This is a genomic window from Escherichia sp. E10V10 (assembly GCF_004211985.1).
In the GTDB taxonomy this organism is placed as follows: domain Bacteria; phylum Pseudomonadota; class Gammaproteobacteria; order Enterobacterales; family Enterobacteriaceae; genus Escherichia.
This window is the reverse complement of sequence record NZ_RHJO01000001.1, coordinates 684,869-911,418: the sequence shown is the minus strand read 5'-3', so window position 1 is coordinate 911,418 and position 226,550 is coordinate 684,869. Positions and strand designations below refer to the sequence as shown.

At 50.2% G+C, this 226,550-nt stretch carries 249 protein-coding genes, 2 tRNA genes, 1 other RNA gene, 4 pseudogenes and 1 other annotated feature (2 of these 257 running past the window's edge); of the genes and pseudogenes, 109 read left to right on the top strand and 147 right to left on the bottom strand.

Features of this window, described 5'->3' with window-relative positions:
* A protein-coding gene (slyB, locus tag D9736_RS04445) for an outer membrane lipoprotein SlyB (RefSeq protein WP_064530029.1) crosses the window boundary here: on the top strand, positions 1-57 show its 3' end. It extends 411 nt beyond the left edge of the window; only the last 57 of its 468 coding nucleotides appear in the window; its start codon lies beyond the left edge, outside the window; its stop codon occupies positions 55-57.
* A 46-nt stretch (positions 58-103) separates the two neighbouring features.
* Here the strand turns inward: slyB and slyA are convergent, their stop codons facing one another.
* Positions 104-538: a transcriptional regulator SlyA gene (slyA, locus tag D9736_RS04440; RefSeq protein WP_130257799.1), complete on the bottom strand. Its 435-nt coding sequence runs from the start codon at positions 536-538 to the stop codon at positions 104-106.
* A 200-nt stretch (positions 539-738) separates the two neighbouring features.
* Between slyA and D9736_RS04435 the strand changes: the two genes are divergently transcribed.
* Genes D9736_RS04435 through D9736_RS04425 form a run of 3 tightly spaced genes read left to right on the top strand, consistent with a single transcriptional unit; the run spans position 739 to position 3,847 of the window.
* Positions 739-975 (top strand): DUF1656 domain-containing protein, encoded by a 237-nt coding sequence (locus D9736_RS04435; protein WP_130208178.1) that lies wholly within the window; start codon positions 739-741, stop codon positions 973-975.
* Between the two features lie 2 nt (positions 976-977).
* Positions 978-1,835 (top strand): HlyD family secretion protein, encoded by an 858-nt coding sequence (locus D9736_RS04430; protein ID WP_130257798.1) that lies wholly within the window; start codon positions 978-980, stop codon positions 1,833-1,835.
* On the top strand, positions 1,835-3,847 hold the full coding sequence (locus D9736_RS04425; RefSeq protein WP_130257797.1) for an FUSC family protein: 2,013 nt from the start codon (positions 1,835-1,837) through the stop codon (positions 3,845-3,847). The genes D9736_RS04430 and D9736_RS04425 overlap by 1 nt, the downstream gene beginning before the upstream one ends.
* Here D9736_RS04425 and sodC read toward each other — a convergent pair whose 3' ends face one another.
* From sodC to D9736_RS04410, 3 genes are all read right to left on the bottom strand, one after another.
* Complete coding sequence (gene sodC / locus D9736_RS04420) at positions 3,848-4,369, bottom strand: superoxide dismutase [Cu-Zn] SodC (RefSeq protein WP_130224726.1); 522 nt, start codon at positions 4,367-4,369, stop codon at positions 3,848-3,850.
* Between the two features lie 79 nt (positions 4,370-4,448).
* Complete coding sequence (locus tag D9736_RS04415) at positions 4,449-5,345, bottom strand: aldo/keto reductase family oxidoreductase (protein ID WP_130218984.1); 897 nt, start codon at positions 5,343-5,345, stop codon at positions 4,449-4,451.
* Positions 5,346-5,393: 48 nt separating this feature from the next.
* Complete coding sequence (locus D9736_RS04410; protein ID WP_024258169.1) at positions 5,394-5,633, bottom strand: DUF1289 domain-containing protein; 240 nt, start codon at positions 5,631-5,633, stop codon at positions 5,394-5,396.
* Between the two features lie 102 nt (positions 5,634-5,735).
* Between D9736_RS04410 and nemR the strand changes: the two genes are divergently transcribed.
* From nemR to D9736_RS04385, 5 genes and pseudogenes are all read left to right on the top strand, one after another.
* Positions 5,736-6,335, top strand: coding sequence for a DNA-binding transcriptional regulator NemR (nemR, locus tag D9736_RS04405; protein WP_130257796.1), 600 nt, complete (start codon positions 5,736-5,738; stop codon positions 6,333-6,335).
* 35 nt (positions 6,336-6,370) lie between these two features.
* Positions 6,371-7,468 carry an N-ethylmaleimide reductase gene (gene nemA / locus D9736_RS04400; protein ID WP_130257795.1) on the top strand — a complete coding sequence of 366 codons (1,098 nt, stop codon included), beginning with the start codon at positions 6,371-6,373 and terminating at the stop codon, positions 7,466-7,468.
* Positions 7,469-7,548: 80 nt separating this feature from the next.
* Positions 7,549-7,956, top strand: coding sequence for a lactoylglutathione lyase (gene gloA, locus D9736_RS04395; protein WP_130257794.1), 408 nt, complete (start codon positions 7,549-7,551; stop codon positions 7,954-7,956).
* A gap of 102 nt (positions 7,957-8,058) precedes the next feature.
* On the top strand, positions 8,059-8,706 hold the full coding sequence (gene rnt, locus D9736_RS04390) for a ribonuclease T (RefSeq protein ID WP_130224722.1): 648 nt from the start codon (positions 8,059-8,061) through the stop codon (positions 8,704-8,706).
* Between the two features lie 92 nt (positions 8,707-8,798).
* Positions 8,799-13,402, top strand: a pseudogene (locus tag D9736_RS04385) (ATP-dependent helicase).
* Positions 13,403-13,450: 48 nt separating this feature from the next.
* Here the strand turns inward: D9736_RS04385 and grxD are convergent.
* A complete protein-coding gene (gene grxD, locus D9736_RS04380; protein ID WP_000108172.1) occupies positions 13,451-13,798 on the bottom strand; it encodes a monothiol glutaredoxin 4 in 348 nt (115 codons plus the stop codon).
* 334 nt (positions 13,799-14,132) lie between these two features.
* Here grxD and mepH point away from each other — a divergent pair, with 334 nt between their 5' ends.
* Together mepH and sodB are read left to right on the top strand one after the other, a co-directional pair.
* Complete coding sequence (gene mepH, locus D9736_RS04375; RefSeq protein WP_130208194.1) at positions 14,133-14,963, top strand: peptidoglycan DD-endopeptidase MepH; 831 nt, start codon at positions 14,133-14,135, stop codon at positions 14,961-14,963.
* Positions 14,964-15,090: 127 nt separating this feature from the next.
* Positions 15,091-15,672: a superoxide dismutase [Fe] gene (sodB, locus tag D9736_RS04370; protein WP_130257793.1), complete on the top strand. Its 582-nt coding sequence runs from the start codon at positions 15,091-15,093 to the stop codon at positions 15,670-15,672.
* 155 nt (positions 15,673-15,827) lie between these two features.
* Here sodB and D9736_RS04365 read toward each other — a convergent pair whose 3' ends face one another.
* On the bottom strand, positions 15,828-16,997 hold the full coding sequence (locus tag D9736_RS04365; protein WP_130257792.1) for an MFS transporter: 1,170 nt from the start codon (positions 16,995-16,997) through the stop codon (positions 15,828-15,830).
* 165 nt (positions 16,998-17,162) lie between these two features.
* Positions 17,163-17,252, bottom strand: a complete 90-nt coding sequence (gene cydH / locus D9736_RS04360) for a cytochrome bd-I accessory subunit CydH (RefSeq protein WP_000102278.1) — start codon at positions 17,250-17,252, stop codon at positions 17,163-17,165.
* Positions 17,253-17,550: 298 nt separating this feature from the next.
* Here cydH and purR point away from each other — a divergent pair, with 298 nt between their 5' ends.
* Complete coding sequence (purR, locus tag D9736_RS04355) at positions 17,551-18,576, top strand: HTH-type transcriptional repressor PurR (protein WP_000190978.1); 1,026 nt, start codon at positions 17,551-17,553, stop codon at positions 18,574-18,576.
* On the opposite strand, the gene punR is transcribed toward purR, so the two are convergent.
* Positions 18,573-19,505: a DNA-binding transcriptional activator PunR gene (punR, locus tag D9736_RS04350; RefSeq protein ID WP_130218967.1), complete on the bottom strand. Its 933-nt coding sequence runs from the start codon at positions 19,503-19,505 to the stop codon at positions 18,573-18,575. The genes purR and punR overlap by 4 nt on opposite strands.
* 112 nt (positions 19,506-19,617) lie before the next feature.
* On the opposite strand from punR, the gene punC reads away from it, so the two are divergent.
* Positions 19,618-20,829, top strand: a complete 1,212-nt coding sequence (gene punC, locus D9736_RS04345) for a purine nucleoside transporter PunC (protein ID WP_130257791.1) — start codon at positions 19,618-19,620, stop codon at positions 20,827-20,829.
* 288 nt (positions 20,830-21,117) lie between these two features.
* The gene (gene cfa / locus D9736_RS04340; protein WP_130257790.1) at positions 21,118-22,266 is read left to right on the top strand and encodes a cyclopropane fatty acyl phospholipid synthase; all 1,149 of its coding nucleotides are present in this window, start codon (positions 21,118-21,120) and stop codon (positions 22,264-22,266) included.
* Positions 22,267-22,317: 51 nt separating this feature from the next.
* On the opposite strand, the gene D9736_RS04335 is transcribed toward cfa, so the two are convergent.
* Positions 22,318-22,935, bottom strand: a complete 618-nt coding sequence (locus tag D9736_RS04335; RefSeq protein WP_064530047.1) for a riboflavin synthase — start codon at positions 22,933-22,935, stop codon at positions 22,318-22,320.
* A gap of 215 nt (positions 22,936-23,150) precedes the next feature.
* On the opposite strand from D9736_RS04335, the gene mdtK reads away from it, so the two are divergent.
* Positions 23,151-24,524 carry a multidrug efflux MATE transporter MdtK gene (gene mdtK, locus D9736_RS04330; RefSeq protein ID WP_130218963.1) on the top strand — a complete coding sequence of 458 codons (1,374 nt, stop codon included), beginning with the start codon at positions 23,151-23,153 and terminating at the stop codon, positions 24,522-24,524.
* 38 nt (positions 24,525-24,562) lie between these two features.
* On the opposite strand, the gene D9736_RS04325 is transcribed toward mdtK, so the two are convergent.
* On the bottom strand, positions 24,563-25,819 hold the full coding sequence (locus D9736_RS04325; protein ID WP_130257789.1) for an AIDA repeat-containing protein: 1,257 nt from the start codon (positions 25,817-25,819) through the stop codon (positions 24,563-24,565).
* Positions 25,820-26,127: 308 nt separating this feature from the next.
* Between D9736_RS04325 and D9736_RS04320 the strand changes: the two genes are divergently transcribed.
* The 4 genes from D9736_RS04320 to D9736_RS04305 all read left to right on the top strand — a co-directional run bounded on the left by D9736_RS04320 (position 26,128) and on the right by D9736_RS04305 (position 28,434).
* Positions 26,128-26,204: transfer RNA gene (locus tag D9736_RS04320), tRNA-Val, on the top strand.
* Between the two features lie 4 nt (positions 26,205-26,208).
* Positions 26,209-26,285, top strand: a tRNA-Val gene (locus D9736_RS04315).
* 113 nt (positions 26,286-26,398) lie between these two features.
* On the top strand, positions 26,399-26,704 hold the full coding sequence (locus tag D9736_RS04310) for a monooxygenase (protein WP_130218959.1): 306 nt from the start codon (positions 26,399-26,401) through the stop codon (positions 26,702-26,704).
* Between the two features lie 125 nt (positions 26,705-26,829).
* On the top strand, positions 26,830-28,434 hold the full coding sequence (locus D9736_RS04305; protein ID WP_130257788.1) for an FAD-NAD(P)-binding protein: 1,605 nt from the start codon (positions 26,830-26,832) through the stop codon (positions 28,432-28,434).
* 10 nt (positions 28,435-28,444) lie between these two features.
* On the opposite strand, the gene ydhT is transcribed toward D9736_RS04305, so the two are convergent.
* From ydhT to fumD, 7 genes are all read right to left on the bottom strand, one after another.
* Positions 28,445-29,257, bottom strand: coding sequence for a protein YdhT (gene ydhT, locus D9736_RS04300; protein ID WP_130257787.1), 813 nt, complete (start codon positions 29,255-29,257; stop codon positions 28,445-28,447).
* Positions 29,258-29,260: 3 nt separating this feature from the next.
* Positions 29,261-30,046, bottom strand: a complete 786-nt coding sequence (gene phsC, locus D9736_RS04295) for a thiosulfate reductase cytochrome B subunit (protein ID WP_130257786.1) — start codon at positions 30,044-30,046, stop codon at positions 29,261-29,263.
* Positions 30,043-30,711, bottom strand: coding sequence for a 4Fe-4S dicluster domain-containing protein (locus D9736_RS04290; protein WP_130257785.1), 669 nt, complete (start codon positions 30,709-30,711; stop codon positions 30,043-30,045). The genes phsC and D9736_RS04290 overlap by 4 nt, the downstream gene beginning before the upstream one ends.
* A 63-nt stretch (positions 30,712-30,774) precedes the next feature.
* Positions 30,775-31,425, bottom strand: coding sequence for a YdhW family putative oxidoreductase system protein (locus D9736_RS04285; protein WP_130257784.1), 651 nt, complete (start codon positions 31,423-31,425; stop codon positions 30,775-30,777).
* Between the two features lie 12 nt (positions 31,426-31,437).
* Positions 31,438-33,540, bottom strand: a complete 2,103-nt coding sequence (locus D9736_RS04280; RefSeq protein ID WP_130224705.1) for an aldehyde ferredoxin oxidoreductase — start codon at positions 33,538-33,540, stop codon at positions 31,438-31,440.
* Between the two features lie 20 nt (positions 33,541-33,560).
* The gene (locus D9736_RS04275; protein WP_130257783.1) at positions 33,561-34,187 is read right to left on the bottom strand and encodes a ferredoxin-like protein; all 627 of its coding nucleotides are present in this window, start codon (positions 34,185-34,187) and stop codon (positions 33,561-33,563) included.
* Between the two features lie 459 nt (positions 34,188-34,646).
* Positions 34,647-34,856 carry a fumarate hydratase FumD gene (fumD, locus tag D9736_RS04270; RefSeq protein ID WP_000528337.1) on the bottom strand — a complete coding sequence of 70 codons (210 nt, stop codon included), beginning with the start codon at positions 34,854-34,856 and terminating at the stop codon, positions 34,647-34,649.
* Between the two features lie 350 nt (positions 34,857-35,206).
* Between fumD and D9736_RS23735 the strand changes: the two genes are divergently transcribed.
* The 3 genes from D9736_RS23735 (at position 35,207) to lpp (ending at position 37,368) form a co-directional block, all read left to right on the top strand.
* Complete coding sequence (locus D9736_RS23735; RefSeq protein ID WP_242664678.1) at positions 35,207-35,401, top strand: hypothetical protein; 195 nt, start codon at positions 35,207-35,209, stop codon at positions 35,399-35,401.
* A gap of 7 nt (positions 35,402-35,408) precedes the next feature.
* Complete coding sequence (gene pykF / locus D9736_RS04265; RefSeq protein ID WP_064530058.1) at positions 35,409-36,821, top strand: pyruvate kinase PykF; 1,413 nt, start codon at positions 35,409-35,411, stop codon at positions 36,819-36,821.
* A 310-nt stretch (positions 36,822-37,131) separates the two neighbouring features.
* The gene (gene lpp, locus D9736_RS04260; protein ID WP_000648420.1) at positions 37,132-37,368 is read left to right on the top strand and encodes a murein lipoprotein Lpp; all 237 of its coding nucleotides are present in this window, start codon (positions 37,132-37,134) and stop codon (positions 37,366-37,368) included.
* Positions 37,369-37,431: 63 nt separating this feature from the next.
* On the opposite strand, the gene ldtE is transcribed toward lpp, so the two are convergent.
* The 10 genes from ldtE to D9736_RS04210 all read right to left on the bottom strand — a co-directional run bounded on the left by ldtE (position 37,432) and on the right by D9736_RS04210 (position 48,401).
* A complete protein-coding gene (ldtE, locus tag D9736_RS04255; protein WP_130257782.1) occupies positions 37,432-38,436 on the bottom strand; it encodes a L,D-transpeptidase LdtE in 1,005 nt (334 codons plus the stop codon).
* A 148-nt stretch (positions 38,437-38,584) separates the two neighbouring features.
* A complete protein-coding gene (gene sufE / locus D9736_RS04250) occupies positions 38,585-39,001 on the bottom strand; it encodes a cysteine desulfuration protein SufE (RefSeq protein WP_130257781.1) in 417 nt (138 codons plus the stop codon).
* 12 nt (positions 39,002-39,013) lie between these two features.
* Positions 39,014-40,234: a cysteine desulfurase SufS gene (gene sufS, locus D9736_RS04245; protein WP_130224697.1), complete on the bottom strand. Its 1,221-nt coding sequence runs from the start codon at positions 40,232-40,234 to the stop codon at positions 39,014-39,016.
* The gene (sufD, locus tag D9736_RS04240) at positions 40,231-41,502 is read right to left on the bottom strand and encodes a Fe-S cluster assembly protein SufD (protein ID WP_130257780.1); all 1,272 of its coding nucleotides are present in this window, start codon (positions 41,500-41,502) and stop codon (positions 40,231-40,233) included. The genes sufS and sufD overlap by 4 nt, the downstream gene beginning before the upstream one ends.
* Positions 41,477-42,223, bottom strand: a complete 747-nt coding sequence (gene sufC / locus D9736_RS04235) for a Fe-S cluster assembly ATPase SufC (protein WP_130257779.1) — start codon at positions 42,221-42,223, stop codon at positions 41,477-41,479. The genes sufD and sufC overlap by 26 nt, the downstream gene beginning before the upstream one ends.
* A 9-nt stretch (positions 42,224-42,232) precedes the next feature.
* The gene (sufB, locus tag D9736_RS04230) at positions 42,233-43,720 is read right to left on the bottom strand and encodes a Fe-S cluster assembly protein SufB (RefSeq protein WP_097438869.1); all 1,488 of its coding nucleotides are present in this window, start codon (positions 43,718-43,720) and stop codon (positions 42,233-42,235) included.
* An 8-nt stretch (positions 43,721-43,728) separates the two neighbouring features.
* The gene (sufA, locus tag D9736_RS04225; RefSeq protein ID WP_130208234.1) at positions 43,729-44,097 is read right to left on the bottom strand and encodes a Fe-S cluster assembly scaffold SufA; all 369 of its coding nucleotides are present in this window, start codon (positions 44,095-44,097) and stop codon (positions 43,729-43,731) included.
* Between the two features lie 553 nt (positions 44,098-44,650).
* On the bottom strand, positions 44,651-44,839 hold the full coding sequence (locus D9736_RS04220; RefSeq protein ID WP_088376204.1) for a YdiH family protein: 189 nt from the start codon (positions 44,837-44,839) through the stop codon (positions 44,651-44,653).
* A gap of 98 nt (positions 44,840-44,937) precedes the next feature.
* Complete coding sequence (menI, locus tag D9736_RS04215; protein ID WP_130257778.1) at positions 44,938-45,348, bottom strand: 1,4-dihydroxy-2-naphthoyl-CoA hydrolase; 411 nt, start codon at positions 45,346-45,348, stop codon at positions 44,938-44,940.
* The gene (locus D9736_RS04210) at positions 45,345-48,401 is read right to left on the bottom strand and encodes an FAD-binding and (Fe-S)-binding domain-containing protein (RefSeq protein ID WP_130257777.1); all 3,057 of its coding nucleotides are present in this window, start codon (positions 48,399-48,401) and stop codon (positions 45,345-45,347) included. The genes menI and D9736_RS04210 overlap by 4 nt, the downstream gene beginning before the upstream one ends.
* Before the next feature lie 388 nt (positions 48,402-48,789).
* Here D9736_RS04210 and ydiK point away from each other — a divergent pair, with 388 nt between their 5' ends.
* From ydiK to D9736_RS04165, 9 genes and pseudogenes are all read left to right on the top strand, one after another.
* Complete coding sequence (gene ydiK / locus D9736_RS04205) at positions 48,790-49,902, top strand: AI-2E family transporter YdiK (RefSeq protein WP_000248636.1); 1,113 nt, start codon at positions 48,790-48,792, stop codon at positions 49,900-49,902.
* Positions 49,903-50,087: 185 nt separating this feature from the next.
* Positions 50,088-50,195, top strand: an RNA gene (gene rprA / locus D9736_RS04200) — antisense sRNA RprA.
* Positions 50,196-50,329: 134 nt separating this feature from the next.
* Entirely contained in the window at positions 50,330-50,686 is a 357-nt protein-coding gene (locus D9736_RS04195; protein WP_130218933.1) for a YdiL family protein, read from the top strand.
* A gap of 97 nt (positions 50,687-50,783) precedes the next feature.
* Complete coding sequence (locus tag D9736_RS04190; protein WP_130224685.1) at positions 50,784-51,998, top strand: MFS transporter; 1,215 nt, start codon at positions 50,784-50,786, stop codon at positions 51,996-51,998.
* Between the two features lie 226 nt (positions 51,999-52,224).
* Positions 52,225-53,491: pseudogene (locus D9736_RS04185) on the top strand (MFS transporter).
* 11 nt (positions 53,492-53,502) lie between these two features.
* Entirely contained in the window at positions 53,503-54,369 is an 867-nt protein-coding gene (gene ydiB, locus D9736_RS04180) for a quinate/shikimate dehydrogenase (RefSeq protein WP_130218929.1), read from the top strand.
* 30 nt (positions 54,370-54,399) lie between these two features.
* The gene (gene aroD / locus D9736_RS04175) at positions 54,400-55,158 is read left to right on the top strand and encodes a type I 3-dehydroquinate dehydratase (RefSeq protein WP_130218927.1); all 759 of its coding nucleotides are present in this window, start codon (positions 54,400-54,402) and stop codon (positions 55,156-55,158) included.
* A gap of 146 nt (positions 55,159-55,304) precedes the next feature.
* Complete coding sequence (locus D9736_RS04170) at positions 55,305-56,900, top strand: acyl CoA:acetate/3-ketoacid CoA transferase (RefSeq protein WP_130257775.1); 1,596 nt, start codon at positions 55,305-55,307, stop codon at positions 56,898-56,900.
* A gap of 13 nt (positions 56,901-56,913) precedes the next feature.
* A complete protein-coding gene (locus D9736_RS04165; protein WP_000347861.1) occupies positions 56,914-58,065 on the top strand; it encodes an acyl-CoA dehydrogenase in 1,152 nt (383 codons plus the stop codon).
* A gap of 43 nt (positions 58,066-58,108) precedes the next feature.
* Here D9736_RS04165 and D9736_RS04160 read toward each other — a convergent pair whose 3' ends face one another.
* Entirely contained in the window at positions 58,109-59,020 is a 912-nt protein-coding gene (locus tag D9736_RS04160) for an AraC family transcriptional regulator (protein WP_130208252.1), read from the bottom strand.
* Between the two features lie 315 nt (positions 59,021-59,335).
* Between D9736_RS04160 and D9736_RS04155 the strand changes: the two genes are divergently transcribed.
* The 5 genes from D9736_RS04155 to fadK are packed head-to-tail and all read left to right on the top strand — an operon-like array spanning position 59,336 to position 64,389.
* Entirely contained in the window at positions 59,336-60,100 is a 765-nt protein-coding gene (locus tag D9736_RS04155) for an electron transfer flavoprotein (RefSeq protein WP_130257774.1), read from the top strand.
* A 19-nt stretch (positions 60,101-60,119) separates the two neighbouring features.
* Positions 60,120-61,058 carry an electron transfer flavoprotein subunit alpha gene (locus tag D9736_RS04150; protein ID WP_130257773.1) on the top strand — a complete coding sequence of 313 codons (939 nt, stop codon included), beginning with the start codon at positions 60,120-60,122 and terminating at the stop codon, positions 61,056-61,058.
* A gap of 54 nt (positions 61,059-61,112) precedes the next feature.
* Positions 61,113-62,402 carry an FAD-dependent oxidoreductase gene (locus D9736_RS04145; protein ID WP_130257772.1) on the top strand — a complete coding sequence of 430 codons (1,290 nt, stop codon included), beginning with the start codon at positions 61,113-61,115 and terminating at the stop codon, positions 62,400-62,402.
* Complete coding sequence (locus D9736_RS04140; RefSeq protein ID WP_130257771.1) at positions 62,399-62,692, top strand: ferredoxin family protein; 294 nt, start codon at positions 62,399-62,401, stop codon at positions 62,690-62,692. Before D9736_RS04145 ends, D9736_RS04140 begins: the two co-directional genes overlap by 4 nt.
* Positions 62,693-62,748: 56 nt before the next feature.
* Positions 62,749-64,389: a medium-chain fatty-acid--CoA ligase gene (gene fadK / locus D9736_RS04135; RefSeq protein WP_130257770.1), complete on the top strand. Its 1,641-nt coding sequence runs from the start codon at positions 62,749-62,751 to the stop codon at positions 64,387-64,389.
* A gap of 50 nt (positions 64,390-64,439) precedes the next feature.
* On the opposite strand, the gene D9736_RS04130 is transcribed toward fadK, so the two are convergent.
* The 5 genes from D9736_RS04130 to ppsA form a co-directional block, all read right to left on the bottom strand.
* A complete protein-coding gene (locus D9736_RS04130) occupies positions 64,440-65,183 on the bottom strand; it encodes an SDR family oxidoreductase (protein ID WP_130257769.1) in 744 nt (247 codons plus the stop codon).
* 12 nt (positions 65,184-65,195) lie between these two features.
* Positions 65,196-65,675: a YhcH/YjgK/YiaL family protein gene (locus tag D9736_RS04125; RefSeq protein ID WP_130218911.1), complete on the bottom strand. Its 480-nt coding sequence runs from the start codon at positions 65,673-65,675 to the stop codon at positions 65,196-65,198.
* A 10-nt stretch (positions 65,676-65,685) separates the two neighbouring features.
* Positions 65,686-66,645, bottom strand: a complete 960-nt coding sequence (locus D9736_RS04120; RefSeq protein WP_130218909.1) for a 2-hydroxyacid dehydrogenase — start codon at positions 66,643-66,645, stop codon at positions 65,686-65,688.
* A gap of 35 nt (positions 66,646-66,680) precedes the next feature.
* The gene (locus D9736_RS04115) at positions 66,681-68,081 is read right to left on the bottom strand and encodes an anion permease (RefSeq protein ID WP_001278076.1); all 1,401 of its coding nucleotides are present in this window, start codon (positions 68,079-68,081) and stop codon (positions 66,681-66,683) included.
* Between the two features lie 489 nt (positions 68,082-68,570).
* A complete protein-coding gene (ppsA, locus tag D9736_RS04110; RefSeq protein WP_000069375.1) occupies positions 68,571-70,949 on the bottom strand; it encodes a phosphoenolpyruvate synthase in 2,379 nt (792 codons plus the stop codon).
* A 332-nt stretch (positions 70,950-71,281) separates the two neighbouring features.
* On the opposite strand from ppsA, the gene ppsR reads away from it, so the two are divergent.
* From ppsR to hemP, 3 genes are all read left to right on the top strand, one after another.
* Entirely contained in the window at positions 71,282-72,115 is an 834-nt protein-coding gene (gene ppsR / locus D9736_RS04105; RefSeq protein WP_000368046.1) for a posphoenolpyruvate synthetase regulatory kinase/phosphorylase PpsR, read from the top strand.
* Between the two features lie 156 nt (positions 72,116-72,271).
* Positions 72,272-73,318, top strand: a complete 1,047-nt coding sequence (aroH, locus tag D9736_RS04100; protein WP_130257768.1) for a 3-deoxy-7-phosphoheptulonate synthase AroH — start codon at positions 72,272-72,274, stop codon at positions 73,316-73,318.
* Positions 73,319-73,449: 131 nt separating this feature from the next.
* Positions 73,450-73,641 carry a hemin uptake protein HemP gene (hemP, locus tag D9736_RS04095; RefSeq protein ID WP_001270810.1) on the top strand — a complete coding sequence of 64 codons (192 nt, stop codon included), beginning with the start codon at positions 73,450-73,452 and terminating at the stop codon, positions 73,639-73,641.
* Positions 73,642-73,644: 3 nt separating this feature from the next.
* Here the strand turns inward: hemP and selO are convergent, their stop codons facing one another.
* The 41 genes from selO to D9736_RS03885 form a co-directional block, all read right to left on the bottom strand.
* A complete protein-coding gene (selO, locus tag D9736_RS04090) occupies positions 73,645-75,081 on the bottom strand; it encodes a protein adenylyltransferase SelO (protein WP_130257767.1) in 1,437 nt (478 codons plus the stop codon).
* A 62-nt stretch (positions 75,082-75,143) separates the two neighbouring features.
* Complete coding sequence (locus D9736_RS04085; protein ID WP_130224663.1) at positions 75,144-75,857, bottom strand: EAL domain-containing protein; 714 nt, start codon at positions 75,855-75,857, stop codon at positions 75,144-75,146.
* Positions 75,858-76,103: 246 nt separating this feature from the next.
* Positions 76,104-76,568, bottom strand: a complete 465-nt coding sequence (locus tag D9736_RS04080) for an NlpC/P60 family protein (protein WP_130208276.1) — start codon at positions 76,566-76,568, stop codon at positions 76,104-76,106.
* 77 nt (positions 76,569-76,645) lie between these two features.
* Positions 76,646-77,395, bottom strand: a complete 750-nt coding sequence (gene btuD / locus D9736_RS04075; protein ID WP_130257766.1) for a vitamin B12 ABC transporter ATP-binding protein BtuD — start codon at positions 77,393-77,395, stop codon at positions 76,646-76,648.
* The gene (btuE, locus tag D9736_RS04070) at positions 77,395-77,946 is read right to left on the bottom strand and encodes a bifunctional thioredoxin/glutathione peroxidase (protein ID WP_130208280.1); all 552 of its coding nucleotides are present in this window, start codon (positions 77,944-77,946) and stop codon (positions 77,395-77,397) included. The genes btuD and btuE overlap by 1 nt, the downstream gene beginning before the upstream one ends.
* 62 nt (positions 77,947-78,008) lie before the next feature.
* Positions 78,009-78,989 (bottom strand): vitamin B12 ABC transporter permease BtuC, encoded by a 981-nt coding sequence (gene btuC / locus D9736_RS04065; RefSeq protein WP_130224659.1) that lies wholly within the window; start codon positions 78,987-78,989, stop codon positions 78,009-78,011.
* Between the two features lie 100 nt (positions 78,990-79,089).
* Entirely contained in the window at positions 79,090-79,389 is a 300-nt protein-coding gene (gene ihfA / locus D9736_RS04060; RefSeq protein ID WP_002440155.1) for an integration host factor subunit alpha, read from the bottom strand.
* 4 nt (positions 79,390-79,393) lie between these two features.
* On the bottom strand, positions 79,394-81,781 hold the full coding sequence (pheT, locus tag D9736_RS04055) for a phenylalanine--tRNA ligase subunit beta (protein WP_130257765.1): 2,388 nt from the start codon (positions 81,779-81,781) through the stop codon (positions 79,394-79,396).
* A 14-nt stretch (positions 81,782-81,795) separates the two neighbouring features.
* Entirely contained in the window at positions 81,796-82,779 is a 984-nt protein-coding gene (gene pheS, locus D9736_RS04050; RefSeq protein ID WP_130257764.1) for a phenylalanine--tRNA ligase subunit alpha, read from the bottom strand.
* Positions 82,780-82,988: 209 nt separating this feature from the next.
* Positions 82,989-83,113, bottom strand: a sequence feature (Phe leader region).
* Positions 83,063-83,107, bottom strand: coding sequence for a pheST operon leader peptide PheM (gene pheM / locus D9736_RS23340; RefSeq protein WP_001386830.1), 45 nt, complete (start codon positions 83,105-83,107; stop codon positions 83,063-83,065). (Overlaps the previous feature by 45 nt.)
* A 116-nt stretch (positions 83,114-83,229) precedes the next feature.
* Positions 83,230-83,586 (bottom strand): 50S ribosomal protein L20, encoded by a 357-nt coding sequence (rplT, locus tag D9736_RS04040; RefSeq protein WP_000124850.1) that lies wholly within the window; start codon positions 83,584-83,586, stop codon positions 83,230-83,232.
* Positions 83,587-83,639: 53 nt separating this feature from the next.
* Positions 83,640-83,837 (bottom strand): 50S ribosomal protein L35, encoded by a 198-nt coding sequence (rpmI, locus tag D9736_RS04035; RefSeq protein WP_001124225.1) that lies wholly within the window; start codon positions 83,835-83,837, stop codon positions 83,640-83,642.
* A gap of 92 nt (positions 83,838-83,929) precedes the next feature.
* Entirely contained in the window at positions 83,930-84,472 is a 543-nt protein-coding gene (gene infC, locus D9736_RS04030) for a translation initiation factor IF-3 (RefSeq protein WP_001700733.1), read from the bottom strand.
* Between the two features lie 3 nt (positions 84,473-84,475).
* Complete coding sequence (gene thrS, locus D9736_RS04025; protein ID WP_130208286.1) at positions 84,476-86,404, bottom strand: threonine--tRNA ligase; 1,929 nt, start codon at positions 86,402-86,404, stop codon at positions 84,476-84,478.
* Between the two features lie 1,924 nt (positions 86,405-88,328).
* Positions 88,329-88,751, bottom strand: coding sequence for a tail fiber assembly protein (locus D9736_RS04015; RefSeq protein ID WP_130257762.1), 423 nt, complete (start codon positions 88,749-88,751; stop codon positions 88,329-88,331).
* A 2-nt stretch (positions 88,752-88,753) separates the two neighbouring features.
* The gene (locus D9736_RS04010) at positions 88,754-89,620 is read right to left on the bottom strand and encodes a hypothetical protein (RefSeq protein WP_130257761.1); all 867 of its coding nucleotides are present in this window, start codon (positions 89,618-89,620) and stop codon (positions 88,754-88,756) included.
* 1 nt (position 89,621) lies between these two features.
* A complete protein-coding gene (locus D9736_RS04005; protein ID WP_107164438.1) occupies positions 89,622-90,275 on the bottom strand; it encodes a DUF2612 domain-containing protein in 654 nt (217 codons plus the stop codon).
* Complete coding sequence (locus D9736_RS04000; RefSeq protein ID WP_130257760.1) at positions 90,272-91,480, bottom strand: hypothetical protein; 1,209 nt, start codon at positions 91,478-91,480, stop codon at positions 90,272-90,274. The genes D9736_RS04005 and D9736_RS04000 overlap by 4 nt, the downstream gene beginning before the upstream one ends.
* Positions 91,467-91,817, bottom strand: a complete 351-nt coding sequence (locus tag D9736_RS03995; protein ID WP_130257759.1) for a hypothetical protein — start codon at positions 91,815-91,817, stop codon at positions 91,467-91,469. The genes D9736_RS04000 and D9736_RS03995 overlap by 14 nt, the downstream gene beginning before the upstream one ends.
* Positions 91,814-92,368 carry a Gp138 family membrane-puncturing spike protein gene (locus D9736_RS03990; RefSeq protein WP_276320471.1) on the bottom strand — a complete coding sequence of 185 codons (555 nt, stop codon included), beginning with the start codon at positions 92,366-92,368 and terminating at the stop codon, positions 91,814-91,816. Before D9736_RS03990 ends, D9736_RS03995 begins: the two co-directional genes overlap by 4 nt.
* Positions 92,369-92,426: 58 nt before the next feature.
* The gene (locus D9736_RS03985; protein WP_130257757.1) at positions 92,427-93,326 is read right to left on the bottom strand and encodes a hypothetical protein; all 900 of its coding nucleotides are present in this window, start codon (positions 93,324-93,326) and stop codon (positions 92,427-92,429) included.
* A complete protein-coding gene (locus D9736_RS03980; protein ID WP_130257756.1) occupies positions 93,319-93,621 on the bottom strand; it encodes a hypothetical protein in 303 nt (100 codons plus the stop codon). Before D9736_RS03980 ends, D9736_RS03985 begins: the two co-directional genes overlap by 8 nt.
* Positions 93,621-94,250: a phage baseplate protein gene (locus D9736_RS03975; protein ID WP_130257755.1), complete on the bottom strand. Its 630-nt coding sequence runs from the start codon at positions 94,248-94,250 to the stop codon at positions 93,621-93,623. Before D9736_RS03975 ends, D9736_RS03980 begins: the two co-directional genes overlap by 1 nt.
* A complete protein-coding gene (locus D9736_RS03970) occupies positions 94,250-95,974 on the bottom strand; it encodes a hypothetical protein (RefSeq protein WP_130257754.1) in 1,725 nt (574 codons plus the stop codon). The genes D9736_RS03975 and D9736_RS03970 overlap by 1 nt, the downstream gene beginning before the upstream one ends.
* Before the next feature lie 55 nt (positions 95,975-96,029).
* Positions 96,030-96,542 carry a hypothetical protein gene (locus D9736_RS03965; RefSeq protein WP_130257753.1) on the bottom strand — a complete coding sequence of 171 codons (513 nt, stop codon included), beginning with the start codon at positions 96,540-96,542 and terminating at the stop codon, positions 96,030-96,032.
* The gene (locus D9736_RS03960; protein ID WP_130257752.1) at positions 96,539-97,021 is read right to left on the bottom strand and encodes a hypothetical protein; all 483 of its coding nucleotides are present in this window, start codon (positions 97,019-97,021) and stop codon (positions 96,539-96,541) included. The genes D9736_RS03965 and D9736_RS03960 overlap by 4 nt, the downstream gene beginning before the upstream one ends.
* 169 nt (positions 97,022-97,190) lie before the next feature.
* A complete protein-coding gene (locus D9736_RS03955) occupies positions 97,191-97,643 on the bottom strand; it encodes a hypothetical protein (RefSeq protein WP_130257751.1) in 453 nt (150 codons plus the stop codon).
* A 1-nt stretch (position 97,644) separates the two neighbouring features.
* On the bottom strand, positions 97,645-98,094 hold the full coding sequence (locus D9736_RS03950) for a hypothetical protein (protein WP_130257750.1): 450 nt from the start codon (positions 98,092-98,094) through the stop codon (positions 97,645-97,647).
* Between the two features lie 48 nt (positions 98,095-98,142).
* Positions 98,143-99,669, bottom strand: a complete 1,527-nt coding sequence (locus tag D9736_RS03945) for a DUF3383 family protein (RefSeq protein ID WP_130257749.1) — start codon at positions 99,667-99,669, stop codon at positions 98,143-98,145.
* 12 nt (positions 99,670-99,681) lie between these two features.
* Positions 99,682-100,215 carry a hypothetical protein gene (locus D9736_RS03940; protein WP_130257748.1) on the bottom strand — a complete coding sequence of 178 codons (534 nt, stop codon included), beginning with the start codon at positions 100,213-100,215 and terminating at the stop codon, positions 99,682-99,684.
* On the bottom strand, positions 100,212-100,580 hold the full coding sequence (locus tag D9736_RS03935; RefSeq protein WP_130257747.1) for a hypothetical protein: 369 nt from the start codon (positions 100,578-100,580) through the stop codon (positions 100,212-100,214). The genes D9736_RS03940 and D9736_RS03935 overlap by 4 nt, the downstream gene beginning before the upstream one ends.
* Entirely contained in the window at positions 100,580-101,032 is a 453-nt protein-coding gene (locus tag D9736_RS03930) for a hypothetical protein (RefSeq protein WP_130257746.1), read from the bottom strand. The genes D9736_RS03935 and D9736_RS03930 overlap by 1 nt, the downstream gene beginning before the upstream one ends.
* Positions 101,032-101,463 carry a DUF4054 domain-containing protein gene (locus D9736_RS03925; RefSeq protein WP_130257745.1) on the bottom strand — a complete coding sequence of 144 codons (432 nt, stop codon included), beginning with the start codon at positions 101,461-101,463 and terminating at the stop codon, positions 101,032-101,034. Before D9736_RS03925 ends, D9736_RS03930 begins: the two co-directional genes overlap by 1 nt.
* A gap of 3 nt (positions 101,464-101,466) precedes the next feature.
* Entirely contained in the window at positions 101,467-101,832 is a 366-nt protein-coding gene (locus D9736_RS03920; protein WP_130257744.1) for a hypothetical protein, read from the bottom strand.
* A gap of 39 nt (positions 101,833-101,871) precedes the next feature.
* Complete coding sequence (locus D9736_RS03915) at positions 101,872-103,011, bottom strand: major capsid family protein (protein ID WP_130257743.1); 1,140 nt, start codon at positions 103,009-103,011, stop codon at positions 101,872-101,874.
* A 16-nt stretch (positions 103,012-103,027) separates the two neighbouring features.
* Entirely contained in the window at positions 103,028-103,549 is a 522-nt protein-coding gene (locus D9736_RS03910) for a hypothetical protein (protein ID WP_130257742.1), read from the bottom strand.
* Between the two features lie 10 nt (positions 103,550-103,559).
* A complete protein-coding gene (locus D9736_RS03905; RefSeq protein ID WP_130257741.1) occupies positions 103,560-104,726 on the bottom strand; it encodes a DUF2213 domain-containing protein in 1,167 nt (388 codons plus the stop codon).
* A complete protein-coding gene (locus D9736_RS03900; RefSeq protein ID WP_165383139.1) occupies positions 104,726-105,364 on the bottom strand; it encodes a phage minor head protein in 639 nt (212 codons plus the stop codon). Before D9736_RS03900 ends, D9736_RS03905 begins: the two co-directional genes overlap by 1 nt.
* Complete coding sequence (locus D9736_RS03895; protein WP_130257739.1) at positions 105,345-106,910, bottom strand: DUF1073 domain-containing protein; 1,566 nt, start codon at positions 106,908-106,910, stop codon at positions 105,345-105,347. Before D9736_RS03895 ends, D9736_RS03900 begins: the two co-directional genes overlap by 20 nt.
* On the bottom strand, positions 106,907-108,199 hold the full coding sequence (locus D9736_RS03890) for a phage terminase large subunit (protein ID WP_130257738.1): 1,293 nt from the start codon (positions 108,197-108,199) through the stop codon (positions 106,907-106,909). The genes D9736_RS03895 and D9736_RS03890 overlap by 4 nt, the downstream gene beginning before the upstream one ends.
* Positions 108,183-108,791 carry a terminase small subunit gene (locus D9736_RS03885; protein WP_130257737.1) on the bottom strand — a complete coding sequence of 203 codons (609 nt, stop codon included), beginning with the start codon at positions 108,789-108,791 and terminating at the stop codon, positions 108,183-108,185. Before D9736_RS03885 ends, D9736_RS03890 begins: the two co-directional genes overlap by 17 nt.
* A gap of 81 nt (positions 108,792-108,872) precedes the next feature.
* Here D9736_RS03885 and D9736_RS03880 point away from each other — a divergent pair, with 81 nt between their 5' ends.
* Positions 108,873-109,385: a hypothetical protein gene (locus tag D9736_RS03880; protein ID WP_130257736.1), complete on the top strand. Its 513-nt coding sequence runs from the start codon at positions 108,873-108,875 to the stop codon at positions 109,383-109,385.
* On the opposite strand, the gene D9736_RS23530 is transcribed toward D9736_RS03880, so the two are convergent.
* From D9736_RS23530 to D9736_RS03790, 20 genes and pseudogenes are all read right to left on the bottom strand, one after another.
* The gene (locus tag D9736_RS23530) at positions 109,345-109,551 is read right to left on the bottom strand and encodes a hypothetical protein (RefSeq protein WP_130257735.1); all 207 of its coding nucleotides are present in this window, start codon (positions 109,549-109,551) and stop codon (positions 109,345-109,347) included. The two genes, D9736_RS03880 and D9736_RS23530, sit on opposite strands and share 41 nt — an antisense overlap.
* Positions 109,502-109,774, bottom strand: coding sequence for a hypothetical protein (locus D9736_RS03870; protein WP_130257734.1), 273 nt, complete (start codon positions 109,772-109,774; stop codon positions 109,502-109,504). Before D9736_RS03870 ends, D9736_RS23530 begins: the two co-directional genes overlap by 50 nt.
* The gene (locus D9736_RS03865) at positions 109,771-110,316 is read right to left on the bottom strand and encodes a glycoside hydrolase family 108 protein (RefSeq protein ID WP_205712919.1); all 546 of its coding nucleotides are present in this window, start codon (positions 110,314-110,316) and stop codon (positions 109,771-109,773) included. Before D9736_RS03865 ends, D9736_RS03870 begins: the two co-directional genes overlap by 4 nt.
* On the bottom strand, positions 110,313-110,588 hold the full coding sequence (locus D9736_RS03860) for a phage holin family protein (protein ID WP_128611492.1): 276 nt from the start codon (positions 110,586-110,588) through the stop codon (positions 110,313-110,315). Before D9736_RS03860 ends, D9736_RS03865 begins: the two co-directional genes overlap by 4 nt.
* Positions 110,585-110,983 (bottom strand): putative holin, encoded by a 399-nt coding sequence (locus D9736_RS03855; protein WP_049041756.1) that lies wholly within the window; start codon positions 110,981-110,983, stop codon positions 110,585-110,587. The genes D9736_RS03860 and D9736_RS03855 overlap by 4 nt, the downstream gene beginning before the upstream one ends.
* Positions 110,984-111,238: 255 nt before the next feature.
* Positions 111,239-111,928: a bacteriophage antitermination protein Q gene (locus D9736_RS03850; protein ID WP_130257733.1), complete on the bottom strand. Its 690-nt coding sequence runs from the start codon at positions 111,926-111,928 to the stop codon at positions 111,239-111,241.
* Positions 111,928-112,038, bottom strand: a complete 111-nt coding sequence (locus tag D9736_RS23335) for a hypothetical protein (RefSeq protein WP_165382773.1) — start codon at positions 112,036-112,038, stop codon at positions 111,928-111,930. The genes D9736_RS03850 and D9736_RS23335 overlap by 1 nt, the downstream gene beginning before the upstream one ends.
* Positions 112,035-112,394 (bottom strand): RusA family crossover junction endodeoxyribonuclease, encoded by a 360-nt coding sequence (locus D9736_RS03845; RefSeq protein WP_130257732.1) that lies wholly within the window; start codon positions 112,392-112,394, stop codon positions 112,035-112,037. Before D9736_RS03845 ends, D9736_RS23335 begins: the two co-directional genes overlap by 4 nt.
* Positions 112,391-112,681: a DUF1364 domain-containing protein gene (locus D9736_RS03840; RefSeq protein ID WP_130257731.1), complete on the bottom strand. Its 291-nt coding sequence runs from the start codon at positions 112,679-112,681 to the stop codon at positions 112,391-112,393. The genes D9736_RS03845 and D9736_RS03840 overlap by 4 nt, the downstream gene beginning before the upstream one ends.
* Positions 112,674-112,844 carry a NinE family protein gene (locus D9736_RS03835; RefSeq protein WP_107164404.1) on the bottom strand — a complete coding sequence of 57 codons (171 nt, stop codon included), beginning with the start codon at positions 112,842-112,844 and terminating at the stop codon, positions 112,674-112,676. Before D9736_RS03835 ends, D9736_RS03840 begins: the two co-directional genes overlap by 8 nt.
* On the bottom strand, positions 112,837-113,286 hold the full coding sequence (locus D9736_RS03830; protein WP_130236561.1) for a recombination protein NinB: 450 nt from the start codon (positions 113,284-113,286) through the stop codon (positions 112,837-112,839). Before D9736_RS03830 ends, D9736_RS03835 begins: the two co-directional genes overlap by 8 nt.
* A gap of 177 nt (positions 113,287-113,463) precedes the next feature.
* Positions 113,464-113,736, bottom strand: coding sequence for a hypothetical protein (locus tag D9736_RS03825; RefSeq protein WP_130236562.1), 273 nt, complete (start codon positions 113,734-113,736; stop codon positions 113,464-113,466).
* A gap of 49 nt (positions 113,737-113,785) precedes the next feature.
* On the bottom strand, positions 113,786-114,067 hold the full coding sequence (locus D9736_RS03820) for an ASCH domain-containing protein (RefSeq protein WP_130257730.1): 282 nt from the start codon (positions 114,065-114,067) through the stop codon (positions 113,786-113,788).
* Positions 114,060-114,146 (bottom strand): annotated as a pseudogene (locus D9736_RS03815) (DUF551 domain-containing protein); the annotation flags it as partial. The gene D9736_RS03820 and the pseudogene D9736_RS03815, both read right to left, overlap by 8 nt.
* 60 nt (positions 114,147-114,206) lie before the next feature.
* Positions 114,207-114,422: a hypothetical protein gene (locus D9736_RS23330; RefSeq protein WP_165383133.1), complete on the bottom strand. Its 216-nt coding sequence runs from the start codon at positions 114,420-114,422 to the stop codon at positions 114,207-114,209.
* On the bottom strand, positions 114,362-114,655 hold the full coding sequence (locus tag D9736_RS23525) for a protein ren (protein ID WP_130236564.1): 294 nt from the start codon (positions 114,653-114,655) through the stop codon (positions 114,362-114,364). The genes D9736_RS23330 and D9736_RS23525 overlap by 61 nt, the downstream gene beginning before the upstream one ends.
* A 1-nt stretch (position 114,656) precedes the next feature.
* Complete coding sequence (locus tag D9736_RS03805; RefSeq protein WP_130236565.1) at positions 114,657-115,346, bottom strand: replication protein P; 690 nt, start codon at positions 115,344-115,346, stop codon at positions 114,657-114,659.
* The gene (locus D9736_RS03800) at positions 115,343-116,278 is read right to left on the bottom strand and encodes a replication protein (RefSeq protein ID WP_130257728.1); all 936 of its coding nucleotides are present in this window, start codon (positions 116,276-116,278) and stop codon (positions 115,343-115,345) included. The genes D9736_RS03805 and D9736_RS03800 overlap by 4 nt, the downstream gene beginning before the upstream one ends.
* A 151-nt stretch (positions 116,279-116,429) precedes the next feature.
* Complete coding sequence (locus tag D9736_RS03795) at positions 116,430-116,972, bottom strand: toxin YdaT domain-containing protein (protein ID WP_130257727.1); 543 nt, start codon at positions 116,970-116,972, stop codon at positions 116,430-116,432.
* A gap of 98 nt (positions 116,973-117,070) precedes the next feature.
* Positions 117,071-117,301: a YdaS family helix-turn-helix protein gene (locus D9736_RS03790; protein ID WP_130236567.1), complete on the bottom strand. Its 231-nt coding sequence runs from the start codon at positions 117,299-117,301 to the stop codon at positions 117,071-117,073.
* A gap of 128 nt (positions 117,302-117,429) precedes the next feature.
* Here D9736_RS03790 and D9736_RS03785 point away from each other — a divergent pair, with 128 nt between their 5' ends.
* Positions 117,430-118,122 carry a helix-turn-helix transcriptional regulator gene (locus D9736_RS03785; RefSeq protein ID WP_130236568.1) on the top strand — a complete coding sequence of 231 codons (693 nt, stop codon included), beginning with the start codon at positions 117,430-117,432 and terminating at the stop codon, positions 118,120-118,122.
* Between the two features lie 14 nt (positions 118,123-118,136).
* Here D9736_RS03785 and D9736_RS03780 read toward each other — a convergent pair whose 3' ends face one another.
* Positions 118,137-118,511, bottom strand: coding sequence for a hypothetical protein (locus D9736_RS03780; RefSeq protein WP_130257726.1), 375 nt, complete (start codon positions 118,509-118,511; stop codon positions 118,137-118,139).
* Positions 118,512-119,035: 524 nt separating this feature from the next.
* On the opposite strand from D9736_RS03780, the gene D9736_RS03775 reads away from it, so the two are divergent.
* The 16 genes from D9736_RS03775 to D9736_RS03715 all read left to right on the top strand — a co-directional run bounded on the left by D9736_RS03775 (position 119,036) and on the right by D9736_RS03715 (position 125,453).
* Positions 119,036-119,347, top strand: a complete 312-nt coding sequence (locus D9736_RS03775) for a hypothetical protein (RefSeq protein WP_130257725.1) — start codon at positions 119,036-119,038, stop codon at positions 119,345-119,347.
* Positions 119,348-119,682: 335 nt separating this feature from the next.
* Positions 119,683-119,811, top strand: coding sequence for a hypothetical protein (locus D9736_RS23730; RefSeq protein ID WP_276320470.1), 129 nt, complete (start codon positions 119,683-119,685; stop codon positions 119,809-119,811).
* Positions 119,808-119,972 (top strand): hypothetical protein, encoded by a 165-nt coding sequence (locus D9736_RS23325; protein WP_165383138.1) that lies wholly within the window; start codon positions 119,808-119,810, stop codon positions 119,970-119,972. Before D9736_RS23730 ends, D9736_RS23325 begins: the two co-directional genes overlap by 4 nt.
* Positions 119,969-120,178: a cell division protein FtsZ gene (locus D9736_RS03770; RefSeq protein ID WP_107164391.1), complete on the top strand. Its 210-nt coding sequence runs from the start codon at positions 119,969-119,971 to the stop codon at positions 120,176-120,178. The genes D9736_RS23325 and D9736_RS03770 overlap by 4 nt, the downstream gene beginning before the upstream one ends.
* Positions 120,179-120,248: 70 nt before the next feature.
* Positions 120,249-121,220 carry a hypothetical protein gene (locus D9736_RS03765; protein WP_130257724.1) on the top strand — a complete coding sequence of 324 codons (972 nt, stop codon included), beginning with the start codon at positions 120,249-120,251 and terminating at the stop codon, positions 121,218-121,220.
* 7 nt (positions 121,221-121,227) lie between these two features.
* Positions 121,228-121,512 (top strand): host nuclease inhibitor GamL, encoded by a 285-nt coding sequence (gamL, locus tag D9736_RS03760; RefSeq protein ID WP_107164390.1) that lies wholly within the window; start codon positions 121,228-121,230, stop codon positions 121,510-121,512.
* A gap of 18 nt (positions 121,513-121,530) precedes the next feature.
* A complete protein-coding gene (gene bet / locus D9736_RS03755) occupies positions 121,531-122,277 on the top strand; it encodes a phage recombination protein Bet (RefSeq protein ID WP_107164389.1) in 747 nt (248 codons plus the stop codon).
* Positions 122,277-122,891: a lambda exonuclease family protein gene (locus D9736_RS03750; protein ID WP_181245245.1), complete on the top strand. Its 615-nt coding sequence runs from the start codon at positions 122,277-122,279 to the stop codon at positions 122,889-122,891. The genes bet and D9736_RS03750 overlap by 1 nt, the downstream gene beginning before the upstream one ends.
* Positions 122,888-123,316 (top strand): regulator, encoded by a 429-nt coding sequence (locus D9736_RS03745; RefSeq protein ID WP_107164387.1) that lies wholly within the window; start codon positions 122,888-122,890, stop codon positions 123,314-123,316. The genes D9736_RS03750 and D9736_RS03745 overlap by 4 nt, the downstream gene beginning before the upstream one ends.
* The gene (locus D9736_RS23320) at positions 123,313-123,477 is read left to right on the top strand and encodes a hypothetical protein (RefSeq protein WP_165383137.1); all 165 of its coding nucleotides are present in this window, start codon (positions 123,313-123,315) and stop codon (positions 123,475-123,477) included. The genes D9736_RS03745 and D9736_RS23320 overlap by 4 nt, the downstream gene beginning before the upstream one ends.
* Positions 123,474-124,031, top strand: a complete 558-nt coding sequence (locus tag D9736_RS03740; RefSeq protein WP_107164386.1) for a phage N-6-adenine-methyltransferase — start codon at positions 123,474-123,476, stop codon at positions 124,029-124,031. The genes D9736_RS23320 and D9736_RS03740 overlap by 4 nt, the downstream gene beginning before the upstream one ends.
* Before the next feature lie 76 nt (positions 124,032-124,107).
* A complete protein-coding gene (locus D9736_RS03735; protein ID WP_240779315.1) occupies positions 124,108-124,329 on the top strand; it encodes a cell division protein ZapA in 222 nt (73 codons plus the stop codon).
* A 91-nt stretch (positions 124,330-124,420) separates the two neighbouring features.
* A complete protein-coding gene (locus D9736_RS03730; RefSeq protein ID WP_107164384.1) occupies positions 124,421-124,636 on the top strand; it encodes a TraR/DksA family transcriptional regulator in 216 nt (71 codons plus the stop codon).
* Complete coding sequence (locus D9736_RS03725) at positions 124,636-124,875, top strand: DUF4222 domain-containing protein (protein ID WP_107164383.1); 240 nt, start codon at positions 124,636-124,638, stop codon at positions 124,873-124,875. The genes D9736_RS03730 and D9736_RS03725 overlap by 1 nt, the downstream gene beginning before the upstream one ends.
* A 106-nt stretch (positions 124,876-124,981) precedes the next feature.
* A complete protein-coding gene (locus D9736_RS03720) occupies positions 124,982-125,155 on the top strand; it encodes an Eag protein (protein ID WP_107164454.1) in 174 nt (57 codons plus the stop codon).
* A gap of 61 nt (positions 125,156-125,216) precedes the next feature.
* Complete coding sequence (locus D9736_RS03715; RefSeq protein ID WP_032936075.1) at positions 125,217-125,453, top strand: hypothetical protein; 237 nt, start codon at positions 125,217-125,219, stop codon at positions 125,451-125,453.
* Here D9736_RS03715 and D9736_RS03710 read toward each other — a convergent pair.
* Entirely contained in the window at positions 125,411-126,619 is a 1,209-nt protein-coding gene (locus tag D9736_RS03710) for a site-specific integrase (RefSeq protein WP_107164382.1), read from the bottom strand. The genes D9736_RS03715 and D9736_RS03710 overlap by 43 nt on opposite strands.
* A 453-nt stretch (positions 126,620-127,072) precedes the next feature.
* Between D9736_RS03710 and yniD the strand changes: the two genes are divergently transcribed.
* Positions 127,073-127,180, top strand: a complete 108-nt coding sequence (gene yniD, locus D9736_RS03705; protein ID WP_064529152.1) for a small membrane protein YniD — start codon at positions 127,073-127,075, stop codon at positions 127,178-127,180.
* Between the two features lie 60 nt (positions 127,181-127,240).
* On the opposite strand, the gene D9736_RS03700 is transcribed toward yniD, so the two are convergent.
* Entirely contained in the window at positions 127,241-127,999 is a 759-nt protein-coding gene (locus D9736_RS03700) for a YdiY family protein (RefSeq protein WP_130218891.1), read from the bottom strand.
* Between the two features lie 286 nt (positions 128,000-128,285).
* On the opposite strand from D9736_RS03700, the pseudogene pfkB reads away from it, so the two are divergent.
* The 3 genes and pseudogenes from pfkB to D9736_RS03685 all read left to right on the top strand — a co-directional run bounded on the left by pfkB (position 128,286) and on the right by D9736_RS03685 (position 130,575).
* Positions 128,286-129,221: pseudogene (gene pfkB / locus D9736_RS03695) on the top strand (6-phosphofructokinase II).
* Positions 129,222-129,322: 101 nt separating this feature from the next.
* The gene (gene ghoS / locus D9736_RS03690) at positions 129,323-129,610 is read left to right on the top strand and encodes a type V toxin-antitoxin system endoribonuclease antitoxin GhoS (protein ID WP_130218889.1); all 288 of its coding nucleotides are present in this window, start codon (positions 129,323-129,325) and stop codon (positions 129,608-129,610) included.
* Positions 129,611-129,714: 104 nt separating this feature from the next.
* On the top strand, positions 129,715-130,575 hold the full coding sequence (locus D9736_RS03685; RefSeq protein WP_130257723.1) for a fructosamine kinase family protein: 861 nt from the start codon (positions 129,715-129,717) through the stop codon (positions 130,573-130,575).
* A gap of 40 nt (positions 130,576-130,615) precedes the next feature.
* On the opposite strand, the gene D9736_RS03680 is transcribed toward D9736_RS03685, so the two are convergent.
* A complete protein-coding gene (locus tag D9736_RS03680) occupies positions 130,616-131,152 on the bottom strand; it encodes a YniB family protein (protein ID WP_130218885.1) in 537 nt (178 codons plus the stop codon).
* A gap of 146 nt (positions 131,153-131,298) precedes the next feature.
* Here D9736_RS03680 and hxpB point away from each other — a divergent pair, with 146 nt between their 5' ends.
* The 3 genes from hxpB to tcyP all read left to right on the top strand — a co-directional run bounded on the left by hxpB (position 131,299) and on the right by tcyP (position 134,243).
* The gene (gene hxpB / locus D9736_RS03675; protein ID WP_130218883.1) at positions 131,299-131,967 is read left to right on the top strand and encodes a hexitol phosphatase HxpB; all 669 of its coding nucleotides are present in this window, start codon (positions 131,299-131,301) and stop codon (positions 131,965-131,967) included.
* A 161-nt stretch (positions 131,968-132,128) separates the two neighbouring features.
* Positions 132,129-132,719 (top strand): metal-dependent hydrolase, encoded by a 591-nt coding sequence (locus tag D9736_RS03670; RefSeq protein ID WP_064529159.1) that lies wholly within the window; start codon positions 132,129-132,131, stop codon positions 132,717-132,719.
* A gap of 132 nt (positions 132,720-132,851) precedes the next feature.
* On the top strand, positions 132,852-134,243 hold the full coding sequence (gene tcyP, locus D9736_RS03665; RefSeq protein ID WP_130257722.1) for a cystine/sulfocysteine:cation symporter: 1,392 nt from the start codon (positions 132,852-132,854) through the stop codon (positions 134,241-134,243).
* 46 nt (positions 134,244-134,289) lie between these two features.
* Here the strand turns inward: tcyP and cedA are convergent, their stop codons facing one another.
* Positions 134,290-134,553 (bottom strand): cell division activator CedA, encoded by a 264-nt coding sequence (gene cedA / locus D9736_RS03660; protein ID WP_130236587.1) that lies wholly within the window; start codon positions 134,551-134,553, stop codon positions 134,290-134,292.
* Between the two features lie 182 nt (positions 134,554-134,735).
* On the opposite strand from cedA, the gene katE reads away from it, so the two are divergent.
* On the top strand, positions 134,736-136,997 hold the full coding sequence (gene katE / locus D9736_RS03655) for a catalase HPII (RefSeq protein ID WP_130257721.1): 2,262 nt from the start codon (positions 134,736-134,738) through the stop codon (positions 136,995-136,997).
* 139 nt (positions 136,998-137,136) lie between these two features.
* On the opposite strand, the gene chbG is transcribed toward katE, so the two are convergent.
* The 7 genes from chbG to osmE all read right to left on the bottom strand — a co-directional run bounded on the left by chbG (position 137,137) and on the right by osmE (position 143,032).
* On the bottom strand, positions 137,137-137,895 hold the full coding sequence (gene chbG / locus D9736_RS03650) for a chitin disaccharide deacetylase (protein ID WP_130257720.1): 759 nt from the start codon (positions 137,893-137,895) through the stop codon (positions 137,137-137,139).
* A gap of 12 nt (positions 137,896-137,907) precedes the next feature.
* Entirely contained in the window at positions 137,908-139,260 is a 1,353-nt protein-coding gene (gene celF, locus D9736_RS03645) for a 6-phospho-beta-glucosidase (RefSeq protein ID WP_130257719.1), read from the bottom strand.
* Between the two features lie 119 nt (positions 139,261-139,379).
* Complete coding sequence (gene chbR / locus D9736_RS03640; protein ID WP_171020845.1) at positions 139,380-140,222, bottom strand: transcriptional regulator ChbR; 843 nt, start codon at positions 140,220-140,222, stop codon at positions 139,380-139,382.
* Positions 140,223-140,229: 7 nt separating this feature from the next.
* Positions 140,230-140,580 (bottom strand): PTS N,N'-diacetylchitobiose transporter subunit IIA, encoded by a 351-nt coding sequence (chbA, locus tag D9736_RS03635; protein ID WP_064529165.1) that lies wholly within the window; start codon positions 140,578-140,580, stop codon positions 140,230-140,232.
* A 53-nt stretch (positions 140,581-140,633) separates the two neighbouring features.
* Entirely contained in the window at positions 140,634-141,992 is a 1,359-nt protein-coding gene (gene chbC / locus D9736_RS03630; protein ID WP_130257718.1) for a PTS N,N'-diacetylchitobiose transporter subunit IIC, read from the bottom strand.
* 81 nt (positions 141,993-142,073) lie between these two features.
* A complete protein-coding gene (chbB, locus tag D9736_RS03625; RefSeq protein WP_000412160.1) occupies positions 142,074-142,394 on the bottom strand; it encodes a PTS N,N'-diacetylchitobiose transporter subunit IIB in 321 nt (106 codons plus the stop codon).
* Between the two features lie 299 nt (positions 142,395-142,693).
* Positions 142,694-143,032, bottom strand: a complete 339-nt coding sequence (gene osmE, locus D9736_RS03615) for an osmotically-inducible lipoprotein OsmE (protein WP_064529167.1) — start codon at positions 143,030-143,032, stop codon at positions 142,694-142,696.
* Between the two features lie 199 nt (positions 143,033-143,231).
* On the opposite strand from osmE, the gene nadE reads away from it, so the two are divergent.
* Positions 143,232-144,059: an ammonia-dependent NAD(+) synthetase gene (nadE, locus tag D9736_RS03610; RefSeq protein ID WP_064529168.1), complete on the top strand. Its 828-nt coding sequence runs from the start codon at positions 143,232-143,234 to the stop codon at positions 144,057-144,059.
* Positions 144,060-144,293: 234 nt separating this feature from the next.
* Entirely contained in the window at positions 144,294-145,190 is an 897-nt protein-coding gene (cho, locus tag D9736_RS03605) for an excinuclease Cho (RefSeq protein WP_130257717.1), read from the top strand.
* Here cho and ves read toward each other — a convergent pair.
* From ves to astC, 7 genes are all read right to left on the bottom strand, one after another.
* A complete protein-coding gene (gene ves / locus D9736_RS03600; RefSeq protein WP_130257716.1) occupies positions 145,150-145,725 on the bottom strand; it encodes an environmental stress-induced protein Ves in 576 nt (191 codons plus the stop codon). The genes cho and ves overlap by 41 nt on opposite strands.
* Positions 145,726-145,922: 197 nt before the next feature.
* Positions 145,923-146,408 carry an ATP-independent periplasmic protein-refolding chaperone Spy gene (spy, locus tag D9736_RS03595; RefSeq protein WP_130208314.1) on the bottom strand — a complete coding sequence of 162 codons (486 nt, stop codon included), beginning with the start codon at positions 146,406-146,408 and terminating at the stop codon, positions 145,923-145,925.
* Between the two features lie 328 nt (positions 146,409-146,736).
* Positions 146,737-147,705: a succinylglutamate desuccinylase gene (astE, locus tag D9736_RS03590; protein ID WP_130257715.1), complete on the bottom strand. Its 969-nt coding sequence runs from the start codon at positions 147,703-147,705 to the stop codon at positions 146,737-146,739.
* On the bottom strand, positions 147,698-149,041 hold the full coding sequence (astB, locus tag D9736_RS03585) for an N-succinylarginine dihydrolase (RefSeq protein ID WP_130257714.1): 1,344 nt from the start codon (positions 149,039-149,041) through the stop codon (positions 147,698-147,700). The genes astE and astB overlap by 8 nt, the downstream gene beginning before the upstream one ends.
* Entirely contained in the window at positions 149,038-150,516 is a 1,479-nt protein-coding gene (gene astD / locus D9736_RS03580) for a succinylglutamate-semialdehyde dehydrogenase (protein ID WP_130224643.1), read from the bottom strand. Before astD ends, astB begins: the two co-directional genes overlap by 4 nt.
* Complete coding sequence (gene astA / locus D9736_RS03575; protein WP_130257713.1) at positions 150,513-151,547, bottom strand: arginine N-succinyltransferase; 1,035 nt, start codon at positions 151,545-151,547, stop codon at positions 150,513-150,515. Before astA ends, astD begins: the two co-directional genes overlap by 4 nt.
* A complete protein-coding gene (gene astC, locus D9736_RS03570; protein WP_130257712.1) occupies positions 151,544-152,764 on the bottom strand; it encodes a succinylornithine/acetylornithine transaminase in 1,221 nt (406 codons plus the stop codon). The genes astA and astC overlap by 4 nt, the downstream gene beginning before the upstream one ends.
* Positions 152,765-153,209: 445 nt before the next feature.
* Between astC and xthA the strand changes: the two genes are divergently transcribed.
* The 9 genes from xthA (at position 153,210) to ynjE (ending at position 161,557) form a co-directional block, all read left to right on the top strand.
* Positions 153,210-154,016, top strand: a complete 807-nt coding sequence (xthA, locus tag D9736_RS03560; protein ID WP_130257710.1) for an exodeoxyribonuclease III — start codon at positions 153,210-153,212, stop codon at positions 154,014-154,016.
* A gap of 167 nt (positions 154,017-154,183) precedes the next feature.
* Positions 154,184-154,894, top strand: a complete 711-nt coding sequence (locus D9736_RS03555) for a TVP38/TMEM64 family protein (RefSeq protein WP_130257709.1) — start codon at positions 154,184-154,186, stop codon at positions 154,892-154,894.
* Positions 154,895-154,898: 4 nt separating this feature from the next.
* Positions 154,899-155,576, top strand: coding sequence for a lipoprotein YdjY (ydjY, locus tag D9736_RS03550; RefSeq protein ID WP_130257708.1), 678 nt, complete (start codon positions 154,899-154,901; stop codon positions 155,574-155,576).
* 14 nt (positions 155,577-155,590) lie between these two features.
* The gene (locus D9736_RS03545; protein WP_130257707.1) at positions 155,591-156,298 is read left to right on the top strand and encodes a TVP38/TMEM64 family protein; all 708 of its coding nucleotides are present in this window, start codon (positions 155,591-155,593) and stop codon (positions 156,296-156,298) included.
* A complete protein-coding gene (locus D9736_RS03540) occupies positions 156,298-156,846 on the top strand; it encodes a carboxymuconolactone decarboxylase family protein (RefSeq protein ID WP_130257706.1) in 549 nt (182 codons plus the stop codon). Before D9736_RS03545 ends, D9736_RS03540 begins: the two co-directional genes overlap by 1 nt.
* A 9-nt stretch (positions 156,847-156,855) precedes the next feature.
* Positions 156,856-158,022 (top strand): ABC transporter substrate-binding protein, encoded by a 1,167-nt coding sequence (locus D9736_RS03535; protein ID WP_130257814.1) that lies wholly within the window; start codon positions 156,856-156,858, stop codon positions 158,020-158,022.
* Complete coding sequence (locus D9736_RS03530; protein ID WP_130257705.1) at positions 157,995-159,530, top strand: ABC transporter permease subunit; 1,536 nt, start codon at positions 157,995-157,997, stop codon at positions 159,528-159,530. The genes D9736_RS03535 and D9736_RS03530 overlap by 28 nt, the downstream gene beginning before the upstream one ends.
* The gene (locus D9736_RS03525; protein ID WP_130257704.1) at positions 159,530-160,183 is read left to right on the top strand and encodes an ATP-binding cassette domain-containing protein; all 654 of its coding nucleotides are present in this window, start codon (positions 159,530-159,532) and stop codon (positions 160,181-160,183) included. Before D9736_RS03530 ends, D9736_RS03525 begins: the two co-directional genes overlap by 1 nt.
* A 66-nt stretch (positions 160,184-160,249) precedes the next feature.
* Positions 160,250-161,557 carry a thiosulfate sulfurtransferase YnjE gene (ynjE, locus tag D9736_RS03520; protein WP_130257703.1) on the top strand — a complete coding sequence of 436 codons (1,308 nt, stop codon included), beginning with the start codon at positions 160,250-160,252 and terminating at the stop codon, positions 161,555-161,557.
* Between the two features lie 8 nt (positions 161,558-161,565).
* Here the strand turns inward: ynjE and D9736_RS03515 are convergent, their stop codons facing one another.
* Positions 161,566-162,186, bottom strand: coding sequence for a CDP-alcohol phosphatidyltransferase family protein (locus tag D9736_RS03515; RefSeq protein ID WP_130208343.1), 621 nt, complete (start codon positions 162,184-162,186; stop codon positions 161,566-161,568).
* 87 nt (positions 162,187-162,273) lie between these two features.
* Here D9736_RS03515 and D9736_RS03510 point away from each other — a divergent pair, with 87 nt between their 5' ends.
* Entirely contained in the window at positions 162,274-162,687 is a 414-nt protein-coding gene (locus D9736_RS03510) for a pyrimidine (deoxy)nucleoside triphosphate diphosphatase (RefSeq protein ID WP_130257702.1), read from the top strand.
* Here the strand turns inward: D9736_RS03510 and D9736_RS03505 are convergent.
* The gene (locus D9736_RS03505) at positions 162,647-162,919 is read right to left on the bottom strand and encodes a YnjH family protein (RefSeq protein WP_130218835.1); all 273 of its coding nucleotides are present in this window, start codon (positions 162,917-162,919) and stop codon (positions 162,647-162,649) included. The genes D9736_RS03510 and D9736_RS03505 overlap by 41 nt on opposite strands.
* 295 nt (positions 162,920-163,214) lie before the next feature.
* On the opposite strand from D9736_RS03505, the gene gdhA reads away from it, so the two are divergent.
* Positions 163,215-164,558 carry an NADP-specific glutamate dehydrogenase gene (gene gdhA / locus D9736_RS03500; RefSeq protein ID WP_000373043.1) on the top strand — a complete coding sequence of 448 codons (1,344 nt, stop codon included), beginning with the start codon at positions 163,215-163,217 and terminating at the stop codon, positions 164,556-164,558.
* A 116-nt stretch (positions 164,559-164,674) separates the two neighbouring features.
* Here the strand turns inward: gdhA and D9736_RS03495 are convergent, their stop codons facing one another.
* From D9736_RS03495 to D9736_RS03480, 4 genes are all read right to left on the bottom strand, one after another.
* Positions 164,675-165,715 carry a DUF1266 domain-containing protein gene (locus D9736_RS03495; RefSeq protein WP_130257701.1) on the bottom strand — a complete coding sequence of 347 codons (1,041 nt, stop codon included), beginning with the start codon at positions 165,713-165,715 and terminating at the stop codon, positions 164,675-164,677.
* Positions 165,716-165,842: 127 nt separating this feature from the next.
* Positions 165,843-167,804, bottom strand: coding sequence for a DNA topoisomerase III (gene topB, locus D9736_RS03490; RefSeq protein WP_130257700.1), 1,962 nt, complete (start codon positions 167,802-167,804; stop codon positions 165,843-165,845).
* Between the two features lie 4 nt (positions 167,805-167,808).
* Positions 167,809-168,852: a selenide, water dikinase SelD gene (gene selD, locus D9736_RS03485; protein WP_001295485.1), complete on the bottom strand. Its 1,044-nt coding sequence runs from the start codon at positions 168,850-168,852 to the stop codon at positions 167,809-167,811.
* A gap of 116 nt (positions 168,853-168,968) precedes the next feature.
* Positions 168,969-169,520: an NAD(P)H nitroreductase gene (locus D9736_RS03480; protein WP_130218825.1), complete on the bottom strand. Its 552-nt coding sequence runs from the start codon at positions 169,518-169,520 to the stop codon at positions 168,969-168,971.
* A 161-nt stretch (positions 169,521-169,681) separates the two neighbouring features.
* On the opposite strand from D9736_RS03480, the gene sppA reads away from it, so the two are divergent.
* The 4 genes from sppA (at position 169,682) to pncA (ending at position 174,164) form a co-directional block, all read left to right on the top strand.
* Positions 169,682-171,538: a signal peptide peptidase SppA gene (gene sppA / locus D9736_RS03475; RefSeq protein ID WP_130257699.1), complete on the top strand. Its 1,857-nt coding sequence runs from the start codon at positions 169,682-169,684 to the stop codon at positions 171,536-171,538.
* 115 nt (positions 171,539-171,653) lie between these two features.
* Positions 171,654-172,364, top strand: coding sequence for an SIMPL domain-containing protein (locus tag D9736_RS03470; protein ID WP_130208358.1), 711 nt, complete (start codon positions 171,654-171,656; stop codon positions 172,362-172,364).
* A 131-nt stretch (positions 172,365-172,495) separates the two neighbouring features.
* The gene (ansA, locus tag D9736_RS03465) at positions 172,496-173,512 is read left to right on the top strand and encodes an asparaginase (protein WP_130218819.1); all 1,017 of its coding nucleotides are present in this window, start codon (positions 172,496-172,498) and stop codon (positions 173,510-173,512) included.
* A 10-nt stretch (positions 173,513-173,522) separates the two neighbouring features.
* Positions 173,523-174,164: a bifunctional nicotinamidase/pyrazinamidase gene (pncA, locus tag D9736_RS03460; RefSeq protein WP_130218817.1), complete on the top strand. Its 642-nt coding sequence runs from the start codon at positions 173,523-173,525 to the stop codon at positions 174,162-174,164.
* 101 nt (positions 174,165-174,265) lie between these two features.
* On the opposite strand, the gene D9736_RS03455 is transcribed toward pncA, so the two are convergent.
* The 10 genes from D9736_RS03455 to msrB all read right to left on the bottom strand — a co-directional run bounded on the left by D9736_RS03455 (position 174,266) and on the right by msrB (position 184,065).
* Positions 174,266-175,624: an MFS transporter gene (locus D9736_RS03455; protein ID WP_130257698.1), complete on the bottom strand. Its 1,359-nt coding sequence runs from the start codon at positions 175,622-175,624 to the stop codon at positions 174,266-174,268.
* Between the two features lie 119 nt (positions 175,625-175,743).
* Complete coding sequence (locus D9736_RS03450) at positions 175,744-176,502, bottom strand: DeoR/GlpR family DNA-binding transcription regulator (protein WP_130257697.1); 759 nt, start codon at positions 176,500-176,502, stop codon at positions 175,744-175,746.
* 135 nt (positions 176,503-176,637) lie between these two features.
* Positions 176,638-177,618 carry an NADH-dependent methylglyoxal reductase gene (ydjG, locus tag D9736_RS03445; protein ID WP_130257696.1) on the bottom strand — a complete coding sequence of 327 codons (981 nt, stop codon included), beginning with the start codon at positions 177,616-177,618 and terminating at the stop codon, positions 176,638-176,640.
* A gap of 9 nt (positions 177,619-177,627) precedes the next feature.
* On the bottom strand, positions 177,628-178,575 hold the full coding sequence (locus tag D9736_RS03440) for a sugar kinase (protein WP_130257695.1): 948 nt from the start codon (positions 178,573-178,575) through the stop codon (positions 177,628-177,630).
* A 4-nt stretch (positions 178,576-178,579) separates the two neighbouring features.
* Complete coding sequence (locus D9736_RS03435; RefSeq protein ID WP_130218807.1) at positions 178,580-179,416, bottom strand: ketose-bisphosphate aldolase; 837 nt, start codon at positions 179,414-179,416, stop codon at positions 178,580-178,582.
* A gap of 20 nt (positions 179,417-179,436) precedes the next feature.
* Positions 179,437-180,480 (bottom strand): NAD(P)-dependent alcohol dehydrogenase, encoded by a 1,044-nt coding sequence (locus D9736_RS03430; RefSeq protein WP_130257694.1) that lies wholly within the window; start codon positions 180,478-180,480, stop codon positions 179,437-179,439.
* A 15-nt stretch (positions 180,481-180,495) separates the two neighbouring features.
* Complete coding sequence (locus D9736_RS03425) at positions 180,496-181,875, bottom strand: MFS transporter (RefSeq protein WP_130257693.1); 1,380 nt, start codon at positions 181,873-181,875, stop codon at positions 180,496-180,498.
* Between the two features lie 26 nt (positions 181,876-181,901).
* Positions 181,902-182,978, bottom strand: coding sequence for a zinc-binding dehydrogenase (locus D9736_RS03420; protein WP_130257692.1), 1,077 nt, complete (start codon positions 182,976-182,978; stop codon positions 181,902-181,904).
* Between the two features lie 359 nt (positions 182,979-183,337).
* Positions 183,338-183,610 carry a YeaC family protein gene (locus tag D9736_RS03415; RefSeq protein ID WP_130223463.1) on the bottom strand — a complete coding sequence of 91 codons (273 nt, stop codon included), beginning with the start codon at positions 183,608-183,610 and terminating at the stop codon, positions 183,338-183,340.
* Between the two features lie 41 nt (positions 183,611-183,651).
* Positions 183,652-184,065 (bottom strand): peptide-methionine (R)-S-oxide reductase MsrB, encoded by a 414-nt coding sequence (msrB, locus tag D9736_RS03410; protein WP_130218799.1) that lies wholly within the window; start codon positions 184,063-184,065, stop codon positions 183,652-183,654.
* A 341-nt stretch (positions 184,066-184,406) separates the two neighbouring features.
* On the opposite strand from msrB, the gene gapA reads away from it, so the two are divergent.
* Positions 184,407-185,402, top strand: a complete 996-nt coding sequence (gapA, locus tag D9736_RS03405; protein WP_000153502.1) for a glyceraldehyde-3-phosphate dehydrogenase — start codon at positions 184,407-184,409, stop codon at positions 185,400-185,402.
* A gap of 83 nt (positions 185,403-185,485) precedes the next feature.
* A complete protein-coding gene (locus D9736_RS03400; RefSeq protein ID WP_130257691.1) occupies positions 185,486-186,370 on the top strand; it encodes a D-hexose-6-phosphate mutarotase in 885 nt (294 codons plus the stop codon).
* Between the two features lie 48 nt (positions 186,371-186,418).
* Here the strand turns inward: D9736_RS03400 and D9736_RS03395 are convergent, their stop codons facing one another.
* Together D9736_RS03395 and mipA are read right to left on the bottom strand one after the other, a co-directional pair.
* Positions 186,419-187,273, bottom strand: a complete 855-nt coding sequence (locus D9736_RS03395; protein WP_130257690.1) for an aldo/keto reductase — start codon at positions 187,271-187,273, stop codon at positions 186,419-186,421.
* 89 nt (positions 187,274-187,362) lie between these two features.
* Positions 187,363-188,109 carry a scaffolding protein MipA gene (mipA, locus tag D9736_RS03390; RefSeq protein WP_130257689.1) on the bottom strand — a complete coding sequence of 249 codons (747 nt, stop codon included), beginning with the start codon at positions 188,107-188,109 and terminating at the stop codon, positions 187,363-187,365.
* A gap of 435 nt (positions 188,110-188,544) precedes the next feature.
* Between mipA and yeaG the strand changes: the two genes are divergently transcribed.
* From yeaG to yeaK, 5 genes are all read left to right on the top strand, one after another.
* Positions 188,545-190,479, top strand: coding sequence for a protein kinase YeaG (gene yeaG / locus D9736_RS03385; protein WP_064529211.1), 1,935 nt, complete (start codon positions 188,545-188,547; stop codon positions 190,477-190,479).
* A 111-nt stretch (positions 190,480-190,590) separates the two neighbouring features.
* A complete protein-coding gene (locus D9736_RS03380) occupies positions 190,591-191,874 on the top strand; it encodes a YeaH/YhbH family protein (protein ID WP_064529212.1) in 1,284 nt (427 codons plus the stop codon).
* Between the two features lie 277 nt (positions 191,875-192,151).
* Positions 192,152-193,495 carry a GGDEF domain-containing protein gene (locus tag D9736_RS03375; protein ID WP_130257688.1) on the top strand — a complete coding sequence of 448 codons (1,344 nt, stop codon included), beginning with the start codon at positions 192,152-192,154 and terminating at the stop codon, positions 193,493-193,495.
* A 180-nt stretch (positions 193,496-193,675) separates the two neighbouring features.
* Positions 193,676-195,166 (top strand): diguanylate cyclase DgcJ, encoded by a 1,491-nt coding sequence (gene dgcJ / locus D9736_RS03370; RefSeq protein WP_130257813.1) that lies wholly within the window; start codon positions 193,676-193,678, stop codon positions 195,164-195,166.
* A 42-nt stretch (positions 195,167-195,208) separates the two neighbouring features.
* Positions 195,209-195,712 carry a mischarged aminoacyl-tRNA deacylase gene (gene yeaK / locus D9736_RS03365; RefSeq protein ID WP_130257687.1) on the top strand — a complete coding sequence of 168 codons (504 nt, stop codon included), beginning with the start codon at positions 195,209-195,211 and terminating at the stop codon, positions 195,710-195,712.
* Here the strand turns inward: yeaK and yoaI are convergent, their stop codons facing one another.
* Positions 195,713-195,817: a small membrane protein YoaI gene (yoaI, locus tag D9736_RS03360; RefSeq protein ID WP_130218789.1), complete on the bottom strand. Its 105-nt coding sequence runs from the start codon at positions 195,815-195,817 to the stop codon at positions 195,713-195,715.
* Positions 195,818-195,986: 169 nt separating this feature from the next.
* Here yoaI and D9736_RS03355 point away from each other — a divergent pair, with 169 nt between their 5' ends.
* Together D9736_RS03355 and D9736_RS03350 are read left to right on the top strand one after the other, a co-directional pair.
* On the top strand, positions 195,987-196,433 hold the full coding sequence (locus D9736_RS03355; protein ID WP_130257686.1) for a DUF441 domain-containing protein: 447 nt from the start codon (positions 195,987-195,989) through the stop codon (positions 196,431-196,433).
* An 81-nt stretch (positions 196,434-196,514) separates the two neighbouring features.
* Positions 196,515-196,862, top strand: coding sequence for a DUF488 domain-containing protein (locus D9736_RS03350; RefSeq protein WP_130257685.1), 348 nt, complete (start codon positions 196,515-196,517; stop codon positions 196,860-196,862).
* Positions 196,863-196,883: 21 nt separating this feature from the next.
* Here the strand turns inward: D9736_RS03350 and D9736_RS03345 are convergent, their stop codons facing one another.
* A complete protein-coding gene (locus D9736_RS03345; protein ID WP_130257684.1) occupies positions 196,884-197,138 on the bottom strand; it encodes a DUF333 domain-containing protein in 255 nt (84 codons plus the stop codon).
* A gap of 183 nt (positions 197,139-197,321) precedes the next feature.
* Between D9736_RS03345 and D9736_RS03340 the strand changes: the two genes are divergently transcribed.
* From D9736_RS03340 to yoaJ, 3 genes are read left to right on the top strand one after another with little or no spacing between them, the layout of a single operon-like run.
* Positions 197,322-198,347, top strand: a complete 1,026-nt coding sequence (locus D9736_RS03340) for a sensor domain-containing diguanylate cyclase (RefSeq protein ID WP_130257683.1) — start codon at positions 197,322-197,324, stop codon at positions 198,345-198,347.
* 32 nt (positions 198,348-198,379) lie between these two features.
* On the top strand, positions 198,380-198,478 hold the full coding sequence (locus D9736_RS03335) for a YoaK family small membrane protein (RefSeq protein ID WP_001219350.1): 99 nt from the start codon (positions 198,380-198,382) through the stop codon (positions 198,476-198,478).
* 2 nt (positions 198,479-198,480) lie between these two features.
* The gene (gene yoaJ / locus D9736_RS03330; protein ID WP_001386836.1) at positions 198,481-198,555 is read left to right on the top strand and encodes a protein YoaJ; all 75 of its coding nucleotides are present in this window, start codon (positions 198,481-198,483) and stop codon (positions 198,553-198,555) included.
* 59 nt (positions 198,556-198,614) lie between these two features.
* On the opposite strand, the gene D9736_RS03325 is transcribed toward yoaJ, so the two are convergent.
* From D9736_RS03325 to dmlR, 5 genes are all read right to left on the bottom strand, one after another.
* Positions 198,615-198,863: a GlsB/YeaQ/YmgE family stress response membrane protein gene (locus D9736_RS03325; RefSeq protein WP_064529219.1), complete on the bottom strand. Its 249-nt coding sequence runs from the start codon at positions 198,861-198,863 to the stop codon at positions 198,615-198,617.
* 148 nt (positions 198,864-199,011) lie between these two features.
* Positions 199,012-199,194: a DUF1869 domain-containing protein gene (locus tag D9736_RS03320; RefSeq protein ID WP_064529220.1), complete on the bottom strand. Its 183-nt coding sequence runs from the start codon at positions 199,192-199,194 to the stop codon at positions 199,012-199,014.
* A gap of 3 nt (positions 199,195-199,197) precedes the next feature.
* On the bottom strand, positions 199,198-199,548 hold the full coding sequence (gene yeaR, locus D9736_RS03315) for a DUF1971 domain-containing protein YeaR (RefSeq protein WP_240725503.1): 351 nt from the start codon (positions 199,546-199,548) through the stop codon (positions 199,198-199,200).
* Positions 199,549-199,729: 181 nt separating this feature from the next.
* Entirely contained in the window at positions 199,730-200,368 is a 639-nt protein-coding gene (gene leuE, locus D9736_RS03310) for a leucine efflux protein LeuE (RefSeq protein WP_130208404.1), read from the bottom strand.
* A 126-nt stretch (positions 200,369-200,494) separates the two neighbouring features.
* A complete protein-coding gene (gene dmlR, locus D9736_RS03305) occupies positions 200,495-201,418 on the bottom strand; it encodes a DNA-binding transcriptional regulator DmlR (protein WP_130257682.1) in 924 nt (307 codons plus the stop codon).
* Positions 201,419-201,520: 102 nt separating this feature from the next.
* Here dmlR and dmlA point away from each other — a divergent pair, with 102 nt between their 5' ends.
* The 4 genes from dmlA (at position 201,521) to yeaX (ending at position 206,644) form a co-directional block, all read left to right on the top strand.
* Positions 201,521-202,606 (top strand): multifunctional D-malate/3-isopropylmalate/tartarate dehydrogenase, encoded by a 1,086-nt coding sequence (gene dmlA / locus D9736_RS03300; RefSeq protein ID WP_130257681.1) that lies wholly within the window; start codon positions 201,521-201,523, stop codon positions 202,604-202,606.
* A gap of 250 nt (positions 202,607-202,856) precedes the next feature.
* The gene (gene yeaV, locus D9736_RS03295) at positions 202,857-204,467 is read left to right on the top strand and encodes a BCCT family transporter YeaV (RefSeq protein ID WP_130257680.1); all 1,611 of its coding nucleotides are present in this window, start codon (positions 202,857-202,859) and stop codon (positions 204,465-204,467) included.
* Positions 204,468-204,498: 31 nt separating this feature from the next.
* Positions 204,499-205,623, top strand: coding sequence for a carnitine monooxygenase, oxygenase subunit YeaW (yeaW, locus tag D9736_RS03290; RefSeq protein ID WP_000067822.1), 1,125 nt, complete (start codon positions 204,499-204,501; stop codon positions 205,621-205,623).
* Positions 205,624-205,678: 55 nt separating this feature from the next.
* A complete protein-coding gene (yeaX, locus tag D9736_RS03285; protein ID WP_130257679.1) occupies positions 205,679-206,644 on the top strand; it encodes a carnitine monooxygenase reductase subunit YeaX in 966 nt (321 codons plus the stop codon).
* A 42-nt stretch (positions 206,645-206,686) separates the two neighbouring features.
* Here yeaX and rnd read toward each other — a convergent pair whose 3' ends face one another.
* The 5 genes from rnd to D9736_RS03260 all read right to left on the bottom strand — a co-directional run bounded on the left by rnd (position 206,687) and on the right by D9736_RS03260 (position 213,057).
* Complete coding sequence (gene rnd, locus D9736_RS03280; protein ID WP_130257678.1) at positions 206,687-207,802, bottom strand: ribonuclease D; 1,116 nt, start codon at positions 207,800-207,802, stop codon at positions 206,687-206,689.
* 81 nt (positions 207,803-207,883) lie between these two features.
* Complete coding sequence (fadD, locus tag D9736_RS03275) at positions 207,884-209,569, bottom strand: long-chain-fatty-acid--CoA ligase FadD (protein WP_130218771.1); 1,686 nt, start codon at positions 209,567-209,569, stop codon at positions 207,884-207,886.
* Between the two features lie 204 nt (positions 209,570-209,773).
* A complete protein-coding gene (gene yeaY / locus D9736_RS03270) occupies positions 209,774-210,355 on the bottom strand; it encodes a Slp family lipoprotein YeaY (protein ID WP_130218769.1) in 582 nt (193 codons plus the stop codon).
* A 38-nt stretch (positions 210,356-210,393) separates the two neighbouring features.
* Positions 210,394-211,089 (bottom strand): tRNA (adenosine(37)-N6)-threonylcarbamoyltransferase complex dimerization subunit type 1 TsaB, encoded by a 696-nt coding sequence (gene tsaB, locus D9736_RS03265; protein WP_130218767.1) that lies wholly within the window; start codon positions 211,087-211,089, stop codon positions 210,394-210,396.
* 57 nt (positions 211,090-211,146) lie between these two features.
* On the bottom strand, positions 211,147-213,057 hold the full coding sequence (locus tag D9736_RS03260; protein WP_130257677.1) for an ATP-dependent DNA helicase: 1,911 nt from the start codon (positions 213,055-213,057) through the stop codon (positions 211,147-211,149).
* Positions 213,058-213,188: 131 nt separating this feature from the next.
* Here D9736_RS03260 and D9736_RS03255 point away from each other — a divergent pair, with 131 nt between their 5' ends.
* Positions 213,189-213,533 (top strand): RidA family protein, encoded by a 345-nt coding sequence (locus D9736_RS03255; protein WP_130219012.1) that lies wholly within the window; start codon positions 213,189-213,191, stop codon positions 213,531-213,533.
* A gap of 433 nt (positions 213,534-213,966) precedes the next feature.
* Positions 213,967-214,266 (top strand): DUF1889 family protein, encoded by a 300-nt coding sequence (locus tag D9736_RS03250; RefSeq protein WP_130208426.1) that lies wholly within the window; start codon positions 213,967-213,969, stop codon positions 214,264-214,266.
* Between the two features lie 282 nt (positions 214,267-214,548).
* On the opposite strand, the gene D9736_RS03240 is transcribed toward D9736_RS03250, so the two are convergent.
* A complete protein-coding gene (locus D9736_RS03240) occupies positions 214,549-214,728 on the bottom strand; it encodes a YoaH family protein (RefSeq protein ID WP_130218763.1) in 180 nt (59 codons plus the stop codon).
* Between the two features lie 73 nt (positions 214,729-214,801).
* Here D9736_RS03240 and pabB point away from each other — a divergent pair, with 73 nt between their 5' ends.
* The 4 genes from pabB to D9736_RS03220 all read left to right on the top strand — a co-directional run bounded on the left by pabB (position 214,802) and on the right by D9736_RS03220 (position 220,022).
* Complete coding sequence (pabB, locus tag D9736_RS03235) at positions 214,802-216,163, top strand: aminodeoxychorismate synthase component 1 (RefSeq protein ID WP_130257676.1); 1,362 nt, start codon at positions 214,802-214,804, stop codon at positions 216,161-216,163.
* 3 nt (positions 216,164-216,166) lie between these two features.
* Positions 216,167-216,745, top strand: coding sequence for a CoA pyrophosphatase (locus D9736_RS03230; protein WP_000456725.1), 579 nt, complete (start codon positions 216,167-216,169; stop codon positions 216,743-216,745).
* A 183-nt stretch (positions 216,746-216,928) separates the two neighbouring features.
* Positions 216,929-218,293: an L-serine ammonia-lyase gene (gene sdaA, locus D9736_RS03225; RefSeq protein WP_130257675.1), complete on the top strand. Its 1,365-nt coding sequence runs from the start codon at positions 216,929-216,931 to the stop codon at positions 218,291-218,293.
* 130 nt (positions 218,294-218,423) lie between these two features.
* Positions 218,424-220,022, top strand: a complete 1,599-nt coding sequence (locus tag D9736_RS03220) for a cyclic diguanylate phosphodiesterase (protein ID WP_130257674.1) — start codon at positions 218,424-218,426, stop codon at positions 220,020-220,022.
* A 2-nt stretch (positions 220,023-220,024) separates the two neighbouring features.
* Here D9736_RS03220 and yoaE read toward each other — a convergent pair whose 3' ends face one another.
* Positions 220,025-221,581, bottom strand: coding sequence for a CNNM family cation transport protein YoaE (yoaE, locus tag D9736_RS03215; RefSeq protein WP_130257673.1), 1,557 nt, complete (start codon positions 221,579-221,581; stop codon positions 220,025-220,027).
* Positions 221,569-221,727 carry a hypothetical protein gene (locus D9736_RS23725; protein ID WP_276319693.1) on the bottom strand — a complete coding sequence of 53 codons (159 nt, stop codon included), beginning with the start codon at positions 221,725-221,727 and terminating at the stop codon, positions 221,569-221,571. The genes yoaE and D9736_RS23725 overlap by 13 nt, the downstream gene beginning before the upstream one ends.
* Positions 221,728-222,042: 315 nt before the next feature.
* Here D9736_RS23725 and manX point away from each other — a divergent pair, with 315 nt between their 5' ends.
* The 5 genes from manX to mntP all read left to right on the top strand — a co-directional run bounded on the left by manX (position 222,043) and on the right by mntP (position 226,237).
* Entirely contained in the window at positions 222,043-223,014 is a 972-nt protein-coding gene (manX, locus tag D9736_RS03210) for a PTS mannose transporter subunit IIAB (protein ID WP_130223509.1), read from the top strand.
* Positions 223,015-223,076: 62 nt separating this feature from the next.
* Positions 223,077-223,877 (top strand): PTS mannose transporter subunit IIC, encoded by an 801-nt coding sequence (manY, locus tag D9736_RS03205; protein WP_130257672.1) that lies wholly within the window; start codon positions 223,077-223,079, stop codon positions 223,875-223,877.
* Between the two features lie 12 nt (positions 223,878-223,889).
* Positions 223,890-224,741, top strand: a complete 852-nt coding sequence (manZ, locus tag D9736_RS03200; RefSeq protein WP_130218749.1) for a PTS mannose transporter subunit IID — start codon at positions 223,890-223,892, stop codon at positions 224,739-224,741.
* A gap of 54 nt (positions 224,742-224,795) precedes the next feature.
* The gene (locus D9736_RS03195; RefSeq protein ID WP_040073441.1) at positions 224,796-225,254 is read left to right on the top strand and encodes a DUF986 family protein; all 459 of its coding nucleotides are present in this window, start codon (positions 224,796-224,798) and stop codon (positions 225,252-225,254) included.
* 416 nt (positions 225,255-225,670) lie between these two features.
* On the top strand, positions 225,671-226,237 hold the full coding sequence (gene mntP / locus D9736_RS03190) for a manganese efflux pump MntP (RefSeq protein WP_130257671.1): 567 nt from the start codon (positions 225,671-225,673) through the stop codon (positions 226,235-226,237).
* On the opposite strand, the gene rlmA is transcribed toward mntP, so the two are convergent.
* Positions 226,234-226,550 carry the 3' portion of a 23S rRNA (guanine(745)-N(1))-methyltransferase gene (gene rlmA / locus D9736_RS03185; RefSeq protein ID WP_130257670.1) on the bottom strand. The gene runs 493 nt beyond the window's last position, so 317 of the gene's 810 nt are visible here — the last part of the coding sequence; its start codon lies beyond the right edge, outside the window — the gene reads right to left on this strand; the stop codon is at positions 226,234-226,236. The genes mntP and rlmA overlap by 4 nt on opposite strands.

The following is a 226,550-nucleotide window of genomic DNA, read 5'->3' as shown; positions in this document are numbered from 1 at the left end:
GGACAACGTGTCGTTCTGGCCAGCAACGGCAGCCAGGTGACGGTTTCCCCGCGCTAAACAAGTTGACGTGTGGTCAGCGACCTGGCCACACGCCCCCTTTATTTCACCCTTTGGCCTGTAACTCAGTAATATTATGCTCAAGTTTTGCAATGAGCCTAATCAGTTGTTCCAGTTCCTCTGCTGAAATCCCATCCAAAATTTCCGCCCGGGTCTTGTTAATAACAGCTTCCATTTCGCTAATCAGCGGCTCCGCCTTTTCCGTCAGTTTAATACGTTTGGCCCGCCGATCGCTGGGACTAGTTTGACGCGAAATTAACCCTTTTTCTTCCAGTTGGTCCAACGTACGAACCAGTGATGGCTGCTCAATGCCGATCGCTTTTGCCAGTTGAATTTGCGACTGGTCTGGAGGTAACTGATGTATATTGTGCAACGTCACCCAATGGGTTTGCGTTAACTCCAGGGGTTTCAGGCGATGGTCTATCAGAGCACGCCATATGCGCACCAACCGTGCCAGATCAGAACCTAGTGGCGATTCCAATTTCATCTCCTTATAATTAGCTTGCTAAGATATTATACGGCTTTTAGAATAGTGTGCAGCAATTGTATTGCTAAAACAAATGGATTGCTGCATTTGCTTACCGTCAGACATGCTTTTCAGAAATAGCGAGTAATTTTCTCTCACATAAACAATATTTATTAATCTAAAGCAATAAACTCAGCCTCAAAGGAATCTATTTTGTGAAGTTTATGCATAGTGCAACAGGATTGCCCCTACAAGATCTGGTGTTCGGTGCATCCGTCTACTTTCCTCCGTTTTTCAAAGCCTTCGCGCTTGGATTCGTCGTATGGCTTGTCCTGCACCGCCTGCTTCGCGACTGGATCTACGCGGGCGACATCTGGCATCCCTTGTTAATGGATTTGTCGCTGTTTGCGATCTGCGTATGCTCCGCCCTGGCAATATTGATTGCGTGGTAACTATGTCAATTAAAACCATTAAGTATTTCTCAACAATAATTGTAGCAGTAGTTGCCGTTCTCGCCGGGTGGTGGCTCTGGAACTATTACATGCAGTCACCGTGGACGCGGGATGGCAAAATACGCGCGGAACAGGTCGCTATCACCCCACAAGTGTCCGGACGTATTGTTGAGATGAATATAAAAGACAACCAGTTGGTTAACGCTGGCGATATTCTGTTCACTATCGATAAAACACCCTTCCAGATTGCCGAACTGAATGCCCAGGCCCAACTGGCGAAAGCGCAATCTGATCTTGCCAGAGCCAATAATGAGGCCAATCGCCGCCGTCATCTCTCGCAAAATTTTATCTCTGCCGAAGAACTGGATACGGCAAACCTCAATGTTAAAGCGATGCAGGCCAGTGTCGATGGCGCACAAGCAACGCTGAAACAGGCACAATGGCAACTGGCACAAACGGAAATTCGCGCCCCGGTCAGCGGATGGGTCACCAACCTTACTACCCGCATCGGCGACTACGCCGACACAGGAAAACCGCTGTTTGCCCTGGTGGACAGTCACTCGTTTTACGTCATTGGTTATTTTGAAGAAACCAAATTGCGGCATATCCGCGACGGTGCGCCAGCACACATTACGCTCTATAGCGACAACAAAACGTTACAGGGTCACGTCTCCAGTATCGGTCGGGCAATTTATGATCAGAGTGTGGAAAACGATTCCAGCCTGATTCCAGACGTTAAACCTAACGTTCCCTGGGTTCGTCTCGCCCAGCGCGTCCCGGTTCGCTTTGCCCTTGATAATGTTCCCGGCGATGTCACGCTGGTATCCGGCACAACCTGTAGTATCGCAGTAGGTCAGTAATGAACGCCTGGTCATGGTCTCTGCGCAATCTGCCCTGGTTTAAGGCCACGCTGGCACAATGGCGCTACGCGTTGCGCAATACCCTTGCCATGTGTCTGGCGCTGACTGTTGCTTATTATTTAAATCTGGACGAGCCCTATTGGGCGATGACGTCAGCTGCGGTAGTGAGCTTTCCGACAGTTGGCGGTGTCATCAGCAAAAGCCTGGGGCGCATCGCTGGCAGTTTGATGGGGGCTATCGCGGCGCTAATCCTTGCCGGGCATACTCTCAACGAGCCGTGGTTCTTCCTGTTGAGCATGTCGGCATGGCTTGGTTTTTGTACCTGGGCCTGCGCGCATTTCACGAATAACGTGGCCTATGCGTTTCAACTGGCGGGTTACACAGCAGCGATTATCGCCTTCCCGATGGTCAATATCACTGAAGCAAGCCAGTTGTGGGACATCGCCCAGGCGCGCGTTTGCGAAGTGATCGTCGGTATTCTCTGCGGTGGGATGATGATGATGATTCTGCCGAGCACTTCCGATGCCACTGCCCTTTTAACCGCATTGAAAAACATGCACGCCCGTTTACTGGAACATGCCAGTTTACTCTGGCAGCCTGAAACAACCGATGCCATTCGTACCGCACATGAAGGGGTGATTGGGCAAATACTGACCATGAATTTACTGCGAATTCAGGCGTTCTGGAGCCACTATCGCTTCCGCCAGCAAAACGCGCGCCTCAATGCGTTACTCCACCAGCAATTACGCATGACCAGCGTCATTTCGAGCTTGCGGCGTATGTTGCTCAACTGGCCATCACCCCCTGGTGCTATACGGGAAATTCTTGAACAGTTGCTAACGGCACTCGCCAGCGGGCAAACGGATTTTTACACCGTCGCACGCATTATTGCCCCGCTACGCCCGACGAACTCAGCTGACTACCGGCACGTCGCTTTCTGGCAGCGACTACGTTATTTTTGCCGCCTTTATCTGCAAAGTAGTCAGGAATTACATCGCCTGCAAAGCGGCGTAGATGATCAAACCAGACTCCCTCGCGCGTCCGGGCTGGCACGTCATACCGATAATGCAGAAGCCATGTGGAGCGGGCTGCGGACATTTTGTACGTTGATGATGATTGGTGCGTGGAGTATTGCCTCGCAATGGGATGCCGGAGCCAATGCATTAACCCTGGCTGCAATTAGCTGCGTCCTTTACTCCGCCGTCGCAGCACCGTTTAAGTCATTGTCGCTGCTGATGCGCACGCTGGTATTGCTTTCGTTCTTTAGCTTTGTGGTTAAATTTGGCCTGATGGTCCAAATTAGCGAGCTGTGGCAATTTTTGCTGTTTCTTTTCCCCCTGCTGGCAACGATGCAGCTACTCAAAATACAATTGCCAAAACAAGCTGCATTATGGGGGCAACTGATTATTTTTATGGGATCATTTATCGCTGTCACTAATCCCCCGGTGTATGATTTTGCTGATTTTCTTAACGATAATCTGGCAAAAATCGTTGGCGTGGCGTTGGCGTGGTTAGCGTTCGCCATTCTGCGTCCAGGATCAGATGCTCGTAAAAGCCGTCGTCATATTCGCGCGCTGCGCCGGGATTTTGTCGATCAACTAAGCCGCCATCCAACACTGAGTGAAAGCGAATTTGAATCGCTCACTTATCATCACGTCAGTCAGTTGAGCAACAGCCAGGATGCGCTGGCGCGCCGCTGGTTATTACGTTGGGGGGTGGTGCTACTGAACTGTTCGCATGTTGTCTGGCAATTACGCGAGTGGGAGTCACGTTCTGATCCGTTATCACAAGTGCGGGATAACTGTATTTCGCTGTTGCGGGGAGTGATGAGTGAGCGTGGCGTTCAGCAAAAATCGCTGGCTGCCACACTTGAAGAATTACAGCGGATTTGCGACAGCCTTGCCCGGCATCATCAGCCTGCTGCCCGTGAGCTGGCAGCGATTGTCTGGCGACTATACTGCTCGCTTTCGCAACTTGAGCAAGCACCGCCGCAAGGTACGCTGGCCTCTTAACTACTTAATAACACCACAGGCATAGCGTTCACCGCCACCGCCCAGCGGTTTAGGCTGATCGGACATATTATCGCCGCCAACGTGGATCATCAGCGCCTTGTCTTTGATTTCATCGAGTGATTTCAGACGAGGCGCAATAACGGCATCGGTCGCCTTGCCGTCATTATTGACCACCAGCGCAGGCAGATCGCCTAAATGTCCCGCACCTTCCGGCCCTTCATGCTTGTTGGTTTTTTGTGGATCAAGATGCCCGCCTGCAGATTCCGCGGCGCTGGCTTTGCCATCTTTGGTGGCTGGCTGGCAGCGTCCTTTAGCATGAATATGGAAGCCATGTTCACCGGGGGGTAATGCTTTCAGATCGGGTGAAAACTCCAGACCTTTATCGGTTTCAGTAATAGTTACGCTACCTATTGACTGCCCAACCCCTTGCGACGTAACGAGGTTCATCTCGACTTTTTCACTGGCCGCTTGTGCGCCGGTCGCAACAACCAGCGCCAGAATAGCCAGACTAAAACGCTTCATAGGACCTCCGTTCATTGTGCATACCCGTTAAGTGTAAACCAGTGACACATATTTGAACGGCGGCTATTCCTAAAAGTGTTTATGGTACGTCGTAACCCAGTGCCGCTTTACGGATACGGAACCATTGTTGGCGGGTCATTTTCAATGCTTCCGCTTCGACAGCTGCCCGCACGCGCTCAATTTTACCGGAGCCGATAATCGGCAGCGGCTGCGATGGCAGACGTAATATCCAGGCATAAACAACCTGCTCAATAGTGGCCGCGTTTAATTCCTGGGCTATCACAGCGAGTTCATCACGCAGCGGCTGGAAAAAATCATCATTGAACAGACGTCCACCACCAAGGCACGACCACGCCATCGGACGAACACGCAGTTGTTGCAGTTGGTCGAGCGTGCCATCCAGCAGCAACGGCTGATGCACCGGGGATATTTCCACCTGATTAGTGGCAAGGGTAAATGGCAGGCGTGATTGCAACAGGGCAAATTGCGCAGGCGTGAAGTTGGAGACGCCAAAATGGCGCACTTTGCCGCTCTGATGCAGATGTTTAAACGCATCCGCCACTTCATCGGCATCCATTAACGGGTCGGGACGGTGGATTAACAGCAGATCCAGATGATCGGTCGCAAGATTAATCAGCGACTGTTCGGCGCTTTTAATAATATGGTCGCGGTCAGTGATGTAATGACCAATAACGTTTTCTTCACGTGCAGTTGTTGCGATGCCACATTTGCTGACGATTTCCATCCGTTCACGCAGATGAGGTGCCAGCTTCAGCGCCTCGCCAAACGCCGCTTCGCACTGATAGCCGCCATATATATCAGCATGGTCCACGGTGGTAATGCCGAGATCCAGATGCTCCTCAATAAAGCTAACCAACTGACGGGCAGACATATTCCAGTCCATTAGTCGCCAGTAGCCCATCACAAAACGGGAAAACTCCGGGCCTTGCGGCGCAATAGTAATACGCTGAACCATAATCGCTTCCTCTTATCAGATATGAGAGGAGTATACGCAAGATTATGCTCAAAAGAGTGATGGTTGCTCCGGTTCATCTGATGACGTTGGCTTATTCGCGCGTAATTTACGCATCAGCCGCTGGCGACAAAGGCGCAGCACCTCTTGTTTTTCGCCATCGCTCATATTATTCCAGTTAAAACGCTCGTCCCGGCTTCGAAAACAGCCGCGACAAAACCCGCGTTCGTCAGACTGGCAAATTCCCCGGCACGGGCTCTGGACGGGAAAGAACTCTAGTTGCTCCGCCACTTCGCCCTCCTGAAATGAGATTATTACCACTATTGAAGCTGTTAATGCCCAAAGTAGCAACTTTGCTTGCACTAGACCGACTGGTCTACTACACTCCAACGCATGAACAAACACACTGAACATGATACTCGTGAACATCTCCTGGCGACGGGCGAGCAACTTTGCCTGCAACGTGGATTCACCGGGATGGGGCTAAGCGAATTACTAAAAACCGCTGAAGTGCCGAAAGGGTCCTTCTATCACTACTTTCGCTCTAAAGAAGCGTTTGGCGTTGCCATGCTTGAACGTCATTACGCAGCATACCACCAGCGACTAACAGAGTTACTGCAATCCGGCGAAGGTAATTACCGCGACCGCATACTGGCTTATTACCAGCAGACGCTGAACCAGTTTTGCCAACACGGAACCATCAGTGGTTGCCTGACAGTAAAACTCTCTGCCGAAGTATGCGATCTGTCAGAAGATATGCGCAGCGCGATGGATAAAGGCGCTAGCGGCGTGATCGCCCTGCTCTCGCAGGCGCTGGAAAATGGCCGTGATAGCCATTGTTTAACCTTTTGTGGCGAACCGCTGCAACAGGCGCAAGTGCTTTACGCACTATGGCTGGGTGCGAATCTGCAGGCCAAAATTTCGCGCAATTCCGAGCCACTGGAAAACGCGCTAGCACATGTAAAAACCATTATTGCGACGCCTGCCGTTTAGTAGGCTTTTTTATCACCAGACGACCGGGAGCCTTTATGTCATCTGAAAAACTGTATTCCCCACTGAAAGTGGGCGCGATCACGGCGGCAAACCGTATTTTTATGGCACCACTAACGCGTCTGCGCAGTATTGAACCGGGTGACATCCCGACTCCGTTGATGGCGGAATACTATCGCCAACGTGCCAGTGCTGGTTTGATTATTAGCGAAGCCACGCAAATTTCTGCTCAGGCAAAAGGATATGCAGGCGCGCCTGGCATCCATAGCCCGGAGCAAATTGCCGCATGGAAAAAAATCACCGCTGGCGTTCATGCTGAAAATGGTCATATGGCCGTACAGCTGTGGCACACCGGACGCATTTCTCACGCCAGCCTGCAACCTGGCGGCCAGGCACCGGTAGCACCTTCAGCACTTAGCGCGGGAACACGTACTTCTCTGCGCGATGAAAATGGTCAGGCGATCCGTGTTGAAACATCCATGCCGCGTGCGCTTGAACTGGAAGAGATTCCGGGTATCGTCAACGATTTCCGTCAGGCCATCGCTAACGCGCGTGAAGCCGGGTTTGATCTGGTGGAGCTCCACTCTGCTCACGGTTATTTGCTGCATCAGTTCCTTTCCCCTTCTTCAAACCATCGTACCGATCAGTACGGCGGCAGCGTGGAAAATCGCGCACGCCTGGTACTGGAAGTCGTTGATGCCGGGATTAAAGAATGGGGAGCCGATCGCATTGGCATTCGCATTTCGCCAATCGGTACGTTCCAGAATACGGATAACGGCCCGAATGAAGAAGCCGATGCGCTGTATCTGATTGAACAACTGGGCAAACGCGGCATTGCTTACCTGCATATGTCAGAACCAGACTGGGCAGGCGGCAAACCATATACCGAGGCGTTTCGCGAAAAAGTACGCGCCCGTTTCCACGGTCCGATTATCGGCGCAGGTGCATACACGGTAGAAAAAGCAGAAATGCTGATCGGTAAAGGGTTAATTGATGCGGTGGCATTTGGGCGTGACTGGATTGCGAACCCGGATCTGGTCGCCCGCTTGCAGCGCAAAGCCGGGCTTAACCCACAGCGTGCTGAAAGTTTCTATGGCGGCGGTGCGGAAGGCTATACCGATTACCCGACGCTGTAATCCAACATTGCGAGCGGCGCAAAGCCGCCGCTATACTAAAACAACATTTTGAATCTGTTAGCCATTTTGAGGATATAAAGATGCGTCTTCTTCATACCATGCTGCGCGTTGGCGATCTGCAACGCTCCATCGATTTTTATACCAAAGTACTGGGCATGAAACTGCTGCGTACCAGCGATAACCCGGAATACAAATACTCCCTGGCGTTTGTTGGCTACGGCCCGGAAACCGAAGAAGCGGTGATTGAACTGACCTACAACTGGGGCGTGGATAAATACGAACTCGGCACTGCTTATGGTCACATCGCGCTTAGCGTAGATAACGCCGCTGAAGCGTGCGAAAAAATCCGTCAGAACGGGGGTAACGTCACCCGTGAAGCGGGTCCGGTAAAAGGCGGTACTACGGTTATCGCGTTTGTGGAAGATCCGGATGGTTACAAAATTGAATTAATCGAAGAGAAAGACGCCGGTCGCGGTCTGGGCAACTAATCTCCTGCCGGGCGCGAACTCATCGCGCCCGCATCTTTACTGCATCGACAAGTAATATTTGTCATAATGCGCGCTGCAATTTATCCGTATTAAGAGAATCAGATGTCCGATAACGCTCAACTTACCGGTCTGTGCGACCGTTTTCGTGGTTTTTATCCTGTTGTGATCGATGTTGAAACAGCCGGATTTAACGCCAAAACCGATGCGCTGCTTGAGATTGCCGCCATCACCCTGAAAATGGATGAACAAGGCTGGCTGATGCCGGACACCACATTACATTTCCACGTCGAACCATTTGTCGGCGCAAATTTGCAGCCAGAGGCCCTCGCCTTCAACGGCATTGACCCGAACGATCCCGAGCGCGGCGCGGTCAGCGAATACGAGGCGCTGCACGAAATTTTTAAAGTTGTACGTAAAGGCATTAAAGCGAGCGGCTGTAACCGGGCCATTATGGTGGCGCACAACGCCAATTTTGATCACAGCTTTATGATGGCCGCCGCAGAACGCGCCTCACTGAAACGTAACCCATTCCACCCTTTCGCCACTTTTGACACCGCGGCACTGGCCGGGCTGGCACTCGGACAAACCGTATTATCAAAAGCCTGCCAGACCGCGGGGATGGACTTCGACAGCACCCAGGCGCACTCCGCGCTGTACGACACCGAACGCACTGCTGTGCTGTTTTGTGAAATCGTCAATCGCTGGAAACGTCTGGGAGGCTGGCCGCTGCCTGCCGCCGAAGAGGTGTAATCGAGTCGATGCCTGATGACATGCAATGATTCAGGCATCTATAGTGAGGCTATTCCACGCATCATGCATGATATTCACGGGGAATAGCGTTAATGGCAGATAATCCAACCCCTTCATCGCCCCTGCCGGACGTGTTTTCACCGGCGACCCGCGACTGGTTTCGTCGTGCCTTTAAACAGCCGACCTCTGTCCAGTCGCAAACCTGGCATGTAGCGGCGCGAGGCGAACATGCACTGGTGATTGCACCGACAGGCTCCGGGAAAACGCTGGCAGCATTTCTCTACGCACTGGATCAGCTCATCCGCGAAGGTGGCGAGCATGCCAGCGAGGCGCATAAACGCAAAACCTCACGCATCCTCTACATTTCACCAATTAAAGCCTTAGGCACCGACGTTCAGCGCAATTTGCAGATCCCGTTACAAGGCATTGCAGAGGAACGGCGGCGGCGCGGCGAAACGGAAGTCAATCTTCGCGTGGGGATCCGTACTGGCGATACGCCCGCACAGGAACGCAGCAAACTCACCCGTAATCCGCCGGATATTCTGATCACCACACCCGAATCACTCTATCTGATGCTGACCTCCCGCGCACGCGAGACGCTGCGCGGCGTCGAAACGGTAATTATTGATGAAGTCCACGCGGTAGCGGGCAGTAAACGTGGTGCGCATCTGGCGTTAAGTCTGGAGCGGCTCGATGCGCTGCTCCACACCTCAGCACAGCGAATTGGCCTTTCCGCGACTGTACGCTCAGCCAGCGATGTGGCAGCATTTCTTGGTGGCGATCGCCCGGTTACGGTAGTCAACCCGCCCGCAATGCGCCATCCGCAGATACGGATTGTCGTCCCAGTCGCCAATATGGATGATGTCTCATCGGTCGCCAGCGGCACTGGCGAAGACAGCCATGCGGGCAGAGAAGGCTCAATCTGGCCGTATATTGAAACCGGCATTCTTGATGAAGTGTTGCGCCATCGCTCGACCATCGTCTTTACAAATTCACGCGGCCTGGCGGAAAAACTGACGGCACGGCTGAATGAGCTTTACGCCGCACGATTGCAGCGCTCCCCGGCCATCGCCATAGACGCCACTCATTTCGAGTCGACCTCCGGCGCAACCTCAAACCGCGTACAAAGTAGCGACGTTTTCATTGCCCGCTCGCACCACGGTTCCGTCTCTAAAGAACAACGGGCGATAACCGAACAAGCCCTGAAATCAGGCGAATTGCGCTGTGTGGTCGCGACTTCCAGTCTCGAACTGGGGATTGATATGGGCTGATTCAGGTGGCGACGCCGCTTTCTGTCGCCAGCGGGCTACAGCGCATTGGTCGCGCCGGACATCAGGTTGGCGGTGTATCTAAAGGGCTATTTTTCCCCCGTACCCGGCGTGATTTAGTCGATTCCGCCGTCATTGTCGAGTGTATGTTTGCAGGCAGGCTGGAAAACCTGACGCCACCGCATAATCCACTCGACGTTCTTGCGCAGCAAACCGTTGCCGCCGCGGCGATGGATGAATTACAGGTAGACGAATGGTACTCCCGCGTACGCCGTGCTGCACCGTGGAAAGATCTGCCAAGACGCGTTTTTGACGCCACGCTGGATATGCTTTCCGGGCGCTATCCCTCAGGCGATTTTTCTGCTTTTCGACCAAAACTGGTCTGGAACAGGGAGACGGGGATATTGACCGCCCGACCGGGCGCTCAGCTATTGGCTGTTACCAGCGGTGGCACCATTCCGGATCGTGGCATGTACAGTGTGTTATTACCCGAAGGTGAAGAGCAGACAGGCTCGCGGCGGGTGGGCGAACTGGATGAAGAGATGGTGTATGAATCGCGAGTGAATGACATCATCACTCTCGGCGCTACCTCATGGCGGATCCAACAAATCACCCGCGATCAGGTCATTGTGACACCTGCACCAGGTCGCTCTGCCCGACTTCCCTTCTGGCGTGGCGAAGGTAATGGACGCCCCGCTGAATTGGGGGAAATGATCGGCGATTTTCTCCATCTGCTGGCGGATGGCGCGTTCTTTTCCGGAAATATCCCGCCGTGGCTGGCAGAAGAAAATACACTCGCCAATATTCAGGGACTGATTGACGAACAACGTAGCGCTACGGGCGTTGTTCCTGGAAGCCGCCACCTGGTTCTCGAACGCTGCCGTGATGAGATTGGCGACTGGCGCATTATTTTACACTCTCCCTATGGAAGACGAGTGCATGAACCGTGGGCGCTGGCGATTGCCGGGCGACTGCATGCGCTATGGGGCGCTGATGCCTCGGTAGTCGCCAGCGATGACGGTATTGTCGCCCGTATTCCTGACGCCGATGGTAAATTGCCTGACGCCGCGGTTTTTTTGTTTGAACCAGAAAAGTTGCTGCAAATTGTCCGCGAGGCGGTGGGCAACTCGGCACTTTTCGCCGCCCGTTTTCGCGAATGCGCCGCGCGGGCATTATTAATGCCTGGCCGAACACCGGGGCATCGCACCCCGCTCTGGCAACAACGGCTGCGTGCCAGCCAGTTACTGGAAATCGCCCAGGGATATCCGGATTTTCCTGTCATTCTCGAAACCCTACGCGAATGTCTGCAAGATGTTTATGATCTTCCCGCGCTGGAACGTTTGATGCGTCGCCTTAACAGTGGCGAAATTCAAATTTCCGATGTCACCACCGCGACGCCCTCACCTTTTGCCGCCAGTTTATTGTTCGGTTATGTGGCGGAATTTATGTATCAGAGCGACGCCCCGCTGGCAGAACGCCGGGCATCCGTACTGTCGCTGGACAGCGAGTTACTGCGCAATCTACTCGGTCAGGTTGATCCGGGGGAATTACTCGACCCGCAGATCATTCGTCAGGTGGAAGAAGAGTTACAGCGGCTGGCCCCCGGCAGAAGAGCGAAAGGTGAAGAAGGTCTTTTCGACCTACTGCGCGAACTGGGGCCAATGACCGTTGAAGACCTGGCGCAACGGCATACAGGCAGCAGTGAAGAGGTTGCGTCGTATCTGGAAAATCTTCTTGCAGTAAAACGAATCTTCCCGGCGATGATTAGCGGACAGGAGCGTCTGGCCTGTATGGACGACGCTGCTAAATTACGCGATGCTCTCGGAGTGCAACTGCCGGACTCGCTGCCTGATATTTACTTGCACCGTGTCAATTACCCGCTTCGCGATCTCTTTCTGCGCTATCTCCGGGCTCATGCTCTGGTCACGGCTGAACAACTGGCTCATGAGTTTAGCCTCGGTATTGCCATTGTCGAAGAGCAACTTCATCATTTGCGCGAACAGGGGCTGGTGATGAATTTGCAACAAGACATCTGGGTGAGCGATGAAGTTTTTCGTCGCTTGCGTTTACGTTCCCTGCAGGCTGCCAGAGAAGCTACGCGTCCGGTACCAGCCATTGCCTATGCACGATTGCTGCTGGAACGTCAGGGCGTGCTCCCCGCCACCGATGGTAGCCCGGCGCTCTTTGCCTCAACATCGCCAGGCGTTTATGAAGGCGTGGATGGCGTCATGCGGGTTATTGAACAGCTTGCTGGTGTCGGTTTACCCGCCTCGCTGTGGGAAAGCCAGATCCTGCCCGCCCGCGTACGCGATTACTCGCCAGAAATGCTCGATGAACTGCTGGCAACAGGTACGGTTATCTGGTCGGGGCAAAAAAAGCTCGGCGAGGATGACGGTCTGGTGGCACTGCATTTACAGGAATATGCCGCCGAATCGTATATTCCTGCAGAAAATGATCACGCGAAACGTTCAGCGCTTCAGCAAGCAATTATCGCGGTTCTGACTGACGGGGGCGCCTGGTTTGCGCAACAAATCAGCCAACGAACAGGCGAGAAAATCGGCGAGCCAGTAGATCCTTCAGCCCTGCAAGAGGCGCTTTGGGAACTGGTCTGGCAAGGCGTCATCACCTGTGACATTTGGGCACCGTTGCGCGCCCTTACCCGCAGTAGTACCAGCGCACGCCCTTCAACTCGCCGTAGTAGCCGGACTCGTCGTGGACGTCCGGTTTATGCACCGCCAGCTATGCCGTTGGTATCTTACAACACACCAAAGCTGGCTGGACGCTGGTCGTTATTGCAGGTGGAGCCACTAAACGATACCGAAAGGATGCTGGCGCTGGCGGAAAATATGCTCGACCGCTACGGAATCATCAGTCGTCAGGCGGTGATAGCCGAAAATATCCCTGGCGGATTTCCGTCGATGCAAACGCTTTGTCGAAGTATGGAAGACTCCGGGCGAATTATGCGGGGTCGATTTGTTGAAGGTTTGGGTGGTGCACAATTTGCTGATCGCCAGACCATTGACCGTCTGCGCGACCTGGCGCCCCATGCCACGCAGACGCGACAATATATGCCCGTGGCCCTTAGTGCCAACGATCCGGCCAATTTGTGGGGGAATCTGCTACCCTGGCCTGCACATCCGGCGACGCTGGTTCCGACTCGTCGGGCAGGTGCGCTGGTGGTCATTTCTGGCGGCAAATTATTGATTTATCTGGCGCAAGGTGGCAAAAAAATGCTGGTCTGGCAGGAAAAAGATGAATTATTACCACCGGAGGTTTTCCTGGCGCTAACCACCGCGTTGCGGCGAGAACCACGGCTACGGTTTACGTTGACAGAAGTTAATGACCAACCGGTACGGCAAACGCCGATGTTTACGCTACTGCGTGAAGCGGGATTTTCAAGTTCGCCACAAGGGCTGGATTGGGGATAAAACGCACTGACGGATGCCTGTTAGCATCCGTCAGTATTGCGAAACGGATTATTCAGCATCCGGCTCTTCAGACTTGTATTTAGCAGCAGTTTCTTTGATCAGCTGCTGCAGTTCGCCACGCTGATACATTTCAATCACGATATCACAACCGCCTACCAGCTCGCCGTCAACCCACAGTTGCGGGAAAGTCGGCCAGTTCGCATATTTCGGCAGTTCCGCACGAATGTCCGGATTTTGCAGGATATCAACGTAGGCAAAACGTTCGCCACAAGCGGCAAGCGCCTGGACTGCCTGAGCAGAAAAACCGCAGCTCGGCAGTTTCGGTGAACCTTTCATGTACAGCAGGATCGGGTTTTCAGCAATCTGGCGTTGGATTTTTTCGATAGTGGTGCTCATTGTCTTGCTTCCTCAAACTTCTTTACGGCAGTAATCTGACATTGTAGCGGGTCAGTGCGGCATCGGAAAATAACATTTTCATCACGCTTTTGCTATTTTATCCCTTTGCTCTATTTGTTGCATTTCAAATATTCGTTTCTTCTCTGCCACGCTGCAAGCTGGCGTATTTGTGACCATTTTTAGCTTTTACTGCTGCTTTTTTTTGCGCTCGCCAACGAAACGTATTTTTTAACAATAAAAGCTATTAACTTTCCCTTCTTCTATGCATTAGAATCATCAAGTTTTGTAAATCAGACGCAGGCATGATAGACCTGCCTTAACAGAGGGACGCTCAGTGGCGCGGATAAACCGTATTTCGATCACGCTCTGTGCTTTACTTTTTACCACCCTGCCTTTAATGCCTATGGCCTATGCTTCCAAGCAAGCCAGGGAGAGTTCTGCTACCACTCATATCACCAAAAAAGCAGATAAAAAGAAAAGCACGGCAACCACCAAAAAGACCAATAATAAAGCCAGTCAGAAAACCGCCAAAAAAGTCGCCAGTAAAAGTACGACCAAAAGCAAAACCGCTTCTTCCGTTAAAAAATCCTCTATTACCGCTTCTAAAAACGCGAAAACTCGCAGTAAAAATGTTGTCACTAAAACGGCGTCTGCCAGCTTTACGGAAAAGTGCACCAAACGTAAGGGCAATAAGTCACATTGCGTGAAAGTCAAAAATGCCGCCCCTGGCACTATTGCCGACGCGCACAAAGCCAAAGTTCAGAAAGCCACTAAAGTGGCGATGAATAAACTGATGCAGCAAATTGGCAAGCCATATCGTTGGGGCGGGAGTTCACCGCGTACCGGTTTTGATTGCAGTGGACTGGTTTATTACGCTTATAAAGACCTGGTTAAGATTCGTATTCCGCGCACGGCAAACGAAATGTATCACCTGCGCGATGCGGCACCTATCGATCGCAGTGAACTGAAAAACGGCGACCTGGTCTTTTTCCGCACGCAAGGGCGTGGGACTGCCGATCACGTAGGCGTGTACGTTGGCAATGGTAAATTTATTCAGTCACCGCGCAGTGGCCAGGAAATTCAAATCACGTCGTTAAGTGAAGATTACTGGCAACGTCACTATGTTGGCGCTCGTCGGGTAATGACCCCAAAAACACTTCGCTAAAACTTTACCCTGTTGTTACAACAACAGGGTAAGTTCATCTTTTGTATCACCTTTTAATTTGCTACCCTATCCGCACTCACAATAAGGCTATTGTGCGTATACCAATGAATAATAAAGGAGAGTAGCAATGTCATTTGAATTACCTGCACTACCATATGCTAAAGACGCTCTGGTCCCGCACATTTCTGCGGAAACTATCGAGTATCACTACGGCAAACATCATCAGACTTATGTCACTAACCTGAACAACCTGATTAAAGGCACCGAGTTTGAAGGTAAATCACTGGAAGAGATTATTCGCAGCTCTGAAGGTGGCGTATTCAACAACGCAGCTCAGGTCTGGAACCACACTTTCTACTGGAACTGCCTGGCACCGAACGCTGGTGGCGAACCGACTGGCAAAGTCGCTGAAGCTATCGCCGCATCTTTCGGTAGCTTTGCCGATTTCAAAGCACAGTTTACTGACGCTGCGATCAAAAACTTTGGTTCTGGCTGGACCTGGCTGGTGAAAAACAGCGATGGCAAACTGGCTATCGTTTCTACCTCTAATGCTGGTACTCCGCTGACCACCGATGCGATCCCGCTGCTGACCGTTGATGTCTGGGAACACGCTTACTACATCGACTATCGCAATGCGCGCCCTGGTTACCTGGAGCATTTCTGGGCGCTGGTTAACTGGGAATTCGTAGCGAAAAATCTCGCTGCATAATAACTGATGGCAAATGCAACATTGCCTGATGCGCTACGCTTATCTGGCCTACGCGGATCATCAATGTAGGTCGGTTAAGGCGCTTGCGGCAAGATAAAACGTAATTTGCCTGCAAACTGTAACGCAGAAGGTATCCCCTTCTGCGTTTTGTTTTATTAGCTGTTGGCAACGCAAACTGCTTCAGGTTGTTTTCTGGCTGACATAAACACCAGCAACAATGCCAGTCCTGCGACAATCGCCCCCATCACCGGCACAAAACTGTACCCCAGACCACCCGAAATCACTGCGCCACCTGCCGCGGCACCCAGAGCATTACCCAGGTTAAACGCACCGATATTCACTGAGGAAGACAGCCCCGGCGCTTCGCTGGCAACTCGCATCACACGCATCTGTAATGGTGGTACCACTGCAAAGGTTGCTGCGCCCCACACCACCATGCTGATAGCCGCACCAAACTCATTACGCGCCAGGAACGGGATCGCCAGCATAATCACCATCAGCAGCAGCAAAAAGCCTTTCAACGTGCCGTTGACCGAACGATCTGCCAGTTTACCGCCTAAATAGTTACCGATAGAAAACCCGACGCCAATCAGCACCAGCATGGCTGTTACGAACACCGGCGTTGCATGAGTGATACTTTGCAGTACTGGTGAAATATAGGTGTAGAGGGTAAACATTGCGCCAGCCCCCAGTACCGTCGTCAGCAAGGCTGATAACACCTGCGGACGCATCAATACCGCCAGCTCTTTTTTCACATCCGGTCGCGCTCCTGCGCCGCCTTTCGGTAACGAGAAGAACAGGCTAACCATTGAAATCACGCCCAGCCCCGCCGTTGCCAGAAACGACATCCGCCAGCCAATAGTTTCGCCAAGCCAGGTCGCCGCAGGAACACCGCCAATATTTGCCAGAGTTAAGCCCATAAACATAGTGGCGACGGCGCTGGCCTGTTTGTGTTTAGGCACAACGCTTGCGGCCACGACTGAACCCAAACCAAAGAATGCCCCGTGATTCAGACTGGTCAGAATGCGTGAAAGCATCAACGTCATATAATCCGGCGCGATGGCGGAAAGCACGTTGCCAAGAGTGAAAATGGCCATCAGGAAAATAAGCGCACTGCGCCTGGCGCGATGAGACAGCAGTAATGTCATCAGCGGCGCGCCAGCCATCACGCCAACCGCATAGGCGCTGATTAACATGCCCGCAGCAGGAATCGAGACATCCACACCGCGCGCAATGACGGGTAACAGGCCCATTGGCGAGAACTCCGTTGTCCCGATACCAAACGCGCCAACGGCCAGCGCCAACAACGGATAGTTAATTTTCATGCCTAATCTCCACCTCTTCGCGTCATTACACGATATTCATCAAAGTGGCCAAAGCATGACAGCAATCACAAAAAATTGAAAATAACAAAAAGAGAAAACACTTTTGCCATTTTGCTAACAAAAGGGAAGAGAGTGCGAGGGAGGATGCGCTCCCTCGAAGGGAAATCAGTGCAGCGCGGCAGTCAAACCTACGGCCACGATCAAACCGAGGACAATAATGGTTGTTACCAGTGAAAATTTAAGGTCGGTACTCATCAAGTTTTCTCCTTTTTTATTACCCTACAAAAAGTGATATTACGCATTTTTACACACTGTGAAGAAAAAATCTCCCGCCATTTATAATGATAAGTGTTTTTACCACTTCCCCTTTTCATCAAGATCGGCCAAAATTCCACGCTTACACTATTTGCGTACTGGCCATTGACCCCTTCCTGACGCTCTGTGTCGTTTTTCCGGCGTACCGCAACACTTTTGTTGCGCGTAAGGTGTGTAAAGGCAAACGTTTACCTTGCGATTTTGCAGGAGCTGAAGTTAGGGTCTGGAGTGAAATGGAATGGCAACAATAAAAGATGTAGCGAAGCGAGCAAACGTTTCCACTACAACTGTGTCACACGTTATAAACAAAACGCGTTTCGTCGCTGAAGAAACGCGCAACGCCGTGTGGGCAGCGATAAAAGAATTACACTACTCCCCTAGCGCGGTAGCGCGTAGCCTGAAGGTTAACCATACCAAGTCTATCGGCTTGCTGGCGACCAGCAGCGAAGCAGCCTATTTCGCGGAGATCATCGAAGCGGTTGAAAAAAATTGCTTCCAGAAAGGTTACACGCTGATCCTCGGCAACGCGTGGAACAATCTGGAGAAACAGAGAGCCTATCTGTCGATGATGGCGCAAAAACGCGTCGATGGCCTGCTGGTCATGTGTTCTGAGTATCCAGAACCGTTGCTGGCGATGCTGGAAGAGTATCGCCATATCCCGATGGTGGTAATGGACTGGGGCGAAGCAAAAGCCGACTTTACCGATGCGGTCATCGATAACGCGTTTGAAGGCGGCTACATGGCCGGACGCTATCTGATTGAACGCGGTCATCGCGAAATCGGCGTTATCCCTGGTCCTCTGGAACGTAATACCGGCGCGGGTCGTCTGGCAGGGTTTATGAAGGCGATGGAAGAAGCGATGATCAAGGTGCCGGAAAACTGGATTGTGCAGGGTGACTTTGAACCTGAATCGGGTTATCGCGCCATGCAACAAATCCTGTCGCAGCCACACCGCCCTACTGCGGTCTTCTGTGGCGGCGATATCATGGCAATGGGTGCACTTTGCGCTGCTGATGAAATGGGTCTGCGCGTACCGCAGGATGTTTCGCTGATCGGTTATGATAATGTGCGCAACGCCCGCTACTTTACCCCGGCGCTGACCACCATCCATCAGCCAAAAGATTCGCTGGGCGAAACGGCGTTCAACATGCTGTTGGACCGTATCGTCAACAAACGCGAAGAACCGCAGTCTATCGAAGTTCATCCGCGGCTTATTGAACGCCGCTCCGTGGCTGACGGTCCGTTCCGCGACTATCGTCGTTAATCATCCGTTGCGGGAGTCTCTTCCGGCTCCCGCAGCCACTCCTTATTCAGCGTCTCACTATCGCCAAGATACTCCAGCAACCAGGTTAACGCTGGCGACATATCATTCTGCTGCCAGGTCAGACAACATGCCGAATCAGGGAATGGATTTTCCAGTTCTAACGCCACCCATTTTCCCTCATTAAGCCACGGTTTGGCGAAATGCGTCGGCACCATGCCAATGCATAAACCGGCCGAGATACAGGTTGCCGATGATTCCCAGTCAGGTACGACAAGCCTTTTTTGGTTATCCAGCAGCCAGGTAATTCGTTTGGGTAACGTCCGCGACGTGTCTTCGCGCACCAGCGACGGCCAGTTGCGCAACGTGTCATCGCTGAGCGGCCCATTCATCGACGCAAGCGGATGGTGGCGGGCAACAACACAACTCCAGCTCAACATCCCCATATCACGGAAGGCGTAACGGCCACCGACCGGAATCGCTCGTGTCGCGCCAATCGCCAGTTCCACGCGCCCATCGGAAAGCGCATCCCAGACGCCGTTGAACACTTCCTGAAAAACCAGAAGTTCGACGTCATCAAAATGGCGATAGAAATCAACAATCATCTGCCGCGTGCGTTCTGGCCTGACAATATTATCTACCGCGATAGCTAATTGACCGCGCCAGCCGTTCGCTATCTGCTGACATTGTTGGCGAGTGATCTGCATTTTTTTGACAACAGAGCGCCCTTCTTTGAGAAACCACGCCCCGGCAGCGGTCAGTTCCACATCACGATGACGCCGTTCAAAAAGCGGCACCGCCAGCCACTCTTCCAGCTGACGCACGGTATAGCTGACCGCAGAAGGAACGCGATGCAACTCCTGGGCTGCAGCGCTGAAGCTGCCATTTCGCGCCACTGCATCAACCACTTCGAGAGAATACTCAGACCACATAGTTTGCCTGCAAAATTTTTGAAACCAGTCATCAAATATTACCGTTTCACAACAGGAATTTCACTCCCTACACTTTGCGACGGTGTTTAATTGAGGAATTTAGAGAATATACATGCAACCTGGGAAAAGATTTTTAGTCTGGCTGGCGGGTTTGAGCGTACTCGGTTTTCTGGCAACCGATATGTATCTGCCCGCTTTCGCCGCCATTCAGGCCGACCTGCAAACGCCTGCGTCTGCTGTCAGTGCCAGCCTTAGTCTGTTCCTTGCCGGTTTTGCCGCTGCCCAGCTCCTGTGGGGGCCGCTCTCCGATCGTTATGGTCGTAAACCTGTGTTATTGATCGGCCTGACAATTTTTGCGCTGGGTAGTCTGGGGATGTTATGGGTGGAAAACGCTGCCACACTGCTGGTATTGCGTTTTGTGCAAGCTGTTGGTGTCTGTGCCGCGGCCGTTATCTGGCAGGCATTGGTGACGGATTACTATCCTTCACAAAAAGTTAACCGTATTTTTGCGACCATTATGCCTTTAGTGGGGCTTTCTCCGGCGCTTGCTCCGCTGTTAGGTAGCTGGCTGCTGGTCCATTTTTCCTGGCAGGCGATTTTCGCCACTCTGTTTGCCATTGCCGTAGTGCTGATTCTGCCCATTTTCTGGCTTAAACCCACCACGAAAGCACGCAATGATAGTCAGGATGAACTGACCTTTACCGATCTGCTGCGTTCAAAAACCTATCGCGGGAATGTGCTGATTTATGCGGCCTGTTCAGCCAGTTTCTTTGCCTGGCTAACCGGTTCACCGTTTATCCTCAGCGAAATGGGCTACAGTCCGGCAGTAATCGGATTAAGTTATGTTCCGCAAACCATCGCGTTTCTTATTGGTGGTTACGGCTGTCGCGCCGCATTGCAGAAATGGCAGGGTAAGCAGTTGTTACCGTGGCTGCTGGCGCTGTTTGCCGTCAGCGTGGTAGCAACCTGGGCTGCGGGCTTCATTAGCCATGTGTCGCTGGCCGAAATTCTGATCCCATTCTGTGTGATGGCCATTGCCAACGGGGCAATCTACCCGATTGTGGTCGCCCAGGCGCTACGCCCCTTCCCGCATGCGACTGGCCGCGCTGCTGCATTGCAGAATACCCTGCAATTGGGTCTGTGCTTCCTCGCAAGCCTGGGGGTATCCTGGCTCATCAGCGTCAGCACGCCGCTGTTCACCACCACCAGCGTGATGTTATCGACCGTGGTGCTGGTTGCCATCGGCTATAAGATGCAACATCAACCTGAATCTCACTGCCAGAATCATGGCGAGACGGAAGCCGCACATAGTGAATCACATTGATCTATAGCGATATCGTTATACTTAGGCTGCTAACAAAATTTTGTTGTATGATTGAGATTAGCAGCCTATACTGAGTTCCAGTTGTTAATATTACGATAAATATTATGTTTTTACGGGGACAGGAGCGTTCCCGGGTCACTATGGATGGTCATTTCGGCAAGGGTTCCTCCTTTCCTCTGTTCTACGTCGGATTATAGACTCGCGGTTTTCCTGCGAGATTTCTCACAAAGCCCAAAAAGCGTCTACGCTGTTTTAAGGTTCTGATCACCGACCAGTGATGGAGAAACTATGAGTTCATCGTGTATAGAAGAAGTCAGCGTACCGGATGACAACTGGTACCGTATCGCCAACGAATTACTTAGCCGTGCAGGCATCGCCATTAATGGCTCTGCCCCGGCAGATATTCGAGTTAAAAACCCCGATTTTTTTAAACGCGTTCTACAGGAAGGATCATTGGGGTTAGGCGAAAGTTATATGGATGGCTGGTGGGAATGTGACCGACTGGATATGTTTTTTAGCAAAGTCTTACGCGCTGGGCTTGAAAACCAACTCCCCCATCATTTCAAAGACACACTACGCATTGCTGGAGCACGGCTCTTCAATCTGCAAAGTAAAAAGCGTGCCTGGATAGTAGGTAAAGAGCATTACGACCTTGGTAATGACCTGTTCAGCCGTATGCTGGATCCCTTCATGCAGTATTCCTGCGCTTACTGGAAAGATGCCTATAATCTGGAATCTGCCCAACAAGCGAAGCTCAAAATGATTTGTGAAAAATTGCAGTTAAAACCGGGCATGCGGGTTCTGGATATCGGCTGCGGTTGGGGCGGGCTGGCGCATTACATGGCGTCTAATTATGACGTAAGTGTGGTTGGTGTCACGATTTCTGCCGAACAACAGAAAATGGCCCAGGAACGCTGCGCTGGTCTGGATGTCACCATTTTGCTACAGGATTACCGTGACCTGAACGACCAGTTTGACCGTATTGTTTCGGTTGGTATGTTCGAGCACGTCGGACCGAAAAATTACGATACCTATTTTGAGGTGGTGGATCGTAATCTGAAGCCAGAAGGGATTTTCCTGCTACATACTATCGGCTCGAAAAAAACCGATCTGAATGTTGACCCGTGGATTAACAAATATATTTTCCCGAATGGTTGCCTGCCTTCTGTACGCCAGATTGCGCAATCCAGCGAACGACACTTTGTGATGGAAGACTGGCATAACTTTGGCGCTGACTATGACACGACGTTGATGGCCTGGTATGAGCGATTCCTCGCCGCCTGGCCGGAAATTGCCGATAACTACAGTGAACGCTTTAAACGGATGTTTACGTATTATCTGAATGCTTGCGCTGGTGCCTTCCGCGCCCGCGATATCCAGCTCTGGCAAGTGGTGTTCTCACGTGGGGTCGAAAGCGGCCTTCGCGTGGCGCGTTAAGTGTTATTTCATCGCCCCCATTTTGGGGGCGATGTCATTTCAAACGCAGCTTTATTTCTTTTCCCGTGCCGCCAACACACGTTCAACTGTATCTACCACGGCCTGAGTTTGCGGATCGATTTCGATATTGACGCGTGCACCGAGTTTTTTCTTACCGAGAGTGGTACGTTCCAGCGTTTCCGGAATTAAATGCACACAAAAGCGGGTCGCTGTCACTTCACCAACCGTCAGGCTGATACCATCAATACCAATAAACCCTTTATACAGGATATATTTCATTAACTGCTCATCCTGTACTTTGAACCAGATCTGGTGGTTATTTTCTGATGTTATTATTTTCGATACTTCTGCGGTGGTCATAATATGACCTGACATTAAATGTCCGCCGATTTCATCGCTGAATTTCGCCGCGCGTTCTACGTTTACCCAATCCCCAACGTTTAAATCGCCAAGGTTTGTTATTCGTAACGTTTCTTTCATCAGATCAAAACTGATACGGTTGCCGTTAATTTCCGTTACGGTCAGGCAGCAACCGTTATGCGCGACTGAAGCACCTGTCTCCAGACCATCTAACATGTAATCAGGTAATTCCACTACATGGGTTCGAAAATTTGCTTTCTCGTCAATCGACACCAACTTCGCGGTGCCCTGCACTATCCCCGTAAACATACTTACAACTCCTGAAATCAGTTAGGACATTCTGTTCAGCACAATAGCAGGTGGGAAACGTCCTTACCAGTAAAGGGGGTTGAGTGGTTATTTTTTCACTGGAGAATTAATAAATCCTCGCTACAATAGACTGAATTTCCCCTGCTTCTTCTTTTTGCTGCCCATTCAGGCGGTTTTTTAGTCTCTCATATAACAACAATATAAAAGGTGTTCACGTGCAGAAATACATTAGTGAAGCGCGTCTGTTATTAGCATTAGCAATCCCGGTGATTCTCGCGCAAATCGCCCAAACAGCGATGGGTTTTGTCGATACCGTCATGGCGGGCGGCTATAGCGCCACCGACATGGCGGCAGTCGCCATTGGTACTTCTATCTGGCTCCCGGCGATTCTTTTCGGTCACGGACTGCTGCTGGCAATGACGCCAGTCATCGCGCAATTGAATGGTTCCGGTCGCCGTGAACGTATTGCGCATCAGGTGCGACAAGGTTTCTGGCTGGCCGGTTTCGTCTCCGTGCTTATTATGCTGGTGCTGTGGAATGCGGGTTATATCATCCGCTCCATGCAAAATATCGATCCGGCCCTCGCCGATAAAGCAGTGGGTTATCTGCGTGCACTATTGTGGGGGGCTCCGGGCTATCTGTTCTTCCAGGTCGCTCGTAACCAGTGTGAAGGTTTGGCAAAAACCAAGCCGGGCATGGTAATGGGCTTTATTGGCCTGCTGGTGAACATTCCGGTTAACTATATCTTTATTTATGGTCACTTCGGCATGCCTGAACTCGGAGGCGTCGGCTGTGGTGTGGCGACTGCGGCGGTGTACTGGGTAATGTTCTTTGCTATGGTTTCTTATATTAAACATGCCCGTTCTATGCGCGATATCCGCAACGAAAAAGGCACCGCTAAACCAGACCCGGCAGTAATGAAAAGACTTGTGCAACTGGGGTTACCTATCGCGCTGGCACTGTTCTTTGAAGTTACACTGTTTGCGGTGGTTGCGCTGTTGGTTTCTCCGCTCGGTATTGTCGATGTGGCAGGCCACCAGATTGCCCTGAACTTTAGTTCGCTGATGTTCGTTCTTCCGATGTCGCTGGCAGCGGCTGTGACTATCCGTGTGGGTTATCGTCTGGGTCAGGGTTCCACGCTGGATGCGCAAACTGCCGCACGAACCGGGCTTATGGTTGGCGTCTGTATGGCCACGATGACGGCAATTTTTACAATCTCACTGCGGGAGCAGATCGCTCTTCTGTATAACGATAATCCAGAAGTTGTGACACTGGCTGCACACCTGATGTTGCTGGCGGCGGTGTATCAGATTTCTGACTCGATACAGGTAATCGGTAGCGGGATTTTGCGTGGTTATAAAGATACGCGATCTATTTTTTATATTACCTTTATCGCGTATTGGGTGTTGGGTTTACCAAGTGGTTATATCCTGGCATTGACCAATCTGGTGGTTGAGCCGATGGGGCCGGCAGGTTTCTGGATAGGCTTTATTATCGGTCTGACTTCTGCTGCCATTATGATGATGCTACGTATGCGTTTCTTGCAACGTCTACCATCGGCTATCATTTTGCAACGTGCATCTCGATAAAAAAAAGAGGCGCAATCCGCAAAGATTGCGCCTTAATTTTAGGCTGACTGGAGCGTTGCGCCAATGCCATCTTCGTCCGGCTGCAATTTAAGTGTGCTGCAAATAGGCTGCCGACTGGCATCCGTTATCTCAACGTGAATATCACCGCTGACTTCCCCTTTCACACTGATGAATTCTGGAGAAATTTCTTTCGCACTGGTTTGCAGGGAAATCGTTCCTTCTCCTCGCAGACGTTTCACCTTCAACTGCACAGACGTTGCTGTTGAGGTTATCAGCCACACCTTTCCACCATCGAGATTCAGGTTGCCAACATAGAAAGTGACATTGTCACCTTTAACCGTACTGCCATCGAGGATCAAAACGCCTTCCTGCTGGACTGTAATCGTTGATTGTTTCAGATCAGCGCCATAGCCAACAATCATAGAAGCGCCGGCCTGTAAGGCAACGCTCCCCGTAAGTTCAACCGGTGCGCAGTCTTCTTCTACGACAAATTTTTCGTCCGCACTGGTGGGAGACATCACAATCACTGTCCCACTTTGTACCACTGCGTTTTCCAGCGTACCGGCATGCACTTCAGCCCGCCCACCGGTTTTAACTGTCAGGTTTTTAGTCTTACCAGAACTGTAGAGTTGCAGACCGTCTGTCCCCAGGCGATAAACGGCGCCATTCTCAACGATGGTATGAATGTCTTCACCGCCGAGATTATTCATGGTGCCACCCGCAATCAGCGTATCACTGGCTTTACCTGCCAGCATAAAAACGCCGCCGTGGTTTATCTCACCATTGATGGCTTCTCCACCAGGGTAAACCAACAGTTCACCACCTTCATCTACAATAACTGCTGATGCTGTTCCGTTGACCAACAAACCACCATCCTGATCCAGAATGATTTTTTCCGCGCGATGGCCCTCCAGTACCCGCAGGTTACCGCCATTCTCCAGCAATAAACCGCAGGCATAGCCCTGATCAACGCTAAATTCACCTTCGGGATGGCGGCCATTAACAGTCGCGAGCGTTGAGAGGCTAATCGCTCCACCGTCTGACTGAACAATGTCAGTGGCTATTGCGCCGTCACCGACTGATAACGTGCCATTGTTGCTGTACTGTGTACATTTGGCGATTCCACCAGTTTCAACTTTCAGCCAGCCAGCGTCTGTGACCACGGTATTTTCTGCTCTTCCGCCTGCCTCAACAATCAACTCGCCATCAGTAAGTTGAGTCGCGCCGATAACGTCTCCAGCATGAACAATTTGCACTTTCCCGTCGCTAATCAAGTTTTTTGCATCAGATCCCATGACTTATTCCTTTGCTGCATCTGTGTGCCTTTATCGCTACCTAAGTGTAAAGGCTACGAAGGATTTATCCACGATAGAATTGATATGGTGGCAAAGTCTCTGTTTTACATTGTGAGTCGAAGGATAATCGGCTGTATCAGATCTGAATATGATCTCTGGCCAAAAATCGCCCTTGCAAATCAACAAAATATCGCCAATTTGCTTAAAAGCTCTGCAAACGATAGAAATACCGCAGAAAATTACGATTTGCCTCTTGCCACCTTCACGCTCTGCCGCTAATATTCGTCCCCGTTGTCACCTACAACGTTGCGTTCATAGCTCAGTTGGTTAGAGCACCACCTTGACATGGTGGGGGTCGTTGGTTCGAGTCCAATTGAACGCACCATCCTGCGTCCGTAGCTCAGTTGGTTAGAGCACCACCTTGACATGGTGGGGGTCGGTGGTTCGAGTCCACTCGGACGCACCAGATTTTCTTAATCTGGTCTTCTCTTCCCTTTTGTTTCTCCTGTTTCTTCTCTGTATCCAATACGTTAAAAGATTTACACTATCCTCTTATGCGTTATCAGAAGGAGAATAGCTATGGCAACTTTATTACAACTTCATTTTGCTTTTAATGGCCCGTTTGGCGACGAAATGGCTGAGCAACTTAAACCGCTTGCCGAGTCGATTAATCAGGAACCCGGTTTTCTGTGGAAGGTGTGGACAGAAAGTGAAAAGAACCATGAAGCCGGTGGGATCTACCTTTTTACCGATGAAAAAAGCGCCCTGGCTTATCTGGACAAACATACTGCCCGCCTGAAAAATCTTGGTGTCGCAGAAGTTATTGCCAAAGTTTTCGATGTCAATGAGCCACTGAGTCAAATCAATCAGGCAAAACTCGCCTGACAGAGATTAATGAAGGGCGATACGCGCCCTTTTCGTCCCCGTCTGAAATTTCTCCTTTTCCTAATATTTCCACCACACTTATCTGATAACACCAAATTCAAAAAAATGCATACAGGTAAGTAACAATGAAAAAAATTGCCATTGTGGGTGCCGGACCAACAGGGATCTACACTTTCCTCTCTCTTTTGCAGCAACATACGCCACTCTCCATTTCTCTCTTCGAGCAAGCCGACGAGGCTGGTGTCGGTATGCCGTACAATGATGAAGAAAACTCTAAAATGATGCTGGCAAATATTGCCAGCATTGAAATACCGCCGATTTATTGTACTTATCTGGAATGGTTGCAAGAGCAAGAGGCCAGCCATCTGCAACGTTATGGCGTTAAAAAGGAAAGCTTGCACGAACGCCAGTTTTTGCCGAGGATTTTGTTAGGAGAATATTTCCGTGATCGCTTTTTACGGTTGGTAGAGCAAGCACGGCTGCAACAATTTGAAATCAACGTTTATGAATCTTGTCAGGTGACTGATCTGCAAGTCACAGGCTCTGGCGTGCTTATCTTCACAGATCGGGATTTGCCAGTTGAGACGTTTGATTTAGCCGTAATAGCCACCGGTCACGTCTGGCCTGACGAAGAACAGGCAAGCCGAACATATTTCCCCAGCCCGTGGTCAGGGTTAATGGAAGCGAAAATTGAAGCCTGTCGCGTGGGCATTATGGGAACATCCTTAAGCGGACTGGATGCCGCAATGGCGGTTGCTATCCAGCATGGTTCCTTTATTGAAAAAGATAATCAACGCATTCTGTTTCAGCGCGATAGCGACAGTGAAAAACTCAGTATTACATTGATGTCACGCACAGGTATTTTGCCAGAAGCCGATTTCTATTGCCCAATTCCCTACGAACCTCTATGCATTGTCACTGAACAGGCCCTGAACGCGGAAATTGAAAAAGGTGCACAGGGCCTTCTGGAACGGGTATTTAAACTTATAGTGCGAGAGATTACTTCGGCTGATCCTGACTGGAGCCGACATATTGCGATAGAGAGCCTGAATGTCGATACCTTCGCGCAAGCCTGGTTTGCCGACCGTAAACAGCATGATCCATTTGCCTGGGCAGAAAAAAACCTGGCAGAAGTCGAGCGAAATAAACGTGAAAAACATGCCGTTCCCTGGCGTTATGTCATTCTTCGCCTGCATGAAGCCGTACAGGAAATTGTTCCGCATCTGAATGAGCACGACCATAAACGGTTCAGTAAAGGCCTTGCCAGAGTATTTATCGACAATTATGCGGCTATTCCTTCTGAATCTATAAAGCGCTTACTGGCTTTGCGCGAGGCGGGAATTATCCATATTCTCGCTCTCGGTGAGGACTACGATATGGAAATCGACAAAACGCACACAATGCTGAAAACAGCGGACAACAGCTACTCGTTTGACGTTTTTATTGATGCTCGTGGGCAACGCCCGCTCAAAGTGCAAGACATTCCTTTCCCTGGACTACGTGCACAGCTACAGAAGACAGGCGATGAAATCCCTGATGTCGGTGAAGATTATACGCTACAGCAACCGGAAGAAGTTCGTGGTCGCGTGGCGTTCGGCGCGTTGCCCTGGCTAATGCACGATCGGCCTTTCGTTCAGGGGCTTACGGCTTGTGCTGAAATTGGTGAGGCTATGGCGCGGGCCGTCGTGAAGCCAGCATCCCGCGCACGCCGACGTCTGTCGTTTGATTAAGGTAAAAGAGTCAGCATTCCACAAATTGATGTTGCTCATTCAGACGATAGCGAACTCCGGCGCGAATATTATTTTCACCTTCAACGGCTACGGCAAAGCGCACTCTTTCGCCGTCATGATACGCCAGCGCGGCGCTGCCTCCTGGCCCGAGAATAATTGAATCCACCACGCCCGTACTCACTACCGTTGAATTTTCACCGCTGGCGATGATATGAACGTTATCGCCGCTGTTGGCGATCCTGGCGTTTGCGCCAAAGCTGGCGATTTGCACCAGATCGCCATTACTGGCGACATGACACCGTTCACCCAATGTACAAACGCGTACTCGCATTCCGGTATTCGCAATACGACTGCTGTCTCCGGCGCTGCTTATCCGCGAAGAATTACCGGTTACAGCAACACGAGCACGTTCACCAGAGCTACCGATATGGCTGTTAAAACCGACACTGCCAATCCGCACGCTATAACCCATGCTGGCAATTTGCGCAGCATACCCCACGGTGGCGATTCTGGCGTTATCCTTACAACAGCCGACGCGTGCGTGATCGTCGGCCCGGGCGAACTGACTGCAAAAGGGTATCTCTACGGGGTCCCTGGCCAGTTTTTGCATTGAGGAAACTTCCTGACGGGCGAAATTTTCGTCTGCCAGCCATTTTTTCCAGGCGTACTCAACCAGACTTTCCGCCCAGTCAGTAAATCCTTCGCCAATCCGGGCGTGGTGAATATCGGCATAAATTCCACCTTGCGGAAAACGGCGCAGAAACCAGCGGTACATAACCGCTCCTACACGCCACTCTCGCAGGTCAGTTCGTGTAATGATCATTCGTTAATGCCGGTGATAGCCATCGACCATACATTTAAAGGTTTCGTGCGGAGTACGCCCCGTGGTGCAAAGATAGAGATGGCCGAAGATAAAAAAGAGGCTTATAGCTGCCAGAGCAAAATGCGCCTGCAATAACCAGTATCTTACACCAGGGAACACGTCCCCCACGGTTTGCGGGTAAAGGCATAGCAGCCCCGTCAACAATAACAGCGGCAGCAATCCATACATCACACCAACATAAGCTGCCTGCTGCAATGGATTGAATTTAGACTGTGTTGTTGCAGGAAATGGATGATCTTCCCCTTGCATAATTCCAAGCAGATAAAACCGCGTTTGTTTAGCCGCTCGCCCCAGCCAGCCCTGACGACGGATAATGTAGTGATGACCATTACCCCCAACGGCATTAATGAGAATAAAGCCAAGCCAGCATGCCAGTAGCAGGAATCCACAAACTTCATGTACGGCAACCAGACTTTTGACTGCAGCAACGCCCACCAGCGCAAAGTGATTGATTAGCCCACTAGCCAGCAACAAAACAAAGAGTAACGCATTCGACCAGTGCCATAATCTCACCGCCTTGCTGTAGAGATAAACCTTCTCGCCATGACCAGTGGTGGATTTCTTTATACCACGAGCGCGAAGCAAGGCGTGAAGCCCCAACACTAACCACATCCCGACCAGCAACAGCCCGGCAATGACCAGCCACACAGGCCAAAATTCGGGAGAAAACTGCGGTACATAGTTCGCCAACTGGTTATGAAATTGTTCAGCATTTTGCGACGGGTTCATACATTTTCCTTTTTAATCAAATGTTGACCGAACCGGCGATACAGATGCGGTTTCCCGGCACCAGGCAGCTGATATTGATAGTATTTATTTTCCTGTAACCATGCCTGAATTTCTGGGCTATCTTCGCGACCAAAGATCAACGCATGTTCCGGACAGGCGCTAACGCAGATGGGCGGAAAACCTTTTGCCAGCCGTGACTCAGCACAGAAATCACATTTATCCGCCACTTTGGTCAGTGGATTAAGGTAACGAACCTGATACGGGCATGCGCCGATGCAGTAGCTACAGCCAATGCATTGTGATTTTTCTACCCGCACGATCCCCTGTTCATCACGCCACGATGCCCCTGTGGGGCAAACGTCGATGCAAGGAGCATCTTCACAGTGCTGGCATGACTGGCGAAAAAAGTGATACAGCGTTTCGTTATTGTTATCGGTGACCGGGATATGCGCGATAGACAAACGACTTCCCTCTGCCGGTACATGGTTAGTTTTACGGCATGCTCTGGCGCAAATATTACAGCCATTGCACCGTGATTCATCGTGAATCATGGCATATCGAACTTCCTTTCCTTGTCTGGTGTTCGCTAACAAAGAAGGTGCTGAACCGGTAAAAAAGATTACCGTTCCCATCCCCAGAACAAATTTGCGTCGAGTGAAGGACATCTTATTATCCTCTAATGCTGTGGCTGCGACTGTCCACCCTATCCATGATATCTCCCTGAAACTTCAGGGATTCTGAAACTGCTCAACCTCGAACCATTCACATAAGCCATAAGCTTTGCCATAGCTCATAAAACGCTCGCTAAACAGGTACAACACAGCCGTCGATGACGTCACCTGGCTTATATCGGCATACTCAGGAGCGATATCCATCGCGGCGAGCGCGGCTTCAATCTGCGTTTCCTGGTAGTAATATGGCGCTTGCGTCAGCATGGCGACCTTATAAGGCCGGGGATACGTCTGGCATTCGAAGCGAACGGCGTGTGCAATGGCCCGACAGATGTCCTGCTCAACAACCTGCAAAGACATAGCGGCATAGTTTTCGCTCATGGTTTGCGTTGAGTAGTAATAATCATCTTTACTGCCCGTCATACAGGCGATATCTGCGAAGTCTGAACCCTGCCGTATGCTTTCCAGCAATGCAGAAAGATCCTCTTCAGCAACCGTATATGGCGGCGACAGGAACACGGCGCGTGCAACCAGTTGACCCGCCGTCGAATGCTGGCGGATAAACTCCGCCAGAATTTCAGCCGGTTCAGGCCCTGTAACCGCATCGTTCGCAGTGTCATCGGGCTGACGCATACTGTGCAACCAGTGACGCTTAGTCACGTCAATATCAGGCGCTTCCAGTTGTGTCATTTCCTCCTGCTGGCTCATTACGTCGGTTCCTTATGCTGGTAGCAGGTTATGTGTCGCCAGATCGGCGGCAATATCTTCCAGCCCGAGTCGATGAAGCGTTTCTCGCGTTGGACAACCAAGCTGAGGGTCCCAGCCCATTTCCTTGTAGAAAAGCGTGAGTGACTGGTGCATATCATCGCGGTCCATTTTGTCAGTACCTTCACTGAAGACCGGGATCTGCGGATCTTTATCAAATACCCAGGAGCAGATCAGGTCATGCTCATTACGCATGTCTTTGGTTTGCATCAGTTTTACCGTGTAGGCACGATGTAACGTAAAGATACGCTCAGCAGCTAAATCTAATTTTTCCTGCGTCATATCTTCGCCAGTGATTGCTTTAAAGAATTTGGCTTCTAGCGCAAGGTCGCCACGATAATTGCGGCTTTTCAGTGGCGAAACGGTCATTGGCCAGACCCAGTTGCACAGGGTGACGGCGTTATGCAAACAAACCCGCAACAGCGACCATTTGGCATATTTAATTTTTGCGTCATTGATCGGCGTGTAGTTTTTGGTTTCATCGTAAGCATCTTCAGAGCCAAAAAGTTCTTTTGCCACTTCACGCTGCAGTTTCAACGGCAAACCGGAGCCGATAAAGTTGATATGCGTATGCGTCATACAGTCACGGTTGAACATGCAGTTAACGATAGAGCCGACCTGTGCCGACGCTTCATTGGCATGGTGAACCGGATAACCAAACGGCGACCAGAGTTTATTTTTTGCGTAGCCCCAGTACTCTTCACCCAAATTCCAGCGTTCAGCAATGGCATACGAGCCATCAGCCAGATGACTCAACTCACCCACGCGATGCGCCAGACGGTAGTAAAAATCTTTAATGAAATTAACGTCGCCAGCTTCCAGTTGATCCCAACGAATTTCCGCATACTCTTCAGCAGGCAGAACGCGCTTAAACACACCTTTGCTGTAACAATAGGTAAAGTCGCGATGCAACTGCCCGTAGTTACACCACAGCCCGTAGTCATCGAACAGATTCAGACCGACCAGATTACCAATTACCCGGCCATCATCTTTATCTTCAAAATCTTTCGGCCCGTTCGGGAAGATGGTGGTATGGACAAAGTTAGCGACACAGGTGTTACCACCTGTACTGGGTACACCAAACTCTTTAACCCGAGGAATGTTCATCTGGGTCATACAACGAATTGGGCATGAGTGGCAGCCACTCATTTTGACGGTGTATTTTTCTGCTGCCGGACCTAAGTCAAAGACGGATTTATAGGTGCGGAAACCGACCGTGTTCTGATTGCCTGGCGGGATTTCTCCTGTTTCAATCGGGCCGCCTTCCGCTGCCCCCCAAAACAGCCCTTTACGTGCCGTCCAGCGTGATTTGGGATCAGAGTACTCTGCCCACGATTGCGGCGTACTTGGCACGACATGATTGTTATTAGCGCCAATAAGTTCGGTCATCATATAGTCATTGAGCCGTTTCATCTCCTGGCGATCGGCAATGTTGACTCCTTTTGTCCCTTCAACCGCAATCGCTTTCAGGTTTTTGGAGCCCATTATTGCGCCAGTTCCCGCGCCGCCACTGTGGTTACGACTATTCAGCATGCCAGAGAGAGGCACAAGATTTTCACCTGCCTGACCAATAGCCGCTACACAGGTTTCAGGGCTGGTTAAACGGCAAATTTCTTCCGTGGTTGCACGCGTCCCTTTCCCCCACAAGAAATCGGCTTTCTCCAGGCTAACTTTGTCATCTTTTATATTTAGCCAGACCGGTGATTTCGCTTTACCCTCGATAATAATGACGTCGTATCCGGCGAATTTCATTTGTGCAGCAAAAAAGCCGCCCATATGGGCGTCGACGACTAAATTTCCTTTGGTAAATGTGGAAAGTGATGTGATATTTACGCGAGAACTACAGGGTGCACCAGACCCTGTCAACGGCCCCGTAGCAAAAACTAATTTATTTGCTTCATCGAAAGGTTTGGTGCCTGGAGGTACTTCGTCATACATAATTTTGTAGCCAAAACCCATACCACCGACAAAATCTTTAAACTTACTGGAATCTTCGAGGGTAATATTTCCTGTCGTAAGATTGACTCTTAATATATTACCAGTCCAACCGTTAGCCATGATTTTTTCCTTTGCAAGATTCACACAGTAATATCTTTCCACTCGATAATTTTTAACGCCCCTGTCGGGCAGGCGTTTGCGCATTCACCGCACAACACACATTTCGAGGATTTTTTAGTTTCAGTATTTACGGTGGCCATCATCCACGGGCATGCCGTAGTACAGGCGCTACAAGCAATGCAACGTTTATGATCGACGGTTATACATCCCTCTTCCTGCTGCCAGGTAATCGCGCCAATCGGGCAGACGTTCATGCATTGAGGATCTTTACACTGGCGGCAGGTGTCGGCGGTATAATTCAGATCGCCGTATAAGCCGCCACCGGAACCTACGCCCTTGTCGCCAAAGAAATAATTACGATGGATTTTGATGCGGGAAAAAAAAGTACCAACGGCGCCATCGTTATAGTTGGTACAGGAGATTTCACAGCGGTGGCAGCCGGTGCAACGCGCACGCTGGGTAACTAACACGCCTTTGGGCGTGTTTATCAGCCCCACCGTGCCGCTATCGACATCTTCCTGTTTACAGCCCAAAAGTGACAATAACGCAGGGGCTATTGTTAAACCAGCAAGACCTTTTCCTGATATACGCAAGAACTCTAATCGCGTTAAGCCAATATCTAATAGTGGACGTTCAACCGGGTTCATTTATTTCGCATCCTCTTCGCAAACACAGTGCTGACAATTCAGTAGCCTTCTATTAAGCATTCAACTAATACGCTGCTGACTATGCCTCCAACACCAGATATTTTTGTCCTAACCCGATAGCGTATGAGACATGATTTAACGCAAGCAAACTAATCCTTTATGGTTAGGAGAAAAAATAATGTGATTATTCTTAGCCCTTAACATTGATCGTTATCAATTAAAAATGGAAAGCAGAAGATTAAAAGTGGAGTGATATTTGTTATCATTTGAAATGAATTTCATTTACTCCACAATAATTTGTGATATACATTCCAGAATATAGAAATAGTTAATTCGCTATAAAGCTAAATACATATCGCAATTAATATAGTTGCCTTACATCCATTTATAAAAATAAACTTACATGTGACGATATAATAAAACAGAGGGGATAAGGCATTACGCGCTATCCCCGAACAATTATTTCACCAGTGCATTAATGACTGTTTCCATCGCCTGCTTTTCTAATTCACTGCGTTGGATACGTTTATTTGCTAATGCTGTACGCAGCACACCAGCGATGACGATGTGTTTTGGCTCCTGGCCCAGGTCACGCATCTCCAACACCACTTTCCCTACCACTCTGCACATTTCGCGGTACAGCTCATCATCTTTTGTCCGGTTGCCCATTATTCACACCCATTTATCATGCCAGTTATCAGCATATATCAATCTCATTACTTAAACAAAAAACAAACAAAATCAAACAAATAACTCGATAAATTATTATAATTGCATCTGTTGTGTCACGAGGGTATGCACTCTGTCTATACTCCAGTCATCCTCTATCTTCCAACCATCGCCTTCCCTTTGCGCAAACAGCGATGATTTTGCGTAATCTGCTATCGAGGACGTTAAATCTTTGATAACAGTTTATTGTGTATATGCATGAATGTTTTTGAAACGCTGTTTTTGTTTTCCTTTTTGATTAAATTCAGCGTATAATCCGCGCCAATTGACTCTTGAATGGTTTCAGCACTTTGGACTGTAGAACTCAACGACTCAAAAACAGGCACTCACGTTGGGCTGAGACACAAGCACACATTCCTCTGCACGCTTTTTCGATGTCACCTATCCTTAGAGCGAGGCACCATCACTTTCGTAATACCGGATTCGCTTTCCGGCAGTGCGCCCAGAAAGCAAGTTTCTCCTATCCTTCTCAACTTAAAGACTAAGACTGTCATGAAAAAGACCAAAATTGTTTGCACCATCGGCCCAAAAACCGAATCTGAAGAGATGTTAGCTAAAATGCTGGACGCGGGCATGAACGTCATGCGTCTGAACTTCTCTCATGGTGACTATGCAGAACACGGTCAGCGCATTCAGAACCTGCGCAACGTGATGAGCAAAACCGGTAAAACTGCCGCTATCCTGCTCGATACCAAAGGTCCGGAAATCCGCACCATGAAACTGGAAGGCGGTAACGACGTTTCTCTGAAAGCAGGCCAGACCTTTACTTTCACCACTGACAAATCTGTTATCGGCAACAGCGAAATGGTTGCGGTAACTTATGAAGGTTTCACCACCGACCTGTCCGTCGGCAACACCGTACTGGTTGACGATGGTCTGATCGGTATGGAAGTTACCGCTATCGAAGGTAACAAAGTTATCTGTAAAGTACTGAACAACGGTGACCTGGGCGAGAACAAAGGTGTGAACCTGCCTGGCGTTTCCATCGCCCTGCCGGCACTGGCAGAAAAAGACAAACAGGACCTGATCTTCGGTTGCGAACAAGGCGTAGACTTTGTTGCTGCTTCCTTTATCCGTAAACGTTCTGACGTTGTCGAAATCCGTGAGCACCTGAAAGCGCACGGCGGCGAAAACATCCAAATCATCTCCAAAATCGAAAACCAGGAAGGCCTCAATAACTTCGACGAAATCCTCGAAGCATCTGACGGCATCATGGTTGCACGTGGCGACCTGGGTGTAGAAATTCCGGTTGAAGAAGTTATCTTCGCCCAGAAGATGATGATCGAAAAATGTATCCGTGCACGTAAAGTCGTTATCACTGCGACCCAGATGCTGGATTCCATGATCAAAAACCCACGTCCGACTCGCGCAGAAGCCGGTGACGTAGCCAACGCCATCCTCGACGGCACCGACGCAGTAATGCTGTCTGGTGAATCCGCAAAAGGTAAATATCCGCTGGAAGCTGTTTCTATCATGGCGACCATCTGTGAACGTACCGACCGCGTGATGAACAGCCGTCTCGAGTTCAACAACGACAACCGTAAACTGCGTATCACCGAAGCGGTTTGCCGTGGCGCAGTTGAAACTGCTGAAAAACTGGATGCTCCGCTGATCGTCGTAGCGACCCAGGGCGGTAAATCTGCTCGTGCAGTACGTAAATACTTCCCGGATGCAACCATTCTGGCGCTGACCACCAACGAAAAAACGGCTCATCAGCTGGTACTGAGCAAAGGCGTTGTACCGCAGCTGGTTAAAGAAATTACCTCTACTGATGATTTCTACCGTCTGGGTAAAGAACTGGCGCTGCAGAGCGGTCTGGCGCACAAAGGCGACGTTGTAGTTATGGTTTCTGGCGCGCTGGTACCGAGCGGTACTACCAACACCGCATCTGTTCACGTCCTGTAATATTGCTTTTGTGAATTAATTTGTATATCGAAGCGCCCTGATGGGCGCTTTTTTTATTTAATCGATAACCAGAAGCAATAAAAAATCAAATCGGATTTCACTATATAATCTCACTTTATCTAAGATGAATCCGATGGAACCATCCTGTTTTCTCTCATTTTTTTTATCTAAAACCAAGCGTTCGATGTTTCTTTGAGCGAACGATCAAAAATAAGTGCCTTCCCATCAAAAAAATATTCTCAACATAAAAAACTTTGTGTAATACTTGTAACGCTACATGGAGATTAACTCAATCTAGAGGGTATTAATAATGAAAGCTACTAAACTGGTACTGGGCGCGGTAATCCTGGGTTCTACTCTGCTGGCAGGTTGCTCCAGCAACGCTAAAATCGATCAGCTGTCTTCTGACGTTCAGACTCTGAACGCTAAAGTTGACCAGCTGAGCAACGACGTGAACGCAATGCGTTCCGACGTTCAGGCTGCTAAAGATGACGCAGCTCGTGCTAACCAGCGTCTGGACAACATGGCTACTAAATACCGCAAGTAATAGTACCTGTGAAGTGAAAAATGGCGCACATTGTGCGCCATTTTTTTTGCCTGCTCATTACGCCTATTGCGTCGCGCGTAACATATTTCCTTGCTCTGGTTCACCATTCTGCGCTGACTCTACTGCAGACGCATTGCTGGCTACTGGAGTTGCTCCACTGCTTACCGCAACCGGATACCCTGCCCGACGATACAATGCTTTATCGACTAACTTCTGATCTACAGCCTTAGTGTCTTTAAATTGCGTGAAGCCTGCAGGCAGTGCGTACGGCATTGTCTGAACGTTCTGCTGTTCTTCTGCCGATAGCGGTCGATGCACTTCAACATAACGCATCCCGTTCGGTTCTACAGAGTATTTTACCGGTTCGTTGATCACTCTTACCGGCGTTCCCGTTCTCACACTGGAGAACAGTGCTTTAATGTCCGGCGCGTTCATACGCATACAGCCTGAACTGACGCGCAAACCGACGCTGTCCGGCGCACTGGTGCCATGAATGAGGTATTCGCCGTTGCCGTGCGCCAGGCGCAGTGCGTAGCGTCCCAGAGGGTTATTCGGCCCGGCTGGAACAACTGGCGGTAATTTGATGCCTCGCTCCAGTGAACGCTGACGAATACCCGCCGTGGGCGTCCAGGTAGGATTGGGGATTTTCTGCCCTACCCGTGTTTCCATCACTGGCGTTTCCAGCCCCTGCAAGCCAATACCTATCGGGTAGACCTGCACGATATTTTCTCCCGGCGGATAATAATAAAGACGCAGTTCCGCAAGGTTCACAATTATCCCCTGGCGCGGTGCATCAGGTAATAACAGTTGCGAAGGAATGGTTATTGTCGTGCCTGGTTTTGGCACCGGAGCAATTGTGTTATTGGCTTCAAGAATCAACATTGCCGCAGTATCAAAACGACGGGCAATAGCCTGAAGGTTTTTATCCCCCTCTTGCACCGTATAGGTTTGATTTTGCCCAACCAGTCGGCTTCCGGTTGGTGGGAGCGGGTAATCTACCGCCCAGGCTGCCTGAATGGCGCTGAAAGCGCCGATAAGAGTCAGTGTTAGTAAAGACGCGCGTTTCATTGTAAACCTCCTGTATTTGCCGGTGGCTCACGCTGAAACGACGGATGGCGCTTATGTTTACCTGAAACCGAAACACTCCTGTGCAGGCCAGTGTAAACATCGACCACCCGGCAAAGTGAGTCTACCGGATGAAAGCTGTTCCTTTAGTTTAGCTAAGTGCAGCGGCTTTGGCGCGAATTGCGCGAATCATCGCTTCCAGACCTTGTGAGCGTGATGGAGTGAGATGTTGGGTGAGCGCCATTTTTTCAAACCACGGACGCACATCGAAATTGACAATATCCTGCGGCGTCATTTGATCGTAGAGAATAAAAACGACCGCAATAAGCCCTTTCACAATGGCCGCATCGCTGTCGCCCTGCAATTCAATAATTCCCTGCGCATTCTGGCGCATTACAATCCATACCTGACTCTGGCATCCCTGAATACTATTTTGCGGGCTTCTGTCTTCGTCGCCTAATTCCGGCAGACGCTGTCCCAGTTCAATAATGTAGAGATATTTCTCTTCCCAGTTGGTGCAGCGTAAAAAGTTACGCAGCAATTTTTCTTTATCCGGCAATACAGCCATAGAGCCTCCCTTTTACCCCAGTAGACGATGAATACGTTGCAATCCAGTTACCAGACGATCCACTTCTTCATGGGTGTTGTACATTGCCAGCGACGCCCGACACATCGCGGGGACGTTGTAATAGGCCATTAATGGCATTGCGCAGTGATGTCCGGTGCGCACAGCAATACCGTAGTTATCAAGAAAACTGCCGACGTCATAGGCGTGGTGTTTACCGAGATTAAAGGCAATAACGCCAAGTCTGTCCGGCGGACCATAGAGCGTAAGATCCGGCACCGCTGCCAACTGCGACAATGCGTAATGCATCAGATTTTGTTCATACTCGGCAATGTTGTTAAGCCCCAGCGCCGAAACATACTCCAGCGCCGCGCCAAGGCCAATAATACCTCCGGTATTGGGCGTACCGGCTTCAAACCGCCACGGCGCTTTGGTCCAGGTAGTGCCTTCACTCAGGCTGACGGTGGCAATCATAGAACCGCCACCTTCCCACGGCGGCATCTCCTGCAACAAGGCTTCTTTGACATACAGCACGCCAATGCCGGTGGGACCATACAGTTTATGCCCGGAGAAAACGTAGAAATCGCAATCCAGTGCCTGAACATCCACCGGATGATGCATCACCGCCTGAGCGCCATCCACCAGCACTTTTGCGCCATGTTGGTGCGCAAGCGTGATCATCTCCGCCAGCGGATTTTCCGTCCCCAGCACATTAGACACGTGAGTAATTGCCAGCAGTCGGGTTTTCTCATCAAACAGCGTAGGCAGCGTCTCCAGTTGCAGCGTACCGTCTGGGTTGAGAGGGATTACACGCAGCTCTGCGCCAACACGGGCGCAAAGCATTTGCCAGGGAACAATGTTAGCGTGGTGCTCCATCTGACTAATGATGATGTTATCGCCCGTCCGCACATTGCTGTTGCCCCAGCTATTGGCGACCAGGTTAATCCCTTCCGTCGTGCCGCGGACAAACACCAGCTCTTCCGCCGAACGGGCATTAATAAACAGCGATGCCCGCTTGCGCACGTTTTCCATTTTCTCGGTCGCCTGGGCGCTTAACGTATGAATACCGCGATGCACCGCCGCGTAGCCGTGACGATAAAACTCGGCCTCGGCGTCAATCACCTGGCTAGGTTTCTGCGCACTGGCGGCGCTGTCGAGATAAGCCAGTGGCAGACCGTTCACCTCACGCGAAAGCACCGGAAAGTCGGCCCGCACTTTGTCGACGGAAAAAGTCATCTTGCACCTCCCGGCAGTCGTTGACCGATTCGGGCCAGCACCTGCTGTTTAAGCCCTTCATCACGCAGTGCTTCCGTCAGTTCGGCGGCAAAGGCGTAAATGATCATCTGCTGGGCATCCTGTTGATTGATCCCGCGCGAACGCAGATAGAACATCTGTTCGTTATCAATACGCCCCACCGTCGCACCGTGGCTGCATTTCACATCATCAGCATAGATTTCCAGCTGTGGTTTGGTATCCACTTCCGCCAGTTTACCCATCAGCAGATTATTGTTGGTCATCTGGCCGTCAGTCTTGATGGCATGCTGCGCGACGTTGATCAAACCGTTAAACACCGCGCGACCTTTGTCGCTGACGATAGTTTTGTGCAGCTGGCGGCTATTACAAAAACCTTTATTGTGTTCCAGCCAGGTACGGGTATCACACACCTCGTTTTTCACCGGCATCGCCAGGCTATTGATCCGTAGCGTACTGTTTTCGCCATTGAGTTGCGTACTGGTGTTGTGGCGTAACACGGCGCCGCCAAGCAGGAAACTGTGGCTAAATGCGGTGGCATCGTCTGCCAGCAACAAATCGTTATGGGCAAAGTGGTGACTGACCGGGTTTTCAAACGCCAGCTTGATATGCTGCAAGTGGGCGTTCGCTGCGACGTTGATAGTGAACCGTGCGCCGGTAAAATGGCGAGCATCATTAAGGCTGACAAAATGTTCAATCACCGTTGCTTCGGCACCTTCAGCCAGATCCAGATGATGCCGGTAATGGGCGGTGTTTACCTCTTCACCTGCCACGCCCTGGGTAATATGCATTAACAGCAATGGCTTTGCAGGCCGTTGACCGCGCTTCACGGCAATATGCGTTACGCTTTGCGCCAGGCTTTCCGTCAGATGCAGAAACACTTCCGCCTGAATAGCGTCGGGCAATCCCTGACGGTCGTCGTTAACGCTTACATCATACCCGCTGCCTTCAGTTGCATCGCTCAGCGCTGGCATGTAACGCCCATCGACAAACACCAACCGCACGGCGTCTAACGTTAACGCTAAGGCATCGCGTTGTTGCGGGGATATCTCACCCGCAATACTGACAAACTGGCTATTGGTCAGCCCTTCCAGCGGCGTATATTTCCAGTGCTCATGTTTACGTGTCGGCAGGCCGGTACGCAGCAATTGTTGTAAATGCTGCAGTGCTTCTGGAGAACGTTTCGCCCCTTCAGCTTCAAACAAATGATGCCACTGTTGCAGTGCGTTACTGCTGTTCGGTAAGCCAGCCATAACCCTGCTCCTCCAGTTGTTTGACCAACGTGAAATCGCCGGATTTCACAATTCGCCCCTGATACAGAACATGGACGTAATCAGGCTTGATGTAGTCGAGAATGCGTTGGTAGTGCGTAACAATGATGAATGAACGCTTGCCGTCACGCAGCGAGTTCACGCCATCGGCAACCACTTTTAATGCGTCAATATCCAACCCGGAGTCCGACTCATCAAGAATACATAACTCCGGTTCCAGCACCGCCATTTGCAAAATATCGTTGCGCTTTTTCTCACCACCAGAAAAACCAACGTTGACCGAACGCGTGAGTAAATCTTCCGGCATCTTCAGGAGAGCAATTTTATCTTCCATCAAATCCTGAAAATCAAAGCGGTCGAGCGTTTCCTGGCCACGATAGCTGCGCACCGCATTAAGTGCCGTTTGCAGGAAAAACTGGTTACTGACCCCGGGAATTTCCACCGGATACTGGAAGGCCATAAAAATGCCTTCACCAGCACGATCTTCCGGCGACAGCGCAAGCAAATCTTTGCCTTTAAACTCAACCGTGCCGCTCGTCACTTCATAATCTTCGCGCCCGGCAAGCGTTGCCGATAAGGTACTTTTACCCGAACCGTTTGGCCCCATAATGGCGTGAACTTCACCGGGACGAACGTCGAGGCTTAATCCGCGCAGGATAGCTTTATCTTCCACACTGACGTGTAAATCTTTAATACTTAACATGTTTATTCCTTATCCGACGCTGTGTTCAAGACTGATGGCGAGGAGTTTTTGTGCTTCAACGGCAAATTCCAGCGGCAGTTCTGAGAACACGTCTTTGCAGAAACCGTTAACAATCATCGAGATGGCGTCTTCTTCGCTGATCCCGCGTTGCAGGCAGTAAAACAGTTGATCTTCACCAATACGTGATGTCGTTGCCTCGTGCTCCAGTTGTGCGCTGTTATTGCGACATTCGACATACGGGAAGGTATGCGCCCCACAATTAGCGCCAATCAGCATTGAGTCGCACTGAGTGAAATTGCGCGCATTGGTTGCCGTCGGCATGATTTTCACTAAGCCGCGATAACTGTTCTGACTATGTCCGGCAGAGATCCCTTTCGAGATAATAGTTGATTTGGTGTTTTTACCGATGTGGATCATCTTGGTGCCGGTATCCGCTTGCTGATGACCGCTGGTCAGTGCCACTGAGTAAAACTCACCAATGGAGTTATCGCCGCGCAGAATGCAGCTGGGATATTTCCACGTAATGGCAGAACCGGTTTCTGATTGCGTCCATGACATTTTGCTGTTTTCGCCTTCGCACAAAGCACGCTTGGTGACGAAGTTGAGAATACCGCCGGTGTTGTTATCGCCAGGGAACCAGTTTTGTACCGTGGAATATTTCACCTCGGCGTTTTTATGGATGATGACTTCCACCACCGCCGCGTGTAACTGATAGCTGTCACGCACCGGAGCGGAACAGCCTTCAATGTAGCTGACGTAGCTGTCTTCATCGGCCACCAGAATGGTGCGCTCAAACTGCCCGGTTTTTTCCGCGTTAATGCGGAAATAGGTGGAGAGCTCCATCGGGCAGCGCACGCCTTTAGGCACATAAATAAACGTACCGTCAGAGGCCACTGCCGCATTAAGCGCGGCAAAGAAGTTGTCATTCCCGGGTACCACAGTGCCGAGATATTTCTTCACCAGTTCCGGGTGATCGTGAATCGCCTCGCCAAAGGAACAGAAGATAATTCCCTGCTCCGCCAGTTTTTCGCGATAAGTGGTGGCAACCGAAACAGAGTCGAAAATGGCATCTACCGCCACCTCTTTGCCTTCCCGCACGGGAACGCCTAGCTGCTCAAACGCCGCCTCCACCTCTTTACTTAAAAAGGCGTTCGCGCCAGTTTGCTGCACCGCGCCGGGTTCAGACGCGCAGTTGTCGTCACAATTACCGCACGATGGTGCCGAGTAGTAGCTGTAATCCTGATAATTCAGCTTGTCGTAGTGCGCTTTCAGCCAGTGCGGCTCTTCCATCTCCAGCCATGCGCGGTAGGCGTTGAGACGAAACTCCAGCATCCACTCCGGCTCATTACGCTTCGCCGAAATTGCGCGCACCACCTCTTCGTTTATCCCCTTTGCCAGCTCATCGGTGGCTAACTGGGTGAAGAATCCTTCTTTATAATTCAGCGGGCCGCCGGTCCATGTTTTGACATCGTCAGTTGCTTCAGTATTACGAGACATAGTACCGCCTATACCCCAAAGCTTTCGCCACAGCCACATTCATTCTGGGCTTTCGGGTTGTGAAATTTGAATATCTGATTGAGTCCTTCGCGAACGAAATCGACTTCCGTGCCATCAATAAACGGCATCGCTTGCAGCGGGACGAACAGCTTCGCGCCGTCGAGTTCAAACTGCAGATCATCTTTCTCTGGCTCGCTGACGCTGTCGAGCACATAGCCAAAGCCCGCGCAGCCTGTTTGTTTGACGCCTAAACGCACGCCAACCATGCCCGACTGCTTCGCGACTAACTCACGTATATGCGCCGCGGCTGCGGGTGTTAACGTTAAGCCTTGCCAGGCGAAATCCTGTGGATTAAACGTTCCTGAATGCATGTCCATCGATTTACCTCACTTCATCGCTTTCAGCGGATAACAGCATGTTAGTGATAATGATTATCAGTTCAACCCAGCAAACACAGGGGCTTTAGCGTAAAACATGCTTTTTGCCTGTATTTAATAAGCATAGACCCTGATGAGAGGGTTAACAGACATGCTAAGAATTAGGTATCTCATTGTTAGATAATGATTATTATCGAACTGGCGTTAAGGCTGTGATGGAAAAGAAAAAGTTGTATCGAAAATGACTATTTAAGAGATAGGTAAAAAAGTGGCGAGTTCAGAAATAAGAAAACCCTTAAGTCTGTGCATCACAGGCTTAAGGGTTTCTACCCCATCCGGCGCTTATCTCCGGCACTCAAAGTGGCTTAGCTCTTGAAGGGGCGATAAGAATAATCTCATAAGACTACGTCGCCGTTTTAACACAAACTGCGATTTGTATTCTTTTTGAGCAACATCAGGCAGGTAACAACGGGAGGGCGGTCAGAAAATAATCGTCAGACCTGGACAGATGTTAATCCAGGTCGATGGGCGTTCAGACTATGTTCAGTAGGGATTAATGCACGCCCAGACGCCAGGCGAAGTAGATTTCTTCTTTCAGTTCCGTAGACGAAAGAGTAAGCAGATCAGCAAATTCAAGTTCGAGTTGTTTCAGACGCTTGAGATATTGAGCGGGTGAAAGATTGCTTTGGTCACGGCGTAAAAATTCGATAGCCAGCTGGGTGGGATTAAGTTGAGTAGACATAGCATCCTCGCTTTAGACAAGACCTGCACAGTATACCACCGTTTACTGCGCAGATAATAACCAAAAGCAATATGCATCACACTTTTCTGGTGACAACGTCACAAAATGGCGGTCGTCAATCGTGATGAACAACACAAACGCCCGTTTTCATCGAATATTTCGATCTGCCAGACCTGATGCCGTGAACCGAGATGCAGCGGTTTACAAACGCCGCGTACCCGCCCTTCTCGTGCTGAGCGAACATGGTTAGCATTGATTTCCAGGCCAACCACTTTTTGCTCGCCTTCGGTACATAAATACCCGGCAACGGAACCGATACTTTCGGCCAGCACCACGGATGCCCCGCCATGTAGCAGCCCAAAAGGCTGCTTTGTCCGCGAGTCTACTGGCATTGTCGCTTCAAGGGTGTCATCACCAATATGTTCAAAGCGAATATCCAGCAACCCCACCATGTTTCCTTCACCCATAGCATTCAGTGCTTCCAGGGTGATTTTACGTTTCCATATCATTTAATAATCTCCAGTAATGCCTGCACGGGATGGCGTACCCCCGTCCCTTCAACCCGTTTAACCTGGCTGCGGCAAGAATACCCGGTCGCCAGACAGCGATTACGCGGTAGACGCTGCATTGCCTGATGCCAGGATAACTCATAGATCCCGAGCGAGTTTTTATGGTTTTTCGCCTCATGTCCGTAAGTCCCTGCCATGCCGCAGCAACCCACGCTGACATTTTCCAGTTTCGCGCCAAAACGGGCAAATATCGCGGCCCATTGTGCTGGCGCCCCCGGCAAGGCGGTAACTTCAGTACAGTGACCAAAGAAATACCATGATTCACCGCTGACTGCTGTCACTGGCTGTGACTGAAGCGCGCTTGCCAGCCATTCATTCGCCAGTAAGACGTTAAACTCGCCACGCGCCTCGCCCAGAGCCAGTTTATATTCATCGCGATAACAGAGCACCAGCGCCGGATCGACCCCCACCATTGGCATCCCCAGTTTCGCCATACGGTTGAGAAAATCCGCCGTCTTTTTCGCCGTCTTCGCAAAACGATTAAGAAAGCCTTTGATATGCTGCGCTTTACCATTCGGTGAGAATGGCAACAGCACTGGCTGGAAACCTAATTTTTCGACCAGACGAACAAAATCCGCCACCACCTGCGCATCGTAATAACTGGTGAAAGGATCCTGCACTACCAGCACCGTGCGTGCTTTCTGCTCTGAACTGAGCGCTTCAAGCTGTTCCAGCGTCATGTTTGCCGAGCGATGCCCCACCATTTGTTGTTGCAGCGACGGCACTGAAAGCAGCGGCAAATCGACCATACCGATGTGTTTTTCCGAGAGTTTTCGCACCAGCGGCTGGTTAATGAAGAAGTTAAAAGTCTTTGGCGCACGCGCCATCAGCGGTGCGTAACTTTCGACCGTTGCCACCAGATGATCGCGCAATGGGCGTAGATAACGCGTGTGATAGAGTTGCAAGAAACGAGAGCGAAACTCCGGTACGTCAATTTTGATCGGACACTGAGTCGAACACGCTTTACAGGCCAGGCAGCCCGACATCGCCTCTTTCACTTCGTGCGAGAAGTCATATTCGCCCTTATTTGCATGCCAGCTATTGCGCATACGGGCAATTAACGTGCGCAAGCTGACGCCAGACTCTGGTAGCTCTTGCTCCAGTTTTAGAGGGTCAACGCCGCGATCCGCCAGCAAACGTAACCATTCACGCACCAGTGTTGCACGCCCTTTCGGTGAATGAATGCGGTTCTGAGTTATCTTCATTGACGGACACATCGGGCTGCGGGCATCAAAGTTGAAGCACAAACCGTTGCCATTGCATTCCATAGCGCCGCGCCACTGCTGGCGTACCGCGATGGGGATTTGTCGGTCATACGTGCCACGCTTTACCGCGTCCACTTTCATCATTGGCGCGTCAATACCTTCTGGTGGGCAGATTTTCCCTGGATTTAGTCGGTTATGCGGATCAAACGCCGCTTTAACCTTACGCAGTTCTGCGAAAAGCTCTTCACCGAAAAACGCCGGACTGTATTCGGCACGAAAACCTTTACCGTGCTCGCCCCACAACAAGCCACCGTATTTTGCAGTCAGCGCCACCACGTCATCAGAGATTTGCTTCATCAACATCTCTTGTTGCGGATCGCACATATCCAGCGCCGGACGGACGTGCAAAACACCAGCGTCGACGTGGCCAAACATGCCATAACTTAAACCGTGGCTGTCGAGCAGCGCGCGAAATTCAGCAATATAATCTGCCAGATGTTCCGGCGGCACGCAGGTATCTTCGGAAAATGGAATCGGTTTGGCTGCACCTTTGGCATTGCCGAGCAGGCCGACGGCTTTTTTGCGCATTGCATAAATACGTTCAACACCTGCCAGCTCACTGCACACCTGCCAGCCGATCACCCCTGCCTGCTGGCTGGCAATCAGTTCATCCAGCCGCGCACAGAGTGAATTTACCCGCTCGTCAATCAGCGCCTCATCATCTCCGGCAAATTCAACAATGTTCAGCCCGAGCATCTCTTTGTCTGGCACATTGGTAATCAGTTCGCTGACGGAATGCCAGACAATATCTTCCCGCGCCAGATTCAGCACTTTTGAGTCTACCGTCTCTACCGAAAGCGCACGCGCCTCAACCATAAACGGCGCATTACGTAGCGCGGAGTCAAAAGAGTCATATTTGACGTTCACCAGACGGCGCACTTTAGGCAAGCGCGTAATATCCAGCCGCGCTTCGGTAATAAAGGCCAGCGTCCCTTCTGATCCGGTCAGAATGCGCGTCAGGTCGAACTCGGTCATCTCATCGTTAAAGACATGACGCAGATCGTAACCGGTAAGAAAACGGTTAAGTTTGGGGAATTTGTCGATGATTAACTGGCGTTGCTGACGGCAACGTTGATAGACAGTGTTGTAGATCCACCCAATCGTGGTATTGGTTTTACCCAGCGTTTCAGCAAGTTCGACGGGTAAAGGTTGCGTATCGAGAATATCGCCCCCCAACAACACCGCCCGCACGCCCAACACGTGATCTGACGTTTTCCCATAGACCAGCGATCCCTGGCCGGAAGCATCGGTATTGATCATCCCGCCGAGCGTTGCCCGGTTGCTGGTCGAAAGTTCTGGTGCAAAAAAGTAGCCGAACGGTTTCAGGTACTGATTGAGTTGGTCTTTTATCACCCCGGCCTCAACGCGCACCCAGCCCTCTTCAGGGTTAATTTCGATGATGCGGTTCATATGGCGGGACATATCAACAATAATCCCCTGGTTGAGCGCCTGACCGTTAGTGCCGGTGCCGCCGCCGCGGGGGGTAAAGATCAGCGATGTATAGCGTTCCTGGGCGGCAAGACGGGCGATCAGCGCCACATCTGCGGTTGAACGCGGAAATACCACCGCATCGGGGAGAAGTTGGTAAATACTGTTGTCGGTCGACATTGTCAGACGATCGGCATAACTTGTCGCCGTATCGCCGGTAAAACCTTGTTGCTCCAGCTCTTGCAAAAAATTAAGCACCAGTTGAACGACGCCGGGTGCCTGGGAAATCTGTGGAATCATTATATTGACCCTTTCCTGCGGTCTGTGATGTAGGTCGATACACTGTTCTTTCAGGCTGCTGCAATAGCGCACTGAAAGGTGATGTTTGTTTACTCTATGGATTTCGAGTTGCAGGAAGGCGGCAAGCGAGTGAACTCCAGGAGCTTACAAAAGTAAGTGACTGGGGTGAACGAACGTAGCCGCAGCACATGCCACTTGAAATACGACGAGTAAATCGTTTGCGTGTTACCTGAGTTGTTGTACCACATTTTTTTCTAACACGCCCATCAGAATTAAGGGCAGAATCGGCCTGTTAAAAACTGCTGAAATTGCTCATCATTATGCAGGTGAGTTTCGCGTGTTCACGTCGCGTCGACGATTTGACGCACAAAAAAGGTGAAAAGTAGTTATGGTAAATGTTCGTCAGCCCAGGGATGTCGCACAAATTCTGCTTTCGGTGCTGTTTTTAGCCATCATGATTGTGGCATGTCTGTGGATCGTTCAACCCTTTATTCTCGGCTTCGCATGGGCCGGTACGGTGGTTATCGCCACCTGGCCGGTATTGTTACGTTTGCAAAAGATCATGTTTGGCCGCCGCTCTCTCGCCGTTCTGGTAATGACGTTGCTCCTGGTGATGGTGTTTATCATCCCTATCGCCTTACTGGTTAACAGTATCGTCGACGGCAGTGGCCCGTTAATTAAGGCCATCTCCAGTGGCGATATGACATTACCGGATTTAGCGTGGCTTAATACCATTCCGGTGATTGGCGCGAAGCTGTACGCAGGCTGGCACAATTTGCTGGATATGGGCGGCACGGCAATTATGGCGAAAGTCCGTCCTTATATTGGCACCACTACCACCTGGTTCGTCGGGCAAGCCGCGCATATCGGGCGCTTTATGGTGCATTGTGCCTTAATGCTGCTCTTCAGCGCCCTGTTGTACTGGCGCGGTGAACAGGTGGCGCAAGGCATCCGACATTTTGCGACCCGTCTGGCGGGCGTTCGTGGTGATGCGGCAGTTCTGCTGGCGGCACAAGCTATCCGCGCAGTGGCGCTGGGCGTTGTGGTCACTGCTTTAGTACAGGCTGTACTTGGCGGTATCGGTCTGGCCGTTTCTGGTGTGCCTTACGCCACGCTGCTAACGGTATTAATGATCCTCTCCTGCCTTGTTCAGCTAGGCCCGCTGCCAGTGTTGATTCCGGCGATTATCTGGCTCTACTGGACCGGCGATACCACCTGGGGAACGGTATTGTTAGTGTGGAGCGGTGTGGTTGGCACTCTGGATAACGTCATCCGCCCAATGCTAATTCGCATGGGCGCAGATTTACCGCTGATTCTGATCCTCTCCGGGGTTATTGGTGGTTTGATTGCTTTCGGTATGATCGGTCTGTTTATTGGTCCGGTACTACTGGCTGTTTCCTGGCGTCTGTTTGCTGCGTGGGTTGAAGAAGTCCCGCCGCCGACTGACCAACCAGAGGAAATTCTCGAAGAGCTGGGCGAAATCGAGAAACCGAATAAGTAATTTCTCATCAGGCGGCTCTGCCGCCTGATTGTTAATCACTGCTAATTGATATTTCATTCCTCCAGTCCGTATTTTCCTGCTTACCGCCATTCAGCTGGCAGTATCTGTCGCAAATCCTTTACAGTTTTTAAACTAATGAGACGAATCTGATCGACGCAAAAAGTCCGTATGCCTACTATTAGCTCACGGTTATAAATCAACATATTGATTTATAAGCATGGAAATCCCCTGAGTGAAACAACGAATTGCTGTGTGTAGTCTTTGCCCATCTCCCACGATGGGCTTTTTTTTAACATTTTTTGCTTCATTACCCCGCCTCTCGTTCTTTCCAATAATGTTGCACAAGATACTGTGACTCTCTTCAAGCCGTAAGCAGGCTGATAATGTTATTTATATTTTATTCTTTTTTTCATGCAGCCATTACACGATGAACGCTTATGAACTCCAGGCACTACGCCATATTTTTGCCATGACCATTGATGAATGCGCGACCTGGATTGCCCTGACGGGCGACAGTGAAAGCTGGCAACAATGGGAGAAAGGAAAAACGGATATTCCTGACGAGATAGTTGAAAAACTGCTGGCAATGCGCCAGCAAAGAAAAAGGCATCTTCACGCCATCATAGAAAAAATAAACAACCGCATCGGCAACAATACCATGCGTTTTTTCCCCAATTTAACCGCATTTCAACGTATCTACCCAGAAGGTAATTTTATTGACTGGAAGATTTACCAGTCGGTCGCAGCTGAATTATATGCGCACGATCTTGAACGCCTGTGTTGATATTTTAACGGGATACAACGGACGTCATGACAAAAATAATAAACGGATGCTGACATAACAACAGCAACTTTTTAAGCAATATTGCTAAGTAGATCTTATGAAAAATCCCTACCTCCCTACCGCGCTTGGGTTGTATCTCAATTACCTGGTGCATGGTATGGGTGTCATTTTGATGACTTTAAATATGGCCTCGCTGGAGACGCTCTGGCAGACCAATGCCGCAGGCGTTTCGATTGTTATTTCATCATTAGGTATAGGACGATTGAGTGTCTTGCTTTTTGCAGGATTATTATCCGATCGTTTTGGTCGCCGCCCTTTTATTATTCTGGGTATGTGCTGCTATATGGCCTTCTTTTTTGGCATCCTGCACACCAATAACATCATTATTGCTTATGCTTTTGGTTTCCTGGCGGGCATGGCGAACAGTTTTCTCGATGCTGGTACCTATCCCAGTTTGATGGAAGCCTTTCCTCATTCACCGGGTACAGCCAATATTTTAATTAAAGCCTTTGTCTCCAGCGGGCAATTTTTATTGCCGCTAATTATCAGCCTGTTAGTGTGGGCTGAACTGTGGTTCGGTTGGTCTTTTATGATTGCCGCGGCGATTATGATCGTTAACGGTCTGTTTTTATATCGCTGTACCTTTCCACCACATCCGGGCCGTCGCTTGCCTGTGGTAAAGAAAGCGACCACTTCCGCGGGGCATCGCTGCTCAATTATTGATTTAGCCAGTTACACCCTCTATGGCTATATTTCAATGGCAACCTTTTATCTGGTTAGCCAGTGGCTGGCACAATACGGGCAATTTGTCGCTGGCATGTCATACACCATGTCGATCAAATTACTCAGTATCTATACCGTGGGTTCGCTGCTGTGTGTATTTATTACTGCTCCACTCATTCGTAAAACCGTTCACTCAACAACATTGTTGATGCTGTACACTTTTATCTCATTTATCGCCCTGCTCACCGTCTGCCTGCATCCCACATTTTATGTGGTGATAATATTTGCTTTCGTCATCGGTTTTACCTCCGCAGGTGGTGTTGTACAAATTGGCCTGACGTTAATGGCGGAACGTTTTCCCCATGCCAAAGGAAAAGCAACGGGGATCTATTACAGTGCGGGCAGCATTGCAACATTTACCATTCCGTTGATTACGGCTCATCTTTCGCAAAGAAGTATTGCCGATATTATGTGGTTCGATACCGCCATCGCTGCTATCGGCTTTTTACTGGCGCTGTTTATTGGCGTACGCAGTCGAAAAGAAGCACAACATCCATCATTAAAGGAGAATGTTGCTACGGGCGGGTAATGCAATATTCTTTTCAGGTCATGCAAGATCTTACGGATAAATTACTCTTTCTGCGCTAATTAAGGAAAATCGCGATCAAAAACAAACTATCACATGCAATATTCCTGGAAACATAAACTTTATGCCATGTACCCAGAGAAAATCATCTTCAGTATAGTGATTATGAAAACCGTCGAAATACAACACGGACGGTAACAAAATTATCTTTCAGCAAGGAGCTGTGAAAATGTCTCAAAATAAGGCTTTCAGCACGCCATTTATCCTGGCTGTCCTTTGTGTATACTTCAGCTATTTCCTACATGGCATTAGTGTTATTACGCTTGCACAAAACATGTCATCTCTGGCAGAAAAGTTTTCTACCGATAACGCCGGTATCGCCTATTTAATTTCTGGTATCGGTCTGGGCCGTCTGATAAGTATTTTATTCTTCGGTGTAATCTCCGATAAATTTGGTCGACGAGCAGTAATATTCATGGCCGTTGCCATGTATATGCTGTTTTTCTTTGGTATTCCGGCCTGCCCAAGTTTAGCTCTCGCTTACGGTCTGGCTGTGTGCGTTGGTATCGCCAACTCAGCCCTGGATACCGGTGGATATCCGGCGTTGATGGAATGCTTCCCGAAAGCCTCGGGTTCAGCCGTAATATTGGTTAAGGCGATGATATCGTTCGGGCAAATGCTCTATCCGATGCTGGTGAGTTATATGCTGTTGAATAACATCTGGTACGGTTATGGGCTGATTATCCCAGGCATCCTGTTTGTGCTGATCACGCTGATGCTATTGAAAAGCAAATTCCCAGGTCAGTTGGTGGATGCCAGCGTAGCTGGTGAACTACCGCAAATGAACAGTAAACCGTTAGTCTGGCTGGAAGGTGTTTCATCAGTACTGTTCGGTGTTGCCGCGTTCTCGACCTTTTATGTAATTGTCGTGTGGATGCCCAAATATGCGATGGCGTTTGCCGGTATGTCGGAAGCTGCGGCATTAAAAACCATCTCTTATTACAGTATGGGTTCGCTGGTCTGTGTCTTTATTTTTGCCGCACTATTGAAAAAAATGGTGCGTCCCATCTGGGCTAACGTGTTTAACTCAGCACTGGCAACGGTAACCGCCGCTATCATTTACCTGTACCCTTCGCCACTGGTCTGTAATGCCGGGGCTTTTGTTATCGGTTTTTCTGCTGCTGGCGGTATTTTACAGCTTGGCGTTTCAGTCATGTCCGAGTTTTTTCCAAAAAGTAAAGCCAAAGTCACCAGTATTTATATGATGATGGGTGGTCTGGCCAATTTTGTTATTCCGTTGATTACCGGTTATCTGTCAAATATCGGCCTGCAATACATCATCGTTCTCGATTTTACTTTCGCGCTGCTGGCCATGATTACCGCAATTATTGTTTTCATCCGCTATTACCGCGTGTTCATTATTCCTGAAAATGATGTCCGGTTTGGCGAACGCAGTCTTAGCACCCCGGTTAAACACAATTAAGCAAAGAAATTAGAGGAGTTAATTATGGATGTTACCGCTAAATACGAATTGATTGGCCTGATGGCCTATCCTATCCGCCACAGTTTATCGCCTGAAATGCAAAACAAAGCCTTAGAAAAAGCGGGATTGCCATTTACCTATATGGCCTTTGAAGTGGATAACGATAGCTTTGCCGGTGCAATTGAAGGCTTAAAAGCCTTAAAAATGCGCGGAACCGGTGTGTCGATGCCTAACAAACAACTGGCGTGTGAATATGTTGATGAATTAACACCTGCGGCAAAACTGGTTGGCGCTATCAATACCATCGTCAATGATGACGGCTACCTGCGCGGCTATAACACCGACGGCACGGGCCATATTCGCGCCATTAAAGAGAGCGGTTTTGATATCAAAGGCAAAACGATGGTGCTGCTAGGTGCCGGTGGTGCCTCAACGGCGATTGGCGCACAGGGGGCAATTGAAGGTTTAAAAGAGATTAAAATCTTCAACCGTCGGGATGAATTCTTCGATAAAGCCCTCGCCTTCGCGCAGCGGGTCAACGAAAACACCGATTGTGTCGTCACCGTTACCGATCTCGCCGATCAGCAAGCCTTTGCTGAAGCCCTGGCTTCCGCCGACATTTTAACCAACGGCACAAAAGTGGGTATGAAGCCTCTTGAAAATGAATCATTAGTTAACGATGTCAGTATGTTACACCCAGGGCTGCTGGTCACTGAATGCGTGTATAACCCGCATATGACGAAGTTATTGCAGCAGGCGCAACAAGCAGGTTGCAAAACGATTGATGGATACGGCATGTTGTTGTGGCAAGGGGCTGAACAGTTCACGTTATGGACTGGCAAAGATTTCCCTCTGGAATACGTTAAACAGGTCATGGGGTTCGGCGCCTGACAGGCTGACCGCGTGCAGAAAGGGTAAAAAATGAAAACCGTAACAGTAAAAGATCTCGTCATTGGCACGGGCGCACCAAAAATCATCGTCTCGCTGATGGCAAAGGATATCGCCAGCGTGAAATCTGAAGCTCTCGCCTATCGTGAAGCGGACTTTGATATTCTGGAATGGCGTGTGGACCACTTTGCCGACCTCTCCAGCGTGGAGTCAGTCATGGCCGCGGCAAAAATCCTCCGTGAGGTAATGCCAGAAAAACCGCTGCTGTTTACCTTCCGTAGCGCTAAAGAAGGCGGCGAGCAGGCGATTTCCACTGAGGCTTATATTGCACTCAATCGCGCAGCCATCGACAGCGGTCTGGTCGATATGATCGATCTGGAGTTATTTACCGGCGATGATCAGGTTAAAGAAACCGTCGCCTATGCACATGCGCATGATGTGAAGGTTGTCATGTCCAACCATGACTTCCATAAAACGCCGGAAGCCGAAGAGATTATTGCCCGTTTGCGTAAAATGCAGTCCTTCGACGCCGATATTCCTAAAATTGCGTTGATGCCGCAAAGCACCAGCGATGTCCTGACGTTGCTTGCCGCTACCCTGGAGATGCAGGAGCAGTATGCCGATCGTCCAATCATCACGATGTCGATGGCAAAAACTGGCGTAATTTCCCGTCTGGCTGGTGAAGTATTTGGTTCGGCCGCAACCTTTGGCGCAGTAAAAAAAGCCTCTGCGCCTGGGCAAATATCGGTGAATGATTTGCGCACAGTATTAACTATTTTGCACCAGGCGTAATAAATAACGTACCGGCGGGAGTAACCTTCCCCGCCGTATTAAAAAAATATTTTTAAAGAGTATTTTAATAAAAATATTCTGTGGGTATCTGTGCGCTATTTTTAATGCTTGCGCAGAGAAACCCACACCTGAATCAGGAAAAAATAATGAAACCTGTAAAACCACCTCGTATTAATGGACGCGTGCCGGTCCTGTCGGCACAGGAAGCGGTAAGTTATATTCCCGACGAAGCAACGCTTTGTGTATTAGGTGCAGGTGGCGGTATTCTGGAAGCCACCACATTAATTACCGCTCTTGCTGACAAATATAAACAAACCCAGACACCGCGTAATTTATCGATTATTAGCCCTACAGGGCTTGGCGATCGCGCCGATCGGGGTATTAGTCCGCTGGCGCAAGAAGGTCTGGTGAAATGGGCATTATGCGGCCATTGGGGACAATCACCGCGTATTTCTGAACTCGCAGAACAAAATAAAATTGTTGCCTATAACTATCCACAAGGTGTGCTCACTCAAACATTGCGCGCTGCTGCTGCCCACCAGCCAGGAATTATTAGCGATATTGGTATCGGAACGTTTGTCGACCCTCGCCAGCAAGGCGGCAAACTGAATGAAGTGACTAAAGAAGATCTGATTAAACTGGTCGAGTTTGATAATAAAGAATATCTCTATTACAAAGCGATCGCGCCAGATATTGCCTTTATTCGTGCCACCACCTGCGACAGCGAAGGCTACGCCACCTTTGAAGATGAAGTGATGTATCTCGACGCATTGGTTATTGCCCAGGCGGTGCACAATAACGGTGGTATCGTGATGATGCAGGTGCAGAAGATGGTTAAGAAAGCCACGCTGCATCCTAAAGCTGTCCATATTCCAGGTTATCTTATCGATATTGTGGTGGTCGATCCGGACCAAACCCAACTGTATGGCGGTGCGCCAGTTAATCGTTTTATTTCTGGTGACTTCACCCTGGATGACAGCACCCAACTTAGCTTGCCTCTTAATCAGCGTAAATTAGTCGCGCGGCGCGCATTGTTTGAAATGCGCAAAGGTGCTGTGGGGAATGTTGGTGTCGGTATTGCCGACGGTATTGGCCTGGTCGCCCGGGAAGAAGGTTGTGCTGATGACTTTATTCTGACGGTGGAAACAGGCCCAATTGGCGGTATTACTTCGCAAGGTATCGCCTTTGGCGCGAACGTGAATACCCGCGCCATTCTGGATATGACTTCCCAGTTCGATTTTTACCACGGCGGTGGTCTGGATGTCTGTTATTTGAGTTTTGCCGAAGTCGACCAGCACGGTAACGTCGGTGTGCATAAATTCAATGGCAAAATCATGGGTACAGGTGGATTTATTGATATCAGTGCCACCTCGAAGAAAATCATTTTCTGCGGCACGTTAACTGCGGGCAGTTTAAAAACAGAAATTGCCGATGGTAAATTAAATATCGTCCAGGAAGGACGGGTAAATAAATTTATCCGTGAACTACCGGAAATTACTTTTAGCGGAAAAATCGCGCTCGAACGGGGACTGGATGTTCGTTACATCACCGAACGTGCTGTATTCACCCTGAAGGAAGACGGCCTGCATTTAATCGAAATCGCGCCTGGCGTCGATTTACAAAAAGATATTCTCGACAAAATGGATTTCACCCCAGTTATTTCGCCAGAACTGAAAATGATGGACGAAAGATTATTTATCGATGCGGCGATGGGTTTTATCCTGCCTGAAGCGGCTCATTAACAGGAGTATCACGATGGATTTTTCTTTAACTGAAGAACAAGAACTGCTGCTGGCCAGTATTCGCGAACTGATTACAACTAACTTTCCGGAAGAGTATTTCCGCACCTGCGATCAAAACGGTACATATCCGCGTGAGTTTATGCGGGCGCTGGCGGATAACGGCATTTCTATGCTTGGCGTGCCGGAAGAGTTCGGCGGCATCCCTGCGGATTACGTCACCCAGATGCTGGCGCTGATGGAAGTGTCAAAATGCGGTGCTCCGGCGTTTTTGATTACCAACGGTCAGTGTATTCACAGCATGCGCCGTTTCGGTTCTGAGGAGCAGCTACGTAAAACGGCAGAAAGCACCCTGGAAACCGGCGACCCCGCCTATGCCCTGGCGTTGACGGAACCCGGTGCTGGCTCAGATAACAACAGCGCCACCACCACTTACACGCGTAAAAATGGCAAGGTTTACATCAACGGACAGAAAACCTTCATCACTGGCGCGAAAGAGTACCCGTATATGCTGGTGTTGGCGCGCGATCCGGAACCGAAAGATCCGAAAAAAGCCTTCACCCTGTGGTGGGTTGAGTCCAGTAAGCCCGGCATTAAGATCAATCCGCTGCATAAAATCGGCTGGCATATGCTTAGCACCTGCGAAGTTTATCTCGACAACGTGGAAGTTGAAGAGAGCGACATGGTAGGCGAAGAAGGAATGGGTTTCCTCAATGTGATGTACAACTTTGAGATGGAGCGCCTGATCAACGCCGCGCGCAGCACTGGCTTTGCCGAATGCGCATTCGAAGATGCCGCCCGCTATGCCAACCAGCGTATCGCTTTTGGTAAGCCAATTGGTCATAACCAGATGATCCAGGAAAAACTGGCGCTGATGGCGATTAAGATCGACAACATGCGCAACATGGTGTTGAAAGTGGCATGGCAAGCCGATCAGCATCAGTCACTGCGCACCAGCGCGGCGCTGGCAAAACTGTACTGCGCACGCACTGCAATGGAAGTCATTGATGATGCAATTCAAATCATGGGCGGGTTGGGCTACACCGATGAGGCACGCGTCTCCCGCTTCTGGCGTGATGTCCGCTGTGAACGGATTGGCGGTGGTACTGACGAGATTATGATTTACGTTGCAGGTCGGCAGATCCTGAAAGATTACCAGAATAAATAATCTTCAGGCGGCGCAGCTTCTGACAAAAACTGCGCCGTCAGATTTATCCGGCAAGACTTACAGGTTCAGAAAATTCAGATAAGATTTCTTGTTCAGCAAAACAATTTTTAAATTGTTTGCGGTAATCACTGGGAGAACAGCCAACATGGCGCAAAAACAGTTTGGCAAAATGATCGACATTTTCATAACCCACGCGCCAGGAGATTTCTGCCTGCGACAAATCGGTATTGGTCAGCAACCATTTCGCTTCCGTCATACGCCGTTGAATGACGTAGTTAATGGGAGAAATTCGATACTCTTTAGTAAATTCATGGCAAATATAACTGACGCTGGCACGAAATTTTTTCGATAACTGTTCTAAAGTGATTTTTTCGCGGTAATTATTATTAAGATAAAAGAGAATATCTTTTATCAGGACATCTTTTTTAATATACCCCTGCTCCGAACGATAGGCATTTTTAAAGTTTTCGTAATAGAGAATCGCTAACGTATAGGAAAATGCATCCCACACTGAAGATGTGTTGCCATTTTTACTTTGCGGTAAAATCACACTTAATTCATTAAAAAGCGTTTTGATGACCTCTTTTCCCTGCCCTGCGGCAATTACCGGGCAAGAATGCGGTTGCAGTAACTGATTTTCTTCTGCGCCCTGAAACTGAAAACCGTATAGCGCACAGGTACAGGTCGTTGCCGGGTCGTTAGCATCTGAGGCCACCGCGTGCAGTCTGCCACGCTCTATCACCACAATGTCATCGGCATGTGCCACATAGAGCGAAGAATCAATGGTAAACCTTGCCACCCCTTTCTTAACATAAATCAGCTCGGTTTCATTATCATGAACGTGATGTCCCGACTCCCATTTAGGATCGTCACTAAACGCAAAGCGCGAAAGTCGTGGCGTTTTACCGGCGACAAACAGCGTTTCGCTGGCATTATCAAAACAGCGTTGATACATGACAACCTCCCTATTCCATGAGCAAGTAAAAACAATATATGCCGGATAAAATACGGCGTGTATTGCGGTTATACAACCGCATTTAGCGAGAGCTAAACAAGATTATTTACATTGAATGCAAGATAGTACGCCCAGCACAGAAGAATATTTCTGTACATTTCGCTTTTGTTTTAGCGATCTCATTTTTTTTGCAAGATTGTTGGCAAGGAAAACAGATTGCTCCGTCGAAAACCCCGCCCTGCTATCGCACACTATTTTCAGGCCATTTTTACCTTCCATCGGAGATGGTTCCGTATGCGACCCACAGGAGAAATCATGAAAATAATAACCTGCTTTAAGCTGGTGCCTGAAGAACAGGACATTGTTGTCACTCCCGAGTACACCCTCAATTTCGACAATGCCGACGCCAAAATCAGCCAGTTCGATCTCAATGCCATTGAAGCTGCAAGCCAGCTTGCAACGGATGATGATGAGATAGCCGCGCTGACCGTCGGCGGTTCATTGTTGCAGAACTCAAAAGTGCGTAAAGACGTGTTATCCCGCGGACCGCACTGTCTGTATATGGTGCAGGATGCCCAGCTTGAGCATGCACTCCCCCTTGATACGGCTAAGGCCCTGGCCGCGGCGGCAGAAAAGATCGGCTTCGATTTACTGATCTTCGGTGAAGGTTCTGGCGATCTCTATGCCCAACAGGTTGGCCTGCTGGTGGGAGAAATGTTGCAACTTCCGGTGATCAACGCGGTGAGTGCCATTCAGCGTCAGGGGAATACGCTGATAGTTGAACGCACTCTTGAAGATGAAGTTGAAGTTATCGAACTCGCTGTTCCAGCTGTGCTGTGCGTCACGTCCGATATTAACGTGCCACGCATTCCATCGATGAAAGCCATTCTCGGCGCGGGCAAAAAAACGGCACATCAATGGCAGGCGAGTGATATCGGCTGGAGCCAGGCCACGCCGCTTGCTGAACTGATCGGCGTTCGCGTACCGCCGCAAACAGAACGCAAACACATCATTCTCGATAACGATTCGCCGGAAGCCATTGCCGAGCTGGCGGAACATCTGAAGAAAGCCCTGAACTAAAGCCAACGGAGAAGAAACGATGAGTCAATTAAACAACGTCTGGGTCTTTAGCGATAATCCTGAACGTTATGCCGAACTGTTTGGCGGCGCGCAGCAATGGGGCCAACAGGTGTATGCCATTGTACAAAATACCGACCAGGCGCAGGCAGTTATGCCTTATGGTCCAAAATGTATTTATGTTCTTGAGCAAAACGACGCACTGCAACGCACTGAAAATTACGCTGAAAGCATTGCTGCCCTGCTGAAAGATAAACACCCCTCTATGTTGCTGCTGGCCGCGACGAAACGCGGTAAAGCGCTGGCTGCACGGTTAAGTGTGCAACTGAATGCGGCGCTGGTGAACGATGCCACTGCGGTTGATGTGGTCGATAGTCACGTTTACGCCGAGCACCGTATGTATGGCGGGCTGGCGTTCGCCCAGGAAAAGATCAACAGCCCGCTGGCGATCATTACCCTTGCGCCCGGTGTTCAGGAACCTTGCACCAGTGACGCCTCGCATCAGTGTCCGATTGAAACTGTGCCTTACGTTGCTCCGCGTCATGAAATTCTTAGTCGCGAACGCCGTGCGAAAGCGGCAAGCAGCGTGGACCTGAGCAAAGCAAAACGCGTGGTTGGCGTCGGTCGTGGTCTGGCAGCGCAGGATGACCTGAAAATGATTCACGAACTGGCAGCGGCACTCAATGCTGAAGTCGGCTGTTCACGCCCGATTGCCGAAGGCGAGAACTGGATGGAGCGTGAACGTTATATCGGTGTCTCCGGCGTGTTGCTGAAATCCGATCTCTACCTGACGCTGGGGATCTCCGGGCAGATCCAACATATGGTTGGCGGCAATGGCGCAAAAGTGATTGTCGCCATCAATAAAGATAAAAACGCGCCAATCTTCAACTATGCCGACTACGGTCTGGTGGGCGATATCTACAAAGTCGTCCCTGCCCTGATTAGCCAGTTGAGTCGCTAATTCCCTTTCAACCACATCTCCCGCTGTAAACGCAGCGGGAAGGGAGCATAACGCATGTCGGATGACAAATTTGATGCCATTGTGGTCGGTGCGGGCGTTGCCGGTAGCGTTGCCGCATTGGTCATGGCGCGAGCCGGACTGGATGTCCTGGTGATCGAACGCGGCGACAGTGCCGGATGTAAAAATATGACCGGCGGGCGTCTTTATGCCCACACGCTTGAAGCGATCATTCCAGGCTTTGCTGCATCGGCGCCGGTAGAACGCAAAGTCACACGCGAGAAAATCTCCTTCTTAACCGAAGAAAGCGCCGTTACCCTCGATTTTCACCGCGAGCAGCCAGATGTTCCGCAACACGCGTCTTATACCGTATTGCGCAATCGTCTCGACCCGTGGTTGATGGAACAAGCCGAACAGGCGGGTGCGCAGTTTATCCCGGGCGTTCGCGTCGATGCGCTGGTTCGTGAAGGAAACAAGGTCACAGGCGTCCAGGCCGGGGATGATATTCTCGAAGCCAATGTGGTGATTCTGGCTGATGGCGTTAACTCGATGCTTGGCCGTTCGCTGGGAATGGTTCCCGCCTCCGATCCGCATCATTACGCTGTTGGCGTTAAAGAAGTCATTGGCCTCACGCCGGAGCAAATCAACGATCGCTTTAACGTCACTGACGACGAAGGTGCCGCCTGGCTGTTTGCCGGTTCCCCTTCTGACGGCCTGATGGGCGGCGGATTCATCTACACCAATCACGATTCCGTATCGTTGGGTCTGGTTTGTGGATTGGGTGATATCGCCCATGCGCAAAAAAGCGTGCCGCAAATGCTGGAGGATTTTAAACAGCACCCCGCCATTCGCCCACTGATTAGCGGTGGCAAACTGCTTGAATATTCCGCGCATATGGTGCCGGAAGGCGGTCTGGCAATGGTGCCGCAACTGGTTAACGATGGTGTGATGATCGTCGGAGACGCCGCAGGCTTCTGCCTCAATCTGGGCTTTACGGTTCGCGGAATGGATTTAGCCATCGCATCGGCCCTGGCGGCTGCCACAACGGCGATTGCCGCCAAAGAACGCGCGGATTTCTCCACCAGCAGTCTGGCGCAATACAAACGTGAGCTGGAACAAAGTTGTGTTATGCGCGATATGCAGCATTTCCGCAAGATCCCGGCGCTGATGGAAAACCCGCGCCTGTTTAGCCAATACCCACGAATGGTCGCCGACATCATGAACGATATGTTCACCATTGACGGCAAACCAAACCAGCCGGTACGCAAAATGATTCTCGGACATGCGAAAAAAATCGGACTGATTAATCTGCTGAAAGATGGCATTAAGGGGGCAACCGCGCTATGAGCCAGAACGCTACGGTCAACGTTGACGTCAAATTAGGCGTCAACAAATTCCATGTTGATGAGGGCCACCCGCATATCATTCTGGCGGAAAATCCCGACATCAATGAATTTCAAAAATTAATGAAAGCCTGCCCTGCCGGACTTTATAAGCAGGATGACGCGGGAAACATTCATTTTGATTCCGCCGGTTGTCTGGAGTGCGGCACCTGTCGGGTGCTGTGCGGCAACACTATTCTCGAACAATGGCAATATCCCGCAGGCACCTTCGGTATTGATTTCCGTTACGGCTAATTACGCTTCCCACAGGCCCGCACCTCGGGCCTGATGTTCTGTTTCGAGAGTCCAAAATGAAAGTGACATTAACGTTTAACGCGCAGCGTCGTGCAGCCTATCGACAACAAGGGTTATGGGGCGATGCTTCGCTGGCCGACTACTGGCGGCAGACTGCATGCGCGATGCCAGACAAAATTGCCGTGGTCGATAATCATGGTGCAACGTACACCTATAGCGCGCTCGATCACGCCGCAAGCTGTCTGGCAAACTGGATGTTGGCGAAGGGTATTGAATCAGGCGATCGAATCGCATTTCAACTGCCTGGCTGGTGTGAATTTACCGTTATCTATCTTGCCTGCCTGAAAACCGGTGCGGTTTCCGTGCCGTTGTTGCCTTCCTGGAGAGAAGCTGAACTGGTGTGGGTGCTCAATAAGTGTCAGGCAAAAATGTTTTTTGCACCGACATTGTTTAAACAAACGCGTCCGGTAGATTTAATCCTGCCACTGCAAAATCAGCTTCCACAACTACAACAGATCGTCGGCGTGGATAAGCTGGCCCCCGCCACCTCGTCTCTCTCGTTAAGTCAGATTATTGCCGACAATCCCCCACTGGTCGCCGCAACATCGGTCCACGGCGATGAATTAGCGGCGGTGCTATTTACCTCCGGAACTGAGGGCATGCCAAAGGGCGTGATGCTAACGCATAATAATATTCTCGCCAGCGAACGGGCTTATTGTGCGCGGCTTAACCTGACCTGGCAGGATGTCTTTATGATGCCTGCACCACTCGGTCACGCGACGGGGTTTCTGCATGGCGTAACAGCGCCGTTTTTGATTGGCGCCCGCAGCGTGTTGTTAGATATTTTTACCCCGGAAGCCTGTCTCTCGCTGCTTGAGCAACAACGTTGCACCTGTATGCTCGGAGCAACGCCGTTTGTTTATGACCTTTTGAATCTACTAGAGAAACAGCCTGCCGACCTTTCTGCGCTGCGTTTCTTTCTTTGCGGCGGCACCACGATCCCCAAAAAAGTGGCGCGTGAATGCCAGCAGCGCGGCATTAAATTATTAAGCGTTTATGGTTCCACAGAAAGCTCGCCACATGCAGTGGTGAATCTCGACGATCCTTTGTCGCGCTTTATGCACACCGATGGTTACGCTGCCGCAGGCGTGGAAATTAAAGTGGTCGATGACGCACGCAAGACCTTACCGCCAGGTTGCGAAGGTGAAGAAGCCTCGCGTGGCCCCAATGTGTTTATGGGGTATTTTGATGAACCTGAATTAACCGCTCGCGCGCTGGATGAAGAGGGCTGGTATTACAGTGGCGATCTCTGCCGCATGGATGAAGCTGGCTATATAAAAATAACCGGACGCAAGAAAGATATTATTGTCCGCGGCGGCGAAAATATTAGCAGCCGTGAAGTGGAAGATATTCTATTGCAGCATCCTAAAATTCACGATGCTTGTGTGGTTGCAATGCCCGATGAACGCTTAGGTGAACGTTCATGCGCCTATGTCGTGCTGAAAGCACCGCATCATTCATTATCGCTGGAAGATGTAGTGGCATTTTTTAGCCGTAAACGGGTCGCGAAATATAAATACCCTGAACATATCGTGGTGATCGAAAAACTGCCGCGCACGGCCTCCGGTAAAATACAAAAATTTTTGTTACGCAAAGATATTCTTCAACGGCTGGAACAAACATGCGTTGAGGCATAATTCATAAATAATAAAGCACCTTATACGCAAGGTGCTTTATTCAATCCCGATTAACCACGTCCGACATATGGCATATTATTTGCCATAATCGTTATTTCCAGCACATTCGTGGTTACTGGCAACTGGGCCATCATCTGAATGGCTGCTGCAACATCAGCAACATTCATCATATCTTCCGCTTTAATAGCGCCATCTGCCTGATAAACGCCCTTACGCATCCGATTCGATAATGTCGTTTCCGCATTGCCGATATTAATTTGCCCGCAAGCGATATTAAATTTGCGACAATCAAGGGAAATGGCCTTGGTCAACCCGGTAACAGCATGTTTCGACGCCGTGTATGCCGCAGTATAAAGGCGCGGTGTCAGTGCGGAAATCGACGCATTGTTAATAATGCGTCCTCCCATTGGCTGCTGCGCTTTCATGATTTTAATCGCTTCTTTCGAACACAAAAATGTCGAGTGAATATTGGCGTTAAACACGCGTGTCCACTCAGTAAACTCAACCTCTTCAATACTTTTTGCCGGACTATTATTGCCCGCATTATTGAACAAGAGATCCAGTCGACCAAAACGAACCTTAATCTCGGCAAATAGTGCAACGACAGCGGACTCATCCGTGACATCAGCAACCAGAGGAATAAAGCGTTCCTTGGCTAAACCTTGTGCACATTGCTGTAAGGTTTCTTCGTTACGCGCGGCAATAATAACAGTATATCCAATGTCATAGAGTGCCTTTGCTGCCGCGTAGCCGATACCTTTACTTCCCCCTGTCACCAGGGCAATTTTTGTCATAGCCAGCTCCGCCTATAATAAACTCATGTCGATTTTCACGACTGTTTTTTTGATTTTCTCCACGTTATCGACTTTATAACATGCCCGATGTACCTCTTCCGGGAAGACCACCACAAACTGTCCTGGTGTCAACGTGATTATCCGATCATTAATACGTTCATCAGCATAAAAAATAACGTCACGGTCGCCTAGGTGGCTTTCTACAACCGAGTTTTCTCCATCATCAAAATCCACACAAATCCGCTCTTCTCCGGCAATTAAGAAATGGACATCAAGATATTTACGATGAACTTCTGGTCGGCATTCATGTAGTGGTTTAGTCATCGGTTCAACCACGGTATAAAATATTGAGTCATCCTGAATAAAAACCTTTTCCCCCACAGGAACACTATTCAGCTCATGCTGTGAAAGATACTCAATGACACGAGCAATGACAGGATGAAATGTCCGCTTTTGTTGTTCACTAAGATACGCGATATCACCATAAATCATATTTCCCGCCTTATTGAGTAACAGGGGTAATAACTGGCTGTCCGCTAAAGAAAGCCTGTAAGTTATCAAAAACCAAATCTGCCATTGCATTAAACGTTTCGCTCGTACCACTGGCGATATGTGGCGTCAGGACAACGTTATCCAGCGACATTAATTGTTCTGGCACATGTGGTTCGTTGGCATAAACGTCCAGTGCCGCACCAGCAATGATGTTATTTTGCAGAGCATCAATCAGATCGGTTTCGTTCACCACTGATCCCCGGGAAATACTGATCAAATGTCCGGTTTTCCCCAGAGCCTGCAGCACAGTTTTGTCGATAACGCCGCGTGTACTTACCCCGCCTGGCAGCGTCAGAACGAGGAAGTCCACCGCTTGCGCCAGAGAAACCAGCGAATCATGCGCCGTCCATTCAGGTTTGTTATGCGGTTTTGGGTCGAAATAGTGAATTTCCATTTCAAATGCTGCTGCACGGCGGGCTACAGCATTACCAATGTTCCCCAGACCAACAATTCCGCAACGTTTACCACTCACTTTCGTCGCCATCGGGAAACGCCCTTCGTTTGGCCAACGACCGCCACGAACATAACGATCGGCAATGTTAATACGTCGGGCAACATTGAGTAACAACGCCATGCCAATGTCTGCAACACAGTCATTAAGCACGCCAGGGGTGTTGGTGACGATAACGCCATGCTCCCTGGCTGCCACGATATCAATAGGGTCATAGCCCACACCATTGCTGGCAATAATCTTCAGATTCGGAAATTTTTCAATTAGCGCCCGAGAAGCTCCCATTACCGGATTACCACTGGTCACCAGCGCCTTAATATCCGGCGCGATCTGCGTGTAAAAAGCGTCTGCGTCGGTCAGTTCCCACAGGCGATATGCGGTGAAGGTAGATTCAACTTTAGCCATTAAGCGGTCGCTTAATTTGCCGACGATCGCCACCTGAATATCTTTTAAGTTCATACACTATTCCTTGATTGATGTTTGCCGCAGGCCACTTACCATAGGCCAAGAATTTTCCACCACACCGCCCCCAGTCCGAACCAGATGACAATGTTCAACAACATGACGATAAAGCCCAGCCGCCACCATTCTCGTTGCGAGACATAGCCAGCGCCGTAATAGATGACTGCGGGTCCGTTGCCATAATGCGAAATGCCGCTCATCAGGTTAGTGACGAACGCCAGTGACAGAGCAGCCATCATCGGCGGCGCGCCTGCAGCAACCGAGACGCTGCCAAAAGCGGCATACATCGCCACTACATGCGGCGTACTTCCGGCAAAGAAATAGTGGGAATAGCAGTAAACTATCAGCAACACCGTCAACGTTATCTCCCACGGAATGCCGGTGAACAGAGCCGAGGTTGTGACAGCAAACCATTTGAACAGGCCAAGCTGATTGAGCTTATCAGCCATACAGATCATGACGCCCAGCCAGACCAGAATGTCCCAGGCCCCCTTCTCTGACTGCACATCCTGCCAGGTGATAATCCGGGTCATCAACATTAAACAGACGCCGGAAAGCGCGACAGCGGTCGCATCCAGACCAGTCCATTTCGATGTACTCCAGGCCAATAATGAAAGCAGGAAAATGCCAATCGTCACGCGCTCATCTCGGGTTACCGGCCCCATTTTGATAAGTTCTTCCTGTGCCAACGCTTTGGCTTCTGGCGTCTTTTTGATCTCTGGCGGGTAGAGTTTGTAAATGACCAACGGCATAGTGATAAAAGCGATAATGCCCGGCACCAGTGCGCTTAGCGTCCACATCCCCCATGAGATATCGACAAATAAGGTGCTGGCCGCCAGAGATACAATGAGTGCATTTGGCGCGCTGGCCGTCATAAACATCGAGGATGAGAGACAGTTGGAATGGAACACCGTCTGCATCAGATAAGCGCCAATTTTACGCGGCCCTTGATCCGGTTCAGATCCAAAGCTGTTAGAGACACTGCGAACAATCGGGAACAAAATTCCCCCTGCTCGCGCTGTGTTTGATGGCGTTGCGGGCGCGATAATCATATCGCTTAGCGCCAATGTATAACCCAGACGTAACGAGCTGCCGCCAAATCCGCGAATCAGCAAATAGGCGATACGCCGCCCCAACCCCGTTTTGATGAATCCTTTCGCGTACAGGAATGCGGCGACAATAAGCCATACCGTGGTGCTGCTGAAACCTTTTAAGGCTTCGCTGGTTTTCATCATGCCGGTCAGCATAATAAAACTGATGGCTATTAACGCGATAGCGCCTACCGGCAACGGTTGCAGAATAAACGCCACCACAGTGGTGATGAATATGGCCAGAATGTGCCAGGTTAAGGGTGTTAATCCGTCAGGGACGGGGGAAAACCATATAGCGAGTGCGACAATCGCACAAATCAGGACTTTCAAATAGCAACTCATATGCAATCCCTGTAGCTGTTTCCCTCCGCTCGCGGAGGGAATTTATCCTGTTTTCTGTACAGCCAGACAAATCAGAAAATCGGTTTTAGTTCGAATAAATTCTCTGAATTACATAATCTGCGCTTATGTCTGAATAACGGTGCGGTAATTTTTCATATCCATATCCCTTTTTATGCTGTGGTTGAAGACAGTATAAAAACGGGACTCGCCAGTGACTTCGTGCAATCCAACGAACTCTGGACGAAAAAATTACGCATATGCTTAAGGAAATTGACGAGTGGTCACATTCGGCTTTGAGAAAAAACAGTATCGAGAATTATTCTGTGGAGAGGATCGCAAACGAATTAAAATCAGAAAGAACACCAGCCAATTATTCAGATGATGCCCGGAAGCTTTTTATATTGCACGAGCGCGTTTGCCCGAAGTAGGTTGATAAAAGGTGGGGATATAGAAATGGACCCGGCGACTGAACGCCGCCGGGTATTTATTTTATTTCTTCAGTTCAGCCAGACTTAACCAGGTTTGCACCACGGTGTCCGGGTTCAGAGACAGGCTATCGATCCCCTCTTCCATCAGCCATGCAGCAAAGTCTTCGTGGTCAGACGGTCCCTGACCGCAAATGCCGACATATTTGCCCTGTTTCTTCGCAGCACGGATCGCCATCGACAGCAGTGCTTTCACGGCGTCGTTGCGCTCATCGAACAGTTCAGACACCACGCCGGAGTCGCGGTCCAGACCGAGCGCCAGCTGTGTCATGTCGTTTGAGCCAATTGAGAAGCCGTCGAAATATTCGAGGAACTGCTCTGCCAGCAAGGCGTTGGACGGAATTTCACACATCATGATGATTTTCAGCCCGTTCTCGCCACGTTTCAGCCCCTGACGCGCCAGTTCTTCAACCACCGCTTTCGCCTGATCAACGGTACGCACGAACGGGATCATGATCTCAACGTTAGTCAGCCCCATGTCGTTGCGCACACGTTTCACTGCTTCACACTCCAGCGCGAAGCAGTCGCGGAAGCTGTCGGAAACATAGCGGCCCGCGCCACGGAAGCCGAGCATCGGGTTCTCTTCATCTGGCTCGTAACGCTCACCACCGACCAGGTTGGCATATTCGTTCGATTTAAAATCAGAAAGACGGACAATGACGCGCTTCGGATAAAACGCGGCACCCAGCGTCGCGATCCCTTCAGTCAGACGACCAACGTAAAATTCACGCGGAGAATCAAAACCTTTCATCATCTCGCGGATTTCGTTTTGCAACTGCGGTTCCTGATCGTCAAACTCAAGCAGTGCGCGTGGGTGGACGCCAATCATACGGTTGATGATAAATTCCAGACGCGCAAGGCCCACGCCTTCGTTCGGCAGGCAGGCGAAGTCGAAAGCACGGTCCGGGTTACCGACGTTCATCATCACCTTCAACGGCAGGTCCGGCATCGTTTCTACGCTGGAGCTTTTCACGCTAAATTCCAGCAACTCCGCATAGACGTAACCGGTATCACCTTCGGCACAAGAAACAGTGACGTTCTCGCCGTCTTTCATCCGTTCTGTTGCATCACCACAGCCCACTACCGCCGGAATGCCGAGTTCACGAGCGATGATCGCCGCGTGACAGGTACGACCGCCACGGTTGGTGACGATGGCAGATGCTTTCTTCATGATCGGTTCCCAGTCCGGGTCGGTCATGTCAGTAACCAGCACGTCGCCAGGTTCGATGCGGTTCATTTCGCTGATGTCATGAATGACTTTCACCGGACCCGCGCCGATACGATGACCGATAGCGCGGCCTTCGGCGATAATCTTGCCCTGTGAATGCAACGTATAACGTTCCATCACCTGACCGCGAGAACGTACAGTTTCTGGACGCGCCTGCACGATAAACAATTTACCGGTGTGGCCATCTTTCGCCCACTCAATATCCATCGGGCGACCGTAGTGTTTCTCAATTTGTACGGCCTGTTTTGCCAGTTCCTGCACTTCTTCGTTGGTCAGCGAGAAGATGTCACGCTGTTCCTGCGGTACATCTTCAATTTTAACCTGCTTGCCGTGTTCCTGGGTCGGCGCGTAGACCATGCGGATTTTTTTCGACCCCATGGTGCGGCGCACGATAGCCGGGCGATTCGCCGCCAGTGTCGGTTTATGCACGTAAAACTCATCCGGGTTAACCGCGCCCTGCACGACCATTTCACCCAGGCCCCATGCGGAAGTGATAAACACCACCTGGTCAAAGCCGGATTCGGTATCAATGGAGAACATTACCCCAGAAGATGCGAGGTCGGAGCGCACCATCCGCTGAACACCGGCGGAGAGCGCCACACCACGGTGATCATAACCCTGGTGCACACGATAAGAGATGGCGCGATCGTTAAACAGAGAAGCAAATACATGCTTCACTGCCACGAGAACGGCGTCAAAACCCTGAACGTTGAGGAAGGTTTCCTGCTGACCGGCAAAGGAAGCGTCCGGCATATCTTCTGCAGTAGCGGAGGAGCGTACCGCAAAAGAGGCGTTTTCGTCATCGGCGGAAAGCTGTGCATAGGCTTCGCGGATGGCGTTTTCCAGCTCAGGCTGGAAGGGAGTGTCGATAATCCACTGGCGGATTTGCGCGCCCGCTTTCGCAAGCTGGGTAACATCGTCAATATCCGTTTTATCCAGCAGTTCATAGATGCGCTGGTTTACGCCGCTTTGGTCCAGAAACTGGTTAAACGCGTCGGCGGTTGTGGCGAAACCATTCGGAACGGAAACGCCCATTCCGGAAAGGTTAGTAATCATTTCACCCAGGGAGGCATTTTTGCCCCCAACCCTGTCTACATCATTCATGCCGAGTTGGTTATACCAAAGCACCAGCGGTGACGAGCCATTGTTGGACATCGAACAATCCTTTTGTGATAAATGAACGGTTTGAGAAACACATTTCTGCGCATTTATCTTTGCATATTTAACCGGATGAAAAAAACGGTGAATCGTTCAAGCAAATATATTTTTTTACTTTTTAAGACTGATCCCAGCGTTGCGCAAATCCGCTATCTTCAGTAATTTCCACATAAACCATCGGTATAAACGAAAGCGTAAAAATGAAATACTGTTTTCATAAAATATAAAATTGAAGGTTCATTTTATAAACCAGGCATAACCTTCTACGCTTCTGTACGTTTTTAATTTATGCTTTCATAGAATTATGTCTGCATCACGGGAAGAACAAAATGGATAATGCTGTTGATCGCCACGTTTTTTATATTTCTGATGGTACGGCTATAACTGCGGAGGTATTAGGACACGCAGTGATGTCACAATTTCCCGTTACTATCAGCAGCATTACGCTGCCGTTTGTCGAAAATGAAAGCCGTGCACGGGCGGTGAAGGATCAGATTGACGCAATTTATCACCAGACAGGTGTGCGCCCGCTGGTTTTTTACTCCATTGTGCTACCGGAAATCCGCGCCATCATTTTGCAAAGCGAAGGTTTTTGCCAGGATATTGTGCAGGCGCTGGTTGCTCCTCTCCAGCAAGAGATGAAACTGGACCCGACGCCGATTGCTCACCGTACCCACGGCCTGAACCCTAATAATCTCAATAAATATGATGCGCGTATTGCGGCAATTGATTACACCCTCGCCCATGACGACGGCATTTCGTTGCGCAATCTGGATCAGGCTCAGGTGATCCTGCTCGGTGTCTCTCGTTGTGGTAAAACCCCCACCAGCCTGTATCTGGCGATGCAGTTTGGTATCCGTGCGGCAAACTACCCCTTTATTGCCGACGATATGGATAATCTGGTGCTACCCGCGTCGCTCAAGCCGCTTCAGCATAAATTGTTCGGACTGACTATCGACCCGGAGCGTCTGGCGGCGATTCGCGAAGAGCGTCGGGAGAACAGTCGCTATGCCTCGCTTCGCCAGTGCCGGATGGAGGTTGCGGAAGTGGAAGCGTTGTACCGTAAAAATCAGATCCCGTGGATTAACAGTACCAATTATTCGGTAGAAGAGATTGCCACCAAGATCCTCGATATCATGGGCCTTAGCCGTCGAATGTACTAGAGAACTAGTGCATTAGCTTGTTTTTTTGTTATCATGCTAACCACCCGGCGAGGTGTGACACACCTCGCACTTGAAATCAGCTGCGATTGGTTTATCGTGATGCGCATCACTTCCCGGTAGTCCTGCCGTTGAAGCAACAAATTTCTGAGACTTGTAATGAACAGAACTGACGAACTCCGTACTGCGCGTATCGAGAGCCTGGTAACGCCCGCCGAACTCGCGCTACGGTATCCCGTAACGCCTGGCGTCGCCAACCATGTCATTGATTCCCGCCGCAGAATTGAAAAAATACTGAACGGTGAAGACAAGCGGCTGTTGGTCATTATTGGCCCCTGCTCGATCCACGATCTGACCGCCGCCATGGAGTATGCCACCCGTCTGCAGGCGTTGCGCAACCAGTACCAGTCACGACTGGAAATTGTAATGCGCACCTATTTTGAAAAACCGCGTACCGTTGTCGGCTGGAAAGGACTCATCTCCGATCCGGATTTAAACGGCAGTTATCGCGTTAATCACGGCCTTGAAATGGCACGTAAGTTGCTATTGCAGGTAAATGAACTGGGCGTTCCCACCGCGACCGAGTTCCTCGATATGGTGACCGGTCAGTTTATTGCTGACTTAATTAGCTGGGGCGCAATTGGCGCACGTACCACCGAGAGCCAAATCCACCGTGAAATGGCGTCAGCGCTCTCCTGTCCGGTAGGTTTTAAAAATGGTACCGATGGCAACACGCGGATTGCCGTGGATGCTATCCGCGCAGCCCGTGCCAGCCATATGTTCCTCTCGCCAGACAAAAACGGTCAGATGACCATCTATCAGACCAGCGGCAACCCATACGGCCATATTATTATGCGTGGCGGCAAAAAACCGAACTACCATGCCGATGATATCGCCGCAGCCTGCGATACGCTGCACGAGTTTGATTTACCTGAACATCTGGTGGTGGATTTCAGCCACGGTAACTGCCAGAAGCAGCACCGTCGCCAGTTAGAAGTTTGTGAGGATATTTGTCAGCAAATCCGCAATGGCTCCACGGCGATTGCCGGAATTATGGCAGAAAGTTTCCTGCGCGAAGGTACACAAAAAATCGTCAGCGGTCAGCCGCTCACCTACGGTCAGTCGATTACCGATCCTTGTTTAGGTTGGGAAGATACTGAACGCCTGGTCGAAAAACTCGCCTCTGCGGTAGATTCCCGCTTCTGAATGCGTGCCCATTCCTGACGGAATGGGCATTTCTGCGCAACTTGTTGTCTTCTCAACACATTACTGCTTGCTCTGGCTCGCCATAATATTGATAATAAGAATCATTGTTATATAAATTATTATTAATTTCTATGCGTTATACGGATAGCAGAAAACTCACGCCTGAAACGGATGCCAATCACAAGACCGCTTCCCCGCAGCCCATTCGGCGAATTACCAGCCAGACACTGTTAGGTCCGGATGGCAAACTGATTATCGATCATGACGGGCAAGAATATCTGCTCCGTAAAACTCAGGCTGGCAAGCTGCTGTTGACCAAGTAGCCTTTAACTCGAGCAGCTGACTTCCAGCCGTTTACCCCAGTCAGGTGGACGACTGACATAGTCATCATCCCTGTCGCTGAAAGGATTTCGCAACGCTTCATGCAGACGTTGTAATTCTGTCATATCGCCCTTTTCTGCCGCCTCAATGGCGCGTTGTGCCAGCCAGTTGCGCAATACCAGTGCAGGGTTAACGCTCTGCATCAGTTGCTGACGTTCACTATCGGCAACTCCGTCTTGTTGCAAGCGCGTCCGATAACGCGTAAACCAGTCATCAAACGCCGCGCGGTCAATAAACTCATCGCGCAGTGGTGAAGCCGCACTGTGCTGCTCGGTCAGACTTAACATGCGGAATGTGCGAGTATAATCACTGCGCTCTTGCGCCATCAGACTGAATAATTCACTCAGTAGCGCATTATCCTCTTTTTGCTCCGTCATAAAGCCCAGCTTCTGCCGCATACGTTTTCCATAATGCGTCAACAAAACCTGTTGATAGCTTTCCAGCGCCTCGTTTAACGCGTCGACAGTGATAAACGGCGACAATGTCTGCGCCAGACGCTGTAAATTCCACAACGCAACGGCAGGTTGATTATCAAAGCTGTAACGTCCCTGATGATCAGAGTGATTACAAATAAAGCCCGGTTCATAATCATCGAGGAAAGCAAATGGACCATAATCCAGCGTCAGCCCGAGAATCGACATGTTATCCGTGTTCATCACCCCGTGAGCAAAACCGACTGTCTGCCAGCTGGCGATTAACGAAGCCGTACGTGCGACAATATCGGTAAACCAGAGGCGGTATTTATCCTCTTCATCCTGAAGATGCGGCCAGTAATAGCGAATGGCGAAGTCAGCCAGCTGGCGAACTTTTTCCGGTTCCCGACGATAGTAAAAGTGTTCAAAGTGGCCAAATCGCAAATGACTCTGCGCTACGCGCATCAGCATCGCTCCTGATTCGACCGTCTCCCGGTAAACCGGCGTATCGCTGGTAACAATGCTTAAGGCGCGTGTCGTCGGAATGCCAAGGTGATGCATTGCCTCACTGGCAAGACTTTCGCGAATTGTTGAACGTAAAACCGCACGTCCGTCGCCCATCCGCGAATAAGGCGTCAGCCCCGCACCTTTCAGATGCCAATCCATGGTGGTGCCGTCGGCAAACTGTTGTTCGCCGAGTAAAATACCGCGCCCGTCGCCAAGCTGCCCCGCCCAGACACCAAACTGGTGGCCACTGTAGACCTGGGCCAGTGGCGACATACCTGGCAGTAAAGTTTCGCCGCCCCAGACACCCGCGCCACTTTCAAACAGCGACGATGGAACACCCAGCGTATTAGCCAGTTCGGCGTTATACCAAATCAACCGGGCATTATTTAAAGGCGTAGGGGAAAGCGATGTATATGTTGCCGGCAATTCATCACGCCAGCGGGTAATAAAAGACAGGGTCATAGATCCTCCTGTTTGATAGTGTAGACGGTTACTCTCGTCTTAAACACCAGCAAACAAGAGGGTTATCGCTGGACCAGCGTTGTTATCTGGCTTACGGGAACTGCGGGCCACAAGCATCCCTGAAAAGCATGGAAACCAAACGGCACCATCTGCGCCAACATCTCCGGTGTATTAATACCAGCAGCAATAATACAATTGCAACAAGGTGAAATTTGCGCATGGAGCGCACGAATAAAAGGAGCGAAAGATTTATGGACTATTTGTTGCTGAATAAAACCTTTATCCAGCATGACGCGAGTGAAAAGCCCATCAAAAACAGCCTTCATTGTACTGTTGCCCGCACCCAAATTTCCCAAAACCAATGGGAAAATTTGCGATAAGTGCAAAAGTTCATAATTATCTTTTCCCTCATTAAGATGAGGATAATTTTCATTAATCATCAGTTCAGCAAAAGGAATTTTTAATAGTTTGCTTGCGTAATTATCCCTATCTAATAATAACTTTGCTACTTGTGGTGTTAAATTAATCCAGGCAAAGAGTTTGTGTTGAATAAAAAAATGTTGGCATGATTTTAGTAATTCCAACTTTTCGGCAAATAATTGCCAATGCTGCTCCTCTGAAAGTTGTGCAATAACCCGTGTCGTCGGGATGCGAACCGTACCGTCGTCACTGGAGAAATGGGTTATTAACTCAACCCCAACAAGATTTTGTTGGCTGTCTCTTATCGGTAGAAAATAGTAATCAGAATGATAAAGATTCTCCAGTAAGACCTTCATGGTAACAGCCCCTCTCTACGGATTTTTTTCAACATCCAGATAAAAAGTTTGAGGCCATAAGGCATAACAAATACAGAGGGAATAACTTTCATTTGTTCCATGTTAACCACTTTTTCAGGGGTCCTTTTTTTAGATTATCCTGAGTATAAACGAATATTCCATTTGCGGTATTTTTGTCTGCAAAATACTACTGTATTCAGGAGTTAACAGACGGTGCGGTATCAGCACCGTCCATTTATTGAGATACTAGATTCGTCTCGCCTGCCAGAAATTTTTCTGCCAGTAGACATTATCGAGGGAAGAACGCATCACCCCCTTGCTGGTAGAGGCGTGAATGAATTGATTGTTGGTATCGTAAATACCCACGTGTAAACCATTTTGCCCGGAACCTGTTTTGAAAAAGACCAGATCGCCTGGCAGCAATTCTTCTTTATCAATTTGGGTACCGATAGCGGCCTGTTGTTTTGTTTCGCGTGGCAACTGCAAGTCGAAACGGTCGCGCATCGTCACAACCACGAAACCCGAACAGTCCACTCCACGTCGAGTCATGCCGCCATAACGATACGGCGTACCATGCCAGCTCTGTAGTTGATCGTTCAAACCGGCAATGACAGTAATGGAGTCAGAAAGCCTGGCGTTTGGCGGCGGCGCTTTATGATGGCTACACCCGGCCAGAAACAGTGCTGTAATTAAAATTAGGCAGAAACGCATTCCGTACGAATCCTCTGTTTTTTATTCTTGCATTAATTTAGCGTCGAAATTACCCGTTTTTCAAGATGCTAATGAAATCAGGTGGTCGAAATCAGCATTCGGTGACCTTCAATGTCCAGACGACGGAAGCTCATGCCATAAGCCTGGGCCAGATTCGGCGGCGTTAGTACTTCATCTCTCCGCCCACTGGCAAGCAGTTTTCCTTGTTTAAGTAACCACGCCCGATGCGCGTGACGCAATGTGTGGTTAAGATCGTGACTACTCATCACAATCGCCACGCCTTGCTGACAGAGCGCGCTCAAAATTTTATCTAACGCGCTTTGCTGGGCAACATCAAGGCTGTTCATGGGTTCATCAAGGAGAAGCAATTGACCTGCCGGATTCGCTTGCGGCGTAATTTGTAACACCACCGCAGCAAGACGGACACGTTGCCATTCACCACCGGATAGTTGATTGGTGCTTCGACCGAGTTTGTCATCAAGGGCCAACGCCCCTGCAACATCATTTAGCAGATCGGTTCGCGTTTTATCGTGCTGGTGCATGGTCAGGTAATGCCAGACCGGCATAGCAAACGGCGGCGTCTGCTGCTGTGCAAGATAAGCGCGATGCAGGGCGAGTTTTGTTGCGGGCCAGGTATCCAGTGGTTGACCTGCAAACTGAATGCTTCCCTGACCACTGGTCATCCCCGCCATTCGGGCCAGCAAGGTGCTCTTGCCCGCGCCGTTCGGCCCCACCAGATGCAGGATCTCCCCTGCCCGGACCTCGCCAGAAAGCGGCCCCAGGCGGGTTGATTCCGCTACATCCTGTAACTGCATCACAATAGACATTATTTTGCCAACGCCAGTTTAATGCTTTCCATTACAATAGGATCTTCCGGTGTCATATCCGGGGAAAAACGCTGGATGACCTTTCCGTCTCTACCCACCAGAAACTTTTCAAAATTCCACAAAATATCATCAGGGTACAGTGGCGCACGGCCTTTACTGGCCATTCGCGCGTAGAAACCGCTCTCTTCCGGTGCCACCGCCGTGGGCGCTGCGGCAATCAATTTTTGATATAGCGGATGACGCCCTTCGCCATTGACCTCAATCTTACTGAACATTGGGAACGTCACGCCCCAGGTGGTGGTGCAATAAGTTTTAATTTCTTCATCACTACCTGGTTCTTGTTCAAGGAACTGGTTGCACGGAAATCCCAGCACGACGAAACCACGATCGGCCCAGGCTTTCTGGATGTTCTCCAACTGTTCATATTGCGGCGTTAAGCCACACTTTGAAGCGACATTAACAATTAGCAGCACATTACCGGCATATTTCTCCAGCGTGGTCACTTCCCCGTCAATCGTCTTCACTACGGTGGTCAGAATGGGATCTTGCATCGTGTCTCCTGGATAAGGTCAGTAAAAATCTTAGCTTTTAATCATAGACCGTCTTTATGCGGCTAACGTCCTGCTTTTAACAATAACCAGATAAACACCGGCGCGCCCAAGGTGGCGGTGACCACACCAATCGGTAACTCTGCGGAAGCCAGGGCCAGTCGAGCAACAATATCGGCAAGCAGCAACGCAGTAGCACCTGCCAGCGCGCAGCCGGGAAGTAATACCCGGTGATCGGTTAATCCGCACAGCCGCAGAATATGTGGGATAACCAGGCCAATAAACCCAATAGCGCCAGCCAACGCCACACTGACACCGACCATCCAACCGGTAGCCGCGACCAGCACATTGCGCCAGAGCCACAGTGGTAACCCCAGTTGTCGCGCCGAAATTTCACCCAGCGCTAACATATTCATTGGGCGGGACTGACAGCAAATCCACAACAACACCGGAATCAAGGCCACCATCAGCCAACTTTGCCGCCAGTCTACACCACCAAAGCCGCCCATCATCCAGTACATCAGTTGGCGTAAATCAACAGACGTGGAAAAGTAGATGGCCCACGTCATTAACGCGCTACAGATGATACCCAGCGCAACACCAGCCAGCAGTAATCGGCTGGTTGAAAGATGACGGCGGGCAAAACGCAAGAGAATTAAGGTGATAATAAGCGCGCCAGCAATCGCACAAAGCCCCAGCGCCCAGTTCGGTAACTGCCCTTGCCCGAGCAATACAGCGGCGATAAGCCCCACTCCAGCGCCGTTAGAGACGCCAAGCAGCCCCGGCTCCGCAAGAGGGTTTTCAAACAGCGCCTGCATGACCGCGCCTGATAACGCCAGCGCCGCGCCAACCAGCAATACAGCCAGGGTACGTGGCAGGCGAATTTGCCAGACGAACAGTTCGCCACGAGGAGTGAACCAGTCGGCAGGTGAAATCCATTGTTCACCAGCGCAAAGGCTTAAGAGAAGCGCCAGCAGCATCAAAACTGACAGGCATAATAACCAGCGAATATTTTGTCGCTGTTGGTGGCGGGCAAGTGTCAGCATGGTATCCGTTCTGCTGAAGTGTCATTCCGTTGATTTTACGGTGACTCTTCGACAGTGAAAAGAAAAAAGGCCGCAGAGCGGCCTTTTTAGTTAGATCAGATTACTCGTCTTTGGGTGTGGCGTTTTCGACCCGGCTTTTTAACTTCTGCCCGGGTCTGAAGGTCACCACGCGCCGTGCTGTAATGGGAATATCCTCGCCCGTTTTCGGGTTACGTCCCGGGCGTTGATTCTTATCACGCAGATCGAAGTTACCAAAACCAGAGAGTTTCACCTGCTCGCCGTTTTCCAGAGCGCGACGGATCTCTTCGAAAAACAGTTCAACCAGTTCTTTGGCATCCCGCTTGCTAAGCCCAAGCTTATCAAACAGATATTCTGACATTTCAGCTTTTGTAAGCGCCATAGGTTCAATCCCTCAATGATGCCTGGAATCGCTCTTTTAATGCCTCTACACATTTGGCGACGGTAGCGGCAATCTCCTCTTCTTCGAGTGTACGGCTGGTATCTTGCAGGATCAGGCTTATGGCGAGGCTCTTATACCCCTCCGCAACACCCTTACCGCGGTACACGTCAAATAAGTTTACGCCAACTACCTGATTTACGCCAACTTTCTTACATTCGGATAAAATATCCGCTGCGGGAACGTTTTCTGCAACCACAACCGCGATGTCACGACGGTTCGCCGGGAAGCGCGAAATCTCGCGCGCTTGAGGCACCACGCGGTCTGCGAGCTTGTTCCACTCCAGTTCAAACACCAGAGTGCGACCGTTAAGATCCAGTTTACGTTCCAGTTCAGGATGAACAACCCCAACAAAACCAATACGTTCACCTTTCAGATAAATCGCTGCGGATTGCCCCGGATGCAGTGCCGGATTCGCTTCTGCACGGAACTCAACCTCATTCAGTTTACCGGTCAGGTCGAGAACGGATTCAAGATCGCCTTTCAAATCATAGAAATCAACGGTCTCTTTTGCCAGGTTCCAGTGCTCTTCGTAACGGTTACCGCAAATCACACCGGCTAACATCAGATCCTGACGAATGCCCAATGGCGCCTGGGTATCTGGCACGAAGCGCAGACCGCTTTCAAAAATGCGCACACGGTTTTGCTGACGGTTCTGGTTGTACACTACAGTTGCCAGCAGACCTGTCCACAGAGAAAGACGCATTGCCGACATTTCAACTGAAATCGGGCTTGGCAGCAGTAAGGCTTCAACACCCGGGTGGATCATCTGCTGCACTTTCGGATCAACGAAGCTATAGGTGATCACTTCCTGATAGCCTTTGTCGTTGAGCAGCGTTTTCACGCGCTTGAGCGACAGATCGGCTTCACGGTGAGTCCCCATAATCAGGCTCGCCTGTACCGGTTCATCCGGGATGTTGTTGTAGCCGTAAACGCGCGCCACTTCTTCGACCAGATCTTCTTCAATCTCCATGTCGAAACGCCAACTCGGTGCAACAGCCTGCCACTCGTCCTTGCCTTCGGTAACTTCACAGCCGAGACGACGCAGAATGTCAGTCACCTGTGCATCGGCAATATGATGGCCGATCAGACGATCCAGTTTGCTACGACGTAAAGTGATGGTTGCACGCTTCGGCAGCGTTGCTTCGTTGGTGATATCAATTACCGGACCAGCCTCACCACCGCAGATGTCGATCAGCAGACGGGTCGCACGTTCCATCGCTTTGTGCTGCAGTGCCGGATCAACGCCACGCTCATAACGGTGAGACGCATCAGTATGCAGGCCATGACGACGAGCACGACCGGTGATCGACAGCGGGCTGAAGAAAGCGCATTCCAGCAGGACGTTTTGCGTTTCGTCATTCACGCCAGAGTGTTCGCCACCAAAGATGCCGCCCATCGCCAGCGCCTTGTTGTGGTCGGCGATGACCAGGGTGTCAGCATCCAACTTCGCTTCGGTACCGTCGAGCAGTACCAGCGTTTCGCCCTCTTTCGCCATCCGCACCACAATGCCGCCTTCAATGCGATCTTTGTCGAAAGCGTGCATCGGCTGACCCAGTTCGAGCAGCACGTAGTTGGTGACGTCAACCACTGCATCGATAGAACGAATCCCGCAACGACGCAGTTTTTCTTTCATCCACAGCGGAGTTGGCGCTTTAACGTTAATGCCTTTTACTACGCGGCCAAGATAACGCGGGCAGGCTTCCGGCGCTTCTACCGCAATCGGCAGCGTGTCATCGATGGTTGCACCAACCGGGACAATTTCCGGTTCAACCAGCGGAAGCTGGTTCAGCACGGCAACATCACGCGCTACGCCGATAATGCCTAAGCAGTCTGCACGGTTTGGCGTCACACTGATTTCGATGGTGTTGTCATCAAGTTTCAGGTATTCACGGATATCGGTGCCAATTGGCGCATCCGCAGGCAGTTCGATAATACCGTTATGATCGTCAGAAATCCCCAGCTCAGAGAAGGAGCACAGCATCCCTTCAGACGGTTCACCGCGCAGTTTCGCGGCTTTAATTTTGAAATCGCCCGGCAATACAGCACCAATAGTTGCTACCGCCACACGCAGGCCCTGACGACAGTTTGGCGCGCCGCAAACGATGTCCAGCAGGCGATCGCCACCGACGTTGACTTTGGTCACTCGCAGTTTGTCAGCATTCGGATGCTGCGCACATTCAACCACTTCACCAACGACCACGCCGTGGAAGCTACCGGCAACCGGTTCTACACCATCAACCTCCAGGCCCGCCATCGTGATTTGATTCGCCAGCGCATCGCTATCAATCGCCGGGTTCACCCATTCGCGTAACCACAGTTCACTGAATTTCATAATCTATTCCTGCCTTATTTAAACTGTTTGAGGAAACGCAGATCGTTTTCGAAGAATGAACGCAGGTCGGTGACGCCGTAACGCAACATGGTCAGACGCTCCATCCCCATACCGAAGGCGAAACCGGAGTAAACTTCCGGATCGATGCCAACATTACGCAGCACGTTCGGATGCACCATCCCGCAGCCCAGTACTTCCAGCCATTTACCGTTTTTACCCATGACGTCCACTTCTGCAGAAGGTTCGGTGAACGGGAAGTAGGAAGGACGGAAGCGAATCTGCAAATCTTCTTCAAAGAAGTTACGCAGGAAGTCGTGCAGCGTGCCTTTCAGGTTGGTAAAGCTGATGTTGGTATCAACAATCAGACCTTCCATCTGATGGAACATCGGCGTGTGAGTCTGGTCGTAGTCGTTACGGTAAACGCGGCCAGGCGCGATAATACGAATCGGCGGCTGCTGGGCTTTCATGGTGCGGATCTGTACGCCAGAGGTCTGGGTACGCAGCAGGCGGGTAGCGTCAAACCAGAAAGTGTCGTGGTCAGCGCGCGCCGGGTGGTGGCCAGGAATGTTCAGAGCATCGAAGTTATGATAATCGTCTTCGATTTCCGGCCCGGTTGCCACGGTAAAGCCAAGCTCACCGAAGAAACTTTCGATACGGTCGATGGTACGGGTAACCGGATGCAGACCACCGTTTTCGATACGACGACCTGGCAGGGAAACATCGATAGTTTCTGCAGCCAGACGCGCATTCAGCGCTGCGCTTTCCAGTTCGGCTTTACGCGCATTCAGCACCTGCTGAACTTGCTCTTTCGCTTCGTTGATAACCGCACCAGCTGCCGGACGCTCTTCTGGCGGCAGCTCACGCAGGGTCGTCATCTGAAGGGTTAAGTGCCCTTTTTTACCCAAATATTCGACGCGCACATTGTCTAACGCGGCAACATCTGACGCCTGGTTAATGGCCGCCTTCGCACTGGCAACCAGTTCTGCGAGATGTGACATGGTTTTCCTCATTGTGTCAGTGGTGACACTGGTTCGTTGGACTTAGAGCCTATCCCATCAGGCTATTTTACTTGCCATTTTGGTCCCGGGCAGTGCTCGAAATCCTCACGTACTTAAGTACGCTCCGGTTTCTCCGCGCTGACCGTGTCCAGACTGGCTGCGACAATTACGCCTGATGAGACAGGCTTTTTATTTTTCAAAACGCGCATACAAAAAAAGCCTCCACTGGGAGGCTTTCAGGCGCTGTTTTCCGTTTCTCTTCTCACGCGCTAGCCTCCTGGAGTCAGGTGCTAAAGTAAAAAAAGAAGCGGAAAATAGCAGCATTCATTGCTTGCGTTACCTTTTGGTACTTTTCAAAAGACCTTTATTGAAAAGGCTACGGCGATAAAAGTCAATGTTTTGATGGTGTTGAAACGAAAAGAGGGAGACTAGCTCCCTCTTTCAACTGGCTTATGCCAGAGCTGCTTTCGCTTTTTCAACCAGAGCGGTGAACGCTACTTTGTCGAATACTGCGATATCAGCCAGGATCTTACGGTCGATTTCAACAGAGGCTTTTTTCAGGCCATTGATGAATTTGCTGTAAGAAATACCGTTCTGACGTGCTGCTGCGTTGATACGCGCAATCCACAGTTGACGGAACTGACGCTTACGTTGACGACGGTCACGGTAAGCATACTGACCAGCTTTGATAACAGCCTGGAAGGCAACGCGGTATACGCGAGAACGCGCACCGTAGTAGCCTTTAGCTTGTTTCAAAATTTTCTTGTGACGTGCGCGTGCAATAACACCACGTTTTACGCGAGCCATATGTGCTCTCCTGTATCTATATTCTAATTAAAAAGTTAAAAAACGTTAACGGCTTATGCGTACGGCAGGCACGCGATTACCAGGCCCAGATCGCCTTTGGAAACCATGGCTTTCGGACGCAGGTGACGTTTACGTTTGGTCGCTTTTTTGGTCAGAATGTGACGCAGGTTAGCGTGCTTGTGCTTAAAACCACCTTTACCGGTTTTTTTGAAGCGCTTAGCAGCACCGCGTACGGTCTTAATTTTTGGCATTTTAATAACTTCCACTTCGCATTGTTGATAAACAGAAACAAAGGCGAATCACCCTGTGAGCCGAGGCCCACAGGAATGATTACTTGATGGCCTTACTGTTTCTTCTTAGGAGCGAGCACCATGATCATCTGGCGGCCTTCGATCTTCGTTGGGAAGGATTCGACCACTGCCAGTTCTTGCAAATCGTCTTTCACGCGATTAAGCACTTCCATACCGATTTGCTGGTGCGCCATCTCACGACCGCGGAAACGCAGCGTGATTTTGGCTTTATCACCCTCTTCGAGAAAGCGAATCAGGCTGCGGAGTTTTACCTGATAGTCGCCTTCATCTGTACCAGGACGGAATTTAATTTCCTTAACCTGGATAACTTTTTGCTTTTTCTTCTGTTCCTTAGAAGACTTGCTCTTTTCATAGAGGAATTTGCCGTAATCCATTATACGACAAACCGGCGGCTCGGCGTTAGGGCTGATCTCGACTAAGTCTACTCCGGCTTCTTCAGCTTTCTCCAGAGCTTCTCTCAGACTCACAATACCAAGCTGCTCGCCTTCCAAACCTGTTAAGCGAACTTCCTGGGCGCGAATTTCGCCATTGATACGGTTAGGACGCGCCGTTTGAACTCGTTTTCCGCCTTTAATACCTTATTCCTCCAATTGTTTAAGACTGCGGCTGCGAATCTCTTGTTGCAGCTTCTCGATCACTTCATTTACGTCCATGCTTCCCAGGTCTTTACCACGGCGGGTGCGAACGGCAACTTTGCCAGATTCCACCTCTTTATCACCACAGACCAGCATATATGGGACGCGACGCAAAGTGTGCTCGCGGATTTTAAAGCCAATCTTCTCATTTCTCAAGTCTGCTTTAACACGAATGCCCGCATTTGATAGTTTTTGCGTCAATTCGTTAACGTATTCAGACTGTGAATCCGTAATATTCATGATAACAACCTGAACCGGCGCAAGCCAGGTCGGGAAGAAACCAGCGAACTCTTCGGTCAGGATACCGATGAAACGTTCCATCGACCCAAGAATTGCACGGTGAATCATTACCGGAACCTTACGCTCGTTGTCTTCGCCTACATAGGAAGCGCTCAGACGAGACGGTAAGGAGAAGTCCAGCTGTACTGTACCGCACTGCCATGCACGATCGAGGCAGTCATACAGGGTAAATTCAATTTTCGGACCGTAGAACGCGCCTTCACCCAGTTGATACTCAAACGGGATGTTGTTTTCTTCCAGCGCAACTGCCAGGTCCGCCTCAGCACGATCCCACATTTCGTCACTGCCAATACGTTTCTCAGGACGAGTGGAAAGCTTGACCACGATCTTTTCGAAGCCAAAAGTGCTGTACATATCATAGACTAAACGGATACATCCGTTAACTTCATCGCGAATTTGTTCTTCAGTACAGAAGATATGCGCGTCATCCTGAGTAAAACCACGCACGCGCATCAGGCCGTGAAGGGATCCTGACGGCTCGTTACGGTGGCAGCTACCGAACTCGGCCATACGCAGCGGCAGATCGCGATACGACTTCAGCCCCTGGTTAAAGATTTGTACGTGACCCGGACAGTTCATCGGCTTAATGCAGTATTCACGGTTCTCAGAAGAGGTGGTGAACATTGCATCTTTATAGTTTTCCCAGTGACCGGTTTTTTCCCACAGGACGCGGTCCATCATAAACGGACCTTTAACTTCCTGATACTGGTACTCTTTCAGTTTAGAACGAACGAACACTTCCAGTTCACGGAAGATGGTCCAGCCGTCATTGTGCCAGAACACCATACCCGGCGCTTCTTCCTGCATATGGTACAGGTCGAGCTGTTTACCGATTTTACGGTGGTCGCGTTTAGCGGCTTCTTCCAGACGCTGCAGGTACGCGTTGAGGGCTTTTTTATCTGCCCACGCAGTACCATAAATACGTTGCAACATTTTATTGTTGCTGTCGCCGCGCCAGTAGGCCCCTGCCGTTTTCATCAGTTTGAAATGGTGGCAGAAACGCATATTCGGTACGTGCGGACCGCGGCACATATCGACATATTCTTCGTGGAAATAGAGGCCAGGCTGGTCATCATGGGCGATGTTTTCGTCCAGGATGGAGACTTTATAGCTCTCGCCGCGTTTAACGAAAGTTTCACGCGCTTCGTGCCAGCTGACTTTCTTCTTAATGACGTCGTAGTTTTTCTCAGCAAGCTCATGCATCCGCTTCTCGAGTGCTTCGACATCTTCCTGGGTTAACGTGCGGTCAAGATCAACGTCGTAATAGAAACCGTTGTCAATAACCGGGCCGATTGCCATTTTGGTATGCGGCCAAAGTTGTTTAATTGCGTGCCCTAACAGGTGCGCACAGGAGTGACGAATGATCTCCAGACCTTCTTCGTCTTTAGCGGTAATGATCGCCAGTTTAGCGTCGTTTTCAATCAAATCGCACGCATCTACCAGTTCGCCATTAACGCGCCCTGCGATACAGGCTTTCGCCAGACCTGGACCAATGTCCAGCGCAACATCCATGGGGCTTACAGCGTGGTCGTAATGGCGTTGGCTGCCATCAGGAAGAGTAATAACAGGCATGTTATATCCTTATTTGCAGTGGTGACCCACACGAAAGATCACATACAAAGAGAAAATTTATTTGTTTACAGTAAGTTGTGCAACCATCTAACCAACAATCGCTAAATTGGTACACAATCTGGTACACAAATGAAAAACTGACATCATCAGTCCCTCACCCGGCAAAGTGATGGTAACACTAAAAAAGTGGTGATTGCACCACTCTGTTTCAAATTGATTCACATTGTCTTGCCACAATGGATGCTATCGACTAAGTGAGAGCAGTACAAAGCCCTGCAAACCGATGCAAAGCTTTGTGTCCCGCTTTTGTCTCTCTAACCAAATTCTATTGGCTGATAAATTTATATGGCACGCCGTGACGCGTGCCTTTGGGAATGTGAAAAATCAGGGGCTGCGCTAATGCAACCAATATGACTGTACGCGGCCCACTCCATCAAAGGTTCGATTGGTGAATCTCTTACCTCACATTTACTGATAGTGGCCGTGTACTTCCCGGAACAACCCAAGATATCTAATATGAATGGACTTAATTTACGGTGTGATGACAACAATAGTAGCACCTCCCAAAAAATGAGAATCTGTGACATACAATAAAGCAATTCCTAATTGATTGAATTAATGATCATTGATAATATATGTAGTATTAGCTCACGAGTGTTTAGTTGCAATACTTATGCCATTCAATCTAAAGTTGACAAATTAAATGAAAAACGAATCACATCTTATTATAACAGAGACACCCAGCACTCGAAATTCCATTATAGACTCAATGAAAGGATTAGCTATAATTTTTGTCGTGTGGGGCCATTCAATTCAGTTTGTAAAAAAAGATAGTTTGAATTTTTTTGACAACCCATTATTCATTACCATTTACAGCTTCCATATGCCATTTTTTATGCTGCTTAGTGGCTATCTTTTCTATTTTCCCTCAAGAGGAAACCATCATCAATTATAAAAAGAAAATTCATGCAATTAATAATCCCATCCATTGCATGGTTCATTGCTGAATCCATTTTTGTGGGAAGAGATATAAATTTAATAAATATTAGATATGGAGCCATCTACGCCTTCTGGTTCCTTTCCGCACTCTTTGCAGTATCTATTGCTTATACTATTTGTCACTCAATAAGCAAACAATATTCTGCGGTGCTTTATTTACTGTTCTTTAGTATATCTCTTGCATATGGAGATGATTGGAATATGGACAAAATTAAATTTATGGCCCCTTATTTTATCGCTGGTATATTCGCCCATCGCATTTTAGACTTCGCCTCTAAAAATAGGCACAAACTTGGTGTCTTATCCGTATTAACATGGATTGGTATGCTTCTCCTATGGAATAGGGAGTATTATATTTACATATCTAAAATGACATATGATAATGTTGATTTCTGGCATCAATCATTCATTATTATATTTCGCTACTTCATTGGCTTCGCCGGAAGCATGTCGCTTATATATGCATATACATTTTTATCAACGAAAAATAATTTATTTATACGAACCACATCCTTTGTCGGTATTTACACATTTCCTATCTATATAATTTCGTCGTTTATTTTTTACAGAATAGAGGCATACGTGAACATTAATAACCTATGCGAAAATCCACTCATATATAACCTCATCATAACCCCTTCATTTGTTTTCCTTATTGTAACCACCTGCATAATTGTAGCAAGGTTATTGAAAACCAACAAATACACCTCACACATTTTATTAGGAGGTAGGCAAATATAAAGGTATTAAGAATATTTTTGCCAATAGATAATAGCGAAAATGGGGTATGATGATGTATTATTTATCTATTATACCCCATTCAAATTGTCATGTATTATTCCCGTACAACCTGTAAATTATCATCACTGATACCGTCATCGATCATCAAGTCGCCAGCATCTTTGACGATTTACACTAAAGATTTCTACACTGGTTGCAGCGGCCAGGTGATATCCGGCGCAGTTGATGTATCCACTTTCGTCAGTGCATAGCGATATTTCTGCCATGCTGCCAGTCGCGGCACGTCAGCGTCATCGATATAACCGCCCGCCAGCGCATCAGCCAGCGGGGCGATAACGACTGACGCTTCTGCCAATAGTGCTGCTTTTTTCACATCTGCTACCGCAACGAGTTCATCATGAGCCGGTGGCGGAATATCCCCCCATGCTGGCATTCCGTCATTCCCGGCAACACGCACCTTACCTGCGGGAGGGTTGATGAATTGCTGAAAAATATCTTCATTCACATCATGGCCCGACTCCGGCCACATCCCTGCTTGTTCATACTCATTCTGTAGCTCATACGGATAAAATGCGTTTGTTATTGCGTCATAGCGATACGTTCTCATACCTATTCCCCCACTACGATAGCGCTACCACCAGTGCTCACATTTGTATTTCGTGAAATGATATTCGTTGCAGTACACGTCCCGGCTATTGTGCCAACTCCGCCTGACCCTGGTACATAATCGGACGTAATTGCCCATCCTATTGCGCGATTTGGAAATGGAATGGGTAGCGGGCTTGTAATATCCCCAGGGCCATTGGCTATTCCCCGCCACTGCAGAATCCTGCCTCCTGGTAATTTCTGCCAGCCGGAGCCAGAGCTAAAAGCGTTCATGTCAGGAATTTGATTTGTGCCAGTCCCAACGTCGCGTTGTGCGGCGGTTTTCAAACCAAGGTATTGGAGAACCGCAGCGATATCAGTTTTGCCGATGATGTCCCTACCTACTTGCGTCAGGTCAGCCAGTGCCGCAGTGTCATCACCGTTGAAGTACGGGAGCTTATTGGCCACACCAACAAGACCAGCAAGAGCTGTTAAGGTTGCGTCGAGGGGTTGTATTTTTTCTGGCAATGCTGACCAGTTCGCGCCTGGTGGAGTGCTTGTATTGCTCGCCACCAAAGACTGATAAACAACCCCGCTCAACGAAACTAAAGCACCTTTACCATAAGAGAACGCAGATCCACCATTATCTGCACTGGTAATAAAAGGTGCGACGCCACCTGACTGAATTTCATTAATTGCCTGAGTTATTCTGTTGAATAACCAGTTCATCTTATCGCGTTCAATTCGTTTTGCTGATGGGTCAGTGGCAGGATCCAAAGAGTAAGCCTGACCATACCCCTGTGTCATATTTACACCGCCTCCAGCATCAGTATCAGGCACGGCAGCTTTATCCCCTGATGATGCAAAGGGGACCTTAATAAATGAGGTCATATTAACTCCCAAATTGTGAATTATTCTGATCGAAATTGAGGTTATAGTCAGCAAACCCAAAAGCATCTCGTGGTTTAACAAGATGGTTGAATTTGACGCCTGATGGTCTGGGTATAAGGTCGAAATCCTGAAGGAGCCTCATCATGATATCTGGAAGGATAATCTGATAAACAACGGTTATAGTCATATCCTGCCCATCAAGTGCGTAGACATCCTTCCCGAACACGTCATATAAAGCATGGTTTATGGAAGGCATTGAGCCATCGGAAGTTATCTGCCACCAACGCATGCGAAGTAATTGTCGCTTTTGCTCGACCGTAAGTTTATTTACTGAGTCAACATCAACCGCGAAGTTACTTCTGCCGAAATTCAGGCCAATATCTGCAAATCCAAATGCTGGATAGTTTGCGGGGCTCGCTTTTGATTCGGTATACAGAGGTAGGTTAAGGATGATTGCCCAGACATTCAGCCCGAAATCATTCGCAGTAAACAGATTGAACACATCCCTTTCCCACGAGGTCCAGAAAACCTGATGATTATCGCCATACCATTTCTGCTTCAGGTTAAAAATATTCACCAGGTTCGGTGACTGATCATACTCCCACTTTAAAACCTTCATCAAATCCAGAGAGAAGTCGAACCGTTGAATATTCATGTTGTCACCACAAGAATATCGTCAACCTGAATAGTAGCCTTTTCGTTTAACCCTATCGCAATATCATCTTTTGACCAGGTCGGGGCAGTTGCTTTATTCGCTATATCAACGCTTTTAATAAATATTTGAGGTGAGGCAGTGTTAGCTGCGGCTGACAATTCGAACGGAGATACGTCTGTGCCGAGAGTAAACCCTTCTTCTCCATTATCGAGTTGCCCGTTTGCATATTTCACGATGGTATCTTTGATAAGCGAAGTTGGATCGCCTGTACCAACACCTTTAGAGACAACCGTAAATTTCGCCATAACAGGCTTGGCTATAGGCCTGTCAAACTTGACTGTTGATTTCTGCCCAGACCAGGCATCTGTCACATCAACACTTACAGCCCCATTCCACGCAGCCCCACCTGTTTTAGAGCGATAGAGTGCTGCTGCAACTGCGGCATCTTCGCCGCCATCAACACATGCCCAGACTGAATGACCAATAAGGCTAATCCCATCAATCGTTTTAGTTGTGTTGTCTACGTTCTCACGAAACGACAGCGAATTAACCCCTACCACCGCCCTGACATTTGAATAGACAGCCTCTCCAATGGATCGACCTTGAATGGCCAGAGTCTGGCGCCGTTCTTTCCTTGCTGACAGGTCTGACTGCTCTTCAGTACCCATTGTCCCGGCAACCGGATTATCCGATGTTTCCCAGCCCACAGACGTGTACCCAACGACAGGGTCTTTCAGCGTATGAGCTGGGCAAGGAATGGCTCCTGGCTCCAGAGCCTGAAATATACCGGTTCCTTTCCCTGAGTTATCCAGCGCGACGGTAGAAAGCAGCTCAAACAGATTTCCATTTGATGAACGCCTCGAGCCGGACGGTATCACCACGCCTGGGACACCAGTTAGCGCGACACCATCGACAAGCGTATATGTTGAGGCCCGGCGCTTCCCTCCTGTTAGCGCCCAGATATCATCCAGGAACAGGCCGCCTGCATAGTTGGGGTTAATCTGGTTTGCTACAGCAGCATTGTTCGCTACAACTTCAGAACGAACTGCAACGTCGCTGGCGATGATCATGCCCTGCGGCGTGTCCGGCGTAACGTCCAGATCGCTGCCAAAAGTGGATTTCCACTCATTCTCTGTATCAGTCAGGATTTGCGATGTATCCGGGACAATCACACCTTCTGGCGAGAGGTATTTATATGATTCCACTTGCGCTCTCCGTTCCGTAAATCGTTCTTATCTGGGCGGTGTAACTCAGCGTATCGCCGTTTTTTTCGAAATTGATGTTCCCCACCCCTTCGACGCCTGGAACGGTCTTGTAGACCTTTCGCAGGAACATGTCGTACAAGCTAATGTCTGGTTGGGACCCCAGCGCAATATCGAAGAACGGGATACCGCGCGACTGCGCGTACGGCAACTCAGTTAGCTTTGTCCTGGCTACGTGTTCGCACGTCTGAATGACGGCCTGTAGGCCAGTAGCCATTGCGATGTTTCGGGAGTTATCCAGGTAGATATCAAAGTCATTGTTGGTGGCTAATGTCTTCATGGGTTCTTCATCGGCCCTACGTTGCCGCCCTCCGGATTGGTATGGACGTGACCAAACGTATTGATGGTGCCGTCAGTGAATTGTGGTGCTTTGATCGGCTTATTGGACTCAATACCGCTTTCAGTTATCGACACGACAGTGGAGCCCGCTGTCAGCACTATGCTACCTGGCTTAACCGCTACTGATGTCGTACCGTCGATAGTCTGTAGCGTGGCAGCTGTACCATCGCTGACAACAAAGTCCTTCATTACATCCGGTATAAAGACGCCGTCCTCAAAACAGTGAAGCCGGGTTGTATTGCCCGGCTCCGCTTCATAACTCTGCAGGAATAACGACATATCCCTGTCACTTGCCTTTATCCATCCCAGGTCGCCTGGTTTTATCGGAAACGTAAGACACATACCACCGCCACCGATTGTCAGCACCGGAACCTCTGCAGGTGCCATGAGTGGATTCAGGGAGCCGTCCGTCATTGTGACTTTATAGAGAATTTCTATTTGCGCCCGATTAACCGGCGGGGGGTTATACGACACGATTCTTGCCGGCAACATGTCATCGACATCTAGCAAAAACTTTCTCAGCACCAGGTCCATCGAGCCGGAAAGGCTGTCACTTTGTCCCGGCTTTTGGCTTGGAGTTGGATTTGGCATCAGCTTTCTTCTGCGCCTCGCGTTTTTCGGCTATTGATGTGATGTTGTCGTTGTTGCAGGACAGGTCGAGATACCAGTCATTTTCGTGCGTCGCCAGGCTGGCTGCCCAGTTGTAAATCACGTACTGACCATTTGCGGCTTTGTTGACCGAGGACTGAATTTCAATCTGCTGCCCAAGCTTTACTGACGGGTCGAACAGCATGCGCACCTTAACGCCTTTATCATCCAGAACCGGGTTGCCAATCATTCCGGTAGCCGACGAGATTACCCTCACTTCGCCCTTCATTCCTTTCCCAAGGTCTTTAACCACCAGGAAATCATCGTCAATAAAGCAGTCTACATCGCCCACCTGCTCAAGTTTTTGTATCTGCTTGCCGACGGGTCCGTTATAGACGTAGTTGGCAACAGTCTTGTCTTTGGCCTCAAACCGCAGAGTAAGGTCGTAGTCTTTCGCCACCCCCTTACACAGTTCGGAGAGCTGGGTTGTTTTCGGAGACGAACGCGACGCCCATTTGTACTTCGCACCATTCTGGGTTAAAGCCTTCATGGTGAGTCGGCGATCAGGCGGCATGCTGGGTTCAGCCAGAACAACATCACCGTTATAGATAGTCTCTACACCAGTGGACTGACGACCGGCCATCACGGTGATCAACTTTGGCTTCTTGTTTGGATTCCAGGGGGAAGTTTCGGTGACGAGATAATCAATGGTTTCAAGAAGGAGGTTGTCGAGTGTTATCTGGCAGCTGTTCTGTTTTCCATCTGACGTTTTAACAATCTTCGCCGTGGCGGCCGCGCCTTCGTAAAACTTCATCTGCCCGTTAATCTCGATTCCAATTTTTAGCACACGGCCATCAAGCATTGTCGATCTCCTCATTCGTCATCCAGACAAAAACATCGCTCCCCTCAAAAGATGTGTAGTACGGCAGCTCGTCATTGTCGGTGATGATGAAAAAATTACCGTCATTGAGGTAACGCGATGGAATGATTGGCGCACTGGCAACCGCACGGCGATTGTTGACGATTACTGTGCCATCGCGAGTGACTGAGACCGCCATGATGCCGTTGCACTCTTTGAGGGATAGCTCATACAAAGCGCCCTCGAGGACAACGGAAAGTGATTGCCTTGGGAAAGACTTCAATGGGATTTGCTTCATCAGAACCAGTCCTTAATATCCTTCGCCACAGAGCTGGACTTTGTTTGAGTGGCTGGAGAAGCATCTGATGGGCGTTTCTGCCCCTGCTTCACTGTGTCGGCATCAGATTTGGCCGTGCCTCCTGTTTTTGCAGACTTGCTGGACACCGCAACCTCTTTGGCAGGCATCGTTTCAACGGTCGATGTGAACCACTGAACCTCTTTTAGGGTTAGCGTTACAGCTACCGTGTCACCAAGGTCTGGCGCCTCATCGTGCGGCATGTCGGTGATAACCATATCCGCGTATGACGATGCGCGGGTCTGTACGATCAGCGATGTACTGTTGACGTAAGCCTGCTCAATGTCGCCATACACCGAACCATACGCATCTGCCGGGATAAACATCGTGAGCTGCGCGACGTTAGGTTTGATGATTTTAAAGTCAGCGATGGTGTTACCGGTTTCCAGCGGATGCTCACACAAATCGGAAGAACGATTCAACGCGGCGCGCATAGCACGGCATTCAGTGAACATCTGAGCGCCAAATTCATCCGTTATCCGTACAACATCCACAGCAAATGAAGACATCACCATGTTGTACGATGACAGGGATCCGGATGCGGTATTCATCAGGTCAGAGAATGAAGACATTAATGGCTCCTTCCATCGTCATATTGGTTTGCCATATCTCCGTAAGCATTCTTCAGCCCATCGGTCATACTGCTGGCAATACCCTGCGCGTCAGTGGCCTGCGTGGTCACTTCGACCTTGGCGACATTGACGTTTTGTGTGTTACTGACCCTCGATGAGCGGCCTGCGCCTGGATTTGCCGGTATTGCCGGGGCATTGGCAATATCCTGCATAGAGCTGTTTGCGGCCTGCACTGACGGCATTGGTTGTTTGATTGGATTAACGTCATCAACCACGCCGTCTGGCGTAGGCTGTACCGATTTCGGTTCGTCCTCTCCCTTCACGGCGTTGATCGCCTTTTTCATGAAGTCAGGCAACTTGTCATAGGCGGCCTTGCCTGCGTTTGATACGGCGTCTGAAATGTAGGCTCCTATCTGGGAGAAGATGTTCTTTACCCATGACAGCAGGTCATTGAATACTTTCTTGGTGTCAGCGGTGAGTTTCTCCCATGCACTGTTGAGAGCCTTTCCTATGGCATCGCCAGCATCGACTACACCCTGAACTATCTCATCCCAACTGGCCTGCAGCTCTGCAACCAGCACATCCATGAATTGTGAAGGATCGGAAAACAGGAGTTTCAGCGCCTCCCATGCCCCCAGGAAACTTTCTTTCACATTCTCTAAGACACCGGCTAGCGCAGGGAACTTCTGTACCAGATCACCGATGACTGATTCGCCGCCGTTGAAGTACTGCCAGAGGTCTTCCACTACTAGGCCCAGAGCAGCAGCGACAGCAATGATTGGAATAAATGGAGCCATCGCACCCCATGCCGCCGCCGCCATTCGCCATAATGAAGCGGTCAAGGCGGGAATAGCTACGGTTGCAAGCGCTCCAAAGAAGGTGAATAGGAAAACTTTATGCTCACGCCCCCACGCGATTACCTTTTGAGTTGTTTCAATTAACAATTCGAGGGCCGGAGTTACACTCATTGCTATCTGATCAGCAAATCGCGAGAAGATTGTATTTAACTCGTTTTGCGCCTGCTTGAATCGCTTAAGTTGCTCTACGTCTTTTTCGTTCAGGACGCCCAACTCTTTCTGCAGTTGGATTTGCTTTTCCAGTGCCTTGCGCCCATTCAGCATGGCGGCAATAACGGCATTGTCCGTAATGCCAAGTTGCTTGATCTGGAAAGTGGCCTGCTGTTTATCCATCTTCGACATCGTGTCGGATAACTCGAGCAACGCCTCATCAGCAGATTTGATGTTGCCTTTGACATCCTTCAGGCTGACGCCAAAAGTTTTGAATGACTCAGCCTTCCCTGATTTTGCATCGGATGCCGCCTCACCCATCGCCTCGTTAAGGTCGATCATGGAGTCACGAAATCCGTCAGCATCTACGCCAAGTGCCAGGAACGTCCTAGACAGGGCGTCATATTCGCCGATATTCACACCAACTGTTTCAGCAGCCTGAACTTTGGCTAACATTTCAGCTGTATGATCAAGCATCGCATTGAGCGATAAGCCAGCCCCGGCTATACCCAGGGCGCTTACTGCGAGTTCTTTAAAGCCATCGCTAGTTAACCCTGCTTTTTGCAGCACGCCATCAAACATGCCAAGCATGGATTTATGAGCACTGTTAGAACCGTCCTCTACATCTCCAAGCGCACGGTCAGTGTCGCGCAATCCGCGTAACGCATCACGGTTATCTGTTTCCAGGAGAAATACAAACGTGTCGAGAATGCCCATGCTGGCTCCAATAAAAAACCCCGCAGAGCGGGGTTGTTAACTTATAAAGAAATGGCTATTTACCAAACAACTTAGCGAAGAAGCCTTTTTTGGGCGGAACTTTCTCCTCTTCGTCGAAGAAGTCGATTATGGGTTTAGACGAACAACGGCAATCCCACTCCCTTCCTGGGAAGATATTAATTCCGTTAAAGTTAGCGCCCTCAGAAAGATTGAATTTTTTCGATGCCAACTCCGCATGCTCACACACGGCACCACCATAAATCCATTCCCCACTCTTGACGCCAGCCTTTAATAACTTATTAATGTTTGCGTAGGATACATATTTGCAGCAAAATCTAGCTGCAATAAATCCAACTTTCTTAGCGTTTATTCCTGAATATCTCTCGATTAAAAGTGCCGATAACTCTTGAGACCCACCCCAAGACTTAAGGACCGCGAGTTCAAGCTCTGACATTTCAACTTGAAACTTATCAAAATCCATTTCCAGAAAATCGTTAGCTATTTGGGCGGCGAGAGAACTATCTATGCCGTGTTTTTCTACCAAGTCAGAAATAATCTCATCCATCATGCTCTCTTCCCGTTAACAGATATCGACGTCATAACTGCCTTCTCTTTGGACTCCAGCAATGGTTTTTTATCTTCACCTAACTTGCTGAAAGTGCATTTTGCTGAACCAGGAACCGTGGCACCAAAAGAGTTTTTAGCATGGAACACCATGTCAACACTGTAACCGTCAGTAGTGCTGGTCGTAATGGTGTTTGATCTGTCAGCGTCGAAGCTGCTTGGATCTTTGATTCTTTCTTTAACTTCGGTAGTGCATATCGCGATCATCATGTCAGAGATGTACTGGTTATCTCTGGGCTGATTTGAGCACGACCTCACAAACGAGATAGCCACCAGAACAATAAAGATCGTTGACCCGTAGTAAACAACCTTTTGCCCTAACGTCCGCTCTACTTTACCGCCGCCTTTTATGTAATCTCTTCGCTGCCTGTACGGCATTTTTTTGAAGTCAGAATATTTCACGACCATCCTCACCAATGGCATTGATATCTCCGTAAAAATATCACAGGCGGCGAAAGCGGTATGAATTTTCGATCTCAACTTCGTTTTTTATTGATCTGCTCCATTGCCCACCACTCGTTAAACCGTGTAGTCATGACAATTTCCCAAAGGCTAAAGGCCTCCTCCAGCGTGACGGAGGTCTTCAGTTCTGTCAGGGTTGCTTGTCCTGCCGAGAGGATTGTTGCAATGAACTGGTCAGCGTTGACGTAATCAACTTGATCATATTCTGCACGATACCGCCGGAGGAAATGGAGCGGGTGAACTTTTCGAAAAAAGAGAAGTTATACTCGAGCAACTCTTTCTCAAGACGCATCAACGCTTCGCCGTCCGGCACATGGTTATCAACCAGAGCCGCAGTGGTCAGGCGAATGGTTGAGCCGTCATCCAGTACGCGATCAACGAACGTCATCGCCTTGAGCATGATCTTCTCACTCTCAGCGTACTGGTTCTCTTCCCACTGCTTCGCCAGTGCCGCAATCGAGGTTGGATACTTCGCGGCAATCTCCCGCGCTGCAATGGCAGGAAACTTACCGATGATAAACGGTACATCGTTACCGGCCCGGTCTTTCACCGTGACGTTTTTCGCTTCCAGTAATTCAGCCACGTTATACCTCTACCCGGCTCATGCCTTCAAAGCGGAAGTTATATACCTTCGATTTCATACGGCCCGCTGACGCTACAGCGTTACCCGGGAGACCATCAAAAATGATACCCGGCGTAAGCGTAATGGTGGAGCCGTTCGGATACGTACCGACGATGGTGATGGTGTCTTTTGCGGGGCGCTTACCGCGAGCAGCACGGTTGGCTTCAAATACGACTGCCAGATTTTTGTCATCTTCACCGCCGGGGATCACCGCAATTGCCAGAGGAATTGGGTTAGCCTTAGACCAGTGAACCATATCGCCGTTGAGCCCCATAGCTGCATCGTTGATCTGCAAGGTTGGCAGATCGAATGGGTCAGCGTCATCAGGGAACTCAGTGATCGTGAACCCGGAAGGATACGTCTTGCTCGCGATGACGCGAACCTGTAGGCCAAAGCCTGCGATGTCTTGCATCTGTTATCTCCAGAAAAAAGGCTGCGCACGGCAGCCTTATCAGGTTCGTTAAATCAGGATATCCCGACCGGTTATTTTGTTTACTGCATCGGCCTTCGAGTAGACCAGCAGATAGTCGATAACGTATTTGATAGTGCCGTTCGTCTGCGACTCCTGCTGCACGGAGGCATCAAGCCAGTAGCCAATTGACTGCACCTGGTGCCAGGCCAGCGGGTCACCAGTGATTTGGGTGACGTAAGCCTTCTGCGTAACCGTCAAATCCTTCTCGGCCTTAATAGTGCCGTTGAACTGCGCGCGCGGGATTGGCGCATCATCACCGCCGTTAAGAAGGCTGATCACGATAGCGCGCCCTTCTTCCGTTGCCGGGATGATTGGCAATGACAGAAGACCAGACATCAGCACTGCGGTCGCGGCCGATTTAAACCACTGCTCGTTGGCATAAACGTTCATCTGCAGCGGATCCGTATTGGTGCCGCACAGATAGCCGTTCTGGTAAAAATCGATGGCCTGGCCTGCGTTCTTCGTGCGCCCGTAGTAGTTCACGCGAGTGTCAGTGTCGATCGCATTGGCGTCAGTATTACTATCAACCTTCGGAGTGATACCTGACACCTGCTGGAACATGTAGTTCTGGCTGGCGTTGCGCTGTTTGTAGTCGGTGGCGCCAAGGATAATGCCGGGAATTTGTTCATCAAACTCTGTGTTGGCGTCGTTGACGATGGTCATCGCGCAGCCGCTATAGGTTTGCAGCGTTCCATACCATGCGCCGTAATCAGCCATTGTCACCGGCACCAGGTACATGTATTTAACGTTCTGCGTTGCGTTCCACGCTGCGATACCCTGCACGATGTCATGAGTAAGCGCGGTGCCGCAGAAAGCGAATGAGCCGTAATTGTCGCTAATTTCATCCGCCTCGATCACATAATCGAGAGTGGTTGTGGCATTTGACCCCGGAGAGGTAACCATACCTTTCGCGATGGTCCAGCCAAGGTTGTCGGCGATATCGACACCGGTCCCCGCAGCAATCACGTTTACAGCCGCAGGAACATCATGACCAACAAACGACGCGTTGAACCTTTGCTCCAGAGAGTCGTAAGTAACCGTCGCACCGCCGAGAATACCCCGGAGTTTGGTCTGGATAGCGGCTGCCACATCAGCCAGAGCTACAGCTGAAGAGAAGTCGAGATCGTCAAGCAGGTAATCAGACTGGCCAACAGTGATACGAACAACACCGTCAGTGATGGCCTGCCATGTCGCGATGGTTGTCATCGGAGTACCGCCGACAATCCCCGGTGCAGCCGCAGAAGAAGCATCACTGTAATGCGCGAAGGAGAGTTTTTTTGCCTTGGTGATAATTTTCGACACAAAGCCAAAATACAGCGCAGCGCGTTTGTATTCCTCAGACGCGGTACCAAAGGTAGTGGCAACATCGTTAATGTCGGTAAATTCCATCACTACGCCAGCAGGAACCTTCGTGTCCTTCGTGAACAGGCGAAGGATAAGCTCGCGCTCTTTAACGGCCGCGCTGCCTCCTACGCCGGACGTAATGTCCACGTATTTCTTGATAGAGATGCTCATCAGCAATCCTCGTTAAACGCGGTATATTCCGCTGGTGATTTGCTCAACCTTGCCCACGTCATGGGTTAGTGTGAGTTTGTGACAGATGATCAGATCGAAGCTAGGGACGTTCTCCCACTGCTCGGCCTCGTTCTGAATGTAATTGGAGGTTATGGGCTTCACTACCTGCATGCCCATGCCCGCGGCTTTTAGCGCAGTGAGCATCGAATGACTTTGAAGAATCAGCGAGGCGGTTGTCAGCACCCCCTGAACTGTCGGTGTATCGACGGTTTCGTCTTCGGGCTTCACGAACGGCAGCACCGCGTTAAACTGAATGGTCTCAGCAACGTTCTGGTGCTCAATTAATTCCGGGTTGCCGCTCGTCACCCTGGGCTTTCGGGACTGCCAGCCGACACGCTCACTGGAAATGTGGTGCATAATGATAGCAGGAACGGCCGGCGGCCCGGTCGACACACCGGAATAGCTCTGCATCACCCGTACCGTCATCCCCTGCCCGGCAAAGCCAGCGATGAGTACTTCGCGAATGAGTTTATAAATTTCGTTCATTGCTTCACCGCCACCAGTTGGGTCCACCCATCCTGAACCTTCCAGTTTGTTGGCTGAATGATTTCCCACTCAGCGGCATTCCAGAGGATTACGTCTGCCGCCGCTCCGCGATACGCCGAGTTAGCAGAAGTCTGTATCCATGCGCCAATGTACTCGCGCCCGGTGGTCAGGCCGAATTGCTGAATGTCGCGGAATGACAGAGGCTGAACGGATGCACCATAAAGAGCCTCAGGAGCGCTGTACGCGTTGATGGTTTTACCGTAGTCATTCTCTTGTTGACCAAGAAAGCGCTTAATCTGGACGCCAGCAGACGGGTTAATCGCTGATAACGCCATGCCAAGGAGATTTGAACCTGGTACGAACATTATTTCTCCTTAACGAGTGAAGTGCAGGATGCCAGCATCAGGCCGGTAGCCTGCAATGGCTTCTCTGGTTCTAACCCTCTAGCTGCACGTGCTTTCTGGGTAGAATCCTCAAGTGGTGGCGAACTGATTTGCGTGATAGTCATCCGGACATCCCCGGCTGCCAGTTCTCCGATAGCGACAAAAACCTGTTCAGCTGAACGAGCGCCGCTTGCCACAGCCCTAACGCCAATCCCCATTTGGCGGGACCAGTTACCCTTTTCAGCGGCGACGGTTGGCCTGACAAATGGTCTGGGAGGAATATGCCTGGCGGGGCTTCCGTATTCCTGTGTCTGCGCTACCAGCGCCACTGGAGTGCCATCAGGATACTTGGCGGTATCCATCCAGCCGACCTCAACCTTCAGTCTCCCCATCTCCTGCACGCGCTTAACCAGCTCATCCAGACCTCTGCCCATTAGAACCTCCCGCCAACCTTTCTGAATGCACGACGCTCCGGAGCGCCACCAATATAGCCAAGGCCAATCGATAATCTAGCCAGCAATGCCGCGAGTTGCTCACCGTAAGGAGTCTTGCCAAGCCACGCCATAAACGCACCCTTGCTCGACGCTGCATTAGTGAAGCCGACACTTACAGAGCCAACCGTTGCGTTACTGATGATTCCTGTTGATCCGCTTGCCGGTGCTGCAGGTGTGCCGTTAATCATCAAGAGGTGGGCAGTGAGAAGCTCGGTCATCAGTTCCTGGCACTTCACGCACCGGAACCACCGGTTGCCGACGTCGATGTAGCAATCCACCATGTCGGCCATCAGCAGGATACTGTCTGTGGGATAGAGCACCGGGTTAACGAACTGCGGGAATTTTTCCCTGAACTCGTCGACGTCGATCATGGGTTACTTCTCCTCTTTCGGAGCCTTTTTACCCATCTTCGCGTAGTCTGCAGCGGTATCCTGGGCAGACTTATCTTTGTCCATCTCAGCACCGCGCTCTTCAGCGTCGTAGCCGTGTTTTGCCTTCTCGTCGAAGGACATAAATCCGCGCTCAACGAAGCCCATGAATGCCGGGTCAGCTTTGAGTTGCTCGAGTTCTTCGGTAGTGACTACTGTCGCCACGCCGCGCGGGGTGATCATGGTGCGCTTGTCTTGCGAATTAGCGCCGCCTTTAATCAGGACGCCTTTGTCGTAGGTATCCTTACGAGCATGGCCTTTCCAGACCGGGAAAAAATTGTCAGAAGTACAGGACGAATAAACTGCTGGCATGGTTATCTCCAGAAAGAAATGGGGCCGAAGCCCCTTAAATCAGATGCCGCTTGCGCGATAGACAGCGAATGGACGTTTCACCAGAGCACCGGAGGTGGCGTTAGTGAAGTCTTCGGTAACCAGCTTGCAGGACGTGTCCACGCCCAGCGCACGGAAGCGTGAAGGAACGATCTGGTCGATTACGCCACCACCGTCAGTACCAGAGTCACCAACCGTTTCTGCGTACAGGTAGAACACGTCAGCGCCGCCGTTGGCTTCATCCAGTTCGATGGCTGACTTAACGGTTACATTCGGGTAGTTCTCGCGCAGCCAGTCATACGGCGTTTCACCAAGGTCGTTTGGCGTCGACAGGTAGTCAACTTTTTCCGATGCCACAGCCAAGATGATTGGCGTAGCGGTTGGGTCGATGACTTCTTTCGACTGAACGCGCAGCGCCGCTAAACCGGTCAGCAGATCACGCACGATTTCCGCGTAGGTCTTTTTGTCCCAGGTGGTACCGCCAGTGCCAGCTGACACGGTGATGTATGCCGGAAGGTTCGGATCGTTCAGGTATCCGTAAATCGGGCGGGTGTCCGGATGCGTCGCATAGCCATAGAACGCGACACGGTTACGGGAGATTTCCAGCGCCAGGGAGGCTGCATTACGCTTGGTTTCAGAGGCGTTGATGCCAATGCGACCGGAGCGCAGACCTTCAAGCTCACCAACCTGCAAGCCCTCTTCAAAGCGAACGACACCTCGCTTCTCATAGGTCAGGTTCCAGCTGGACAGTGGAATATTGCCATAGTCGGTGTAAGGCTGTGCCACGCCAACCAGTTCCAGAATTTCCTGGATGACTTCTTCGTCTTCCCACGCGCCAGCAGTCACCACGCCCATCAGCTCATCGGCTTTGCGGGCGGCGGTGATTACCTGCACCTGACCAGGCAGCCATGCCTGCAGGAATTGCATGTAAGGGCTGTTACCCTGAGAGGCGTTGACAGTCAGACCGGGAATGCTGACGGCGGCGTCCATGCCATACGCCTGAGCATAGGACTGCGCGGCAAAGTCAGAAATGTGGATCCCCACTTTAGCGAGGGAACGGACATTATCCGCTGAATCCATCGCCACGCCACGCAGTTTGCTTTGCAGCAATTTAGCGGCAGCAGGAGACAGGCGCTTATGCACCTTTGAGATTTTAGGCATTTGTTATTTCCTTGAATTAAGGTGCTACGGCTGGAGTCGGCAGTTGCTGCAGGGCGACGATTGCAATGCCAGTGGTTACGTTGTAACGCACGACACGGGAGCCAGGGATAAGCGTAGAACTGGCAGGGGCAGCGGACGCCGGCGCAGCTACCAGGGAGCCGTCAGCTTTGTATGCGATCGCATCACCAACACCCGCGGCAGTAGTCAACTCCATAAACATGCCTGGAGTCTGGGATGTCGCTTCCAGTTGAGCGCCCTCCTCGATACCTGCCGCATCACCACCTAGCGCGGTATAAGCCGCCCACTCTTTCGGTGATGACAGGATTCCGACATACGTCCCGGAACCGCCGATGGATACCATACCGTTATCACCAGCGGACTGCGTCAGTGCTACTGCACCGAACGGGACTCGTTTACCTGCAGTACCGTCGAATTTAGTTTTCAACTGCACAGGCTCGGCGCGAACGTCGCCTGCCAGCGCGTGTTCACCGGGAATTCCCCATGCCAGATCGCTGCCTACAGTTTTTTGAAAGGTCATTCTGTTCCCCTTAAAGAGCATCGATTGCGGAAGATACAGCGTTGTCTTTGGTCGGCGCTGCGTCCTGACCGAATGCAACGATGGTGCGTGGAGTTGCGGCTTTCATCGCCAGTGCAGCATTCAGGGCTGAAACTTCATGGCCAGCTGCGATGCCTTTGATGCCGAGTTTCTCCAGGCCGTACTTCGCTACCGCCACGGTATCCATGGAGTCGCACGCAAACGCGCCGATGTGCTGAGTCAGGCGATTGGCCAGTTCGTTACGCTTGCCAAGTTCTTTCAGCAGCGCGCCTGTGTCCTGGGCTTTAACCTGCTTGGTCAGGGTGTTCACCTGCTTGGTCAATGCAGCGATCTTCGCATCCTGTGCCTTGCTTTCTTCGGTAGTGTCTTCGTCCTGAGCCTGCTCGGTGGTAGTGTCGTCATCCTGAGCAGTGGTTTCTTCCGAGGTATCCTCATCCGTCGCCGTAGTGGTGTCGGTGGTATCCTCGTCAGTAGCAGTTTCAGTACTCGCTTCGGTCTGGTTCATCTGCTGAAGCGCGGCCATGACAGCAGCAAGCTGCGTCGCGTCCAGCTTGCCGAGCGCAGCGATCAGTTCCTCTAAAGTCATCGTTTTATCTCCGTCGGAGTTTTGGTTTATGGCCTGGTCCATCACTGCGACGTCAGGTCCTGTTCTGCCCTCATCAACAAGGGCTAGATGGTTTCCGCAGCGGATATTTCGCTGCACATACTGATACGGTATTCCTTCAAACACACCTGGCGTTGGGTCAACGTCGTATTTGTAGCCAGGAGATAGCTCGGTCTTCCCGGATTGCAGAGCCTGCTTCAACTCATCAGAGAACACGCGAAGATTTGCCCGAAGATAAGGAGGGTCAAAATAGACCTTCTCTCCAACGATTCCGGCGACACCAGCATCGCCAGCATCAACGCCTTCGGTACCAAGCCATGCATGCCCATTGGTAAAGGGAATAAGTTTGAAGGATTCCAGCGTCTCCGGCCTGCTGAGTTCCTCCGCTGGGCGGTACACCTGGTAAATTCTGTCTGGGTCTGGCGCGCCGGGGATCTCGCTGCCGAGATAATCGAATATCCCGGCCTTAGTAATTGGGTTGCCCTCAACGTTGATCCAGCCGTTGTCATCGATAACGCGAGCGGAACGGTCGAGGGCTTTAGCGCCGGTTGTCATTATTTCACTCCAAAGTCGACCACCAGTTTGAATGTGCAACGACAGTTAATTTCCTCTCCGGGGATGACGTTCTGACCGCTATCGCCCACCGGAAGGCCAACGGCAAGGTCAAACTCTTCACCGTGCGCCTTAACATGTTTAGGACGGGAATGCGCAGGGCCTCGATGTGAGTGGATCCAGATGCCTTTGGTTGCCCCAGTTGCCTGGGCCTTCATCATTGCCGTGTCGTTGTACGCCTTTCGCGTCTGGTCCATTGCGATGTTTCGTGAGCGACGGTCGAGCTTGCCGTTGGCATCAGACAGGATGTCTTTCAGCGCGGACAGATCGCCAGGCGACTCGGCCACAGCCTTTCGAATCCTCTCGATGTGGTCCGTCGGCAACGTCGATATCAGTTGTGCATTCTTCTGCGCTGCGTCACGGAAGTACCCGCGCACAGCATCAGCGTTAACGGCATCGTCAAGTTTCAGCGCGGTGAATTGCCGCTGAGTAGACTTATCAGCGCCGTCGAGTACCGGGTTAAACATCGTGGGGGCGTAATCGCGGAACAGGTTGGCGTATTTGCCAGACAGTGTTGTCAGTTTTGAGTCGAGCGATGGGCCACTGGTTGCCAGTAACTCATCAGACAGGTTGCCTTTCATCCAGTTTACCAGGCGTCGGAGCCGTCGCTGGTACTGCTGCTCCAGATACAGGGGGCTGAAGAACGGCCGCGATTGCTCTTGCAAGTCCGTCGTTTTCTTCTCCGCCATCGTCTACCTCCTCAAACTCGTAGCCGCTGGATTCGTCATCCTTTAGCTTCTGCTGGTTCTGTTTCGCGCTAACCACACCCAGCTCCTGATAAATCTGAGCTGTCTGCGCCTTCGCCAGGCCGGTTTGCGCCTGCTCGGTTTCGGTAGGTTCGTCCAGCGGATTCCACACCACTTCGATATCCATGCTCTCGCCGAACTCTGATTTGGTCAGCAACTGGTAATGTCTATTCAGGAACGGCGTGCCGCTGTGCTCCTGAATGCCGGCCAACGTTTCACGGTAAGCTGACATCTCGAAATCACCGGTTGGGTTGAATCCCTTCGGCGATGTGCCGAGGAGTTTCGTTGCTGGCATCTCCGCAACCGACGCGACGAGCTGATACTCGGTCATGATTACTGAGTCGACGTCGCCAAGAGAGGTTTCGTGCTGCTCATACCCATCACTGTCACCAATGGGCATCACACCGAAGTTGTCACGACGTTCGACGAACTCCTGAATTTTCGTCAGGAAGTTGTCAGGGTCTGCCATCGCTTCCGCAAGGTCAGTCTTAACGACGTTAAGCCGCTTAGACATCAACAACTGCGGCCCTTCGTTCGCCGACCGCTCAGCGCCATACACGCGCTCCCAGATGAGCTGAGGCAACGGCAGCCCACCGAACAGATACGTCGGCTTGAGCACGTCAGCGACTTCTGAGTAACGAATGATGACGAGGTGTGACCGGTGATAACGCTTGTTGGCTATGCGCCAGTATGTCGGCTCGTAGAAGTTCTCTGACGATGGGTCAGTTACATCCACACCTTCCAGTTCAGGTGCGCACCAGTACGGGTCTACCTGGCTGATGCCGCGGTAACCACCCTCTGGCACACCGTCGATATTGAATGGCTTCTCGTAATACTTCGGGTCGTCGCTGTCCACACAGAAGATGGCAATACGAATGCCGAATACCCGATTGAAGCGCGCATACTCCTGCACCTGACGTTTGATTCCTCGCTTGCGGTCGATCTTCTCCAGGCGCTGAACCTTTTCCGGATCAACGCCAGTTATCTTCCAGCCGTTGCGCGTGGCGTCCTCTGGTGGGATTTTGCATGCACGGTTAACCAGCCACTGCTGAGCCATGACGGCACACAGCTGATGACCGATGAAGCTCTGCGACAGGAACCAGCCAACGATGTTGTCCGGTACGCCGCCGATAGTTGAGAAGCGATACCCAGCAGACGGTGATTGAGCGCACGACTCATCCATTGCTTTACCGGATGCATCAACAGGACGTGCAGCCCTGACGGGGAATGCAGTGCGCTCGATATCATCCAGGCTGAATGAAGCATGTTGCTTGTGCGTTGAGAAGGTGCCTGCTCGTTTCTTCTTTTCCGGCTCAGGCTTCGCCTCTTCAACAATTACTGCTGCTTTTGGTCGAAACCACTTAAGCCAGTTCCAGTTCATGAGAAAATGCCCTTCCCTTTTCTGCGGATCAGCCCATCCAGTGAATACCGGACAGCGTCCCAACAGTGGTTGTTTTTGTCTTCGATAATCGGCAGCACCTCACTGGTGACGCGATCCGTTTTGTAGGAATAGAGTCGGGCTTCTTTTGCCGTCTCTTTGCAGCGCGGGTGAATGATGATTTTCTTAAACCCGCGCAGATAGGTGATGCCATCTTCTACACTGCCCTGCCACTTCTTGGCGGCTGAGATATTGAATCCCTGCGCCTTGATGTGGCTGATTGTCTCAGGCCGCGAGTTATCCGCCTTGATAGGCCAGCGGCGCGCCTCTGGTATGCCGGGGAATGTCGCCTCGTCGGTAACTTTCCATTCTTCGAGTTGGCGAGGTTTCGCCCCATCCTTACCGGCGTAGAACTTCCACATGTCGTCGAGCTCAACGTGCTTGCCGTAGGCCTCGTATTCGATATACAGGCAGTTATCGAGAATGAAGTTGCGAACCAGTGTTGACGGATCTTCGGCGAAACCGAAGTCACCGCCGAACAGCAGGCGATCAGCCTTTTCCCAAAGGTCATCAGGGAAGCTCTGCACCACATAGCGATTCGCCAGCACCTGCTTGTTGGAGTTCTCGAGGTATGCGCCTTCCCATATCCACGCGTAATCGGCGTAGTCGAGAGTTGCCAGGTCGTCCTGTCGCTCCTCTTCCAGCACATCGGGGAACCACGGGTTATCGTTGTAGTTCATCTCGACGATGATGGATTTCTTCGGCGGGGTCTTCCTGAATCGCTTATCAGTGGCGCTGCCGTCTTTCTCCGGGTTCCACGTCACCCAGATTTCAGATCCTTTCTCTCGCACTGTCGGACGAAGTTTTTTCCAGGCGACATCAGACACCGATTCGGCTTCGTCCACCCATGCCAGCAGGATGCGCGCCTTCGACTTGATGCTGTCGAGGTTATGCCGCAGGCCACAGAACACGTAACTGACGCGACGGTTCTTCGTGCGGATGTACTTTTCACCAATGTCGAAGTAATCATTGAGCCACGGCACGGCGCGGATTGCCTGCTTCACCTCCTCCATACTCGACTCTTCGAGGGAGTTCATGTATTCGCGGCCACACACAATCACGCCACTTATCCCCGCCTCTGCTTTCTCGTAAGCGCGCACAGCACTCATCAAAGCAAAGGTGCGCGTCTTAGCCGAACCACGGCCACCATAAGCGCAGCGGTAACGGACATTCTCGGCGGTGAATACAGGAACGAGCTTCGCGGGGATCTGCAGATCAGCTGTTGCTCCCATCAGGCGAAACTCCAACTAAACGGATGGTGGTCGGCTTTGGTGACATGCTGCCATCAGAGGAAACGTTATCCACCACCTTGGCGGCCTCCCACCCCTGTAACTCGGCCAATTGCTTAATTGCGGCTTTGGGGTCGTGGAGCTTAATCTTCAGGCCTTGAGGGCCAGCGGTAAGCTCAGCGATAGCGGCCATTGCTTCAGGCGTCAGCAGTGCAGAATCTTTGAAGCTCCATGATGCCTGCATTATCGGATCGCCGTTCTCATCCTCACCAATCATTCCGTTGCGGAACTCAGCCAGATCAAATAGTGATGCGCGCCCGAGGGAGGTCAGGCGTTTGAGTGCCTCCTCTCGCCCCATAATGGCCTCGTCTACCACCTCTCCCTGAACCAATTTGAGAAACGCTACGACGTTAACATTTGCATACATTCTTGATGCTGCCGCTCGAATAGCGTCGCCCCTCGCTTTCCCCTTCGCTGCCTTGTATGCGTCGGTCTGGTTCTTACCTTTGATGATGGCCAGTGAGAATTGTTTCTGAAGCGGAGTCAGCGCATCGAAAAGAAGTTGCTGCTCTGCCGTGAGCTTTTTCGATGCCATGCGTACTCCTTAAACTTGCAATTCTGTTATTAACTGATGAAATAGTATGTTCTTCATCACAAAGCTGAAGGTTGGGTCGTAATGGAAATCACCACAATTAATCAATTAATCGCAGCATGCTCAGGCCTAATAGGTGCATGCATAGGCGCAAGTATCTCTGGATGGGTGAACTACCGAATCAGTCGTGGTAATCACGACATTGAAAAACTATCATTTGCTGCTGGCTTTGTTGCGGAAGTTGAGTCACTGCAAAAAGTCATGAGGGAAAGGAAATATTTAGAGGCATTCACCTCCATGGCTAACCACCCAGAAGTCCTAGCTGGAGAAAAGGTTTATTACACGATCTTGATACCTGACAACTTCTCCAGGTTTTATAATGCTAACCTGAATAAGGTTGGTTTACTGGGTGTAGAAAGAACGAAGTTATTAGTCCAATACCATCAAATACTTCAAGCTTTGGCTCAGGACTTCAAAGAAGGATCGTATGTCAATACTAATGGTTTTGATAAAGAAGCAATTGATGAATGCATACGTTTCTTTGAGCTAGCCCTAGCTATAGGCGATCAGATTGTGAATTTCGAACCGAACAATTAGATTTCCACGCTCGGTTATGCACCAGCACATCGCGCTTCGTCTGCTTGTCCATGACGGTGATATCGTTTTCCGTGAGATAAATTGGCCTCACCCAGTCACAGCCAGTGTCGATTAACTCAACCTTTGCGGGTCCAGTTTGAGCGCAGCTCACGATCAACGTCGTCATCAGGCATATGGCTAACAGTCTGCTGTACATTGCTGGCCTCTTTGGTTACTTCGACGCGGCGGTCTGCGGCTGCTTTGGTGGCTGCGGCGTTATCATCGGTATGCTGCTTATCAGCTTTTGCTTCGGCTTTCTCGCGGCCACGCATGCTACCCAAGCCGAACGCTGCGAGCACCATCAGTGCAGCAGCGGCGATAAACGCCAGTATGGCTTTCAGTTTCGTCATAGGCTTACACGCTCCCGCACCCAGCCATAAACGAACGACTCATTAGCCGGGCGCTGTTCTGCCAGTTCGAGATAACGCTGACCCTGGCTGCAGTTCAGTGATCGGAGCAATACCTCCTCCCCTTCACTTCCGCGTTTCGCCAGGAAGGACTTCAAGGCGCTGATGCTGCGCGGACCTATCTGGCCATCGGCAATCAGGTCGGGATAGAGTTGCTGCTGGTTGTTGAATACGTTCAGCCAACGCTGGAACCATTTCACCTGCACTGATGGCCCCATGTTCACTCCGGTGTCACAGAGTTCGGCGGCAATATCCGGTGATACAGCAGCAACCTGGTCGAAGCGTGGGCCATACCAGTAATCAGCCTCAAGGATTTCCAGGGCTTGCTGGCGCGTCAGATTACGCATATCACCGGTATAGCCATGTGCGCGTGCCGTTGCCTGAGTAATTCCCCAGTTCGTGGGACCGCCTTTGTCGTTCGGGTGATTAACGTAGCCACCTTCTTTGCCGAGGATGCTGTTGAAGATATCGTCTTTGGTCATCATTCAGCCCTTACGACTTTCGCCAGATTGCCTTTGGCTCGCCAGACAGCAATACAGATTGCCAGATTGAGAAATAACTCACCCGGATCAACGTTGCTGTAGTGGCCGAGGAGAATACGGAAAGCGGTGAAGCCTGCAGCCAGAATAAGCAGGTAAGCCATCCACGCGTAACCGGGTCGGTGTGTCTTCCCGGCTTTACTGAAGAACATCAGACGCATCACGATCGCCATACAGATGATCGCGTTTGCATCCAGGATGACGGAATGCCATGTCATTTCCCTTCCTCCTCCAGTCCAGGCATCTTTCCGCGCCGTGACTTGGCGACGATTCGAAGCAGGACTGCGACGGAAATGGAAGCGGATACCAGTGCACCGACATTCGGTGAAACTTCGATACTGACCGGCGGCTGCAACAGCCCGAGAGCTGTGTTAATAACCCCGGCGAGAATCTTGGCCATGGGAACGGAGAAGAACACGCCGCCCATGAACGAGATGACCGCGAAGAGCATCTGCTTCCAGAGTTGATGAGGCTCTGAGGTCAGCACATACATTGCCGCCCCGGCCAGCGCACATAACATTACGCCAGGCGTCGCCTCCGGGAACATCGTAGCGAAAGTGATCCCTACCGTAGCGGAGGTCACCCCACTGGCAATTGTGATTGGCTCAGACATAGTTATTCCGTGTATAGAGGTAGGCCGTCCGACACGATAGCTACGTGGCATATGAAGGTGATTGTCGGCGGCCTGAATAAAGAGCCCACGGCGCAGTGGGCAAGATGAGGGTGGTGCGTTGAGCTTTCGCTCTTATGGTCCTGGTAGGTATCCAGATACGAAAAAGCCCCAGCGATTAACTGGGGCTATTTTTGTAATTCGGTCGACAACCAAAGCTATGGCGACGATATCAGATTTACATGAAATATAAGCGTTTCAGTTCGGTTTTGCAATATCTTGCTGATAATTTGTCGACTTTTGTTGTGATCGTGATCGCGTTACGGCCATAAGCGAGCCGCTATCGAGCCGCTTAAAGCTGTTGCGCATTGCCAGCCAGTGAGGAAGATAGGTTTCTGTCCAAGTGGATTTCGCCACGCCAGCAAGTTCTGCCAGCGCCTGGTATTCGTAGGCATCCTTACCCGCCAACTCCGCTTTGACGTCCTGCGCCGCCAGCCAGATAAGCTTCTTCAGGCGCTCCATCGTCTTGCCAGCCATCTTCTTCGCGACGAGCTGCTCCAGGAACTCTGCCCACGCCCACTGGGTTATCGCCACCTGATATTCGAAGCGCACGTTCTCGCTGTAGCTCCATAGCAGCCACGCCCTCTGGTGTTCGTCCAACGACAGTACCGCGCGGCGCCATGATGCTGTAGAGAACTCCACCGGGTTGACCAGTGGAATGTGGGAGCCTTTCGCGCGTGACTGCTGGCCGGGGATCGGCGGGTTATTGGGATTCATTAAACGCCCGTTCACCGGGTTGACCACCTTCATCCTGCCCCGGCTGCGTAGAGTGGCTGTAAACATCGCGTTCTCGGCGAATGCTACCAGTTGACCTTTCGTTGCTCCGCTCATATCTGCCGTGGCCACAATCAGCTGCTGGCGAACGTATTCGAGGTATTGAGTGTTCATTAAGCGGCTTCCTTCTGTGGTTGGCTGGTTTTAGTGTGCTTTGCTATTGGTGGCATGCTGGCGCGCTTAACGCTTTCTGCCTGGTACCGTGCTATCTCGTCTCTGGTCACGGCGCACACTCCCCAATAATGATCTGCCCTTTCTCTCCCCAGAGCTTTGTCACCCGGCCATCCCAGACGCGGCTGTCGTCGTCGAAAATGGCATCGAGTAACGCCTTTTCCAAGTTGTCTTTATCCGGTTTCTGCTGATGAGCATGGCCATTCAGTTGTGCCCGCTTCTTCTGGCTCCAGCTTTTTGGCATGGGAATGATGAAGGTGACGTGATAACCGGATTCAGGCAGGCAGATCCCTAGCAGGCGTACTTCGGCTTTAAAAGCCCAATACGCTGCTGTTCCCGGACGTTTTACCCATCTGTCCCGTTGAGTCATGCGAGGTTTGCTGACAGGAGTAATATCGTAAATATTCATATCTTCACGAGCCCCTCTTTCAGCCAAATAACCTGCGTGCGTGCCATGCCTTCCAGCGCGCACTCCTTCGCATATTCCGCATCGACAAGACGCGTACGGCGATCAATCTCGTCGTGGCAGCTGCTACATGCGATGGTGGCGATCAGGTCAGGCGGCTTGATTCCGGTACCGCATAGACCAGCTATACGGATATGTGCCAGCACCGAAGTTTCAGAGTTTCCGTTGCATATCCCAGGGATCCGCACCTGGCATTCGCGCCCGCGTGCTGCTTTGCACAAATTAGCCATGCTGCCTCCGTGCCGCGAGACGCAGCCATTTCTGATCCACTAGGCGGGATGTGTAATCTTTGAGAGTGGGTATTTCTGATGGGCTCAGTTCCGGCTTACGCTTGCTGTGCGCCGGTACTTTGTAGATGCCTCCATTCATGACGCGATTGATGAGGTTAGCCATGCTTCTCACCCCACTGTTTCGCCCATTCGATTTCGAGGCGGGATTTCTCGCTGAACTTCACGCTCTGCTGCGTACCGAACCAGTAGATAGCCTCAATGACTTCAACCATCTGCCGAACGGTCATCTTGCTTGTACGCTGACCGAACATCACAACGCCGCCGTCGAGACCAGGTGCCATCCTCTGCTCTTGCTTTTTGGCCTTGGCGACCATCGCGGTGATCAGGTCTTTCCAGTCGTCAGGGTCGTACTTATTGCCGAACCAGGTTACCTGGTCAGAGAGGTCTTTCAGTAACGGCCACATCTTGCGATTCTGATCCAGCGTGCGCGTCATCTCCTTGATGTCGAGAATCAGTGGTCGTCTGGCATCCACCGGCAACTGGCGGATGTAGTTGATAGCGTTCTGCTTGATGGCGTCGTTCATGAGGTGGAATTGTTGCTTCACACGCCACCTCCGGGAGGTAACGCAGAATGCAGAAAATCGCAGGTGCATTTCTGCATCTGTGACAAGGTGAAGAGTTCAGATTGTGGTCGCATTTAAGTCCCCTTAAATGCGCAGAAGTCATCGAAGTTGTTCAGGCTCCGATGACGCGATTATGGCTGGTTGATTTCAGAAAATCAATTATCCGGGGTTGGTCTGAAAAACATACCCATCGGCTGTATCGTGGACAAAATAATAATCTCTATACCCATCTTCGGCCCCAACCACGTTCAAGCTTATGGCCATCTTGTAGGGCATGCCCAGGAAAAGGCCATCACTTAGCTCACTCTTTTCTATAGTGATTTGATGATTTGCTACCGGCCCATTCCTCCCCTGCCGGGTAGAATAAATATATTCAGCATCCATATAGTCACTGAAATGTTCTCGTGTAAAAACCTTCACCTTTTCCATCATTAACTCTCCTGCTTTAGGTAAACCGGATCGAGACTGAGTTTAAAATGGTTTAAGTATTAATGCTCACCTTTATAGCAAAAACTTTAACCGGATCAGGGCCGAAGTGCGGATGTGTTATTACCTTGATTTCATATCCGCCATACGGGACGTCAATTCTACGACTGGAATCATCGCGCTTCGGATATCCTTTTGTGATGATCAGACGGTCATACTCGCGGTTAAAGAGGCGCTTTTTCCAGTAGTCATTAACAAGGCGATACTCTTCCGTTTTCTCTCCGCGAATCATGGCATCGAAGTATTCACCTTTGACTGCAAGTTGCAGGTTAGCCACGGTTAACCTCCTTCGGCGGTTCTGGCAGCGGCATCCAGTCGGTGACACTGCGGCTCTGTGTTTCAAAAAATTCATCACCGCACTGTTCGCAGTTATGAATACCCTCTATAGCCATAATTCGCTCATCGTCGGTTACATTCTACGCCGCCAGCTCCCTGCACTTGCTCTCGGCGTTAGCGAGATGTACTGCCATATCGGTGAGTTTCAGTTCCAGATTGTGAATAGTCGCGTCTGCTGCCCGGAACTCGCTATGTGACTCGGCAAGTTGCAGTTCCAGTTCTTGATAAGTTGGTTTCACGCTGATGTTCTCCCGTAAAACGCCAGTACACGCTGCATTGCTGCCGAGTTCTTGCATTCCTGAAATATCCCGTTGGTACTAACGAGGCCTTCACGTTCCGCTTCTGTGGAGTATCGGTAATACACCGTTCTCCATACCCTTCCTTCAGGGACAATTACTCCGTCATGAAACATGATGTTTGCAGCCTGATTGATGCTGGTCATCGTTGTTCCGCTGGCTGCTGATACATCAGGCGCACAAAAATTTTTATGCGTCTTTAGGTAGTTAAGAATTGCCTGCTTACCAGTCATCTCACACCATTCCGCTCGACTTGTTGCGGTTGTACTTCGCCTGCAGCAGTTGGATAGGCGTCGGTCCTCGATCGGCAACTGGTGCGGCAATTGCCCGACGCACAGGCGGCACTGGCTTACCATCACAGACACGCTTCTCCCACATGTCCAGCAGGACACCGGCCTCACGCGCCAGCTCACCATGCGTTAACTGGCGCTCTGTGCTGCGGTGGCGAAGTTCGAGGCAGATGTGGTACATGACCGGCTGTGACCAGGGGAATTGCTCGCTGGAGGTGAATTCGAACGAACGGTTACGCCAGTCCCAGTATTCGGTGATCACCTGTTCAATGGTGATACCCAGTACCCCGCCACTCTGCTTGCACCAAGCGACGAACTGGCCCGGCGACGGCAGAAATGGGCGCTCCTGGCGGCGTGCTATACGCATACCGGCATCAACCTGGGTCATTGAGTGGATCCCATTCTCCTGAAACGCCAGCAGCCACTGACGGCGGAATTCGTTCAGGTCGTCCTGGGTGCGGAAGTTAGCCATGCTGGCCGGAAACGCGGCACGCAGCTGGTTTAACAGTCCGTTGAATACCAGAGCCACCTGCTCAACCGGCGCGCGCTCCTGGTACTGCTCTGGCAGGTTATGGGCTATGCGGCTCATCTGCTCACGGTCGTGGTTACGTAACTGCTCTGCAAAAGATTTCATCGCATAACCTCATAGGCCCAGTCAGTGTTGTTGAAGTCGAGTTCTGGCTTGTTACCTGTCGTTCTGGTTTCACCAGTGATTTGTTTCGTGCGCTGGATATCGAGCTGCGTCCACTTCTCACGCAGTGTTGAAGGGCAAAGCACGTTTCCCTTCCAGAATTTGTCTTCACAGGCCCACTTGAACAGTGTGGCGATCTCCTTGTGAGTTCTCTGGTCACGCTCTCGCATCAGGCGAATATCATTGGTCCATGCTGCATAGTTCGGTTTTCTGGCAGACGAAGAGATGCTTTGCACGACATCGAAGAGCCACTCTGCACAGCGAAGGTCTTCTGAGTTACCCCACTTTGTGCCGCTCTGAATTGCCGCTTCAGGTTTCAAGACAGGAGGTTTCTTTCCAAGCTTGTCAGAGGATTCGTCAGAATTCTCGGACGTAGAGGTCTTATTGTTTTTATTATTGTTAGTTAATGTCTTGTTCTGTTCATCGGTTGGTTTATCGGATGGTTCATCGGCTACCAACCTCAAACCCGCGCCATTACTGCCTTTTCCTTTGTCGGAAGGTTCATCGGAAGGTTCATCGGGTAAAGCGACCTGATACGAGGCGTAATTTGTGATGGTTATCACTGTTCCAAACCGGTTTCCTTCAGTGCTTATCATCCCCTCTTTGATGAAGAAATTAAGCATTCTGGTTACTGCTTGTGGACTCTTTTCTTTCCCGTCCTGATCACGAAGTTTTCTTGCCAGAATGGCCGCTGTAGTGACTAGTTGACCATTTGATAGCTCCCATTGCTTATTGGCAAATTCAACTGTTCTGACGCGGTAGGAAGCCTCTCCCAGCAATCGAACCCAGAGAGCCATTTTTGCGGTATCTTTAGCCCAATCTGTTTGAAGGAGACTTCTGAACAGAGAGAAATGGCCGAACTTTTTGTTCTCCATTCTGTTGCTCCGGAAGTATCCCGGCTCAGGCGCCGGGAAGTTGAATACTCTGGCGATATTTGTCATAATTACTCTTGTGAATTGATCCAGTTAATTCCACCTGAAGGCCGCTTCTGTTCGCGCAGAGCGGCTTTCGCCATTTTTGAAACCGTCATACAACCCCCAACATCATTTGAACCATTTCCATCAGCGGACCGGTTAAGCCAGGGTCAACGCGGTACATCTCCACAATCCCCTCGCTCAGTTCTTTCAGCTTCTGATGCCGTGGCGCATCCATTGCGACGGCAATTTTCGCTTCGCTGGTTTCCTTCTCCATGCGTACCAGACGAGCCATTAGGCTATCTTCCGGCATCAACTTTTCCCGATATTCCAGCGGCAGAACAGCCATGATTGCTGGAGTCAGTTTCCGCACGTTTTCTCGGTACTGCTCGGAGTCGAAGCGGTTATCCAGGAAGCGAAAGAGCTTCTGGCGCGCCCGGCTGATGTCTTCCGGGAAGCTGATAGCAGTCCCGCCCTGCTCCCGATATTCGTTGATGATGAGCGCTGACACCACGTCCTGATTGTCGATAGCAGCTGACCAGCCGCGAACCGCCGCGCGGATCAACTCATGATTATTGTCCGGTTCCGGTTGAGCGCGATTTATCAGCACGCTGCTGTGTATTCCGGTACTCTGTTGATACGTAAGTGATTGCATATCGCTATCTCTATCGTTGAATAGTTAATAATTGGCTGATTACTCAGCCGGTTTAATAGGGTTCCAGATTGTTAAAGAGCGGTGAGCTGTTGCGCGGCTCAGGCGATGGAGCCCGGATGCGGAAAAATTGCTGGGAGATCTGGACGAAACTCGTAAGCCTTAATCTCCCCATCAACCGCATTAACAAGGTCGAGCACATGGACTGGCGAAATTCGCTTCTTGCCATTCAGCCAGTCACAGATCGTTGATTGGGCCTTCCCACAACGTTTCGCCAGCTCTTTCTGGCTGCCAGCAATGGCAATCGCCTTTTCTACTGCGGGGTTTTTCATAATCACCTCAACTATCAATTTTAAGCGATTATGATTATCACCCTGGCGAATGTCAATCGCCTATGCGATTTTTTGCTAAATAATCGCATAGGCGATAGGATTAAAGAAAGTGTTTTTAAGGGGTGTGTATGGAATTCTCTGAGCGCTTAGCGCATGCGATGTCTTCCGCAGGATATACGCAGGGCAGGCTCGCAAAAGCTGTAGGGATGGCGCAATCCAGCGTTAATAAGCTATTGAATGGTGCGAGCAGCTCACGCAAAACTGTAGAAATTGCATCGGTTCTCGGTGTGCGTCCGGAATGGCTGTCTACTGGCGAAGGTGAAATGTTTGCCGGTAGCGCAAATGAATCCCCTACACTATACAAGGTTAGAAAGCCAAACAGTGGGATCTATCGCGTGGATGTTCTCGACGTTAAAGCCAGTGCGGGCCCGGGTGCCTTAGTTACCAGCGATTTCATTGAAACCATTAGAGCTATTGAATACACATCTGAGCAAGCGCGCTCTCTGTTCGGTAACCGCCCAGCTGAAAATATAAAGGTCATCACAGTTAGCGGTGACAGCATGGATGGAACAATTTCTCCGGGAGACCAAATCTTTGTTGATATCGGCGTCACTGCATTCGACAGTGATGGCGTTTATGTCTTTGCTTTTGGTAAAACATTACACGTCAAGCGACTTCAGATGCAGCGTGACCGCCTGGCTGTAATCTCTGATAACCCTATTTACGAGAAGTGGTATGTTGAGCCTGGTGATGAAGACCAGTTCTATGTAATGGCAAGAGTGCTTTTACGACAGTCGATAGATTATAAAAGATTCGCATAGCCCGGTTACCGGGCTTAGCACCTCCACCCCTCTTTAATCATCTTTTCACGAAGTTCTTCAATCCGCTTGTAATCCTTTCTTTTCTTCAAGATCACCACTAACTGAGAAAATCCATAGTGTGATGGCGGATAGAATTCGCTCGGGTACTTGTTGCCAGTTAACGACTCATATTCTTCTACTCTTTTATCATGAGCCCTCTTCAGCGCCGGAAATGCCAATTCTGAAAGAGCAATCATTTGCTCACACAGATGCTCAGCGCGCGCAAGATTATTAGCTTCATCCCTCAGTTTGTAATATTTCTTAATCTCTTCCTGAAGCCCGAAATGAACTTGAACGATCTGTTCATGGCTCAGCCACCGCAACCTATCAACCCACTCTTGAAGTTCCATTTATTCACTCCTTCACCGAAAAAAACAGATTACCACGTAAATAATTTTAATTAAAAATCGCCATATCAATCACACATTTATCGCCTTACCTATCATTAATATCGTTTAAGCGATTGACTACGATAATCGCCATAGCTATTATTAGCCTATCGAAACGAAACATCGACAGCTGAGCGAAGTTAGCCAGCGGCGGACAGCAAGTCGCCTGCTTTTTAACAACATGCAGATTTACAGCGTCAATGACCGGTTAAGACCCCTACACGTAAACGTGCTGTATCACCGGGTGCGATCCGGTCGGTGAGAGAATATCCCCGCGCGAGAGCGAGAACGGCGTGAGAACGGGCAACACTGGCAGGGAGTTGACGCTGACCAATACAGGGAATGTTTTGGGCTGGCAGACGGTTATCAGCTAGTTGGTGAGTTAATGGCTCACCAAGGCGACGACGGCCTTCCCTGCTTCCTTGTGGGGAGTCAGCACCAAAGCATTTCTCCCGCATCAGCGGGTAACGACAGAGAGGTGAGATATGGGAGATGTTATAAGGGCGCCGATGATGCTCACGCTCGACGCCAGAGAGGCAGTTCAGAAAATGGAGGAAGCCATAAAGCTACTTAAACTTCCATCCGTGTCCTTTGAAGGTCTTCCGCAGCATGTCATCGACCTGCTTCTTGACAGCCTTAGTGGCCTGTTCGATAACGTCGTCCTTCGTTATGTTCCTCCCGCAATCAGCACAGGATACATCCACGAAATTACTATCAAAGTCGAAATCGTCGGGTCTCTTGATGAGTTCACTTCCGCAATCGGGGCAGTGAATTTTCAGCGTACTAGTGCTCATTAATCATTCCTTAATTGCCTGTGGAATAGCCAATTCAGCAATTTCCTTTGTCTGTGGAAAGCAAGGAAACCATGCGCCGGGCATGGATAAATACCCCGGCAACAATCTGGAATGTTTTGTAGTGCGGTGAAATGCAGCTGCCAGACAGTAACTGGGAAGATAAGCATCCCTGCACCGCACCACAAAGGATTTCAACACAAGCAGCCCAATGCGGCTTTTTTCATACCTCAGCGGCTTCTCAGAGGACGCTCAGTTATGAACGGCGGCTATCCACCGCCCATTAGCGCAGAAGTCTTGTATTAACCGTTCCGTTCGCCGCGATAAGGCCAAGAGGATTTATGACAGACCTGAAAGAGATAATCGCTAAGCTTTTGGAAGACGCTCGTCACCTTAATGAAATTGCTCAGAATGCTGGCACCGCAGCCCGTATCAAAGAAGCCGAAAAGGCTCTTAAGGCTGCTTCATGACAGTCACCCACAACGGCAAGCAGTACACCGTAAAGTGCTGCGCCATTAACAATAACGAATGGCGGCTAACGTCGCTCACCAACCCGCGAGAGCAAGTCACGCTGAACCGCTGGCAGATGCATGTTGCTGGTTTACTGGCTCAGGTGGAGGGTAAGAAATGATGTCTCACTACGGAACGACTCCAATGATTCGCCAGTGCGTCACTCCCGGCATGATGGCACTGCACAAAGGCCGCACCTATCGCGTCTCAGCAGTAATCCAGGAGAGAAAATGGGTATACCTGCACACCGATGCAGAAATCATCCGTCTCAGTGATTGCGTGATTGACGTCCTTCTCGACGGACGCGGAAACCCTATCCAGCACTAACCACCCTATTCAACCGATCAGCCTGGCTTTCTGCGGGCGGGATCTGCACATCCAAATTTCAGGAGAAACCATGAGCGAAGTAACGGACTTAACTGTCATCGAAATCAAGCCGGAGCAGGCACCAGTGCTTTACGTAGCGGGCGGCCTAGATGCTTACCTCGAACAAATCCGCATGGCAGTAAACGAAGTACCAGACCTGTCCACGAAGAAAGGCCGTGACCGTATCGCCTCTCTGGCGGCGCAGGTATCCCGCAGCAAGACGGCAATCGAAAAACCAGGCCGTGAGTACCTGAAGCGTCTTAAAGAGGCTGTGCGTCCTGCTGAGGCCGAGATTAAGCGTTTCGTTGATGCGTGTGACGAGCTGCGCGATGCGACCCGCCGCCCACTCACAGAATGGGAAGCCGAGCAGGAACACATCAAGGCTGAAGAAGCCATGAACGCGCTGCACGCCGAAGCGCTGGAGATGAACATCAAGTTAGATCAGGAGCTGGCGGCCAAGTTTAAAGCAGACCACGAGATGGCCCTGCTGATGAACGATGCTTTCGACCGTGACCGCGAAGAACAGCGTCGCCTGGTGGAACAAGCACAGCGTGAACGTGATGAGCAGCTGAAGCGTGAAGCGGCAGAACAAGCCCGCCGAGATGCAGAAGCGAAGCACAAGGCAGAGATTGAAGCGGCGGCGCGCCGTGAAGCTGGAGAGAAAGCGCGCGCTGAAGCTGCGGAACGCCAGCGTATTGAAGCGGAACAGCGTGCGGCACGTGAGAAGCAGGAAGCAGAAGAGAGGGCGGAGCGTGAAAAAGTCACGGCGGTTGAAGCTGAGCGTCTGAAAGCAAAACAGGCCGAAGATGCTCGCCTGGCGGAAGAGAAACGCAAAGCCGATGAGCAGGCGAAGCGAGAAGCAGACGTGAAGCACCGGAAGACGGTCGGCACCAACATCGTTAACGCGCTCACCAGCCACACCAGCTTAACTCGCGAACAGGCTATCGAAGTACTTACCGCTCTGAAAGATGACCTGCTCCCCTGCGCGAAAATTCATTACTGAGGCAACCATGAACGCATTCCTCACTTACGACCGCATCGAAGATCGGCGCTGGGTTGAACAGCTGCTCACCGATGAGAAAGAGAAGTGGATCGACGACCGGGCGCAGCAAATCATCGACATGATGCCCAAAGAGCCGTCTGGCCTCTTCCACTTCTCCGTACCGATTGACTCCAGCCCATACGAAGGACTTCGCAGCGATAAAGCTGGCGAGGCCTATAACGACTTCGTTTCGGCAGTGGCCTACGCCCAGGCAGAGCACGACTGGGAGCACCGTACCGGCTGCCCGTTTTAATTTTTGAGGGGATTAACAATGAGCACTGCACTTTCCACCATGGCCGGGAAACTGGCCGCACGCCTCGGCATGGATGCCGGTACAGACCTGATGAATACGCTGAAGAATACAGCGTTTAAAGGTGGCAACGTCACGGACGAGCAGTTTACAGCCCTGCTGATCGTCGCCAACCAGTACGGTCTGAACCCATGGACCAAAGAGATTTACGCATTCCCCGATAAAGGCGGGATTGTCCCGGTTGTCGGTGTGGATGGATGGGCGCGAATTATCAACGAGCACCCGCAGTTTGACGGCATGGAATTCTCTTATGACAAAGAAGAAGGCGCGTGCACCTGCAAGATTTACCGCAAAGACCGTAAGCACCCGACCATTGTCACCGAGTACATGGGCGAGTGTAAACGCAATACTCAGCCATGGCAGTCCCACCCTACCCGCATGCTTCGCCACAAGACACTGATTCAGTGCGCGCGTCTGGCCTTTGGGTTCGCTGGCATCTTTGACCAGGACGAAGCCGAGCGAGTTATTGAAGGGACAACAGCGGAAGTTCATGCAGGCCATGAATCAGACAGTCGCCGCCCCGAACTAATCGCTAAAGGTGAGTCTGCCGCCCGCCTTGGAACTGTGAAGTATCAGGAGTTCTGGGTGGCGCTGAGCGCAGAAGAGAAGCAGGTGATCGGCGCAGTTGAGAAGCGACGCATGTATAGCATGAGTCTTGCTGTCGACAACGCCGAACCTATCAATGCCGCAGAGACGGAGGCTGAGTGATGGAACAACGCACACCAGAATGGTTTGCCGCGCGCTGCGGAAAGGTCACAGCCAGCCGTTTGGCTGATGTCATGGCCCGTACTAAGTCTGGCTACTCAGCAAGCCGCCAGAACTACATGGCTGAGCTGATTTGCCAGCGGCTGACCGGGAAACTGGAAGAAGGATTCTCCAATGCCGCGATGATGCGCGGCACAGAGCTAGAGCCAGTGGCGCGCGAGATGTACGCGCTGAATGAGTTCGATGCGGAAATAACTGAGGTTGGACTCATCGATCACCCAACCATCCCCGGATTCGCAGCCAGCCCGGACGGACTTGTTAACGACGACGGGCTTATCGAAATCAAATGCCCAAACACCTGGACCCATCTTGAAACTCTGAAAACTGGCGAGCCAAAGCGCCAGTACATGCTGCAAATGCATGCACAGATGATGTGCACCGGGCGTAAATGGTGTGATTTCGTTAGTTTCGATGATCGCCTTCCGCCTGACCTCGCCTATTTCAAGAAGCGCATTCATTTCGATGAAGAACTCGCGGGCGAAATCGAATCTGAAGTTAAGAGCTTCCTTGCTGATCTGGATTCGGAGATTCAGAAAATTACTGAGCGTGCAGCATGAAACGCACACCCTTTTACCGCAGTCCCGGGCGCACCGGGCAATTCTCCGGCCTCCGTGAACGCGTTATCTGGATGATTCAGACGCGAGGCCGCCCGGTAACCGGAAACGAAATCGCTGAGAAGTTCGGCGTAACGCTCATCGAGTTTAACCGCTCTGCAAAGAACCTTACGCGCAGAACCGGCAAGGTTGCCCGTCTTGAGGCATCTCCTACCTGGGTTACTGAATCGGGAATTGTCGATCGGCAATTCAACTTAGTAACCCCGGCCAAAGTAGTTGTCCCACAAGGAAAGACGCGTCTTTGCACTCGCAGCGCCGTTCTCCATGCTTCTAAAAAAGCTCATCAGGAATGCATGGATAAAGCTGCACGTCGCAGCAGGCTGATAAAGGCCAATCTCTACATTGACGAATTTGAGGCGGTGCTATGACTAACTGGAAAACAGAAGAACTCGCCCTGCTCTGGCGCCACAACAACGCCACGGTCGCCGAGCTGACCGGGTGCAGCATTGAGGAAGTCGCTGATCGGCGGTTGAAAGCGAACATTGAGCGGAACGGTTGGAATCGGAATGACCCGGAGCGAGAGCAATGACTGATTATACCGGAAGCAACACGCCTGCCGAACATCGTGACAGCTGGCGCACACCACCAGAGATTTTTGCTGCGCTTAATGCAGAATTCGTTTTTCAACTCGATGCTGCAGCCAGCGAAAAAAACCGGCTATGTCGGCTTTTTATCTCACAGGAGCAAAACACATTAACCACTTCATGGCCTGAAGCAATGGGATATGCCTCTGGCTATGTCTGGCTGAATCCACCATACAGCAATATTTCCCCTTTTGTGAAAAAGGCAGCCACTGAAAACAAATTCAGTAGTGTGGGATGTGTAATGTTATTGCCTGCTGACACGTCTGTCGGCTGGTTTCATGAAGCGATACAAACCGCCAGTGAGGTCAGATTCATCACGGCAGGACGACTGGCATTTATCAACCCGGTCACCGGTAAGCCGGTCTCTGGAAATAGCAAAGGTTCCATCCTAATTATCTGGCACCCATACCCCCGTACACACTGCCACTTTACGACCGTTGATCGTGGCGAGTTGATGGCGTTCGGCTCCAGGATTCTTGCCCGTCGGGAGGCTGCATGACAACCACGAAATGTATTTTTCTAGCGGTGGGCTTCATATTCTGTGTGCTTATGCTTGCCGACATGGGGCTTGTTCAATGACACATCAGCCGGAAAACGCCCTTCGCAGCATTGCCCGTCAGGCTAATTCTGAAATCAAAAAAGCCAGACAGCAGTTTCCAGATAAAAACGTCGATGACATTTGCCGTAGCGTGCTGAAGAAGCACCGGGAAACGGTAACGCTGATGGGATTCACACCGACTCATTTAAGTCTGGCGATCGGCATATTGAACGGCGTCTTTAAGGAACGGTGGACATGAAAATCAAAATCATCAGGGAGCTACAGGCTCCTTTTTTACTGGTCGCGTTCACCTTCAACCGAATTAACCGACAGTTCATGGAGCACTGATTATGGACATTATCGATACAGCATCAGAATTGGAAGACCTGCAGCGCAACGCCGCACTTAGCCGCCACCGCATTAACCACTCAGCAGTATCAGCAACGCACTGTGAGGAGTGCGGGGATAAGTTACTTGATGCTCGCCGGAAAGCGTATCCTGGATGCACGATGTGTGTGAACTGCCTGACTGAGTTGGAGTTGAGACAGAAACAGCGAGGTTCGTAATGTTCCAGCTAATTCAACGGGGTCAGATATACGCTGATAGCGCCGGGTGGCCGGTAATAATCCACTCCGTCACATCACAGATAGTCCGCTACTGGCGACAGGGCCGGATCAACACCGCTTCAATCGACCGATTCAACAATGACTTTGAGCTCCTCGATCACCGTGATGCGATACAGATACGCGCCGAACTGGAGAAGAGCGAGCACATTAAATCGCTGCGCGCCCAGCGTGCGGCATGAGATTGTCGTAATTAATGGGTGTGAAATGTTGAGCATCAGCACTGTTGTCATCCCACTATTCGCGATAACATTCCTTACGTTTTCAATTAGCAAAAGGAGTTATCGCATGGCAACTGGAGTACCAGACACCTGCCCTAAGTGTGGGTCAAACAGAGTTGGAAAAGAGAGAATTATGGGCATGCAGACGGGAGACTGGATTTGCGGAAATTGCGGAGAAACTGACTCAATAAAAAGAGCAGTTTACCCACCAAAGAAGGACCACGATGAAAAAGAAGAATAGTAATTCTTCATAAACCTAAACAACCCGCCAAGTGCGGGTTTTTTATTGCCTGGAGAAAAGCATGCAAACAACAATCAGCATTCAGCCGGTTCTGGTTAACCGTGAGCGCGTTCAGGAGATGCTTGGCGGTATTTCCAGAACCACATTTTATCGAAAGCGCAAACAGTGGGAAGAATCTGGCACACCATTCCCGCAGGAAGTGGAAGAAATACACCCGCCGAAAGGTGGCGCTCTCTTCCGCTATGTAGAAGTTATTCAGTTCTGCAAAGATAAAGGACTATTGGCTGCACACGCCTGAATCTTATTAGCCCACAATTCCGCTGCTGCCTGCTGCTCGGGGATGTAATCATACTGGTCATAAACAGCCAGCATCCCCGTTAGCTTATGCCCGAGTATTTTCTCTGATACGTGAGGCGCTACACCAAGTTCAGCCATCTTTGTTTTGCACGTTCTTCGCAGGTCATGCAAGGACCAATGCTCCCCACCCATAACCTCTTCAACCTGCCCCGCAATGGAAATCAATGTACTGGCCGCCATAGGTCTGTCCACCTGTAACTTCGCAGGCGGAAATACGATTGACTGTTCGGGGTACACATCAAAAACCTTCTGTAAATAATCGGCTGCAAGCTGAGAAATCCCACGCACAAAGCGCTTACGCGTTTTCGAGTTCTCTTTCGGTATAACCCACTCCCGCGCCTTCAGGTCAAAATCACCCTTCCTTGCCAGCCTCAATTCAACGCCGCGACAACCGGTAAGGGCTACAATGCGGATCAGCATTTTGTTTTGCCATGACATTTTGGTTTTATCGATAGCATTCCAGAACGCGCCTATCTCATCATCATTCAGGAATCTCTCCCCGTCATCCGGTCGGCTACCGACATCATTAATTTCGAGCAACATTAGCGAATTTGAAGTAATACGTTTTCGGCGCAGCGCATAGCGGATCACCTGCTTCATCTTCACCAGAACATTACCGGCTTGTACCGGGGAACCACCTTTCGTTATGCGCAGGAATATCTGCTCCCACTCAACTGGGCTCATTTCATCTGCTATCAGTCGACCGTAATTGTCGGTAACGTGAAGCTTCAGCATCCGCTTCCAGTATTCGTACTTCACCATTTCTTTCACTGATGGCGTTTCAAGCCACTCATCAACGAGAGTACTGATGCTCGGTGAACTGGATACGATGTCTCTGGCTTTCTTCCGCTGCATTGCTGGGTCGCGTCCCTCTTCCAGCCAGCCTTTACATTCTTCCATCGCGTCGCGGGCTTCTTTGATCGACATCTTGCCGTACGTGCCAAGTTTTAGCCGGGCCGGTTTCCCGTTGAAGCGATAACGATACTGAAAGGTGATAAGTCCCTTTGGGCTGATCCTGGCAGAAAGCCCACCACCGTCAGCTATCTCCTCTGGTCCATCATATGGCTTGCCAGCTATACGCCTGAGTTTGGTATCGTTGAGAGGCATGCTTGTCCCTGTTCAGCTTTATCGGAATTGGTACACGATTTGGTACACAGATTCTACGACACGAACGCGGACAAGATGAACTAAATTGAAACGGGTAAATTAAAGAAAGTGAGGTGTGATGCGGAATTGGTGAAACAGACAGGAACAGACAGGAATGAGGTGAAATTCTGGATGGTACTTACACGAAAGATCACATACAAAGATTCATATGAAATTTATCAAAAAGGTTTGGGCTGATTCCCGCTTCACTCTGCGAAATATGTCACAGCATGCTGATTGGCGATGCCAGACCTACACCCACTTTCTGATAATACCGCTTGGCAGTTTACACGGTAATTGTTATCGGGCAAAGCGACAATCATCATGTTCGATATGATATAAATCAATACAGGCAACACCTGACCCTTTTGTTACACTCGATCATTGAAGACTGGAAATCCCCTGGAAAAACGCATGCCGACAAAACGTTTCAACAAAAAACACTGGAAGATGGTGGTAGTCCTGCTGTCTATTTGCGGCGCGATGCTGTTGCTACGCTGGGCAGCGATGATTTGGGGCTGAATGGTGATGCGCTATCAACAAACAATGCAGCCAGACCGCATAACACGGTCCGGCACATTATTACATCCTGTAGCCCAGCGATAACGTGGTGCGGCGATCGGTATGTTCCGGCGCAGACTCAGGCGGTTCAGAGTTCCATGTAACGTTGTAGGCCACCTTCAGACCAAAATGTTCATTGATGGCAACATTTAATGCGCTTTCCGAGTTCAGCGTAGTGTCTTCAGCACCAAAAACGGATACCCCTTGGGTAAATTTAGCGTTGTCGGTCAACTGCCACGCATAAGCTCCGGAGGCATACCCCAGCGGCTGCGTTTTACTGGCATTATCGGTATATTTGTCGTAACGCACGCCAGGGCCGAATTCAAAACGGAAGCTGTGTACCGGGCCATTTAAAAACTGGCGACCATAACCCGCAGTCAATACATCTCGTTCCCGATAACCGTTATAACGGTCTGTCAGCCAACTTGCCTGACCAAACAGATAATCATAATCAGTTAAATTAAAACGGCTACGACCACCTACTGCATATTTTTCCGAAGAACGCTCATCATTAGAAGAAGTATTGCTGGCATTTCCCCACAGCGACCAGGCAGTCGTCTGCCCATACCAGGTCATGGTGGTATCAGCCGTCAGTGAGGAACTTTTCGTGTTGCCTGATTGTGCAAGATAACCTGCGTTCAGATTACCTTCGAAAGGTTTTTTTGCGCTGGCAGGATCGTCCATGACAGTAAAAACGGAATCATCGGCAGTTGCAGTCAGAGACGCAAACATACCCCCCGCCAACATAACGATGGCAGGAACTGTCTTCAAAAGCTTCATTTATTAAAAGTCCGTACAACAAAAAAAGAGACCATCGCGGTCCCGGAAACTTTCTTAAGGATCAAAGAGTAGCGTCCCTGGAAAGGTGACAAATTATAAAAAGGAGTGAAAAACTTAGCAATGACTTCTTATTTCATTTTTTGAATAAGCGCGTTGCGAAAACAGATATTTATTTATATATCTTTACCTTATTAATTTTATATAAATATCTAATAAATCATATTGTTAATTCCTTCACTTTCCACTGATTCAGTGCCAGACTGAAATCAGCCTATAGGAGGAAATGATGGTACGTATCTATACGTTGACACTTGCGCCCTCTCTCGATAGCGCAACAATAACCCCGCAAATTTACCCCGAAGGAAAACTGCGCTGTACTGCCCCCGTGTTTGAACCTGGTGGCGGTGGTATTAATGTCGCTCGCGCTATTGCTCATCTGGGCGGGAGCGCGACGGCTATATTCCCGGCCGGCGGCGCGACCGGCGAACATCTCGTCGCTCTGCTGGCCGATGAAAATGTCCCTGTTGCCACTGTCGAAGCGAAGGACTGGACTGGACCCGCCAGAATCTGCATGTACATGTGGAATCCAGCGGTGAGCAGTATCGCTTTGTCATGCCCGGCGCAGCTTTAAGCGAAGATGAATTTCGTCAACTTGAAGAACAAGTTCTGGAAATCGAGTCAGGGGCTATTCTGGTTATTAGTGGAAGCCTACCACCAGGCGTGAAACTGGAAAAGTTAACGCAGCTTATTTCTGCTGCGCAAAAACAAGGAATACGCTGCATCGTCGACAGTTCCGGCGAAGCCTTAAGCGCAGCACTGGCGATTGGCAACATCGAGTTAGTTAAACCTAACCAAAAAGAACTCAGCGCACTGGTAGGTCGCGAACTCACTCAACCCGATGATGTGCGTAAAGCCGCGCAGGAAATTGTTAATAGTGGTAAGGCCAAACGGGTCGTCGTTTCCCTTGGTCCACAAGGAGCGTTGGGGGTAGATAGCGAAAACTGCATTCAGGTTGTGCCACCACCGCTAAAAAGCCAAAGTACCGTCGGTGCTGGCGACAGCATGGTAGGGGCTATGACGCTGAAGCTGGCAGAAAATGCCTCGCTTGATGAAATGGTTCGTTTTGGCGTGGCTGCCGGTAGTGCCGCAACACTCAATCAAGGAACACGCCTGTGCTCCCATGACGATACACAAAAAAATTTACGCTTACCTTTCCCACTAATCGAGACATTCCCCCATCGGTTGGGGGAATCACCACAAACCTGTCAGCAATGCGTTTCTGCGACTATGCTAAAAAATCACGTGATAACAAAGAGGTGAATTATGGCTGGTGGCGATCTTGTCCGTTATGTCATTACCGTCATGTTGCATGAAGATACATTAACTGAAATTAATGAGTTAAATAACTTTCTGACACGCGATGGCTTTTCACTGACCATGACAGACGATGATGGGAATATCCATGAACTAGGGACGAATACCTTTGGACTTATCAGCACGCAAAACGAAGATGAGATAAGAGAACTCGTTGCCGGGCTCGCCCAGAGCGCTACAGGCAAAGACCCCGAGATAAGGATCACCACCTGGGAGGAATGGAATAGCAACAAATAAAGATTTTTGGGCAATAATCAGTCTGTGGTGTGCGTTAGCTCGTGTTTTTACACCTTATTCTTGCGCTAACCTTATGATCTGGCAGACAGCATGGGAGAGACATCATGTGGCAGGTAATCAGTCGTCTTTTGAGCGAGCAGTTAGGTGAAGGCGAAATCGAACTGCGTAATGAACTGCCTGGCGGAGAAGTCCATGCCGCATGGCATTTGCGCTATGCAGGACGCGACTTTTTCGTCAAATGTGATGAAAGAGAATTGCTTCCCGGTTTTACCGCCGAAGCCGACCAACTGGAGTTATTGTCTCGCAGTAAAACCGTCACCGTACCCCGGGTGTGGGCAGTTGGCGCTGACCGTGACTACAGTTTTCTGGTGATGGATTATCTCCCTCCTCGGCCGTTGGATGCACATAACGCCTTTATTTTAGGGCAGCAAATTGCGCATCTACATCAATGGAGCGACCAGCCACAATTTGGCCTCGATTTCGATAACGCCCTTTCTACTACCCCTCAACCCAATACCTGGCAACGCCGCTGGTCAACGTTTTTTGCTGAACAACGGATTGGCTGGCAACTGGAGCTGGCAGCAGAAAAAGGGATCGCCTTCGGCAATATCGACGCCATCGTCGAGCATATCCAGCAGCGCCTGGCTTCACATCAGCCGCAACCATCACTGTTACACGGCGATCTATGGTCAGGGAATTGTGCGCTAGGTCCGAATGGTCCGTATATTTTCGACCCTGCTTGTTACTGGGGCGACAGAGAGTGCGATCTGGCCATGTTGCCGCTACATACCGAACAGCCTCCGCAAATCTATGATGGTTATCAATCAGTTTCACCGCTCCCGATCGATTTCCTCGAACGCCAACCGATTTACCAGCTTTACACTTTGCTAAACCGTGCAAGGTTGTTTGGTGGTCAACATCTGGTTATTGCTCAACAATCATTGGATAGATTGTTAGCCGCGTGACGGGAGTCGATGATAATGGCCGCACCGCGCGGCCTTTGTATTAAATGAAACCGAGCAGAGAAAAGAACACGTATCCCGCAGCAATACAAATGACCGGCAGGATATAGAGTGAAAAAAACTGCGTGAAGATAGTATGGCGTGGAACGACAATGCGCGACTCGATCTGTTCACGCGTTAACCCCTCTTCCCCTTTAGCCTTCTCCAGAATGAGTTGATCTTCAACGCCTTCGCGCAAGAAGCGCGTCTGACGACTCATGCGTGCTCCAGAGTCTTGCAACGCCAGCCCGACAAAAATCAGGATAAAGATCACCCAGAACATAACGTTCACACCACCATTAAAATTGGGCGTCGGCGAGTTATACCAGAACAGATTCAAAAAAGGCGTATTCGCCTGCATCATATCGATCATGACATGGGCAAAGTCGAGCATTACCGCATTAATGCCTTCCTGGGTTTCTTGCCGGGTATTCATAAACTTCAGCAAGGAAATCAACGTGGAAACAAGTGTTGGTATAAAAATCACCCAACCGAAAATCCTTTTCAAAATAGCAATGCGTCCAGCTTGTTGATACGTCATGAGTTCTCCTTGATTAAGACGCGTCGATTCACTTAGTTTACCTGTAGATATCAGTTTTCGCCCATTCTTTAAAGGCGATATGATAGGCGCTTAATCATAAGCACTGCTTAATACCTTACACATAATGCTCTAAAGGAGAGGTTGTAATGTCAACCCCACGACAGATTCTTGCTGCAATTTTTGATATGGATGGATTACTTATCGATTCCGAACCATTGTGGGATCGGGCCGAACTGGATGTGATGGCAAGCCTGGGGGTGGACATCTCCCGTCGTAATGAGCTACCGGACACCTTAGGTTTACGCATCGATATGGTGGTTGATCTGTGGTATGCCCGGCAACCGTGGAATGGACCGAGTCGTCAGGAAGTTGTAGATCGGGTAATTGCCCGTGCCATTTCGCTGGTTGAAGAGACGCGTCCATTACTGCCTGGCGTGCGTGAAGCCGTTGCTTTATGTAAAGCGCAGGGCTTATTGGTTGGCCTGGCTTCAGCGTCACCGCTGCATATGCTTGAAAAAGTGCTGGCCATGTTTGACCTACGTGACAGTTTCGATGCCCTCGCCTCCGCTGAAAAATTGCCTTATAGCAAGCCACATCCGCAGGTTTATCTCGACTGCGCAGCAAAACTGGGCGTTGACCCAATCGCCTGCGTGGCGCTGGAAGATTCTGTTAATGGCATGATCGCCTCGAAGGCAGCACGAATGCGCTCCATCGTCGTTCCAGCACCAGAAGCGCAAAATGATCCACGTTTTGTGTTGGCGAATGTAAAACTTTCATCCTTGACCGAACTCACCGCGAAAGACCTCCTCGGCTAATAAAAAGGGGCGTGGTGACACGGCCCCTGGTTGCTTATCTGAAATCACGTTCAACTGATGATTTTATCATCAAATTATGATGAAGAGTTACACCGTCACCACTTCCGCGCACTGTATAAAAACCCTATACTGTACGTATCGACAGTTTAGTGAGTTTTATCATGACGGCGGAAGGTCACCTCCTCTTTTCTATTGCTTGTGCGGTGTTTGCTAAAAATGCCGAGCTTACACCCGTGCTGGCACAGGGTGACTGGTGGCATATTGTCCCTTCCGCAATATTAACTTGTCTGTTACCGGATATTGACCATCCAAAGTCGTTTCTTGGGCAGCGATTAAAGTGGATATCAAAACCCATTGCCCGCGCTTTTGGTCACCGTGGCTTTACCCACAGTCTGCTGGCGGTGTTTGCTCTACTGGCGACCTTTTATCTGAAAGTTCCGGAAAGCTGGTTTATTCCGGCTGATGCTCTGCAAGGTATGGTTCTCGGCTATTTGAGTCATATTCTTGCTGATATGTTGACCCCCGCTGGCGTTCCCCTACTCTGGCCGTGCCGATGGCGTTTCCGTCTGCCAATTCTGGTTCCACAAAAAGGCAACCAGTTAGAACGTTTTCTCTGCATGGCGTTGTTTGTCTGGTCAGTGTGGATGCCCCATTCACTGCCCGAAAACAGTGCCGTACGTTGGTCATCGCAAATGATTAATACCTTGCAGATCGAGTTTCATCGCCTTATTAAGCATCAGGTTGAATACTAAAAAAACAAAAATCGCTTTTCTGGAATAAGCCATTCCATTTGAATATAAGAGCCAGCTCACAGTTCTGTTAATCTTGCTTCAACACTATGGCTACTGCGTAGCGATAGAAATAATAAGATCAGGAGAACGGGGATGAACTTTCCATTAATTGCGAACATCATAGTGTTCGTTGTGCTGCTGTTTGCGCTGGCCCAAACCCGCCACAAACAGTGGAGTCTGGCCAAAAAAGTGCTGGTAGGTCTGGTGATGGGTGTGGTTTTTGGCCTTGCCCTGCATACCATTTATGGTTCTGACAGCCAGGTACTCAAAGATTCTGTGCAGTGGTTTAACATTGTCGGTAACGGCTATGTTCAGCTACTGCAAATGATCGTCATGCCGCTGGTATTTGCCTCCATTTTAAGTGCGGTTGCCCGGCTGCATAACGCGTCTCAACTAGGAAAAATCAGTTTTCTGACTATTGGTACGCTACTGTTTACCACGCTGATTGCGGCGCTGGTCGGTGTGCTGGTCACCAACCTGTTTGGTTTGACGGCTGAAGGTCTGGTTCAGGGTGGTGCAGAAACTGCTCGTCTGAACGCTATCGAAAGCAACTATGTCGGTAAAGTCTCTGACCTGAGCGTTCCGCAGCTTGTCTTGTCCTTTATCCCGAAAAACCCGTTTGCCGATCTGACCGGTGCCAATCCGACGTCAATTATCAGCGTGGTAATTTTTGCGGCTTTCCTGGGCGTTGCCGCACTGAAACTGCTGAAAGATGATGCGCCGAAAGGTGAACGAGTCTTAACCGCTATCGATACGCTGCAAAGCTGGGTGATGAAACTGGTTCGCCTGGTCATGCAACTGACGCCATACGGCGTTCTGGCACTGATGACCAAAGTTGTTGCTGGCTCCAACCTGCAAGACATCATTAAACTGGGTAGCTTCGTTGTCGCATCCTACCTCGGTCTTATCATTATGTTTGCAGTGCATGGCATTCTGCTGGGCATTAATGGCGTAAGCCCGCTGAAATACTTCCGTAAAGTATGGCCAGTGCTGACGTTTGCCTTCACCAGTCGCTCCAGTGCTGCGTCTATTCCGCTGAATGTAGAAGCACAAACGCGTCGTCTGGGTGTTCCTGAATCCATCGCCAGTTTCGCCGCCTCTTTCGGCGCGACCATTGGTCAAAACGGCTGTGCCGGGCTGTATCCGGCAATGCTGGCAGTGATGGTTGCGCCTACGGTTGGCATTAATCCGCTGGACCCAATGTGGATTGCGACACTCGTTGGTATCGTCACTGTGAGTTCAGCAGGTGTTGCAGGCGTTGGTGGCGGTGCAACATTCGCCGCACTGATTGTACTCCCTGCGATGGGCTTGCCGGTAACGCTGGTGGCATTGTTAATTTCCGTTGAGCCACTTATCGATATGGGCCGTACGGCACTGAACGTCAGCGGTTCTATGACCGCAGGTACACTGACCAGCCAGTGGCTGAAGAAGACCGATAAATCCATTCTGGATAGCGAAGATGACGCCGAACTGGCTCACCGTTAACCCTGGCTTATAACGCAAAACGCCTGTCATCCCGACAGGCGTTTTTTTACTCTTCGACCTCATTCTCTTGTCGAATCTGATTCGCCCAGCGCTGGGCCGCCTCCGGCACACTAAACGCCGGTGAGCGCAAGAATGATTCCCCTACCAGAACAAACGCCACATATTTGCTACGTAGTATCCAGACATCACGAAACGAATCCATTTTAATCGCATGCTCCGGCGGCGCAGGTTCCGTGCGCGGGACATAGCTAATAATCGGGCGGTTTTGCTGACGTAGCGGTTTCTTCATTACTGGCTTCACTAAACGCATATTAAAAATCAGAAAAAATGTAGTTTAGCCGATTTAGCCCACGTCCGTCCTGCTTTGCGTACATCTTCAAATACTTTCGCCGACACCACTTCCAGAGCGAGACATCCCCGATGGTCTATAGTTAGAGGGTTTTTTGACCAAAAAAGCGGCCCTTTCAGCAATGAAATAAGGAGACGAGTTCAATGTCGCAACATAACGAAAAGAACCCACATCAGCACCAGTCCCCCCTGCACGACTCGAACGAAGCGAAACCAGGAATGGACTCACTGGCACCTGAGGACGGCTCTCATCGTCCAGCGGCTGAACCGACCCCGCCAGGCGCACAGCCTACCGCGCCAGGCAGTCTGAAAGCTCCTGATACGCGTAATGAAAAACTTAATTCCCTGCAAGATGTACGTAAAGGTAGTGAAAATTATGCGCTGACCACCAATCAGGGCGTGCGCATCGCTGACGATCAAAACTCACTGCGTGCCGGTAGCCGTGGTCCAACGCTGCTGGAAGATTTTATTCTGCGCGAGAAGATCACTCACTTTGACCATGAGCGTATCCCGGAACGTATTGTTCATGCGCGAGGATCTGCGGCTCATGGTTATTTCCAGCCGTATAAAAACTTAAGCGATATTACCAAAGCCGACTTCCTGTCTGACCCGAACAAAATCACCCCAGTGTTTGTCCGTTTCTCTACCGTTCAGGGTGGCGCTGGCTCTGCCGATACCGTGCGTGATATCCGTGGTTTTGCCACCAAGTTCTATACTGAAGAGGGTATTTTTGACCTCGTTGGCAATAACACGCCAATCTTCTTTATCCAGGATGCGCATAAATTCCCCGATTTTGTTCATGCGGTAAAACCAGAACCGCACTGGGCGATACCACAGGGAGGTAGCGCCCACGACACATTCTGGGATTATGTTTCCCTGCAACCGGAAACGCTGCATAACGTGATATGGGCGATGTCGGATCGCGGGATCCCGCGCAGCTACCGTACGATGGAAGGTTTCGGCATCCACACTTTCCGCCTGATTAACGCAGAAGGGAAAGCGACGTTTGTGCGTTTCCACTGGAAACCACTGGCAGGTAAAGCCTCGCTGGTATGGGATGAAGCGCAGAAACTCACCGGACGTGACCCGGACTTCCACCGCCGTGAGCTGTGGGAAGCCATTGAAGCAGGCGATTTCCCGGAATACGAACTGGGCTTCCAGTTAATCCCGGAAGAAGACGAATTCAAGTTTGATTTCGACCTTCTCGATCCAACCAAACTTATCCCGGAAGAACTGGTGCCGGTACAGCGCGTCGGCAAAATGGTACTTAACCGCAACCCGGATAACTTCTTTGCCGAAAACGAACAGGTAGCTTTCCATCCAGGGCATATTGTCCCCGGTCTGGATTTCACCAACGACCCGTTATTGCAGGGGCGTTTGTTCTCTTATACCGATACACAAATTAGTCGTCTTGGTGGGCCCAATTTCCATGAAATTCCGATTAACCGCCCGACCTGCCCTTACCATAATTTCCAGCGTGACGGCATGCACCGCATGGGAATCGACACAAATCCGGCAAACTACGAACCAAACTCGATCAACGACAACTGGCCGCGCGAAACACCGCCGGGGCCGAAACGCGGCGGATTTGAATCATACCAGGAACGTGTAGAAGGCAACAAAGTCCGCGAGCGTAGCCCATCGTTTGGCGAATATTATTCCCATCCGCGTCTGTTCTGGCTAAGCCAGACGCCGTTTGAACAGCGCCACATTATCGACGCTTTCAGCTTTGAATTGAGCAAAGTTGCTCGTCCGTATATTCGTGAACGCGTCGTTGATCAACTGGCACATATCGATCTCACTCTGGCGCAGGCTGTGGCGGAAAATCTCGGTATCGAACTGACTGATGAACAACTGAATATTACCCCGCCACCAGACATCAACGGTCTGAAAAATGCCCCAACATTAAGCCTGTATGCCATTCCTGACGGTGATGTCAAAGGCCGTGTGGTAGCGATTTTGCTTAATGATGAAGTGAGATCGGCAGACCTGCTGACCATTCTCAAGGCGCTGAAGGCCAAAGGCGTTCATGCCAAACTGCTCTACTCCCGAATGGGTGAAGTGACTGCGGATGACGGCACAGTATTGCCAATTGCTGCTACCTTTGCCGGAGCGCCTTCGCTGACGGTGGATGCGGTCATTGTCCCTTGCGGTAATATTGCGGATATCGCAGACAACGGCGATGCGAACTATTACCTGATGGAAGCCTACAAACACCTTAAACCGATTGCGCTGGCGGGAGACGCCCGCAAGTTCAAAGCGACAATTAAGGTGGATGACAAAGGTGAAGAAGGGGTTGTGGAAGCCGACAGCGCCGACGGTAGTTTTATGGATGAACTGTTAACGCTAATGGCGGCGCACCGCGTCTGGTCACGTATGCCTAAGATTGACAAAATTCCGGCGTAAATATGGGTGGCGCAACTGCGCCACCTTTGCCTGATGCGCTGCGCTTATCAGGCCTACCGGATGTTCATAATGCTATGAAATTTCAATATATTGTATGCCGAATAAGGCATTTACGCCGCATCCGGCAAAACAGCCTTACCTACACATCCAGATAACTACCCAACCGATAACCACGCTCGGCAATGGCATACTTCAACGACGCCGACGTTAACACATCCAGTTCCGCTAACCGCGGGAAACAGTAAGCACTCTGGCGAATTGTATTATCGACAAACGCAGGATGGCACATCACTTCCACTGAGCGTTCACCGCGATGACTGGAATCATCCAACACTTGCAGGAACAGTGATTCACTAATCTCTTCACCATAGAATGCACTACTGAAGCCCTGTGAACTGCGCAGATTAGCGGGTAAATCACCGTCGTTAAATACTGGCTGGCGATCAATACGCAACGCAATCCCCTCTTCAGCCGCAAACTTCGCCACAATCGGGAAAATCTGCGGGAACATATGCACATGATGATGACTATCAAGATGTGTTGGTTTGCGGCCAAACAATTCAATGAATCGCAGATACTGGCGGGCGAGTTCCTGGGAAATTTCTTCCAGTGGTAAGGCATCGTCTTCTGCCAGCTGCCAGATCCATTTCCCCAGCACACCTTGCCGGGTCAGCCCAGGCATTTCAGTCAGCGGCTTGCCCAGTGTAAGGACAAAGTGCATCCCAACTGCCAGACTCGGTTCATCACAACTTAACCGCACCGCATGGTCGATAGCTTCCCCATTCACCAGCGCCGTCGTTGAGGTGACAATACCATTACGACAGGCCTCGATAATGCCGTAGTTCTGGCCTTTACTTAAGCCAAAGTCATCAGCATTAACAATCAGTAAGCGTTCCATAATCAGCCTCAGTTAATGTGCTTTTTTGAGTTCTGCAATGCAGTCAGCAAAGTTTGGCAACCACTTCTCATGCACCAGAATCATCTCTCTTGCCAGCAGTTCCGCGTCACGATCGGAATGCACCAGCGGGCTAAGGTTGAGCGCCAGTAACACATCGTTAAATTCGCCGCTAAGGGCTGCGTGGCTGGCGGCAATCTCAAAACCTTTGATGGTATGAATCAAGCCCATCACTTTGTCATCGAAGTGTGTAATGCGTGGATGTGGCGTCGCGCCATCGCGCCCCAGTGTACAGGTCATTTCTACCGCCCAGTCTGCCGGAATATTATCAATATGCCCATGATGCGGGATATTAACGTAATGTTCTGCTTGCTTGTCGTTGTAGATAGCATTAATCACTTCACACGCCGCATCTGAGTAATATGCCCCGCCGCGCTGTTCCAGTTCTTTCGGCTTAACGTTCAGGTCCGGATTTTTATACAGGTCAAAGAGTTGTTTCTCGACTTTCTGTACCACCTGTGCACGTGCGCCGCCTTTATAATACTCACCCATTTCAATCGCCAGCATCTCTTTTTGCTTGAAGTAATAAAGCAGATACGAGCACGGCAACAGATTCAGTGAGCGAATTAAGCCTTCGCTAAACGGCAGATCGAAAATATTTTTTACGCCAGACGCTTTTAACTGCCCGGATGCCACACCATCAAGCAATTCGGCAAAGCGAGACTTGCCATTTACCAGAACATCTTTAATAAACACCATGTGGTTCAGCCCGAACAGATCGATAGATAAATCATCGTTCTCATTCAACGCTAAAACATCGCTGATAAACATCTTCATGCCAATCGGAATATTACACACGCCGATAAAGCGTTTAAATCCGGTATGACGATAAACGGCTTCGGTGACCATTCCCGCTGGGTTCGTAAAGTTAATCACCCAGGCATTGGGGCAGAGTTCTTCAACATCTTTGACTATGTCAAAAATCACCGGAATAGTACGCAGACCTTTAAACAGGCCACCTGCACCGTTGGTTTCCTGGCCGAGATAACCATGACTTAACGGAATACGTTCATCGAGTTCGCGTGCTGGTAATTGACCTACGCGCAGCTGGGTAGTGACGAAATCGGCATCTTTCAATGCTTCGCGGCGATCGAGCGTTTTATAAAGCTTCATTGGTACACCAGCGTTATCAATCATCCGCTGGCAGAGATCGAAAATAATATCCAGCTTCGCTTTACCCTCTTCGACGTCCACCAGCCATAATTCACTCACCGGCAATTCGTGATAACGTTTAATAAACCCTTCCAGTAATTCCGGGGTATAGCTGCTCCCGCCACCAATAGTGACGACTTTTAATTTCTGGCTCATAATTTCTCCCTTCACTAGGAAATACTGATATTCGTCGTGCCTGCCGCTAAGTCAGGAATAACCCGGAAATACCAGGTTATACAGAGCAAGCATGTAAATTTAGTGTTCTGACACAATGGCTACTGATTAAATTCAGTCAATTTTTTACGATAACTATTGGGTGTAAACGAGGTCAGTTTCTTAAACGTTTTAATAAACAAGCTTGGGCTACTATAACCGGCTTCAAATGCAATATCCGTTACCGAATAGTTGGTCATTTCCAGTTGTTTTTTGGCAAAATTAATGCGAATTTCATTAATAATCTGCATTGGTGTTTTGCCATAATATCGCTGGGTCGCACGCGTCAAATATTCCTGCGATTTCGCCGACAGTATCACCATATTTTCCAGCGCATTTTCACTAAACTGCTCTTTATCATGCATCTTTTCAACCGTGCCTTTCAGCCACTGCGGCACATCATCAATTACCTGTTCTTCACGGTAATGACGTAAGCGGTTGATAACATAAAAAGTCACTGTCTCAACAAACTCTTCCAGCCCGGTTTCACGGAAATTCAGTGAAGAGATGACCGTTTCCACATAGGTGAGAAAAGCGTTATTGGTCCGGTATACCTGTGATGCGACGAAGCAATAAGGCAACAACGGCAGATAATGTTGCTCAAAAAAACGTTTGCTGATCCCAACATTTAATATACGCGTGGCGCCAAACTCATAAAAACTTTGATGGTGCGAGCCCAACGGAATAAAGACAAAATCGCCCCGCTCCAGCAACACGCGTTTACCGTTTATCTCCTGGTAATAACGACCCGTTAACACCAGGGTGAATTCATAATAGTCGTGTTGATGCAGCCCACTGATACTCTCAGTTTTGTTGTAGATAAACACATGGAAGTTTTTGCCATTAAACAGTTGTTGTTCACGGGCTGTGGCAATTTCCGGCGCATTAATCACTGGCTGCATCATCAACTCCTTATGCCTTCAATTTTTCATGAAGCTCAATTAATTCGCTAATCAGTTCACGTGCAAGCATTGAGGTCATTAAATGATCCTGGGCGTGGACCAGCACCAGACTCACTTTCATCTTACCTTCGCCCGCATCGCCTTCAATCAGTTTCGTCTGTACCAGATGCGCTTCATTCAACGCCATTCGTGACTGATCCATCATCGCTTTTGCTGCAGCAAAATCGCCCTGCTTTGCCTGTTTCAGCGCCGCATACGCCAGACTGCGCGCCTGCCCGGAATTGATGATAAGCCCCATCACCACTTCTTCCAGTTCTTCGGCTTCGGTTTGCGTATCCGGGATATTGTCGAGATCCATCATACTCAGTTCCTCACTTTCCTTACCCGGCACAGCGTTACCTGTGCCGATATCGATTAAAATTTCAGCGCGTTAGCAATATCTTCTTCACTCTCTTCTTTATCAATCACGTTTTGTGCTTTGTTAGCCACCACAACAAATGGCAGATAAATCAGCGTGGCGATACCGAGGTTAAAGAGTGCGACCAGTAAGGCGGCAACGCTACCGTTGGTGTTAAAGAAGGCTCCCAGACCGGTTGGCATGGTCCACGGCGCAATGTTGGTCACTGGTGGAATAATGCCCATGTAGTACGCTGCGAGGGTGATTGCCGCCAGAATCGGTTGTACCAGCACAAACGGGATAAACATCACCGGGTTCATAATAATCGGCAGACCAAACAGAATCGGTTCGTTAATCTGGAAGATGCCGGACGGCAGCGCCAGTTTTGCCACTTGACGATAATCAGCACGGCGAGAAGCAATAAAGATAGCCAGAATCAGGCCCAGGGTCGCACCACTACCACCGAGGAAAATAAAGGAGTCCAGCATCGGCTTGGCCCAGATATGGAAGGTCTTACCGGCAGCTAATGCCGCTTCGACGGAACCATATTGCTGGTAGGTCGCGATGTTTTCCAACGCCCACGGCGTCATAATGCCGTTGTCCAGCGCGGTGAGAGCCAGCGCGCCATGAATACCGAAGAACCACAGCAGCGGAACAAAAATCACATATGCCCAGCCAACCACGCTACCCAGCGATGCCAGCGGCGTTGAGATGGTATCCATAATGATCTGATGGAAGTTGGTGCCCCAGGTGTTCAGCGCCCAGGCAATAATCCCCATCACGGAAAGAATAATAAAGCCGGGAATCAATGCAGAGAAAGAACGCGATACCGACGCAGGTACGCTATCGGGCAGTCTAATTACCCAGTTGCGGCGGACAATAAAGGTAAACATTTCTGCCACCACCAGGCCGATAATAATCCCGGAGATGATATTTGCGCCGCCTAACCAATTAGCGCCGACGGCATAAGCCTCGCCGACGCTATAAGGCGTGACGGTCATAAACGCCGCAACGGATAACAATCCCGCTGCCAGCGCATCGACTTTACGCTCTTCTGCCAGCGCCATGCCGATAAAGAACGGTGCCATTAAAGACATAATCCCCAATGTTCCGTTATAAACATTTCCGCCAATACCTTTCAGACCATTGAGTGTTTCAATGGTCGAGGCGTCGAGGCGAATACCTAAGGAATAAAAAAACGACCCCTCCCCAAAGCTAAGGAAAACGTTATTAATTAATACAAACATAGCCCCTGCGAGGGTTAACGGCATTAAGCGAATAAAACCGTTTTTGATTGCATTAACGTGCGGTTGCTTTCCTATTTTAACTGCAAAAGGGAGGAGTACCTTTTCAAGCGATGCAATAACATTACTCATAGAAAAATACCCTTAAAAACCGCAATTCAAATATTGCGGTATAGATTTATGAAATAACTCTTTGACGGGAAAATTTAAAAATTAATTTGCTGCGGCTTTTTTAATTGCTGCAACTGCAGCCTTAAGCACGCCTAAACCATCGACTTTGCCATATAACAACGAGTCAATTACTTCCACCGGTTTGTTGGGTAACAAACGCTGAATTTCGGGCAACATATAAGCAATCTGCGGCCCTAATAAAACGACATCGGCATTCAGCCCTTTTTCACCAGCCAGCGTTTCTGGAAATGCTTCAATAATGACCGGAACTTCATATTTTTCTGCCTGAGCGCGCATTTTTGATACCAGTAAAGAGGTAGACATGCCCGCAGAACAAAACAGATAAATGTGTTTCTTTTCCATAAAACTGCCCTCATCAACGATTATCTGTCAGCCAGACACTCCGCAAGCCTTCACCTGCTTCCATGCTCTGGGTAACTTGCGAAACCAACATGACTTTTTTTGGTGGCTGAAAAGAGTATACGGTATTGACCTGAGCAATAGTATTTCTTTGACTATACAAATTGTCTCTCCTTGACCTGCTGTTATGACCACCTTCACATTTCGGTTAAATAATTCGCGTCAACAAATAAGAACACGCGCATAAAAAAACCGGCACAATGGCCGGTTTTCGTTGTGACTCAAGCTTTCAGATGAAGGAATTACTTCGCAGCCTGCGGATCAGTGTCGTATTCGGCACAGGTCTGATAGCCGGTGTTGATCACATGCCCGGTATCATCTAACGCGACAAAATAGGTTTCTGCTTTACCATCACGTTGACCCAGAATGTAGGTCTGGCAAGTACCACGAGCATGGATCATGCTCACTTCAGACGAAGGTTTACCCGCAATTTGTGCAACCTGCGCCCGGCTCATGCCTTTTTTGACGTCTTTCACCACAGGCTGTACAAACTGGTCTTTGGTACGATCATACGCCGTACAACCTGCCAGCATGGTTAATACCGCCGCTGCACCCAGAATTCCTGCCATATTCTTGTTCATATTCCGTCCTCTTGTTTATCAGCGTGTTAGATAAGCCTGGAATACATCGGGGGCTTTTTCAAGCCTGAGAGCGAAACGGTTTCGCTTTCAGAGGATTCCTGTATGACGTTTTAACCACCATTCAACCTGCTGTCGCTTGTCGTTTCTGTAGCAACGGGTTAGCTTTAAGGAAGTTATATTTTTTGTCTGGAGGGGTTCAATGACATTGCAGCAACAAATAATAAAGGCGCTGGGCGCCAAACCGCAGATTAATGCTGAAGAGGAAATTCGTCGCAGCGTCGATTTTCTGAAAAGCTATCTACAAACCTACCCGTTCATTAAATCACTGGTACTCGGCATTAGCGGTGGTCAGGACTCTACCCTTGCCGGTAAGTTGTGTCAGATGGCAATTAATGAACTGCGCCAGGAAACCGGTAATGAATCACTGCAATTTATCGCCGTGCGCCTTCCCTACGGTGTTCAGGCCGACGAACAAGATTGCCAGGACGCCATTGCCTTTATTCAGCCGGATCGCGTATTAACCGTCAATATCAAGGGCGCGGTACTCGCCAGTGAACAGGCATTGCGGGAAGCAGGTATCGAACTGAGCGATTTTGTGCGTGGCAATGAAAAAGCACGTGAGCGGATGAAAGCGCAATACAGCATTGCGGGTATGACTAATGGCGTCGTAGTTGGCACCGATCATGCGGCAGAAGCCATTACTGGATTCTTCACTAAATATGGTGATGGTGGCACAGACATTAACCCTCTGTATCGTCTGAATAAACGTCAGGGTAAACAGTTACTGGCGGCGTTAGGTTGCCCTGAGCATCTCTATAAGAAGGCACCCACAGCCGACCTGGAAGATGACCGCCCGTCACTGCCAGATGAAGTCGCGCTCGGCGTAACGTATGAAAATATCGATGACTATCTTGAAGGGAAAAATGTCCCGGAACAGGTCGCCAGAACGATTGAGAACTGGTATCTGAAAACCGAGCATAAACGCCGCCCACCCATTACGGTTTTCGATGATTTCTGGAAAAAATAAACAGTGCGGCCTCCCCGCCTGAGATTGTCGACACCAAACACTTTATACATGCCGGATATGGCGTAAGCGTCTTATCCGGCATGTAAAACTTTGCAAATTCAATACATTGCAGGAGTCGAGTAGGCCTGATAAGCGTAGCGCATCAGGCAGTGTTAGCTTTGTCATCGCCCCGCCTCTTTTTTAATCGCCACCCACCCGCTATACTGGATAAATGACCAGCATTCGGAGTAAACAGTGGTACGGCGTTTAACTTCCCCGCGGCTCGAATTTGAAGCGGCGGCAATTTATGAATATCCCGAACATTTACGTTCATTTCTTACTGACTTACCCACCCGACCCGGTGTGTATCTGTTTCATGGCGAAAGTAACACTATGCCGCTCTATATCGGCAAAAGCGTTAACATCCGCAGCCGCGTCCTTTCCCATTTACGTACCCCGGATGAAGCGGCCATGCTGCGACAATCCCGACGCATTAGCTGGATATGTACCGCGGGCGAAATCGGCGCTCTGCTCCTTGAAGCGCGTCTAATCAAAGAGCAACAGCCTTTGTTTAATAAACGGTTGCGCCGCAATCGTCAGCTCTGCGCCCTGCAACTGAATGAAAAACGCGTGGATGTGGTGTACGCCAAAGACGTGGATTTTTCTACTGCGCCAAACCTGTTTGGCCTGTTTGCCAACCGCCGCTCGGCATTACAGGCATTACAGGCATTACAGACAATCGCCGATGAACAAAAGCTCTGTTATGGCCTGCTCGGGCTGGAACCGCTAAGCCGCGGTCGTGCTTGCTTTCGTTCAGCGCTAAAACGTTGCGCCGGAGCGTGCTGCGGAAAAGAGAGCCATGAAGATCATGCTCAACGTCTGCTCCAGTCGCTGGAACGTTTGCGGGTGATCTGCTGGCCGTGGCAAGGTGCGGTGGCGTTGAAAGAACAGCACCCGGAAATGACCCAATACCATATTATTCATAACTGGCTGTGGCTGGGGGCGGTTAATTCGCTGGAAGAGGCGGCAACGTTGATCCGTACGCCTGCCGGATTCGATCACGATGGTTATAAAATTCTTTGTAAACCACTGCTTTCCGGTCGCTATGAAATTACTGAACTTGATCCGGTGAATGGCCTGCAAGCCAGTTAATTTCACTGAACAGCAGTTTACCTTGCGGTTGCAAAAGCCGCAGGGTGTGTTTGCCATCGTACCAGCACGCGCCCTGGTCGGTAGTTAACAATTTTTCGCCCAGTTGCCATGCCCCGCTAATCACAAACACCACCCCGCCGCGTGAGCCAAAAGTGGTGAACGTGCGATCGGCAATTCTGACTTTCGCCTTACAGGCATCCAGGCGCGTCATAATGTTGAAATCCATCGACATCTGCCCTTCCGTCAGTTTCGCTTTTACCACCTGGTCCGCCGCAAAAGCAAAAGGCTGTAACGGCTTTAAGGTATGGCTAAAACGGTCTGCGCTTTCAAGAAACATCTCGCCGCCTTCCAGCAGCGTCACACTTCTTTCCATCCCAGGAAATAAAGAAAATTCACCATTGGCCGCAATGGACGCAATGCTGGCACGCCAGTAAAAATCACGTTTCGCAGGGGGAAAACTACAGATCTCACGAGTTTCACCGGCAGCGTTTCGCCACAGGTTCACCGACATTTTACGCATATCAAAGTATTCCATACTCGCTCCGGGCATGCTCTTTTCATTGTTATCGCTCAGGCAACCGTGGATTGTTATCGGCAACTCGTATGATTTACCTTAGCGTTTTTGCAAAAATGACAGGCACAGGCGCATAAAAGAAAACCGCCGATCCTGTCCACCGCCTTACTGCAAGGTAGTGGACAAGACCGGCGGTCTTAAGTTTTTTGGCTGAAAGATTATTCAGCAGTTGCAGGCATTTTACCTTTTCCCGCTGGGCGTTCTGTCAGACGCTTCTCAAAATTAGCATTAAATTGCTTTTTCTGCTCCGGCGTCAGGATGTTGTAAATCTTGTTCTGGGTTTCCATGTGCGCCAGCATGTTAGCTTTGCGCTGTTCTTCCATTTTAGCAATCTGCGCTTCAGCTTTTGCTTTGTCGAAAGTATCGCTGGCGATGATGTCATGCATTGCGCGGCGTTCTTCCAGCGGCGGACGTTTCATCTGGTCACGCTGGCCTTTCATGATTTCACGAATCTGCTGTTTCTGCGCGTCGGTCAGGTTCAGGTCTTTGAACATCATGTCCTGATGCGGACCGAACTTGCCTTTATGATGCATCATCGGCTTCGCGTCAGCCGGTGCTGCGGTAGTGGTGTCAGCGGCGTGGGCCAGGTTAGCCGCGCCAAGAGCCAGGGTAGAGGCAACAAACAGTGCAGTTAATTTACGCATATTCTATATCCTTCCTTTCAGTTATTTATTACGGCTTTCTTAAGTAACTTGCCGTGTTGACGAGATTAACTTTACTGAGTTTAGCGTCAATTAATCAGAGCAACGGTAAATCAATGAAAGTATAAAAAACATTTTCTCGCCAATTATGGAGAAAAAAAGAAAAATTGAAGGAAAGTGATGAGAAAATATTACAACGCAATGATTTTGCAGAAATTATGGAGGACTATACCTGATAAATGGCGATAAATAAAGCAAACACCCAGGATTAATCCGTATTATTCCGAAAGCCGTTATTAAATACCCGCAGAAACCTTTCTGCGGGCAAGTTCTAGGTTATTTTTTCCAGCATTAATCCCGCGCGTAATCCCAACGCCACCAGTGGATTGGGGAATAGCACATATTCAATATCATGAGTCACGGTAAAACGTTCCTCTCCATCCTGCGCCAATAACGCTCCTTTCTTAAACGGCGTGAAATTCAGCGTCTCGCTCGCCATATGCAACTCGAAAGCAGCAGTGTGACGGGTAATCTGCGAAACCACCCGGTAACGCTGGGGCAGTTTTCTCTCTATACCGACACTTGCCCCTGCTAACAGCGTAGCAATTGCATTGGTGGTTGGCGCAAACTGACGAAGCTCGTTTTGCCCAAACGGCAGTGCTTTGCCTAGCTCCAGCGTACACGCCAGTGCGCCAAAATGTTTGCAGCTGAAATGGGTAAACGTGCCGCCTGGCGCCTGATGAAACACCAACGCCTCCAGCCCTGCCGCGCCCAGCCATGTCAGAAAACTTTCGTCCCAGGGAATTTCTCGTTGCGGTAAAACGCCAAACCGCTGGTGGTACGAACCGCGGATGGCAGTATGCAGATCAAGATGCCAGCGCACAGACTCATTCCCCTGCTGATAAAAATCTTCCAGGCACTGTTCCAGCTCGCGGGTGCGGCAGGTTTCGCCACTTTCGGCAAATAGCTGCCAGCGTCCGCCAAACATCCGGTTCATATCGCTATGGCAATAGCGCTTTCCTTGCTTGAGCGCAGGGGGATTTCCGAGGATTGCCAACAAGCGCCAGCGTAACTTAATTTCACCGTGATAAATTGCGCCAAGTAAGGCGTCCAGCATTTCTACAGGCGCCGTTTCATTACCGTGGATCCCCGCCGAAATTACCAACGCGCCTTGCGGTGGGGTTAATGGCGTCAGTTCCAGCACGCCATCCCCCAGCCAGCGCCAGCGAATGCCGTTGATTTCTCTCTCGGTGATGACAGGTTTTTTACCCTCTAATGTCAGAGTGAGAAAATTATCCATTCTCCCCTCCCTCGCGCTGGAACGGGTAAACCGAACCGAGATTCAGTAATTGAGTCAACGCATCCAGCGCTTCCCGCCCTTCACGCAGCAATTGCGGGTCGGCCAGATCGGCAGCAGTAAGACGATCGCGGTAGTAACGATCCACCCAGTCATTGAGCGCATTAAACAACGTATCGTTCATCATCACCGCCGGATTCACCGCCCGGCGTTCTTCATCCGTCAACACCACGCGCAACCGCAGGCACGCAGGGCCTCCGCCGTTCGCCATACTTTCGCGCAAATCAAAAACTTTTAGTGAGCTTATCGGGTTGTCAGCAGTAAGGAGTTCATTGAGATAACGCCATACTCCTGCATGTTCCCGACACTCCTGTGGCAGCACCAGCATCATCGAACCATCATCGCGACTCAGCAGTTGGCTGTTAAACAGATACGTAGACACCGCATCAGACACAGAAACCTGCGACGCCGGAACTTCTATCGCCATAAAACCATTGACCCGCGCACGCAGGTTTGCCAGTAATTGCGCCTGGCGAGCAAATGCCTGCTGATGGCAAAACAGTACCTGGCGGTTGCTCACGGCAATCACGTCATTATGAAAAACGCCCTGGTCGATAACGTCCGGGTTTTGCTGGGCGAAAATCACCTGTTGGGGATTCACCTGATTCAGCCTGGCCACCGCCTCGCTGGCTTCGCGGGTCTGCCGCGCCGGATAGCGGGAAGGCCGCGTACCGTTACCCTCTTCTCGCCCGTAAACAAAAATCTGCACACCGGGTTCGCCGTAATGACCGCCGAGGCGATTGTGGTTTGCCGCCCCTTCGTCACCGAGCAATGCCACCTGCGGCAACGCCGAATGGAGGGTGAATTTCTCTTTATCGTTAAAAATGGCGTTTAACAGCGATTCGGTGACGGGGGCTTCCAGCGAACGGTGAAATTTATTGTTCAGGTTGGCGACCGTGAAATGTACTTTGCCATCCAGCGTATCGGCGGATGGCGCTACCGTGGCCGCATTAGCTACCCACATTGGCGATGCTGAACTGACGCTGGAAAGCCAGTGTGGTGCCTGGCGGGCAACCTTTTCCAGTATCTGCTCATCGCTGCCGCTGAATCCCAACTGACGCAGCACCGGAATAAACGGACGCTCGTGCGGCGGGATCACCGCCTGGGGAAATCCTGCATCGGCAAGGGCTTTCATTTTCAGTAAGCCCTGCTTCGCCGCCAGTCGTGGATTCGATACCTGAAAACGGTGACGGGTGGAGGCTTCATTACCAAACGACAGGCCAGCGTAATGGTGCGTCAGCCCCACCAATCCATCGAAATTGACTTCCCAGGCATTCATCGCGCCACCTCATCGGAAAAATCCAGCCCGGGGTTAAGCGTTGCGGGCAACGTTAACGAGTCCGACTCCAGGCTCGCCATCGGCCAGGCACAATAATCTGCGGCATACCAGGCGCTGGGGCGATGGTTGCCGGAAGCGCCAATGCCGCCGAATGGTGCGGTACTGGCGGCTCCGGTAAGCGGTTTGTTCCAGTTAACAATCCCTGCCCGCGCTTCCAGTAACAGTTGCTCGAACTTTTCCCGTTTTGGGGAAACCAGCCCACAAGAGAGGCCAAAGCGGGTGTTATTCGCCATCTTTATCGCCCCATCAAAAGTGTCATAACGCCATACGCGAAGTAGCGGCCCAAACACTTCTTCATCCGGCACGCCTGAAACGCCCGTCATTTCAACGATCCCTGGCGTCAGCAGCGATGTTCCCGCTTGTAGCAAACGTGGCGCAAGCAGCGTTTGCCCGCCCAATGCTTCCAGTTCCTGCCAGGCAGTAACCACCTGCTGTGCGGCCTGTTCAGAAATCAGCCCGCCAATAAACGGCTGCGGTTCGTCATCCCATTTCCCCGGCGTTAACCGCTGGCTGACGGCAACAAGGCGAGCAAGAAACGCATCGCCCTGCGCCCCGCTTTTCACCAATAAACGGCGGGCGCAGGTGCAGCGTTGCCCGGCAGTGACAAATGCCGACTGGATAGTCAGATGGACAGCGGCGTCGATATCCACCACGTCATCAATAATCAGCGGGTTATTGCCGCCCATTTCGAGGGCAAGAATTTTTTCCGGCTGACCGGAAAGCTGGCGATGTAACTGGTAGCCGGTATTGGCGCTGCCGGTAAACAGCAAGCCGTCGAGATCCTCCAGTGCACTGAGTGCCTGACCGGTTTCGCGCCCACCTTGCACCAGGTTCAGCACGCCCGACGGCAAACCTGCCTGCTGCCATAAACGCATGACTGCCTCGCCGCTCCAGGGGGTTAGTTCGCTGGGTTTAAAGATTATCGTGTTACCTGCCAGCAGCGCCGGAACGATATGCCCGTTAGGCAGATGTCCGGGGAAATTGTACGGTCCAAACACTGCCAGCACGCCGTGTGGACGATGGCGCAAGCTCGCTGCTCCATCCGGCATTTCACTGCGCTGCTCTCCCGTACGAGCGTGATACGCCTTGATTGATATCGCGATCTTATTGATCATCGCCGTCACTTCGGTTGCCGCTTCCCAACGCGGTTTGCCGGTTTCTCTGGCAATAATCGCGGTTAATTCGGCTTTGTTGCTTTCCAGCAGTGCGGCAAATCGTTCAACTCTTACCTGACGATCGCCAAAGGAGAGCCGCGCCCAACGCGGAAACGCTGCACGAGCAGCCCGACAAGCCTGCTCAACCTGAGCAGCATCGGCATCATTGCCCTGCCATAACACCTCACCCGATACCGGATTACGCTTCACGCGCTGTGCGCCCTGGCCCGTCACCCAGTCACCGTTGATCCATAAAGTCATGCTGTTTTCTCCTCTGCGCACAGGCGCACCAGACGAACGCGATCCCCGGCGTGGCATTTGAGGGCATCCAGTTGTGCAGCGGTTAAAATCAAACGTTCGGTCGCCGGATCGGCTCGCACCAGCAACACGCGGAAATGGTGATAGTTTTCATTGGCAACCAGGCAAGCCGGAAAATCGCCCTGTGCAGGTTGTCCTTCCGCTACTTCCACCAGCCGACTTTTGCGGATAGCGCGAACGCGGTCAATGTCACACTCCAGCGTCGGCCCGCCGTCGAAAATGTCGATATAGTTGCGGTAGCGAAAGCCCTCTTTTTCCAGCACCGCCCGCGCGGGCGCTGTTTGCGGATGAACCTGTCCAATGACGTCCTGCGCTTCCTGGGATAAAAAGTGGGTATAAATCGGATGTTTCGGCATCAGTTCTGCAATAAATGCCTTTTGCCCGGTGCCGCAGAGAAAATCGGCGCGGCTAAAATCCATCGAAAAGAAACGTTTACCGAGGCTTTGCCAGAACGGTGAATAGCCGTGTTCGTCAATCACCCCGCGCATTTCCGCGACCACTTTGTCATTAAACTTGTCGCGAAAAGCCGCCATAAACATAAAGCGCGATTTCGACAGCAAATAGCCGTTGCCCTCTTTGCGCCAGTCCGGGTCGAGAAACAGCGTGCACAGCTCGCTGCTGCCAGTGTGATCGTTACTGAGAAACAGCGTCGGCAACGCGTTATAGACATTCAGCTCTTTCGAAGCGTGAACCAGCGTACCGACGCGATAGTTGTACCAGGGATCGTTCAGCCCAACTGCCACCTCAATGGCGCAAATTCCCGCCACAGTACCTGTCTCGCTCTCTTCCAGCACAAACACATAGCCCTGCTCGCTTTTGGGCAGTTCGCCCTGCCAGGTTTTGATTGCCCTTTCGATACGTGCCGAAAGCGTGGCTTCATTGGCGGGAAGCGACGTCAGGCCGCCGCCCGTTTTGCTGGCAAGCTGCATCAGCGCTGAGACATCTGATCGCTCAACGGGACGGATGACCATCATGATGAACCTCGGCTAACAAAGTGTTCGCAGGCCGCAGCAAAGCGATCCAGTCCGGTCGTCACCTCTTCTTCGCTGACATTGAGCGCAGGCGCAAAACGCACCACGTTGCCACCCGCAATCAGTACCATCACGCCCGCTTTCGCCGCTTCCTGAGAAATTTGTTTCGCTTGCCCGGCGTAATCCGCATTCAGCACACAGCCAATCAGCAGACCTAAGCCGCGAATTTCACTGAACAAACCGCAGCGGTGATTAATGGTATTAAGACGTTCAACAAACCAGTCGTGACGCTGCTTAACACCGTTAAGCATTTCTGGCGTGTTGATAAGTTCGAGCACTTTACCCGCCACCGCCGAGGCCAGCGGATTACCTCCATAGGTGGTGCCATGAGTGCCAACGGTCATCACGCTGGCGCATTCTTCGGTTGCCAAAAGAGCGCCAACGGGGAAACCGCCGCCCAGCGCTTTGGCGGTAGTTAACAGATCTGGCGTCACGCCGTAGTGCATATAGGCATACAGTTCCCCGGTGCGCCCGACGCCGGTTTGTACTTCATCAAAAATCAGCAAAGCATTGTGGCGGTCACACAATTCACGCAGACCTTGTAAAAACGCGTTGCTGGCGGGTACCACACCGCCTTCCCCCTGGATGGGCTCGACAATCACCGCACAGGTGGAGTCATCAATCAGCGCGCTGGCAGAGTTAATATCGTTATACGCGGCATGACGGATATCCGGCGGCAGTGGCGCAAAATCCTGTGAATAGGCTGGCTGCCCACCTGCGCTGACGGTAAACAGCGTGCGCCCGTGAAACGCATTTTTGAACGCCACGATACCGCTCTTATGGCTGCCGTAGCGGTCGTGAGCGAATTTACGCGCCAGTTTTAGCGCCGCTTCGTTGGCTTCTGCACCGGAGTTACAAAAGAAAACGCGATCGGCAAACGTGGCGTCGATCAATTTTTTCGCCAGTCGCAGTACCGGTTCGTTGGTGTAACCGTTGCCGGTATGCCAGAACTTACTCGCCTGTTCGTTCAGCGCCTCGCGCAGTTCCGGATGCGCATGCCCCAATGCGTTTACCGCAATGCCACCCGCGAAGTCGATATACTCTTTCCCCTGCTGATCCCACAAGCGCGAACCTTCGCCACGTACCGGTATAAACGGTGCCGGAGCGTAAACAGGTATCATCCATTCATCAAAGTTTTCACGCGTAATTGGCTGAGACATAGCGACCTCTACAGTAAATAATTCGTTATTTATATGTTAATAATAAGTAATGTTTGCGCTGTAAATGTAGATTGCAGGGTTCATGCCAGCCAGGGGTAAAAGTGCATAAATGACGGTCACTAACTGGAAATCAATGTGTTACAACCGAACGATATTCACCTTAAGTGCATATAAAGTGAATGTGTTTGCCATGTGGATGAATAAATAGAATAAAAAACGCAATGTTATGCAGAAGTAAAATATAATTCTGGAATTGTGATCTTTGACGAAATTTACAGGAAATTACTGCGCCATTCTGACGCAACTCGCACCAAAAGCGGGCATTTTCTGCGCCATCGTTGACATCATTAACAACCATCGATCAAATCACTTAACAACAGGCAGTAAGTCAGACGAATTTCTGCTAACATCCACGCACTCATTATCAGAATAAATGGCAGCGACTATGAAATTTGTCTCTTTTAATATCAACGGCCTGCGCGCCAGACCACACCAGCTTGAAGCTATCGTCGACAAGCACCAGCCTGATGTGATTGGCCTGCAGGAGACAAAAGTTCATGATGATATGTTTCCGCTCGAAGAAGTGGCAAAGCTTGGCTACAACGTGTTTTATCACGGGCAGAAAGGCCATTACGGCGTGGCGCTGTTGACCAAAGAGACGCCGATTGCCGTGCGTCGAGGCTTTCCAGGCGACGGCGAAGAGGCACAACGGCGGATTATTATGGCGGAAATCCCCTCACCGCTGGGCAATGTCACCGTGATCAACGGCTACTTCCCGCAGGGCGAAAGCCGCGACCACCCCATAAAATTCCCGGCTAAAGCACAGTTTTACCAGAACCTGCAAAACTACCTGGAAACCGAACTCAAACGTGATAATCCGGTGCTGATTATGGGCGATATGAATATCAGCCCCACCGACCTGGATATCGGCATTGGCGAAGAGAACCGCAAACGCTGGCTGCGTACTGGTAAATGTTCTTTCCTGCCGGAAGAACGCGAGTGGATGGACAGGCTGATAAGTTGGGGGCTGGTCGATACCTTCCGCCATGCGAATCCGCAAACAGCAGATCGTTTCTCATGGTTTGATTACCGCTCAAAAGGTTTTGACGATAACCGTGGTCTGCGTATCGACCTGCTGCTTGCCAGCCAGCCGCTGGCCGAATGCTGCGTAGAAACCGGTATCGACTATGAAATTCGCAGTATGGAAAAACCGTCAGATCACGCACCTGTCTGGGCCACCTTCCGCCGCTAATTTCTCCGTTCTCCTGGCTCGCACGGGGTCAGGAGAATTAACCTTGAGAAAAATCAACAAACTGTCAGTAATGATTTGTTGCCCGCCGTCCTTTGTTATACCGTCACTGCGTTTTTTAGTTGTCTGACCACTTCTCTATTATCAAGTTTGATATAGGAAACTCCACGATGAACGCTGAGCGTAAATTTCTTTTTGCCTGTCTGTTTTTTGCGCTGGTCATTTACGCTATCCATGCTTTCGGTTTATTCGATCTGCTCACCGATTTACCCCACTTACAGACACTCATTCGCCAGAGCGGATTGTTCGGTTATAGCCTCTATATTCTGTTATTCATCATCGCCACCCTCTTTCTGCTACCGGGCAGCGTACTGGTGATCGCTGGAGGAATAGTTTTTGGCCCGCTAACAGGAACGCTACTTTCGTTAATTGCCGCCACGCTGGCCTCGTCGTGCTCATTCCTGTTGGCGCGCTTTCTGGGGCGTGATTTACTGTTGAAATACGTCGGTCATTGCCACACTTTTCAGGCTATTGAAAAAGGCATTACGCGTAACGGTATCGATTTTCTTATTCTGACCCGCTTAATCCCGCTATTTCCATACAATATTCAAAATTACGCTTACGGATTAACCGCCATCGCCTTCTGGCCTTATACCCTTATTTCGGCATTAACCACTCTGCCTGGAATAGTGATTTATACCGTGATGGCCAGCGATCTTGCCAGTGAAGGCATTACGCTGCGCTTTATTTTACAACTCTGTCTGGCGGGCCTGGCGCTATTTATTCTCGTCCAGCTCGCCAAACTCTACGCTCGTCACAAACACGTGGATCTGTCTGCTTCGCGCCACAGCCCACTTACTCACCCTAAAAATGAAGGATAGAACGATGTTGCAACATTATTCAGTGTCATGGAAAAAAGGACTGGCTGCACTGTGTTTACTGGCCGTTGCGGGGCTTAGTGGCTGCGATCAAAAAGAGAATACGGCAGCAAAAGTGGAATACGACGGGCTTTCGGACAGCCAGCCGCTGCGTGTCGATGCCAATAACCATACGGTAACCATGCTGGTGCAAATTAATGGGCGTTTCCTCACCGACGATACCCGCCACGGTATTGTGTTTAAAGATGGCTCCAACGGACATAAATCGCTGTTTATGGGTTATGCCACGCCGAAAGCATTTTATGAAGCCCTGAAAGAGGCCGGAGGTACGCCGGGCGAAAACATGACGATGGATAATAAAGAAACGACTCATGTCACAGGCAGCAAACTGGATATTTCAGTTAACTGGCAAGGAGCGGCAAAAGCGTATTCCTTTGATGAAGTGATTGTTGACAGTAATGGCAAGAAACTGGATATGCGCTTTGGCGGTAATTTAACGGCAGCTGAAGAGAAAAAAACGGGCTGTCTGGTATGTCTGGATAGTTGCCCGGTCGGTATCGTCAGCAATGCGACATACACTTATGGTGCGGTGGAAAAACGCAGCGAAGTGAAATTCAAAGGCAATGCCTCGCTTCTCCCGGCAGATAACACGCTGGCAACGGTTACCTTTAAAATCGCCGAATAAAACCAGGATAAAGGATGATGAAAATGCAATCGCGTAAAATCTGGTACTACCGCATAACCCTCATCATCCTGTTGTTCGCTATGCTGCTGGCATGGGCGCTGCTTCCCGGCATCCATGAGTTTATCAATCGCAGCGTTGCGGCGTTTGCCGCCGTGGACCAACAGGGTATAGAACGCTTTATTCAGTCTTACGGCGCACTGGCGGCAGTTGTTTCGTTCTTGTTGATGATTCTACAGGCCATTGCTGCACCGCTACCTGCGTTTTTGATCACCTTTGCCAATGCGTCGCTGTTTGGCGCGCTCTGGGGCGGCTTGCTGTCGTGGACCAGTTCGATGGCCGGCGCGGCGCTGTGCTTTTTTATCGCCAGAGTGATGGGTCGCGAAGTGGTGGAAAAATTAACCGGTAAAACCGTGCTTGACAGTATGGACGGCTTTTTCACTCGCTACGGCAAACACACCATTCTGGTCTGTCGGTTATTGCCTTTTGTCCCTTTCGATCCAATCAGCTATGCTGCCGGTTTGACTTCAATACGTTTTCGCTCGTTTTTTATCGCCACCGGGCTTGGTCAGTTACCGGCGACTATTGTTTATTCCTGGGCGGGCAGCATGTTAACAGGCGGTACTTTCTGGTTTGTCACCGGACTGTTTATTTTGTTTGCCCTGACCGTGGTGATTTTTATGGCGAAGAAAATATGGCTTGAGCGCCAGAAGAGGAATGCCTGATGGGTTTACCGCCGCTTAGCAAAATTCCTTTCATTTTACGTCCGCAGGCGTGGCTGCACCGTCGCCATTACGGCGAGGTGCTAAGCCCCATTCGCTGGTGGGGGCGGATCCCGTTTATCTTTTATCTGGTGTCGATGTTTGTTGGCTGGCTGGAGCGCAAACGCTCACCGCTCGATCCAGTGGTGCGATCGCTTGTCAGCGCGCGCATTGCGCAAATGTGTCTGTGTGAGTTTTGCGTGGATATCACCAGTATGAAAGTCGCCGAGCGCACCGGCAGCACCGATAAATTGCTGGCGGTAGCTGACTGGCGACAAAGCCCGCTCTTCAGCGACGAAGAGCGGCTGGCGCTGGAGTACGCCGAAGCCGCAAGCGTAACGCCGCCAACGGTCGATGATGCCCTGCGCACCCGACTGACTACGCATTTTGACGCCCAGGCGCTCACCGAGCTGACGGCATTGATCGGCTTGCAAAATCTGTCAGCCCGTTTTAATTCTGCCATGGACATTCCCGCTCAGGGGCTGTGCCGTATTCCTGACACACGTTCTTAAGGAGAGATGATGCGCCATTGTGTATGGTTGCTGGGATTGTTATCGCTGTTTTCTTTGGCAACACATGCCAGTGACTGGCAGGAAATTAAAAATGAGGCCAAAGGGCAAACCGTCTGGTTTAACGCCTGGGGCGGCGATACCGAAATTAACCGTTATCTCGACTGGGTTAGCGGCGAGTTGAAAACCCATTACGCCATCAACCTGAAAATCGTCCGTCTGGCGGATGCCGCAGACGCGGTGAAGCGCATTCAGACCGAAGCTGCTGCCGGACGTAAAACGGGCGGCTCGGTGGATCTGCTCTGGGTGAACGGCGAAAACTTCCGCACCTTAAAAGAGGCCAATTTATTACAAACGGGCTGGGCGGAGACTCTGCCCAACTGGCGCTATGTCGACACACAGCTGCCGGTGCGAGAAGACTTTTCTGTGCCGACACAAGGTGCGGAATCGCCCTGGGGCGGCGCACAGCTGACATTTATCGCCCGACGCGATCAGACACCACAGCCACCGAAAACGCCACAATCCTTGCTGGAATTTGCCAAAGCCAACCCTGGTACGGTTACCTATCCGCGCCCACCGGACTTTACCGGCACCGCGTTTCTTGAACAGCTGCTGATTATGCTGACGCCCGATCCCGCTGCATTAAAAAAAGCGCCGGACGATGCCACTTTCGCCCGTGTCACTGCGCCCTTGTGGCAATATCTTGATGCACTGCATCCGTATTTGTGGCGCGAAGGAAAGGATTTCCCGCCTTCGCCCGCGCGGATGGATGCTCTGCTGAAAGCCGGCACATTGCGCCTGTCGCTGACTTTTAATCCTGCTCATGCGCAGCAAAAAATCGCCAGCGGCGATTTACCCACCAGCAGTTACAGCTTTGGCTTTAGCGAGGGAATGATTGGCAACGTGCATTTCGTCACCATTCCAGCCAACGCAACTGCCAGTGCTGCGGCAAAAGTCGTCGCCAACTTCCTGTTGTCACCTGAAGCACAACTGCGTAAAGCGGATCCCGCTGTCTGGGGCGATCCTTCGGTTCTCGATCCGCAAAAACTACCTGCCGGGCAGCGTGAAACATTGCAATCAAGAATGCCGCAGGATCTGCCGCCGGTACTGGCGGAACCGCATGCTGGTTGGGTAAATGCGCTGGAACAAGAATGGCTACGCCGTTACGGTACGCATTAATTTCTTTGCTGTGGGTGGTGATGGCGGTGATTTACGCACCGCTGGTACCGTCGGCTTTCACGCTGATAACACCTGCCATGTCGCTGACGCACTGGCAGGCGTTATTTGCCGATCCGCAGCTACCGCAGGCATTACTGGCAACACTGGTGTCGACAAGCATTGCGGCGGTCGGCGCTTTGTTTATTGCCCTGCTGGTGATAGTAGCGCTATGGCCTGGGCCGAAATGGCAGCATCTGTGCGCCCGTCTGCCGTGGCTACTCGCCATCCCCCACGTGGCTTTTGCCACCAGCGCCCTGCTGCTCTTTGCTGACGGCGGCCTGGTTTATCAGTTTTTCCCTTTTCTCATTCCGCCGATGGACAAATTGGGTATCGGTCTGGGCCTCACCCTTGCGGTGAAAGAAAGCGCATTTCTGCTGTGGATCTTAGCGGCAGTATTGAGCGAAAAACGGCTGTTGCAGCAACTCATTGTGCTGGATTCGCTGGGCTACAGCCGCTGGCAATCCCTGAACTGGCTGCTGTTGCCCTCCGTCGCGCCTGCGCTGGCAATGGCGATGCTGGCGATTGTCGCCTGGTCGCTGTCGGTCGTGGATGTGGCGATTATTCTTGGGCCAGGTAATCCACCGACGCTTGCGGTTATTAGCTGGCAGTGGTTAACCCAGGGCGACGCCGATCAACAAACGAAAGGCGCACTTGCCAGCCTGCTGCTGATGCTGTTACTCGCCGCCTACGTTTTGCTTGGTTATCTGTTATGGCGCGCCTGGCGATGTACGATCCCCCGGGAAGATGGCATTCGCATGCCAGCCACGCCTTTATTGCCAGGGAAGATGCTGGCGAAGTTGTTACCCTTAACTGGCGTGCTCTGTGTGATTCTGCTGGCGATCCTCGCGGATCAGTCGACGATCAATCACGAGGTGCTTCTCAACAGCCTGACAATGGGGCTGGTGGCGACATTCATCGCTTTGGTTCTGTTGCTGCTGTGGCTGGAATGGGGGCCACAGCGTCGCCAATTGTGGCTATGGTTGCCCATATTATTACCCGCCTTGCCGCTGGTGGCGGGCCAGTACACACTGGCGCTATGGCTCAACCTGGATGGTAGCTGGACGGCGGTGGTGTGGGGGCATCTGCTGTGGGTGATGCCGTGGATGCTGTTCATCCTGCAACCCGCCTGGCAGCGCATTGATTCACGATTAATTTTGATTGCGCAAACACTGGGCTGGTCGCGGGCCAAAATCTTCTTTTACGTAAAATGCCCACTCATGTTGCGCCCTGCGCTGATGGCCTTCGCGGTGGGATTTTCAGTGAGTATTGCGCAGTATATGCCAACGCTGTGGCTGGGAGCCGGGCGTTTCCCGACGCTCACCACCGAAGCGGTAGCGTTAAGTAGCGGCGGTAGTAACAGCATTCTCGCCACCCAGGCCCTATGGCAACTGCTTTTGCCACTTATTATTTTTGCCCTGACCGCGTTAGTCGCAAAATGGGTAGGTTTTATCAGACAAGGACTCCGCTAATGCTCTGCGTGAAAGATTTTTCGCTGCGTTTGCCTGAAACCTGTTTACTGGAAGACGTTAACTTTACAGTCAATAAAGGTGACATTGTCACGTTAATGGGTCCATCAGGCTGTGGTAAGTCTTCTCTGTTTTCATGGATGATTGGTGCGCTGGCCGGGCAATTTTCTTGTACAGGCGAGCTATGGCTCAATGATCAACGTATCGATACCCTGCCTACCGCCCGGCGTCAGATTGGCATTCTTTTCCAGGATGCGCTGTTATTTGACCAGTTCAGCGTCGGACAGAATTTGCTTCTGGCGCTACCGTCGACGCTCAAGGGGACTGCCAGGCGCAATGCCGTGAAAGACGCGCTTGAGCGAGCGGGACTGGCTGAAACTTATCACCAGGACCCTGCGACATTATCAGGCGGTCAGCGAGCGCGGGTGGCCCTGCTGCGCGCCCTTCTCGCACAGCCAAAGGCATTATTGCTTGATGAACCGTTCAGCCGTCTTGACGTTGCTCTGCGCGATAATTTTCGTCAGTGGGTATTCAATGAAGTTCGCGACCTGGCGATCCCCGTCGTTCAGGTAACCCACGATCTTCAGGATGTTCCTGCCGATAGTCCCGTTATGGATATGACGCAGTGGTCAGAAAATTACAACAAACTGCGATAACGCAAAGTTTTTCCAAATGCGTCAGTTCAGAATGGCGCACTCAAAACTACAATGTCGGGATTTTCGATGAAACGTGTTTCTCAAATGACCGCGCTGGCAATGGCTTTAGGGCTGGCTTGCGCTTCTTCGTGGGCCGCTGAACTGGCGAAGCCTCTTACACTTGACCAGCTTCAACAACAAAATGGCAAAGCGATAGATACTCGCCCCAGTGCGTTTTATAACGGCTGGCCACAATCCTTAAATGGCCCTTCCGGTCATGAACCTGCCGCCTTAAACCTTTCTGCTAGCTGGCTCGACAAAATGAGCACCGAACAGCTCAACCAGTGGATCAAGCAACATAACCTGAAAGCCGATGCCCCGGTGGCGCTGTACGGTAATGACAAAGATGTCGACGCCGTCAAAACGCGACTGCAAAAAGCAGGTTTTACGCATATCTCCATTCTGAGTGACGCGCTAAGCGAACCTTCCCGTCTACAAAAACTGCCGCACTTTGAGCAGCTGGTTTATCCGCAATGGCTGCACGACCTGCAACAAGGTAAAGAGGTTACGGCGAAACCTGCCGGAGACTGGAAAGTCATTGAAGCGGCCTGGGGCGCTCCTAAGCTTTACCTTATCAGCCATATTCCCGGCGCTGACTACATCGATACCAACGAAGTGGAAAGCGAACCGCTGTGGAACAAAGTTTCTGATGAACAGCTTAAAGCAATGCTGGCGAAGCACGGCATTCGTCATGACACCACGGTCATTCTGTACGGGCGTGATGTTTACGCCGCAGCGCGCGTGGCGCAAATTATGCTCTACGCTGGCGTGAAAGATGTCCGCCTTCTGGACGGCGGTTGGCAAACCTGGTCCGACGCAGGTCTGCCCGTTGAGCGCGGTACGCCACCGAAAGTGAAAGCGGAACCAGACTTCGGCGTGAAGATCCCTGCGCAACCACAACTGATGCTTGATATGGAGCAGGCTCGCGGGCTGCTGCATCGCCGGGATGCATCGCTGGTGAGCATTCGTTCGTGGCCAGAATTTATCGGTACGACCAGCGGTTACAGCTACATTAAACCAAAAGGTGAAATAGCCGGGGCACGTTGGGGACACGCAGGCAGCGACTCGACCCATATGGAAGATTTCCATAACCCGGATGGAACCATGCGCAGCGCCGATGATATTGCCGCTATGTGGAAAGCGTGGAATATCAAACCAGATCAGCAAGTTTCATTCTACTGCGGCACCGGCTGGCGCGCGTCTGAAACCTTTATGTACGCACGCGCCATGGGCTGGAATAACGTCTCCGTTTATGACGGTGGCTGGTACGAATGGAGCAGCGATCCAAAAAATCCGGTAGCAACCGGTGAACGCGGCCCGGACAGTAGCCAATAACACGGCAATTACTGACGCTGAAGCGACTTCAGCGTCAGATATCCACTCCAAATCCGCGTAAATGTTGTCATCCAACAAAGCGCGCCAAATATCCATGCAAACCACGGGAAATATTCCGGAAAGAGACAACTTAAAACAAACAGCAAAATCGTCTCGCTGCCTTCTGTTAACCCGCCCAGATAGTAAAACGATTTGTGCGCATAACCGGGATTATCAATCTGATGTTTCGCCGCCAGTGCAGCAAATGCGAGAAAACTGCTGCCCGTGCCGATAAACGCAAACAGCAGCCAGCCGCCCGCCAGCGCATTTTGTTCCGGTGCGGCGAGAATAAACCCGAACGGTACCAGCGCGTAAAAAAGAAAATCCAACGAAATATCGAGAAAGCCCCCCGCGTCGGTTAACCCTCTGCGCCGCGCCAGCGCACCGTCCAGACCATCAAGCAACCTGTTCAGTAAAATGGCAATCAGCGCCGCCAGATACCAGTCCAGTGCCAGAAACGGCAGTGCCAGCACGCCGATGGCAAATCCCACTAACGTTAAACCATCAGGTGTAATGCCAGGTTTATCCAGAACCCGCACGCACTGATGCAACAAAGGCTTAATTCGGGGATGAAGATGGCGGTCTAACACGGGTACTCCTTAAGAAATAAAACCCTTCAGCTCGGGCAACACTGCGGATATTATGGCATTTTTCCTGTATTCGACCGTGTGTAATTTATGAAAATGATTGATGTTGTTGCCGCCATTATCGAACGGGATGGCAAAATTTTAATCGCGCAACGCCCTGCGCATAGCGATCAAGCGGGATTATGGGAATTTGCTGGCGGTAAAGTCGAACCTGGAGAAAGCCAGCAACAGGCGCTGATACGCGAGCTGCGTGAAGAGCTCGGTATCGATGCTATCATCGGGAAATATGTAGCCAGCCACCAGCGGGAAGTTTCAGGGCGTATTATCCATCTTCATGCCTGGCACGTACCCGACTTCCACGGGACGTTACAGGCACATGAGCATCAGGCGTTGGTCTGGTGCTCACCTGAAGAGGCAATGCAATATCCGCTGGCCCCTGCTGACATTCCGCTTTTACAGGCGTTTATGGCTTTACGCGCCGCCAGACCAACGGATTGGTGCTAATGGTTTTATCATCCCGCTGGCATTGCAACAGTATTCCCTCTGCTTTAATTACGGCCCCTTCAGAATAGTTTTGATCCTGATAAACGCAGCACTGGCTACAGGGCTGCGCCGACTGTCCGCCAGAATTAAACACTTCCGGCGGCACATTCACTTCCACATCCGGACGATAATGCTGATTAGCCAGCGCAAAAAACGGGAATACCAACGCTACGGCGAACAATGCTCGACTCACTGGAAACTCCTTATATTTCGTTGCCTATGTACTGATATCGGTAGGCTGACGGCAAAACTTAAGCGTCTGGTTGCCGGATGCGGCGTGAATGCCTTATCCACCAAATGTCCCCATTTTGGTAGGCCGAAGAAGATGTATCCGACATTAGGCGGCGTTTATAAATTCCTCACATTATTAATTTGCTTTCCGGTGTCATTTTTTACTTGCTTACCGTCACATTCTTGATGGTATAGTCGAAAACTGCAAAACAAACAACATACGCACAATCGTCTTAATATATAAGGGTTTTATATCTATGGATCAGACATATTCTCTGGAGTCATTCCTCAACCATGTACAAAAGCGCGACCCGAATCAAACCGAGTTCGCGCAAGCCGTTCGTGAAGTAATGACCACACTCTGGCCTTTTCTTGAACAAAATCCCAAATATCGCCAGATGTCATTACTGGAGCGTCTGGTTGAACCGGAGCGCGTGATCCAGTTTCGCGTGGTATGGGTTGACGATCGCAACCAGGTGCAGGTCAACCGCGCATGGCGCGTGCAGTTCAGCTCTGCCATCGGCCCGTACAAAGGCGGTATGCGATTCCATCCGTCAGTTAACCTCTCCATTCTCAAATTCCTCGGCTTCGAGCAAACCTTCAAAAATGCCCTGACTACCCTGCCGATGGGCGGTGGTAAAGGCGGCAGCGATTTCGACCCGAAAGGGAAAAGCGAAGGCGAAGTGATGCGTTTCTGTCAGGCACTAATGACTGAACTGTATCGCCACCTGGGCGCGGATACCGACGTTCCGGCAGGTGATATCGGCGTTGGTGGTCGTGAAGTCGGCTTTATGGCGGGGATGATGAAAAAGCTCTCCAACAATACCGCCTGCGTCTTCACCGGTAAGGGTCTTTCTTTTGGCGGCAGTCTTATTCGCCCGGAAGCTACCGGCTACGGTCTGGTCTATTTCACAGAAGCGATGCTTAAACGTCACGGTATGGGTTTTGAAGGAATGCGCGTTTCCGTTTCTGGCTCCGGCAACGTTGCCCAGTATGCTATCGAAAAAGCGATGGAATTTGGTGCTCGTGTGATCACTGCGTCAGACTCCAGCGGCACTGTAGTTGATGAAAGCGGATTCACGAAAGAGAAACTGGCACGTCTTATCGAAATCAAAGCCAGCCGCGATGGTCGAGTGGCAGATTACGCCAAAGAATTTGGCCTGGTCTATCTCGAAGGCCAACAGCCGTGGTCCGTACCGGTTGATATCGCCCTGCCTTGCGCCACCCAGAACGAACTGGATGTTGACGCCGCGCATCAGCTTATCGCCAATGGCGTTAAAGCCGTCGCCGAAGGGGCAAATATGCCAACCACCATCGAAGCGACTGAACTGTTCCAGCAGGCAGGCGTACTGTTTGCTCCGGGTAAAGCGGCTAATGCTGGCGGTGTAGCAACATCGGGCCTGGAAATGGCGCAAAACGCTGCGCGCCTGGGCTGGAAAGCCGAGAAAGTTGACGCACGTTTGCATCACATCATGCTGGATATCCACCATGCCTGTGTTGAACATGGTGGTGAAGGTGAGCAAACCAACTACGTGCAGGGCGCGAACATTGCCGGTTTTGTGAAGGTTGCCGATGCGATGCTGGCGCAGGGTGTGATTTAAGTTGTAAATGCCTGATGGTGCTACGCTTATCAGGCCTACAAATGGGCACAATTCATTGCAGTTACGCTCTAATGTAGGCCGGGCAAGCGCAGCGCCCCCGGCAAAATTTCAGGCGTTTATGAGTATTTAACGGATGATGCTCCCCAGGGAACATTTCTTATGGGCCAACGGCATTTCTTACTGTAGTGCTCCCAAAACTGCTTGTCGTAACGATAACACGCTTCAAGTTCAGCATCCGTTAACTTTCTGCGATAGCAGCAGATATGCCAGTAAAGAAATCCCATTAGACTATTTTTTTGATAATCTTCTTCGCTTTCGAACAACTCGTGCGCCTTTCGAGAAGCAAGCATTATATAATGCCAGGCCAGTTCTTCTTCAATTGTCCCGTTTTGAAAAGCTGTGCTTGATATCGAGATCATCCATGATAATTCCGCAGCCCATATTAGCTTCGCCGAGGATTTACCGGAGCTATGATTAGCGCAATCAGAGATATAGTCTGAGGGAAAAACAGCAAATTTATTCAACAAGGCGATAACCTGCTCTGGGGCTTCCTCCATGTTTGCTTTAAAGGTATTGGCTCCATGGTCGCCAGAAAGAAAATGCTCCATTAAGGCACAATAACTTTCGCTATCTTCGATACCCCATTGATCCTCTAAAGACTCGCGTCTTTTAATTATGATATCGATCGAGTCAAAAGGAAGCACATGATATTGGAAGGTATCTTTGCCAGGTTCAGGCTTTCGCGGCCAGAACTCCAGCGTTTCAGACCATTGCTTATGATAGAATCGATAAGGTGCGATCAATTGTAGCGCCTGTAACTTCTCGATACTGAGCGGCTCAATACCTTTAGCCTGATAATAATGCAGTTGTTCTTTTTTTGCTTTAAAACCGGCCCGAACAATAAGCCCCATCATAATTAATAGATAAAGAAAAGAGCATCCCGCGGTAATCAGGCCTCTTTCATTCAAACCGTTGGATGTTATCGCTGCGAATACAAACATTACAGCGACAACACATGTTAAATAAAACCCCCACTTACAAAGCAGCATGGCCTTATTTTCTTTAATCATCCGTTCAAAATTACTATTAAATATTTCCCAGCCATTGAAAGAATACTTCTCGCTCCCTGGATGGTTTTGTAATAAAACTTTTTTCATCACATTCCCTGTTATTACATACTTTAGAGGCGATAATTTTATCCATGCAAAAAAAATATCCAACGAATTTTCTTGATCCGCTGGATATTTCAGAATATGACTCGAATAGCACGAAAGATTCGCGCGCTTACGCTATCGCCCCGCTTCCGGCTTCATCTGCTGGCGGACTTTTTTTCGCACTACGTTTACGCGGAGCCGCCTTTTTCTTATCAGCACTGCCACCACTGCCCGGAGCCACTATGCCGCGAAACTGCCGCACCGGCGTAAGTTTGGCTTGATCAATAAGCTGATATAGCGTCCCCACCAGCGGTTGCATAAAGTCCTGGTAGCGACACTGCTTTTCGCTGATTTGCGTCAGCACCGATTCCCAGTGCGCGGTCATGTCCGGTCGCGTCGCCATCTCTGGCAGCGAATGGAATAACGCTTTTCCAGCGTCGGTGGAGTGGATGTAGCGCCCTTTTTTGGTCAGGAAACCACGCTTGAACAACAGTTCAATAATCCCGGCTCGGGTCGCTTCTGTTCCCAGACCATCGGTCGCACGGAGGATCTTTTTCAGATCTTTATCCTGAACAAAGCGCGCGATCCCGGTCATCGCCGAAAGCAGTGTTGCATCGGTAAAATGGCGTGGCGGCTGGGTTTGTCGCTCTACCACTTCACCTTTTTCACACAGCAACTCATCGCCTTTCGCCACTACAGGCAGTGGTGTACCGTCGTTTTCTTCATCGCGCTCTTTGCTGCCTAACAGCGTGCGCCAGCCTGCTTCGGCAAGAAAACGGGCTTTAGCGACAAATTTGCCTTTGGCTATTTCCAGTTCGATAACACACTTGCGGAACACCGCATCCGGGCAGAACTGCATCAGGTATTGACGAGCAATCAGGTTATAGACCTTCGATTCGTTCTCCGTCAGGTTGATGGCAGAACTACGCGCGGTCGGGATAATGGCGTGGTGAGCATCGACCTTTTTGTCATCCCAGCAGCGGTTGCGTAAATTCGGGTCAACCACCGGCTGCGGCAATAGCCCCGGTGCATGAACGCTGATGGCATTCATCACCGCGTGGCGTCCGGCAAAATGTTCTTCTGGCAAATAACGACAATCGGAACGCGGATAAGTGATTAGCTTGTGCGTTTCGTATAGCTTCTGGCAGATATCAAGCACGTTCTGCGCACTCAGACCAAAGCGTTTTGCCGCTTCAATCTGCAACGCCGAAAGCGAAAACGGCAGCGGCGCGGATTCTGATTCCCGTTTATCGTTATAGCTGGTGACAATAGCCGGTTGACCGCTGATGCGGTTAACCACATGCTCCGCCAGCGGGCGATGCAATAAGCGCCCTTCTTCATCCTGGTACGGCTCGCACGCTTCGCTCGGCTGCCAGATGGCGGTAAATCGTTCATCGGCAGGCGTCACAATGTGCGCTTTGACTTCAAAGAAATCTTTTGCCACGAAGTTTTCTATTTCTTCATCGCGCCTCACCACCAGCCCAAGAACGGGAGTCTGTACGCGCCCAACGGAAAGCACACCCTGATAGCCAGCATTGCGACCGAGAATGGTATACGCGCGGGTCATATTGATACCGTACAACCAGTCGGCACGCGCTCGCGCCAGTGCAGAAACGCATAGCGGTACAAACTCGCTATTGGAGCGAAGACGATCGATCGCCCGCTCAACCGCCTGCGGGTTCAGGTCGTTGATCAAGCAACGCTGAACTTGCTGGCGCTTTTCCGGTGCCAGTTGCAGGTAGTCCAGCACTTCATCCACCAGCAATTGCCCTTCACGATCCGGGTCACCGGCATGAACAATTTCGCTGGCTTCATGCAGAAAGCGTTTAATGACGTTAAGTTGTTTGGTTACGGAGGGGCGCGGTTGCAGTTGCCACTTTTCCGGGACAATCGGCAAATCCGCCAGATTCCAGCGCGCATAGCGGCTGTCGTAGACGTCTGGCTGCGCCTGCTCAAGCAGGTGACCGATACACCAGGTCACCACCTGACCATTGCCGCACTCGATAAAGCCATCGCCTTTACGGTGCGGTTTGGGCAGGACATCAGCAATAGCGCGTGCCAGACTCGGTTTTTCGGCTATAAACAACCGCATTGAATTAACGGATCTCAACCATGGCACGACCGCCACGCGCAGGCACCAGCTCGCCAATCGCCGTCAGTTCAATGCCAAACTCGGCTGCGGTAGCTTTGACTTCATTTTCTGCTTCCGGCATCACCGCCAGCAGCAGACCACCAGAGGTTTGCGGATCGCACAACAGATCGCGTACTTCACGCGGCATTTCGCCCATCAAATGGCCGTAGCTGGCAAAGTTGCGTTCGGTGCCACCCGGCACAGCGCCCAGTTTAATGTACTCTTCCACGCCCGGCAGTTTCGGGATCGCTTCATAATCGACGCGAGCCTGCACGCCTGCCCCCTGACACATTTCGCTCAAGTGGCCCAGCAGACCAAAACCGGTGACGTCGGTCATCGCTTTTACGCCTTCAATGTTGGCAAATGACGCACCTGCGATATTCATCCGGCACATCACTTCCGTCGCCAGCCCCTGATGCTCTGGTTTGAGCAGTGATTTTTTCTCAGCCGTGGTAAGAACGCCAATTCCCAGCGGTTTCGTCAGGAACAGTTTGCATCCGGCTTGTGCGGTACTGTTTTTCTTCACTCGCTCGGTCGGTACGATCCCCGTCACCGCCAGACCAAAAATCGGCTCCGGCGCGTCGATGGAGTGACCGCCAGCCAGCGCAATACCCGCCTGACGACATGCATAGCGTCCACCTTCAGTCACTTCGCGGGCAATTTCCGGGGAAAGTTTGTTAATCGGCCAGCCGAGGATCGCAATGGCCATGATCGGTTTGCCGCCCATCGCGAAGATATCGCTGATAGCATTAGTCGCCGCAATGCGGCCAAAATCGAAAGGATTATCAACGATCGGCATAAAGAAATCGGTGGTGCTGATGACACTGGTGCCATTACCAAGATCGTATACTGCCGCATCGTCGCGGGTTTCGTTACCCACGAGCAAATTCGGATCAACAAACTTCGCCTGCTCGCTGTGCAGAATGGTTTCCAACACTTTTGGGGAAATTTTACAGCCGCAACCTGCTCCGTGGCTGTATTGGGTCAAACGAATCGAGTTCTCGCTCATGGACATCTCCTGTCAATGCAATCCGGGTATGGTAACCTTCATTCCGTGAAGTGATAAGTGAGAGTGTCTGAATTCCTGCGCCTTTGCTCATAATCCAGACAGTTTTGCGAAAATTATCAAAAATAAGTCACAAACGGCGTCGGATCCGGAACGTTAATCGACGTTGACGCTTTCAATTGCGGCGTGCCGAGATAGAGAAAGCCGACAATTTTATCCTGCTCCCGACAGCCGAACGCCTCGCGCACCACCGGACTTTCGGTTAACCCACCACTACGCCAGATGCCGCCAAAGCCCTGGGCAACCGCCGCCATTTGCATCGCCATAACCGCGCAACCCGCAGACATCTCCTGCTCCCAACGCGGAACTTTATGATTTTCTTCACATTTCGCCACCACGGTGATGATGAGCGGCGCACGGAACGGGGCATTACGGGCTTTGTCGATAGCTTTATCATCACTACCCGCAGCAATTGCACCCTGTTGCAGCACGGTACTGAAACGTTCGCGGCCTTCCCCTTCAATCACAAAAAAATGCCACGGTTGCATGGACTTATGGTCCGGTGCACGCATTCCGGCACGCAGGATATTTTGCAGTTGTTCGCCAGTCGGAGCAGGTTCAGCCAGGCGTGAGGCGCTGCGGCGGTTGATCAATAGTTCGAGTGCATCCATTTGATTAACTCCTGTCATGATGTTTATTCACAAAATTAACACGAGAGTGGATTTTGTTACAGCACAGTCCGCGATTCCTGCTGACAAGTGCCGGTTGGGTCATTACGATAACCACATCTATTGCACCTGCAACAGGTGTGACCTTTAGTCTGGGAGAATACATGCGAACCCTTTGGCGATTTATTGCCGGATTTTTTAAATGGACGTGGCGTCTGCTCAATTTTGTCCGTGAAATGGTACTTAACCTGTTCTTTATTTTCCTCGTGCTGGTTGGCGTGGGGATCTGGATGCAGGTCAGTAGTAGCGATACCAAAGAAACCGCCGGTCGTGGCGCATTACTGCTCGATATTTCAGGCGTGATCGTCGATAAGCCCGACAGTTCGCAGCGGTTTAGTAAGTTAAGCCGCCAGCTGCTTGGCGCCAGTTCCGATCGTCTGCAGGAAAATTCACTGTTTGATATCGTGAACACGATTCGCCAGGCTAAAGATGACCGGAATATCACCGGTATCGTGATGGATTTGAAAGATTTTGCGGGCGGCGACCAACCGTCTATGCAGTACATTGGCAAAGCCCTGAAAGAGTTTCGTGACAGCGGTAAACCGGTTTATGCCATTGGCGAGAACTACAGCCAGGGGCAATATTATCTCGCAAGTTTCGCCAACAAAATTTGGCTGTCCCCGCAAGGCGCGGTTGATCTGCACGGTTTTGCCACCAACGGTCTGTACTACAAATCGTTGCTGGATAAGCTGAAAGTTTCCACCCATGTGTTCCGCGTGGGTACGTATAAATCTGCCGTTGAACCGTTTATTCGTGATGATATGTCCCCGGCGGCTCGCGAAGCCGATAGCCGTTGGATTGGCGAACTGTGGCAAAACTATCTCAACACCGTTGCCGCTAACCGCCAGATCTCTGCCCAGCAGGTATTCCCTGGGGCGCAAGGGCTACTTGCTGGCTTAACCAAAACGGGTGGCGATACTGCGAAGTACGCGCTGGACAACAAACTGGTCGACGCGCTGGCAACGAATGCCGAAATTGAAAAAGCCCTGACCAAAGAGTTTGGCTGGAGCAAGGCTGATAAAAATTATCGCGCCATCAGTTATTACGATTACGCACTGAAAACTCCGGCAGATACCGGCGACAGCATCGGTGTCGTCTTCGCTAATGGCGCGATTATGGATGGCGAGGAAACTCAGGGGAATGTTGGCGGCGATACGACTGCGGCACAAATCCGTGACGCTCGCCTTGATCCGAAAGTGAAAGCGATCGTTCTGCGCGTAAACAGCCCTGGCGGAAGCGTAACGGCTTCTGAAGTGATTCGCTCTGAACTGGCAGCCGCCAGAGCCGCTGGCAAGCCTGTGGTTGTGTCAATGGGCGGTATGGCGGCATCCGGTGGTTACTGGATCTCCACGCCGGCCAATTACATTGTGGCTAACCCGAGCACCCTGACCGGTTCTATCGGTATCTTCGGCGTGATCACCACTGTAGAAAACAGCCTGGATTCGATTGGTGTACATACCGATGGCGTGTCTACATCACCATTGGCAGATGTTTCCATCACTAAATCACTGCCGCCAGAAGTGCAGCAGATGATGCAATTGAGCATTGAGAACGGCTATAAACGCTTTATCACGCTGGTTGCTGATTCGCGTAATTCGACGCCAGAGCAGATTGATAAAATCGCCCAGGGCCATGTCTGGACCGGTCAGGATGCAAAAGCGAATGGGCTGGTCGATAGTCTCGGTGATTTCGATGATGCAGTTGCCAAAGCGGCTGAACTGGCAAAACTGAAACAATGGCATCTGGAATATTACGTCGATGAACCGACCTTCTTCGACAAAGTGATGGACAACATGTCTGGTTCAGTACGGGCGATGCTGCCGGATACACTCCAGGCCATGCTGCCTGCGACGCTGGCCTCGGTCGCTTCAACCGTTAAAAGCGAAAGCGACAAGCTGGCAGCCTTTAACGATCCGCAAAATCGTTACGCGTTTTGCCTGACCTGCGCCAACGTGCGTTAATTCCTGCAAATATGTGGCCGATATGCTGTCGGCCACACTCCTGAACCGGACTGTCTTTCACTCCCTGTCTCCACTACATTCCCTTGCTCATTTAGCATCTGATATGGAGTCATCAGTGAATAAGGCACCCTCCTTAATTGCCGCTATTGTCCTCGGACTGGGGATCAGCGCCTGTGGTTATTTTGTTGGCGATGGTGTTAAACATCTAAAAACCAACAACCGTTATGTGAACGTGCGGGGGCTTTCAGAAAAAGAAGTTCGCGCAGATACGGCTGAGTTAACAATTGCTATCAACTTTAAGGGTAATGTTCCTGGCGAACTTTTCCCGAAACTTGAAGATGCGCAGAAAAAGATTGTTGCCGAATTCCACGCTCAGGGGATTAACGACAAAGAGATCAACGTGGGTCAATGGACAAGTAAGCGAACGGATGCCTTTTACCTCAAAGATGATCCGACGATGCCACGCTATAACGCTGACGGGTCTGTTACGATAAAAACGCATAACGTTGCTGCTGTCGAAAAAGTCGTCGCGAAACTAAACGACCTGCAAATCGCCACAGATGGCGCGATCGCTGATAGCAAAATCGCCTATCGCTTTAATGGTATTGGCGCAGTTCGCGCGGAGATGATTGCTGCCGCAACGAAAGATGCACGCAACGCAGCATTACAGTTTGCGACGGATTCAGGTAGTCAGGTGGGGTCCATTAGCGATGCGTCACAAGGCGTATTCCAGATCTTCGCCAGTGGCAGTGACGAAGATGATCCCTCGGCGATTAACAAAACGGTGCGTGTAGTCACGACCGTAACCTATGCGTTGCAGGATTAACCATTTTTCTCCGGCGGAACGCTAATCCCTCTGTTCCGCCGGGCTTTTCTCATATCCACAGAGTATCCAGGTGCGCTTGCCGCCCCTCACGTATATACTTTTGCTCTTTCGGTATCATTCATATCAATATCATGCAAAAGAAATCAATTTACGTTGCCTACACGGGCGGGACCATCGGGATGCAGCGTTCCGAGCAGGGATATATTCCGGTGTCGGGCCATCTACAACGCCAGCTGGCGCTGATGCCAGAGTTCCATCGCCCGGAGATGCCGGATTTCACCATTCATGAATACACGCCGCTGATGGATTCTTCTGATATGACGCCAGAGGACTGGCAGCATATTGCTGAAGATATTAAAGCGCACTATGACGACTATGATGGTTTTGTCATTCTGCACGGCACCGACACGATGGCGTATACCGCCTCTGCGCTGTCGTTCATGCTGGAGAACCTCGGAAAACCGGTTATTGTGACAGGGTCACAAATCCCATTAGCCGAGTTACGCTCTGACGGACAAATCAATTTGCTGAATGCGTTGTACGTTGCGGCGAACTATCCCATCAACGAAGTCACACTCTTTTTTAATAATCGCCTGTATCGCGGCAACCGCACCACCAAAGCCCATGCCGATGGTTTTGATGCCTTCGCGTCACCAAACCTTCCACCGTTACTGGAAGCGGGTATTCATATTCGCCGTTTAAATACACCGCCCGCCCCACACGGTACTGGTGAGCTGATCGTTCATCCGATTACACCACAGCCGATCGGCGTAGTGACGATTTATCCAGGGATTTCTGCTGACGTCGTACGTAACTTCCTGCGTCAACCGGTTAAGGCGTTGATTCTGCGCTCTTATGGCGTGGGTAATGCGCCGCAAAACAAAGCATTCCTGCAAGAATTACAAGAAGCCAGCGATCGCGGAATTGTGGTGGTTAACCTGACACAATGCATGTCCGGTAAAGTGAATATGGGCGGTTATGCCACCGGTAACGCCCTCGCCCATGCCGGTGTTATTGGCGGTGCGGATATGACCGTAGAAGCCACGCTAACCAAACTGCACTACCTGCTCAGCCAGGGACTGGATACCGAAACCATTCGCAAGGCCATGAGCCAAAACCTGCGCGGCGAACTGACGCCGGATGATTAAGGAGACTGTAATGCCCCAACGCGCTCTGTTACTGGTCGATTTACAAAATGATTTCTGCGCTGGCGGTGCGCTGGCTGTTGCCGAAGGCGATAGCACGGTTGATGTTGCTAATGCCCTGATAAGCTGGTGCAAAGCGCGCGGTGAAGCGGTCGTCGCTAGTCAGGACTGGCATCCGGCCAATCACGGCAGCTTCGCCAGCCAGCAAGGTGTAGAGCCTTATACACAGGGTCAGCTCGATGGCCTACCGCAAACCTTCTGGCCCGATCACTGTGTGCAACACAGCGAAGGTGCGGCGTTGCACCCTCTGCTGGCGCAAAAGTCGATTGATGCCGTGTTTCACAAAGGCGAAAATTCTTTAGTCGACAGTTACAGTGCCTTTTTTGATAACGGGCGGCGGCAGAAAACCGAGCTCGATGGTTGGTTGCGCGACCATGAAATCAATGAATTGATCGTTATGGGGCTGGCTACGGACTATTGCGTGAAGTTTACCGTCCTGGACGCATTACAGTTAGGTTATAAGGTGAACGTGATTACCGATGGCTGTCGTGGCGTGAATATCCAGCCGCAGGACAGTGCGCACGCGTTTATGGAGATGTCAGTTGCCGGAGCAACATTGTACACGCTGGCAGACTGGGAAGAGACGCAGGGATAAAATTAGTCAGATCCATCTCTGGCCTACAATTCCTTAATTACATCGTAGGCCAGATAAACACGCCAGCGTTGCATCTGGCAATTGACACAATCAGCGAAGATTCAATTCGCACCAGAAATTCGTTCCAGCGACACCTTCCGCGTTTCGATGCCAAAAATGGAGAGGACCAGCGCACATAACACCAACATGACACCAAGCACCATAAAGACCGTTATCGAACCATAATGTGTTAATAACGCCGCGACGCCATAAGGAGTGAAGACCGCGACGATTCGTCCTACTGCATTAACAAATCCCGAGCCGCGCAGGCGTAAATGGGTTGGCCAAAGTTCCGGGATATACACCGCAGACGCGAAACAAACATACATATAAAGAAAGAAGATCATTACCAGACCATAGCCTAAAATAGCCCATTCTGTAGTTTGTATCGAATATATATATCCCAACACAGCAATAATTATAAGCAAAGACGAGCCAAATAATCGGCGAGGAAAGTGATCAATAACTAACGCAGCAATGAATATTCCCACCGGAGCACCAATCATAATAACAGCGGTCATTAATATCGATTTATCAACATCAATACCAGAGTTAACAAATATGGTCGGTATCCATACGGTGATAGTATAAAGCGAAATATTCATTGCAATTAAAACCGTAATCGCGACTAACGTGCGCCGCAACATCTCGCCTTTAAATAGCAACCAAAAAGTACCACTGATTTCATGACTCCGACTTTCGCTTTGCCTCAAAGCAAGTGGTGGTAGATGAATACCCTTCTCTTTTTCGATTTGCTGCTCTACTTCACGAAGTTGTCTTTCTGCTCCCGGTAATTGTCCAATACCCGCCAGCCAACGAGGCGACTCAATAAAATATTTACCAGAAAGTAACCATGCTAATATTATCCCAACGCCGCCCAGTAGAAACATTATGCGCCAACTGAAGAAAGCGATAACGACAACGCCAATCGCCGCTGACAACATGGGCGACCAGTTGCCGACAAATGAGAGTCGCGCGGACCATTTTCCACGAACCAGAGCGGGAATAAACTCAGTAAATGAAGCATAGCCAACCATAATCAGCGCCCCCATTCCTGTCCCCATAAGGAAGCGAAAGAAGATGAGCCAGTACATATCAGGGACGAAAGAAGCGCCTGTCGCCGCAATACCGACAATCAGAAGGTTTATGCGGAATGCCCGGCGCCGTCCACAGTAATCACCAATGAATCCACCGGCAAGCGAACCGATGAAATAACCAAACATCAATGCCGACGTAAAAGCAGCATTGAGGAAATTATTTGACCATCCATTGCTTACCAGCTTTGCTAAAACAACATTGCCTGAATAACTTAAAAACCCCGTTAATAACAGACTAAAACTTATAATGCCAAATATACGATAATGAAACCGGGCCAAAGGCAAGCGGTCCAGTCTTGCGCCAATTTGATCATATTGTTCCATTTGGTGCCTCGAATTTTGCTAAAAAAGGTAGCAATTGCGGCAAATTTACTTGCCGCATTTTTATCATCATTTTATTTCACGGGCGCTGGAACAAATAACATTGACAACGTGTGTTTAAATTACCACACAAGCTGGATATTATTGTCTTTGCAAAACTCTTCCCATTCTGCACCCGGTGATTTATCAGTTATTATGTAATTAATATGACTAAAGTCAGCTAACTGAACAAAAGCTTTGCGATCAAACTTGGAGTGATCGACTAATAACGCAACTTCTGTCGCCTGGCGGATCATTGTCTTTTTGATTTCAGCTTCAGCTTCGTTCGAGTCCAGCGCGCCACTGTTAATATCAAGACCTTTACAACTCATTACCATAATATCGACATGATAACGACTGATGATCTCTTTAGTGATTCGTCCTTGCAGGGAAAGCGTGTTTTTGTTCAGTTCCCCACCGGTTGAAACAACTTTAATTTCTGACTGAGCCAGAACATGAATGGCTTCCGCCGAGTTTGTCAGCAACGTCAGGTCACTACGGTCCTGTAACAATTTGAGCAATTCCATAACGGTACTACTGGAATCGGCTGCCATCGTCGTTTTATTGTCGATAAAGGGTAATGCCTTGCGAGCAATAAGCTGCTTCTCTTCATAAAACGACGAAGCGCGCTTATAAAAATGAATATTTTCCGTCAGCATCGCTGTATTTAAAACAGCGCCACCATAAGTTCTGGTCAAAAAGCCTTCATCTTCCAGCTTCTCAAGATCGCGGCGAATGGTTTCTTCGGTTACCTGAAAAATCGAGCTCAAATTCGAAACCGTTACTTTTTTATCGTTGGCAACCATCTGTTTAATTGCCTGAATCCTGTCTTTTGCCGCCACGATTACACCCCTGTCTCTTTTACATCACATTAGCGCGATTATCGCATAAGCGATGTTTACTTTCAAAATAACCTGTTTGAATCACAGATTTTCATCACAGTTTTCAAAGAAACAGAGGTGGTTCGTGTGGAGTAGTTAACGCCCCAGGGCCTCTGCCATTCCCCTCATCAATATTGCATCAGCATCCGATAAGTTGATATTCAGTGCCGCCACGTTTTCGCGTACCTGTTCCGGCGCGGTTGCTCCACTAAGAATGGAGATTAAATCACTCTGTTTTAATATCCACGCCAGCGCCAGAGTAGGAATTGTGCACTGATAACGCGCACAAAGTGGCCGCCACTGTTCAAGCATATCAATCACTTTGAGCATATTTTCACGCTGGAACCAAACTTTATTTGCCCGTGCTCCGCCCGGAATATAATCGCGAGTGATGGTACCTGTCAGCAGTCCCTGCTCTAACGGTGAATAGACCTGAACCACAATGCCGTTATCCTGACATAGCGGCAGCAGTTCGTTTTCCATTGCCCGATCGAGGATGCTATATTTCGCCTGAATAATATCCAGCTCACCATATCGCAGATATTCGCGTATATGGTCAGCTTCGACATTAGCAGCGCCTATCGAACGAATCTTCCCCTCAGCCTTCAGTTCATTAAGTACTGCTACGGTTTCTGCAATCGGCGTAAAACAAGGCGGCACCGACTGCCAGTGCGTCATGTAAATATCGATGTAGTCAATGCCGAGACGTTGCAAGCTGGCATCGACTTCTTCGCGGATAGATTCAGGAGAGAGGTTTTTGTACAACTGACGAACGCCGACTTTGTTGAATAAACTGCCTTCTCGTTCCCAGACAATACCGCATTTCGTTTCGACGACAATTTGTTCGCGAGGCAATTGTTTTAACGCCTGCCCGACAATAACTTCACTATTGCCAAAGTTATATCCTGGCGCAGTATCAATCAGATTAATACCGCAACGATGAGCTTCAATAATTGTATCAATACAAATTTGCCGATCGAGATCGCCATTCCATGCAGGGCCACCGCCAATGGCCCATGTCCCCAACCCCATCCGAGAAAGCGTTATATCCGTTGTGCCTAAAGGTATCATTTTCATTTGCCTTCATTACCCTTCATATTCTTCCAGCAATTGTTCGACCAGCTTTCTGTTTTTCACACCGGTGGTGGCACCAACACTCAGTACCGATATAGCTGCCGTTGCATTGGCAAAGCGCGCGCATTCACGCAGCTCTTTACCTTCCAGCAGTGCCGCAATAAAACCTGAAGCAAAGTTATCGCCCGCGCCAATGGTGTCGATGGCCGTAATTCCCGCTACTGCGGGTACCGTCATCGTCATTTCACCACGCTTGATATAACAGCCGTTTTTACCCGTCTTAATTACTACCGTTTTTACACCGCACTCAAGAAAGCAGTCAGCAATTTCATCCAACGTATCTTTCCCTGTGAGTAATTTTGCCTCGGCAAAATTTGGAAACAGATAATCGACATAACTCAATGCTTCGCAAATATCATCCAGCGTTTCATTCAACCGCGGTTTGATCATATCGGCACAAATGATCATCTGCCGGGCTTTCGCTTGCGTAAAAATTTCTGTTAGCGCTTTACCATCCAATAGAGGACTGTTGAAAATACTGGCCAGTGATAATAATTTCGCCTGAGGAAACCGCGCAAAATCAACATCGTCAATATTCAATTTCCACAGACTGCCGTTACGGTTCGTGACAAACGTCCGCTCGCCATCCTCCGTCACCAGTCCAACGTTAATAGAGGTATCTATGCTGACATCCTGTTTCAGGCTTTGAATATCAATATTCTCTTTGCGACAATGGTCGAGAATAAATTGCCCTGCGGCATCTTTACCAATGCGGCTCATTAATGCGGTACGATGCCCCAGACGAGAAATAATTGTTGCTTCATTTATTGCATCGCCCCCGGTGGTCATTGCGATTCTTTCAAGAGGATAAGAATCTACATCAAAGATATTTTTACTGACCGGTTGTAATGGAATATCAACAATAGCGGCACCTATACAAATAACATCGAGATTATCCATATCATCATTCCGCTTTGCCATCAGAACCAAACAGTTTAATTTTTTCCAATGCCCGTTCTTTTACGGCTTTACGCACTTCACGCTCTAAATGCAGGAAAGGATGATCCTGGTTTTCTTTCACTGCCACCATTGCGGCCTGACACAGTTCCGTATGAATGTTGATTTTCGCGATACCCAACGAAATTGCAGTTTTAATGTCGGCATCACTGATCCCCGATGCGCCATGCAAAACCAGCGGAACAGAAACAGCATCGCGTACGCGTTTGACGACCTCAAAGTTCAATTGTGGCTCTGACGTATAAACCCCATGCTGGTTGCCGATGGCGACAGCCAATGAGTCACAGCCCGTACGTTCAACAAATTCAGCCGCCTGGTCAGGATCGGTATAGTGATAGCCCGCCAGCGCTTCCTCATAAACGGTTTCATTACCGACATGCCCTAATTCCGCCTCTACCGGAATACCCAGCGGATGAAAGAAATCAACAGCCTCTTTGGTTAAACGAATATTTTCTTCGAAATCAAACGCGGATGCATCGCGCATTAAGGAGTTCATTCCATGAGTCCAGGCGTTATGGATAATTTCCATACTCCGGCCATGATCCCAGTGGGTAATTACCGGTACCGTTGCTTTTTGTGCCATCGATACCATCATATGCGAGAAATCTTCGAATGAGGTATTTCCGACAAATCCCGTACCAAAGGAAATAATAACCGGTGATTTTGCTTCTTCTGCTGCGTCGATAACACCCATTAACATTTCAGCATTCCATACGTTAAAATGGGCAATTGCATAATGTTTATTGGTGGCATCGTTTTCCCAAAATCTGATATCTGCTAGCATATTCCGTTCTCCCGTAGTAATTAATCGCTAAGTTTAATAACGCCTTTAATAATGTCGCGTTTGTTGTTAACCGACTCTTCAAATGCCTGTTGTACATTCTGGTAATCGTAAATATGCGTTACCATCGATTTCACATCGAATCGCCCTGATGAAATAGCTTCAATCGTGACCGGATAACGGTTGGCATAGCGGAAAACCGTCTGGATGGTGACTTCCCGATTGATTTTGAGAAAGTTGATGGCCGAATCGCCGGGTACTGTGCCGACAATCATAATTTTTCCACCGCGCATCACCAGATAGGGAGCTTGTTTTACCGTTACCGCAGAACCCGCTGTTTCAAAAACAATATCTGCGCCCATGTCTTCGGTAAATTGCTGACAGCACGCAATAGTGTCTTGTTTAGCGCCATTGATGACCATTGCCGCGCCAAGCTGTTCCGCCATTGCCAGACGTTTTTCCAGCACATCGACCACGGCAATTTCCGTTGCCCCGAGGCACTTGCACGCTTGCAAAGTCATTAAACCAATACATCCCGCGCCCAGAATGACAATCTTTTTGCCAGGTTTAACATCTGCCAGCATGGCGGCGTGCATCCCGACCGCCGCAGGCTCCACCAGCGTCCCTTCCATCGTGTCCATGTTGTCAGGCAGTTTGTAAGTAAAGCTCTCCGGATGACACAGATAGTGCGTTAATGCACCACGGTAGTTCGGTTGCGTCGCCATAAAATCGACATCCGGGCAAATGTTGTATTTGCCTTCCAGGCAGTAACGGCAGTGGCCACAAGGAACGCCAGGTTCGATATTTACCCGATCCCCTGGTTTAAATTTACGCACACGGCTTCCCACAGCCACAATCGTCCCCGCACATTCATGGCCCAGGCCAATTTCCTGATTTGGGTCTTTAGGTGGAATAAACGGCCCTGATTCAAAACCATGTACATCTGAACCGCAAATACCGACATATTCCACTTTAATCAGCACTTCATCTTCTTTGGGTACGGGTATATCTGCAGCAATAATTTTCATGGTGCCAGGTACTTGTAATATTGCTTTTGAATTTTTCATTTCTCCCCCTAAAAATTATTTATTAGTCACAGCTTCAATACTTAGACTTTCAACCGAGACACCTTTGGTTTCAATTCCAATGGTGGCGATAGCAATTGCAACAATAATTGAAACAGCGCCAAGCAGGATAAATACCCCAGTAACACCATAGCTGCTTAGTAACACTGCGACGGCATAAGGTGCGGCAATACCACTGATCCGCCCTACTGCATTCGCCAGGCCCGAGCCACGCAATTTGGCTTCTGTCGGCCAGATTTCAGGTACATACACTGCCGAGGCATAGCAAACGTACATATAGACGAAAGTAATCAGGAAGAAACCAATCAACGTTATGAGCAACATACTGGTTTGCAGTGAATAGATATATCCGAGCACCGCAATCAGAATTAACAGCCCAACACCCATTGTTTTGCGCGGAATTTTATCCATCACCAGCATGGCAATAAAAATGCCAAACGGCGCGCCAAACATACTCATAGTATTTAAGACAATGGAGTCTTTTAAATTAATTCCCTGGGTCATGAATATCGTTGGCAACCAGTTAATTAACGTGTACTGCACAACGTTCATGGCAATAAGTACACAAGAGCCTAAAATAACGCGTCTCAGTAATACTCCCGTCAGTAAGGCAGAATAAGGCACCGCTTGTGGTGCTTTACCGTCATCAGCAATAACCACTGGTGGTAAGGGTTTACCCGTCTGGCGAATGACCCCTTCTTCAATGTTCCGCATGACTTGCTCTGCTTCCTGATACCGTCCGCGCGATTCCAGCCAGCGCGGTGATTCAGGAAAGTAACGCCAGGCCAGCGCGGTAGCGATAAGCGACAATATTGCGGGAATGAGCAGTTGTACTCGCCAGTTCCACTCGGCACTAATTAGCGGTGTAAGTCCCATCGCAATCAATGAACAGAGCGGATATGACCAGTTGCCAATAAATGAAACCCGACTGGACCACGTTCCACGATTTCTACCGGGCATATATTCGGTGAAGCCGGCAAACAGAGTAACCAGTAATGCCCCCAGCCCGACACCCATCACAAAGCGGCAGGCAATCAAGAAATCCATATTCGGCGAGAAAGCGCCAATAACCATAGCGACAATATGAATGGCCTCATAGAGGATGAACGCGTTTCTGCGTCCGGTTTTGTCTCCGATAATGCCGCCCACCAGCGCACCGAGAAACATTCCGGCGGTCGTAATTGCCGAGAATGTGGCGGTGGTGGAGTTATCTGTCCAGCCCAACGCTTTCAGCTGCGCGAGGATCAAGCCACCAACAGCATTACTCCAGCAGACAAGCAAGCCAAAAGCGACGACGGCAAACATTGATGAATGCCAGCGACAATCCGGTAAGCGATCCAGCCGGGCGCCGCAATGCGGTTTTGTTATCTGTTCCATGCGATAACGTTCCTTCAGGAGAGTAGTTATTCATCAAAGTCGTACGTCATAATCACTTTGATTGCGGTTTTATCGACCATCGCATCAAACCCTTCGCGCCATTGCGAAAGGCCGATACGATGCGTGATCATCGGTTTGACGTTGATAGCGCCGCTGGCTAATAGCCGGATAGCGTTACGCCAGGAGGTGGAGTCATAGGCCATATGCCCAATGATGCTTTTGTTCCATGCGGTAATATCGTTGATGGAGAAATCAAGAGGTTTGAAGCCCATTCCAACGCGTACCACTTCCCCATTCGGGCGCAGCATTTCGATGGCTTGTTTCAGTGCGATATTGGCACCGGAGCATTCAATCACCAGTCCGAGATTGTCTTTGCCACAAATTTGCTGGCAGCGCGCCACCACATCTTCGGTAGAACCATTTACTACTGCCGTCGCCCCCAGTTCTTTTGCAACCGGGAAGCGGACCGCTACATCTTCTTGCAGACCAACGACGACGATATTTACCGCCCCCATAATCCGCGCCATTTGTACAGAGAACAGCCCGAGCGGGCCAGTGCCAATGACAACCACATCCTGACCAGGAAGGAATTTCGATTGCTGCGCGATGGATTTGTAGGCATTACAGATAGGGTCAAGTACGGCTGCGTCCTCATAATCGACGCCTTCGGGAATTTCCCACAGCGCATGGCGATGAATTTTGAGGATTTCGCCAGGAACCAGACAATATTTGGAAAAGCCACCGCCCCAGGTATTGTTATCCAGACCAAGATTCACTTTTTCTGTACAACACAGAAAATCACCTTGTTCACAGGCAGGACAAACGCCGCAAACATGACCACTGTTATCAGAGACGACGCGCTGCCCCACTTTCCAGTCTTTGACTTTTTCGCCAACCTGCGCAATTCGGCCTGCAAATTCATGGCCACGAATCGAGTTAAACTCATCTGAATCGCTATCAACGTTGTAGTGTTTCATGTCTGCGCCACAGATAGCTGCGGCTTTAATTTCAATCACCACATCTTCCGGGCCACAAACGGGCCGTGGGACATCAATCATCTTGTAGCCGCCAAAGGCCTTGCCAAACCGAGCCAGTGCTTTCATTTCGTCATCCTCTGTGTTTTGTTTTGCTTAGATGACCATCATACTTACCCACATAATTTTTGAGGTCAACATTAAATCTTTAAAACACAGATAATGATCTGCGATTTACAACTTAGATCACAAATACGCAGAAAACCTGAGAACGGGTTACAGATTGATGGAAGGCGGTACGCAAAAGAGGGAAATTCAGCAGTGATCCCTCTTAACGAAAGAAAGGATTCAGGGATGAAAAATTCAGGGAGTTAATACAGACGAGAAGCTCCGGAAAGGTTTAAAGCTACAAACGAAATCAACGAAGGGTTGGACAATTAATTTCAGGCAATCCCCTTTATTAATTACCGGTAAAGGGGATAACTCCATCACTTAAACATAGCAATTGGCTTCGCCGTAATACCAAAATCTTCTTTCAGCTGCTGCTTGCTCTTCATCACCATCTGACCATTGGTGTCGATGGTCATATGCTGCGCGTCGGTATTGTTTTGGGCTTGCCACAGCATGACCAGTTGCAGGCAGTTCTCTTTTTGTTGTTCGGTCAGCGCAACGCCATCTGGCCATTTTCCCAGTTCAACAGCGGTCGATAAACGCTGGTAAACCTCAGGCGTCATGCTGTTGATCATTTCATCAAGATTCATGATTTTTCCGCTCCTGTGGAATAAGTTGCTGAATCGTTTTTTCAACCGTTGATTTCTTCGCCATTTTCACCATCAGTGAAACGTAAAGAGGCTGAGTTAACACAATAACGTTCGCCTGTGGGTTGCGGCCCATCAGGAAAGACATGTCCAAGATGGGCATCACAGTTACCGCAACGAATCTCGATGCGTTGCATTCCATGTGACAAGTCTTTGATATAACGAATTGAATCTTCACTCACCGGTTCGTAGAAGCTCGGCCAGCCACAACCTGAATCATATTTAGACTGGGAGTGAAACAGAGGGGCATCGCAGATCAAACAGTGGTAAACGCCGTCACGCTTATTGTGCAGTAAACGGCCAGTAAATGGCGGCTCCGTCCCGTGATTCTGTGTCACGTAAAACTGCATCTCGGACAATTTGTTTTTCAGTTCGTCTGCCGAAGGTTTGTTAGCCATTTGCTCACATCTCACTTTAATCACGCTCACATTACGCGACCAATTCTAACAAAACATTAACACCAACTGGCAAAAATTTGTCCTAAACTTGATCTCAGCGAAATGGCAGCGCCTGAATCGTGATGAAAATCACATTTTTATCATAATTGCCCTTTAAAATTCCCGGCGCCGCCCTCATGTGGTTTCAGGCACAAAGGAAGAGTGAGGCAAGTCAGTCGCGTAATGCTTAGGCAGAGGATTGATTTGTCGCAATGATTGACACGATTCCGCTTGACGCTGCGTAAGGTTTTTGTAATTTTACAGGCAACCTTTTATTCACTAACAAATAGCTGGTGGAATATATGACTATCAAAGTAGGTATCAACGGTTTTGGCCGTATCGGTCGCATTGTTTTCCGTGCTGCTCAGAAACGTTCTGACATCGAGATCGTTGCAATCAACGACCTGTTAGACGCTGATTACATGGCATACATGCTGAAATATGACTCCACTCACGGCCGTTTCGACGGTACCGTTGAAGTGAAAGACGGTCATCTGATCGTTAACGGTAAAAAAATCCGTGTTACCGCTGAACGTGATCCGGCTAACCTGAAATGGGACGAAGTTGGTGTTGACGTTGTCGCTGAAGCAACTGGTCTGTTCCTGACTGACGAAACTGCTCGTAAACACATCACCGCTGGTGCGAAAAAAGTGGTTATGACTGGTCCGTCTAAAGACAACACTCCTATGTTCGTTAAAGGCGCTAACTTCGACAAATATGCTGGCCAGGACATCGTTTCCAACGCTTCCTGCACCACCAACTGCCTGGCTCCGCTGGCTAAAGTTATCAACGATAACTTCGGCATCATCGAAGGTCTGATGACCACCGTTCACGCTACCACCGCTACTCAGAAAACCGTTGACGGCCCGTCTCACAAAGACTGGCGCGGCGGCCGTGGCGCTTCTCAGAACATCATCCCGTCCTCTACCGGTGCTGCTAAAGCTGTAGGTAAAGTACTGCCAGAACTGAATGGCAAACTGACTGGTATGGCGTTCCGCGTTCCGACCCCGAACGTATCCGTAGTTGACCTGACCGTTCGTCTGGAAAAAGCTGCAACTTACGAGCAGATCAAAGCTGCCGTTAAAGCTGCTGCTGAAGGCGAAATGAAAGGCGTTCTGGGCTACACCGAAGATGACGTAGTATCTACCGATTTCAACGGCGAAGTTTGCACTTCCGTGTTCGATGCTAAAGCTGGTATCGCTCTGAACGACAACTTCGTGAAACTGGTATCCTGGTACGACAACGAAACCGGTTACTCCAACAAAGTTCTGGACCTGATCGCTCACATCTCCAAATAAGTTGAGATGATACTGTGATCTATAAAGAGCGACTTCGGTCGCTCTTTTTTTTACCTGATGAAATGAAGTTAAAGGACTGCGTCATGATTAAGAAAATTTTTGCCCTTCCGGTCATCGAACAAATTACCCCTGTCCTCTCCCGTCGTAAACTGGATGAACTGGACCTTATTGTGGTCGATCATCCCCAGGTAAAAGCCTCTTTTGCATTACAGGGCGCTCATCTTCTCTCGTGGAAACCTGCGGGTGAGGAAGAAGTTCTGTGGTTGAGCAACAATACCCCGTTTAAAAATGGTGTCGCCATTCGCGGTGGCGTACCGGTTTGCTGGCCGTGGTTTGGTCCGGCTGCACAACAAGGTCTGCCTGCGCACGGTTTTGCCCGTAACCTGCCGTGGACGCTGAAATCACATCGTGAAGATGCCGATGGCGTGGCGCTGACTTTCGAATTGACACAAAGCGAAGAGACGAAAAAATTCTGGCCGCACGACTTTACGCTGTTAGCGCATTTCCGCGTGGGTAAAACCTGTGAAATCGATCTTGAATCACATGGCGAATTTGAAACCACCTCTGCCCTACATACCTACTTTAACGTGGGTGATATTGCTAAGGTAAGCGTCAGCGGACTGGGCGATCGCTTCATTGATAAAGTAAATGACGCGAAAGAAGATGTACTGACCGACGGTATTCAGACCTTCCCTGACCGTACCGATCGCGTGTATCTGAATGCGCAGGATTGCAGTGTGATTAATGACGAGGCGTTGAATCGTATTGTCACCGTAGACCACCAGCATCATCTGAACGTCGTTGGCTGGAACCCAGGATCGGCGCTTTCAGTCAGCATGGGCGATATGCCGGATGATGGCTACAAAACATTTGTTTGTGTAGAAACAGCTTACGCCTCAGAAACTCAAAAAGTCACCAAAGAGAAACCTTCACATCTGGCGCAATCCATTCGCGTTACCAAACGTTAATTTGCGTGAGTTACTGTGCCGGATGCATGCATCCGGCCTTGCAGCAAATCACACCATATCCAGCGCAGTTTTTCCTTTTGGTGCCGGGTACGCTTTTTCCAGCATCGCCAGTTCTTCCCCTGAAAGCGTCAATTCCAACACTGCCGCATTTTGTTGGACATGTGCGACAGTTGCCGCTTTCGGAATCGCCATCACGCCCTGATGGCTGATCACCCACGCCAGCAAAACTTGCGCGGCAGTGGCATTGTGAGCATGAGCTATTTCGTTGACCACTGCGTTTTTTAGCAAGCCATTACGTAAGCGCCCGGCCTGCGCCAACGGACTGTATGCCATCACTGGCATATGTTGTTGCTGACACCAGGGTAGCAGATCATATTCAATACCGCGCGAACCGAGATGATAAAGCACCTGATTGGTAGCGCACTGATTTCCCCCTGGCACCTGCCAGAGTTCCTGCATGTCGGTATAATCAAGATTAGAAACGCCCCAGCGACGAATTTTGCCCTGGGCGATCAGTTTTTCCATTGCCGCAACAGTCTCTTCAAAAGCGAAACTGCCAGACCAGTGCAATAAGTAGAGATCGAGATAATCGGTATTGAGACGACGTAAACTGGCTTCGCAAGCGTTAATGGCTTTTTGCCCGCCAGCATTCCACGGATAGACTTTGGAGACGAGGAAAACCTTATCACGCAGGCCGGATAATGCTTCACCAACCACCTTTTCGGCACCGCCATCGGCATACATTTCGGCGGTATCAATGAGAGTTAAACCAAGATCAATGCCCGCACGCAGTGCATCAACTTCGGTTTTACGCTGGCTGACCTCTTCGCCCATATACCATGTTCCCTGCCCTATGGCTGGCAGTGAGACATCGCCACTAAATTGAATCGTTTTCTGTTGCATCGCTTCCTCCCAGTTTTTGCACCACCGTAATGCAAAACAGGGCATTACGCCCTGTTTTTATGCACAAAATGCCCTGGAAAAATGCATTATCAGAATTTGTAGGTGATCCCGGTAGAAATCAGGCCAGTCCAGGATTTATCCACCATCGGGCTGTCAGTAACTTCGTCAGACAGGCGGGTATAGCGCGCGGAGCCATAAACGTTCCAGTCGCCGAGGAAGTTGTAGCTGGCACTCAGCTCCAGATACGGGCTCCAGCTGTCATTCGGGTTATAGCCACGCAGACCGCTGCGAGCGGACTCTTTACGCGATACGCCATAATAGTATTCGTTATGGTTTTCGCTGTTCCACTGAACACCGATACCCGGGGTCAGAGTCAGACCACCATTGGTGTAACGGTATAACCAGGCAGTATCCCAGACAATGCCGTTGCTGTTATCCAGGGTGTCACCAGCCAGGGTGGTACGCAGGTAACCATACTGGGTAAAGTGAGCGTAAGACAGACCAGCCATCATGGTGCTCTTACGGTCATCCAGGTGACGCATTTGGTGATCGCCACTGTCTTTGGCTTTGAAGTAGAGCGGCGACCAGTAAGCGGTAATTGAGAGTTTATCCGTTGCATCATTCCACAGGTAGTAACCACCACCTAAGCCACGGAACCAGAAGTTATCGCCTTCGTAGTTGATTACCGGTACTGGGTAAACATCGGTATCGTAATCTTTATAAGGGTGTTCAACGACACCTACGCCTGCGCCCAGGGAAAAATTACCTTCAGCGTGTGCTACGCCTGCAGACGTTGCGATAAGCACTCCAAGTGCCAGAAGTTTGAGTTTGGTCACAATTAATTATTCCTTAAACAAATGTTTAGCGGGCGACAAAGTTTACCCGTCAATACAACGAAACCCAAACTTTTTGCGTTTTCATTTCAAAAGGTAACTGTTTAATTTTCCTGACGCTGATGACGCCGTGCTTACAGCTGAATGAATTCTGCGTTTCTGGCGGCATTATTCTTTACATTAGTTATGCAATTTTTATGGATGAGTTGTTGATATGCCATTGAAATTCAGAAAGCCGTGCAGGCAAGTTTCTCAATTGCCATCTACGCTTAATTTTGAAGGTGTATCACCGGGCACGTTGTTCTCATGGTCGGCAGGATGGCATGAGAGTTGCTGTGTTTTAGCAAGAGACGTCGTTCAGTTTACCTCTTCCGGGAGCCTCTACTATTCATATGAACGGCTCTTAACCTGTGCTAAAAAACGAAAGGACGGCATACCATGAATATATTCGATCACTATCGCCAGCGATATGAAGCTGCCAAGGACGAAGAGTTCACACTGCAGGAGTTTCTTACCATTTGTCGGCAAGATCGCAGTGCTTATGCCAACGCGGCAGAGCGGCTATTGATGGCTATTGGTGAGCCTGTCATGGTCGATACAGCCCAGGAGCCCAGACTTTCTCGACTCTTTTCTAACCGGGTCATCGCACGTTATCCGGCATTTGAAGAGTTTTACGGCATGGAAGACGCGATTGAACAGATTGTCTCTTATCTGAAACACGCGGCTCAGGGGCTGGAAGAGAAGAAACAAATCCTGTATCTGCTGGGGCCTGTGGGTGGGGGTAAGTCGTCACTTGCTGAACGACTGAAATCATTAATGCAACGCGTGCCTATTTATGTATTGAGCGCCAACGGTGAGCGAAGCCCGGTTAACGATCATCCGTTCTGTCTGTTCAATCCACAGGAAGATGCGCAGATCCTTGAAAAAGAGTACGGCATTCCACGCCGCTACCTTGGCACCATTATGTCGCCGTGGGCGGCAAAACGTCTGCATGAATTTGGTGGCGACATCACTAAATTCCGCGTGGTCAAAGTGTGGCCGTCTATTCTGCAACAGATTGCCATTGCCAAAACGGAACCGGGCGATGAGAACAACCAGGATATTTCCGCGCTGGTGGGGAAAGTGGATATTCGTAAACTCGAACACCACGCCCAGAACGATCCGGATGCCTACGGCTATTCCGGTGCGCTGTGCCGCGCCAACCAGGGGATCATGGAATTTGTTGAGATGTTCAAAGCACCGATTAAAGTGCTGCATCCCCTGTTAACCGCTACTCAGGAAGGTAACTACAACGGGACGGAAGGTATCTCCGCCCTGCCGTTCAACGGGATTATTCTCGCCCACTCGAACGAATCTGAATGGGTGACTTTCCGTAATAATAAAAACAACGAAGCTTTCCTCGACCGTGTCTATATCGTGAAGGTGCCGTATTGCTTGCGTATTTCCGAAGAGATCAAAATCTACGAGAAATTACTTAATCATAGTGAATTGACCCACGCGCCATGCGCGCCAGGCACGCTGGAAACATTGTCACGTTTTTCCATTCTTTCGCGCCTGAAAGAGCCAGAAAACTCCAGCATTTATTCGAAGATGCGCGTTTATGATGGCGAAAGCCTGAAAGATACCGATCCGAAAGCCAAGTCATATCAGGAATATCGTGATTACGCGGGCGTCGATGAAGGGATGAACGGTCTGTCTACGCGTTTCGCGTTTAAGATCCTCTCCCGCGTGTTCAACTTCGATCACGTGGAAGTGGCGGCTAACCCGGTTCATCTGTTCTACGTTCTTGAACAGCAGATTGAACGCGAGCAGTTCCCGCAAGAGCAGGCCGAACGCTATCTGGAGTTCCTGAAAGGTTATCTGATCCCGAAATATGCCGAGTTTATCGGCAAAGAGATCCAGACGGCCTACCTTGAATCCTATTCTGAATATGGGCAGAACATTTTCGACCGTTATGTCACTTATGCGGATTTCTGGATTCAGGATCAGGAGTATCGCGACCCGGATACTGGTCAATTGTTTGATCGCGAGTCGCTGAACGCCGAGCTGGAGAAAATAGAAAAACCGGCGGGGATTAGCAATCCGAAAGATTTCCGTAACGAGATCGTCAACTTTGTACTGCGTGCCAGAGCGAATAACAGCGGACGCAATCCGAACTGGACCAGTTACGAAAAACTGCGCACGGTCATTGAGAAGAAAATGTTCTCCAATACCGAAGAGTTGTTGCCGGTCATTTCGTTTAACGCCAAAACCTCAACCGACGAGCAGAAGAAACACGACGATTTTGTCGACCGTATGATGGAAAAAGGCTACACCCGTAAACAGGTGCGTTTACTGTGCGAATGGTATTTGCGCGTACGTAAATCGTCTTAACAACTACGGCCCGGTGCGCATGCGCCGGGCCTACAACGACAGCGAACCGTGGGCCAGACAGGCGGCAACACAGGCGTAGCATACAGTTGGCAAATGCAGTACGGGGGGCATATGACCTGGTTTATTGACCGGCGTCTGAACGGCAAAAATAAAAGCATGGTGAATCGCCAGCGTTTTTTACGCCGTTATAAAGCGCAAATTAAACAGTCGATCTCCGAGGCCATTAATAAGCGTTCGGTGACCGATGTCGACAGCGGCGAGTCCGTTTCCATTCCAACGGAAGATATCAGCGAACCAATGTTTCATCAGGGGCGTGGCGGCTTGCGCCATCGCGTTCATCCGGGCAACGACCATTTCGTACAGAACGACCGTATTGAGCGGCCTCAAGGCGGCGGCGGTGGTTCTGGTAGCGGTCAGGGCCAGGCCAGCCAGGACGGTGAAGGTCAGGATGAATTCGTCTTTCAGATTTCGAAAGATGAGTATCTCGATCTGCTGTTTGAAGATTTGGCCTTACCAAATCTGAAACAAAACCAGCAACGCCAGTTGACCGAATTTAAAACACATCGCGCGGGTTATACCGCAAATGGCGTTCCGGCCAACATTAGTGTGGTGCGTTCATTGCAAAATTCACTGGCGCGACGTACCGCGATGACCGCGGGCAAGCGGCGGGAACTGCACGCGCTGGAAGAAGATTTAGCGATAATCAGCAATACTGAACCTGCGCAACTGCTGGAAGAGGAACGCTTGCGCAAAGAAATTGCCGAACTGCGAGCTAAAATTGAACGTGTTCCTTTCATCGACACTTTCGATTTACGCTACAAAAATTACGAGAAACGGCCCGATCCCTCCAGCCAGGCAGTAATGTTCTGCCTGATGGACGTTTCTGGCTCGATGGATCAATCCACCAAAGATATGGCCAAACGTTTTTATATACTTCTGTATCTGTTCCTGAGCAGAACATACAAGAACGTGGAAGTCGTTTACATTCGCCATCATACCCAGGCGAAAGAAGTTGATGAACATGAGTTTTTCTACTCACAGGAAACGGGCGGCACCATTGTTTCCAGCGCGCTGAAGCTGATGGATGATGTGGTAAAAGAGCGTTATAACCCGGCGCAGTGGAATATCTATGCTGCACAAGCATCGGACGGCGACAACTGGGCTGATGATTCTCCGCTGTGCCATGAGATTCTGGCGAAGAAATTACTGCCAGTTGTTCGTTATTACAGCTATATCGAAATTACTCGTCGTGCTCATCAGACATTGTGGCGAGAATATGAGCATCTGCAATCTACTTTCGAAAACTTTGCGATGCAGCATATCCGCGATCAGGATGATATTTATCCGGTATTCCGTGAACTGTTTCATAAGCAAAACGCAACTGCTAAAGACTAGTACCATCAGCCAGGTCATTATTGCCTGGCTGATTTTTAGCTTACTGTAAATTATTTAATTTATTATATACGTTAGCTTACAATTGCTTTAAATATGACAGCATCACCTTTACACAATTTAGTTCCAGAAAACAATCATTCGGAAAAATGATTTGATTAACACGTATTTTCCCGGGGTTATTCTTTAATTATTTTTTAGCAATAACGAAAATTGATCATGATCAAAACCACATATCCCGACCATCAATAAAATCAGCACTCACATTGCTCTCCTTTTTATGATTTCTATGTGTACACAAAAGCTAAAAGCACAAAGCTTTTTTATTTTCAGTTTGCTACTGACATTGATTTTATTTTGCATCACCACCTTATATAACGAAAACACCAATGTAAAACTCATCCCGCAGATGAATTACCTGATGGTTGTTGTGGCTTTGTTTTTCCTTAACGCCGTCATTTTTCTATTCATGCTAATGAAATATTTCACTAACCGTGAAATTTTTCCAACACTCATTTTAAGCCTTGCATTTTTAAGTGGTATTTTCTATTTAACTGAAACCATTGTCATTATTCATAAACCTATCAGTGACAGCACACTTATTCAGGCTAAATCAAATGATGTTTCCATATTATATCTGTTTCGCCAGCTAAGTTTCATTTGCTTAACAGCGTTAGCTCTCTTCTGTTATGACCGAAACAGTATTCTAACGAACAACAAGAAAAAAACCTGCATCCTGTTGTTGGCACTGATACCTTTCATGTTGTTTCCCTTACTGGCACACAACCTGAGCAGTTATAATCCTGACTATTCCTTATACGTCGTAGATTACTGTCCGGATAGCCATTCTGCGAGCTGGGGAATTAACTACACAAAAATTTTGGTTTGTCTGTGGGCATGTTTACTGTTCTTTATTATCATGCGCACACGATTAACCAGCGAACTTTGGCCGTCAATAGCGTTATTATGTCTGGCATCGCTCTGCTGTAACTTACTTTTGCTGACTCTGGATGAATATAACTACACCATCTGGTACATCAGTCGTGGTATTGAAGTTTCCAGCAAACTGTTTGTTGTTGCTTTTCTGATTTATAACATTTTTCAAGAACTGCAACTCTCCAGCAAACTGGCGGTTCATGATGTGTTGACCAATATTTATAATCGCCGTTACTTTTTCAACAGCGTAGAGTCATTATTGTCGCAACCTGTTGTGAAGGATTTTTGTATCATGCTGGTAGATATTAACCAGTTCAAACGCATCAATGACCTATGGGGACATCATGTGGGCGATAAAGTGCTGGTTTCAATTGTCGATATTATCCAGCAAAGTATCCGCCCCGATGACATTTTAGCCCGTCTTGAGGGGGAAGTATTTGGGCTGCTATTTACCGAACTCAATGCTGCCCAGGCAAAAATTATTGCTGAACGTGTGCGTAAAAATGTCGAACTCCTGACCGGCTTTAGTAACAGGTATGCTGTTCCTGAACCAATGACTATCAGCATTGGCAGTGTTTTTTCCACCGGAGATACGCACAATCTTTCACTTGTCATGACAGAAGCAGATAAAGCCTTACGTGAGGCGAAAAGCGAGGGAGGCAACAAAGTGATTATTCATCGTCTTTGAGTGCAAAAATATTCACAGCCATGCTTTTTGCGTGGCTTTTGCATACAATTAATATCTAATACCACTAAATTTCTCCTCCCCAACGGCACAGAGATGAGTATAATTAGCGCCCCTGTGCCAGGCCGCAATCGAACTTTAACTGGTTTTCTCATTTCACTAACCGAAGGAGTGCCATTTATCATGAAATTGCACCATAGAATGCTCCGGCATTTTATCGCCGCAAGTGTCATTGTGCTGACATCTTCCTTCCTTATTTTTGAACTTGTCGCCAGCGACAGAGCGATGAGCGCCTACTTGCGCTATATCGTCCAGAAAGCGGATTCCTCCTTTCTCTATGATAAGTATCAAAATCAGAGTATTGCCGCACATGTCATGCGCGCACTTGCTGCTGAGCAGTCAGAGGTGTCACCAGAACAGCGACGTGCTATCTGCGAGGCTTTTGAAACGGCCAATAATACTCATGGATTAAATCTGACGGCCCATACTTATTCTGGCTTGCGCGGGACATTACAGAGCGCATCCGATGACTGTGACACAATTGTGGAAGCAGCGGCGCTATTACCCGCATTTGATCAAGCAGTGGAAGGCAATCGCCATCAAGATGAATATGGTTCCGGTCTTGGGATGGCTGAAGAGAAATTTCACTATTATCTCGATCTCAATGACCGCTATGTCTATTTTTATGAGCCGGTCAATGTTGAATACTTCGCCATGAATAACTGGTCGTTTTTGCAATCTGGAAGCATTGGCATTAACCGTAAAGATATTGAAAAGGTGTTTACCGGTCGCACCGTGTTATCGAGCATTTACCAGGATCAGCGTACCAAACAGAATGTGATGAGCTTGCTGACGCCGGTTTATCTCGCGGGTCAACTTAAAGGGATTGTGCTGCTGGATATCAATAAAAACAACCTGCGGAATATCTTTTACACTCATGACCGCCCTCTCCTCTGGCGTTTTCTCAATGTTACGCTTACCGATGTAGATTCGGGTCGGGACATTATTATCAACCAGAGTGAAGACAATCTGTTTCAGTATGTCAGTTACGTCCATGACTTACCTGGCGGAATTCGCGTTACATTATCCATTGATATTCTTTACTTTATTACATCTTCATGGAAAAGCGTTGTCTTCTGGCTGCTGACGGCATTGATATTACTGAATATGGTGCGCATGCACTTCCGCTTGTACCAAAACGTGACTCGCGAAAATATTAGCGATGCGATGACCGGATTGTATAACCGCAAAATATTGACTCCTGAGTTGCAGCAACGCTTGCAGCGCCTGGTTCAGGCAGGTTCTGCAGTCATGTTTATTGCTATTGACATGGACAAGTTAAAGCAAATTAATGACACACTCGGCCACCAGGAAGGTGATTTAGCGATTACTTTATTGGCACAGGCGATTAAACAGTCGATTCGTAAAAGCGATTATGCTATCCGTCTCGGCGGTGATGAATTTTGCATTATCCTGGTCGATTCGACGCCACAAATTGCTGCGCAATTGCCTGACCGTATCGAAAAACGCCTGCAACATATCGCGCCGCAAAAAGAGATCGGCTTCTCTTCCGGTATTTACGCGATGAAAGAAACCGATACGATTCACGATGCTTATAAAGCTTCCGATGAACGTCTGTATGTCAATAAACAGAACAAAAACAGCAGTTCATGATAATCTTCTGTGGTTGTTTAGTTATAAATCCAGGAGCGTGAAATGACTGAAGTGGCTAAAGGAAGCGTGACGCATCAGCGCTTAATCGCTTTATTATCACAAGAAGGCGCTAACTTCCGCATCGTCACCCACGAAGCTGTGGGCAAATGTGAAGCGGTGTCAGAAATTCGCGGCACCGCTTTGGGCCAGGGCGCCAAGGCGCTGGTGTGTAAAGTCAAAGGTAATGGCGTTAATCAACATGTATTAGCGATACTCCCTGCCGATCAACAGGCCGATCTGAGCCAACTCGCCAGTCACATTGGCGGGTTACGCGCCTCGCTTGCCAGCCCGGCAGAGGTCGATGAACTCACTGGCTGCGTTTTTGGCGCCATCCCGCCTTTCAGCTTCCCCCCCAAACTCAAACTGGTCGCCGACCCACTACTCTTCGAGCGATTCGATGAAATTGCCTTCAATGCGGGCATGCTGGATAAATCAGTTATTCTTAACACCGCAGATTATTTACGCATTGCGCAACCAGAGCTGGTCCATTTCCGCCGTACTGTATAACTAGCTGGTCCGTTCAAGTAGCAAAACGGACAGTACCAGCACAACCGCAATGGCAAAAAACGATGACGTGATAATCAGTGTCTCAATGAACATTTGATCGTTCATGGTTTTACCCCTGGAGATAACTGTTTTCACGTTATTGTTAGCGTACGCAAATGGCAGTTTGATGACAATTCTCCCTATTTTTTATGCAAAAAGTGTAATTAATGTCTGATTCCTGCCCTCAGCAAGCGTAAAGTACGGGGGATAATTATTTTTTGGCAAGGAAACCACGATGGTTGATGTCACTTTGTTAATCCTCCTCGGATTAGCTGCGCTGGGCTTTGTCAGCCACAACACCACTGTCGCAGTTTCAATTCTGGTGTTGATCATTGTCCGCGTCACACCGTTGAGCACCTTTTTCCCCTGGATTGAAAAACAAGGGTTGAGTATCGGGATAATTATTCTCACCATCGGTGTTATGGCCCCAATCGCCAGCGGGACGCTGCCACCGTCGACACTTGTTCACTCGTTTCTGAACTGGAAATCATTAGTCGCGATTGCCGTAGGCGTGATTGTTTCCTGGCTTGGCGGACGCGGCGTCACGTTAATGGGTAGTCAACCACAACTGGTAGCCGGATTGCTGATGGGTACGGTTTTGGGCGTAGCGCTTTTTCGCGGTGTGCCCGTCGGCCCGCTTATTGCTGCTGGCCTGGTTTCGCTGATTATTGGTAAGCAGTAATTTTTGCCGTAGCCGCCATAAGCATAAAAACAAAGTGCTATAGTGGCGTGGCAATGTTGCGTGAAAGGGAGAACAAACACGATGAATATTCAGTGTAAACGCGTCTATGATGCGGCTGAACAAGGCGATGGTTATCGCGTACTGGTCGATCGTCTCTGGCCGCGTGGTATCAAGAAAACAGATTTAGCACTTGATGAATGGGACAAAACCATCACGCCTTCAACAGAACTACGCAAAGCCTTTCACGGCGAAGTGATCGATTTTGAAACCTTTCGCGAACAATATCTTGCAGAACTGGCGCAGCATGAGCAAGAAGGGAAACGACTGGCGGATATTGCCCGCCAGCAGACACTAACCCTACTCTATTCGGCAAAAAATACCACGCAAAACCATGCACTGGTGCTGGCCGATTGGCTACGCAGTTTGTGATTCCAGCCCGGCATCCGGTTGTTATTTTCTATCAGCCGGATGATCCCTCCGCCATAATGCCCATTCATCAATCGTTTCACCGCCCGGTAATTTGCAATTGTTGCTGACTCCTTGCGCTGTTTGTACCGGAATAAGCGTACCTCCCTTTTGCTGGCAGTAGACCGATGCAGGATTAGCCATTCCAACATGTGGCGGTTTAGGCGCATCGGGTTGAGAAGCGGTTGAACACCCCGCCAGGACTAGCAGGCAAGGCAAAGCAAAACGGATAATTTTCATATAGTGATCTCACTCGTTTATCTACACTTTAGAGTATCGCGGTATCGTTATGTTTTGCAGCACTATTTCTTTTACATTCATTCAAAATATATTACGTCTGGTTTCATCTTTGTTGATGATGTTTTATCATGCCTGTAAAGATTAAATATTCAGCATTTACCTACCACCTCCTGGAGTTCTTTCGTGTCAGATCAGATCATTGCCCGCGTCTCGCAGTCACTCGCCTCGGAACAGTCTCTGGAAAGTCTGGTCCGGCAACTTCTGGAGATGCTAGAAATGGTTACCGACATGGAGTCGGCGTATCTGACAAAAGTGGATATTGACGCACGCCTGCAACACATTTTGTATGCCCGTAATAGCCAAAAAATGCACATCCCGGAGAATTTTACCGTTTCCTGGGATCACTCATTGTGCAAACGCGCAATTGATGAGAACTGTTTTTTCAGCGATGAAGTCCCTGACCGTTGGGGCGACTGCATTGCGGCACGCAATCTTGGGATCACGACATTTCTGAGCACACCGATTCACTTACCGGATGGCTCATTCTACGGCACGCTTTGCGCCGCCAGCAGCGAGAAACGCCCGTGGAGCGAACGTGCAGAGCAAGTTTTGCAGTTATTCGCCGGGCTTATTACACAATACATCCAAAAAGAGGCGCTGGTTGAGCAATTGCGTGAAGCTAATGCGGCGTTGATTGCGCAATCCTATACTGACTCTTTGACGGGAGTGCCGAATCGAAGGGCAATTTTTGATAATCTGACGACACTTTTTTCTCTCGCGCGGCATCTGAAGCGTAAAGCAATTATTGCCTTTATCGATCTGGATAACTTCAAATTAATCAATGACCGTTTTGGTCATAATAGCGGCGATCTGTTTCTTATTCAGGTTGGCCAGCGCCTTAACACACTACATCAGAATAGCGAGATTATTGGTCGTCTCGGCGGTGATGAATTTTTGGTCGCTTCGCTAGCCGATGAAAATGCCGATATCCCGTCATTGCGTGAGCGTATTCAGCAGCAAATACGCGGTGAATATCACTTAGGTGATGTTGACTTGTTTTATCCTGGCGCCAGCCTTGGCATTATTGAAGTGGATCCTGAAACAACCGATGCCGACAGCGCCCTGCATGCCGCCGATATTGCAATGTACCAGGAGAAAAAACACAAAGAGAAAAAGCCTTTTGTCGCGCATTCAGCTCTGGATTCCTGAGGCGTATTCACATCCTTTTGATTGGTGATAACATGCGAATCGGTATTATTTTCCCTGTCGTAATCTTTATTACGGCAGTCGTATTTTTAGCGTGGTTTTTTATTGGCGGCTATGCTGCCCCAGGAGCATAAAGATGAAAAAAACAACGATTATTATGATGGGTGTTGCGATTATTGTCGTCCTCGGTACCGAGCTAGGGTGGTGGTAACACTGCACCTGTAAAAATAGCAAAGGCTGCGAAAAAGCAGCCTTTGTTTTATTTCAGCGTTAGCTTTTGACTTTTCTGTAGATAAACAGCACGACAAGCGCACCGATCACCGCAACCACGAAGCTGCCAAAGTTAAAGCCATCGACTTTACCAAAACCAAACAGTGTACTGATCCATCCGCCGACCACGGCGCCGACAATCCCCAACAGGATAGTCATGAAGAATCCACCACCATCTTTACCTGGCATAATCCACTTAGCCAGAATACCAGCAATAAGCCCAAAAATAATCCATGACAGAATGCCCATTTTATCCTTCCTTATCTGTTTTGTATTAGCAAGTTGGTCGCTAATAAAAAGCATAGCACAACATCAAAGAAGTAAAAATTGTGATGGGCATCACGCATATTTTTTTTGCGATGACGCATAAAATGGCGCAATTTTCTATCAGGTAAAATTACCAGCCACAAACATCATGTTCGTTTTCTGTGTCATAAGAGCGCACCGTGTTAACAAGATCTTTTAGCACTTCCGCCGCAACTTCTGGCACCAGCAATGTCATCGGTGTCTCTGTTTCATAATCAACAGAAACACCATTACTGTTATTGGTGACGGTTACGGTATACGTTGCTTTGCCCATAATTCATCTCCCGGTATGAATGACTTTCCGTTGTTTTGCGCCTTCCATCAGGACTTCAGGGGCAACGAAGAAGTCGATGTTGAAATAAGTATCGTCAGTCATGGCTTCAATGTTGTGCCATTTTTCCGGCGGGAACACCGCAAATTGCCCTGCTTCGATAAGGATCACCTGATCAGGTTCTGTGCTGTGTTCATCAGCATAGCCGAGATATTTGACCGCCCCATGCATAACGGACAATCGAGGGTAAACCCCGGGACGAGTTCCTTTATCAAGATGACGTTCGAATATTCCGGCAGGTGCGGTTTGTTTATTCCAGAAAGGTGTTGAGCGTGTATGAATGTAATTCTGTGGGATTTGTAGCATCCTTCTCCCTCCTTCGGTAAATGCGCTGAAAACCGTTTACTCCAGCCGTTTCAGGGTACGCCTGATAATTTGCATTTTAAATACCATTTATTGGTTACTTTTTAGCACCGTGTCAACGTCCAGGCGCGGTGGCGTTCAGGAGGGAAGCCCGCGGTATCGCGGGCGGAAAGTATTAAGATTGCAGCGTCGCCAGTCGAGCGGCAAAACCGACAAACATCAAACCAATCAGAGAGTTGCCTAGTTTTGCCAGTTTCTTTTTAGTGCGAATGTACTGCGTGACAAAGGCGCCGGAAATAATCAGGAAGCTCAAATAACAGAAGCTGACTATCTCAAGTGTCATCGCCAGAATAAAGAACGAAATACCCGTATGTGGCGCATTAACGTCGATAAATTGCACGAAAAATGACACGTAGAATAAAATAGCTTTCGGGTTGGTCAGGCTCAATATTAAGGCGCGCTTGAAAATAGCGCCATATTGCGGTTCATCCGATTTGGCCTCGCTATTGTTGCCCTTCAGGGTGGCGTAAAGAATTTTACCCCCAAGATAGAGCAAATAAAACGCGCCAAGATAACGTACGATGTTGAATAATATCGGTGTGGTCTTAATCAACGTTGCCACACCTGCCCACGCCAGAAACATTAATACCGCATCACCAATAAATACGCCGCAGGCTGCAAGATAACCACCTTTCACTCCACTGCTGACGCTATTTTTAAGCACAAACAAAGTATTCGGCCCAGGCACCAGCACGATAAAAATGGCCCCAACCAGATAGGTCCAGTAATTCAGAACCCCATATTCAGCGAACACGTTAACCTCTTTAATTTTCTTTGGGAAATGCGCGAATAAAGGTGAATATGCTAACCAATCTGTAGTGGCTTAGAAAGGAGAAAATCAGGTTTTAACCTGATAATAACCCGATGATTGAATCATTAATCAGGCGTGGTCCAGTGAAAAATTCGGGTAGTGCTCGGCAAAATACTGGCGTAAAAACTCTACCGTTATCCGCACCTTCGCTGATGTTGCCAGCCTGGATACATACACCGCCCAGACATTCGCGGGCTGATAATACTCCGGTAGTACCTGCACCAAATGGCCACTGGCAATATTTTCGCTGACATCCCACCAGGAGCGCAGCGCAATACCCTGACCATCGAGACACCATTGATGCACTATTTCACCATGATTAGACGACAACGGGCCGGTGACTTTAATGGCGTGGTTTCCTTCTTTATTGCGCAATTGCCAGACACCAAATGGATGATCGCGCTCTTTTATAACCAGACAAGGTAACGCTGAAAGGTCCGTGAAATGTTTCGGCGCACCATGTTGCGCAATAAATTCCGGCGACGCGCAGAGGATACGGTAATTGGTCGCCAGTTTGCGGGCGATTAAGTTAGGTGCAATGTCATCACCAATACGAATATCGAGATCGACGCCTTCATTAACCAGGTCGACCAGTCTGTCTTCCACGTCAAAGCGTAATTCCAGTTGCGGATAAGCCTTTGCCAGCGCCGATAATGCCGGAGCAACAACTCGCCGTCCAAACCCAAAACTACTGATAACACGCAACATCCCTTGTGGCACGAGGCGCACGTCGGAGAGTTCATCCATCATCTGCCCGACATCCTGCAATATGCGCTGCGCCCACTCATAAATCCGCTCACCTTCTTCGGTGATCGTCACGCGACGAGTGGTGCGGTGTAATAACACCACGTTCAGCGTTTGTTCCAGTAAGGCGATACGCTTGCTAACGAAAGCCGGAGAAACACCCATTTCTTCTGCAACAGCAGCAAAACCAGCCCGGCGAGCCACCAGCATAAAGACGCGCAAATCGTTCAGCAGCGGTAAATTATTCATGATTCGTGTTTTATGTTTCACCAGTTGCGGGGATTAATTCCTTTTCAGTCAATTATAGGATGAGGGTATTGTCAATTTTGATGGTCAGGAAGTGAGAACCCAATGATGAAAACGTTTCGGATCGCTGCAATACCCGGAGATGGAATCGGCAAAGAAGTCCTTCCTGAAGGGATTCGTGTGTTACAGGCTGCCGCTGAACGCTGGGGCTTCGCCTTAAGCTTTGAGCAGATGGAGTGGGCAAGTTGCGAATATTACAGCCATCACGGCAAAATGATGCCGGACGACTGGCATGAACAACTCAGCCGTTTCGACGCTATCTACTTTGGTGCCGTCGGCTGGCCGGATACCGTTCCGGACCATATTTCGTTATGGGGATCGCTGCTGAAATTTCGCCGTGAATTTGACCAATACGTTAACCTGCGTCCGGTCCGCCTCTTTCCTGGCGTACCTTGCCCACTGGCGGGGAAACAGCCTGGCGATATCGATTTTTACGTAGTGCGCGAGAACACAGAAGGCGAATACTCGTCTCTGGGTGGACGGTTAAACGAAGGAACGGAGCATGAGGTTGTCATCCAGGAATCGGTATTTACCCGCCGTGGCGTCGACCGTATTTTGCGTTATGCCTTTGAACTTGCACAAAGCCGCCCACGTAAGACGCTGACTTCCGCCACCAAATCTAACGGTTTAGCCATCAGCATGCCGTACTGGGATGAGCGCGTGGAAGCAATGGCAGAAAATTACCCGGCGATCCGCTGGGACAAGCAGCATATTGATATTCTCTGCGCGCGCTTTGTGATGCAACCAGAACGTTTTGACGTGGTGGTGGCATCCAATTTGTTTGGCGATATCCTTTCCGATCTTGGCCCGGCCTGCACCGGAACCATCGGCATTGCCCCATCCGCCAACCTGAATCCGGAACGTACTTTTCCGTCGCTCTTCGAGCCTGTCCACGGTTCCGCGCCGGATATCTACGGGAAAAATATTGCTAACCCTATCGCCACGATTTGGGCCGGTGCAATGATGCTCGATTTCCTCGGCAATGGCGATGAGCGTTTCCAGCAAGCGCATAACGGTATTCTGGCAGCGATTGAAGAAGTGATTGCTCACGGGCCGAAAACACCCGATATGAAAGGCAATGCCACCACACCACAGGTTGCCGACGCGATTTGCAAAATTATTTTGCGTTAAGGTCAAACCAGTTTATTTGAACCGCGTCACTGACGCGGTTTTTTTATTCATTCTCTTCAGTAAATAACCTGCGTCATTTCACCTTTTATTGTTTCCGTTTCGTGTTTTATGGCTTTCCGTATTCTTAATTGTTTAATTTATGTAACATGCAAATAATCAATTTGTTAAACACAACATGCAATTCATTACCCTGCACATAATTACAACTGGCAAAAGCCAGAGACGGGCTTTTATGCCCAGGAGATGACTCATGATGAGCAATGTTAAGAAAAAAGATGTGCCGCTGATAAGCATCAGTCTGGTGGCCATTCTTTTCATCGCAGCTGCATTAAGCCTTTTCCCACAACAATCGGCCGACGCGGCCAACGCAATATTCACATTTGTCACGCGTACGTTAGGTTCCGCCGTACAGGTATTGGTTTTGCTGGCAATGGGACTGGTGATTTATTTAGCCACCAGTAAATACGGCAATATTCGTCTTGGCGAAGGAAAACCGGAATACAGCACGCTCTCCTGGCTGTTTATGTTTATTTGTGCCGGTTTAGGTTCTTCTACGCTTTATTGGGGGGTTGCTGAGTGGGCCTATTATTATCAAACGCCTGGTTTAAATATCGCGCCGCGTTCACAACAGGCACTCGAATTTAGCGTTCCCTACTCCTTCTTCCATTGGGGAATCAGCGCGTGGGCAACCTATACGCTGGCCTCATTAATCATGGCTTACCACTTCCATGTGCGGAAAAATAAGGGGCTGAGCCTTTCCGGCATTATTGCTGCTATTACCGGCATTCGCCCGCAAGGTCCGTGGGGAAAACTGGTCGATTTGATGTTCCTGATCGCCACTGTCGGCGCACTGACTATTTCCCTGGTCGTCACCGCCGCAACTTTTACTCGTGGTCTTTCCGCGCTGACCGGTTTACCGGATAACTTCACCGTGCAGGCATTTGTGATCCTGCTTTCCGGCGGCATTTTTTGCCTTAGCTCGTGGATTGGTATCAACAACGGTTTGCAACGTCTGAGCAAAATGGTCGGCTGGGGCGCCTTCCTGCTGCCATTGCTGGTTCTGATTGTCGGCCCAACCGAATTTATTACCAACAGCATCATCAATGCCATCGGCCTGACCACGCAAAACTTCCTGCAAATGAGTTTATTTACCGATCCGCTTGGCGATGGTTCATTTACCCGCAACTGGACCGTTTTCTACTGGCTGTGGTGGATCTCATACACGCCCGGCGTGGCAATGTTTGTCACCCGCGTTTCGCGTGGCCGTAAGATTAAAGAAGTTATCTGGGGACTGATCCTCGGCAGCACCGTCGGTTGCTGGTTCTTCTTCGGTGTAATGGAAAGCTATGCCATTCATCAGTTTATCAATGGCGTAATCAACGTCCCACAGGTGCTGGAAACACTGGGCGGTGAAACTGCCGTTCAACAAGTTCTGATGTCGTTGCCTGCAGGTAAATTGTTCCTCGCCGCATACCTGGGCGTGATGATTATTTTCCTTGCCTCGCATATGGATGCGGTGGCCTACACCATGGCGGCGACCAGTACGCGAAATCTCCAGGAAGGTGACGATCCTGACCGTGGGCTGCGTCTTTTCTGGTGCGTGGTGATCACACTGATCCCGCTTTCAATTCTGTTCACCGGCGCGTCGCTGGAAACGATGAAAACCACCGTCGTGCTCACAGCCCTTCCCTTCCTCGTCATTTTACTGGTGAAAGTCGGCGGATTTCTTCGCTGGCTGAAACAGGATTACGCCGACATTCCGGCTCATCAAGTTGAACATTATCTCCCGCAGACACCGGTTGAAGCCCCGGAAAAAACGCCAGTGCTCCCTGCGGGAACCGTATTCAAAGGCGACAACTGAGCGCCATCATCCTAACGATAAAGGTATCCCTATGAGCAATCTGAGCCCTGACTTTGTACTACCCGAAAATTTTTGCGCTAACCCGCAAGAGGCGTGGACCATTCCTGCCCGTTTTTATACCGATCAGAACGCCTTTGAACACGAAAAAGAGAACGTCTTCGCTAAAAGCTGGATTTGCGTCGCCCACAGCAGCGAACTGGCGAATGCTAATGATTACGTGACGCGTGAGATCATTGGCGAAAGCATCGTGCTGGTACGCGGTCGTGATAAGGTTTTGCGCGCGTTCTATAACGTTTGTCCGCACCGTGGTCATCAGTTGTTGAGCGGTGAAGGAAAAGCAAAAAATGTGATTACCTGCCCATATCACGCATGGGCATTCAAACTCGATGGCAACCTGGCCCACGCACGTAACTGTGAAAACGTCGCTAATTTCGACAGCGACAAAGCGCAACTGGTCCCGGTGCGTCTGGAAGAATATGCCGGATTCGTCTTCATCAACATGGACCCTAACGCCACCAGCGTGGAAGATCAGTTACCTGGTCTGGGAGCGAAAGTGCTGGAAGCCTGCCCGGAAGTCCACGACCTGAAACTGGCGGCCCGTTTTACCACCCGCACGCCTGCCAACTGGAAGAACATTGTCGATAACTATCTCGAGTGCTATCACTGTGGTCCGGCGCATCCAGGTTTCTCCGACTCCGTTCAGGTTGATCGTTACTGGCACACCATGCACGGTAACTGGACACTGCAATACGGTTTCGCCAAACCATCCGAACAGTCGTTTAAATTTGAAGAGGGTACGGATGCGGCATTCCACGGTTTCTGGCTGTGGCCGTGCACTATGCTGAACGTCACACCGATCAAAGGGATGATGACGGTCATTTATGAATTCCCGGTGGATTCTGAAACCACCCTGCAAAACTACGATATTTACTTCACCAATGAAGAGTTAACCGACGAGCAAAAATCGCTGATTGAGTGGTATCGCGATGTGTTCCGTCCGGAGGATTTACGTCTGGTTGAAAGCGTACAGAAAGGGCTGAAATCGCGTGGCTATCGTGGTCAGGGGCGCATCATGGCCGACAGTAGCGGTAGCGGGATTTCCGAACACGGTATCGCCCATTTCCATAATCTGCTGGCGCAGGTGTTTAAGGACTAATGACATCGGCGGCGGTCTACTCCGCCGCCGGGCTGATTTTTGATGGAGTACAGCAATGTCAGACTATCAAATGTTTGAAGTACAGGTGAGTCAGGTGGAACCGCTTACCGAACAGGTGAAACGCTTCACGCTGGTGGCAACCGATGGCAAACCATTACCTACGTTCACCGGTGGAAGTCACGTCATTGTGCAGATGAGCGATGGTGATAACCATTACAGCAATGCGTATTCACTGCTGAGTTCGCCTCTCGATACAACTCATTATCAGATTGCCGTTCGATTGGAAGAAAACTCGCGCGGTGGTTCGCGCTTTTTGCATCAGCAGGTGAAAGCAGGCGATCGGTTGACCATTTCGACACCTAATAATCTGTTTGCGCTAATTCCCTCGGCCAGAAAGCATCTGTTTATCGCGGGCGGTATTGGTATCACCCCTTTCCTGTCGCACATGGCAGAGTTGCAACACAGCGACGTCGACTGGCAGCTACATTACTGCTCGCGAAATCCAGAAAGCTGCGCATTTCGTGATGAGCTAGTCCAACATCCGCAGGCTGAGAAAATCCATTTGCATCACTCATCGACCGGAACGCGACTTGAATTAGCGCGATTATTGGCGGATATCGAACCTGGCACACACGTTTATACCTGTGGCCCCGAGGCGCTAAATGAAGCGGTAAGAAGTGAAGCTGCCCGTCTGGACATCGCCGCCGATACGCTGCACTTTGAGCAGTTTGCAATTGAAGACAAAACCGGCGATGCGTTTACACTGGTGCTCGCCCGTTCCGGTAAAGAGTTTGTGGTGCCGGAAGAGATGACCATTTTGCAGGTCATTGAAAATAATAAAGCGGCAAAAGTTGAATGTTTATGTCGTGAAGGGGTATGTGGGACCTGCGAAACGGCGATTCTGGAAGGTGAAGCTGACCATCGGGACCAGTATTTTAGCGATGAAGAACGCGCCAGCCAGCAAAGTATGTTGATCTGTTGTTCACGCGCGAAGGGTAAACGCCTGGTGTTAGATTTGTAGTTTGTCTGAAGCCGGACGCGCCCTGTCCGGCTCAGGAAGGTTTTACTGCGGATATTCCTGCAATAAATTGTGCAATGCTTCTGCCATCAGCTCACCGCGCCAGCCGGAAATCAGCTCCGGCAAATTGTTCTGCGGTTTCAGTTTCCAGTGCCAGTTCAGCAGTTGGTTGATTTGCCGACGCGATGCCAGCAATTCGACGCTGATCTTGTGTGTTTCGCTCACGTCAGTGATCAGCGACTTAATCGCTTTAAACGCCTTGCGATAACCGGGCATGTCCATCAGGTTTGACATTGGCTGCGGTAACGCCTCCTCCGGTAATGCCTGCGCTTTCTCCACCAGCGCAAGCAGCGTTTTTCCGTGGAAGCGGATTTCGCTACCGGATAAACCCAGACTGTCCAGCTCGCCCAGACTCCCCGGCATATAACGCGCAACCGACCACAAATGCTCTTCACGCACGACAAAGTTAACCGCCAGATCGCGCTCCCGCGCCTTGCGCAGGCGCCAGTCGGCTAACAGTTGCAGACAGGCCAGTTGGCGTGTGCGTAACTGCCAGGCATTGGTGATATCACGCCATGCATCTTCCGGCGCAACGACTTCCTGACGACGCATTTGCATCAGGCGGCACTCATCCAGCGCCGCAGGTAACCAGCCAGAGGCTTCCGTTTCTACCATTAGCTTTGCGGTGATCGGTAATAAATACCAGACGTCCGCCGCTGCGTATTCACACTGACGTTCGGTTAGCGGTCTTGCCAACCAGTCGGTGCGCGATTCGCTCTTGTCGAGCGTAACGCCGGTGTACTCTTCCACCATGGAAGCAAATCCCCACGACATCGGGCGTCCGCAGAAAGCAGCGAGGATTTGCGTGTCAATCAGGGGTTGTGGTAATTCGCCAAAGACATTGAGGAACACTTCCAGATCCTCACTGCCCGCATGGAGAAATTTGGTAATGGACGGATCACGCAGGATCGCTTTCAGCGGTGACCAGTCGGTGATCCCGAGCGGATCGATTAGCGCCAGATGCTCGCCATCGAAAAGTTGAATCAACCCCAGCTGCGGGTAATAAGTGCGCGTACGAACAAATTCAGTATCCAGGGCTATCGCCGGAAAGGCACGGACGGCTTCACACAAAGAAGCCAGCGCATCGTCCGTGGTAATCATTTGGTAATTCAAATTGTATTCTCTTTAGTGGGCGTCAAAAAAAACGCCGGATTAACCGGCGTCTGACGACTGACTTAACGCTCAGGCTTTATTGTCCACTTTGCCGCGCGCTTCGTCACGTAATTCTCGTCGCAAAATTTTTCCGACGTTAGATTTCGGTAACTCATCACGAAACTCCACCAGCTTCGGTACTTTGTAGCCCGTGAGCTGACGGCGACAAAAGGTCACCAGTGACTCTTCGGTAAGCGATGGATCTTTTTTCACTACGAAGATTTTCACCGCTTCACCACTGGAGCCGGAAGGTACGCCAACCGCCGCGACTTCCTGTACGCCAGGATGCTGCATGACGACATCTTCAATCTCGTTGGGATAAACGTTAAAACCGGAAACCAGAATCATGTCTTTTTTGCGGTCGACAATACGCAGGAATCCTTCTTCATCCATCACCGCGATGTCGCCAGTGTGTAACCAGCCATTTTTGATGATCTCATCGGTAGCATCCGGACGCTGCCAGTACCCCAGCATCACCTGCGGTCCTTTGACACAAAGCTCACCCGGTTGACCCGGTGGTACTTCGTTGTCGTCGTCATCCACCAGTTTGGCTTCCGTCGATGGCACCGGCAAACCAATGCTACCGCTATGATAATCAATATCATACGGGTTAACGCTGACCAGCGGCGCGCACTCGGTCAGGCCATAACCTTCCAGCAGATACTGTCCGGTCAGTTTCACCCAGCGTTCTGCCACCACTTGCTGAACAGGCATCCCACCGCCAGCGGAAAGATGCAGACTGGAGAAATCCAGCTGCTGGAACTCTTTATTGTTCAGCAACGCATTGAACAAGGTGTTTACGCCGGTGATAGCGGTAAACGGATATTTCGCCAGCTCTTTCACCAGCCCCGGAATATCACGTGGGTTAGTAATAAGCAGGTTCTGCCCGCCGAGTTCGATAAACAGCAGACAGTTAATGGTCAGTGCAAAAATGTGATAGAGCGGCAGTGCCGTTACTACCAGTTCTTTACCTGGATGCAGCAACGGCCCATAGGTGGCGTTGACCTGTTCCAGGTTCGCCAGCATATTGCGGTGAGTCAGCATCGCGCCTTTCGCCACACCTGTGGTGCCGCCGGTGTATTGCAGGAAAGCTAAATCTTCCGGCACCAGTTCAGGTTTGACGTACTGCATCCGGTAGCCGTTATGCAGGGCGCTACGAAATGAAATGGCATCTGGCAGATGGTATTTCGGCACCAGACGCTTGATGTATTTAACAACGAAGTTAACCAGTGTGCCTTTCGCTGTGGAAAGCTGATCGCCCATACGGGTCAGGATAACGTGCTGAACGGCGGTTTTATCGACCACCTTTTCCAGGGTGTGAGCAAAGTTGGACACAATGACAATCGCCGATGCGCCGCTGTCATTAAGCTGATGCTCAAGCTCGCGCGGGGTATACAACGGGTTGACGTTTACGACAATCATCCCGGCGCGCAAAATGCCGAACAGCGCCACTGGATATTGCAATAAGTTAGGCATCATCAGCGCAACGCGATCGCCCTTTTTAAGCCCCAACCCTTGTTGCAAATAAGCGGCAAACGCGCGACTGCGTTCTTCCAGCTTGCGGAAGGTCATGACCTCCCCCATATTCATAAACGCGGGCTGGTCGGCGTAGCGCGTGACCGACTGCTCAAACATATCTACCAGAGATTGATAACGGTCAGGGTTGATCTCCGTCGGAACGTCCGCGGGATAACGGTTAAGCCAAACCTTCTTCAATTCTTCACCTCTAAAATGCGTGTTCGTCGTCATCGCAACCCCAAGTGATAAACATGTTGTTAACATAATATTAACTCATCTTACCAGCTTGATAATTACCCAACGAAAAGGTTGCGAAGCGCGTCACTATTTATTTTTATCTTTACTGTAAGAATGCAGAAACAGCGGACCAGCCGCTGTTTCTTTTTCTTTAAAAACAAGCAATTATTCAGTTACAACTGTTTGTACTCTCGCGGGACCTGGATTATACCAGCCCCATCCACCGTAGCCATAGGGCCAGCCTCGCCCACCATAAAACCAGGGATCAATCGGCTGTGGCGGCATAATCACCTGCTGGGTTAAATGCCAACGTTTGTAACCCGTTGCCTGCATTACCATAAATTTATATGGCGTGTTGCCGATTTTTCCGTCAACCGTACCGGTGATTGGCCCGACAACTGTCACCAGCTGGCCTCGGAAATCGACCGGATCAAGAAAACCATTCACATCGGCATAAATGCGCCCACGCGACGGTTCTCCCAGCGTCGGTCTTGCTCCGCTGTCGAGTGGTACAGTGGCAATTTCCAGGCGGGTTTTCCCTTGCTGGTTTTGCACCGCAACCACTTTACCGCCAAATCGCGCTTCCTGACCAACGTACAGCTGCGGCGCATTCATCACCCGAACTAAATCTTGTTGCGGCGTTGGGCTACTGCCTTTAATGGCGTCCGGCACAGTGACACAACCGCTCAGTATTAGCGCAAACGTACCTGCCAGTATGCCTTTGATAACATTGTTTTGAACCGCCATGATGCGACTCCTTTTTTCTCAGGGCATACTCTTAAGATTCATTCTTTGCCCGGAAGTTTCTTCCACGCGACGTTGTTACGCAAATAAACCGGCTCGGCATGTTCCACCGCCACCGTTTTACCCTCGGCAAACATCTGACAGGCAATCGGCAGCATATCTTCTGCAGCGGGCAGTAACACTTCGCCATCGCGCAAAACCAGCCCGCTTTCTTTACCGAGATCCGGCCAGGCTTGCCAGCCTGTACCCACGGTCGCCCATTCACCGGAAAGCTGTTGCATCCGTTCATGAACGAGTTCTGGTTTGAGTACGGCTTCGGTTTCTTCACCGTGCCAGACACCGTTTTCATCACGCTGATATTCAGCCCAGTAAACTTCGCCCATTCGCGCGTCAATGGCTGCCAGCACGCGGGTTGCGCCGTTTTTGCGCCACGCCCCTTGCGCCATTGTCATTAGTGTGGAGACGCCAATCATCGGTAATTCCGCGCCAAGCGCCAGCCCTTGCGCGATGCCAATACCAATGCGCACGCCAGTAAAGCTACCGGGGCCGCGCCCGTAAGCCAGAGCGTTTATGTCAGTCAGGGAAGTTCCGCTGGTGGTCAGGATATCCTGCACCATCGGTAAGATTCGTTGAGTATGTTCACGAGGGCAAAGCTCAAAATGAGCGTTGACAGTACCGTCGTTCCACAGGGCGACAGAGCAGGCCTCTGTCGCGGTATCGATAGCCAGAATTCGCATGGGTCTTCGTGCTTAGATCAATAAAAAGGCGCGCATCATACCATACTCCATCACAAATTACCTGGAGGATGGTATCGCAAGGAAACGAACCGCACGGGCAATATCACGGGTACGCGGCGCGGGCGGCAGGCTGGCAAGGAAAGTGGCGCCATAAGGGCGCATCACCAGCCGATTGTCGCAAATCACCAGCACGCCGCGATCGTCGGCGTCGCGAATTAGTCGCCCTACTCCCTGTTTGAGAGTAATGACGGCATCTGGTAGTTGCACCTCATCGAACGGGTCGCCACCGCGCAAACGGCAATCTTCCATGCGCGCTTTTAACAGCGGGTCATCCGGCGAGGTAAACGGCAACTTGTCGATAATCACCAATGACAATGTATCGCCACGCACGTCCACCCCTTCCCAGAAGCTGCTGGTCGCCACAAGAAGCGCATTACCGGCGCTGACAAATTGCTGCAACAGTTGCCCTTTGCTGGTTTCCCCCTGCAACAATACGGGAAGCGTCATGGTAGCGCGGAACTGCTCAGCCAGATCGCGCATCATGGCGTGCGAGGTACAAAGCATAAAGCAACGACCGTTGTTAGCTTCGATGATCGGTCGCAGCATTGCCGCTAACTGGCGAGCAGAACCTGGCTGGTTGGTTTGCGGCAGGTTGCGCGGCACACAGAGTAACGCCTGGCGGCTGTAATCAAAGGGGCTTGGCAACAGCAACGACTCTGCCTGTTCGATACCAAGCCGCGAGGTGAAATGATGCAGATCGTCATTCACCGACAACGTTGCCGAGGTAAAGATCCAGCTTCCGGGCTTTTGCGCCATTAGCTCTTTGAATTTATCCGCCACGCTGAGCGGCGTCAACGCGAGAGTGAAATGGCGCGAAGTGCATTCGTACCAGTAGCTGTAGCCTGGTTGGTTGATCTCTTTTAGCCGCTTCAGGCGTGTACGATATAACGTGGCGCGTTCAAATGCCGCATCCAGCAAGGCGGAACGCCCCAGCGACAATTTCGCCACGTCGTAACAGAGTTCAAGGGTGTCATCGAGCAGTAAAAACGCCCGCTGAATTTGCGGATTGGCTAACAGTTCGCGCAGATTACCGCGATAACCTGGCTCGCCGAGTTGCAGACGAAAATCCTGCGCACTCTGGGCAAGACGGTCGGCGCATTTTTGTAACTGTTGAGTGTCTTTTAATTCGGTGCGATAGGCGATGGTGATGTCTTTTGCCAGATCGAGCAGTTGTCGGCTGGAGAGCGACTGCCCAAAGTACTGGCTGGCAATGTCCGGCAGCTGGTGGGCTTCGTCGAAGATCATCACGTCTGCTTCTGGGATCAGTTCGCCAAATCCGCTCTCTTTCACCACCATATCCGCCAGAAACAGATGATGGTTCACCACCACCACATCAGCATCCATCGCTTTTTTACGCGCTTTAACCACAAAGCAATCTTTATACATTGGGCAGTCGCTGCCAAGACAGTTGTCGTTGGTGCTGGTGACCAGCGGCCACGCCTGTGAATCTTCCGCCACGCTAATGCAGGTGCTGATATCGCCATCGACTGTTTGATTAGACCAGGAGCGCAGGAGGATCACATCGCTTAAGGTTTGTACTGGCAAATCTCCGCCCGCCAGCGCCTGCTGTTCAAGTCGTTCGAGGCAGAGGTAGTTTGAGCGCCCTTTCAGCAACGCCACGTTGCCCGTGTATTTCAATGCCTTTGAGACCGTTGGCAAATCGCGGCTGTAGAGCTGATCCTGCAACGCTTTTGAGCCGGTTGAGATGATGACTTTCTTTTTCGCCCGCAGTGCAGGGGCAAGGTAGGCATAGGTTTTACCCGTACCGGTTCCTGCTTCCACCACCAGCGGCTGGCTTTTTTCAATCGCCTGGGTCACAGCGACTGCCATCTGTCGCTGCGGTTCACGCGGCTTAAAACCAGGTATCGCTTTCGCCAGTTGACCGTCTGGTGCAAAATCGTCCGTCACACTACCCCCTGTTGATTTGAACAGGGATTATGTCAGGCCAGGCTGGTTTTCGCTAGTTGAAGTGGTGACGGCAACCTCACATTGTGGCAGTCTTTGCAGCACAAAAATGGAAAGTTAATGAGGACATAATGATGACTATCGTTCGTATCGACGCTGAATCCCGCTGGTCTGATGTGGTGATCCACAACAACACGCTCTACTACACTGGCGTACCAGAAAACCTCGATGCCGATGCTTTTGAACAAACCGCCAACACGCTGGCGCAAATTGACGCCGTGCTGGAAAAACAGGGCAGCAATAAATCGAGCATTCTGGATGCCACCATTTTCCTTGCCGATAAAAACGACTTTGCGGCAATGAATAAAGCATGGGATGCCTGGGTTGTAGCGGGTCACGCGCCGGTGCGCTGCACGGTGCAGGCGGGGCTGATGAATCCGCAGTACAAGGTTGAAATTAAGATTATCGCTGCGGTTTAATTCCAGAAAAAGAATTCTATCAAAGTAAAAATCAGACGATAATTGTTCGAAAATACTGGTCGGTTATAAACAAATCGGCCAGTGCTTAAGAGGATACTTTAGATAAATAATGAAATCCGTCAGGTAACTTATTTTTATGATTTCAACTGCATCTATACAAAAATGATATTAATCACCCAAATTAAACCATTCTGTTAACTCCCCGAGCCGTTTACTCTGACTTTTCTGCCCTTAACAATCTGGCTGGAGCGCGGCGATTCACCGTTAATTTTTTGCCATATCACTAGAAAACCCGCCATGACCTGCTACCTTTAAAATACCTGAATGTCAACAGGTTAACTACTGATATATCGTTATAATCCCTTTGATATTAGATGCAATTTAAGGTCATATATAGCCTTATCAAAAACGTGGTTAATTTAAGGACAAGAATATGCCTGCTGCAATAGATAAAGCCCTGGATTTCATTAGTGCCATGGATGTATCAGCATCAACACCAAGCTCGATGAATGAAAGTACGGCGAAAGGAATATTTAAATATTTGCATGACCTGGGAGTCCCCGCGAGTACCGCCGATATTACTGCGCGAGCTGAACAGGAAGGCTGGAATCCTGGATTCACGGAAAAAATGGTGGGATGGGCAAAAAAGATGGATTCTGGCGAACGCGTAGTGATTAAAAACCCTGAATACTTCTCGTCTTATATGCAGGAAGAACTTAAAGCCCTTGTGTGAGTTAAAACTCCAGCTTTAAAAATCAATCCGGACGCTTTCATTGACCTCAGAAAAGCGTCCTTTTTTCTCGTCATCATAAACACAGCCCAAATTAATCAACAGATATGGCCCCGTGATTTTTGTTTCGACGCGGTGGACCATTGTCATAACGCGCGCCGTCCAGGCACATACCGTCAAAAATGGCACGATGTAAGTTCATGCCGGAAATTCCCAGCCGATGAGGCTATCCGTATCAAGATACAGGACGTCATCCGTGACGAAATCGATACGGATCATTTTGTGTTACTCGTCTTCATCCTCAAAACGCGCCACTATTTGCTCGCCGGTATGGTTGGCGCGCAGCTCTTCTGCCACCAGCGCGATTGCCTGACCGCTGCTCATCCCCTGTGCCATCAGTTCCTGAATACGCTCAACGGCTTTTTGCTGCTGTTCATGGGTGAGTGAAGGTAAACCTGCAAACATTGTTAACTCCTGCTAAATTGTTGGCGCTAATTATTTCATGCTACCCGGCACATAGCCAGTAGAGTCAGGACTGATGAAGACGTTATCTCCCGCTGTGATTACTTTACCCTGGCGTCAGGACGCCGCTGAATTTTATTTTGCCCGCTTAAGCCACCTGCCGTGGGCGATGTTGTTGCACTCCGGCTACGCCGACCATCCGCATAGTCGCTTTGATATTGTGGTGGCTGACCCCGTTTGCACTTTAACCACTCACGATAATGAAACCCGGGTATGTGAAGGAGACATCCGCACAACGACCACTGACGATCCGCTCAAAGTGCTCCAACAGGCACTGAACCGTGCAAACATTCACCCGTCGCATAGCAATAATTTGCCATTTCAGGGCGGCGCGCTTGGGCTGTTTGGCTACGATCTGGGTCGTCGGTTTGAGTCGCTGCCAGAAATTGCGCAACGAGATGTCGACTTGCCTGACATGGCGGTTGGTATCTACGACTGGGCGCTGATCGTCGACCACCAGCGTCAGCGTATTTCGCTACTCAGCCATCGTGATGTCAATGCTCGTCTGGCGTGGCTGGACAGCCAGCAAATAGCACCACAGCAAGATTTCAAGTTAACATCCGCCTGGCAATCCAATATGAACCGCGAGCAGTATGGCGAGAAATTTCGCCAGGTGCAGGAATATCTGCACAGCGGCGATTGCTATCAGGTGAATCTCGCCCAGCGTTTTCACGCGACCTATTCTGGCGATGAATGGCAGGCGTTCGTTCAGCTTAATCAGGCCAACCGCGCACCGTTCAGTGCCTTCCTGCGTCTGGAACAAGGTGTGATTTTAAGCCTTTCACCAGAACGGTTTATTCTTTGTGATGGTGGTGAGATCCAGACCCGCCCGATTAAAGGCACGCTCCCACGCTTGTCCGATCCTCAGGAAGATAACAAACAAGCTGAAAAACTGGCGAACTCACCGAAAGATCGCGCCGAAAACCTGATGATTGTCGATTTAATGCGCAATGACATCGGCCGAGTTGCCGTACCAGGCTCAGTAAAAGTGCCTGAACTGTTTGTGGTAGAGCCCTTCCCTGCCGTGCATCATCTGGTCAGCACCATAACGGCACGCTTGCCAGAGCAGTTGCATGCCAGTGATCTGCTGCGCGCTGCTTTTCCCGGAGGCTCAATCACCGGCGCGCCAAAAGTGCGGGCAATGGAGATTATTGATGAACTGGAACCGCAGCGACGCAATGCCTGGTGCGGCAGCATTGGCTATTTAAGCTTCTGCGGCAATATGGATACCAGCATTACTATCCGCACTCTGACTACCATTAACGGACAAATATACTGCTCTGCAGGCGGTGGAATTGTCGCCGATAGCCAGGAAGAAGCGGAATATCAGGAAACTTTTGATAAAGTTAATAAGATATTACGCCAACTGGAGAAGTAAGACGTGGAATACCGTAGCCTGACGCTTGATGATTTTTTATCGCGCTTTCAACTTTTGCGTCCGCAAATTAACCGGGAAACCTTAAATCATCGTCAGGCTGCCGTGTTAATCCCCATCGTCCGCCGACCGCAACCGGGCTTACTGTTGACTCAGCGTTCCATTCATCTGCGCAAACATGCTGGACAAGTCGCATTCCCTGGAGGTGCAGTCGATGACACGGACGCGTCAGTTATCGCCGCTGCGCTGCGTGAAGCCGAAGAAGAGGTCGCCATACCGCCTTCAGCCGTTGAGGTTATCGGCGTGTTACCCCCTGTCGATAGCGTCACGGGCTACCAGGTCACTCCCGTGGTCGGCATTATCCCGCCTGATTTACCGTATCGCGCCAGTGAAGATGAAGTCTCCGCAGTATTTGAAATGCCGCTCGCCCAGGCGTTACATTTGGGCCGTTATCATCCTTTGGATATCTACCGCCGTGGCGATTCGCATCGGGTATGGCTTTCCTGGTACGAACAGTATTTTGTATGGGGAATGACCGCAGGCATAATTCGTGAACTGGCGCTACAAATTGGTGTGAAACCCTGACTATACTTATCTTTACATCTACAAAACACTACTTGAGACAATCATCGCAATATTAGTTAAATCGCGGTTTTTGATTAGTTTAATTCATGTGAATAGTTAAGCCTGTCGCCGCGTTCCCTCTTACACTATGCGCTGTTATTAGTTCGTTACTGGAAGTCCAGTCACCTTGTCAGGAGTATTATCGTGATTAGTCTATTCGACATGTTTAAGGTGGGGATTGGTCCCTCATCTTCCCATACTGTAGGGCCTATGAAGGCGGGTAAACAGTTCGTCGATGATCTGGTCGAAAAAGGCTTACTGGATAGCGTTACCCGCGTTGCCGTGGACGTTTATGGTTCACTGTCGCTGACGGGTAAAGGCCACCACACCGATATCGCCATTATTATGGGTCTTGCAGGTAACGAACCTGCCACCGTGGATATCGACAGTATTCCCGGTTTTATTCGCGACGTAGAAGAGCGCGAACATCTGCTGCTGGCACAGGGACGGCATGAAGTGGATTTCCCACGCGACAACGGGATGCGTTTTCATAACGGTAACCTGCCGCTGCATGAAAACGGGATGCAAATCCACGCCTATAACGGCGATACCGTTGTTTACAGCAAAACTTATTATTCCATCGGCGGCGGTTTTATCGTCGATGAAGAACATTTTGGTCACGATGCCGCCAACGAAGTCAGTGTGCCGTATCCGTTCAAATCCGCCACCGAGCTGCTTGCGTACTGTAATGAAACCGGTTATTCCCTTTCCGGTCTGGCAATGCAGAACGAACTGGCGTTGCACAGCAAGAAAGAGATCGACGAGTACTTCGCTCATGTCTGGCAAACCATGCAGGCATGTATCGATCGTGGGATGAACAGCGAAGGCGTATTGCCTGGCCCGCTGCGTGTTCCGCGCCGTGCGTCTGCCCTGCGCCGTATGCTGGTTTCCAGCGATAAACTGTCTAACGATCCGATGAATGTCATCGACTGGGTAAACATGTTTGCGCTGGCAGTTAACGAAGAAAATGCAGCGGGGGGGCGTGTGGTAACTGCACCGACTAACGGTGCCTGCGGCATCGTTCCGGCAGTGCTGGCATACTATGACCACTTTATTGAATCGGTCAGCCCTGATATTTATACCCGCTACTTTATGGCGGCCGGAGCGATTGGCGCACTGTACAAAATGAACGCGTCTATTTCCGGTGCGGAAGTCGGTTGCCAGGGCGAAGTGGGCGTTGCCTGTTCAATGGCTGCGGCGGGTCTTGCAGAACTGTTGGGCGGTAGCCCTGAACAGGTTTGCGTGGCGGCGGAAATTGGCATGGAGCACAACCTTGGTCTGACTTGCGACCCGGTTGCGGGTCAGGTTCAGGTTCCGTGCATTGAACGTAACGCTATTGCATCAGTGAAGGCGATTAACGCCGCGCGGATGGCTCTGCGTCGTACTAGTGCACCACGCGTCTCACTGGATAAAGTCATCGAAACGATGTACGAAACAGGAAAGGATATGAACGCTAAATATCGCGAAACCTCACGCGGTGGTCTGGCGATTAAAGTCCAGTGTGACTAATACTTTATCCTCGCCCATCTGCAACGGATGGGCGAATTTACCCTCGCTTTCTCGTCTGCTGTAATTTTCCCCACTACACTTCCACTGTTGCGTCAGGCGTTTGTCGCCATACGCTTACCGGGTGGCCCGCATGCAAAAAGCACAACGGATCATTAAAACCTATCGCCGTAATCGAATGATTGTTTGTACGATTTGCGCACTCTTTACGTTTGTGGCAACACTGAGCGTGCGATTTATTTCACAGCGGAACTTAAATCAGCAGCGGGTAGTGCTCTTTGCCAATCACGCCGTTGAGGAATTAGACAAAGTCCTGCTTCCACTTCAGGCGGGTAACAACGTACTGCTTCCCCTGATTGGACTCCCCTGCTCAGTCGCCCATCTCCCCTTACGAAAACAGGCGGCAAAACTGCAAACTGTACGGTCAATTGGCCTGGTGCAAGACGGCACGCTTTATTGTTCCAGCATTTTTGGTTATCGCAATGTTCCTGCTGAAGATATCCAGGCTGATTTACCCGCGCCGCAGCCCCTTTTACGCTTAACTACCGACCGCGTATTAATAAAAGACAGCCCGGTATTGATTCAGTGGACGCCTTTACCGGGCAATGGTCGAGATGGCGTGATGGAGATGATCAACATCGACCTGTTGATGGCAATGTTGCTGGAGCCGCAATTGCCGCAAATAAGAACGGCCAGCCTGACGGTAGCCGATCGCCATTTACTCTATGATGATGGTCTGGTTGATTCTTTACCTCCGCTTAATGGCAATGAACGTTACCAGGTTTCATCGCAGAATTTTCCTTTTATCATCAGCGTTAGTGGACCTGGTGCGACAGCGCTGGCGTTGCAATATCTTCCCAGCCAGTTTCCACTAGCGGTACTGTTGAGTTTACTGGTGGGGTACATCGCATGGTTGGCCACGGCCCATAGAATGAGCTTTTCACGCGAGATAAATCTCGGGCTGGCGCAGCGCGAATTTGAGTTATTTTGTCAGCCTCTACTCAACGCGCGCTCGCAGCAATGTATTGGTGTAGAGATATTGCTGCGCTGGAATAATCCGCGTCAGGGATGGATCTCGCCGGATGTTTTTATCCCCATTGCGGAAGAACATCACCTGATAGTGCCACTTACCCGTTATGTGATGATGGAAACCATCCGTCAACTCCACGTTTTTCCAATGAGCAGCCAGTTCCACATCGGCATTAACGTCGCCCCCAGCCATTTTCGCCGTGGCGTATTGTTAAAAGATCTCAATCGTTACTGGTTTAGTGCTAACCCGATTCAGCCACTAATCCTCGAAATTACCGAGCGCGATGCCTTACTGGACGTTGATTATCGGATTGCCCGCGAACTGCATCGTAAAAACGTCAAGCTGGCGATTGATGACTTCGGCACCGGCAACAGTTCGTTTTCCTGGCTGGAAACGTTACGTCCTGACGTGCTGAAAATTGATAAGTCATTTACCGCAGCTATCGGTTCTGACGCGGTTAACTCAACGGTGACCGATATCATCATCGCGCTGGGGCAAAGACTGAATATTGAACTGGTGGCGGAAGGCGTAGAAACGCAAGAACAAGCGAAGTATTTGCGCCGTCATGGCGTGCATATTTTACAAGGGTATTTGTACGCGCAGCCCATGCCGCTGCGTGATTTCCCGAAATGGCTGGCGGGCAGCCAACCGCCGCCCACCAGGCATAACAGACACGTTTCGCCCGTTATGCCATTGCGTTAGTGCTATTCGTCTTCATCGTGCGGCGGTTGCTCTTTAACAATGCGAACCAGATCAACACGATAATCATTGGCTTCTACGATGGTGATATGCAGCGGTCCAACATCGATCACGTCGCCTGCGCGAGGAATGTGACCATTTGCCGAAATTACCAGACCTGCAACCGTCGCAATATCATCATCATCGGTAAGGTGCTCAACATCAAGCGCCTGCTGTAAGGCATGTAAGTCTGTACCACCTTTTACCAGCCAACCGTCGCCATCGATAACAATTTCCGGCGTTTCATCTGCATCCGGGAACTCACCAGCAATAGCTTCCAGTACATCCAGCGGCGTAACCAGACCTTGCACCACACCAAACTCGTTGGTGACGATAACAAAACTACCACGAGCACGACGCAACACGCCCAGCAGGTTGATCGGGTCGAGGGTTTCCGGAACGATTATCGCCGGAGAAGCAGAAGCAATTGCCGTCACGTCGACACCGACTTCCAGCGCCACCAGCAGTTCTTTGGCACGCACGATACCGATGATTTCATCCAGTTCACCACGACATACCGGAAACAGGCTGTGCGGTGAAGAGAGCAGTTGCTGGCGGATTTCATCAACGCCAAGGTTAGCATCTACCCAACTGATCTCGCCGCGTGGCGTCATAATGCCGCGCAGAGAACGTGACGCCAAAGTCAGAACGCCGTTAATCATATAACGCTCTTCTTCGGCAAAGGCACCTTCTGGAACCGGAATTGGCACCGGGTTATCGGCATCGTGTTGAATATTTGCCTGACGTTTACCCCCCATCAAACGCAGAATGGCATCGGCGGTACGCGCACGCAGCGGTAAAGTCGACTGATGGCGAATAAAGTTACGGCGCGCAATCTGGTTAAACACTTCGATGATGATCGAGAAACCAATTGCTGCATACAGGTAGCCTTTTGGAATATGGAAACCAAAACCTTCAGCTACGAGGCTCAGACCAATCATCAACAGGAAGCTCAAACAGAGCACTACAACTGTTGGATGCTGGTTAACGAATCGCGTCAGCGGTTTCGATGCCAGCAACATAACTGCCATCGCAATCACTACCGCAGCCATCATTACCGGTAGATGGTTGACCATCCCTACGGCAGTAATCACTGCATCCAGCGAGAAGACAGCGTCAAGGATGACAATCTGTGTGACGACCACCCAGAAACTGGCATAACCTTTACCGTGACCAGCGTCATGATCGCGGTTTTCCAGCCGCTCATGCAACTCGGTTGTCGCTTTGAACAGCAAGAATATCCCCCCGAACAGCATAATCAGATCGCGCCCGGAGAAAGAAAAATCCATTACGGTAAATAGCGGTTTGGTCAGCGTGACCATCCATGAAATAAGCGATAACAGCCCCAGGCGCATAATCAACGCCAGTGACAGCCCCAACAAACGCGCTTTATCACGTTGTTTCGGCGGCAGTTTATCGGCAAGGATGGCGATAAAAACCAGGTTATCGATACCCAGCACGATTTCAAGGACGACAAGCGTGAGCAGCCCCGCCCAAATCGAGGGATCCATTAAGAATTCCATGACAAGCTCCTGCTTAAGGAATAGCTAATCGGCGCCAGAAATAATGCAGGCGAAACGAGAAAATACAAACAAAAGGTGCGGCAAAAAATGCCAGTAAGGCAGGCGCTATATGGCCTGATGCTGAAGTGACGTCGGTGACGATCCATACTGCGGGCTGCAGCCCTATACTCCTTGGTTGTTAAACGGGAGTTAAACATATCAGAGAGATCTCTGATTTGGCAAAGATTTACCTTCCTTTGCAAATGAATGTGACAACTTTTTTTACTCTTTCGGAATTTTGTCAATTCAAAGTTAATTTACGGATCTTCATCACATAAAATATTTTTTTCGATATCTAAAATAAATCGCGAGGCACAGGGGGTTTCCGGTTGTAGCCCTTATCTGAATCGATTCGATTGTGGACGACGATTCAAAAATACATCTGGCACGTTGAGATGTTAACAATAATAAGGAGGTAGCAAGTGACCATTGCTATTGTTATAGGCACACATGGTTGGGCTGCAGAGCAGTTGCTTAAAACGGCAGAGATGCTGTTAGGCGAGCAGGAAAACGTTGGCTGGATCGATTTTGTTCCTGGCGAAAATGCCGAAACGCTAATCGAAAAGTACAACGCTCAGTTGGCAAAACTCGACACCACTAAAGGCGTGCTGTTTCTCGTTGATACATGGGGAGGCAGTCCGTTCAATGCTGCCAGCCGCATTGTCGTCGACAAAGAGCATTATGAAGTGATCGCAGGCGTTAACATTCCAATGTTAGTGGAAACGTTAATGGCTCGTGATGATGACCCAAGCTTTGACGAACTGGTAGCACTGGCCGTAGAAACAGGCCGCGAAGGTGTGAAAGCTCTGAAAGCGAAACCCGTTGAAAAAGCAGCGCCAGCCCCCGCCGCAGCGGCCCCGAAAGCGGCTCCTGCACCGGCAAAACCAATGGGACCAAACGACTATATGGTAATTGGCCTCGCGCGCATCGACGATCGTTTGATTCACGGTCAGGTTGCTACCCGCTGGACCAAAGAAACTAATGTCTCCCGTATCATCGTAGTTAGTGACGAAGTGGCTGCGGATACCGTTCGTAAGACACTGCTCACCCAGGTTGCACCTCCCGGCGTAACAGCGCATGTAGTTGATGTCGCCAAAATGATTCGCGTCTACAACAACCCGAAATATGCGGGCGAACGCGTGATGCTGTTATTTACCAACCCGACAGATGTTGAGCGTCTCGTTGAAGGCGGCGTGAAAATCACCTCAGTCAACGTCGGTGGTATGGCATTCCGTCAGGGCAAAACTCAGGTGAATAACGCAGTTTCGGTTGATGAAAAAGATATCGAAGCGTTCAAGAAACTGAATGCACGCGGCATCGAGCTGGAAGTCCGTAAGGTTTCCACCGACCAGAAACTGAAAATGATGGATCTGATCAGCAAAATCGATAAGTAACGTATTGTGTTGATTATCACTCAGTTTTCACACTTAAGTCTTACGTAAACAGGAGAAGTACAATGGAGATTACCGCTCTTCAAATTGTGCTGGTATTTATCGTAGCCTGTATCGCAGGTATGGGATCAATCCTCGATGAATTTCAGTTTCACCGTCCGCTAATCGCGTGTACCCTGGTGGGTATCGTTCTTGGGGATATGAAAACCGGTATTATTATCGGTGGTACCCTGGAAATGATCGCGCTGGGCTGGATGAACATCGGTGCCGCTGTTGCACCTGACGCCGCCCTGGCATCAATTATTTCTACCATTCTGGTTATTGCTGGTCATCAGAGCATCGGTGCCGGTATCGCGCTGGCAATCCCTCTGGCCGCTGCAGGCCAGGTACTGACCATCATCGTTCGTACTATTACCGTTGCTTTCCAGCACGCTGCGGATAAGGCAGCTGAAAACGGTAACCTGACAGCGATTTCCTGGATCCACGTTTCTTCTCTGTTCCTGCAAGCAATGCGTGTGGCTATTCCGGCCGTCATCGTTGCGCTGTCTGTTGGTACCAGCGAAGTACAGAACATGCTGAATGCGATTCCGGAAGTGGTGACCAATGGTCTGAATATCGCCGGTGGCATGATCGTGGTGGTTGGTTATGCGATGGTTATCAACATGATGCGTGCTGGCTACCTGATGCCGTTCTTCTACCTCGGCTTCGTAACCGCAGCATTCACCAACTTTAACCTGGTTGCTCTGGGTGTGATTGGTACTGTTATGGCAGTGCTCTACATCCAACTTAGCCCGAAATACAACCGCGTAGCCGGTGCGCCTGCTCAGGCTGCTGGTAACAACGATCTCGACAACGAACTGGACTAACAGGTGAGCGAAATGGTTGATACAACTCAAACTACCACTGAGAAAAAACTCACTAAGAGTGATATTCGTGGCGTCTTCCTGCGTTCTAACCTCTTCCAGGGTTCATGGAACTTCGAGCGTATGCAGGCGCTGGGCTTCTGCTTCTCTATGGTGCCGGCGATTCGTCGCCTCTACCCGGAAAACAACGATGCCCGTAAACAGGCGATTAAACGTCACCTCGAATTCTTTAACACCCAACCGTTCGTGGCGGCGCCAATTCTGGGCGTAACCCTGGCGCTGGAAGAACAGCGTGCTAACGGTGCAGAGATCGACGATGGCGCAATCAACGGTATCAAAGTAGGTCTGATGGGTCCGCTGGCAGGTGTAGGCGACCCAATCTTCTGGGGTACGGTACGTCCGGTATTCGCAGCGCTGGGCGCCGGTATCGCGATGAGCGGCAGCCTGTTAGGTCCGTTGCTGTTCTTTATCCTGTTTAACCTGGTACGTCTGGCAACGCGTTACTACGGCGTAGCATATGGTTACTCCAAGGGCATCGATATCGTTAAAGATATGGGCGGCGGCTTCCTGCAAAAACTGACGGAAGGGGCGTCTATTCTCGGCCTGTTTGTCATGGGGGCATTGGTTAACAAGTGGACACATGTCAACATCCCGCTGGTGGTTTCGACTATCACCGGGCAGGATGGACAGACCCGTGTCACCACAGTACAGACCATTCTTGACCAGTTAATGCCGGGCCTGGTACCGCTGCTGCTGACCTTTGCTTGTATGTGGCTGCTGCGCAAAAAAGTGAACCCGCTGTGGATCATCGTTGGCTTCTTCGTCATCGGTATCGCTGGTTACGCTTGCGGCCTGCTGGGACTGTAAGACTGTTGTACACTACCGGGGCCTTTTGGCCCCGTTTTTTTATCTGGAGGATTAATGACAATCACGGACCTGGTACTGATTCTTTTCATCGCCGCACTCCTGGCCTTCGCGATCTACGATCAGTTCATCATGCCCCGCCGCAACGGCCCCACCCTGCTGGCAATTCCTTTGCTCCGGCGTGGTCGCATCGATAGCGTTATCTTCGTCGGATTGATTGTCATTCTTATCTATAACAACGTCACGAATCATGGCGCGCTAATAACGACATGGTTATTAAGTGCACTGGCTCTGATGGGTTTTTATATATTCTGGATCCGCGTTCCGAAGATCATCTTTAAACAGAAAGGTTTTTTCTTCGCCAATGTCTGGATTGAATATAGCCGAATCAAAGCGATGAACTTATCGGAAGATGGTGTCCTGGTTATGCAATTAGAACAGCGTCGGTTGTTAATCCGCGTTCGAAATATCGACGATCTGGAAAAGATTTATAAACTTCTTATTTCAACTCAATAGGTTATATCTTTAGCCAAAGCTATGTTAAGTGTATTTTTAATAACCAGACATAGCTTAGGCTATATTATTTCTTCGATCATTTGTTATTTATTTTAACGTTTCATTTATATATAAATCTAAATGAAAATCGTTATCAATGAAGTGATGAAATAATATATTCCAACAGTTGTTTTATATTCTCAAAATATGTTAAGGTTGCGCCCTCATTTGGGGAGTAGCCGATTTCCAGACTCCGGAAATGTACGTGTCAACATACTCGTTGCAAAACGTGGCACGTACGGACTGAACATTTTCAGTCAGGCGAGACCATATGCACATCAATCGCTATGCCTGCATGAGCGCGTCTTGTCGTTCATGTGTGCATGTTTGCGGGGGGCGAAGATGTGTTTTATGGATACCCCGGTCAGGACGTTGTCATGAATATCACTGCTACTGTTCTTCTTGCGTTTGGTATGTCGATGGATGCATTTGCTGCATCAATCGGTAAAGGTGCCACCCTCCATAAACCGAAATTTTCTGAAGCGTTGCGAACCGGCCTTATTTTTGGTGCCGTCGAAACCCTGACGCCGCTGATCGGCTGGGGAATGGGCATGTTAGCCAGCCGCTTTGTCCTAGAATGGAACCACTGGATTGCGTTTGTGCTGCTGATATTCCTCGGCGGGCGAATGATTATTGAGGGTTTTCGTGGCGCAGATGATGAAGATGAAGAACCGCGCCGTCGACACGGTTTCTGGCTACTGGTAACCACCGCGATTGCCACCAGCCTGGATGCCATGGCTGTGGGTGTAGGTCTTGCCTTCCTGCAGGTCAACATTATCGCGACCGCATTAGCCATTGGTTGTGCAACCTTGATTATGTCGACATTAGGGATGATGGTTGGTCGCTTTATCGGCTCAATTATTGGGAAAAAAGCGGAAATTCTCGGCGGGCTGGTACTGATCGGCATCGGCGTCCAGATCCTCTGGACGCACTACCACAGTTAATTTGTTCGCTGCCAGAGGTGAATATTAAAGTCCGTCTGGCAGTCGAATACTTCTTTTTCCGCCAACGTTTGCCAGACATCAGGCTTCGCACACCAGGCAAACGGCGTCATCTGCAACAATGCAACAGCTTCATCGCCGCGAAGACGCATCGGATACCGCAGTTCATCGCTCTGCTGTAATGCAAAACCTTCCAGTTGTTCAGTATGGGGGGCATGCAGAAGTACTTCGTCGTAAATCAGCCCTTTCAACTCCATTAAATGTCGTGGCCCTGGAGTAACGGTAATTACCCACCCTCCCGGTTTGACGACACGCG

Bases quoted from the DNA above. Each gene is read 5' to 3' on its own strand.
- D9736_RS03885 (WP_130257737.1), bottom strand. From the start codon at position 108,791: ATGGCATCGAAAAAGCTCACGGCAGAGCAGCAACTTCTTTTCGATGCG.
- D9736_RS03510 (WP_130257702.1), top strand. From the start codon at position 162,274: ATGAAAATGATTGATGTTGTTGCCGCCATTATCGAACGGGATGGCAAA.
- D9736_RS03435 (WP_130218807.1), bottom strand. From the start codon at position 179,416: ATGCTAGCAGATATCAGATTTTGGGAAAACGATGCCACCAATAAACAT.
- rplT (WP_000124850.1), bottom strand. From the start codon at position 83,586: ATGGCTCGCGTAAAACGTGGTGTTATTGCACGCGCACGTCACAAGAAA.
- D9736_RS03880 (WP_130257736.1), top strand. From the start codon at position 108,873: ATGGAAATCACCACAATTAATCAATTAATCGCAGCATGCTCAGGCCTA.
- D9736_RS03220 (WP_130257674.1), top strand. From the start codon at position 218,424: ATGCAAAAAGCACAACGGATCATTAAAACCTATCGCCGTAATCGAATG.
- D9736_RS04115 (WP_001278076.1), bottom strand. From the start codon at position 68,081: ATGAGTTGCTATTTGAAAGTCCTGATTTGTGCGATTGTCGCACTCGCT.
- pabB (WP_130257676.1), top strand. From the start codon at position 214,802: ATGAAGACGTTATCTCCCGCTGTGATTACTTTACCCTGGCGTCAGGAC.
- osmE (WP_064529167.1), bottom strand. From the start codon at position 143,032: ATGAACAAGAATATGGCAGGAATTCTGGGTGCAGCGGCGGTATTAACC.
- punC (WP_130257791.1), top strand. From the start codon at position 19,618: ATGCAACCTGGGAAAAGATTTTTAGTCTGGCTGGCGGGTTTGAGCGTA.
- D9736_RS03240 (WP_130218763.1), bottom strand. From the start codon at position 214,728: ATGTTTGCAGGTTTACCTTCACTCACCCATGAACAGCAGCAAAAAGCC.
- ydiK (WP_000248636.1), top strand. From the start codon at position 48,790: ATGGTAAATGTTCGTCAGCCCAGGGATGTCGCACAAATTCTGCTTTCG.
- grxD (WP_000108172.1), bottom strand. From the start codon at position 13,798: ATGAGCACCACTATCGAAAAAATCCAACGCCAGATTGCTGAAAACCCG.
- D9736_RS03700 (WP_130218891.1), bottom strand. From the start codon at position 127,999: ATGAAGCTTTTGAAGACAGTTCCTGCCATCGTTATGTTGGCGGGGGGT.
- D9736_RS04165 (WP_000347861.1), top strand. From the start codon at position 56,914: ATGGATTTTTCTTTAACTGAAGAACAAGAACTGCTGCTGGCCAGTATT.
- ansA (WP_130218819.1), top strand. From the start codon at position 172,496: ATGCAAAAGAAATCAATTTACGTTGCCTACACGGGCGGGACCATCGGG.
- D9736_RS23330 (WP_165383133.1), bottom strand. From the start codon at position 114,422: ATGCAAGAACTCGGCAGCAATGCAGCGTGTACTGGCGTTTTACGGGAG.
- D9736_RS03855 (WP_049041756.1), bottom strand. From the start codon at position 110,983: ATGTCTGAGCCAATCACAATTGCCAGTGGGGTGACCTCCGCTACGGTA.
- D9736_RS03455 (WP_130257698.1), bottom strand. From the start codon at position 175,624: ATGGAACAATATGATCAAATTGGCGCAAGACTGGACCGCTTGCCTTTG.
- purR (WP_000190978.1), top strand. From the start codon at position 17,551: ATGGCAACAATAAAAGATGTAGCGAAGCGAGCAAACGTTTCCACTACA.
- D9736_RS04010 (WP_130257761.1), bottom strand. From the start codon at position 89,620: ATGACCTCATTTATTAAGGTCCCCTTTGCATCATCAGGGGATAAAGCT.
- ppsA (WP_000069375.1), bottom strand. From the start codon at position 70,949: ATGTCCAACAATGGCTCGTCACCGCTGGTGCTTTGGTATAACCAACTC.
- D9736_RS03835 (WP_107164404.1), bottom strand. From the start codon at position 112,844: ATGGCTAACCTCATCAATCGCGTCATGAATGGAGGCATCTACAAAGTA.
- D9736_RS04305 (WP_130257788.1), top strand. From the start codon at position 26,830: ATGAAAAAAATTGCCATTGTGGGTGCCGGACCAACAGGGATCTACACT.
- D9736_RS03960 (WP_130257752.1), bottom strand. From the start codon at position 97,021: ATGCCATTGGTGAGGATGGTCGTGAAATATTCTGACTTCAAAAAAATG.
- D9736_RS03765 (WP_130257724.1), top strand. From the start codon at position 120,249: ATGAGCGAAGTAACGGACTTAACTGTCATCGAAATCAAGCCGGAGCAG.
- yeaX (WP_130257679.1), top strand. From the start codon at position 205,679: ATGTCAGACTATCAAATGTTTGAAGTACAGGTGAGTCAGGTGGAACCG.
- fadK (WP_130257770.1), top strand. From the start codon at position 62,749: ATGAAAGTGACATTAACGTTTAACGCGCAGCGTCGTGCAGCCTATCGA.
- D9736_RS03250 (WP_130208426.1), top strand. From the start codon at position 213,967: ATGCCTGCTGCAATAGATAAAGCCCTGGATTTCATTAGTGCCATGGAT.
- D9736_RS03545 (WP_130257707.1), top strand. From the start codon at position 155,591: ATGATGAAAATGCAATCGCGTAAAATCTGGTACTACCGCATAACCCTC.
- D9736_RS04145 (WP_130257772.1), top strand. From the start codon at position 61,113: ATGTCGGATGACAAATTTGATGCCATTGTGGTCGGTGCGGGCGTTGCC.
- D9736_RS03785 (WP_130236568.1), top strand. From the start codon at position 117,430: ATGGAATTCTCTGAGCGCTTAGCGCATGCGATGTCTTCCGCAGGATAT.
- chbR (WP_171020845.1), bottom strand. From the start codon at position 140,222: ATGATGCAGCCAGTGATTAATGCGCCGGAAATTGCCACAGCCCGTGAA.
- thrS (WP_130208286.1), bottom strand. From the start codon at position 86,404: ATGCCTGTTATTACTCTTCCTGATGGCAGCCAACGCCATTACGACCAC.
- D9736_RS03945 (WP_130257749.1), bottom strand. From the start codon at position 99,669: ATGAGCATCTCTATCAAGAAATACGTGGACATTACGTCCGGCGTAGGA.
- dmlA (WP_130257681.1), top strand. From the start codon at position 201,521: ATGATGAAAACGTTTCGGATCGCTGCAATACCCGGAGATGGAATCGGC.
- rpmI (WP_001124225.1), bottom strand. From the start codon at position 83,837: ATGCCAAAAATTAAGACCGTACGCGGTGCTGCTAAGCGCTTCAAAAAA.
- D9736_RS23525 (WP_130236564.1), bottom strand. From the start codon at position 114,655: ATGACTGGTAAGCAGGCAATTCTTAACTACCTAAAGACGCATAAAAAT.
- sufB (WP_097438869.1), bottom strand. From the start codon at position 43,720: ATGTCTCGTAATACTGAAGCAACTGACGATGTCAAAACATGGACCGGC.
- msrB (WP_130218799.1), bottom strand. From the start codon at position 184,065: ATGGCTAACAAACCTTCGGCAGACGAACTGAAAAACAAATTGTCCGAG.
- hxpB (WP_130218883.1), top strand. From the start codon at position 131,299: ATGTCAACCCCACGACAGATTCTTGCTGCAATTTTTGATATGGATGGA.
- D9736_RS03795 (WP_130257727.1), bottom strand. From the start codon at position 116,972: ATGCAATCACTTACGTATCAACAGAGTACCGGAATACACAGCAGCGTG.
- D9736_RS03415 (WP_130223463.1), bottom strand. From the start codon at position 183,610: ATGAATCTTGATGAAATGATCAACAGCATGACGCCTGAGGTTTACCAG.
- D9736_RS03775 (WP_130257725.1), top strand. From the start codon at position 119,036: ATGGGAGATGTTATAAGGGCGCCGATGATGCTCACGCTCGACGCCAGA.
- aroD (WP_130218927.1), top strand. From the start codon at position 54,400: ATGAAAACCGTAACAGTAAAAGATCTCGTCATTGGCACGGGCGCACCA.
- manY (WP_130257672.1), top strand. From the start codon at position 223,077: ATGGAGATTACCGCTCTTCAAATTGTGCTGGTATTTATCGTAGCCTGT.
- D9736_RS03925 (WP_130257745.1), bottom strand. From the start codon at position 101,463: ATGATCGACGTCGACGAGTTCAGGGAAAAATTCCCGCAGTTCGTTAAC.
- D9736_RS03900 (WP_165383139.1), bottom strand. From the start codon at position 105,364: ATGAAAGGCAACCTGTCTGATGAGTTACTGGCAACCAGTGGCCCATCG.
- sufE (WP_130257781.1), bottom strand. From the start codon at position 39,001: ATGGCTGTATTGCCGGATAAAGAAAAATTGCTGCGTAACTTTTTACGC.
- cedA (WP_130236587.1), bottom strand. From the start codon at position 134,553: ATGCGTTTAGTGAAGCCAGTAATGAAGAAACCGCTACGTCAGCAAAAC.
- D9736_RS03965 (WP_130257753.1), bottom strand. From the start codon at position 96,542: ATGATGGATGAGATTATTTCTGACTTGGTAGAAAAACACGGCATAGAT.
- D9736_RS04415 (WP_130218984.1), bottom strand. From the start codon at position 5,345: ATGGTTCAGCGTATTACTATTGCGCCGCAAGGCCCGGAGTTTTCCCGT.
- D9736_RS04170 (WP_130257775.1), top strand. From the start codon at position 55,305: ATGAAACCTGTAAAACCACCTCGTATTAATGGACGCGTGCCGGTCCTG.
- sufS (WP_130224697.1), bottom strand. From the start codon at position 40,234: ATGACTTTTTCCGTCGACAAAGTGCGGGCCGACTTTCCGGTGCTTTCG.
- D9736_RS03940 (WP_130257748.1), bottom strand. From the start codon at position 100,215: ATGAACGAAATTTATAAACTCATTCGCGAAGTACTCATCGCTGGCTTT.
- D9736_RS03530 (WP_130257705.1), top strand. From the start codon at position 157,995: ATGGCTACGCCGTTACGGTACGCATTAATTTCTTTGCTGTGGGTGGTG.
- D9736_RS04085 (WP_130224663.1), bottom strand. From the start codon at position 75,857: ATGAAGGTCTTACTGGAGAATCTTTATCATTCTGATTACTATTTTCTA.
- D9736_RS04425 (WP_130257797.1), top strand. From the start codon at position 1,835: ATGAACGCCTGGTCATGGTCTCTGCGCAATCTGCCCTGGTTTAAGGCC.
- D9736_RS03860 (WP_128611492.1), bottom strand. From the start codon at position 110,588: ATGACATGGCATTCCGTCATCCTGGATGCAAACGCGATCATCTGTATG.
- D9736_RS03790 (WP_130236567.1), bottom strand. From the start codon at position 117,301: ATGAAAAACCCCGCAGTAGAAAAGGCGATTGCCATTGCTGGCAGCCAG.
- D9736_RS03975 (WP_130257755.1), bottom strand. From the start codon at position 94,250: ATGTCTTCATTCTCTGACCTGATGAATACCGCATCCGGATCCCTGTCA.
- rnt (WP_130224722.1), top strand. From the start codon at position 8,059: ATGTCCGATAACGCTCAACTTACCGGTCTGTGCGACCGTTTTCGTGGT.
- yeaY (WP_130218769.1), bottom strand. From the start codon at position 210,355: ATGGCGGTTCAAAACAATGTTATCAAAGGCATACTGGCAGGTACGTTT.
- D9736_RS04150 (WP_130257773.1), top strand. From the start codon at position 60,120: ATGAGTCAATTAAACAACGTCTGGGTCTTTAGCGATAATCCTGAACGT.
- phsC (WP_130257786.1), bottom strand. From the start codon at position 30,046: ATGAACCCGTCGCAAAATGCTGAACAATTTCATAACCAGTTGGCGAAC.
- D9736_RS03770 (WP_107164391.1), top strand. From the start codon at position 119,969: ATGATGTCTCACTACGGAACGACTCCAATGATTCGCCAGTGCGTCACT.
- astA (WP_130257713.1), bottom strand. From the start codon at position 151,547: ATGATGGTCATCCGTCCCGTTGAGCGATCAGATGTCTCAGCGCTGATG.
- rnd (WP_130257678.1), bottom strand. From the start codon at position 207,802: ATGATTACCACGGACGATGCGCTGGCTTCTTTGTGTGAAGCCGTCCGT.
- gamL (WP_107164390.1), top strand. From the start codon at position 121,228: ATGAACGCATTCCTCACTTACGACCGCATCGAAGATCGGCGCTGGGTT.
- D9736_RS04310 (WP_130218959.1), top strand. From the start codon at position 26,399: ATGGCAACTTTATTACAACTTCATTTTGCTTTTAATGGCCCGTTTGGC.
- yoaI (WP_130218789.1), bottom strand. From the start codon at position 195,817: ATGAACGATCAAATGTTCATTGAGACACTGATTATCACGTCATCGTTT.
- cfa (WP_130257790.1), top strand. From the start codon at position 21,118: ATGAGTTCATCGTGTATAGAAGAAGTCAGCGTACCGGATGACAACTGG.
- astD (WP_130224643.1), bottom strand. From the start codon at position 150,516: ATGACTTTATGGATCAACGGTGACTGGGTGACGGGCCAGGGCGCACAG.
- D9736_RS03420 (WP_130257692.1), bottom strand. From the start codon at position 182,978: ATGAAAGCACTGGCTCGGTTTGGCAAGGCCTTTGGCGGCTACAAGATG.
- D9736_RS04130 (WP_130257769.1), bottom strand. From the start codon at position 65,183: ATGACAAAAATTGCCCTGGTGACAGGGGGAAGTAAAGGTATCGGCTAC.
- D9736_RS04365 (WP_130257792.1), bottom strand. From the start codon at position 16,997: ATGAAAATTAACTATCCGTTGTTGGCGCTGGCCGTTGGCGCGTTTGGT.
- D9736_RS23730 (WP_276320470.1), top strand. From the start codon at position 119,683: ATGACAGACCTGAAAGAGATAATCGCTAAGCTTTTGGAAGACGCTCGT.
- astC (WP_130257712.1), bottom strand. From the start codon at position 152,764: ATGTCTCAGCCAATTACGCGTGAAAACTTTGATGAATGGATGATACCT.
- D9736_RS03840 (WP_130257731.1), bottom strand. From the start codon at position 112,681: ATGGCTAATTTGTGCAAAGCAGCACGCGGGCGCGAATGCCAGGTGCGG.
- topB (WP_130257700.1), bottom strand. From the start codon at position 167,804: ATGCGGTTGTTTATAGCCGAAAAACCGAGTCTGGCACGCGCTATTGCT.
- spy (WP_130208314.1), bottom strand. From the start codon at position 146,408: ATGCGTAAATTAACTGCACTGTTTGTTGCCTCTACCCTGGCTCTTGGC.
- menI (WP_130257778.1), bottom strand. From the start codon at position 45,348: ATGATATGGAAACGTAAAATCACCCTGGAAGCACTGAATGCTATGGGT.
- yniD (WP_064529152.1), top strand. From the start codon at position 127,073: ATGCCGACAAAACGTTTCAACAAAAAACACTGGAAGATGGTGGTAGTC.
- D9736_RS03985 (WP_130257757.1), bottom strand. From the start codon at position 93,326: ATGCTTGATGGCCGTGTGCTAAAAATTGGAATCGAGATTAACGGGCAG.
- sppA (WP_130257699.1), top strand. From the start codon at position 169,682: ATGCGAACCCTTTGGCGATTTATTGCCGGATTTTTTAAATGGACGTGG.
- yeaG (WP_064529211.1), top strand. From the start codon at position 188,545: ATGAATATATTCGATCACTATCGCCAGCGATATGAAGCTGCCAAGGAC.
- D9736_RS03525 (WP_130257704.1), top strand. From the start codon at position 159,530: ATGCTCTGCGTGAAAGATTTTTCGCTGCGTTTGCCTGAAACCTGTTTA.
- D9736_RS03685 (WP_130257723.1), top strand. From the start codon at position 129,715: ATGTGGCAGGTAATCAGTCGTCTTTTGAGCGAGCAGTTAGGTGAAGGC.
- cydH (WP_000102278.1), bottom strand. From the start codon at position 17,252: ATGAGTACCGACCTTAAATTTTCACTGGTAACAACCATTATTGTCCTC.
- D9736_RS03670 (WP_064529159.1), top strand. From the start codon at position 132,129: ATGACGGCGGAAGGTCACCTCCTCTTTTCTATTGCTTGTGCGGTGTTT.
- D9736_RS04430 (WP_130257798.1), top strand. From the start codon at position 978: ATGTCAATTAAAACCATTAAGTATTTCTCAACAATAATTGTAGCAGTA.
- ves (WP_130257716.1), bottom strand. From the start codon at position 145,725: ATGGAATACTTTGATATGCGTAAAATGTCGGTGAACCTGTGGCGAAAC.
- D9736_RS03930 (WP_130257746.1), bottom strand. From the start codon at position 101,032: ATGGGCAGAGGTCTGGATGAGCTGGTTAAGCGCGTGCAGGAGATGGGG.
- D9736_RS03920 (WP_130257744.1), bottom strand. From the start codon at position 101,832: ATGCCAGCAGTTTATTCGTCCTGTACTTCTGACAATTTTTTCCCGGTC.
- D9736_RS03865 (WP_205712919.1), bottom strand. From the start codon at position 110,316: ATGATGACCAAAGACGATATCTTCAACAGCATCCTCGGCAAAGAAGGT.
- yeaV (WP_130257680.1), top strand. From the start codon at position 202,857: ATGATGAGCAATGTTAAGAAAAAAGATGTGCCGCTGATAAGCATCAGT.
- gapA (WP_000153502.1), top strand. From the start codon at position 184,407: ATGACTATCAAAGTAGGTATCAACGGTTTTGGCCGTATCGGTCGCATT.
- D9736_RS03255 (WP_130219012.1), top strand. From the start codon at position 213,189: ATGACTATCGTTCGTATCGACGCTGAATCCCGCTGGTCTGATGTGGTG.
- sufC (WP_130257779.1), bottom strand. From the start codon at position 42,223: ATGTTAAGTATTAAAGATTTACACGTCAGTGTGGAAGATAAAGCTATC.
- D9736_RS03375 (WP_130257688.1), top strand. From the start codon at position 192,152: ATGATTTCTATGTGTACACAAAAGCTAAAAGCACAAAGCTTTTTTATT.
- D9736_RS03480 (WP_130218825.1), bottom strand. From the start codon at position 169,520: ATGGATGCACTCGAACTATTGATCAACCGCCGCAGCGCCTCACGCCTG.
- D9736_RS03745 (WP_107164387.1), top strand. From the start codon at position 122,888: ATGAAACGCACACCCTTTTACCGCAGTCCCGGGCGCACCGGGCAATTC.
- D9736_RS03800 (WP_130257728.1), bottom strand. From the start codon at position 116,278: ATGGAGAACAAAAAGTTCGGCCATTTCTCTCTGTTCAGAAGTCTCCTT.
- mntP (WP_130257671.1), top strand. From the start codon at position 225,671: ATGAATATCACTGCTACTGTTCTTCTTGCGTTTGGTATGTCGATGGAT.
- D9736_RS03400 (WP_130257691.1), top strand. From the start codon at position 185,486: ATGATTAAGAAAATTTTTGCCCTTCCGGTCATCGAACAAATTACCCCT.
- ihfA (WP_002440155.1), bottom strand. From the start codon at position 79,389: ATGGCGCTTACAAAAGCTGAAATGTCAGAATATCTGTTTGATAAGCTT.
- D9736_RS04195 (WP_130218933.1), top strand. From the start codon at position 50,330: ATGAACGCTTATGAACTCCAGGCACTACGCCATATTTTTGCCATGACC.
- D9736_RS03535 (WP_130257814.1), top strand. From the start codon at position 156,856: ATGCGCCATTGTGTATGGTTGCTGGGATTGTTATCGCTGTTTTCTTTG.
- btuD (WP_130257766.1), bottom strand. From the start codon at position 77,395: ATGTCTATTGTGATGCAGTTACAGGATGTAGCGGAATCAACCCGCCTG.
- D9736_RS03845 (WP_130257732.1), bottom strand. From the start codon at position 112,394: ATGAATATTTACGATATTACTCCTGTCAGCAAACCTCGCATGACTCAA.
- D9736_RS04285 (WP_130257784.1), bottom strand. From the start codon at position 31,425: ATGAGCCAGCAGGAGGAAATGACACAACTGGAAGCGCCTGATATTGAC.
- D9736_RS03195 (WP_040073441.1), top strand. From the start codon at position 224,796: ATGACAATCACGGACCTGGTACTGATTCTTTTCATCGCCGCACTCCTG.
- D9736_RS04120 (WP_130218909.1), bottom strand. From the start codon at position 66,645: ATGAACTTAAAAGATATTCAGGTGGCGATCGTCGGCAAATTAAGCGAC.
- pheS (WP_130257764.1), bottom strand. From the start codon at position 82,779: ATGTCACATCTCGCAGAACTGGTTGCCAGTGCGAAGGCGGCCATTAAC.
- ydiB (WP_130218929.1), top strand. From the start codon at position 53,503: ATGGATGTTACCGCTAAATACGAATTGATTGGCCTGATGGCCTATCCT.
- D9736_RS03720 (WP_107164454.1), top strand. From the start codon at position 124,982: ATGGCAACTGGAGTACCAGACACCTGCCCTAAGTGTGGGTCAAACAGA.
- D9736_RS04125 (WP_130218911.1), bottom strand. From the start codon at position 65,675: ATGATTTATGGTGATATCGCGTATCTTAGTGAACAACAAAAGCGGACA.
- D9736_RS03805 (WP_130236565.1), bottom strand. From the start codon at position 115,346: ATGAAATCTTTTGCAGAGCAGTTACGTAACCACGACCGTGAGCAGATG.
- D9736_RS04290 (WP_130257785.1), bottom strand. From the start codon at position 30,711: ATGTCCTTCACTCGACGCAAATTTGTTCTGGGGATGGGAACGGTAATC.
- ghoS (WP_130218889.1), top strand. From the start codon at position 129,323: ATGGCTGGTGGCGATCTTGTCCGTTATGTCATTACCGTCATGTTGCAT.
- D9736_RS03970 (WP_130257754.1), bottom strand. From the start codon at position 95,974: ATGGGCATTCTCGACACGTTTGTATTTCTCCTGGAAACAGATAACCGT.
- D9736_RS03905 (WP_130257741.1), bottom strand. From the start codon at position 104,726: ATGACAACCGGCGCTAAAGCCCTCGACCGTTCCGCTCGCGTTATCGAT.
- D9736_RS04015 (WP_130257762.1), bottom strand. From the start codon at position 88,751: ATGAGAACGTATCGCTATGACGCAATAACAAACGCATTTTATCCGTAT.
- D9736_RS03430 (WP_130257694.1), bottom strand. From the start codon at position 180,480: ATGAAAAATTCAAAAGCAATATTACAAGTACCTGGCACCATGAAAATT.
- fumD (WP_000528337.1), bottom strand. From the start codon at position 34,856: ATGGGCAACCGGACAAAAGATGATGAGCTGTACCGCGAAATGTGCAGA.
- D9736_RS03990 (WP_276320471.1), bottom strand. From the start codon at position 92,368: ATGTTGCCGGCAAGAATCGTGTCGTATAACCCCCCGCCGGTTAATCGG.
- D9736_RS03380 (WP_064529212.1), top strand. From the start codon at position 190,591: ATGACCTGGTTTATTGACCGGCGTCTGAACGGCAAAAATAAAAGCATG.
- nadE (WP_064529168.1), top strand. From the start codon at position 143,232: ATGACATTGCAGCAACAAATAATAAAGGCGCTGGGCGCCAAACCGCAG.
- D9736_RS03980 (WP_130257756.1), bottom strand. From the start codon at position 93,621: ATGAAGCAAATCCCATTGAAGTCTTTCCCAAGGCAATCACTTTCCGTT.
- punR (WP_130218967.1), bottom strand. From the start codon at position 19,505: ATGTGGTCTGAGTATTCTCTCGAAGTGGTTGATGCAGTGGCGCGAAAT.
- bet (WP_107164389.1), top strand. From the start codon at position 121,531: ATGAGCACTGCACTTTCCACCATGGCCGGGAAACTGGCCGCACGCCTC.
- yeaW (WP_000067822.1), top strand. From the start codon at position 204,499: ATGAGCAATCTGAGCCCTGACTTTGTACTACCCGAAAATTTTTGCGCT.
- D9736_RS03895 (WP_130257739.1), bottom strand. From the start codon at position 106,910: ATGAACTGGAACTGGCTTAAGTGGTTTCGACCAAAAGCAGCAGTAATT.
- ppsR (WP_000368046.1), top strand. From the start codon at position 71,282: ATGGATAATGCTGTTGATCGCCACGTTTTTTATATTTCTGATGGTACG.
- ydhT (WP_130257787.1), bottom strand. From the start codon at position 29,257: ATGATCATTACACGAACTGACCTGCGAGAGTGGCGTGTAGGAGCGGTT.
- D9736_RS03825 (WP_130236562.1), bottom strand. From the start codon at position 113,736: ATGATGGAAAAGGTGAAGGTTTTTACACGAGAACATTTCAGTGACTAT.
- sodB (WP_130257793.1), top strand. From the start codon at position 15,091: ATGTCATTTGAATTACCTGCACTACCATATGCTAAAGACGCTCTGGTC.
- chbA (WP_064529165.1), bottom strand. From the start codon at position 140,580: ATGATGGATCTCGACAATATCCCGGATACGCAAACCGAAGCCGAAGAA.
- D9736_RS03850 (WP_130257733.1), bottom strand. From the start codon at position 111,928: ATGAACACTCAATACCTCGAATACGTTCGCCAGCAGCTGATTGTGGCC.
- yeaK (WP_130257687.1), top strand. From the start codon at position 195,209: ATGACTGAAGTGGCTAAAGGAAGCGTGACGCATCAGCGCTTAATCGCT.
- D9736_RS04280 (WP_130224705.1), bottom strand. From the start codon at position 33,540: ATGGCTAACGGTTGGACTGGTAATATATTAAGAGTCAATCTTACGACA.
- dgcJ (WP_130257813.1), top strand. From the start codon at position 193,676: ATGAAATTGCACCATAGAATGCTCCGGCATTTTATCGCCGCAAGTGTC.
- selD (WP_001295485.1), bottom strand. From the start codon at position 168,852: ATGAGCGAGAACTCGATTCGTTTGACCCAATACAGCCACGGAGCAGGT.
- D9736_RS23320 (WP_165383137.1), top strand. From the start codon at position 123,313: ATGACTAACTGGAAAACAGAAGAACTCGCCCTGCTCTGGCGCCACAAC.
- D9736_RS04140 (WP_130257771.1), top strand. From the start codon at position 62,399: ATGAGCCAGAACGCTACGGTCAACGTTGACGTCAAATTAGGCGTCAAC.
- lpp (WP_000648420.1), top strand. From the start codon at position 37,132: ATGAAAGCTACTAAACTGGTACTGGGCGCGGTAATCCTGGGTTCTACT.
- aroH (WP_130257768.1), top strand. From the start codon at position 72,272: ATGAACAGAACTGACGAACTCCGTACTGCGCGTATCGAGAGCCTGGTA.
- D9736_RS03735 (WP_240779315.1), top strand. From the start codon at position 124,108: ATGACACATCAGCCGGAAAACGCCCTTCGCAGCATTGCCCGTCAGGCT.
- D9736_RS04275 (WP_130257783.1), bottom strand. From the start codon at position 34,187: ATGAACCCGGTTGAACGTCCACTATTAGATATTGGCTTAACGCGATTA.
- tsaB (WP_130218767.1), bottom strand. From the start codon at position 211,089: ATGCGAATTCTGGCTATCGATACCGCGACAGAGGCCTGCTCTGTCGCC.
- btuE (WP_130208280.1), bottom strand. From the start codon at position 77,946: ATGCAAGATCCCATTCTGACCACCGTAGTGAAGACGATTGACGGGGAA.
- D9736_RS03355 (WP_130257686.1), top strand. From the start codon at position 195,987: ATGGTTGATGTCACTTTGTTAATCCTCCTCGGATTAGCTGCGCTGGGC.
- D9736_RS03540 (WP_130257706.1), top strand. From the start codon at position 156,298: ATGGGTTTACCGCCGCTTAGCAAAATTCCTTTCATTTTACGTCCGCAG.
- xthA (WP_130257710.1), top strand. From the start codon at position 153,210: ATGAAATTTGTCTCTTTTAATATCAACGGCCTGCGCGCCAGACCACAC.
- D9736_RS04335 (WP_064530047.1), bottom strand. From the start codon at position 22,935: ATGTTTACGGGGATAGTGCAGGGCACCGCGAAGTTGGTGTCGATTGAC.
- D9736_RS03915 (WP_130257743.1), bottom strand. From the start codon at position 103,011: ATGCCTAAAATCTCAAAGGTGCATAAGCGCCTGTCTCCTGCTGCCGCT.
- D9736_RS03710 (WP_107164382.1), bottom strand. From the start codon at position 126,619: ATGCCTCTCAACGATACCAAACTCAGGCGTATAGCTGGCAAGCCATAT.
- D9736_RS23325 (WP_165383138.1), top strand. From the start codon at position 119,808: ATGACAGTCACCCACAACGGCAAGCAGTACACCGTAAAGTGCTGCGCC.
- D9736_RS03780 (WP_130257726.1), bottom strand. From the start codon at position 118,511: ATGGAACTTCAAGAGTGGGTTGATAGGTTGCGGTGGCTGAGCCATGAA.
- D9736_RS03320 (WP_064529220.1), bottom strand. From the start codon at position 199,194: ATGGGCAAAGCAACGTATACCGTAACCGTCACCAATAACAGTAATGGT.
- nemR (WP_130257796.1), top strand. From the start codon at position 5,736: ATGAACAAACACACTGAACATGATACTCGTGAACATCTCCTGGCGACG.
- D9736_RS03495 (WP_130257701.1), bottom strand. From the start codon at position 165,715: ATGAAAAAAGTTTTATTACAAAACCATCCAGGGAGCGAGAAGTATTCT.
- D9736_RS04005 (WP_107164438.1), bottom strand. From the start codon at position 90,275: ATGAATATTCAACGGTTCGACTTCTCTCTGGATTTGATGAAGGTTTTA.
- D9736_RS04325 (WP_130257789.1), bottom strand. From the start codon at position 25,819: ATGGGATCTGATGCAAAAAACTTGATTAGCGACGGGAAAGTGCAAATT.
- sufA (WP_130208234.1), bottom strand. From the start codon at position 44,097: ATGGACATGCATTCAGGAACGTTTAATCCACAGGATTTCGCCTGGCAA.
- gdhA (WP_000373043.1), top strand. From the start codon at position 163,215: ATGGATCAGACATATTCTCTGGAGTCATTCCTCAACCATGTACAAAAG.
- D9736_RS23530 (WP_130257735.1), bottom strand. From the start codon at position 109,551: ATGACGACGTTGATCGTGAGCTGCGCTCAAACTGGACCCGCAAAGGTT.
- D9736_RS03440 (WP_130257695.1), bottom strand. From the start codon at position 178,575: ATGGATAATCTCGATGTTATTTGTATAGGTGCCGCTATTGTTGATATT.
- D9736_RS04220 (WP_088376204.1), bottom strand. From the start codon at position 44,839: ATGTCTACTCAACTTAATCCCACCCAGCTGGCTATCGAATTTTTACGC.
- dmlR (WP_130257682.1), bottom strand. From the start codon at position 201,418: ATGAATAATTTACCGCTGCTGAACGATTTGCGCGTCTTTATGCTGGTG.
- nemA (WP_130257795.1), top strand. From the start codon at position 6,371: ATGTCATCTGAAAAACTGTATTCCCCACTGAAAGTGGGCGCGATCACG.
- yoaE (WP_130257673.1), bottom strand. From the start codon at position 221,581: ATGGAATTCTTAATGGATCCCTCGATTTGGGCGGGGCTGCTCACGCTT.
- pncA (WP_130218817.1), top strand. From the start codon at position 173,523: ATGCCCCAACGCGCTCTGTTACTGGTCGATTTACAAAATGATTTCTGC.
- btuC (WP_130224659.1), bottom strand. From the start codon at position 78,989: ATGCTGACACTTGCCCGCCACCAACAGCGACAAAATATTCGCTGGTTA.
- D9736_RS03680 (WP_130218885.1), bottom strand. From the start codon at position 131,152: ATGACGTATCAACAAGCTGGACGCATTGCTATTTTGAAAAGGATTTTC.
- D9736_RS03935 (WP_130257747.1), bottom strand. From the start codon at position 100,580: ATGTTCGTACCAGGTTCAAATCTCCTTGGCATGGCGTTATCAGCGATT.
- chbC (WP_130257718.1), bottom strand. From the start codon at position 141,992: ATGAGTAATGTTATTGCATCGCTTGAAAAGGTACTCCTCCCTTTTGCA.
- astB (WP_130257714.1), bottom strand. From the start codon at position 149,041: ATGAATGCCTGGGAAGTCAATTTCGATGGATTGGTGGGGCTGACGCAC.
- ldtE (WP_130257782.1), bottom strand. From the start codon at position 38,436: ATGAAACGCGCGTCTTTACTAACACTGACTCTTATCGGCGCTTTCAGC.
- pheT (WP_130257765.1), bottom strand. From the start codon at position 81,781: ATGAAATTCAGTGAACTGTGGTTACGCGAATGGGTGAACCCGGCGATT.
- selO (WP_130257767.1), bottom strand. From the start codon at position 75,081: ATGACCCTGTCTTTTATTACCCGCTGGCGTGATGAATTGCCGGCAACA.
- sufD (WP_130257780.1), bottom strand. From the start codon at position 41,502: ATGGCTGGCTTACCGAACAGCAGTAACGCACTGCAACAGTGGCATCAT.
- D9736_RS03325 (WP_064529219.1), bottom strand. From the start codon at position 198,863: ATGGGCATTCTGTCATGGATTATTTTTGGGCTTATTGCTGGTATTCTG.
- D9736_RS04190 (WP_130224685.1), top strand. From the start codon at position 50,784: ATGAAAAATCCCTACCTCCCTACCGCGCTTGGGTTGTATCTCAATTAC.
- D9736_RS03870 (WP_130257734.1), bottom strand. From the start codon at position 109,774: ATGACGAAACTGAAAGCCATACTGGCGTTTATCGCCGCTGCTGCACTG.
- D9736_RS03715 (WP_032936075.1), top strand. From the start codon at position 125,217: ATGCAAACAACAATCAGCATTCAGCCGGTTCTGGTTAACCGTGAGCGC.
- ydjG (WP_130257696.1), bottom strand. From the start codon at position 177,618: ATGAAAATGATACCTTTAGGCACAACGGATATAACGCTTTCTCGGATG.
- D9736_RS04210 (WP_130257777.1), bottom strand. From the start codon at position 48,401: ATGATTCCACAGATTTCCCAGGCACCCGGCGTCGTTCAACTGGTGCTT.
- D9736_RS03335 (WP_001219350.1), top strand. From the start codon at position 198,380: ATGCGAATCGGTATTATTTTCCCTGTCGTAATCTTTATTACGGCAGTC.
- D9736_RS03750 (WP_181245245.1), top strand. From the start codon at position 122,277: ATGGAACAACGCACACCAGAATGGTTTGCCGCGCGCTGCGGAAAGGTC.
- chbB (WP_000412160.1), bottom strand. From the start codon at position 142,394: ATGGAAAAGAAACACATTTATCTGTTTTGTTCTGCGGGCATGTCTACC.
- D9736_RS04080 (WP_130208276.1), bottom strand. From the start codon at position 76,568: ATGCGTTTCTGCCTAATTTTAATTACAGCACTGTTTCTGGCCGGGTGT.
- celF (WP_130257719.1), bottom strand. From the start codon at position 139,260: ATGAGCCAGAAATTAAAAGTCGTCACTATTGGTGGCGGGAGCAGCTAT.
- astE (WP_130257715.1), bottom strand. From the start codon at position 147,705: ATGGATAATTTTCTCACTCTGACATTAGAGGGTAAAAAACCTGTCATC.
- hemP (WP_001270810.1), top strand. From the start codon at position 73,450: ATGCGTTATACGGATAGCAGAAAACTCACGCCTGAAACGGATGCCAAT.
- D9736_RS03345 (WP_130257684.1), bottom strand. From the start codon at position 197,138: ATGAAAATTATCCGTTTTGCTTTGCCTTGCCTGCTAGTCCTGGCGGGG.
- D9736_RS03725 (WP_107164383.1), top strand. From the start codon at position 124,636: ATGTTCCAGCTAATTCAACGGGGTCAGATATACGCTGATAGCGCCGGG.
- D9736_RS03740 (WP_107164386.1), top strand. From the start codon at position 123,474: ATGACTGATTATACCGGAAGCAACACGCCTGCCGAACATCGTGACAGC.
- sodC (WP_130224726.1), bottom strand. From the start codon at position 4,369: ATGAAGCGTTTTAGTCTGGCTATTCTGGCGCTGGTTGTTGCGACCGGC.
- D9736_RS03730 (WP_107164384.1), top strand. From the start codon at position 124,421: ATGGACATTATCGATACAGCATCAGAATTGGAAGACCTGCAGCGCAAC.
- D9736_RS03890 (WP_130257738.1), bottom strand. From the start codon at position 108,199: ATGGGAGCAACAGCTGATCTGCAGATCCCCGCGAAGCTCGTTCCTGTA.
- tcyP (WP_130257722.1), top strand. From the start codon at position 132,852: ATGAACTTTCCATTAATTGCGAACATCATAGTGTTCGTTGTGCTGCTG.
- katE (WP_130257721.1), top strand. From the start codon at position 134,736: ATGTCGCAACATAACGAAAAGAACCCACATCAGCACCAGTCCCCCCTG.
- D9736_RS03555 (WP_130257709.1), top strand. From the start codon at position 154,184: ATGAACGCTGAGCGTAAATTTCTTTTTGCCTGTCTGTTTTTTGCGCTG.
- D9736_RS04160 (WP_130208252.1), bottom strand. From the start codon at position 59,020: ATGTATCAACGCTGTTTTGATAATGCCAGCGAAACGCTGTTTGTCGCC.
- D9736_RS03910 (WP_130257742.1), bottom strand. From the start codon at position 103,549: ATGACCTTTCAAAAAACTGTAGGCAGCGATCTGGCATGGGGAATTCCC.
- ydjY (WP_130257708.1), top strand. From the start codon at position 154,899: ATGTTGCAACATTATTCAGTGTCATGGAAAAAAGGACTGGCTGCACTG.
- D9736_RS23725 (WP_276319693.1), bottom strand. From the start codon at position 221,727: ATGGATCGTCACCGACGTCACTTCAGCATCAGGCCATATAGCGCCTGC.
- D9736_RS03425 (WP_130257693.1), bottom strand. From the start codon at position 181,875: ATGGAACAGATAACAAAACCGCATTGCGGCGCCCGGCTGGATCGCTTA.
- chbG (WP_130257720.1), bottom strand. From the start codon at position 137,895: ATGGAACGCTTACTGATTGTTAATGCTGATGACTTTGGCTTAAGTAAA.
- ynjE (WP_130257703.1), top strand. From the start codon at position 160,250: ATGAAACGTGTTTCTCAAATGACCGCGCTGGCAATGGCTTTAGGGCTG.
- D9736_RS04155 (WP_130257774.1), top strand. From the start codon at position 59,336: ATGAAAATAATAACCTGCTTTAAGCTGGTGCCTGAAGAACAGGACATT.
- manZ (WP_130218749.1), top strand. From the start codon at position 223,890: ATGGTTGATACAACTCAAACTACCACTGAGAAAAAACTCACTAAGAGT.
- D9736_RS03950 (WP_130257750.1), bottom strand. From the start codon at position 98,094: ATGCAAGACATCGCAGGCTTTGGCCTACAGGTTCGCGTCATCGCGAGC.
- D9736_RS03995 (WP_130257759.1), bottom strand. From the start codon at position 91,817: ATGAAGACATTAGCCACCAACAATGACTTTGATATCTACCTGGATAAC.
- D9736_RS03395 (WP_130257690.1), bottom strand. From the start codon at position 187,273: ATGCAACAGAAAACGATTCAATTTAGTGGCGATGTCTCACTGCCAGCC.
- gloA (WP_130257794.1), top strand. From the start codon at position 7,549: ATGCGTCTTCTTCATACCATGCTGCGCGTTGGCGATCTGCAACGCTCC.
- D9736_RS03350 (WP_130257685.1), top strand. From the start codon at position 196,515: ATGAATATTCAGTGTAAACGCGTCTATGATGCGGCTGAACAAGGCGAT.
- pykF (WP_064530058.1), top strand. From the start codon at position 35,409: ATGAAAAAGACCAAAATTGTTTGCACCATCGGCCCAAAAACCGAATCT.